This is a genomic window from Pseudomonas viridiflava (assembly GCF_900602065.1).
GTDB lineage: Bacteria > Pseudomonadota > Gammaproteobacteria > Pseudomonadales > Pseudomonadaceae > Aquipseudomonas.
This window is the reverse complement of the sequence record NZ_UWFN01000350.1, coordinates 1-230,686: the sequence shown is the minus strand read 5'-3', so window position 1 is coordinate 230,686 and position 230,686 is coordinate 1. Positions and strand designations below refer to the sequence as shown.

Sequence of the window (230,686 nt, the reverse complement as noted above, 5' to 3'; positions counted from 1 at the left end):
ATCCCAGACCCGGTGCTGGGCTATCGCGGTGAAGAAAGACTTGAAGGATTTGCTGTCAGACACTTCCAGCAGCCCGGCATCCTTGTCCAGATGCAGCAGATCAATGATCTGTTTCGCCTCACCACTCACAGAAATCGCCTTCAGGTGTTTGTACGCTTCTAGCACGTAGTGCAGCGCGACACCGTCGCCGCTCAATGCTTTCACCGAAGCAGCGCCGCCCGGAATGAATACCGCGTCAAACGCTACTGACGGCAAACCTTCCATGGATGCATCAACCGGCAGACTCGCACCGCTAGCCGTTTTCACTGGCGCGGAGGTCGGGCCGAGCACCTTAGCGTGAGCGCCTTCAGCTTCCAGCGCCGCTTTCATGGCCGCTACAGCCTTATCGTCCACACCATTGGCTACCAGGATCGCTACTTTGCGCGACACGATGTCCCCGGCGAGCAGGTTCATCTGGCTGAGCAGAGGCGACTCTTTGAGCGATTGCTTTCTGGCTGGCACGGTCGGTGCGGTTGGCGCCGGCAGACCCAGGTTGGCGGCAACACGGCTGGCAAGTTCCAGATCGATGTTGGCAAGGATCTCGTTCACCTGGCGTGCACGAATGTGTTCGCGCTCAACCTTGCCCAACTCGAAGCTGTACGCCGCAATGATGTGCTCTTTCTCGGCATGGCTCATGCTGTTGAAGAACAGCGTCGCTTGCGAGAAATGATCGGAGAACGACTCGCTGCGCTGGCGAACCTTGTGCGCCTCGATGCGCTCTGGATAGCTCTCGAAGCCGCCATCCACCGGGCCAGCAGGGGTTTCTTTCGGCCAGCCGCCATCAATCGAGTTCGGCTCGTACGAAGCACGGCCCTTATCGATAGTCGTGCGGTGCTGAGCATCGCGCTGACCGTTGTGATTAGGCGCCACAGGACGGTTGATCGGGATCTCGTGGAAGTTGGGCCCACCCAGACGGCTGATCTGGGTATCTGTATAGGAAAACAGACGACCTTGCAGCAGCGGATCATTGGAGAAGTCGATACCCGGCACGACGTGACCAGGGCAGAACGCGACCTGTTCGGTTTCCGCGAAGAAGTTATCCGGGTTGCGGTTAAGCACCATCTTGCCCAGCGGCGTCACCGGCACCAGCTCTTCAGGGATAATCTTGGTCGGATCGAGAATATCGAAGTCGAACTTGTGCTCGTCTTCTTCTGCAACGATCTGCACACCCAGTTCCCACTCAGGGTAGTCACCGGTTTCGATGGATTCCCACAAGTCGCGGCGGTGGAAGTCGGTGTCTTTACCGGCCAGCTTCTGCGCTTCGTCCCACACCAGTGAGCACACGCCAAACTTGGGCTTCCAGTGAAACTTCACGAAGGTCGATTTGCCTTCGGTGTTGATCATGCGGAACGTGTGTACGCCAAAGCCTTGCATGGTGCGCAGGCTTTTAGGAATTGCACGGTCGGACATGGTCCACAGCACCATGTGAGCCGACTCAGGCACCAGTGAGACAAAGTCCCAGAACGTGTCGTGCGCCGAGCCACCGGTAGGAATTTCGTTATGCGGTTCAGGTTTCACCGCGTGAACGAAATCCGGGAATTTGATCGCATCCTGGATGAAGAACACCGGCATGTTGTTGCCAACCAGGTCGTAATTGCCTTCATCGGTGTAGAACTTCACCGAGAAGCCGCGCACGTCGCGGACGGTATCGCCTGAGCCACGCGGGCCTTGCACGGTGGAAAAGCGCACGAACACCGGGGTTTTCTTGCCGGGATCACGCAAGAAGCCCGCCTTGGTCAGTTCGGCGTGGTCTTCGTAAGTCTGGAAATAGCCATGAGCAGCCGTGCCGCGCGCGTGGACGATGCGCTCCGGGATACGCTCGTGGTCAAAGTGCGTGATTTTCTCACGCATGATGAAGTCTTCGAGCAGTGAAGGGCCGCGGTCACCGGCCTTCAAGCTGTTCTGGTTGTCGGAAACTTTGACACCATGGTTGGTGCGCAGCGCTTGCTGAGTAGCATCGGAGCGAAACTGCTCCAGGCTTTCCAGCTTGGCGTTGGTGTTGCCACGATCCAGAGTGTCGGTTCCTGCTAGTTCGCTTTTAGATCCATCGGGTGCATTCGTTGGTTTCTTCGTAGCCATCAGACAAAAACTCCTCAGTAACAGGCTGCCCTTTAGCCAGGAACGGCATGGGGCTTATAAGCAGAATTCCCTGGTAAGGGCCTCAGGGAAGTCACGGCGCTAAGAAAGTGACTGAGAAGAAAAACAGGCGTTCCGTGTTTTTTCTGAAGATCTGGCGGGTGGTACTTCCACTGGAGCGATTTCCTGTGGGAGTCGCCCCGGTGTCCCTGACACATCGCTCTCGCGCACCAAACTTGGTTCTATGTGGGAGCGGTGCTTGGTCTGGGCGGCATTCCGACGATAAAGGCGACGCGGTTTGAAGGGTAAACCGCGGTGTGCTTATCGCGGGCAAGCACCGCTCCCACATAAAAACCTCATTTATTCAGTGAGTTATTTTTTGTTTGATAGGAGCTGGGCTTGCCCGCGATAAGACTGGATGCGATATGCCTGATATTTGCGGAGCCTTTATCGCGAGCAAGCTCTGCTCCCACCGGAAATCGCGATCCTTGCCATCCATCGCCTTATTCCATTTCAGCAGGTCCGTTATGAAATAAATGCTAAATACCATCCGACGGACAGGCTAAAATGCGCGCCCGGCCTATCCAGCCGGTGCGAATCAGCCGGTGCGCGTCCTGCCGCTGCGCTGAATTTTTAACGCGCCCCCACAAGGTTCGCTAAGTGATCGAGTTCCATAACGTCCATAAAACCTACCGGGTGGCAGGCAAGGAAATTCCGGCCCTGCACCCCACCAGCCTGCGCGTCGAAGACGGCCAGGTATTCGGCCTGATCGGCCATTCAGGGGCTGGCAAAAGTACCCTGCTGCGCCTGATCAACCGCCTGGAAACCCCGAGCGGCGGGCAGATCGTTGTTGACGAAGACGACGTCACTGCCCTTGACGCCAATGGCTTGCGGCGCTTCCGCCAGCAGGTCGGGATGATCTTCCAGCACTTCAACCTGCTGTCTTCCAAGACCGTGGCCGACAACGTCGCCATGCCGCTGACGCTGGCCGGTGATATGTCCCGCGCCGAGATCGATCAGCGCGTAGCGGAACTGCTCGCCCGGGTTGGCTTGTCCGACCACGCGAAGAAATACCCTTCGCAACTGTCCGGTGGGCAAAAGCAGCGTGTCGGTATTGCCCGCGCCTTGGCCACCAAGCCAAAGATTCTGCTCTGCGATGAAGCCACCAGCGCCCTGGACCCGCAAACCACGGCGTCGGTCCTGCAACTGTTGGCGGAGATCAATCGTGAGCTGAAGCTGACCATCGTCCTGATCACCCATGAAATGGACGTGATCCGCCGTGTCTGCGACCACGTCGCCGTCATGGACGCCGGCGTAATCGTCGAGCAAGGCAAGGTCGCTGATGTATTCCTGCACCCACAGCACCCGACGACCAAGCGCTTTGTTCAGGAACACGAGCAAATCGACGAAAACGAACAGCGCGATGACTTTGCACACGTCGAAGGCCGCATCGTGCGTCTGACCTTCCAGGGTGAGGCGACTTACGCGCCGTTGCTCGGCACTGTCGCGAGAGAAACCGGCGTGGATTACAGCATCCTGGCCGGACGCATTGATCGCATCAAGGACACGCCTTACGGGCAACTGACCCTGGCTATCACTGGCGGCGACATGGACGCCGCCTTCGCTCGCTTCACCGCCGCGGATGTTCATATGGAGGTGCTGCGCTAATGGACGCTCTACTGACTTTATTCCCCAACGTCGACTGGGCAGAAATCTGGATCGCCACGCTTGATACCCTGAACATGCTGGTCGTGTCTCTGGGCTTTACCGTGCTGCTGGGCTTGCCGCTGGGCGTGATTCTGTTCCTCACCTCGCCACGCCAGTTGCTCGAAAACAAAGGCCTGTACTCGGTGCTGGCCGTCATCGTCAACTTGCTGCGGGCCTTGCCCTTCATCATCCTGCTGATCGTGATGATGCCGGTGACCGAGATCATCACCGGCACTACGCTGGGTATTCTCGGCACCTTGCCGCCGCTGATCGCAGGCGCCACGCCCTTCTTCGCCCGCCTGGTAGAAACAGCGCTGCGTGAAGTGGATCGCGGCATCATTGAGGCGACTCAGGCGATGGGTGCCACCACCCGGCAGATCATCGTCAAGGCGCTGCTGCCTGAGGCTCGCCCCGGCATCCTCGCTGCCATTACCGTTACGGCCATTGCGCTGGTGTCGTTCACCGCCATGGCGGGCGCTGTTGGCGCAGGCGGGCTGGGTGATCTGGCGATCCGCTACGGTTACCAGCGCTTCCAGAACGATGTGATGTTCGTGACGGTCGTATTGCTGCTGGTGCTGGTGCAAATCCTGCAAACCATCGGCGACAAACTGGTCGCGCACTTTTCCCACCGCTAAGTATTGGCCGATTTTGTCGGCAATGGCCCGCCACGATGGCGGGTCCTCAAAGGAGTTGATGTATGAAGAAGCTGTTGGCCGTATTTGCCGCCGTCGCCGCATTGTCCGCGCATGCCGATGAAACCCTGACTGTTGCAGCCAGCGCCGTGCCTCACGCCGAGCTGCTTGAGTTCGTGAAGCCGACCCTGGCCAAAGAAGGCGTAGACCTGCAGATCAAGGTCTTCAATGACTACGTGCAGCCCAATGTACAGGTTGCTCAGAAGCGTCTGGATGCCAACTTCTTCCAGCACCAGCCGTATCTGGATGAGTTCAACAAGGGCAAAGGTACTGATCTGGTCAGCGTCGCCAAGGTTCACGTAGAACCGTTCGGTGCTTATTCGGACAAGATCAAGAACCTGGCCGATTTGCCGGACGGTGCGAACGTTGCGCTGCCTAACGATGCCACCAACGAAGGCCGCGCGTTCCTGTTGCTGGCCAAAGCGGGTCTGATCACTCTGAAAGATCCAACCAGCATCCTGGCCAAGCCGAGTGACGTGCTGCAGAACCCGAAAAACCTGAAGTTCCGCGAGCTGGAAGCGGCTACCCTGCCACGTGTGCTGACTCAGGTTGACCTGGCACTGATCAACACCAACTACGCGTTGACTGCCAAGCTTGATCCAACCAAAGACGCGCTGATCATCGAAGGTGCCGAGTCGCCTTACGCCAACATTCTGGTAGCACGCCCGGACAACAAGGATTCGGACGCCATGAAAAAGCTGGTCGCTGCGCTGCAAAGCCCGGAAGTGAAAGCATTCATCGCCGAGAAATACAAAGGCGCTGTGGTTCCAGCGTTCTAAGCTGATCCCGCCTTCCTACAGAGAATGCATCTTCGGAAGGGAATGCATTCTCTGTAGGAGCTGCCGAAGGCTGCGAAGCATTCAGTGCTGACACTCCGCCATCGCAGCCTTCGGCAGCTCCTACAGTTCACGCGTTAGCCGCGTCTCACTCCCGCTCCAACAATCCCGGCAACTGCGCCAGCAGCTTCTGATTGTTGAACGGCGCCCGGATAAAACCGCGTTGATGACCATCAGGCCCGAGCAACGCAAGGTTGCCGCTGTGATCTACCGTGTAACCCGGTTTACTGGTATCGGCGGGAATAAACGGAATGCTCACTCCGTTGGCCAGTTTTTGGATGTCCGGCACGCTGCCGGTCAACCCCACGAAATCCTTATCGAAATAGCCCAGGTACTGCTTGAGCTGCTGCGGCGTGTCGCGATTGGGATCAACGCTGATCAACACCACCCGTAACTTGCTCAACGCCTCTTGGGGCAACTCGCTCTTGATCTGGCGCAACTGGGCGAGGGTGGTCGGGCAAATGTCCGGGCAATAGGTGTAACCGAAAAACAGCAACGTCCACTTGTCCTTGAATGCATTGACCTGCACCGGCTGACCCTCCTGATTGGTCATGGTCAGGTCGGGCAGTTTGCGACTTTGCGGCAGCAGAATGATGCCGGCATCGATTAACGCCGTCTGATCCCCCGAGCCTTTACCCGACAAAACACGGTTAACGGTCAGACCAAGAATCAAAGCGACGATGGCAACCAGGATGAAAACGGTTTTCTGAGTTCGAGTCATAGGATCAACAGTAGGTAATGGTCTGCCAGCAGCGCAACAAAAAGCGCAAACAGGTAGTAAACAGAGTACTTGAAAGTACTGATCGCGGCGTGCGGTAGCGTGCCACGGTACAGCACCCACGCCCAGAACAGGAAGCGACCACCCAACCCGAGCGCGCAGAGCAAATACAGCAAACCGCTCATGTGAATCACAAACGGCATCAGGCTGACTGCCAGCAGCATCAGCGTGTACAGCAAGATGTGCTCTTTGGTGTAGTGCTCGCCGTGAGTGACCGGCAGCATGGGAATACCCGCCTTGGCGTATTCGTCCTTGCGATGTATGGCCAGCGCCCAGAAATGCGGGGGCGTCCAGGCAAAGATGATCAGCACCAACAACATCGGCTCAGCGCTCACATGGCCGGTCACCGCCGTCCAGCCCAGCAAGGGTGGCGCAGCACCCGCCAAGCCACCGATAACGATGTTTTGCGGCGAGGCCCGCTTGAGGAAGCCGGTGTAGATCACCGCGTAGCCCAATAACGAGGCCAGGGTCAGGCACGTCGTGAGCTGATTGGTGAAAATCAGCAACAGCGCCTGTCCCGCCATCGCCAGCAACAATGCGAAGCTCAACGCCGCAGCAGGTGATACCCGGCCTTCTGCGATCGGCCGTTTATGGGTGCGGGCCATGACGGCATCGATACGTCGATCCACCACATGATTGACCACCGCCGCCGCGCCCGCGCACAAGGCAATCCCCAGATTGCCAAACAGCAACACCGGCAACGCTACACCGGCACGCGTGGCGAGAAACATACCCACCAGCGAGGTGATCAGCATCAAGACCACGACCTTGGGTTTAGTCAGTTCGAGGTAGTCGCGCCATAACGGTTGGCGGCGGACATCGGCCAGAGCGGTCATGGGCCGAATCTCTCGCCCTGTGCGGAGGGCTGGAGGGAGGCTTGCCCGTGACTTCGGTGCCTCAGTCCCAAAGGCTTGACTGAACGTGCCGGGCTCTTCGCGGGTAAACCTCGCCCAAACAGGGCTGCGCTGCTCAGCCGATAATTGATCATCACCATGCTCAACATCAGCATCGCACCGCCCGCGCTGTGGGCCAGGGCGGTAATCAGCGGCAAATGGAACAACACATTGCTGATCCCGAGGCTTATCTGCGCCGCGAGCACCGTCACCAATAGCAACGCTATGCCTGTGAGCCCTGACTTTTTCAGTTGCCACGCCAGGCTCAGCAGCGACAGCGTGACCAGCAACGCGCCGACGCGATGAGTCAGGTGGATCGCGGTGCGCGCCTCGCTGTCGAGTTTGCCGCCCAGATAATTCGGGCCAATGTGTTGAGCCAGATGAAAACCGTTGGCGAAGTCTGCCTCCGGCCACCACTGGCCCTGACAGGTGGGCACGTCGGTGCAGGCCAATGCGGCATAGTTGGCGCTGACCCAACCACCCAGCGCGATCTGTAATACAACCATCAACAAGCCGATAACGGCCAGGCGCTTAAGCTTCACAGGCAACCGTGGCGGTGTAACAAAGGCACCACTCAAACGTAGCGTCAGCAGAAACAACAGGCTCAGCGTCGCCACCCCGCCCAGCAAGTGCGCCGTCACCACGTGCGGCCAAAGCTTGAGGGTAACGGTCCACATGCCGAAGGTGGCCTGCGCAAACACCACGCCTAGCAATAACAAAGGCAGCTTCAGCGGTTGCCCCGGTTGCAGACGGTGCCGCCAGGCCTGAGCAGCCAACAGCATGATCAGTAGCGCCAGCCCTCCCGCGAAGTAGCGATGAAGCATCTCGCTCCAGCCCTTGGCGGCATGCACTGGCGCGTCGGGAAAGTGCAGCTCTGCGTGGGCCAGTTGCAGGTCATTGCCTGGCACGCTGATGAATCCATAACAGCCCGGCCAGTCCGGGCAGCCAAGCCCCGCATGGGTGAGGCGGGTATAGGCCCCCAATAAAACCACGAACAGCGCCAGCAGCGTGGCAAGCAGAGCAAGACGAAATCCGGGCCTGGTCATAGTGACCTCCTAGCCGATGTTCGATAGCTTCAGCAGTTGCCGCAGGTCCTTGAGCAAATCCTTGCCGTTAACATCAGCGCCGTAGCGCAATACGAGATTGCCATGAGGATCGACGATCCAGAGTTGAGGCACTTCAATGCCGGGCGCAGCCTTTTGATACTGCGCAAGTTCAAGCGGATAGCGCTGCAGCTGCGGATATTCCCGGCTCAGTGTGGCGTCGTAGTCAGCACTCAGCGGTTGCGCACTGGCCAGCGCGTGACTGGCACGAGAGGCATCACGCCCCAGGCCGATCTGGATTTGCCGTGCAAGAAACACCAGTTGCTGGCAATCGACGCCACAGACTCCGGGCGCGCTGACCAACAGTTGCCAACGCGACTCTTTGGCCTGAATACCCAGATCTGCGCGACTCTGACCAGTGCCGATCAATTCGCCGTGAAAGCTGCGATTGTCCGGCACCCAGAACTTGAACTTGTACATGCTGGTGGCCAGGATCATGGGCCCGATGGCCACCAGCAGCACCAACAGTAACTGCAATCGCCCCTTGCGCCGGTTCGGCGGCGGGCGCTGTTCAGACATGCTGGCTGGATTGATGGTTGTTCCCATGAGGGTCCTCCGGTCTATTCTTGTTGTTTTGCGCCTGATGCCAACCGAAATACAGATAAAGCCCGACCAGCGCCGTCGCCATGGCGAACCACTGCACGGCGTAGCCCAGATGTTTTGCCGGACTCATCGCAACGACCGGCCAATCAACGCGGTATGCACCCGGCCCTGACTCCATGCGCAGCTCCTGACGGAAACCCTCGCGCCCCAACTCCGCCCATAGCATGTCAGGCTGCACGGCTGTAATCAGTCGTGGCCAAGAGGCGCTGGCAGCGTCTGCGTGTAACTGGAAAGTGGCAGGCACCACGTAAACCCAGCCCAGCAGGCTGATCGTTTGCAGCGGGGTGGTGTAAAGCGGTGGCACGCGCCGGTCTGGCCAAGGCAACCAGCCGCGATTCACCCAGACCCAGATACCACTGGCCTCATCCTGAAACGGCTGGATCAACTCCACACCGGCTTTCCCCTCCCGGATGCTGTTATCCAGCAGCAGGCTATGCTGCGGATCAAAATGCCCGCGCATCTGCACGCGACGCCAGGCGAGGTCGGTGCTGTTCATTAACTGATCAATTTCGACAGGGGCCTCAGCCCTGCGCTCGGCGTGAGTGGCAAGCATGACGCGCTTTTCTTCACCTCGACCAAGCTGCCAGAAACCGAGAGTTACCAGCACCGGTAGCAAGATCATGACCACCAACGTAGGCAACACGCCGGGAGTGAAGTGCTTCATCGCCTGTCCCGCCAGGCGAGTCGAGCCCCACCTATACTCCATTGCATCGCCGTTGCTCCTGGAGTCGTCATGCTCAAAATAGCGATTGTTCTCATGCTGTTCGCCACGGTGATCTGCCTGTTCAGTGGCCTGTTTTTTCTAGCCAGAGACGGCGGCCATTCGACCCGTCTGCTCAAAGCCCTGACCCTGCGCGTCAGCCTGGCGGTGGTGACTCTGGCGTTGATCGCGTGGGGGTTTTACAGCGGCCAGTTGGTTTGACACAGCCCTGTTGGTGCTGCCCGTTGCCCACAACCCCGCGCGGTCTCGCGACAAAAACTGGACCTGTAGGAGCCGAGCTTGCTCGCGATGCAGATGCCGATTTTCGCAGGCTCACCGCGTTATCGTTTATCGCGAGCAAGCTCGGCTCCTACAGGTTTAATAAGGCTCCAGATCTACACCACGTAAACAAATACAAACAACCCAACCCACACCACGTCCACAAAATGCCAATACCAGCTGGCCGCTTCAAAACCGAATTGATGCTGCGCATCGAAGTGCCCGCGCAGGATGCGCATCAGCATCACGAACAGGATGATCGTACCGATGGTCACGTGGGCGCCATGAAAGCCCGTGAGCATGAAAAAGGTTGCGCCGTAGATACCCGAACCCAACGTCAGGCCCAGTTCCTGGTAGGCGTGGACGTACTCCTCGACCTGCAGCACAAGGAAGCTCAGCCCCAGTAACACAGTGATCGCCATCCATAGTTTCAGCGCGCCTCGATGGCCACGTTTCAAGGCATGGTGAGCAAGGGTGATGGTCACGCTTGAGCTGACCAGCAGGATCGTGTTGATCAGCGGCAACTTCCACGGATCAATGACGCCTTTGGGCGCGGGATAGAGTTTTGGGTCCGGGGTGTCCAGCATCGGCCAGGTGTACTGGAAGTTCGGCCACAGCATATTCGCGATACCTTTGGAGCCTTCGCCGCCCAGCCAGGGCCCGGACCAGTAGCGGATGTAAAACAGCGCGCCGAAGAACGCGATGAAGAACATCACCTCAGAAAAGATGAACCAGCTCATGCCCCAGCGGAATGAGCGATCCATTTGCGCGCTGTACAGCCCGGCGCGGCTCTCTTTGATCACCGTGCCGAACCAGCCGAACAACATGTACGCCACTAACAAGCCGCCCACGATGAAGATCCATGGCCCATGGGAGTCCGGACGTGCGGCCTTCAGGTCATTGAACCAGGTGCCAAGGCCGTACATCGTCACCAACAGCCCGACGGTGGCAATAATCGGCCATTTGCTTTGTGCCGGAACGTAGTAGTGCTCGTGGATGGCCATCAAGCTCTCCTCGCTAGCCCCCGCTTTTCGGCACGGGGGGTTTGCTGGCGGTAACGTTGAACAGGGTGTAACCCAGCGTCATGTTTTTCACGTCCTTGGGCAGGTCACGGTCGACGATAAAGCGCACCGGCATCTCGATGCGCTCGCCCGGCTGCAGGACTTGCTGCGTGAAGCAGAAGCATTCGGTCTTGTGGAAGTACACCGCCGCTGAACCCGGTGAAATGCTCGGCACCGCCTGAGCAGTCATGGGCCGGTCCGTCGGGTTCTGGGCGACAAACAACATCTCGTTGACGGCACCGGGATGTACTTCCAGCTGATCAGCTTTGGGATAGAAACCCCAGACCATGTCCACAGCATTGGTCGACAGAAACTGCACACGCACCTGCCGGCTCTCGTCGACCATTTGCGAGCCCTGGTAGGCATCACCCGTCTTGCCATTGATACCGAATGCTTTGCACATCACGTCGTAAAGCGGCACCAGTGCAAAGCCGAAGGCGAACATCACCACGACGACCAGCAGGAGACGAGTTATCAGCTTTTTCTGAGAGCGAGCTTCATTCATGCCAACGCACCCTCGACTTGGAATGCGGCCCTGTGGGAGCGGTGCTTGCCCGCGATGCAGATGCCACATTTCGCAGGCTCACCGCGTTATCGTTTATCGCGGGCAAGCCCGGCTCCCACAGGGTCAGCACCAAGGTACGCATATTCATTTCACCTCCGGCGGCGTGGTGAAGGTGTGATACGGCGCAGGCGAGGGGATGCTCCACTCCAGGCCTTCGGCGCCATCCCAAGGTTTTGCCGGTGCCGGTGCGCCGCCGCGAATAGTCTTGATCACGATGAACAGAAAGAATATCTGCGTCGCGCCAAAGGTAAATGCACCTATCGATGACACCATATTGAAGTCGGCAAATTGCAGGTTGTAGTCCGGCACTCGTCGCGGCATGCCCGCCAGACCCACGAAGTGCATGGGAAAGAACGCCATGTTCATGCCCACAAAGGATAGCCAGAAATGCAGCTTGCCCAGGGTTTCGTCGTACATGTGCCCGGTCCACTTCGGCAGCCAATAATAGGCCGAGGCAAAAATGCCGAAGATCGCACCGGGTACCAGAACGTAATGGAAATGGGCGACCACAAAATAAGTATCCTGATACTGAAAGTCAGCGGGGGCGATGGCCAGCATCAGCCCGGAAAAACCACCAATGCTGAACAGGATCACAAACGCCACAGCAAACAGCATCGGTGTTTCGAACGTCAGCGAGCCTTGCCACATGGTGCTGACCCAATTGAACACCTTCACCCCCGTTGGCACCGCAATCAGCATAGTGGCGTACATGAAGAACAGCTCGCCCACCAACGGGATGCCCACGACAAACATATGGTGCGCCCAGACCATGAACGACAGGAAGGCGATGCTCGCCGTCGCGTAGACCATCGAGGTGTAGCCAAACAGCGGCTTGCGCGAAAAAGCCGGAATGATTGAACTGACCGCGCCGAACGCCGGCAGGATCATGATGTACACCTCCGGATGGCCGAAGAACCAGAACACATGCTGGAACAGCACCGGATCACCACCGCCCGCAGCATTGAAGAAGCTGGTGCCGAAGTGGATGTCCATCAGCATCATCGTGACGCAACCAGCCAGCACCGGCATGACTGCAATGAGCAGGAACGCAGTGATCAACCAGGTCCACACAAACAAGGGCATCTTCATCAGGGTCATGCCGGGCGCGCGTAGATTGAGGATAGTCGCGACCACGTTGATTGCCCCCATGATCGAGCTGATCCCCATCATGTGAATGGCGAAGATAAAAAACGTGACGCTTTCAGGCGCATAGGTCGTGGATAAAGGCGCGTAGAACGTCCAGCCGAAATTGGGACCACCACCGGGGGTGAACAGGGTCGAAATCAATAGGCCGAATGCGGCAGGCAGCAGCCAGAAACTGAAGTTGTTCATGCGCGGCAGGGCCATGTCCGGCGCGCCGATCATTAACGGGATCATCCAGTTGGCCAGCCCGACAAAAGCGGGCATCACCGCACCAAAGACCATAATCAGGCCGTGCATGGTGGTCATCTGATTAAAAAACGCGGGCTCAACGATTTGCAGGCCCGGCTGAAACAACTCGGCACGGATCACCATCGCAAAGGAGCCGCCCAGCAGGAACATGGTGAAGCTGAACCACAGGTACAGCGTGCCGATGTCCTTGTGGTTAGTGGTCAGTAACCAACGCATCAGGCCTTTGGCGGGGCCGTGTGCCACGTCATGGCCCGAGGCGCCATGATCGTCGATGACGGTGCTCATGGCTTATCTCCTGCGGTGTTTCCTGATGACACAGGTTTTGTGGGAGCGGTGCTTGCCCGCGATGAAGCCGACGCGGTCCATAAAAGAACCGCGGCGCTTGTATCGCGGGCAAGCACCGCTCCCACAGGATTACCTCCAGCCATGAAAACTTTCATTTCTGCGCCTCTTTCAGCGCCAGCACATCTTTGGGCGTAATCATGTCGTTGGTGTTGTTGCCCCAGGCGTGGCGCTCGTAGGTGATCACCGCCGCGATATCGACTTCCGATAGCTGCTTGCCGAACGCAGCCATTGCCGTACCGGCTTTGCCGTTGAACACGATATTGAGGTGCGCTTCTTTGGGGCCAGTGGCGATTTTCGAGCCCTTGAGCGCCGGGAACAGCGGCGGCAGGCCTTGGCCCTCCGGCTGGTGACAGGCCACGCAAGTGGTGTGATAAACCTTGTCACCCCGCGCAACCAGTTCTTCCAGGGTCCACTCCTTGCTGGTCAGTTCCTTGAGCCTGGCGCTCTCCTCCTTGCGACCGGCCAGCCAGGTGTCGTAATCGGCCTTGCTCCGGGCCTCAACCACAATCGGCATGAAGCCGTGGTCCTTGCCGCATAACTCCGTGCATTGCCCACGATAAATTCCCGGCTTGTCGATGCGGGTCCAGGCCTCATTGACGAAGCCTGGAATAGCGTCACGCTTGACCGCAAAGGCCGGCACCCACCAGGAATGGATCACGTCTGCACCGGTCACCAGAAAACGGATTTTCAGCCCGACCGGGACCACCAGCGGCTGGTCCACCTCCAGCAGATAGTGTTCGCCCTTCTCATCGCGGTTGTGAATCTGCTCAGTGGTAGTCGCCAGATTGCTGAAGAATTCGACGTCCTGGCCCAGGTATTTGTAATGCCACTTCCACTGATATCCCGTGACCTGGATATCCAGATCCGACTCGGTGTTGTCGTACATTTCGATAAGGGTCTTGGTCGCAGGAATAGCCATCGCCACCAGAATCAGCAAAGGCACGAGGGTCCAGAGGATTTCCACGGTGGTATGTTCGTGAAAGTGCGCAGCAACCTGACCGGTAGAGCGCCGGTGAACGATCATTGACCAGAACATCGCGCCGAACACCACGACGCCGATCACCACACAGATCCAGAAAATGATCATGTGCAGATCAAATACCGCATGACTGACCTGTGTTGCTCCAGGCGCCATATTCGTCGTCCAGGCACCGTGTGCCTGATCGAATACCGAACACAACAGGAGCAACATCCAGACGCGTGGATGTCGCCTCATTGCGAGCTTCCCCATTGTTCTTATTCCGCAGGTCAAAACCTGCGTTTGGGGAGTGGGCTGCCACTTCAGTTACACCGAGCCGCACAGGCGACCATCAGCCAACTTCCGTCAGAACCGAGTATAGACAGGCACCCGATGCGTGCAACGCGCTGGCAAAATCCGGAAAATGGTCTACACAGATGCGCAGCCTCGACAAATAAAGAGGCAATAATGGCGTAAATGGCGTTTTTAATAGCCAATGCACATATATGTGAATTTGTTATGACAAATACGTCTTAGCCTTTCGCTCAAGCAGGCTAACGTATGGTCTCCCCCTTTCCGTACCTGGTTTTTCCGCCTTCAGGAGCGTTCATGAACACCGCCGCTTTGCGCGAGCAGATCCAACGTGCCCACCAGCACGAGGCCGAGACTGGCCAATTATTGCGTCAACTTGAAACCCAGTTACCGCACCTGCACCCAGCCATCCATTTACCGGAAGTTGATGCACGCGGCGTGCTGACGCGCTTCGTCACCGCCTACATTGATCTTGTGCCGGACTTGCTGGACGCCGCCCATCAGGTCGCGGTTGAAGCCGGCATTGAAGGACAGGTCAAACCTGTGTTGAAAATCGCCGAGCATTTCTTCACGACGCCTCCTGCGATCATGGACGGACATGAGGGACTTGATAGCCTGCTGGATGAGGCCTATCTGGCGCATCGGCTGGTTGAGGAAGTGAATGACTTGTACATCAAGCATTTCGCACGTCCGCTGATCCCGTCCAACACCGTGGTGGCCAGCGTCATCGCCCACCAGTTGATTGGCGAGTCGTTCGCCAACCAGCTGGACGAAGCAGTGCATCACGCGGTCGATCAGTTGCTTGACGAAGAAAGCTTCGAGCTGGAGTCCGTGGAAGCCTACCGCGACCGCCTGAACAGCCCGGACACCGAAGCCGCCTGGAAGCGCTGGCCATGCCTGTCACGGCAGTTGGGGCTTGGTCTGGATCTGGATCGGGGTTAAAAAGAGCGCTGAGTTGCCACGACGTCCATGGCAAACATAGGACCTGTAGGAGCGAGCTTGCTCGCGATAGCGTTTTGTCAGGCGATTTCATTTGATAGGTAAATCGCTATCGCGAGCAAGCTCGCTCCTACAGAAATGGTTCTAATTCAATGGTATGTATGCTGTTTGATGAGAGCCAGCGTGTGGCCCCCATCAATGCTCACAACCTCAAGCCTGCGACGCCGCCGATCCAATCCCGGTGGTGGTCGTCAACCGGCCTTCCAGCCTGCGTTTCAACCCACGAGACTCAATGCTCAGACGCGAACCCTGAGCAGCGTTGGCACGCCCCCATTCCTCCAGCAACTCCAGGCAGGAATGGTCGATGTAACTCAGATTGCTCAACGGCACATAGACCGTGCTGCCCGCCGGAATAGTCTCCAGCACTTTAGTCAGCGCCGGTACTTTCAAGAAGGTGGCCGAGCCGACCATGCGCAGTTCAAACTCGCCTTCAGTTTCCATCGGCACGAGGTTGATCTTCAATCGTGCAGCTTGCAGCGCCAGCTTGACCAGGGTCAGACCGAAACCAACCAACACACCGGTCAGCAAATCCGTGAAGATGATCGCCGCAGCGGTTGCCGCGTAGGTGAACATAGGCATCCGGCCATAACGGCCCAGGCCACGAAACGCCTTGAGGTCGACCAGTTTGCAACCGGTGTACACCAACACACCCGCCAGACTCGCCACCGGAATGCTTTGCAGCACGCTGGACAGCAGCAATACGAACGCCAGCAACCACAAGCCGTGGAACATGGCGGACATACGTGTTTTGGCACCCGCCTGAACGTTGGCCGAACTGCGCACGATCACACCCGTCATTGGCAATGCGCCCACCAGACCGCACAGGACGTTACCCACGCCTTGAGCGCTGAGCTCTTTATCGAAGTCTGAGCGTTGACCGTCATGCATACGGTCTACCGCAGCCGCCGACAGCAAGGTTTCGGCGCTGGCGATAAAGGCGACCGCGAAGGCAGCGATCAGAATCGCCGGATCAGCGAGGTTCATCAGATCAGCAGGGCGCAGCCAGTCGATGGCTTCAGCCAGGTTATCCGGCACTTCCACACGCTTGACCTGCATCGCCAAAGCGATACTGGCAAACGTCGCCAGGCCAACACCCAACAACGCGCCCGGCACGAAGCGCAGCGACTGAGGACGAAACTTGTCCCACACCCACATCACCAGAATCGTACCCAGACCGAGAGCACCGGCCTGCATGCCGCTGCCCGGGCCGATCGCCTGAATCAGGGTAGAAGGGAAGGCAACGAGGTTATCCAGACCGGACGGTTTGGGCCCGCCATCAAACATGACGTGCGCCTGGGACAACACGATCAGCACGCCGATACCGGCAAGCATGCCGTAGACCACCGCTGGCGCCGTCACCCGGAACCAGCAGCCGAGCTTGAAACGCCCGGCAAGAATCTGCAGCACACCCGCCAGCAGCAGGATCGGGCCGAGCATGGCCATACCGTGCTCACGGACCACCTCGAAGACTAATACCGCAAGACCTGCAGCCGGGCCGCTGACTTGCAGCGGCGAACCTGCCAACCAACCCACCACCAAGCCGCCGATGATGCCGGTGATCAGTCCTTTGGCCGGGGGCATACCGGAAGCGATAGCGATCCCCATGCACAGGGGCAATGCAACCAGAAACACTACTACGGAAGCGAGCAGTTCTCTGGGCAAAACGGATTTCAATTGAGCTAGGCCCATGATGACTCTCCGGGATTCTTCAGACGTGACGACGCCTCACGGCGCGCCATGAGCGCACCGTCAGGTGTCTGAACGAGGTGAAAGTCGCGTTTTTAGTAGCGAGACTTCGGCGTGGCCTTTGGCGTCGGATGATCGCCATCCAGAGCCAGGAAACGACCTTGCTCTGCGTCGTAGGCTTTGATGCCGCACGTTTCGATGTCGTAAACCCAGCCATGGATGAACAACTCACCGCTGGCCATTTTCGACGCTACCGATGGGTGGGTACGCAAATGTTGCAGCTGCGCGATGACGTTCTCTTCGGTGAGCACGTGCATCGTTTCTTTTTCGCCGGTGCAGTGGCAGTTGTCTTCAACTACAGTGCGAGCGACCTCGGCATGGCGCAGCCAGGCTTTGACCGTCGGCATTTTTTCCAGCGTATGCGGGTTGAGGACAGCGCGCATGGCACCGCAGTCGGAATGGCCGCAAACGATGATGTGATGAACGCCCAATGCCATGACGGCATATTCGATTGCGGTGGAGACACCGCCGTTCATGGGGCCGTATGGAGGGACTACGTTACCGACGTTACGCGTCACGAACAGGTCGCCAGGCGAGCTGTTGGTGATGAGCTCCGGCACAATCCGGGAGTCGGCACAGGTAATGAACATGGCACGCGGCTGCTGGGCCGTTGCGAGTTTCTTGAACAGCTCTTCCTGTTCGGGAAAGACTTCTGAACGAAAACGTTTGAAGCCTTCAACAATGTGAGCCAGCGCTACGTCGGAAGTTTCGGCCTCAGGCTTAACGTCTACCGACGTAGCTGAAACCTGCTTATCCATGTCACTCATGTCTAATCCTCTTTGACGGATTGATGTGGATTTTGTGCTGCAACCCTAACTACAGGCATCGCGTCCAAATCCATTTGCCCGCGCCCAACGGGGTGATGCAGATTTACAGGCTAACCGTCAAAACTTAACTGAAACTGAATGTAGCGCTCTGGATCAAGGGTTACAGCCCAACGGCACTAGTGGCGTTTGAATGGCCTGCAACCCTGATTTTCCCGTTATCCTTCGCAAACGCTACTGAAAGCTTCGACGACCTTCGGCAGATTCTGCTCGTTCAAACCAGCCATGCAAACCCGACCACTGCTGATCAGATAAACGGCGTGCTCGTTTCTCAGTCGGTCAACCTGTGCACTGCTAAAACCTGTGTAACTGAACATGCCACTTTGCGTGAGGATATAGCCGAAGTCACGTTGTGGCATTTTTTCCTTGAGAGCGGCTACCAGTTTTACCCGCATGTCGATGATCCGCAGGCGCATCGCTTCGACTTCAGCCAGCCATTGGTTGCGCAGCGTTGCGTCGTTAAGCACGGCCGAAACCACTAGCGCACCGTGTTTCGGCGGGCTGGAATAGTTGCGGCGCACGGTAGCCTTGAGCTGGCCCAGGACTTTATCGGCCATCGCCGCGTCAGGGCAGACGATAGACAAGCCGCCAACCCGCTCGCCGTACAACGAGAAGATTTTCGAGAACGAGTTACTGACCAGAACCGTCAGCCCGGCATCAGCCATAGCCCGAATCGCATAAGCGTCTGCACTCATGCCAGCACCGAAGCCTTGATAGGCGGTGTCCAGGAAAGGAATCAGCTTGCGCGCGTCAATCAGTTCGATGAGCTGATCCCACTGCGCCGTGGTCAGGTCCGCACCTGTCGGGTTATGGCAGCAAGGGTGCAGCAGCACGATGCTGTGCGCTGGCAACTCCTGCAGAGCGGCAAACATGCCGTCGAAATTCACGCCACCGGTTGCGGCATTGAAATAGGGATAGGTATTGACCTTGAAGCCTGCCCCGCCGAACAACGCGTGGTGGTTCTCCCACGTCGGGTCACTGACCCACACCTGAGAGTCCGGGTAGGCCGACTTGAGAAAGTCCGCACCTACTTTTAAAGCACCCGAGCCGCCAACCGTCTGGATCGTTGCGATGCGCCCCGCCAGCAACGCCGGATGCTGCTCGCCGAACAGCAATGCCTGGACGCCCTGGCGATAAGAGGCGAGGCCTTCCATAGGCAGATAAACACAAGGAGGCTGCTGGCCTTCAAGCAATTGGCGCTCGGCTTCTACAGCGGCGGCCAGACGCGGGATTCGCCCTTGCTCGTCGTAGTAAAGCCCGATACTGAGATTGACTTTATCTGCGTTGGGATCTTTCTGATAAGCATCCATCAACGACAGAATCGGATCACCGGCATAGGACTCAACGTGGGCAAACATGAAAGACAACTCCTGAAGTAAAGGGCAAGGGCATAACTCGGGCGCGACATAGCAAGGTAAGCGAGCATCTGGGGAATAATGCAAAAGCTCACACAACAAGCGCGCATCCTACACAAAGTATAATGATCGCGCATTTATACCTCTGTAAATGCACGAATCACGCAAAATAAAACAAAAAACGCGCCACCCGTGCACATAAGTTCAAAAAAGTTAATCAACACCGTGGGGCGGCTCGCCTCAAGCGGTGCCGATATTGTTTTCCTTCAGGCGCTCCAGCACCACTGAAGTTTTAAGGTGCGAAACGCAGTTGGTCGCAGAGATTCGCGCCATCAATTGGTTCAAACTGGCAAGGTCAGCCACGGCTGTCTTCAGGTTGTAGTCCGCATCACCGGTAGTCTTGTAAGCGTCGATGATTGCAGCCTCACTGGCAATAAACCCCTGAAAGCCTTCCGAGTGTTCCGGACGATGGCTGATCAACTTGACCTCGACCATCGCCACCACCTCCAGGTTCATGGCCTGCGGGGCCAGCCGCGCATGGTAGCCGAGGATCAACTGCGCCTGCTCCAGACCGATCCGACGCCGCGAGCACTGCGATGCGGACAACCCGATCAGGTCACTGAGCTCCTGATTGGTCAGGCGGCCGTTAGCCTGCAAGAGGGTCAGGATCTTCAAATCAAAATCGTCGATCTCGTTGACTTTCATGGCTGTGTAATCCGTCGGAATTCAAAGGCTTCGGACGCAAAGCCTAACAGTTTCTGCTTGACGCTTGGCCAATGCCGGGTAGCCTGCGTCATCCTTTTGCAGCACATGAAAAATCCGACTGCTGGTGCGTGGCATCTGTTTTGCAAAAAGCTGAGCATAACCAGCGATTGGCGGCTTATCTCCAGTCGGTATCCTTACCTGGGTCAGGACCTTTATGAACGAACAAAAATCTGCCGCTCACCTGCATCGCGGGCTCAAGAATCGGCACATCCAGCTGATCGCTCTCGGCGGCGCTATCGGCACCGGACTGTTCCTGGGCATTGCACACACCATCAACATGGCCGGCCCTTCGGTGATCCTCGGTTACGCGATCGCTGGCATGATCGCGTTTTTCATCATGCGCCAGCTGGGTGAAATGGTTGTGGAAGAGCCTGTCGCAGGCACCTTCAGCCACTTTGCCAATCGTTACTGGGGTCGCTTTGCGGGCTTCATGTCCGGCTGGAACTACTGGGTGCTCTACGTCTTGGTGGGCATGGCCGAACTGACTGCCGTGGGCCAGTACGTGCAGTATTGGTGGCCTGAAACGCCGACCTGGGTCTCTGCCGCCATCTTCTTCGTGGCCATCAACCTGATCAACCTGACCAGCGTAAAGATCTTCGGCGAGATGGAGTTCTGGTTCTCCATGATCAAGATCGTCGCGATCATCAGCATGATCGTGTTCGGTGCATGGCTGCTGGCCAGCGGCACCGGCGGACCTGATGCAAGCGTCGCTAACCTGTGGCAATACGGCGGCTTCTTCCCGAACGGTATCAGCGGACTGGTGATGGCCATGGCTTTCATCATGTTCTCGTTCGGTGGCCTGGAGCTGGTCGGCATTACGGCAGCCGAGGCTGAAAACCCTAAAACCAGCATTCCCAAGGCAACCAATCAGGTGATCTACCGCATCCTGATTTTCTACGTCGGCGCGCTGGCCATCCTGCTCTCTCTTTACCCTTGGCAGAAGGTCGTTACCGGCGGCAGCCCGTTTGTGCTGATCTTTCACGCACTGGACAGCAATCTGGTCGCCACGATCCTCAACGTTGTGGTGCTGACGGCAGCACTGTCGGTCTATAACAGCTGCGTTTACAGCAATAGCCGCATGCTGTTCGGTCTGGCCATGCAGGGCAATGCGCCCAAGGCCCTGCTCAAAGTGAACCGTCGCGGCGTTCCATTGCTGGCGTTGGGCGTATCGGCCACTGCTACCGGTCTGTGTGTGCTGATCAACTATGTGATGCCCGGCAAAGCCTTCGAACTACTGATGGCGTTGGTGGTGTCCGCACTGGTGCTGAACTGGGTGATCATCAGCATCACCCACCTGAAATTCCGCAAGGCCAAGCGCGAAGCCGGCGAAGTCACGGAGTACCAAAGCTGGGGCTACCCGCTGACCAACTACGTGTGCCTGGTGTTCCTGCTGGGCATTCTGGCGATCATGTACTTCACGCCGGGCATTTCGCTGTCGGTATTCCTGCTCCCGGCGTGGCTGGTTGTTCTGGGAGTGGCTTACCGGATCAAGATGCGTAAGGCGAAAGCCTTGGCAGCAAGGGCCTGAATTGAAATTAAATTAAGACCGGATCCTGTGGGACCGAATTTATTCGGGAAAGCGGTATTTCAGGCGATGCATAGGCTGTGGATGTACCGGCCTCTTCGCGAATGAATTCGCTCCCACGAGGACTGTATTTGCAGGCCAACATAGAACCTTTCACAAGAGTCTGCGACAACAGCTACAACAACGACATCTGCCCACCCGGTGGGCAGAATGCCTCGCAATCCAGATCGAAGCTCTCCCGCTGGTTAAGCCCCAGACGCTTGATCGCCATGCGATAGCGCTGGGCCAACAGATCAGCAAACGGACCTTCGCCACGCATTCGCACACCGAATCGGCTGTCGTAAACCTCTCCGCCACGCACCTGCCTGACCAGGCTCATCACGTGTTCCGCCCGTTGCGGGTAGTGCGCGTGTAGCCATTCCTCGAACAACGGCGCGACTTCCAGCGGCAGGCGCAACATCACGTAGCTGGCACTCAATGCCCCGGCAGCCTTGGCTTCGCTGAGCATGGCTTCCAGTTCCATGTCGTTGATCATCGGGATGATCGGCGCGCACAACACACCTACCGGAATGCCGGCATCACGTAGCACCCGAATCGCTCGCAGCCTCGCTTTGGGCGCGGCGGCACGGGGTTCAAGTATGCGTTTTAGTTCGTCATCCAGCGTCGTCAGGCTGATGAACACGGAGATCAGGTTATGTTTCGCCAACTCGGCGAGCAGGTCCAGGTCACGCAAAATCAACGAACCTTTGGTAATGATCGTCACCGGATGGCGATAACGCAGCAACACTTCGAGAACGGCGCGAGTGATTTTGTACTCGCGCTCGATGGGCTGATACGGATCGGTATTAGCCCCTAAGGTAATCGGCGCGCAGCGATAACCCGGTTTCGACAACTGTTGTTCGAGCACAGCAGCGGCGTTGGTTTTAGCAATCAGCTTCGTTTCGAAATCCAGGCCTGGCGACATGTCCCAATAGGCATGGCTAGGCCGCGCATAGCAGTAAATACAACCGTGCTCACAACCGCGATACGGGTTGATCGAGCGATCGAAGGGAATGTCAGGGGAGGTGTTGCGGGTGATGATGCTTTTGGCCGTCTCGCTGGTGACCTGCGTGCCTTGGGTCAACGGCACTTCCTGATACCAGCCGTCGTCCTCAGCCAGTGAACGGGTGGGCGCGAAGCGATTATGCGGGTTGCTGGCCGTGCCCCGGCCGCGAGGCGGGAAAATCAGTGACATGAGACCCCCTTTATACTGTCTATACATACAGTATTACAATTTTCCCGGGCCCGCCACCTTGAGACTTAGCCATGACACGACAGCCGATCAGCGGCTTCCCGGGTCCTGGCTCAAGGGGAATACTTCCAGTGATCTCACTAACCGAGCACTAATATGGCGTAACAACCCACCGCTTTTATTACATGGGAAAATCAACTATTACTTCGCACCTAGTTGCACTAGCAACAAGAAATAACACTCACCAGGATGGTGAGCGGAAAATGAAAAGGAATTCAAACGTGAAAATCATTAATAAATTACATACCCTTCTGGGGCTATCGTTACTCTCGTTAACGATTACAAGCTCGCAGGTCAGTGCCAATGCCAATGCCAATGCCATCGCTATTCCCAATTCCAATGGCATCGTTATCCCCACGCCCATCGGCAATATCATTATCAATCCCGACAGGACTAAGCCATTCGATCAGAATTACTGGGTGACCACCCACAACGCTTACGAAAAGATCAATCAGAATCTGGCTGAAATGCCCCGTCAGCTCCGAGATGGCGTGAGAGGGTTTATGCTAGACCTTTATGTTGATAACAAGCAGCGGGGCGCCAATCGAATCAAAGTATGTCATAAAGGAGAACCGGCCTGTTATGGTCCATGGGCCAATCAGCTCAAAAATGAATTCATCCCGTTCCTCAGAAACAATCCCTCGGAGGTCGTGACTTTATTTCTCGAAACCTATGTAGGAGAAGCGGATCTCCAGCAGGTATTCGATGCACTACCGGAACTTGCGACCTACTCGTTCAACCCGAAAAATTTTACAACGCCGGGCTGGCCAACGATGAGAGCAATGGCACAGAACAACAATCGCCTGATTCTGCTGACAGACAAGCGCGAGGTCGCACGTGACTACACCGTCAACGGCAGGACTGTCACAGTCCTTTTTGATCAGGACTGGATCGTCCAAAATCACTGGAGTACATTGGGGGCCGCGGCCAGCAACATTGAGAGAGCGCACAACTGGTCTTGTCCAACACGCTGGAACAGCTTGCCTCTCGCCACCCAAAAAGTTGCCGAGCGTACAGGGAAGCAATGGAGTCGTCTTTTCCTGATGAATCAATTCCACACAGCGACTTCTACAACCTTGGACTCTGGCGCTTACGATAATAATCTGACCTATCTGATGCGCCGTACGGCTAACTGTGGCGTGAAGCCGCATTTTATCGGTATCAACAATTACCAGAACGGCGATACGCTCAACTATACAAGGACGCTCACAGAGGGAGGCATCTATCTGTGGGAGGGAAATAATGCAGACAAGAAACAGGACACCGTCTGCGCGATTCCTGCCGGTCACAAAACATTGAAGTTCCCAACACAAGGCTGTGAAAACGACGAAGCACGGTCAATGTCGATTTCGGGCATGAAGGCAGGTACACGAATCACGGTGTACGACAATCCGGATGCGCACCGATACGATGATTACGCCATTATCGATATAAAAAGAGATATCGGCTTTAACGAAGATATCGTTATCGGATCATTCGAGAGAACACAGGATAACAACAGCTATCAAATAGTGTACGTGCGCAATAATGGCTTGGATGGCAAAATCTCTCGTTTGGAAATCAGTAATACGCCCACTGATTTTTCAGATGCGGCCATCGCCATGCATGAGGGAAATAGCGCGACCCAGAATCTGGACTGCACGGTACCGTTTAACTCAGTTCACCGTTTTCGCATGAGCAGTGGCCGCTTCGGCTGCTCAAATGATGAAATTCGCTCCGCGACAATCATCAAAGCCAAAGCAGGTACAAGCTTTTTTGTACGAGGTCACCCCGATGGCAACGACACCCAGGGCAAGGCGGAAATCATCATCAAGCGCGATATTCGTTGGCCTGTCGTTGTAGGCAGTTTTGATCGCAACTTTGAGAACGCCGACTTCCAGATTATAAAGCGTGGCAAAGGTGTGGACGGATTGATCTCGCACGGCGTCTTCAACGGAGCGCAATAACCAAACGCTACGCCGCAAATATAAAAAAGGGTTCGCTCCAACCGAGCGAACCCTTTTTTGCGCAGCGGACAGTCAGCCCAGGTCACCCGGCTTTTTCAGCTTCGGATTCGGGAAGAACTGCACCCCCTGCACCTTAGGGTCTATGGCCTTGACCGCGATCTGGTTGACCCGCGTGCCGAGCTCCTTAGGCACCGAGTTGCCTTGCTCATTAAGGGTGTCGCTGTAACCGCAGGCCACGCACTCACGGTGGGGAACGTCGTTTTCGCTCCACATCATGAGTTTGTCGGGCTCGCTGCACGCCGGGCAGACAGCCCCGGCGATGAAGCGCTTCTTGGTAATGATTACCGGTGTTTCGGTCATGCTGCGGCATCCTCACTCAGGCCACTGTGGCGTAAGAGTGCGTCAATCGACGGCTCACGTCCGCGGAAGTCGACGAACAACACCATCGGCGCCTGTGAACCACCGCGAGCCAGAATCGCTTCACGGAAAGCGCGACCGGTGTCGGCATTGAGCACGCCGTCCTCTTCGAATTTGGAGAACGCATCGGCAGACAACACTTCAGCCCACTTATAGCTGTAGTAACCCGCCGCGTAACCGCCGGCGAAGATGTGCGCAAAACTGTTCGGGAAGCGGTTGTAAGCAGGCGGACGCATCACCGACACTTCGTCGCGAATGCCATCCAGGACCTGCGCCACACTGCGGCCATCGCCGTGAGTGGCGTGCAGTTCGAAGTCGAACAGCGAAAATTCCAGCTGACGTACCATCATCAGCCCGGACTGGAAATTCTTCGCCGCGAGCATTTTTTCCAGCAGGTCCTGTGGCAACGCTTCGCCAGTCTGGTAATGACCGGAAATCAGCGCCAGCCCCTCAGGCTCCCAGCACCAGTTCTCCATGAACTGGCTTGGCAATTCCACAGCGTCCCACGCCACGCCGTTGATGCCGGACACACCCGCGTGCTCAACGCGGGTCAGCAGGTGATGCAGACCGTGGCCGAACTCGTGGAACAGAGTGGTGACTTCATCGTGGGTCAGCAATGCAGGCTGACCCGGCGAGGCCGGGGTGAAGTTGCAGACCAGATTCGCCACCGGGCTCTGCAGTTGGCCTTCAGCCGTACGGCGACGGTCGCGAGCGCCGTCCATCCACGCACCGCCACGCTTGTTGGCGCGGGCATACAGGTCGAAGAAGAAACGCCCGACGTGCTGGCCGTTCTCCTTGATTTCAAACAGACGCACATCCGGATGCCAGGTATCGAAACCTTTCTGCTCGGCGATTTCGATGCCGTACAGACGCTGAACGATGGCAAACAGGCCGCCGAGCACTTTGTCGATGGGGAAATAAGCGCGCAACGCTTCCTGAGAAACGCTGTAGCGCTGCTCACGAAGTTTCTCGCCATAAAAGCCGCTGTCCCAGCTTTGCAGGTCCGGGCAGCCTTGTTCGGCGGCGTAGGCCTTGAGCTGTTGCAGATCCTGCGCGGCAAACGGCTTGCTGCGCTTGGCCAGATCACGCAGGAACGTCAGCACCTGATCGCTGGACTCAGCCATCTTGGTCGCCAGGCTCAGCTCGGAGAAGCTCGCAAAACCAAGCAGTTTGGCCAGTTCCTGACGCAAATCGAGGATCTGCTCCATCACCGGGCCATTGTCGTTCTTGCCTGCATTCGGGCCTTGATCAGACGCTCGGGTGCAGTACGCCGCGTAGACTTCTTCGCGCAGTGCGCGGTCTTCGGCGTAAGTCATTACCGCGTAGTAGCTCGGGAATTCCAGGGTGATCAGGAAACCTTCCAGATCCTTGGCCTTGGCGGCAGCGGCCATTTGCTGCTTGGCGGATTCGGTCAATCCTTTCAGCGCTGCTTCGTCAGTCACCAGCTTGGTCCATGCCTGAGTGGCGTCGAGCAACTGGTTGGAAAACTGGCTGCCCAGTTCCGACAGCTTGCTCTGCACTTCGGCATAGCGTTTTTGCTGCTCGGGCGGCAGGTCGATACCCGACAGACGGAAGTCACGCAGCGATTGTTCAAGAATGGTTTTCTGCGCCACATCAAAACCAGCCGCTTCAGGGCTGTTAGCCAGGGCTTCAAACGCCTGAAAAAGCTCGCGGTTCTGACCCATTTCAGTGGAATAGGCACTCAACGCCGGCAGGCACGACTCGTACGCTTCGCGCAGTTCGGCGCTGTTGCACACGGCGTTCAGGTGGCTGACCGGACTCCAGGCAGCGCCCAGGCGGTCATTGAGTTCGTCCATGGCCAATACAAGCCCGGCCCATGTAGGCTGCGAGCCTTGCTTGGCGAGGATCTCGGCAATCGCTGCGCGGTTGTCGGCGAGAATCTGTTCAATGGCAGGTTTGACATGCTCGGCACGAATCGCCGAAAAAGGTGGCAGGTCGTAGGATTGCAGAAGCGGGTTGTTCGCGCTCACGGTTTTGCACCTTGGCTGGAAGAAACACCCAAGCATCTTAATTACAATCGGCGCGGTCCGCAGCTATCGACGCCAAAGAAGGAGCCTATCGTGGCCATCCGTACGTTTCAGAACCACACTCCAGCGCTTGGCGAGCGGGCTTTTGTTGATCATTCAGCCGTTGTGCTCGGCGATGTCGAAATCGGTGCTGACAGCTCGGTCTGGCCGCTGACCGTGATTCGCGGTGACATGCACCGCATCCGCATTGGCGCGCGCACCAGCGTGCAGGACGGCAGCGTGCTGCACATTACCCACGCCGGGCCGTTCAACCCTGATGGCTTCCCTTTGCTGATCGGTGATGAAGTGACCATAGGCCACAAAGTCATGCTGCACGGCTGCGTCATCGGCAATCGCATCTTGATCGGCATGGGCAGCACCATCATGGACGGCGCGGTGGTTGAAGACGAAGTGATCATTGGCGCAGGCAGCCTGGTACCGCCGGGCAAAGTACTGGAAAGTGGTTTTCTTTACGTCGGCCGCCCGGTGAAACAGGTTCGTGCATTGACCGAGAAAGAGATCGCCTTCTTTCCGTACAGCGCCGCAAATTATGTGAAGCTCAAGGACCTGCACCTGGCGGAAGGTTTCGATAAGCCCTGCTGAATCCTGTAAATACGTCCCTGTAGGAGCTGCCGCAGGCTGCGAATAGCGGTGTATGAGATGTATCGATTTCGCAGCCTTCGGCAGCTCCTACAGAAAACGGATTGCGTTTTTTACCCAAGGCGATCCCGAAAACCCATGGGAGTTTGCATGCATTACCAAAACATCCTGTTCGATCTGGATGGCACCCTGACCGATCCGCGCCAGGGGATAACCAAGTCAATCCAGTTCGCCCTGAAGCAACTGGGGATTGATGAGCCGGACCTGGCCCAACTGGAACACTTCATCGGCCCGCCGCTGTTGCAGCAATTCATGCACCAGTACGGTTTCGACGAAGCCAAAGCCTGGGAAGCCGTAGGCTTCTATCGCCAGCGCTTCAAGGTCACCGGGCTCTACGAGAACCTGGTGTTCGATGGTGTATTCGAACTGCTCGACGACTTAGTCGATCAGGGACGTAACCTGTACATCGCGACCTCCAAGCCGTGGGTATTCGCCCATGAGATCGCTCGCCACTTCGACTTCGCCCGACATTTCAAAGTGATGTACGGCAGCGAACTGGACGGCACCCGTACCGACAAGGTCGAGCTGATCGCCCACCTGCTCGCAGAAGAAAAACTCGATCCCAAACAGACCCTGATGATCGGCGACCGTAAACACGACCTGATCGGCGGCCTGCGCAACGGGTTGGATGTGGCGGCGGTGGGCTATGGTTTTGGTAGTCATGAGGAATTGCAGGCTGAGTCGCCGACCTACCATTTCGCAACACTGGCGGAGTTGCATAAGGCATTCTTGAAGAAATGAATACCTTGTAGGAGCTGCCGAAGGCTGCGAAGGCGGTGTGTCAGAGTTATTGCTTCGCAGCCTTCGGCAGCTCCTACAGGAAGTGCGCAAGCCGTTGCAGCAAACTTGCATTCGCCCCGGTCCAACCTCCATCAATAACGGCTCAATCCAATAAAAAGTCCCGGAGGACCCGATGCCGCAGTCCAGCTCCATTGATCAAGCGGTCGCTCATGTCATCGCCCGGCTACCGACACATATCCACATGGGCATCCCGCTGGGTCTGGGCAAGCCAAACCGGTTCGTCAACGCGCTGTATGAGCGAATCAAGCAGATGCCCGAGCGGCAGCTGACGATCTATACGGCGCTGAGTCTGGGCCGGCCGCCCACTGGCGATGGTCTTCAGGGGCGCTTTCTGCAGCCGTTTCTGGAGCGGGTGTTTGACGATTATCCTGAGCTGGAATTCCTGACCGACCTGCACCGTGACAGCCTGCCGAGCAATATTCGGGTTCAGCAGTTTTTCATGCAGCCAGGCAGTTTGCTCAACAGCGCACCCGCTCAGCACGATTACATCAGCAGTAATTACAGCCATGCGGCCCGGGACATCAACGCCAGCGGCTTGAATCTGGTCGCGCAACTGGTTGCCCGGGATGAACGGCGCCCCGGCAAGCTGAGCCTGAGCTGTAATCCCGATGTCACCCTCGACTTGTTACCCATGATCGCCAAGCGGCGGGCGGCCGGGGAAACCATTTTGATGCTGGGCCAAGTCCACGCTGATTTGCCCTACATGCCCGGCGACTCTGAACTCAATGCCGAGGATTTCGATTTCCTCCTTGATGAGGAAGAGCGCAGCACGCTGTTTTCCACGCCGAACATGCCGGTGGGTTTTCAGGACCATTTTATTGGCCTGCACGCCAGCACACTGGTGCGCGATGGCGGCACCTTGCAGATCGGCATCGGCTCTATGGGGGATGCTTTAACCGCAGCGCTGCTGGCCCGGCAGGCCGACAACGATACTTATCGTGCACTGCTCGCCGAGTTGAACCTCAGCGACTGGCAAACCCTGATTGACCGCGAAGGCGGTGTGCAGCCCTTCGTCTCCGGGCTTTACGGGTGCAGCGAGATGTTCGTCAACGGTTTGCTGGTGCTGGTCGATGCAGGGATCATTCGGCGCAAGGTCTACCCCGATGCAATACGCCAGCGTGAGGCAAACGACGGCAGCCTCGATGAATCGGCCTACACAGACGGCATTATGGTCCATGGCGGGTTCTTCCTCGGTCCGCAGAGCTTTTATCAGCGCTTGCGAGAGTTTTCCCTGGAGCGTCTCGGCGACTTCAACATGACCGCCATCAGCTACATCAACGAGCTGTACGGCGATGAAGCACTCAAACGCCTGCAACGCCGCGATGCACGGTTCATCAACAGCGCGTTCACCGTCACACTGATGGGCGCTGCGGTGGCCGACCAACTGGAAGACGGCCGGGTGGTGAGCGGCGTCGGCGGTCAATACAACTTCGTGGCCCAGGCGCACGCTCTGGAAGACGCACGCTCGATCATGATACTGCGCAGTTGGCGCGAGTCGGGCGGCGAGACCAGCTCCAATATCGTCTGGGAATACGGTCACACCACGATTCCGCGTCATCTGCGAGACATCGTAGTCACCGAATACGGCATCGCCGACCTGCGCGGTAAAACCGACTCGGCCGTCATCGAAGCCATGCTCAACATCAGCGACTCGCGTTTTCAGCCTGGCTTGATCGAACAGGCGCAAAGAGCGGGCAAGCTGCCCAAGGACTTTAAGCTAGACCCACGCTTCGCTCACAACACCGCTGAGCGCTTGCAGGTCGTCGCTGAGCAGTATTCGCAGCTGTTTCCCGAATACCCCTTGGGTTGCGACTTCAACAGCGAGGAGCGCGATCTGCTGCGGGCGCTGCATTGGCTGGAAAGCAAGTTCAAGCTCACCGAAATCATCGAGCTGGGCAAGGCGACACTGGATGCACCCGACCCGTCAGCTTTTCCGGTGCACCTGGAACGCATGCAACTGGACCAGCCACAGGGGTTGAAAGAGGAGCTGTATCAGCGGCTGCTGTTGGCGGGGTTGCAGAATACGGCGCGAGTTGATGCAGCCCCGAGCGTCTGACACAGCGCCGTCCCTGTCGGAGACTCAATGTTCGCCAGCAAGCGCTGATCCCGCCTTGTAGGACAGGCTTTAGCCGGGAGAGCGGTGTTTCTGCCGAAGAAAATTTAGCGAACGTACCGACGGCCTCCCGGCTAAAGCCGGTCCTACGGATCGCATAGATCCTGTGGGAGCGAGGCTTGCCCGCGATAAGAGCAACTCGGTTCATCTGTCAAATCGCGGTGCCTGCATCGCGGGCAAGCCCGGCTCCCACATGAGATTGCGCTCTTCCGTAGGAGCAGGGCTTGGTCTGGGCGGCATTCTGACGAGTCAGTCGCTGCGGTGCATCAGGCTTACCGGGCAATCGTTCTTCGCGGGCAAGCCTCGCTCCAACAGGTTTCTACAAAGGTCGGGCTCACAGCGTATTCAGCGGAATCTTCAGATAGCGCACGCCATTATCTTCCGGCTCCGGCAGATGACCCGCGCGCATGTTGATCTGCACTGATGGCAGGATCAGCACGGGCATTTCCAGCGTGGCATCCCGGGCTTCGCGCATCAGTACAAATTCGCTTTCATCAATCCCCTGACGGATGTGGATGTTGCTGGCGCGCTGTTCGGCGACGGTGGTCATGTACTGCAACTCGCGACCATCCGGCTGGTAGTCGTGACACATGAACAGGCGCGTGGAGTCGGGCAGGGCGAGAATCTTCTGGATCGATTGATACAGCGTGCGCGCATCCGCACCGGGGAAGTCGCAGCGCGCGGTGCCGTAATCGGGCATGAACAGCGTATCGCCGACAAACGCCACACTTTCACCGCCCACCTCGAACACGTAGGTCATGCAAGCCGGCGTGTGCCCCGGCGTATGCATGGCCCGAACCTCAAGCGACCCTACGGCGAAGCTTGCACCGTCATCCAGCAGCACGTCGAACTGGCTGCCGTCCCGGGCAAAGCCATCCGGTGCATTGAACAGCTCACCGAACACGTTTTGCACCGCTGTGATGCGGCTGCCAATAGCGATTTTCGCGTGGAGTTTGTCTTTGAGATAAGCCGCTGCGGACACATGATCGGCGTGCACATGGGTTTCGAGAATCCACTGCACCGAAGCACCCAGCTCACGAACCCGGGCAATCAACTGATCCGCAGACTGAGTACTGGTCCGTCCCGATTTGGGATCGAAATCGAGCACGCTGTCGATCAACGCGCACTGCCTGCTCTGAACATCCATCACCAGATAACTGAGCGTCGATGTGTGGGTATCGAACAAGCCTTCGATGTGAAGACGGTCGGCGATGATCATGGGTTCTCCGACAGTATGTGGGTTTGCTGTAGGAGCGCGCTTGCCCGCGATAAGGGCCGAAGGACCTTCAAAGCCAATCGACAAATATCTGCGACAGCCGAATCGCCATCGCGGGCAAGCGCGCTCCTACGTTAAGTATCAATTTACTTCACCTGCACCTTGAAGAAGTCCTGACGACCAAACGGGCTGACCTGATAACCGCTGACATCTTTGCGGGTGAGGGCGGCGGCGGTCGGGTGCGCCAGTGGCAGCCAGAGTGCCTGCTGTTGAATCTGTTGTTGAGCCTGGTGATACAGCTTGCTACGGGCAGCCTGATCACTGGTGGCTTTGCCTTCACTGATCAGTTTGTCCAGCGTCGCATCGCAGTAACGGGCGAAATTGGTACCGGACTTCACGGCTGCGCAAGAGAACTGCGGAGTCAGGAAGTTATCCGGGTCACCGTTATCACCCGCCCAGCCCATGAACAACAGATCATGCTCGCCAGCCTTGGCTCGGCGGATAAGCTCCCCCCACTCGATAACCTTGATTTCAGCAGTGATGCCGACTTTTGCCAGGTCGGCCTGAAGCAGCTGCGCCCCCAGGTTCGGATTGGGATTTAGCAGGCTGCCCGTTGGGCGAGTCCAGATAGTGGTTTTAAAGCCGTCCTTCACGCCCGCCTTTGCCAGCAGCGCTTTGGCCTTGGTCACATCCTGCTTATACCCGGGCAAATCTTTCGCATAGCTCCAGGTATTCGGCGGATAAGGGCCATTGGCCGCTTCCGCGGTGCCTTCAAACACTGCCTTGAGGTAGCTGTCCTTGTCGAACGCCAGATTGACCGCTTGCCGCACTTCAGCCTTGTCGAATGGCGGGTGCTGACTGTTGATCGCCAAAAACGCCGTCATGAAGGCTTCAGTTTTCTCCACCTTCAGGTTCGGATCCTTGGCCGCTTCCTGAATGTCCAGCGGCTTCGGTGACAGGGTAATCTGGCATTCGTTGCGGCGAATTCGCTGCAAACGCACGTTGGCGTCCGGGGTGATGGCGTAGATCAGTTTGTCGACGCCAGGTTTGCCCGCAAAGTAGTCGGCGTTGGCTTCGTAGCGCACCACGGCATCTTTCTGGAAACGTTCAAACACGAACGGCCCGGTGCCGATCGGCTGGCTGTTGAGCTTTTCCGGCGTGCCTGCTTTGAGCAGTTGCGCGGTGTACTCGGCCGAGTAGATCGAAGCAAAGCCCATGCTCAGCGTCGCGAGGAACGTGGAATCCGGGTGATCCAGGGTGAAGCGCACGGTAAGCGGATCTGGCGCTTCGATCTTCTTGATCAGTGCAGGCAACTGCATCGATTGCGCATGAGGAAAACCACTCTGAGCGACTTTGTGCCACGGGCTCTGCGGGTCAAGCATGCGCTGGAAGCTGAACACCACATCATCAGCGTTCAGCTCGCGGCTCGGCGTGAAATAGTCGGTGTGATGAAACTTCACGCCCGGGCGCAGTTTGAAGTCATAGGTCAGGCCGTCAGCCGAGACCGTCCAGCTTTGCGCCAGGCTGGGCACCAGCTTGCCGCTCTGGGCGTCGAAATCCACCAGCCGGTTCATCAGCACATCGGCGGAGGCATTGGTGGTGGTCAGCGAGTTGTACTGCACCACGTCGAAGCCTTCCGGGCTGGCTTCAGTGCAGACGCTCAAGGCCGTCGCGGCGCTGGCCATTACCGGGAACAAAAGAGGAGCTAACAAAAACGGTATCGCAGCAAGACGCATGGCTATATTCCTGTCAGAAAGGGCCCCATCTGCTGGCGCAGTCTGGTAAGGGAGTTACCCTAGACCATGCTTGGACACAGAACAATGGTTACAACCCGACCGGCGGTACATTTGCCAGCACCCCCGCAAGGACCTGACCATTGGGCTGAATACGTTGCCTGATGTTGGGGTAAAGTGCTTTGCCTGTTGTGACACCAAACCCTTTCTGGTATAAAGCAGCGCTCTTTTCTAGGGGCCCGGTTCCTTCACTGTAGGTGTAGCCGGTAAGACCCTTAAAGAAACGCGGCGCCTGGCGCCAAATGACTGAGAGATTAAGCGGCCAACCCATGCCGGGTTGGGCATGAGGTTTTAGAGGGCTGAGGCATGTCGAGAGTCTGTCAAGTTACCGGTAAGGGTCCGGTGACTGGGAATAACATTTCCCACGCAAACAACAAAACCCGTCGTCGTTTCCTGCCAAACCTGCAGCATCACCGCTTTTGGGTTGAAGAAGAGAAACGTTTTGTTCGTCTGCGCGTATCTGCTAAAGGCATGCGTATCATCGACAAGCGTGGCATCACTGTTGTGCTCGCTGAACTCCGTCGCGACGGCAAAATTTAAGGGAGAAGATCATGCGTGAATTGATCCGATTGATTTCTAGTGCTGGTACCGGTCACTTCTACACGACCGACAAGAACAAGCGCACCACTCCGGACAAAATCGAAATCAAAAAATTCGATCCGGTTGTTCGCAAGCACGTGATCTACAAAGAAGGCAAAATCAAGTAATTGATTTTTCTTCTTTACGAAAAAGCCCGCAGCGATGCGGGCTTTTTTGTGCCTGATCGAATGCCAGGGTCAGGCTTTTGCCTCGAATACCACGTAAATTTTGCGGCAGTGCTCCAACACCTCCCACGTGCCTTTGAAGCCTGCCGGGATCACAAAGCGATCTCCCGCACGCAGGGTTTTCGACCCGCCCGCGTCATCACGCAAGACCGAAACGCCCTGCACGATTTCACAGTACTCATGCTCGGTGTAATTGACTGACCACTGACCGACCTCGCCCTCCCAGACGCCCGCGTTCATCTGTCCGCAAGGGCTGTTGTAGTGGTTATAAATTGTCTGCTCCGGGTCGCCCTTGAAGATTTTTTCAGGTGCCGGGCGATAGCGTTCGGCCTCAGTACCGGCTTCGCTGAAGTCCACGATGCTGTCGATAGTCATTTCTTACCCTCGCGGTAGATGCGTTGCTGGTTTGACGAAGTCCTTGCTCAATAGTGCCAAAGGCCCACGTCACCATGTTGCATAAATCGAACAGGACGGCTCCATTCGAGCCCTTATGTCAAAGATATTGGAAATCGCCAGATCACTGGTTTAGGGTGGTGAGTGCCGTTGCCTGGTGGCAGTGGACTGCAGATTGGCTATTTTTTGCACAAGTCCACCCACCACGCACACCCTAATCGATAAAAGCGGAGGACATACGCATGACCACCCTGACCCATGCTGACTGGGAGAAACGCGCCAAGGACCTGAAGATCGAAGGCCGCGCGTTCATCAATGGCGAATACTCCGACGCCGCTTCCGGTGAGACATTCGAATGCGTCAGCCCGGTCGATGGCCGCCTGCTGGCCAAAGTTGCCAGCTGTGACGCCGCCGACGCCCAGCGCGCCGTTGAAAGCGCCCGCAAGACATTCAATTCCGGCGTCTGGTCGCGACTGGCGCCAGTCAAACGCAAAGCCGCCATGCTGCGCTTTGCCGCGCTGATCAACAAAAACGTGGAAGAACTCGCGCTGCTGGAAACCCTGGACATGGGCAAGCCCATCAGCGATTCGTACAGCATCGACATTCCCGGCGCAGCCCAAGCGTTGAGCTGGAGCGGCGAAGCTATCGACAAGCTGTATGACGAGGTGGCCGCAACGCCCCATGACCAACTGGGCCTTGTCACTCGCGAACCGGTTGGCGTTGTCGCCGCCATTGTGCCGTGGAACTTCCCGCTGCTGATGGCAAGCTGGAAACTCGGCCCGGCGCTGTCTAGCGGTAACTCCGTCATTCTCAAGCCTTCGGAAAAGTCCCCGCTGACTGCCATTCGTATTGCACAGCTGGCGATTGAGGCAGGCATTCCGGCTGGCGTGCTCAACGTACTGCCGGGTTACGGCCACACCGTGGGCAAGGCGCTGGCTCTGCACATGGATGTCGACACGGCGGTGTTCACCGGCTCGACGAAAATTGCCAAGCAATTGCTGGTGTACTCCGGCGAATCGAACATGAAGCGCATCTGGCTGGAGGCGGGCGGCAAAAGCCCGAACATTGTCTTTGCCGACGCGCCAGACTTGCAGGCCGCCGCTGAGTCCGCAGCCAGCGCTATCGCGTTCAACCAGGGCGAAGTCTGCACCGCAGGTTCGCGCCTGTTGGTGGAGCGTTCGATCAAGGACAAATTCCTGCCCATGGTCATTGAAGCGCTGAAGAGCTGGAAGCCAGGCAACCCGCTGGACCCGGCCACTACCGTGGGTGCGCTGGTGGATACCCAACAGATGAACACCGTGCTGTCTTACATCGAAGCAGGCCACACCGATGGTGCCAAACTGGTGGTGGGTGGCAAGCGCATCCTGCAGGAAACCGGTGGCACCTATGTCGAGCCAACGATTTTCGACGGCGTGACCAATGCCATGAAGATCGCTCAGGAAGAGATCTTCGGCCCGGTTCTGTCGGTACTGACGTTTGATACAGCCGAGGAGGCGATTCAGATCGCCAACGACACGCCTTATGGCCTCGCTGCTGCCGTCTGGACTGCAAATCTGTCCAAGGCTCACCTGACTGCCAAAGCGTTGCGTGCGGGTAGCGTATGGGTCAATCAGTACGATGGCGGTGATATGACTGCGCCGTTCGGTGGCTTCAAACAATCGGGCAATGGCCGCGACAAGTCGCTGCATGCGTTCGACAAATACACCGAACTGAAATCGACGTGGATTAAGTTGTAACCGCTACACGCGCCGCCCTGTAGGAGCTGCCGAAGGCTGCGAAGCGGTTAGCCTGGGACACCGCTGTTCGCAGCCTTCGGCAGCTCCTACAGGGAGTGGTGATTTGCTTCAAGACAGCCGGGCTTCCCTTGGGACAGCCCGGCTGTTTCGTCTTGGCCTTTTGATCCACGGGAGTGTGGGAATGCGTTGGGGTACTTATTTCGCGGTTCTGGCGTCGGTGCTTTCCGTCGGACTGGCATTGGGCGTCAGCATGCCGCTGGTGTCCTTGCGACTGGAAAGCTGGGGCTACGGCTCGTTCGCCATTGGCGTAATGGCGGCGATGCCCGCGATCGGCGTGCTGCTCGGCGCCAGCCTGGCCAGCGGCCTCGCTGCACGTTTCGGCACAGCCGCACTGATGCGCCGCTGCCTGTGGGCCGGCGCGCTATCTGTAGGTCTGCTCGCGCTACTCCCGTATTACCCGGTTTGGCTGGTCTTGCGGCTGATGCTCGGCGTGATCCTGACCATCGTCTTTATCCTCGGTGAAAGCTGGATCAACCAACTGGTCGTCGAAAAATGGCGTGGCCGTCTCGTCGCACTGTATGGCAGCACTTATGCGCTGTGCCAACTGGCCGGGCCGCTGCTGCTTGGGGCACTGGGCACCGAGCACGACACTGGCTTCTGGGTCGGTGTCGCATTGCTGATCATTTCGCCGTTTTTGCTGCTGGGCAGAAGCGGGGCGCCTAGCGCCGATGCATGCCGCGTCACTTTCATCGACCTGTTCGCTTTTTGTCGCTCCATGCCCGCAATCGCCTGGGCGGTAGCGCTGTTCGCTGCATTTGAGGCTCTGATTCTGACCTTGCTGCCGATCTATTGCCTGCGTCAGGGCTTCACTCCGGAAATCGCCCTGGCGATGATCAGCACCGTGGTGGTGGGCGACGCGCTTCTGCAATTGCCGATTGGCGCACTGGCCGACAAGGTTTCGCGGCGCACGCTGTTTTCGAGCTGTGCAGTGGCGTTGATGATTTCAAGCCTGCTGGTGCCGCTGCTGGTGAATACCGTGCTGATCTGGCCGCTGTGGGTGCTATTCGGGGCCAGCGCAGGCGGCTTGTTCACTCTGTCGCTGATTCTGATTGGTGAACGCTTCCGCGATGACGCACTGGTTCGCGCCAATGCGCATGTGGCGCAGTTATGGGGCATCGGTTGTTTGCTGGGGCCACTGGCGGCCGGAGCGGGCAGCCAGTGGGTCAGCGGTCAGGCACTGCCGCTGCTGATGGCGGCAGGTGCGTTTGGCCTGGTGATCCTGTCATTGCGACGCGGAGCGTTCGGGGTTCAACCGCTGGCGACCTAGAGCATTTTCTCCAGGCCCACGACCCGGCTGAACCACGCGTTCAAGCGCCGCCAGGTATCGCCGGGCTCTTTGTACAAGGTGTGGATTTTGCCGTTGTCTTCGGTGACCCACACCACTTTGCCGTCTTCCAGCTTCGCCTCATAACTCAGGGTCGGCTGCATGCCTTGCAAGGCCAGTTCGCGCAGTGCTTCGGTCAGTTCAGGGCTGTCTACCAACACGCCGACTTCGGTGTTCCACAGCACCGAGCGCGGGTCGAAGTTGAAGGAGCCGACGAACACTTTGCGGCGGTCAAACGTCATCGCCTTGCTGTGCAGACTGGAATCCGAACCACCACCAAACGTACCGCCTTTGCTGAACAGATGCGGCCCGCTGCCGCCACTTGCACTGCCGGGATCACCCGGCTGGCGGCGCATTTCGAACAGCTTCACGCCATGCTCCAGCAACGCCTTGCGATAAGGCGCATAACCGCCATGTACCGCAGGCACGTCAGTCGCCTCAAGGGAGTTGGTCAGCAAACTGACCGAAACCCCGGCATCGGCACGCCCGGTCAGGTAAAGCAAACCTTCTTCACCCGGCACGAAGTAGGCGGAAACCAGTATCAGTTCCTTGTTTGCGTTGAGCAGCTCAGGCGCCAGTTGCGTGGTGAGCAGTAGATGCGGGTCAGGTTCGCCACGGGCCAGCACTTTGGTCGGCGCATCCCACAGTGCCTGGTTGTGCGCCCAGATCAATTCGTTGAACCAGATTTTGAGACGTGGGTTTTTCTGATAGGCCATCAGGCGGTCGTACAGCGCCTTGTGTTTATGCTGCGACTCTACGAGCGATGCCTCCAGACGTTTGCGCGCCTTGGCCAGATCGCGAGTCGTCGGCAGGAAATACATGAACTCGGCAATCGGCTTGCTCAGCGTGCTGTTCCAGTACTGATCAAAACTGTGCCCGAGCTGCTCGGCTACCGGACCAACACTGAGCATGTCGATGTCGGTGAAATTCAGGTTTTCTTCGGCATCGAAGTATTCATCACCCAGATTGCGCCCACCCACGATGGCCACGCTGCTGTCGGCCAGCCACAACTTGTTGTGCATGCGCCGGTGCTGGCGCGACAGGTTCAACAGCCGCCCCACACTGCGGGTCACGCCGGTCTCGCGGCCGAGGCTTTGCGGATTGAACAATCGAATCTGAATGTTGGGATGCGCCGCCAGGGTAGCGATAGAGTGATCAAGCCCGTCGCTGGTGGTGTCATCGAGCAGGATGCGCACGCGAACACCGCGATCAGCCGCCTTGAGCAACTCATCAATCAAGGCGCGGGTGCTCAAACCGTCATGGACGATGTAGTACTGCAAATCCAGGCTGGTGCGGGCATTGCGGATCAGCTCGGCACGCGCCATGAAGGCTTCGGTGCTGTTGGACAGCAGGCGAAAACCCGAACGACCCTCGTGAGGCTGAGCCATCGCCTGCACAGAACGGCCAAACGCCGAATCCGTCGGCGGCAACGCCTGACTGGGCTCGTTGGGTATGTGAACGTGCGAACAGCCGCTGACCCACGACGCGACGAACAGAAAAAAGGGCAGGGCCCATGTCTTTTTCAAAATGATCATCCGGAAATTACAGCTCGGCGATATGACCGCAAAAACCCCGGAAAAGTTACGCAACAGGCGTCGATTGCTCGGCAATCAGCTGTGAAATGGTTTCGCCGACCGTACGCACCGCGTTCTCGACCTCAGCGGTTGGCTTGGCGGCAAAGTTCATTCGCAGGCAATTACGGTATTTGCCGGAGGCAGAAAAAATGCTGCCGACAGCTATCTGTACGCCTTTGGTTAACAGCGCACGATTCAGACGCAACGTATCGAAATCTTCGGCAAGTTCGACCCACAGCATGAAACCACCTTGTGGTCGACTCACTCTGGTGCCCGTCGGAAAATAACGCATGACCCAGTCGATCATTTGCTCGCGACTGCGCTGGTACTGACTGCGCATGCGCCTCAAGTGAGGCTCGTAATGTCCGCCCTCAAGAAACTCGGCAATCGCCAGTTGCGGCTGGGGCGCTGTTGAACCGGTGCCGATGTACTTCATGTGCAGCACGCGCTCCAGATAGCGGCCCGGCGCAACCCAACCAATGCGCAGGCCTGGCGCAAGGGTTTTGGAAAATGAACTGCACAGCAGCACCCGACCGTCTTCGTCGAAGGATTTGATCGTCCGCGGTCGCGGATAACTGAACGCCAGATCGCCATACACATCGTCTTCGATGATCGCCACATCAAAGCGCTGAGCCAGCGTCAGCAAGGCGCGCTTGCGGTTTTCCGGCATGACGTAGCCCAGCGGGTTGTTGCAGTTGGGCGTCAGCTGTATGACTTTGATCGGCCATTGCTCCAGCGCCAGTTCAAGCGCTTCAAGGCTGATGCCGGTCACGGGATCGGTAGGGATTTCCAGGGCTTTCATGCCCAGGCCTTTCAGCGTCTGCATGGCGCCGAAAAAGCTTGGCGAGTCCACGGCGACGATATCCCCCGGATCACAGATGGCCCTGACGCTGGCCGAAAGCGCTTCGTGGCAACCGGTGGTGATCAACAAATCGTTGGCGGTCAGGTTACAGCCCGAATCCAGCAACAGGCGGGCAACTTGTTCACGAAGTGTCTGGTTACCCTGAATGCTGTCGTAATACAGACCCGGCATCTGCTCATCGCGACTGATACGGCCAAGGGCACGCATCAGCGGGCGCAACGTCGGGCTGCTGACGTCAGGCATGCCACGCCCCAGTTGCACAAGATTCGGCAGCGCCTTGACCCGCATCAGGTCCAGTACCTGATCCCACTGGGAGATATCCACTGGACGCTGGGCAGGACGACCGACTACCGGAAGTGCCGGAACAGAGCGGCTGACCGGCACGAAATACCCGGACTTGGGTTTGGGCAGGGCAAGGCCGCTGTCTTCCAGCACGCGATACGCTTGTTGCACCGTACTCAGGCTCACGCCATGTTCAACACTCAGTGCCCGAACCGAAGGCAATCTGTCACCCGGCCGGTAAAAGCCGTTTTCGATACGCGTGCCCAGTAACTCGGCGAGGTTCACGTAGAGCGTCATGAGCATACTCTCGAAATATTTGAGGGGATTACCGTACAGATAGGCAAAAAATACAGCATTCAGCGCCGTAATGAAAACATCTGTATGCCGATAAATAGATTTGTTTGAATCTGTAATGGTTTGTCGCGCCGATTCATCATGTACCCACACCACAACGTAATGAGGGTTGGGAACATGAACGGGTTGAGTGATGTGCGGTTGGCGCTTTACAGCCAGGAACTGAGTAGCGGAAAAGCAGTTGTCGCCAAGACAGCAAGCGGACCGAAGCTAAGCCGCTGGGCGCTGTATCGCCATCGCTGGACATCACGCAGGGGGCTGCTGAATCTGACTGAAGAGCAACTGAGTGATATCGGCCTTAGCTCCGCTCAGGCGATGCGCGAAGGGTTGAAGCCGTTTTGGCGGGAGTAGGGACCGCCGCAAGCACAACGGTCGATCGCGGTCCTGTGGGAGCGGTGCTTGGTCTGGGCGGCATTCCGACGATAAGGCCGGACGCGGTTCACTTTAGAATTGCGGTGTCCTTATCGTCGGAATGCCGCCCAGACCAAGCACCGCTCCCACAAGGACCGCGTTTGGTGCTGACCACAGTAGCTTCAGCCTCAACGCAATTCCTTCAACCGATGCCAAAGCATCCCCAGCGCCAGCAATGGCGAGCGCAGATGCTTGCCGCCGGGGAAGGTGATATGCGGCACTTTGGCGAACAGCTCGAAACCGTCGCTGTGTTGCCCGGCAATGGCTTCACCGAGCAGCTTGCCAGCCAGATGGGTCGCGTTCAGACCGTGCCCGGAATACGCCTGGGCGTAGAACACGTTAGGCTGGTCCTTCAAACGGCCGATCTGCGGCAAGCGGTTGGCCCCGATGCCGATCATGCCGCCCCACTGATAATCGATCTTCACCGCCGCCAACTGCGGGAAAACCTTGAGCATCTTGGGCTGCATATACGCCGCGATGTCTTGCGGGTCACGACCCGAGTAGTGACAAGCCCCACCAAACAACAGACGCCGATCCGCTGAAAGCCGGAAGTAGTCGACCGTCACACGCTGATCACACACGGCCATATTCTGAGGCAGCAACTGCTTGGCCAGTTCTTCACTCAACGGCTCGGTGGCGATGATGTAGCTACCGGCGGGTAAGACCTTGCCGCTGAGTTGCGGGTTGAGATCATTCAGGTAAGCGTTGCAGCCCAGCACCAATGTCTTGGCCTGAACCAGGCCCTCAGCAGTATGCACTTTGACCTGCGGGCCATATTCGATACGGCTCACCGCCGAATGCTCGAACACTTGCACACACAGCGACTGCGCAACAGCGGCTTCGCCCAAGGCAAGGTTCAGCGGGTGCAAATGCCCCGACCCCGTGTCGATAAGGCCGCCCACATAACGGTCCGAACCTACTACGCTATGCATCTCACTGGCCTGCAGCAGTTTTAACGAATGGCGATAACCTAAATCGCGCAGCTCATCAGCATCCTCGGCCAGCCCGGCGAGATCCCGAGGCTTGTTGGCCAGGTCGCAATAACCCCAGGTCAGATCGCAATCGATGCCATAGCGCTCGACTCGCTGACGAACGATCTCTACGGCTTCGATCCCCATCAGCTTCAACTGACGAACTCCGTCAGCGCCGACCACATTCGTGAATTGTTCCAGCCCGTGACCTACGCCTCGAATCAATTGCCCGCCATTACGCCCGCTGGCGCCCCAGCCGATCTTGTGCGCCTCAAGCAGCACGACACTCAGCCCCCTTTCCGCCAGCTCAATCGCCGTGTTAAGGCCTGAAAAGCCGCCGCCCACCACGCAAACGTCAGCCCGAATCTGGCTTTGCAGTGGCGGATAGTCCGGTTGTGGGTGGCTGCTGGCGGCGTAATAAGAAGCGGCGTGCTGGTCGTTGGCGGTCGATGGTTGAACGCGGGCGTTCATGGCGGGATCCCGTTGCTGGCGTCTGAAAAACATTCCCGAGGATAAGCCGCAGGTTCGGCCGCGAGCAAGGCGCGGGCGGACAGTGCTGTCTTGAGTGGCGTGACTCAGGCAAAATCGCGCCCATTCACAGTGGGTAAGATAAATGAGCTGCAACAGTCAGAAAATTCGTTCGCTGCGCCAACAGATACCCTCTTTCGAGTGCGTCCCTGGCTGCCACGACTGCTGTGGCCCGGTGACCACCTCGCCCGAAGAAATGTCCCGCCTGCCGCGCAAGACCTCAGCCGAGCAGGATGCGGCCATGGACGAACTGAATTGCGTGCACCTAGGGCCCAATGGTTGCACGGTCTACGACGAACGCCCACTGATCTGCCGGCTGTTCGGCACCACGCCGACCCTGCCATGCCCCAATGGCCGTCGGCCGGTGGAGATGATTCATCCACGGGTCGAAAAGCAGATTCATGAGTACATGGCATCGACGCGGCAGGTGTTGGTTTAGCGGCCGAACGCATTTCAAAACTGTAGGAGCGAATTTATTCGCGAAAGGGCCAGTACATTCGCCATCTTTGTATCGCCTGAAATATCGCCTTCCCGAATGAATTCGGTCCCACAAGTCCGTCATGAGCTTGAGATCGGTGCCAATCCTATTCAATCCGCAATCGGCAGATTCAAACTCTCTTTCACCTCTTCCATCACGATGTAACTCTTGGATTCCCGCACATGGGGCAGCTTGAGCAGAATGTCGCCCAGCAGCTTGCGGTACGAAGCCATCTCCGAAATGCGTGCCTTGACCAGGTAATCAAAATCGCCCGACACCAGATGACACTCCAGCACATGGGGTAACTTCAGCACGGCGCGACGGAATTCTTCAAAGGTGTCGCCAGATTTGTAGTCGAGACTGATCTCGACGAACACCAATAGGCTAGCCTTGAGACTTTGCGGATTGAGGCGGGCGTTGTAGCCCATGATGATGCCTTCGCGTTCCAGTCGGCGGACCCGCTCTGTGCAAGGCGTTGTGGATAAACCGACGCGCTCCCCCAGTTCGGTGAAGGAGATTCGGCCATCGGCCTGGAGGATGCGCAAGATGCTGCGGTCGATCTTGTCCAGTTCACGTTTGGACTGGGTTTGGGTACGCATGGGTAAACCCCCTCTACCAAAGGCTTCTTTGCCGGGAAATCCCGCCAAATATAGGCGCTTATACAGTGAAAAGCACTGCCCTGAGCTGCATATACTGCACACATCCTTGCTTAAAACTTCAAAACGTCAGCGGATATCCGCGATGAGGTAAATCGACATGCGCGTTCTGGTCCTTGGTAGTGGTGTGATCGGCACGACCAGTGCTTATTATCTGGCACGGGCTGGCATGGAGGTGACTGTTGTGGACCGTCAGCCTGCAGTAGCCATGGAAACCAGCTTTGCCAACGCAGGCCAGGTTTCACCGGGGTACGCATCGCCGTGGGCAGCGCCCGGCGTACCGCTCAAGGCCATTAAGTGGCTGCTCCAACGCCATGCCCCGTTGGCGATCAAAGCCACAGCCGATATCGACCAGTACCTGTGGATGGCGCAAATGCTGCGCAACTGCACGGCCAGCCGTTATGCCGTGAACAAAGAACGCATGGTTCGCCTGTCCGAATACAGCCGCGACTGCCTTGACGAATTACGTGCCGAAACCGGCATTGCCTATGAAGGCCGTACGCTGGGCACCACTCAGCTGTTCCGCACTCAGGAACAGGTAGATAACGCCGCCAAAGACATCGCAGTCCTTGAGCAATCCGGCGTGCCATTCGAGCTGCTGAGCCGCGACGACATTGCCCGGGTTGAGCCAGCACTGGCGGGCGTGACCAATATCCTTGCGGGCGCACTGCGGCTGCCCAACGACCAGACTGGCGACTGCCAGATGTTCACCACGCGTCTCGCCGAAATGGCTGTACAGTTGGGCGTTGAGTTTCGCTACAACCAATCCATCGAGCGCATTGATTTCGCGGGCGACCGCATCAATGGCGTGTGGATCGACGGCAAGCTGGAAACCGCTGACCGCTATGTCCTGGCACTCGGCAGCTACTCGCCGCAATTGCTCAAGCCGCTGGGCATCAAGGCTCCGGTGTATCCGCTCAAGGGCTACTCGCTGACAGTGCCAATCACCGATCCGGCGATGGCCCCTACGTCGACCATTCTCGACGAAACCTACAAGGTCGCGATTACTCGCTTCGATAACCGTATCCGGGTCGGTGGCATGGCCGAGATTGCCGGTTTTGACCTGTCGCTGAACCCGCGTCGACGGGAAACGCTGGAGATGATCGTCAACGATCTTTATCCTCGCGGCGGTGACTTGAGCCAGGCCAGTTTCTGGACCGGCCTGCGCCCGACCACACCCGATGGCACGCCGATTGTCGGCGCCACTCCGTTTCGTAACCTGTTCCTGAATACCGGTCACGGTACGCTGGGCTGGACCATGGCCTGCGGTTCGGGTCGTTTGCTGGCAGACCTGATTGCTCGCCAGAAACCCCAGATCAGCGCCGAAGGCCTCGATATTTCTCGCTACGGCAGTTCCAAGGAGATCGCAAAAAATGTCCATCCAGCGCCAGCTCACCAATGAGCGCATGAGCCAGGTCGTCGTCCACAACGGCACTGTGTATCTTGCAGGCCAGGTCGGCGACGACATGGCTGCCGGGATCGAGCAGCAGACCCGCGAGACCCTTCACAGCGTCGAGCGCTTGCTGGAGTTGGCCGGTACTGACAAAAGCCGCATCCTTTCGGTGACGATTTACCTGAAAGATATCGACGCCCACTTTGCCGGGATGAACAGCGTCTGGGACAAATGGCTGCCAAAAGGCGTAGCGCCTGCGCGCGCCACCGTTGAAGCCAAGCTGTGCGAACCGGAAATACTGGTTGAGCTGTCGGTTGTGGCAGCGCTTCCTTAGCAACATATTTCCCCTGTAGGAGCTGCCGAAGGCTGCGAGCACTCTTGAAGTCACCTCAGCGACCAAGACCATTCGCAGCCTTCGGCAGCTCCTACAGTTCCATTCCTTTGCCGTCAGAATCCCACCATGCGTCCAGCTCGCGCTCTTATCGATCTTCAAGCCCTGCGTCATAACTACCGCCTTGCCCGTGAGACCACGGGTGCGAAAGCGCTGGCGGTGATCAAAGCCGACGCTTACGGCCATGGTGCTGTGCAGGTTGCCCAAGCACTTGAGGCCGAGGCCAATGGTTTCGCCGTGGCCTGCATTGAAGAAGCACTGGAGTTACGCGCAGCGGGCATCCGCGCGCCGGTTCTGCTGCTTGAAGGTTTCTTTGAGGCCGATGAGCTGGACCTGATCGTCGAGCATGACTTCTGGTGCGTGGTCCATTCGCTGTGGCAACTGGACGCCATCGAGCAGGCCCGCTTATACAAACCGCTGACTGTCTGGCTCAAGATGGACTCGGGCATGCACCGCGTCGGGCTCCACCCGCAGGAGTTTCAGGCGGCCTATCAACGTCTTCAAGCCAGCGGCAAAGTGACGAAGATCGTGCTCATGAGCCACTTCGCACGTGCCGATGAACTAGACAGTTCAAGCTGCGCAGAACAGGTTCGCGTATTCGAAGCTGCCCGTCAGGGCATGACCGCCGAAGTCAGCCTGCGCAATTCCCCGGCAGTCATGGGCTGGTCAGATGTACCCAGCGATTGGGTACGCCCCGGCATCATGCTCTACGGCGCGACACCGTTTGATCGACCACAAGCCATTGCCGATCAGTTGCAACCGGTCATGACGCTTGAATCAAAAATCATCTGTGTCCGCGATTTGCCAGCAGGAGAACCGGTCGGCTACGGCGCCACGTTTATCACCGAGCGCGCCAGCCGCGTTGGGGTGGTCGCCATGGGCTACGCCGACGGCTATCCACGCGAAGCGCCGACGGGCACACCGGTATTGATCGACGGTCAGCCAAGTCAGCTGCTGGGACGCGTGTCGATGGATATGCTGTGCGTCGACCTGAGCCATTTGCCACAGGCAGGTCTGGGCAGCCGGGTCGAGCTGTGGGGCAAGAATGTCCTGGCCAGCGATGTAGCAACCCGCGCCGGGACTATTCCGTACCGGATTTTTTGTAACCTGCGCCGGGTGCCCAAGGTTTATCAGGGCGCTTGATAACGATGTGGGACCGGCTTCAGCCGGGAAGGCAGCCTGTCAGACGACATTGATGTAACGGCTGTTCCGGTCTCTTCCCGGCTGAAGCCGGTCCCACACCTCAATTAACTGTGTCTCCCCAAGGCAATTCCATTGCCGGTCCAAGTGTTGTAAATACTGAACGCTATTGCCATGATGGCGCTCAACTCGACCTTGCCTGACCATCTAGGAGGACTGCCGCATTGGACGTCGGTGAACGACTGCAATCCATTCGTAAACTCAAGGGCCTGTCCCAGCGCGAGCTTGCCAAACGAGCAGGCGTGACCAACAGCACCATCTCCATGATCGAAAAAAACAGCGTCAGCCCTTCGATCAGCTCACTGCGCAAAGTGCTCGGCGGGATTCCCATGTCCATGGTGGAGTTCTTCTCCGAAGAGCTCGAACAGCAGAACCCAACTCAAGTGGTCTACAAAGCCAGCGAGCTGATCGATATCTCGGACGGCGCAGTGACCATGAAACTGGTAGGCAAAGCTCATCCGAGCCGCGCGATCGCTTTCCTTAACGAGATCTACCCGCCCGGTGCCGATACCGGCGAGGAGATGCTGGTTCATGAGGGAGAAGAGACCGGCATTCTGGTGGAAGGCCGTCTGGAGCTGGTAGTCGGGCTGGACACTTACGTTCTTGAAGCCGGTGACAGCTACTACTTCGAAAGCACCAAACCTCATCGCTTTCGTAACCCGTTCGACGTGCCGGCGCGACTAATCAGCGCAGCCACACCGGCCAACTTCTAAGCCACAGGCCCGGGAAATACGGGCCTGCGCGAATTCTGCTCTCAATGCCGAGCCGTCGGATAATAACCTTTCTGATTGAAGGGTTGTTTCGGTACATCAGGCGAGGGGCTATACTTTCGCAGCCTGCTAAACCGTGGCAGGCGAGCGTGAATAGTCACCATGAGGGGGTAAGCGTGAACCTGACTAATAAGATTCTGGCCGTTGCCGCCGCATTCACTTTTTGCGCGTTCAACGCTCAGGCAGCGACCCATGAAGAGATCGCCAAGCGGCTGGAGCCGGTCGGCCAGGTCTGCGTCCAGGGCAAGGAATGCGCGGGTATGGAAGTCGTCGCATCCACGGGCGGCGGAGCGGCCAAAAGCCCCGACGACATTATTGCCAAACACTGCAATGCCTGCCACGGCACTGGCCTGTTGAACGCGCCGAAAATTGGTGACGCAGCCGCCTGGAAAGAGCGTGCCGATCATCAGGGCGGCCTCGATGGCCTGCTGGCCAAGGCAATCACAGGCCTTAATGCCATGCCTCCCAAAGGTACTTGCGGCGACTGCTCGGACGACGAGCTCAAGGGCGCCATCCAGAAGATGTCGGGGTTGAAGTAACAACCTGCATCATCCCCTGTAGGAGCTGCCGAAGGCTGCGAATAGCGGTGTTTCAGGACTAATCTTTCGCAGCCTTCGGCAGCTCCTACAGAGAATTATGTTTACTCAGATCTACCCGCCAACCTCTGCAGTTCAGCCCTGCGCTTCGCGATTGGCAATGCGCCCAAGCGTTCCACCTGGGCATAAAATGCCTGCCAGTCCCCGTTCACGTTTTTGAACAGCTTTTCAAAAGCTGGCACCCATTGATCGTAAAGGCCGAAGGGCAGCAATCTGGCGTTGTTCATGGGCGCGTTGATCCAGGCGTCATAACGCTTGTCGCCCGACCATTGCTGGTCACGCAGCACACGGTAGTCATTGCGCAGTCTTTCGAATTCCGCAGCCTTTCGCTGGCGCATCAGCTCAACACTCAGCGGTTGTCGATAAAGCTCTTTCAAGCGCTCCCGGGTAGCCAACACCAACCGGGTAAGCTCGTCCCGCTGCTTTGACTGCGTTAGCCGCTGCGGATCAAGACCACGCGCAACGCGCCATTGGCGGGTGCCTTCCTGCTCGACGAAGCTGGCGTAAGACTCGTTGAACTCAGTGTCGTCCTTCACATAAAAACGCTGATGGGCCAACTCGTGGAAGATCAAGGTCGCCAGACGCTCATCGTCCCAACCCAGCATCGAACTCAGAATCGGGTCGTTGAACCAGCCAAGGGTGGAATAAGCTTCAACTCCGCTGACGTATACGTCTTTACCTTCCTGGCGCTGTAATGCCGCCGCACCCCTGGCCCCGCCAACGCTGTAGTAGCCGCGATAGGCAACACAGCCCGCGATAGGGAAGCAATGCGTAACAGGCTCCAGTGAGAACTCGTCCGTGGCGAACACATTCCAGACCACATAGGGACGATCAAGGTCGGCATAAAGCCGGTAGCTTTTATTGTCTGGAAGATGCAGCTGGCGACTGGCAAAAGTCCGCGCCTCCTGGGACTGGGCCAGTCGCTGGCGGAGTTTCGGATCGCGGGTTTGATCTGCAATCACATCCTCGACCGGTTCACGGGCTCGCAACAACTGAAACTGGCCGCTCACTAACTGGTCGTAGTAGTTGAGGCTAGAACAGCCACCCAGCAGCAAGATCGCCAAAAAAGGCCAACTGCGCCACAGGCATAAAACGTTGAGACTCCGCATGGACAGCCTTTAAAGTTGCACACATGGCGCGTTATGCCGGACAGCACCGGCCTTTCGCAACTACTATCGCCACCTTGAAGCCGAGCCGACTGACAATGCGCCCTTTACTGATGCTACTGGCACTGACCACTCTGGCTGGCTGCGCGGGACCAATGCCAGCCGTTGACCCCGCACAGGCCTGGGTCGATATGCGCACCATGACCGGCAAGCTGGTCATGGCTGACAAAGTGGACGGCAAAACCACCTACGACGGTCGCTACTTCCAGATATCACCGGGCAACCATCGGCTGCAGGTTCGCTATGACTATGAAGTCCACTACGGCGGCTTTACAGCGATGGGCGACGAGTACACCGAGCTGACGTGTTATGTGGAGCTGCATTACCCGAATTTCACAGCAGGGCAGCGCTACATGATCGAAGTCCGCTCACTGGCCAACAATGTGAGCGCCGAACTGCTGGATGCCCAACGCAAAGTCCTCGCAACCGAAGACCACGTCTCGTGCATCTGACGATCAGCGATCATTCTTCTGATAGATGATTTTTTGCGTGCCGTTGGCGCAACTGCCGACCACCATGTTCTGGTCGTGAACGTCGTCATTGGTGACGATTTCCAGCGTGTAGGAGCTGACATTGTTAGCCTGGATCTTGGCTTCGATTTCGGCCTTCAGCTCCTCACAATCTTTGGGCGCAGCCATGGCACCGGAGGCCAGCGAGACACCCAATACTGCTAATGCGAAACGTTTCATGCCCGACTCCTTCATACCCCGCATACGACGCGCGCCAGAATGATTCTCACGCTGCGCCGCAGCCCTTAATAGACATTAGCCAGTATCAGCAAGTTCGGCACTCGTCAGCCGGGTCGAACTTCTTTCTGCGCGCTTCATCACATCCAGACGATTAACTGCCTGAGTGATGTATGAACGCACCTTTTATCCAGTGGGTTATTCAGTACAAGGACGCATTAACGGTCCTGATCAGCATTGGTACGCTGATCGTCTGGGTGCTTTACGCACAATTACTATTGAACAATTACCGTCGCCAGCGCAGGCCTCGGATCATCATCAACCGGGGGGCCGGGAAAGGTATTGGCTCGCTGTGTCTGATCAGCAATATGAGCGCCGAGCCGATTTTCATTAATCAGATCGTGCTGGTGCTCAACACCAACCAAGGCGAGTTGTGTTGCGATGTCACTGACATTCGTGAGGAAAGCAAAGGCGAGATTGAACAGGATCTGATCCTGCACAACGCCACCCGCCAAGGGCCGCTGGGTACCGGCGACTTCACCCACATCGGCTCCTTTGCTTCACTGATCCAGCGTTTGGCGCTGCTTCACGCGATTCCCATGCAAGGCCACAAACCGACGCAGGACTGGGTTTTTTCCAGCCTGGAAGTGCGGGTGATCGCTTTCTACGGCTCTGATAAACATGCCATCGGCGCTAGCCGTGGGTTCACGTTAGGGACTGCCGAAGAGGGTGGCTGCCAGCTGATTGCTCAAGCGCGCGAAAGCCGCCAATACAACTCGGCCTGGCATCGTCGAAAGGTTCGTCGCAAATGGATGCTGGATGTGGAGGGGTAGGGAGAGTCGACCCTACGCCGAACACTGTAGGAGCTGCCGAAGGCTGCGAAAGCGATAGTCCTGAGACTCCGCTATCGCAGCCTTCGGCAGCTCCTACAGGTCAATCTTCTGCTGCAGTTTTAACAGGCTCAGCTAAGCAGCGTAGCGTCCAGGGTGATTTTCGCGTTCAGGACTTTCGACACCGGGCAGCCTTCTTTGGCCGCGGCGGTCAGCTTGTCGAACTGCTCTTGAGTAGCGCCAGGCACTTTGGCCTTCAGCGTCAGGTGTACGGCGGTGATTGCGAAGCCACCATCAACCTGATCCAGGGTGACATCAGCAGTGGTATCGATGCTTTCGGCAGTCAGGTTCTCACCGCCCAGAATCATTGACAGCGCCATGGAGAAGCAGCCAGCGTGCGCTGCGCCGATCAACTCTTCAGGGTTAGTGCCTTTGCCGCCTTCGAAGCGAGCCTTGAAGCCATAGGGGGCTTCGCGCAATACACCGGTTTCGGTGGAGATACTGCCGATGCCCGTCTTCAGGTCGCCTTCCCAGTGGGCCGATGCTTTTTTGACAATGCTCATGGTGTCTCCTCGTGGGTATGTGCTGTTTCGCACAGGGTTAAGGGTTCTGAGGATAGCTCGCTCTGGAAAGTTCAACAGAAGGGAAGATCCGAAAATAAAGTAGCATTTTTCTACTTTAGGGATTGAATCTGCAGCATATGCCCTTATCCTCTTTAACAACCGCGGGTTTCGGTCATCAGCGTTTTCTTCATCTGACGGGTCATGCACCAAGCCTGCAAAACACTTTCGAGGATCGTTGACGACCTATGAAACGTTTATCTGATGTGAAAATTTCTACGCTGGATCTGGTTCCCGTGCGCCACGACAAAGGCCCTGCAGAGTCTCTGCGCAACTCGCTGAACCTGGCGCAACACGTCGAGAAACTGGGCTACAACCGTTTCTGGGTGGCCGAGCATCACAACATGGACGGCATCGCCAGTTCGGCGACTTCAGTGCTGCTTGGCTATCTGGCGGGCGGCACTTCGACGATTCGTGTGGGGGCAGGTGGTGTGATGCTGCCCAACCACGCTCCACTGGTGATTGCCGAGCAATTCGGCACCCTGGCAAGCCTGTATCCGGGTCGGATCGACCTGGGCCTTGGCCGTGCGCCCGGCTCTGACCAGATGACCGCTCGCGCCTTGCGCCGGGAACGCTCCGGTAGCGCTGATGACTTCCCTGAAGATGTGGCTGAGCTCATGGCCTATCTCGGCCCGCGCACGCCTGATCAACGAGTGATCGCTGTGCCTGGGACGGGCACCAATGTGCCGATCTGGTTGCTAGGCTCGAGCCTGTTCAGTGCCCAACTCGCCGGGCAACGCGGCTTGCCTTACGCGTTTGCTTCGCACTTTGCGCCGCGTTACATGCATGAAGCCATTCGGGTTTATCGCAATCACTTCGAACCTTCGGCGGTGCTCGACAAGCCATACGTGATGCTCGGCGTGCCTTTGGTGGCGGCCGACACAGACGAGCACGCTGAATATCTGGCGACGTCGCTGTATCAACGGATTCTTTCGCTGATGCGCGGCCAGAGCCTGGTGCAGAAGCCACCAGTGGAAAGCATGGAAGGCCTGTGGCTGCCTCACGAAAAAGCCGCCGTAGCTGACTTCCTTGGCCTGGCGATGGTCGGTAGCAAAGAGAAAATCCGCGCCAGGCTGGATGTCTTGCTGGAGCAGACTGATGCTGATGAACTGATCTTCACCTGCGATATGTATGAGCATGCAGACCGGTTGCGCTCATATGAAATTCTGGCTGAGGCAGCAAGAGGCTGAGGTTTCAGCACCGACGCTGAATCTGTGGGAGCGAATTCATTCGCGAAGGGGCCGATACATCCACAGCATCTTTATCGACAGGAATGCCGCCTTCCCGAATGAATTCGGTCCCACAAGTGTCCGCAGTAGAAAAAAAGACACAAAAAAACCGACTTCAACCAGTCGGTTTTTTTGTATCCGCAATCCGATCAGCCGCGCTGATACACGATTTCCTTGGTGCCGCCTTCACAGCTGCCGACAACGGTCTTGTCGGTCACGCTGCCTTTATCGACGACTTCAAGCGTGTAGGACGAAGCGCCTTTAGCCTGGATCTTAGCGTCAATTTCCGCTTTCAACTCTTCGCACGGTTTGCCAGCCGCCAGGGTGGTCCCGGCGATGCTCAGCAAACCTACCGCCAATAGAAACTTCTTCATTGGTCAAACTCCTTCGTCAGGCCAAAACAGGTCATCGGCAGCGCAGATAACCTGAAAGAATTAACCACGCCGACGATTGTTCGCCGCAGCGGGCTCTATCTGTGTAGCGGAGGATATGGCATTCAGCCAGTGCGAAAGTTCATCAATGATCAACTGTTGGCAATTCGAAAACCCACTTTCAGGGTCACCTGATAGTGCGCAACCTTGCCATCTTCAATATGGCCCCGGGTCTCTGCGACCTCAAACCATTCAAGATGCTTGATGCTTTTACTGGCTTCGGCCAACGCATTGTTGATCGCGTCTTCGATGGTGGTGGTAGACGAGCCAACCAGCTCGATCTTCTTGTACGTGTGATGATCAGTCATGGCAGTTCTCCTAAAGGTCCTTTACGAGCGTAGCAGTCACTGCGCTCCTTACCTCTGTGGGGAAAAGCGGCATAAAAGTTCAGCACTTTGCGAAAACGCAAACGCACTTTCTGAAAAGCCTGTAGTCGGAAACAACACACGCCACTCACCATTGCAGGAGAAACATCATGGCTAGCACTTCACTACGTAAAGCCTCGCTTCAAAGCATGGAAGCGGAAATCGAAAGTCTGCTGAAATCGCTGGAAAGCCTGAAATCCGATGCTTCGGACGAATCGCGCAGGACTCTCAAAAATTTGAAAGCCAACGCTGAAAGCGCGCTGAGCCACTCGCGCAGCTTGCTGAGCGATGTGTACGAAGACGTTAAAGTCAAAACCCGTGAAACCAGCGTTGCTACTCGCGACTACGCGCAAGAGCATCCATGGACTACAGCCGGTGTTGCAGTCGGTGCGGTTGGCCTGTTGGCTGCCTACCTGCTGTGCAAACGCGGCAACTGATCAAAGCTGCTCGCGTTTAGTGCAGCTAGGGCCTTCCCGAACGTTTCAGCTCATTTTTTAGCCACTTGGCCAATGATTGAGCGCGCCCGTCAGCGGCACGTTTGGGAACCCATAACGCCAGTTGCGCCGGGGTTTCGCTGAAGCCCCATGGCGCAACCAGGCGCCCAGCCCGCAAGTCATCTGCCACCAGCGGCTCGGGCGCAATTGCAACACCCAGGCCTGCGACGGCCGCCTCCAGCAAATAATACAGATGCTCAAAACCCTGCCCATATTGCAGCGCTTTCGGGTCGATGCCGTTTTGTTGCGCCCAGCTGGGCCAGGCTTGCGGTCGCGAAGTGGTTTGCAGAAGGGTTTCGTTGAGTAACTCGTGCAGCGGAGCTTGCTGCAACTGAGCATAACGGGCGAAGTGCGGACTTAACACCGGACCAATCCGCTCACTCGCCAACTCGAACACCTGCATGTCCGCAGGCCACGGCGGCTCAGCGAACACCAGCAACGCATCCAGCCCGGGGCGACGCGGATCCAGATCGCCTTCACCCGCTGACAAGTGCAATCGCAGATCCGGCAGGTCAGCATTCAATCGCCCCAAGCGCGGAATGAACCAGCGCGCCAGCAAGCTCCCGGAACAGCCCAATACAAACGGGGCGTCTGCATTACCCTGGCTAAGCTCGGCACACACCGTGCGCAGACGGTCAAACGCGTCGCCGCTGGCGTCTCGCAGGCGAATACCCGCATCTGTGAGTTTAAGGCCACGGCCGTCCTTGACGAACAAGGCGACGCCCAAGTGTTCTTCAAGCACTTTCAACTGCCGACTCACGGCACCGTGTGTAACGTGCAGCTGTTCAGCCGCCTGACTGACGCTGTTCAAGCGCGCAGTAGCTTCAAAGGCCCGCAATGCGTTTAACGGAGGAAGGTCCCGGCTCATGATATCTGTGAGTTTTCCTGACAGGTTGCCGAGATCTTATCGGTTTTCAGATGGGTTGGCGCTGGTTAAAGTGTGCTCATTGCCGATCCGGCTCACTCATTCGCTTTTCGACCCTGGAGGTCACATGACCCAGACCAACTTCAGTAATGGCCCAGACGCCAACGGCCTGTTCGGTTCATTCGGCGGCCGTTACGTGGCCGAAACCCTGATGCCATTGGTACTCGACCTGAACCGCGAGTACGAAGCTGCAAAAGCCGATCCTGAATTCGTCGAGCAACTGGCCTATTTCCAGCGCGATTACATCGGTCGTCCCAACCCTTTGTATTTCGCTGAGCGCCTGACCGAGTTCTGCGGCGGCGCGAAAATCTACTTCAAGCGCGAAGAGCTCAATCATACCGGCGCGCACAAGATCAATAACTGTATCGGCCAGGTGCTGCTGGCCAAGCGCATGGGCAAAAAGCGCCTGATCGCCGAAACCGGCGCGGGCATGCACGGCGTGGCAACGGCCACTGTTGCAGCACGTTTTGGCCTGCCTTGCGTGATCTACATGGGCGCTACCGACATTGAGCGCCAGCAAGCCAACGTATTCCGCATGAAGTTGCTGGGCGCTGAAATCGTCCCTGTGACCTCCGGTACCGGCACTCTGAAAGACGCAATGAACGAAGCCCTGCGTGACTGGGTCACCAACGTCGATGACACCTTCTACCTGATCGGCACTGTGGCTGGCCCGCACCCGTATCCAGCGATGGTCCGTGACTTCCAGTCGATCATCGGCAAGGAAACCAAGGTTCAGATGCAAGAAAAAGAAGGTCGTCTGCCTGACAGCCTGATCGCTTGCGTCGGTGGCGGTTCCAACGCCATGGGCTTGTTCCACCCGTTCCTCGATGACAGCAGCGTGGAAATCATTGGCGTCGAAGCCGGTGGCCATGGCGTTGATACCGACAAACATGCCGCGAGCCTCAATGGTGGTGTGCCAGGCGTATTGCACGGCAACCGCACCTACTTGCTGCAGGACAATGACGGCCAGATCACTGACGCGCATTCGATCTCTGCCGGTCTGGACTACCCAGGCATTGGCCCGGAGCACGCTTACCTGCACGAAGTGAAACGCGTCGAATACGTCAGTATCACCGACGAAGAAGCGCTGGAAGCCTTCCATCATTGCTGCCTGCTGGAAGGCATCATCCCGGCACTGGAAACCGCGCACGCCCTCGCCGAGGCCATGAAACGCGCCACCAACCTGCGCGATGATCACTTGATGGTGGTGTGCCTGTCGGGTCGCGGTGACAAAGATATGCAAACCGTCATGAATCACATGGCCGCCGCCGAACAGAATCAGGAGAAGCTGGTATGAGCCGCCTCGAACAACGTTTCGCCCAGCTGAAAACCGAAGGCCGCGCAGCACTGGTGACCTTCGTCACCGCAGGCGACCCAGGTTACGACACCTCCCTGAAAGTGCTCAAGGGCCTGCCCGCTGCCGGTGCCGACGTGATCGAATTGGGCATGCCCTTCACCGACCCAATGGCCGACGGCGTAGCGATTCAACTCGCTACCTTGCGCGCTCTGGACGCAGGTCAGACGCTGCTGAAAACCTTGCAAATGGTCAGCGAGTTTCGCGTCGAAGACCAGACCACGCCGATTGTGCTGATGGGTTACTACAACCCGATCCATCGTTTTGGTGTCGAGAAGTTCGTGGCCGCAGCCAGCGAGGCGGGCGTCGATGGTTTGATCATCGTTGACTTGCCGCCCGAGCATGACGCCGAACTGGCGACGCCTGCTCAGGCTTCCGGTATCGATTTCATCCGCCTGACCACGCCAACCACTGACGATGCGCGTCTGCCACGGGTTCTTGAGCGCAGTTCCGGCTTCGTCTACTACGTGTCGGTTGCGGGTGTGACCGGCGCAGGTTCAGCGACGATGGAGCACGTTGAAGGCGCAATCGAGCGCCTGCATCGCCATACCAGCCTGCCGATCTGTGTCGGCTTCGGTATCCGTACACCGGAGCAGGCGGCTGCCATCGCTCGCCTCGCGGACGGCGTAGTGGTGGGTTCGGCCCTGGTGGACAAGATCGCCAATGCCGCGTCGCCAGAGCAGGGCGTCGACGACGTGCTGAGCCTGTGTGCAGCCTTGGCTGAAGGCGTACGTAAAGCCCGTGTGAGCTGAAGGTAAAGCTGACTGTAGGAGTGAGCTTGCTCGCGATTGGGTCTCTTGGCCGACGAATTGATCGCCTGAACTGACGCCATCGCGAGCAAGCTCGCTCCTACAGACCCAATGGCTACTGCACGACAGCGCGGTGTCAGAGCCACAGGTTCCGATTTATTTCGCATTAGCGCCTGAACATCTCCACATTCAAAGGCCGTACCGCCCCCATCCAGATCGCATGCTCGGTATGATCCGCTAGCTCATCGCCCGTCAGCGGATGGGTAAACACCACCAGACCATTGCGGTTCAGCGCCAGCCAAAGCATGACATCGGCAAACTGCTGATGATCGAATGCCAACTGACAACTCCAGTCGGTATGCGGGCCGACCGGACGCTCGTGAACCCTGCCCATCGCCAAACCAAACTTCTCGACCGCCGCCTCACACAAGGCACGTGCCTGCTCGATAGTGTCAGCATCGAAGTAAACGTGGGCGTGATAGCCCTGAATCTCTGACATGGGTGTAAGTGCTCCTCTGGATAATCGAATCAGGCGGTTCTTATCAGGTGCCGCAATAACCTGGATTGAAATGGGATCTTACTGTGGGAGCGAATTCATTCGCGAAGGGGCCAATCCTGGAAAATACCAGAGTCCAACACACCGCTTTCGCGAATAAATTCGCTCCCACAGGGTCCCGTTTTTTCTGAACGACTTTGCGACAACAACCTGGCGTCAGCGCCAGCAACGCTTCTTTTATACCGCAATCGACGGCAAAGGCCTGCCCGTCAGCGACGGTCCACTCTGCGCCTGCTCACTCGCCAGCCAGTCCACAAACTGCTGAACGATCTGCACCCTTCGTTTGCGTTGCGGCAGAACCACGTAATAGCCATAACCCGAAATCGCCGTCGCAGCGATGGGGCGGCACAGCAGGCCTTGATCAAGCAGGGCATCCACCAGATGACGCCAACCAATGGCCACGCCCTGGCCCGCAATGGCTGCCTGAATCAGCAAGGTGTAGTTGTCGAAGCGTAACTGCCCGGGAGCAGGGGCCTGAGGAATATTCAGCGCTCTGAACACGCCCCCCCAGTCGAACCAGTTGGCGCTGCTTTCACCACGCAAGTGCAGCAGCGGGAATTCGCGCAGTACATCATTGGATAACGGCGGCTCGCGTCCGGCCAACAATTGCGGGCTGCACACCGGGAAAACCTCTTCGCTGAACAGCCAACGGCTTTCCCCCTGTTTGAAACGCCCATCACCGAACAACACCGCAACGTCGATATCGGCGCGCAGCATGCTGTGGCTGCGCTCACTGGTGACCAGGCTGACGTCCACATCAGGATTGGCCTCGTGAAAGCGATGAAGACGTGGCATAAGCCAATAGGCGGCAAACGCGAAATCAGTAGCCACCTGCAGAACTTCATGTTGGTGCTGATGAGTGATGGTGATCAACCCGGCATCCATCGACTGCAGACCGGACTGCACATGGTTGAACAGAATTTCGCCGGCATCCGTCAGCTCAATGCCACGGTAAATCCGGTCGAATAACCGTGTCGCCAGTTGCTCTTCAAGGCGCTTGATCTGCTGACTGACGGCGGGCTGAGTGGTACCCAGTTCAATCGCTGCCGCCGTGAAACTGCGCAAACGCGCCGCGGCCTCGAACGCACGCAACAGATCCAGCGACATATCACCAAGCGATTCAAACATAAGCTGTACTTATCCTAGGCATTGCCTTACATGGGCTTTACCACGGCACGCATGGGTCCCATCCTCAATCGCAGCACTTTCGCATAAATATTCACTATGGGATGCCGCGAAATACATGAAGCGCAAAAATATTCTTTTCATCATGGCCGATCAAATGGCCGCGCCGATGTTGCCGTTCTACGCCTCATCTCCCATCAAGATGCCTCATTTGAGCCGCCTCGCCGCTGAAGGCGTGGTGTTCGACGCCGCCTACTGCAACAGTCCACTGTGCGCGCCGTCGCGCTTCACGCTGGTGAGCGGTCAGTTGCCCAGCAAGATCGGCGCCTATGACAACGCCGCAGAGTTCCCCGCCGATATCCCGACTTACGCGCACTATCTGCGCCGGTTGGGCTACAAGACCGCCCTGTCCGGCAAGATGCATTTCTGCGGGCCTGATCAACTGCATGGCTACGAAGAACGCCTGACCAGTGATATCTATCCAGCCGACTATGGCTGGTCCGTCAATTGGGACGCGCCAGATGTGCGTCCGACCTGGTATCACAACATGGCATCGGTGCTTCAAGCAGGCCCATGCGTGCGCACCAACCAGCTGGACTTCGATGAAGAAGTGGTCTTCAAAGCCCAGCAATACCTGTTCGATCACGTGCGCAACGACGGCGATCAACCGTTCTGCCTGACCGTCTCAATGACTCATCCGCATGACCCATACACCATCCCCAAACCGTTCTGGGACCTGTACAGCGATGATGACATTCCCCTGCCGCAGCACCGGCCGGATCAGGCCGATCAGGATCCGCACTCTCAACGCCTGATGAAGGTCTATGATCTGTGGGACAAGCCGCTGCCTGACGAGAAAATCCGCGATGCCCGGCGCGCTTACTTCGGCGCTTGCAGCTACATCGACAGCAATGTCGGCAAGCTGATGCAGACGCTGGAAGACATCGGCCTGGCCGAGGACACCATTGTGGTGTTCTCCGGCGACCACGGCGACATGCTGGGCGAGCGCGGTCTCTGGTACAAAATGCACTGGTTTGAAATGGCGGCTCGCGTACCGCTGCTGGTTTATGCGCCAGGCCAGTACAAAGCCGGACGTGTTGCTGCCGCGGTTTCAACCGCGGACCTACTGCCGACTTTTGTAGCAATGGCCGAGGGCGAACTGGTAGACGGTTTGCCACTGGACGGTCAGTCGCTGATCCCGCATTTGCTGGGTGAGGATGGACACGATGAAGTGTTCGGTGAGTACATGGCCGAAGGCACTAACAGCCCATTGATGATGATCCGGCGCGGCGCGTACAAATTCATTTACTCGGAGCAGGACCCATGCCTGCTATTCGATGTCCATAACGATCCGCAGGAGCTGGAAGAGCTGAGCCAGTCGGACATTCACCAGCAACTGTTCACTGAATTCCTGGCTGAAGCACGAGCCAAATGGGATATACCGGCGATACACCTCCAGGTGCTCGCCAGCCAGCGTAGACGGCGCTTTGTCGCTGAATCGCTGGCACTCGGCAAGCTGAAGAGTTGGGATCACCAGCCGCTGGTAGACGCCAGTCAGCAGTACATGCGCAACCACATTGATCTGGACGATCTGGAGCGCAAGGCACGTTATCCACAACCTTGACCCTGCCAAAAAATCAAAAAACTAGGGGAAGTTAATGAAGACGTTATCCAAAACACTTGTGATCGGGGTTATGGCGTTGAGCAGCCTTGCGGTACAGGCTGCCGAGCAAAGTTGCAGCACCGTCAAACTGGCTGATCCTGGCTGGAGCGACATTGCCGCGACCAACGCGATTGCCGGCTTCCTGCTGGAAGGCATGGGCTACAAGCCCAAGGTGGACACCCTGGCGGTGCCGATTGCTTACGGCGGCCTCAAGGATGGCAAGCTGGACGTCTTCCTGGGTAACTGGATGCCCGCGCAGCAGGGTTTCTATGACAAGTTCGTCGCAACCGGGGATGTCACCCAACTGGCGAAGAACCTGGACGGCACCGAATTCACCCTGGCCGTACCGGATTACGTCTGGGACGCGGGCGTGCATGACTTTGCCGACCTGAACAAATTCGCCGACAAGTTCGAGAAGAAGGTTTACGGGATTGGTTCAGGCGCGCCTGCCAACCTGTCGATTCAGGAGATCATCAAGAAAAACGAATTCGACCTGGGAGGCTGGAAGCTGGTGGAGTCCAGTGAGCAGGCGATGCTGGCCGAAGTGCAGCGCAATATCAAACGCGACAAGTTCGTGGTTTTCCTTGGCTGGACCCCGCATCCAATGAACGTGCAAATCAAAATGCACTACCTCAAAGGCGGCGAGAAATACTTCGGCGACACCGGCACCGTGCATACCCTGACCCGCAAAGGCTACGCCGAAGCCTGCCCGAATGTAGGCAAACTGTTGACCAACCTGACGTTCACTCAGGACATGGAGAACAGCATCATGGCTGATGTCACCAATAACAAAGTCACCAATGCTGCTGCGGTCAAAACCTGGATCAAGGCCAACCCGGCCGTGCTGGATAAATGGCTGGATGGGGTGAAGACCATTGATGACAAAGATGCGCTGGCGGCGGTGAAGGCGAAGCTTTAAAAGCCCAAGCATACGAACCTGTAGGAGCTGCCGAAGGCTGCGAAGCGATGTGTCAGGAATATTGCTTTCGCAGCCTTCGGCAGCTCCTACAGGTACACAGCCTTGCACCTAACTGCCTGACACCTCACCCTTACCCCCTCCGCAATCCTTCAAAGAGCGTTTCATGGGTTGGCTCAATCGCCATAAATTTCTGCCTTTCCTTGCCTGGCTTCCCCGGCAGACCCGTGCCACGGTAGGGCGTGATGCGGTGGTCGGTTTGAGCGGGGCGATTCTGGCGCTGCCACAGTCCATTGCTTATGCCCTGATTGCCGGGCTGCCTGCCGAGTACGGTTTATACGCGGCGATAGTGCCGGTCATGATTGCCTGTTTGTGGGGCTCCTCGTGGCACCTGATCTGTGGCCCGACGGCGGCTATTTCCGTCGTGCTCTACGCCAGTATCAGCCCGCTGGCGGTCCCGGCCAGTCAGGATTACATCACCCTGATCCTGTTGCTGACGTTCATTGCCGGGCTGTTTCAGTTATTGCTCGGGATGGTGCGCTTTGGTGCGCTGGTCAACTTCGTCTCCCATTCAGTCGTGCTGGGGTTCACTCTGGGCGCCGCAGTGGTGATTGCCCTGGGGCAGATGCCTAACCTGATCGGTATCGATTTGCCCAGCCAGACCACAGCTCTGAAAAGCCTGATTGCGGTGCTTGAGCATCGGGGCGAACTGGATAAAGCCTCGTTGGTTTTAGGTCTGCTGACCCTGGCACTGGGTATTGGCTTGAAGCTGCTGGTCCCACGCTGGCCAACGCTACTGATAACCCTGATCGCGTCCAGCCTGTTGGTCTGGCTCTGGCCTGCGATGTTTGGCCATGTGCGCGTGGTCTCAGCCTTTGTCGGGCATCTGCCACCGCTGAGCCCGCTGCCGCTGGATCTGGAGCTGATTCTCAAGCTGCTGCCGAGTGCTGTGGCGGTGGGCATGCTGGGGCTGGTCAACAGCCTGTCGATTTCCCGTTCGTTGTCCACGCGCTCTCAGCAAATGATCGACGCCAATCAGGAGGTCCGCGCTCAGGGCCTGTCGAATATGGTCGGCAGTCTGTTTTCGGGTTTTTTGTCAGCGGGTTCGTTTACCCGTTCGGCGCTGAGCTTTGAGGCAGGTGCCCGATCGCCGCTGGCCGGCATCTTTTCCGCCCTGTGGGTCGCGCTGTTCGCCGTCGCCGGGGCTTCGTTGATCGCGCACATTCCTATCCCGGCAATGGCCGCTTCGATTCTTCTGATCTGCTGGGGTCTGGTGGACCGACGTGGCATCAGCGCCTTGTACCGGGTCAGCCGCTCGGAGTTTCTGGTCATGGCCCTGACGTGCATCGCAACTCTGCTGCTAGAGCTGCAAACCGCTATTTACGCGGGAGTGCTGGCGTCGCTGTTCTTTTACCTCAAGCGCACCTCGCAACCGAGCGTGCAGCAGTGGCGCGACGGCGACGAAGACATCATGCGGGTCGGCGGGTCGATATTTTTCGGCGCCAGCCATTACCTGCAAACCAGACTGCAGCGCACGGAAGGCAAGCATGTGGTCATTGAGGCGCAGCACATCAACTTCATCGATTACTCAGGCGTCGAGATGCTCCATCAGGAGGCCCGGCGTCTGGGCAAGCACAACCGGACCCTGACGTTACGTCGGGCCAGGCCGCAGGTGATCGATGAGTTGCGCAAGCTGGAAGGGGCGGAGCAATGCCCGATTCTATTTGAGGATTAAGCGGCGAGTTGCCGACGTAACTCCGCCAGCACCGGAGCAGAATCCGGTCGCACGCCGCGCCATAGCAGAAATGCCTCGGCGGCTTGCTCGACCAGCATGCCCAGGCCATCCACCGATTGCGCTGCGCCATGCTCAGCGGCCCAGCGGCAGAAGGCCGTAGGCTCGCTGCCGTACATCATGTCGTAGCAGAAGGTTTTACCGGGTTCGATCAGGCTCGGCGAAATCGGCGGCAGCTCTCCGGCCAGGCTCGCGGAGGTGGCGTTGATGATGACGTCCACGGACTCTTCCAGCCAATCGAAGCCGCTGGCAAAAACCTGTCCCAGATCCGCGAATTGCCGGGCCAGCAGTTCAGCTTTTTCCACGGTGCGATTGGCGACGACCAAAACCGCAGGGCGCTCGGCCAGCAACGGCTCCAACGCTCCACGCACTGCGCCGCCAGCGCCCAGTAACAGGACGCGCTTGCCCTGTAAGCTCAAGCCGCAATTAACCGTCAGATCCCGCACCAGCCCCGCGCCATCGGTGTTATCGCCCAACAAGGTGCCGTCAGCCAGCTTGCTCAACGTGTTGACCGCGCCCGCGCGTCGGGCACGTTCAGTCAGGCTGTCGACCATGCGATAAGCCTGTTCCTTGAACGGCACGGTCACATTGGCGCCACGGCCTTCGTCGAAGAAGGCTTTAGCGAATGCGGTGAAGTCATCCAGCGGCGCCAGCGCGGTGCGGTAATCCAGCTGCTGACCGGTTTGTTCGGCGAACAGGCCATGAATCAGCGGTGACTTGCTGTGGCCGATGGGATTGCCGAAGACGACGTAGTGGTCCATTGATATTCCTGGAAGCCGAGCGACGTACCACCTGTGGGAGCGAATTCATTCGCGAAGGCGGCATTTCTGTCGACCAGTATGTTGCGGCTGTACCGGCCCCTTCGCGAATGAATTCGCTCCCACAGGGAATCTATTTCAATTAAACAAAGCGTTGGAGTTAGTTACTCCAACGCCAACCAGTCCCGATCCTGCAGGAAGTACTCGGTCAGGCGCGCTTCTTCACTGCCTGGCACAGCTTTCCAGTCATAACCCCAGCGCACTTGCGGCGGCAGCGACATGAGGATCGACTCGGTACGTCCGCCCGATTGCAGGCCAAACAACGTACCGCGGTCGTAAACGAGGTTGAATTCCACATAGCGCCCACGACGGAATTCCTGAAACTCACGCTGCTGCGCGGTATAAGCGTCTGCTTTGCGACGACGCACGATGGGCAGATAAGCGTCGATAAAGGCATCGCCAATCGCGCGCATGAAGGCAAAGCTGGTATCGAAATCCCACTGGTTCAAATCATCAAAAAACAAGCCGCCGACGCCGCGTGGCTCGTTCCGATGCTTGAGGTGAAAGTAGCTATCACACCAGGCTTTGTAACGTGGATAGACATCGGCACCAAACGGCGCACACGCTTGCTCGGCAACCCGGTGCCAATGCACACAGTCTTCTTCGACGCCGTAATAGGGCGTCAAATCGAAACCTCCGCCGAACCACCAGACCGCTTCTTCGCTTTCTTTCTCAGCGATAAAGAACCGTACATTAGCGTGAGAAGTCGGCACATGCGGGTTGTGCGGATGAATCACCAGCGACACGCCCAGCGCTTCGAAACCACGCCCGGCCAGCTCAGGCCGATGGGCACTCGCTGACGGCGGCAGGCTGGTGCCGAACACGTGAGAGAAGTTGACGCCGCCTTTCTCAATCACTGCACCATTCTCTACCACACGGGTACGGCCACCGCCGCCAGCAGGGCGAGTCCAGGCGTCCTCGACGAAAGTGGCATCGCCGTCTTCCTGTTCCAGGGCAGTACAGATGCGGTCTTGCAGATCGAGCAGATAGGCTTTGACGGCCTCAGTGCGGCTAGAAGACATGGCGACCTCTTAAACTGACTTCAAACGGCTGGGCACCCGGACTTGAAGGGGCGCAGCGAAATTGGCGCGTAGCATACCACCCGCGACCAATCGACCGCAGTTGACGAAGCGCAAACGAAGGAGTCCGATAGAGCGCTTTCACATTCCTGTTTCGATGATCATGGAGAGAACAAAATGGCAAAGCGTATCCAGTTCAGCACAACCGGCGGCCCGGAAGTTCTTGAGTATGTGGACTTCGAACCGGCCCAGCCTGGCCCGCAACAGGTACGTGTGCGCAACAAGGCCATCGGCCTGAATTTCATTGAAACCTACTTCCGTAGCGGCCTGTATCCGGTCCCGTCCTTCCCGTCGGGTCTGGGTAATGAAGGCGCGGGGATCGTTGATGCGGTAGGCAGCGAAGTCAGCCGTTTCAAAGTCGGCGACCGCGTTGCCTATGGCACCGGTCCGCTTGGCAGCTACAGCGAGCTGCATACCTTGCCAGAAGCCAATCTGGTGCATCTGCCCGAAGCGATCAGTTTCGAACAAGCTGCCGCCGTCATGCTCAAGGGTTTGACCGTGCAGTATTTGCTGCGTCAGACCTACGTCGTCAAACCGGGTGAAACGATCCTGTTCCATGCCGCAGCCGGTGGTGTGGGCTCGCTGGCCACCCAATGGGCCAAGGCGCTGGGCGCAAAGCTGATCGGCACTGTCAGTTCCGCCGAGAAAGCCGCTCACGCCAAAGCACTGGGTGCATGGGAAGTGATTGATTACAGCAAGGAAGACGTAGCCAAGCGTGTACTGGAACTGACCGATGGCCAGAAATGCCCGGTGGTCTATGACGGCGTAGGCCAGGACACCTGGAGCACTTCACTGGATTGCGTTGCGCCGCGGGGCCTGCTGGTCAGCTTTGGCAATGCATCGGGTCCTGTGGCGGGCGTGAACCTGGGGATTCTCGCCAGTAAAGGTTCGCTGTACGTGACTCGCCCAACCCTGGGCAGCTACGCCAACACCCCACAGAACCTGCAAAGCATGGCAGACGAACTGTTCAACATGCTCGCTAGCGGCAAGATCAAGGTGGATAACATTCAGCAATTTGCCCTCAAGGATGCAGGCAAAGCGCAGACCGAACTGTCGGGCCGCCGCACCACCGGCTCAACTATTTTGATTCCTTGATTGGAAATGCAAACACCTGAGGGAGATTCTTTGAGGGCCTGCTAGCTAAATTCCCTGTGGGAGCGAATTCATTCGCGAAGGGGCTGGTACATCCGCCACTTATGTATCGACTGAAACACCGCCTTCCCGAATAAATTCGGTCCCACAGGTCCATCATCAGCCCGAGATCATGTTCAACCCTTGGGACCGAATTTACCCCGCCCGAACAACCTCGGCGGTCGCGATATCGCGAATCACGCTTGGGTTACGGCGGCCACCCAGGCTGCCACTCAGCACAGAATCAATCTGCCCTCGGAAATACTGCTCAACCCGCAGTCGGCTTCGCGCCGCGGGGCGACCAGCAGGGTTGGCTGAGGTGGAAATCAATGGCCCGACCAGTGCACAGAGTTCTCGCACTACAGGGTGATCACTGACCCTCAATGCCACGGTTTCATGGATACCGGTCACCCACTCCGGCAACAGGTTCTGGTGTGGCACCAGCCAGGTGTTAGGCCCCGGCCAAGTACTGGCCATGCGATCAAGCCACAGCTCCGGAAAATCTTCGAACAGGAAGTCAAACTGATGAATGTTGTCCGCGATCAGAATCAGCCCTTTTTCCACAGGCCGCGACTTGATCGCCAGCAGCCGGTAAACCGCTTCTTCATCCCAGGGATCACAACCCAGCCCCCACACCGCTTCGGTTGGATAGGCAATTACCGCACCGGCGCGAATCTCTCGGGCGGCTTGTTGCACACGCCAACTGCTGACCATTTTCACTCTCCGCTAAAACATTGTCGGCAGTTTAACCTCAGGCCGCGCGCGCAAACCATCGTCCCGCTTCACAGGTAATACGGCCGTCCAGTTCCAACTCGGTCAGCGCTGCGAGCACCTTCGGCAAGCTCCAGCCGCTGGAGTGCGCCAGGGCTTCGCTGGTATGGGGCGCGGCATGCAGCAGCGCCAGCAATGGATGATCAATAACGACGTCGGACGCCTGCACAGATTCAGTTGGCGCAACGACTTGCCAGCCACGTAGTGCTTCAAGAATGTGATGCACCGTCTCAACCAGCACTGCGCCATCCCGAATCAACTGATGGCAGCCACGCGCACCGGGATGGTGAATCGAACCCGGAATGGCAAAGACCTCGCGGCCTTGTTCGGCAGCAAGCCGCGCGGTGATCAGAGAACCGCTGGCGACACTGGCTTCGACTACCAGCACTCCAAGGGATAAACCACTGATGATTCTGTTGCGTCGAGGAAAGTTACTGGCGCTAGGCCCAGCGTCCAGAGGGAACTCGGAAACGACGGCACTGCCTTCAGCGATCATCCGTGCTGCGAGCGACCGATGTCGCTGTGGATAAAGTTTTTCGATACCCGTGCCCAACACGCCGATTGTAGAGCCGCCGACATCCAGAGCCGCTTGATGTGCGGCGCCATCAATGCCCAGTGCCAGACCGCTGGTAATGACAAAACCGGCACTGGCGAGACTTTTGGAAAAAGCGGCAGCCGTGTCCATCCCCGGACGCGAAGCTCGGCGGCTGCCGACCATACCCAGCTGTGGTCGGTCAAGAATAGTGAGGTTGCCAGCCACGAACAGAAGAGGAGGAGGATCGGGAATTTCCGCTAGCAATGCCGGGTAGTGAGGGTCGCCCCACATCAGCAAATGCTGGTCCGGACGCTCTAACCAGGCCAACGCCGCGCTAGCACCGTCGCGAACATCCGCATCGCGTCGGGCGTCGGCACTGGCCGCCGGCAAACCCAGTGAGCGCCAGGCACTGGCTGGCGCACCGAGGGCAGCAGAGGCGCTGCCGAAAGCACTGATTAACTTGAAAAATCGTTTGGGGCCTACCTCGGGCAACCGATGCAAGCGCAGGCGCGCTTCCTGTTCCGCAGGCGAAGGGACAGCTTTTTCAAACAGTGGCATGAGATCTTCCTTGATCTATGGCACACCTTGAAGGGTGGCCATTCCTGTGGATAACTCTGTTAACAACAATTTGATAACTGGGGTACGGAAGACAAAAATCTGTATTAATTCTGCAACATGAGGCTAAGGGTTTCTGACCTTGTCCAACACTTCCAGGGACCGGTTGGCGTTAAGAACCAGTCCGTAGCTGAGTTTTTCGTACGTGCGGAAAATCATCAGCAGTCCGGAGCGCTCGTCAGGAATTTTGACTTGTTCACCGGTGATGCGATCCCGGACAGTTTCCCCGGTCTTGTAGATCGCCAGCACATTACCTTCTGTCAGGCCATCGCGCCTGCCACGGTCCACCGTCACAACATCCATCACGCCCACCTGGTTCACGCCCCGAGGAACGTCGATAATCAGGCCATTGATGTTGCTGCGCGGCTCGCTGGGTAAGAAGCTGGAGTTGATTGGGCGTTCTTCGCTGGCAAACAGCCGATCCCCCACCCGTACTTCCTGGTTCGAGCGGTGCAGCATCAGCGTGGAAACGTCGCCTTCGGACGCAACAATCTCACCACCGCCAATCTCATCCGCGTTGATACCCAGCACTTCCTGAGTCACCGGATCGATATAGGTTTTACCCTGACGGAAGATGCCATACACCGAATGGGCAGGATCCACCGCGCCACGCGCATAAATACGGTCACCAATACCGCTTAGCACACGCTCGGCATTTCCGGCCACGATGTAAGGCGCTGTGTCGAACTGCTCGGGGGCATCCACGATACGGTTGCTGAGCAAGAAGGCATTGATCGCCCCCAAAGGGATGCTGGGCACTGCTTCGACCATAGGCGTGCTACGCACCCGGGGCGAGAGTTTGACGGTGCCGCGTGACTCACCACGATTGAGGGTTACCCGTGGCTGACCGTCGACATAACTCAGCGACAAAGTATCACCGGGATAGATCAGATCAGGGTCGTGGACCTGCGGGTTGGCACGCCAGATTTCCTGCCATTTCCAGGGCTCGCTGAGGAATTTGCCTGAAATGTCCCAAAGCGTGTCACCGGCAACCACCGTGTAACGCTGCGGATGGCCTTCCCTGAGTTGCACTTGCGCCTGCACAAGACCGGTCGCGGCCAACAGCAGCAGGGCGAGTAGTGATTTCCTCATGCAGTGAATCCCTTTATCATGTTGCTTCGCGTGAACATAGAGTCCTATCCGGCTCGGTGTAAAAAATGGTTGCCCCGCCTGGACGTCCAAAGCCTAGCAGCCGATTTTGACTTTACCCTACAAGTGCAGCTCTTACGTATATGGCTATTCTAAACATCCTCGAGTTTCCCGATTCGCGCCTGCGCACCATCGCCAAGCCGGTGGCCGTAGTAGACGCCGACATTCGTCAGTTGGTCGATGACATGTTTGAAACCATGTATGAGGCGCCAGGTATCGGGCTGGCTGCAACCCAGGTCAACGTCCACAAACGTGTCGTGGTCATGGACCTCAGCGAAGACCGCAGCGAGCCTCGGGTTTTCATTAACCCCGAGATCGAAATGCTGACCGACGAAATGGATCAGTACCAGGAAGGCTGCCTTTCCGTTCCGGGCTTCTATGAAAACGTCGATCGCCCGCAAAAGGTCCGTATCAAAGCGCTGGATCGCGACGGCAAAGCTTACGAAGAAATCGCTGAAGGCCTGTTGGCTGTGTGTATCCAGCATGAGTGCGATCACCTGAACGGCAAGCTGTTCGTCGATTACCTGTCCAACCTCAAGCGCGACCGGATCAAGAAAAAGCTCGAAAAACTGCACAAGCAGAACGCTTGATTCCTACCTGACTGTAGGAGCTGCCGCAGGCTGCGAACGACCGGGAACCGGTCGCCATGGCCATTGTTGCTGAAGGTTGTTCCAACCTTATCGCAGCCTTCGGCAGCTCCTACAGTTCAAAATGCCCTTTCCCAACGAGAAGCCCATGACTGAGCCACTGCGCATCGTCTTCGCCGGCACACCAGAGTTTGCCGCTGAACACCTCAAGGCCTTGCTCGACAGCCCCCACCAGATCATTGCGGTCTACACCCAGCCTGATCGCCCGGCGGGTCGTGGACAAAAGCTGATGCCCAGCCCGGTCAAGCAACTGGCTTTGCAACACGATATTCCGGTGCTGCAGCCGCCGACCTTGCGCGATGCTGCGGCCCAAGCTGAACTGGCTGCGCTCAAGCCTGACTTGCTGGTGGTGGTCGCTTACGGCTTGATCCTGCCACAAGTGGTGCTGGATATTCCGCGTCTGGGCTGCATCAACAGCCACGCATCACTGCTGCCACGCTGGCGCGGTGCGGCGCCGATTCAGCGCGCCGTGGAGGCTGGTGATGCCGAAAGCGGCGTTACGGTGATGCGTATGGAGTTGGGCCTCGACACCGGTCCGATGCTGCTCAAGGCCGTCACGCCCATCACCGCTGAAGACACCGGCGGCTCTTTGCATGATCGCCTGGCTGAGCTTGGTCCGCCTGCTGTGTTGCAAGCCATTGCCGGCCTGGCCGACGGCTCGCTCGTCGGCGAAGTGCAGGATGACAGCCTCGCCACTTACGCTCACAAGCTCAACAAAGACGAAGCGCGTATCGACTGGACCCGTCCGGCTGACGAGCTGGAGCGGCTGGTTCGCGCTTTCTATCCATGGCCGATCTGCCACAGCACGCTGAACGGTGAAGCCTTGAAAGTCCTCGCCGCCTGCCTCGCTGAAGGGCAGGGCGAGCCGGGCACTATTCTGGAAGCGAGCAAGGACGGTCTGATCGTCGCTTGTGGTCAAGGCGCGCTGCGTCTGACCCGCCTGCAATTACCGGGTGGCAAGCCATTGAATTTCACTGACCTGTTCAACAGCCGTCGCGAGAAATTCGCCATCGGCACCGTGCTGGGCCAACAGGTGACAGCACAATGAACCCGCGTCTGGCCGCCGCCAAGGCACTCGCCGCTGTGCTCAGCGGCAAAGCTTCGCTCAACAGTTCGCTGCCGACGCAGATGGACAAGGTTGAAGTTCGTGATCGCGGCCTGACTCAGGACCTGGCGTTCGGCACCGCCCGCTGGCAGCCGCGTCTTTCGGCGCTGGCGGCAAAACTGTTGCAAAAGCCTTTCAAGGCCGCTGATGCCGACGTCGAGGCGTTGCTGCTGGTGGGCTTGTATCAGCTTCTGTATTCGCGCATTCCGGCTCATGCGGCTATCGGCGAAACCGTAGGCTGCGCCGACAAGCTGAAAAAACCGTGGGCGAAAGCTCTGCTGAACGCGGTATTGCGCCGGGCTCAGCGTGAGAGCGAAGCGTTGTTGGCCGAACTGGAACATGACCCGGTGGTACGCACGTCGCACCCTCGCTGGCTGCAAAAAGCCTTGAAAGCCGCCTGGCCGGAGCAGTGGGAAGCCATCTGCGCCGCCAACAACGCGCATCCGCCGATGATTCTGCGGGTCAATCGTCGGCACAACAGCCGCGATCAATACCTCGAACTGCTGGCCAAGGCCGACATTGAAGCCGTCGGCTGTACGTTCAGTCAGGACGGTATTCTGCTGACCGAACCTTGCGATGTACGCAGTCTGCCGGGCTTTGCCGAAGGCTGGATCAGCGTGCAGGACGAAGCCGCGCAACTGGCTGCCGATCTACTGGAATTGGCGCCAGGCCAACGAGTGCTCGACGCTTGCTGCGCCCCTGGCGGTAAAACCTGTCACTTGCTGGAAGTGCAGCCTGCGCTGTCAGGCGTAGTGGCGGTGGATCTGGAGGCCAAGCGTCTCGTACGGGTGCGCGAAAACCTTGAGCGCCTGGGCCTGAGCGCCGAACTGATCGCTGCCGATGCCCGGGAAACATCCCAATGGTGGGACGGCAAGCCGTTTCAGCGCATCCTGCTCGATGCACCTTGCTCGGCAACCGGCGTGATCCGTCGTCATCCCGACATTAAGCTGACCCGTCAGGCTGATGACATTCCTGCGTTGGCAACGCTGCAAGGCGAGTTGCTCGATGCCCTTTGGCCAACCCTGCAAGTCGGCGGCATTCTGCTGTACGCCACCTGCTCGACACTGCCCATGGAGAACACCGAAGTCATCGACGCGTTCCTGGCCCGTACCTCCGGCGCTCGCGAGCTGGACATCGCCGGTCAGCTCGGCCAGCAGCCGCCCGGTCTGAAACAGCCACACGGTCGCCAGTTGCTCGCGCAGGAAGGCGGACATGACGGGTTCTATTACGCCAAACTGATCAAGATCGCTGCTTGACAGGCTCTACGTCGTGAGACCCATGGGAGCGAATTCATTCGCGAATGCTATGTTAAAGGCGATAAATATTTGCCGACTGTGCTGGCCTCTTCGCGAATAAATTCGCTCCCACAGAATCTTCATCGCCTCAGGTCCCTGCGATTAACTTTCAAGGAATTACTGATTGAAAATCATCATCCTCGGCGCAGGGCAGGTTGGCGGTACGCTGGCTGAACACCTCGCCAGCGAAGCCAATGACATCACCGTGGTCGACACCGATGGCGACCGGCTGCGTGATCTGGGCGATCGTCTGGATATCCGTACGGTACAGGGCCGCGGCTCGTTCCCGACCGTACTCCGTCAGGCCGGTGCCGACGACGCTGACATGTTGGTGGCAGTGACCAACAGCGATGAAACCAATATGGTCGCCTGTCAGGTGGCCTACACGTTGTTCCACACTCCGACCAAGATTGCTCGAGTGCGGGAAGCGGCCTATCTGACCCGCGCTGGTTTGTTCGACAACGATGCCATTCCCGTCGACGTACTGATCAGCCCCGAGCAGGTCGTCACCAACTACATCAAGCGTCTCATCGAATACCCTGGCTCGCTGCAAGTGATCGACTTCGCAGGTGGCAAAGCACAGCTGGTGGCGGTGAAGGCCTATTACGGCGGCCCGCTGGTCGGTCAGCAACTGCGCCAGTTGCGTGAGCACATGCCCAATGTTGACATGCGCGTAGCCGCAATCTTCCGTCGTGACCGGCCGATCCTGCCGCAAGGCGACACGGTCATCGAGGCCGACGACGAAGTGTTCTTCATCGCCGCCAAGGCGGACATTCGTGCCGTCATGAGCGAGATGCGTCGTCTGGACGAGAACTACAAACGCATTGTCATCGCGGGCGGCGGGCATATCGGCGAGCGGCTGGCGGAAGCCATCGAAAGCCGTTATCAGGTCAAGATCATCGAGATGAACCCGGCGCGCTGCCGACACTTGTCCGAGTCGCTGAACAGCACCGTAGTGCTGCAAGGCAGTGCTTCGGATCGCGATCTGCTGCTCGAAGAGAACATCGCCAACACCGACCTGTTCCTGGCCCTGACCAACGACGACGAAGCCAACATCATGTCGTCGTTGCTGGCCAAGCGCATGGGCGCACGCAAGGTGATGACCATCATCAACAACCCGGCCTATGTCGATCTGGTCCAGGGCGGCGAAATCGATATCGCGGTCAGCCCGCAACTGGCAACCATCGGCACCTTGCTGGCCCACGTGCGACGCGGCGATATAGTCAGTGTGCACTCACTGCGTCGCGGTGCAGCCGAGGCCATTGAGGTGGTTGCGCACGGCGATGCCAAGTCCAGCAAGGTGATCGGCAAGGCCATCAAAGACATCGCGTTGCCGTCGGGCACCACAATTGGCGCCATCATCCGTGCCGACGAAGTACTCATCGCCCACGACGCCACTGTTATCGAAACCGGCGACCACGTGATCATGTTCCTTGTGGATAAAAAGTACATCCGCGATGTGGAGCGGCTGTTTCAGGTGGGGTTGAGCTTTTTTTAAACGGGAATGTGGTTTCCTTGTAGGAGCTGCCGAAGGCTGCGAGGCGTGTTTCATGACACACCGCATTCGCAGCCTTCGGCAGCTCCTACAAAGGCCAATTCAACTCAATACCAGCGCGCTTCACCGGCAGGGCGCTTCTTGAAGCGCTTCATGGTCCACATGTACTGGCTCGGATACGCCCGCACATACTTCTCCACCACCTGACTCATGGCGGCGGCAGACGTTTCGGTGTCGGTGCTGTACATGGCCTCGGGCGCAGCTTCCAGCACCACTTTGTAACCCGAACCATCCGGCAGGCGCATGGCATGCAGGAACACGCCGACCGCCTTTCCACCGGCCAGCATGTTGGGCACAAACTTGCTGGTCAGGGCCGTGGTGGCAAAAAACGGTACGAAGATCCCTGCTGATTCTGCTGGCTCGGGATCGGCCGGAATACCCACCGAGCCGCCTTTGCGCACTTCCTTGATGACACTGAGAATGCCTTCCTTGGTGGACGCCGCCACGCGGTTACCCAGTTGCACGCGCTGTTTGCGCAGCAGGTCATCGACCGCCTTGAGCTTGGGCGGACGATAGAAAATGATCGGTTTGCACTGGCTGCAGTAGAAGTGGTTCAACACTTCCCAGTTGCCGAGGTGACTGGTGATGCCAACGACACCCTTGCCGGACGCCAAGGCATCCTTGAGCACGTCGAGGCCTTCGACTTCGCGCACCAGATCGATGGATTTCTGAGCGGGCCAGATCCAGGCACAGGCGCTTTCGGTGAGGGTCTTGCCGATGTCCATCAAGCTACGACCGACCAGACGCTCGCGCTCGGCAGGGTCCATTTCCGGAAAGCATTTAGCCAGGTTGATGCGCGCGACCTCACGAGAGCGGTTCGGCAGTTTCCACATCAACCAGCCAATACCCGCACCGGCCCACTGCACAACGCGCCAGGGCAACAAGGCAAACAGTCGCAATGCACCCACCATGAGGGCACCTTTAAACTTTTCCACAGATCACTCCCCAAAACTCAAGGCGGCCATTGTACCCATCAGCGAGCCAAATCCGCGTATCGATCACAATCCACGGTGTGGTCCATGACCATGCCGCTCGATTGCATGTAGGCGTAACAGATGGTCGGGCCCACAAAGGTAAAGCCTGCTTTCTTCAGCGCTTTGCTCATGGCCTCGGCCTCGGGCGTGATGGCCGGGACTTCGCTGCGATCCTTGCGATGGTTGACCTTCTGTTCACCGCCAACGAACGACCAGAGAAATTCGACAGGGTCGTCCAGCTTCAACCATGCCTGCGCGTTACGTCGAGCAGCGTTGAGTTTGAGGCGGTTGCGGATGATGCCAGGCTCCTGCATCAGGACTTCAATTTCATCGTCGGTCATCGCGGCGATTCGGTGCACATCAAAACCGAACATGACCTCCCGGTAACGTGCACGCTTTTTCAAAACGGTAATCCATGACAGACCGGCCTGGAACCCTTCGAGCAAAAGCAACTCGAAGAGCTTCTGCGCGTCGCGCAACGGCACGCCCCACTCCTGATCGTGATAATCGATGTAAATCGGCTCTTCGTTGCACCAATAGCAGCGTGGCATAGGGCTTCCAAGGGTGGAGGTGCTGCTGAATCGGGTATACTCCCGCTCTTTAAATCGCAGCCCCAGTACAGGTGAATTTCGTGAGCCAGCCTACGCCAGCCGTGCGTACCTTCCAAGACTTGATCCTCGCCCTCCAGCAATACTGGGCCGAGCAAGGTTGTGTGGTACTTCAGCCCTACGATATGGAAGTAGGCGCCGGCACTTTCCACACTGCCACGTTTCTGCGCGCCGTAGGCCCGGAAACCTGGAACGCAGCCTACGTGCAACCAAGCCGCCGTCCTACTGACGGCCGTTACGGTGAAAACCCGAACCGCCTGCAGCACTACTACCAGTTTCAGGTAGTCCTCAAACCGAACCCGGACAACTTCCAGGAGCTGTATCTGGGCTCGCTGAAGCACGTTGGTCTGGACCCGTTGGTCCATGACGTTCGTTTCGTTGAAGACAACTGGGAATCGCCGACTCTCGGCGCCTGGGGTCTGGGCTGGGAAATCTGGCTCAACGGCATGGAAGTGTCGCAGTTCACTTACTTCCAGCAAGCGGGCGGCATTGAATGCTATCCGGTGACCGGTGAGATCACCTACGGCCTTGAACGTCTGGCGATGTACCTGCAGAACGTTGACTCGGTCTATGACCTGGTCTGGGCTGACGGTCCATTCGGCCGCGTGACTTACGGCGATGTGTTCCACCAGAACGAAGTGGAGCAATCGACTTACAACTTCGAACACGCCAACGTCGACAAGCTGTTCGAACTGTTCGACTTCTACGAAAGCGAAGCCAAGCGCCTGATCGAGCTGGATCAGCCATTGCCGCTGCCAAGCTACGAAATGGTCTTGAAGGCATCCCACACCTTCAACCTGCTGGACGCCCGCCGCGCTATTTCGGTAACTGCTCGTCAGCAGTACATCCTGCGCGTTCGTACTCTGGCTCGTTCGGTTGCCCAGGCTTATCTGATGGCACGCGCCAAGCTGGGCTTCCCAATGGCTCCACCTGATTTACGTGATGAAGTGCTGGCCAAGCTGGAGGCGCAACAATGAGTGCTCAAGATTTTCTGGTTGAACTGGGCACCGAAGAGCTGCCGCCAAAAGCGCTCAATACTTTGGCTGACGCCTTCCTGGCCGGTATCGAAAAAGGCCTGCAATCTGCTGGCCTGACTTACAGCGCCAAGCAGGTTTATGGCGCACCGCGTCGTCTGGCTGTATTGATCACGGGTCTCTCGACTCAGCAGCCTGATCGCAGCATCAACCTTGACGGCCCTCCGCGTCAGGCGGCTTTCGACGCGGAAGGCAACCCGACTCAGGCGGCGCTTGGCTTTGCCAAGAAGTGCGGAGTAGATCTGAGCGAAATCGACCAGAGCGGTCCCAAGCTGCGCTACAGCCAGAGCATTGCTGGCAAGCCGACCGCGAGCCTGCTGCCGACCATCGTTGAAGACTCCCTGAACGACCTGCCGATTCCCAAGCGCATGCGCTGGGGCGCTCGCAAGGAAGAGTTCGTGCGTCCAACCCAGTGGCTGGTCATGCTATTCGGCGATCAGGTCATCGACTGCACGATCCTGGCTCAGACTGCTGGCCGTGACTCCCGCGGTCATCGCTTCCACCATCCGGAAAGCGTTCGCATCACCTCGCCAGCCAGCTACCTGAGCGATCTGCGCAATGCGTATGTATTGGCTGACTTCAACGAACGTCGCCAACTGATCACCAAGCGCGTCGACGAGCTCGCGACCCAGCACGAAGGCACCGCCATCGTGCCGCCAAGCCTGCTGGACGAAGTGACTTCGCTGGTTGAGTGGCCTGTTCCGCTGGTGTGTTCGTTCGAAGAGCGCTTCCTGGAAGTGCCGCAAGAAGCCCTGATCACCACCATGCAGGACAACCAGAAGTATTTCTGCCTGCTGGATGCCGACGGCAAATTGCTGCCGCGCTTCATTACCGTCGCGAACATTGAAAGCAAAGACCCGCAGCAGATCGTGCTGGGTAACGAGAAAGTTGTTCGTCCACGTCTGACCGACGCCGAGTTCTTCTTCAAGCAGGACAAGAAGCAGAAGCTGGAAACCTTCAACCAGCGTCTGCAGAACGTCGTGTTCCAGGCTCAGTTGGGCAGCGTTTTCGACAAAGCTGAACGTGTTTCGAAACTCGCTGCGTTCATTGCTCCACGTATTGGTGGCGACGCTCAACGTGCAGCCCGTGCCGGGCTGTTGTCCAAGTGCGACCTGGCCACGGAAATGGTTGGCGAATTCCCTGAGATGCAGGGTATTGCGGGTTACTACTACGCCAAGGCTGACGGCGAAACCGACGATGTAGCTCTGGCGCTGAACGAGCAGTACATGCCACGCGGTGCTGGCGCTGAACTGCCAACGACCTTGACCGGTTCGGCAGTGGCCATCGCTGACAAGCTGGACACTCTGGTCGGTATCTTCGGTATTGGCATGCTGCCAACCGGCAGTAAAGACCCGTACGCACTGCGTCGTGCCGCGCTGGGCATCCTGCGCATTCTGATCGAGAAGCAGCTGGACCTGGACCTGATCGAAACCGTGAAATTTGCGGTGGGTCAGTTCGGTGCCAAGGTCAAAGCTGCCGGTCTGTCCGATCAGGTACTGGAATTCATCTTCGACCGCCTGCGTGCGCGTTACGAAGACGAAGGTGTCGAAGTGGCGGTTTATCTGTCGGTTCGTGCCCTGCAACCAGGCTCGGCGCTGGATTTCGATCAGCGTGTTCAAGCCGTTCAGGCGTTCCGCAAACTGCCGGAAGCTGCCGCGTTGGCCGCTGTGAACAAGCGCGTGTCGAATCTGTTGAGCAAAGCTGAAGGCAATATCGCTCAGACCGTCGAGCCCAAGTACTTCGATAACGCTAACGAGTTCTCGCTGTATTCGGCGATCAAGCAAGCGGATCAGGATGTGCAGCCAATGGCAGAAGCGCGTCAGTACAGCGAAACCCTCGCGCGTCTGGCAGCCCTGCGTGAACCGGTTGATGCGTTCTTCGAAGCCGTGATGGTCAACGCCGAGGATGCCAGCGTGCGTGCCAACCGCTATGCGCTGCTGGCGCGTCTGCGTGGCCTGTTCCTCGGTGTCGCTGACATCTCGTTGCTGGGCTGAGGAAGGGGCGTACCGTGAAGTTGCTGATCCTCGATCGGGATGGAGTCATCAATCATGACTCCGACGCTTACATCAAGTCGGTGGCGGAGTGGATTCCGATTTCCGGCTCGATTGAGGCTATTGCGCAACTGAGCAAAGCTGGCTGGACGGTTGCAGTCGCGACCAACCAGTCCGGCATCGCCCGAGGTTATTACGATCTGGCCACTCTGGACGCCATGCACGCACGTTTGCGTGAGTTAGTAGCGGAGCAGGGTGGCCAGGTTGGTTTGATTGTCTATTGCCCACATGGGCCCGATGAGGGATGCGATTGCCGCAAACCGAAACCGGGCATGTTGCAAACCATCGCCCGACACTACCAGACGGAGCTGGCGGGAACATGGTTTGTGGGCGACAGCAGTAGTGACCTGAAGGCCGCACTGGCCGTCGATTCACAACCGGTTCTGGTGAAGACCGGTAAAGGTGAGAAAACACTGGCCGGTTCGCTACCCGCCAATACGTTGGTTTTTGACGATCTAGCGGCGGTTGCCGCAGAACTTATCCACAATAGCGCGCCGCAAAACAACTAGCGGTACGCTTGATGAACGGGCTTTCGCCCGCATGGTAAAAGCAACTATGTCGATCATCCAGGCAATCAGGACTTTTCTCTTCTACCTGTTGCTAGGCACCAGCTCTCTGCTGTGGTGCACGTTAAGCTTCTTTATCGCCCCGTTCCTGCCCTTCAAGGCTCGCTATCGTTTCATCAACGTTTACTGGTGCCGCTGCGCAATCTGGTTGACGCGCATATTCCTGAACATCCGGGTTGAAGTGACCGGCGCAGAAAATGTCCCCAAGACTCCATGCGTGATCATCTCCAATCACCAGAGCACGTGGGAAACGTTCTTCCTGTCACAGTACTTCTCGCCACTGAGCCAAGTGCTCAAGCGTGAGCTTCTGTATGTCCCGTTCTTCGGCTGGGCAATGGCGATGCTGCGTCCTATCGCGATTGATCGTGACAACCCCAAAGCTGCCCTCAAGCAAATTGCCAAGAAGGGCGACGAGTTGCTCAAGGACGGCGTCTGGGTGCTGATCTTTCCTGAGGGCACCCGCGTCCCGTTTGGCCAGGTAGGCAAGTTCTCGCGCGGTGGTACTGCATTGGCAGTTAACGCAAACCTGCCTGTGCTGCCAATTGCGCACAATGCTGGCAAGTACTGGCCGAAGGAAGGCTGGGCGAAAAAGCCAGGTACGATCCAGGTTGTGATTGGCGAACCCATGTACGCAGAAGGCGAGGGCCCACGCGCTATCGCTGCCCTGAATGATCGCGTTCAAACCTGGAACGAAGACACTCAGAAAGCATTGGGCTCAATTGCTGCACCGACCTCGAGCAATGAAGAAGCCCTGATTTGAGTTTTGTGGATAACCTGTGCACTGTTTTTGATTTTTTCGTGAAAATCGGCGGCAAACCCTTGGATTCACTGCTTATTTCCGATGCTCATTAAAGAGCCAAAAACGTGCATAAGTTTTTATGAGCTTCTAGAACCGACCTATTGGGGTCGGTTTTTTTATGGCTGGAATTTATGCGAATCCTTATGCGCATGAATAACACTATGACTGCTTAGCGCCGCCTTCAGGTAACCCGGCTTTCAATTTTTCGTAAGCTTGGGTCATGACGTTCCAGGTTTTCGTGTCAGCAGGAATCAGGTGCTCGATACGCAACGACTCCATGGTGACATCTAGCGGCATACCGAATGTTGTAAACGTGGACATGAATTTCAATTCACCCTGCCTTGAGTTGAGTCGTGTGAATAACAGCGGGGGTGGTTCATTGGTTAGCGCTGATGAGCCGCTTGGTACTGGCAGACTTTTCAGGAGACCTGCCAGCTTGAGGTTACTCAAGCTCTCTCTTGCAGCTCTTTGCCAGGCCACCAACCTGATCTCCTCAACGTTGATTAAATGGTCGCCTAACCCGCCAGGCTGCAATAGGGTTTCGAGCAGATTGAGTCCATTAGCGGCAGCGGCATCAAGGCCTACCAGATCAAACAAAACTCCGGCGCTTACATTCGCAGCCAACACATCCCACTCACTACCCATGACAATCGCCGGGGCAGGATTGTTGGCGTGAAGTAGATGAGTAATAGCTTCGCGAACCGCCTCCATACTCGGAGAGGTGAGGGGAGTAGCTTCGTAACGGGGCGCATGACCGGCTGCGAGAAACACTCTATTGCAATGCTCTAAAGGCGCTTCCAGTGCCGTCAGCAAGTTATGCAAAGTAGAAGGGCTCGGTCTGGCCCGTCCTGTCTCAATGCAACTGAGGTGGCGCTGAGACACGCCAGAAATCAAAGCCAGATCAAGTTGGCTCAATCTGGCCTGACGGCGCAATTGCCGTAACTGCTCACCGGCATCAACTGCGGGCGTGGATCGAAGAAAAGGTAGGGGCTTCATTCATCGACTCTAACGGCGGGAGTTCAGTGAGTCCATGACCTGTGAGGTCATTGATCCTGTCATGAAAATATCACTAACTTGGCTGGGAGGCTCATCGCTGATTAATCAAGGAAGACTAATGAACAAACCCTACCTCGCATTGGCCACTCTGGTGGTTTTCTCGTTCTATACGGTGGGCACCATGTGGCTGTCCGAGCAATCACTGGTCAGCTTTGGCATTGAGCTCATATCCAGTCCAGACACTGCACAGGTGGTCATTGACCTCTACTTGCTCGGTTTCCTTGCTTGCGTCTGGATGTATCGGGATGCACGCGCAAGAGGTCATTCCATCGTATCTCTCCTGCCTTATTTTTTAATAACAGCGTCGTTCCTGTCGATCGGCCCATTGCTTTACATCGTGATCAATGGCTTCAGCAGAGCATCGGCAGATATGGTTGATCATGGGAAAGGACCCGACAAGGAGGGTTGAGGGAAGGGCAGACTTGTTGACGAGACGAGTTCATCGACTTGCAGGCCCAACGCTCGCGAACAAGTTCCCTCCTACAGATGGAGCATCTGAGCCCCTGGTATAGTGCTTTTGGACCAACCGGAGCTTCGACTCAGTTCTGTTCCACGTGGAACATATATCATCTCCAGGACGTTAGCAGTGCCTCTCGAAATCAGCGCTGTGGAATGTTGGTTCAAAAAAAACCCCGGTTCAGTGGCCGGGGTTTTAGTTTGCTATATAACGCGGACCTTTTAGAAGTCCAGGTTGGAAACCGCCAAAGCGTTGCTCTCAATGAAGTCACGACGAGGCTCTACCGCATCACCCATCAAGGTGTTGAAGATCTGGTCTGCACCGATAGCATCTTCAATAGTGACCTTGAGCATCCGGCGAACCGACGGATCCATCGTAGTTTCCCACAACTGATCAGGGTTCATTTCACCCAGACCTTTGTATCGCTGGATGGTGTGACGCTTCGTGCTTTCAGCCATCAACCAAGCCAAGGCTTCCTTGAACTCGGTGACCTGCTTCTTGCGCTCGCCACGTTGAACGTAAGCACCTTCTTCCAGCAGAGTACTGATCTGCAGGCCCAGGGCGGTTACCGTCTTGTAGTCGTTACTGCCGAAGAAGTCACGGTTGAAGGTCACGTAGTTAGACAGACCGTGGGAGATCAGTTCGACCTCTGGCAGCCAGACATTACGTTCGCGATCTTCACGCAGGCTGGCTTTGTAAACCAGACCCGACTTCTCACCAACACGCAGCCGGGCGTCAAACAGTGCCAGCCAGGCTTGCATGCCTTCGTGGTCAGACAGCTGCTCAAGAGTGACAGGAGGCAGGTAAACGAAGTGCTCAGTCAGTTCCTGAGGATACAAGCGCGACAGGCGCTTGAGGGTCTTCATGACCATGCGGAAATCGTTGACCAGACGCTCCAGCGATTCGCCGGAAATACCAGGTGCAGACTCATTCAGGTGCAGGCTCGCATCTTCAAGAGCCGACTGGGTCATGTATTCTTCCATGGCCTCGTCGTCTTTGATGTATTGCTCTTGCTTGCCTTTCTTGACCTTGTACAGCGGCGGCTGAGCGATGTAGATATAGCCACGCTCGATCAGTTCTGGGAGCTGACGGAAGAAGAAGGTCAGCAGCAGCGTACGGATGTGCGAGCCGTCGACGTCAGCATCGGTCATGATGATGATGTTGTGATAACGCAGCTTGTCGATGTTGTACTCATCGCGGCCGATACCGCAGCCGAGGGCGGTGATCAACGTGCCAACCTCTTGCGAGGAGATCATCTTGTCGAAACGTGCTTTTTCGACGTTAAGGATCTTGCCTTTGAGTGGCAAGATCGCTTGAGTTTTACGGTTACGTCCCTGCTTGGCTGAACCGCCAGCAGAGTCGCCTTCCACGAGGTACAGTTCGGAAAGGGCAGGGTCTTTTTCCTGGCAGTCAGCAAGTTTGCCAGGCAGACCTGCGATATCCAGTGCGCCTTTACGGCGAGTCATCTCACGCGCTTTACGAGCGGCTTCACGTGCACGAGCGGCGTCGATCATTTTGCCGACGACCGCCTTGGCTTCGTTCGGGTTTTCCAACAGGAAGTCCGAGAAGTATTTACCCATCTCTTGTTCAACTGCGGTTTTAACTTCCGAAGAGACCAGCTTGTCTTTGGTTTGCGAGCTGAACTTTGGATCCGGCACTTTCACCGAGATGATGGCAGTCAGACCCTCACGCGCATCATCACCAGTAGTCGCAACTTTATGCTTTTTGGCCAGACCTTCCTGCTCGATGTAAGCGTTGAGGTTACGCGTCAGCGCGGAGCGGAAGCCCACCAGGTGAGTACCGCCGTCGCGCTGTGGGATGTTGTTGGTGAAGCACAACAGGTTCTCGTTGAAGCTGTCGTTCCACTGCAAAGCAATCTCGACGCCAATGCCATCGTCACGCTGAATATTGAAGTGGAATACCTGATTGACCGCAGTCTTGTTGGTGTTCAGGTACTCAACGAAAGCACGCAACCCGCCTTCATACTTGAACAGCTCTTCTTTCCCGCTGCGCTCGTCGCGAAGAACGATACCGACACCGGAGTTCAGGAAGGACAACTCACGGATGCGCTTGGCCAGAATGTCCCAACTGAAGTGGATGTTCTTGAAGGTTTCAGCGGAAGGCTTGAAGTGGATCTCGGTGCCAGTTGTGTCGCTGTCACCCACAATGCGCATCGGCTCCTGTGGAACACCGTGAACGTATGTTTGCTCCCAGATCTTGCCGCTACGACGCACAGTCAGCAGCAGCAATTCAGACAAGGCGTTAACTACAGAAACACCCACACCATGCAGGCCGCCGGATACTTTGTAGGAGTTGTCGTCGAACTTACCGCCAGCGTGGAGCACGGTCATGATGACCTCTGCTGCCGACACGCCTTCTTCTTTGTGCACATCTACCGGAATACCGCGACCATTGTCACGGACAGTAATGGATTCGTCCGGGTGGATGGTGATAGTGATGTCGTCGCAATGGCCGGCCAGTGCTTCGTCGATCGAGTTATCAACAACCTCAAACACCATGTGGTGAAGACCGCTGCCATCGTCAGTGTCACCGATGTACATTCCGGGACGCTTGCGTACGGCATCTAGTCCTTTCAGTACCTTGATACTGGAGGAGTCGTACGTTTGGTTTTCGCTCATGCAATCACTCCCGATGATCGTGGGTCTGGGTGATACGGCCTTGTTCCACGTGGAACAAAGCGACTGGCGTTTCCGTTTGCCAGCCGTCCCTCAATAATTCGTGGTCTACACAGGTGATAAAAACCTGGCAGCGTAAGTCTTCAAGCAAACGGCACAGTGCGCGCCGATGTTGGTCATCAAGCTCAGATGGCAAGTCGTCGACCAGATAGATACATTGGCCACGGCGCGCCTGGCTAACCAGATGACCTTGGGCGATGCGCAATGCGCACACCACTAACTTTTGCTGGCCTCGCGACAGAATATCCGCCGCATTGTTTGCACCTAATCTAAGGCGCAAATCAGCACGTTGTGGTCCTGCCTGCGTATGGCCCATTTGCTGATCACGATGAAGGGAAGAAGCGAGCACACTGCTCAGCTCTTTTTCCTTATCCCATCCCCGGTAGTAACTCAGGGTCAAACCTTCGAGTTCAACCAGCTCACTTAGAGTCTGTTCGAACACGGGCTTTAACGCCTTGATGTAAGACCGTCGATACTCATCGATTTCATCGCTTGCCAGGCATAACTCCCGGTCCCAAGCCGCTTGCGAAGCGCCGTCAAGTGTACCATGCCGAAGCCACGAGTTTCGCTGCTTGAGGGCCTTCTGGAGGCGTTGCCAAGTGGCCATAAAACGAGGTTCCACGTGGAACACTCCCCAGTCCAGAAACTGCCTGCGAATCTTCGGCGCGCCTTCAAGCAAACGAAAGCTGTCAGGGTTGATCAGTTGCAGCGGAAGGGTTTCAGCAAGCTGCGCTGCGCTTCGAGCATTCTGCCCATCAATGCGAATTTGAAACTCACCCTGACGATCTCGGGAAACACCCAAATTGCTATGCCCGCCTTCTACTAGGTCGACCTGGCCAAAAACGGTACATGCCGGCTGCTCATATTGAATGACAGGCAATAGCCGAGCGCTTCGGAATGAACGGGCGAGGCCAAGCAAATGGATGGCTTCCAGCACGCTGGTTTTGCCACTGCCATTATCGCCGTGAAGGATATTGATACGGGGGGAGGGGGAGAAGGTCACCGGGTGCAGATTGCGCACCCCGGTGACCGAGACGCGACTAAGAGACATCTAGCTTCTGCTGAACATGGAGGGTTACAGGCGCATCGGCATAACTACGTAGGCAGAGTCGTCGTTGTCCGATTCCTGTACCAGCGCGCTGCTGTTGGAATCAGACAGAATCAAACGAACCTGCTCGGTAGTCATTACGCCCAGTACGTCGAGCAGATAGCTCACGTTAAAACCGATCTCCAGCGAAGCGCCGTTATAGTCGACGCTGATTTCTTCTTCCGCTTCTTCCTGTTCAGGGTTGTTCGCCTGGATTTTCAGCTGACCGCTGGCCAGTTGCAGACGGATACCGCGGTACTTCTCGTTGGACAGAATCGCCGTACGGCTGAACGCTTCACGCAATGCCTGACGATCACCCAGTACCAGCTTGTCGCCGCCTTTAGGAAGGACGCGCTCATAATCCGGGAACTTGCCGTCAACCAGCTTCGAGGTGAAGGTGAACTCACCGGTGGTTGCGCGAATGTGATGCTGGCCCAAGACAATGCTGACCATGCCATCCTGTTCAGTCAGCAAACGTGCCATTTCCAGAATACCTTTGCGCGGCACGATAACCTGATGACGGTCAGCTTGCTCGATATCTGCAGTCATCGAGCACATCGCCAAACGGTGGCCATCGGTTGCCACAGCGCGAAGAATACCCGCGCTCACTTCCAGCAACATCCCGTTGAGGTAGTAACGAACGTCCTGCTGCGCCATCGCAAAGCTGGTGCGTTCAATCAAGCGACGCAGTTTGCTTTGCACCAGGTTAAAGGTCAGCGAGCCTGGACCTTCTTCAACAGTAGGGAAATCATTGGCTGGCAATGTCGACAGGGTGAAGCGGCTACGTCCGGCCTTTACGACCAGCTTTGCATCATCGACTTTGATGTCGATCAGCACATCGTTAGGCAAGCTTTTGCAGATATCCATCAGCTTGCGCGCAGGGACAGTGATCTCGCCCGGCTCGGCAGGCTCTTCCAGCTGAACACGGCCGACGAGCTCGACCTCAAGGTCAGTACCGGTCAACGAGAGCTGCTGCCCTTCGACAACCAGCAGCACGTTGGATAGCACCGGCAGGGTCTGACGGCGTTCAACGACGCCGGCGACCAATTGCAGGGGTTTCAACAGGGCTTCGCGTTGAATGGTGAAATGCATGGTCTAGTCCCTTGCCTTAATAAGCTGCGCTGATGTCATCAAGTGGTCAGTGTACGCAGCAGGTTCTTGTAGTCCTCGCGAATATCCGCGTCGGATTCCTTCAATTCATTAATCTTGCGGCAGGCGTGCAGCACGGTAGTGTGGTCCCGCCCGCCAAACACATCGCCAATTTCCGGCAGACTGTGGTTGGTCAGTTCCTTTGATAACGCCATCGCAACCTGACGCGGTCGAGCTACGGATCGAGAGCGACGCTTGGACAGCAGATCGGAAATCTTGATCTTGTAGTACTCGGCGACCGTGCGCTGGATGTTATCCACACTCACCAGCTTGTCTTGCAGTGCCAGCAAATCTTTCAATGACTCGCGAATCAGCTCGATAGTGATCTCACGACCCATGAAGTGCGAGTGAGCGATAACACGCTTGAGCGCACCCTCAAGCTCACGCACGTTGGAGCGAATGCGTTGTGCAATGAAGAACGCTGCGTCGTGAGGCAGATCTACCTTCGCCTGATCAGCTTTTTTCATCAGGATTGCGACACGGGTTTCCAGCTCCGGCGGCTCGACAGCCACGGTCAGCCCCCAGCCGAACCGGGACTTCAGACGCTCTTCAAGACCCTCGATCTCCTTCGGATACCGGTCGCTGGTCAGAATGACCTGCTGACCGCCCTCGAGCAGAGCATTGAAGGTATGGAAGAACTCTTCCTGAGAGCGCTCCTTCCTTGCAAAAAACTGAATGTCATCGATCAGCAACGCATCTACCGAACGGTAAAAACGCTTGAACTCGTTGATTGCATTCAACTGCAGCGCTTTGACCATATCGGCCACAAAACGCTCCGAGTGCAAATACACCACCTTGGCATTCGGATTCTTCTTGAGCAGGTGGTTACCCACAGCATGCATCAAGTGAGTTTTACCCAGACCTACACCGCCGTACAGAAACAACGGGTTGTAGCCATGCTTGGGGTTATCTGCCACTTGCCAGGCCGCGGCACGCGCCAGTTGGTTGGACTTACCCTCGACGAAATTCTCGAAAGTAAACGTACGATTCAGGTAGCTGGTGTGTTTAAGCGCACCTTCTACCTGGACCGTACGCTGCTCGGCACGAGCAGGTGCTTGTTGAGAGCTCGCACCAGCCATCGGATCGAAGCTGTCTCGAGAGGGTTCGTCGTTAACCTGTAATGGTTGTACGGGCGCAGGAGTAGCCACTTGAGCAGATGCAGGCGCCTGATTCACAGGCTGGCTGGCCGCTATTGCTTGCGAAGCCGCCGCAGCCAATGGCGCATTCGGTGCCGCACGAGGAGCGGAGCTGCGCTTGCTGCCTATTAATAAGGAAAGCGCAGGCGCCAGCCCTTGACCGTGTTCACCAAGCAGTTCAAGCAAACGGCTCAAATACTTTTCGTTGACCCAATCGAGAACGAAACGGTTTGGTGCATAAACACGCAACTCGTCGCCTTCGGCTTCAACCTGTAGCGGACGGATCCAGGTGTTGAATTGCTGGGCAGGCAGCTCATCGCGCAAAAGCTCTACGCATTGCTGCCAAAGTTCCAATGACACGGACATCCCCTAGATTAAAAGCCGGTGAGGCAAAAACAGCCGTCATTGTACCGACCGCGGCGGTACTTATCCACATGTAGGTGGTCTGCTGGCCGGGATAAATCCGGAATTTACCTCCAATCAAGCCGACCAATGGCATGTGCATAAGGTCTGTGGATAACCAGCCTTCAGCTCATTGCATAACCCAGACTTTAAATCTGTGGATAAGCGCCCTGTGGATAAAATGCCATTCCACACACAGGTTTTCCGACAGCGCAGCACAGGCAGAGCACGGCTTCTCGACAGTGTTGTCATTCTCTGTACACATTGATTATAAAGGCCTGTGCCTAGTTATCCACAGACGATGGCTTACGTTACTTTAATAAGCTCTATAAAGAAGCTTTAAATACTTCTCTTCTTTTATTTCTATATCTGGGTACGGAACAGAACGAAGCGTTCAGGGGAAAGTGGCCAAAAAGCCGTTACATAACTAAATGCAGGAAAGGCTGGTTGGAAATTGACCTAGAGGCTTGCTTTCTCTAGAATCCCCGGTCTCTTAAAACGGGGGCCATTCCGGCCCGTTGTGGACGAACCAGGTAACACGCCATGAAACGTACTTTCCAACCAAGCACTATCAAACGCGCTCGCACTCACGGCTTCCGTGCTCGCATGGCCACCAAGAACGGCCGTGCCGTCCTGTCGCGTCGCCGCGCCAAAGGTCGTGCGCGTCTGGCAGTTTGATAATCCGGCACTGGAGGTGAGTCAGGACTTCAGTCGGGAAAAGCGTTTGCTTACCCCCCGGCATTTCAAGGCAGTCTTTGACTCCCCTACCGGCAAGGTTCCGGGGAAAAATCTCCTGCTCCTTGCGCGCAACAACGACCTTGATCATCCCCGACTGGGGCTGGTTATCGGTAAAAAGAGCGTCAAACTCTCCGTTGAGCGCAACCGCTTGAAACGCCTGATGCGCGAATCATTTCGCCAACACCAAGACAACTTGGTCGGTTGGGATATCGTGATTGTCGCGCGTAAAGGCTTGGGTGACGTAGAAAGCCCCGAATTGATTCAGCATTTCGGCAAGCTATGGAAACGTCTGGCACGCAGCCGGCCAATTCCAGAAGCAAAAACCGAAACTGCAGGGGTAGATAGTACCAATGCGTAAACTGGCACTCGTTCCGATCCAGTTCTATCGCTATGCCATTAGCCCGCTGATGGCCAGTCACTGTCGTTTCTACCCCAGTTGCTCCTGCTACGCGTACGAAGCCATTGAAAATCATGGCCTTCTGCGCGGTGGCTGGCTGACCTTTCGTCGATTAGGTCGCTGTCATCCGTGGAATCCCGGTGGTTATGACCCGGTTCCGCCTGTCCCTACCTCCCGTTCTTCTTCGATGGCCGAGTAATCATGGATATTAAACGCACGATCCTGATCGTCGCCCTGGCAATCGTGACCTATGTCGGGGTTCTGAAATGGAACCAAGACTACGGCCAAGCCGCCTTGCCGACTCAGAATGTTGCCGCCAGCGCTCCTGCACCGGGCATTCCGGACACGACTACTGGTGCGAAAGCTTCTGCAAGTGCCGATGTTCCTAGCGCTAATGGCGATACAGCCGCCCCGTTGGAAACTCCTGCCGTCGTCAGCAAAGACCTTATCCAGGTCAAAACTGACGTGCTCAACCTGGAAATCGATCCAGTTGGTGGTGATGTCGTTCAACTGAGGCTGCCTCTGTATCCGCGTCGTCAGGACCATCCTGAGGTGCCGTTCCAACTGTTTGATAACGGTGGCGAACGTACCTTTCTGGCACAAAGCGGTCTGACTGGCAGCAATGGTCCCGATGCTCGCCCGGCAGGTCGCCCGGTTTACTCGTCTGCACAGAAGAGTTATCAACTGGCTGATGGCCAGGAAAACCTGGTTGTTGAACTCAAGTTCACTGACAACGGTATCAACTACATCAAGCGCTTTACGTTCAAGCGCGGCCTGTACGATCTGGTTGTCAGCTATGAAATCGATAACCAGAGCGCTCAGCCTTGGTCGGGTAACCTGTTTGCCCAGCTGAAACGTGACGGCAGCGATGATCCGTCCTCCACAACTGCTACTGGTACCGCGACCTATCTGGGTGCCGCGTTGTGGACAGCCGCCGAGCCTTACAAAAAAGTGTCGATGAAAGATATCGACAAGGCTCAGCTCAAGGAAACCGTTCAAGGTGGTTGGGTTGCATGGCTGCAACACTACTTCGTAACGGCGTGGATCCCGAGCAAAGACACTGCCAACGCAGTTCAGACTCGTAAAGACAGCCAAGGCAACTACATCATCGGCTTCACCGGCCCGGCTGTAACAGTCGCACCGGGTAGCAAAGGCGAGTTGAGTGCCACGTTGTATGCGGGTCCGAAGAGCCAGGCGGTACTGAAAGAGTTATCCCCAGGTCTGGAATTGACCGTTGACTACGGGATTCTGTGGTTCATTGCTCAACCAATCTTCTGGTTGCTGCAGCACATCCACGCGATTGTGGGTAACTGGGGCTGGTCGATCATCTTCCTGACCATGCTGATCAAGGGTTTGTTCTTCCCATTGTCGGCAGCCAGCTACAAATCCATGGCTCGCATGCGCGCTGTAGCACCGAAACTCGCGATCCTGAAAGAGCAGCATGGCGACGATCGGCAGAAAATGTCGCAAGCGATGATGGAGCTGTACAAGAAAGAAAAGATCAACCCACTGGGTGGATGCTTGCCGATTCTTGTGCAAATGCCTGTATTCCTGTCGCTGTACTGGGTACTGCTTGAAAGCGTTGAAATGCGCCAAGCACCATGGATCCTGTGGATAACAGACCTGTCGATCAAAGACCCGTTCTTTATTCTGCCGATCATCATGGGCGCTACCATGTTCATCCAGCAGCGTTTGAACCCGACTCCGCCGGATCCGATGCAGGCCAAGGTCATGAAAATGATGCCAATCATCTTCACGTTCTTCTTCCTGTGGTTCCCTGCTGGTCTGGTTCTGTACTGGGTTGTGAACAACACCCTGTCGATCGCTCAGCAGGCATACATCACTCGCAAGATCGAAGCGGCTACCAAGAAAGCCGAAGCTTGATCTAACCTGTGAATAAGTTTTACAAAACGCCCCCTCGTGGGGCGTTTTGCTATCCGTCATTTCTCCTGGAGTCGGAACATGAATGCCCCACGTGAAACCATTGCAGCCATCGCCACCGCACAGGGCCGCGGCGGGGTAGGTATTGTGCGTATTTCCGGGCCGCTCGCCAGTAAAGCTGCGTCCGCTATCACGGGCCGTACCTTGAAACCCAGGTTCGCGCATTACGGTCCCTTTGAAGATGGCGCTGGCCAGGTGATTGATGAAGGTATCGCGCTGTATTTCCCGGGACCCAATTCATTTACCGGCGAGGATGTGCTTGAACTCCAGGGACACGGTGGACCGGTCGTGCTGGATATGTTGCTGCAACGTTGCCTTGAACTGGGCAGTCGTCTGGCCAGACCCGGAGAATTCAGTGAGCGGGCTTTTCTGAATGACAAACTGGATCTCGCACAGGCGGAAGCTATCGCCGATCTTATTGAAGCAAGCTCCGCGCAAGCGGCACGAAACGCGTTGCGCTCTCTTCAAGGCGCTTTTTCGCGCCGTGTGGATAACTTGACTGAAAAGTTAATCAGCCTGCGAATCTACGTGGAAGCTGCTATCGACTTCCCGGAGGAAGAAATTGATTTCCTCGCCGACGGCCATGTCCTTAGCATGCTTGATACTGTGCGCGACGAGTTATCCACAGTTCTGCGGGAAGCAGGCCAAGGCGCTCTACTACGTGACGGGATGACAGTGGTCATTGCAGGACGGCCCAACGCAGGCAAGTCCAGCCTGTTGAACGCTCTAGCCGGTAAAGAAGCCGCGATCGTGACCGAAATTGCCGGCACTACCCGGGACATTCTGCGGGAACATATCCACATTGATGGCATGCCCCTGCATGTTGTGGACACTGCAGGGCTGCGCGATACAGAAGACCAGGTTGAGAAGATCGGTGTACAACGTGCGCTGAAAGCAATTGGGGAAGCTGATCGGGTGCTGCTTGTAGTGGATGCGACTGCGCCTGAAGCGCTCGACCCCTTTGCCCTGTGGCCAGAGTTTCTGGAGCATCGGCCGGATCCGTCAAAGGTGACCTTGATCCGTAACAAGGCTGACCTCAGCGGCGACGACATTGAACTGCAGACGAGTACGGATGGCCACGTCACCATAAGCCTGAGTGCCAAATCAGCAGGCGAAGGCCTGGATCTGCTGCGCGACCATCTCAAATCCTGCATGGGCTATGAGCAAACCTCGGAAAGCAGCTTTAGTGCTCGCAGACGTCACCTCGAGGCGCTGCGACATGCCAGCGACTCACTTGAACATGGCAGGGCACAGCTGACCATGGCGGGAGCAGGGGAGTTACTCGCTGAAGATCTGCGTCAGGCCCAGCAATCTCTAGCCGAGATTACTGGTGCATTCAGCTCCGACGATTTATTGGGGCGGATCTTTTCCAGCTTTTGCATCGGGAAATAGCTAAAGAAGCTGGCCGTTGTGGATAACTCGCAATGGCCAGTCTATCCACAGCCTCACCAGTTGTAGCTGACCGTCCCGAGCAAAGTGCGGCTATCGCCCCAATAGCAGCGACCTGCATCGTTGCACCCTGACACGTATTCCTTATCGAACAGGTTTTTGGCGTTCACGTCCACCGACCAATGCTTGTCGATCTGATAACCGATATTTGCATCCACCAAGGTGACGTCGCCCGCATCAAGCTTTCCGTACAGTGCCGCTGGCGTGTAGGAGAAAGCACTGTCGAAATAGCGGATACCTGCCCCCATGTGGAAACCATCAAGGTAACCGTCCAGGAACCGATACTTGGCCCACGCGGATGCCTGATTACGCGGCACGCCAGTAATCTGATGGCCTTCGATCAGTGATCCTGCGGCGTCTTTTGTGACTCTGGCATCGGTGTAGGAATAGGAAGCCGTCACGTTGAGGTTCTGGCTGATATCACTATTGACCTCAAGCTCCACACCTTTGGAGCGACTTTCCCCCACTTGACGATAACTGGAGGTCGTAGAGTCGAAGTAAGTGTCGTCCTTCTTGCGTAGGTCATAGATCGAGGCCGTGATCGCGGTGTTCCAGCCGATGGGCTCGTACTTGAAACCCACTTCGTATTGGCTACTGGTGATCGGATCGAGCGGGGCACCGCCATTGGAAATCTGCTGAACTGGTACAAAGGCAGTGGAATAGCTGACATACGGCGTGAGGCCGTTGTCGAACTGATACATCAACCCGCCCTGGTAGGTGAACTTCTTGTCGCTGGAGCTGATATCACCGGTGGGTGCCAGTTTATTGCGGAAATCACTGTCGACCCAATCCTGTCTGCCGCCGAACAACACAATCCAGTTGTCGTACTTGCTTTGGATTTGCCCGTACACCCCGTTCATCTGTTGTTCCAGCAGGGTGTTTTGCACAGCAATGGACGTAACCGGATCCTGTGTATAAACCGGATTGAAGATATTGATGCGACCCGCTGCGCCTGCGTTCCAGTCCTGGTTGAACGAGGTGCGGTCGAAGCTCGCTCCGAACAATACGGTGTTCTCCAGCCCTCCAGTATTGAATTTGCCTTCTAGCTGATTATCCAGGGAATAGACCATCGACTTATTGAAGCGATCGTAAGCCGTAACGTTCAGCTGCGTGCCAAAACCTGCATTGTCCAGATTGCCAGGCCAGGTCTCATGACGGGTGATGCGAGACTGCATGTATCGCGAGTTCTGCCGGAATTGCCAGTCATCGTTGAAGCTGTGGCTGAATTCATAGCCGACGCTCCACATCTCGCGCTCGAAAGTATTCCAGTCAGGCACACCCAGCATGGTGTCCTTATCAAGCTTGCCATTGGGGTTGCGCAGCAGGGTGCCAGCCGCTGGCAGCCCTAATTCCATATTGGTGTGGTCCTTCTGGTAACTGCTTAACAGGGTCAGGCTGTTGTAGTCATCGAAGTTCAAGGTCAGCGATGGTGCGATATACATCCGATCATCAGGCACATGATCGGTCTGCGTATCGGCGTTGCGACCGAGCATCACAACCCGTCCCAAGACATTTCCGCTCTCGTCCAGCGGACCCGAGATATCCACACCCAGTTGCCGGCGGTTATTTGTACCGTAGCTGAGCTGAACTTCTCCTTGGGAATTGGCGGTCGGACGCTTGCTCACCACGTTCACCAAGCCTCCCGGTGCGTTCTCGCCATACAGTATTGACGAAGGTCCGCGGAATATCTCGACGCGCTCAAGGCCGTAAGGCTCAGTGGTGGTGTCGTAACGGTTACCTTGAACCCGCAGACCGTCGCGCATCAATCCGTATCCGTAATCGGTGGCGTTAAACCCACGAATGAAGAACAGGTCGCCTGCCAGGTTATCCCCAGCGGCGAAGGGCGGTGCGAAAATACCTGGCACATAACCCAGCGCCTCGGTAAGCGTCTGCGTCTTCTGATCTTTCATGCGCTGCGCGGTGACCACTGACACAGAACGTGGAGTTTCGGAAAGCGGCGTACTGGTCTTGGTGCCCACGCGACTGGTTTGCGCTTTGTAGCCTTGATCCGGTAGAGGCGCTTCAAACCCTGTGGATAAAGTGCTGTTAATCGCAGTGGGTGCCAACTGCAACGAACCATTATCCGGGATCGGCTCGAGGATGTAGCTGCCTGGGGCCTGCGTTGCGACCTGCAGTTTCGAGCCCTGCAAGAGCACTGCGAAACCCTGTTCAACGGAGTACGTGCCCTGCAGGCCGGCGCTTCGCAGGTTCGCTGTTTCTGATGGCGAGAACGAGAGAATCACATTGGCGGCTGACGCAAACTGGTTCAACGCGCTATCCAAAGGGCCAGCCGCAATGTTGTAGCTTTGGATGGCCGCTGCGGCGAGAACACTGGTAGGCAACATTGCGCACCCAAGACCGCTGGCCAGGAGGACGCTGTAACTCAAGTATTGCCGGGAAAGATGCCGGCGGGTTTGAAGCGGAAGAAGTGGGAAGCGCATTTTGTTGTAGGCCCTGAGGTAGTGAATTCGCGTTTACCTGCAGGGCCGCGCCTGAATCAAAAAAGATAACCCCCTAATGCTTTTTATTTTTTCGAACCGCCATCAAGCGTTTCGTTTGACCGAAACCCAGTATCGACTGAAGTAGCGAACCTGAATCGGCAGAGTTGCTTGAAGATTAGCCAGTACCGCGTCTGTCGCATCGAGACGAAACGCGCCGGAGACACGCAGCTTTGCCGCGTTTTCATCACACTGCATGACACCAGAGCGATAACGCGCCAACTCATTGATGACATTGCCCAAGGGTTCGTTAAGCACAATCAGCTGCCCGTCGACCCATGCTGCAGCGGTCTGTGGATAAGCGCCGTCCGGGCTGACGCTATAGCCATTAAAGTCGGCCCTTTGACCCGCGCCCAGAAGCCGGGGAATGGCATCAACAGCGGCCGGAGCGATCCTCACCTGGTCCTCCAGTACTCCCACACGCGTCGTACTTTCCAGTTGTCGAACCGAAAAGCGTGTGCCAAGTGCCTGAACCCGGCCTTGTCGAGTCTCGACATATAAAGGCCGTATATCCCCCAGCTTTCCGGTCCGAACGATAATTTCCCCGTCACGCAATCGGATCAGCCGTTGCTGACTGTCGAACACTACGTCTATAGCCGTATCCGTATTGAGTTCGATCTGGCTGCCATCGGTCAACTCAACATGTTGACGATGGCCTACCGGTGTTCGGTAGTCAGCCAATACATTCTTCAGGGACGTATGCTGCTGGATATTCCAGCCAATATATCCGGTGCCAGCTACCGCCAGCAGCAGTTTGAGAACCTGTCGGCGTTGTTGGGGCCTGGATAGTGCGCGGCGCGTGAGGTGCGCTGGCATGTTGTTCAGGCCGCGCTGCAGTTGTTCCATTTGCTGCCAGGCAACCCGGTGTGTCGGATCACTTTCCAGCCATTGCCGCCAAGCCTCCTGTGCTTGCGGCGTTGGTGGTTCGCTCTGAAACTGCACAACCCAACTTGCCGCGGCCTCAAAGACTTTGCGGTCAGGGGGAGAACTCATGACGTCTGCGCCATGAGCATCGAGCATTCTGTGAAAGCACGGATCATGTGCTTTTTCACTGTAGTCAGCGAAACATCCAAATCAATGGCGATCTGTTGATAAGTCAAACCTTCGATCTGCGACAGCATGAAGATTCTCTTGGTGCGTGAGCCCAGATCATCCAGCGCTTTATCCACAGCCAGTAAGGTTTCAATGATCAGCGCCTTGTCTTCTTCACTGATCACAGTGTTCTGTGGACGTTCAGCCATCGCCTGCTGATAAGCCAGCTCAATAGCTTTGCGCCGGTACCGATCAATCACCAAACCCCGGGCGACAGTGGCTAGATAGTCACGAGGCTCGCGAATGTGGGCCGCATTAGCAGCACCGAGAATCCGCACAAAGGTGTCATGAGCCACATCGGCAACATCGAAGGTGTTGGACAGGCGAGCTTTGAGCCAACCGTGCAACCACGAGTGATGCTGCTCATAGATACGCTGCACAGCTGACGTATGGGAGTGAGGAGGCATAGGGATAATGGCGAGTTAATGATAATGGCTATTATTAGCTTTTGTTTCGAAAACTCACAATAGCCTCTCAACTCGTCAACGATCGACAACCCCCTTCCATTTCCTCACCTGAATTCAATTCGGTTCGACGAACCCCGAGATCTGCAAAGTCGCTACTCGGATTTTTCCAGATAATCATCAAAATATACGTATTGAGCTCTGTGGATAACGCAGCCTTAGCCCCGTTGATAAGTGGGCTTGAAAGCTGCGTACAACCCTATCTGTGGACAAGTGTATGTTTAATCCACAGGCTTATGGCGGTTATCCCAAACCCTCTTGGCCACATGACCACAGGCTTTTGAATCTCTGTACACATTGATTTATAAGGCCTGTATAAATCTATCCACAGAAAACAGGTTCAGTATAAATAGCATTTAAAATAAGGTTTTATAAATCTTCTTTCTTTTTAATTTCTATATCTGAGACTTTTCCACAGCTGGTTAATTTTTGTGCAACGGGTTCCTTTCAGGGGGGGTAAGTCCCTATACTTGTCAGCTATCCCAATTTCCCATCTAGAACAGGCACGAGGTGCGTGGTGGATTTCCCTTCCCGTTTTGAAGTGATCGTCATCGGTGGCGGTCATGCCGGTACCGAGGCCGCACTGGCGTCGGCACGTATGGGTGTAAAAACCCTTTTGCTGACCCACAACGTGGAAACACTGGGTCAGATGAGCTGCAACCCTGCTATTGGCGGGATTGGTAAAAGTCATCTGGTCAAGGAAATCGACGCCCTGGGCGGCGCTATGGCTATGGCCACGGACAAAGGTGGTATCCAGTTCCGCGTGCTGAACAGCCGTAAAGGCCCTGCAGTCCGGGCAACTCGTGCGCAAGCAGATCGTGTTCTGTACAAAGCGGCAATTCGCGAAACCATCGAAAATCAGCCGAACCTGTGGGTATTTCAACAAGCCTGTGATGACTTGATCGTTGAGCAGGACGAGGTACGTGGTGTTGTGACCCAAATGGGCCTGCGTTTCATGGCCGATTCGGTTGTGCTGACGACCGGCACCTTCCTGGGTGGACTTATCCACATTGGAATGCAGAATTATTCGGGCGGTCGCGCAGGCGATCCGCCGTCAATCGCACTGGCACATCGTTTACGTGAGTTACCGTTACGAGTGGGTCGCCTGAAAACCGGTACTCCTCCGCGTATCGATGGTCGTTCGGTCGATTTCTCGGTCATGACAGAACAGCCGGGTGATACACCGATTCCGGTCATGTCGTTCATGGGCTCCAAGGAACAACACCCATCGCAGGTCAGTTGCTGGATCACTCACACCAACGCCCGGACTCACGAAATCATTGCCGCGAACCTTGATCGCTCGCCCATGTATTCCGGCGTTATCGAAGGTGTTGGTCCGCGTTATTGCCCATCGATCGAAGACAAGATTCATCGATTTGCCGACAAGGAAAGCCATCAGGTCTTCATCGAACCTGAGGGCCTGACGACGCATGAGTTGTATCCGAACGGCATTTCGACTTCGTTGCCGTTTGACGTGCAATTGCAGATCGTCCGTTCGATTCGCGGTATGGAAAATGCCCACATCGTTCGCCCTGGCTATGCCATCGAATATGACTACTTCGATCCACGCGATCTGAAGTACAGCCTCGAAACCAAAGTCATCGCGGGTCTGTTCTTCGCAGGACAAATCAACGGTACGACCGGTTACGAAGAAGCCGGTGCTCAAGGTTTGCTGGCCGGGACCAATGCCGCTCTCCGCGCCCAGGGCAAGGAAAGCTGGTGCCCGCGTCGCGATGAAGCGTACATCGGCGTGCTTGTGGATGACTTGATCACTCTTGGCACCCAAGAGCCGTACCGGATGTTCACGTCTCGTGCCGAATACCGCTTGATTCTGCGTGAGGACAACGCCGATTTGCGTCTCACCGAGAAAGGTCGCGAGCTGGGTCTGGTCGATGATCAACGCTGGGCGGCGTTCTGCACCAAGCGTGAAAATATCGAACTGGAAGAGCAGCGCCTGAAAAGCACTTGGGTGCGTCCGGGTACAGAGCAGGGCGATGCTATCGCGAGCCATTTCGGCACGCCGTTGACTCACGAATACAACCTGCTCAACCTGTTGACCCGGCCGGAAATCGACTATGTCAGTCTGGTTTCCCTTACCGGCCATGGCAGCCCTGATCCGCAAGTCGCTGAACAGGTTGAAATCAAGGCCAAGTACGCGGGTTACATTGACCGCCAGCAAGACGAAATCGCCCGGCTGCGTGCGAGCGAAGATACGAAGTTGCCTGGAGATATCGATTACACGACCATTTCCGGGCTCTCGAAAGAAATTCAGAGCAAGCTGGGGATAACTCGTCCTGAGACGCTGGGTCAGGCCTCGCGAATCCCCGGCGTCACGCCAGCGGCAATTTCCCTGTTGATGATTCATTTGAAAAAACGCGGCGCGGGCCGTCAGTTGGAGCAAAGCGCTTGAGTTCTATGGTCACCCCGCAACACGCCGAAGAGTTATCCCGAGGCGCTCAGGAACTGGGTATAAAACTCAGTGAAAGCCAGCACTCACAGCTGCTGGCCTACCTCGCACTGTTGATCAAATGGAACAAGGCTTACAACCTGACGGCTGTGCGTAACCCGGACGAAATGGTTTCGCGGCACTTGCTCGACAGCTTGAGTGTTGTGCCTTTCGTTGACGGTGAGCGTTGGCTGGATGTGGGAAGTGGCGGAGGGATGCCTGGTATTCCACTGGCCATCATGTTCCCGGAGATGAAAGTTTCGCTTCTGGACAGCAATGGCAAGAAAACCCGCTTCCAGACTCAGGTCAAACTTGAGCTCAAGCTGGACAATGTGGAAGTTATCCACAGCCGCGCAGAGTCCTTTCATCCGGAGCACCCGTTTACCGGGATTGTTTCCCGTGCGTTCAGCAGTCTGGAAGACTTTACTGGGTGGACTCGCCACATGGGCGATACCAATACGCGATGGCTGGCAATGAAAGGCCTGCATCCGACCGATGAACTGGTAGCATTGCCCGCAGATTTTCAGGTGGATAGCGCACAAGCCTTGACCGTACCCGGTTGCCAAGGCCAACGTCATCTGCTGATACTGCGCCGCACGGCATGACTGGGAACACAAGCAAGCATGGCTAAGGTATTCGCGATTGCGAACCAAAAAGGTGGTGTGGGTAAAACCACCACTTGTATCAACCTCGCAGCATCGCTGGTCGCCACCAAGCGACGCGTACTGCTGATCGATCTGGACCCCCAAGGCAACGCCACGATGGGCAGCGGTGTGGATAAACACGCCCTGGAACATTCGGTGTATGACCTGCTCATTGGTGAGTGCGATCTGAACCAGGCGATCCAGTTCTCTGAGCATGGCGGTTATCAACTGCTGCCTGCCAACCGCGACCTCACTGCGGCTGAAGTGAATCTGCTGGAAATGCAGATGAAGGAAAGCCGCCTGCGCAATGCGCTGGCGCCGATCCGCGAGAATTACGATTACATCTTGATCGACTGCCCGCCGTCTCTGTCGATGTTGACGTTGAACGCGCTGGTTGCTGCTGATGGGGTCATTATCCCCATGCAGTGTGAATACTTTGCTCTGGAAGGTCTCAGTGACCTTGTGGATAACATCAAACGTATCGGTGAATTGCTCAATCCAGCGCTGAAAATCGAGGGGTTGCTGCGCACCATGTACGACCCGCGGTTGAGCTTGATCAACGACGTGTCTGCGCAACTCAAAGAGCATTTCGGCGAACAGCTGTACGACACTGTAATCCCGCGCAACATCCGTCTGGCCGAGGCGCCGAGTTTCGGTATGCCCGTTCTGGCCTACGACAAGAGTTCGCGCGGTGCACTGGCCTACCTTGCTCTGGCAGGGGAAATGGTTCGTCGTCAACGGCGCGGTTCGCGCACTGCTCAGCCAACTTAAGGAAACCCCATGGCCGTCAAGAAAAGAGGTCTCGGACGTGGGCTGGACGCACTTCTGAGCAGTCCAACCGTCAGCTCCCTCGAAGAACAGGCCGTGAAGGCCGATCAGCGTGAACTGCAGCACATCCCGCTGGACCTGATTCAGCGTGGCAAGTATCAGCCGCGTCGCGACATGGATCCTCAGGCGCTCGAAGAACTCGCCCAATCGATCAAGGCCCAGGGCGTTATGCAGCCGATTGTGGTGCGTCCGATTGGTGATAACCGTTTCGAGATCATCGCCGGTGAACGTCGCTGGCGTGCCAGCCAGCAGGCCTCCATGGAAACCATCCCGGCGATGGTCCGTGATGTGCCCGATGAAACCGCTATTGCGATGGCGTTGATCGAGAATATTCAACGCGAAGACCTCAATCCCATTGAGGAAGCGGTCGCTTTGCAGCGTCTTCAGCATGAGTTCCAGCTAACTCAGCAACAGGTTGCCGATGCTGTCGGCAAATCGCGGGTGAGTGTTGCCAACCTGCTGCGCCTGATCGCGCTGCCGGATGTGATCAAAACCATGCTTTCCCACGGCGACCTGGAAATGGGTCACGCTCGTGCATTACTCGGTCTGCCGGAAGATCGGCAGGTTGAAGGGGCGCGACATGTTGTCGCACGAGGCCTGACGGTTCGCCAGACAGAAGCGCTTGTGCGTCAATGGTTGAGTGGAAAACCTGCTGCTGCCGAGCCGGTAAAGACTGATCCTGACATCAGCCGCCTTGAACAGCGTCTGGCCGAGCGGCTGGGCTCTGCAGTGCAAATTCGTCATGGGCAGAAGGGTAAAGGGCAGTTGGTGATCCGGTATAACTCTCTGGATGAGCTCCAGGGGGTGCTCGCCCACATCCGCTGAAACAATTGCACTGTAGCGTGTGATCGGAAATCACTACCTGAAGGTTGAATAGGGGCTGAACCGCCCCTATACTCTGCGCGCATTTTGTCGGCACAAATTATGCCAAGTTATTGATTTTGGCGGCCGACGCACGAGGAGCAGGAGTGATGGAGACACGCATGCCAACTAGGTTGCCGTTCCATCGACTGGCGGTTTTTCCGGTACTGCTGGCTCAATTTATAGTCCTGCTGCTGGCAGCCCTGGCGCTGTGGCAGTGGCATGGAGTCGTAGCAGGATATTCAGGGCTGTGCGGAGGCCTGATAGCCTGGCTGCCCAATTTGTATTTTGCTCATAAGGCTTTCCGGTTTTCCGGGGCTAGAGCAGCGCAAGCCATTGTCCGGTCATTCTATGCCGGCGAGGCGGGCAAACTGATTTTTACGGCAGTGCTTTTTGCATTGACCTTTGCAGGTGTGAAGCCATTGGCGCCGATTGCTGTATTCGGCGTGTTCATGTTGATCCAAGTGGTCAACTGGTTCGCTCCCCTGCTGATGAGAACAAGACTTTCGAGACCTTAGGGCGTTTGAGGCACACATGGCAGAGCAAACAGCTTCGGGCTATATCCAGCACCACTTGCAGAACCTGACCTTCGGTCAGCTACCAGATGGCGGCTGGGGTTTTGCCCACACCGCAGCAGAAGCGAAGGAAATGGGCTTTTGGGCTTTCCACGTCGATACTCTCGGCTGGTCTGTTGCCCTGGGTCTGATTTTCGTCCTGATTTTCCGCATGGCGGCCAAGAAGGCGACTTCCGGTCAACCAGGCGCGCTGCAAAACTTCGTTGAAGTGCTGGTCGACTTCGTCGACGGCAGCGTGAAAGACAGCTTCCATGGTCGTAGCCCGGTGATTGCACCGCTGGCGCTGACCATTTTCGTCTGGGTGTTCCTGATGAACGCCGTCGACCTGGTTCCTGTTGACTGGATTCCTCAGTTGGCGATCCTGATCTCGGGTGATTCGCACATTCCTTTCCGCGCTGTTTCGACCACTGACCCTAACGCCACTCTAGGCATGGCTCTGTCGGTCTTCGCGCTGATCATTTTCTACAGCATCAAGGTCAAGGGCATCGGCGGCTTCATCGGCGAACTGACCCTGCACCCATTCGGCAGCAAGAACATTTTTGTTCAGGCGCTGTTGATTCCGGTGAACTTCCTGCTTGAATTCGTGACTCTGATCGCCAAACCGATCTCGTTGGCACTGCGTCTGTTCGGCAACATGTATGCGGGCGAGCTGGTGTTCATCCTGATCGCCGTCATGTTCGGCAGCGGCCTGCTCTGGCTGAGTGGCCTGGGTGTGGTTCTGCAATGGGCGTGGGCTGTATTCCATATCCTGATCATCACCTTGCAGGCATTCATCTTCATGATGCTGACCATCGTGTACCTGTCGATGGCTCACGAAGATAACCATTAAGACTCGCCTGGCGCGTCTGGATGTACCTCTCGCTCCGGCGAGAGGAGGCCGCAGCGGGTAACCGCAAGGGCTGATGTAAAACGATTTGTTTTACCGCTTTAATCTAAGAAAACCTAACCAATACGACGTAAAAGTCGGGAGGAAAGATGGAAACTGTAGTTGGTCTAACCGCTATCGCTGTTGCACTGTTGATCGGCCTGGGCGCACTGGGTACTGCAATCGGCTTCGGCCTGTTGGGCGGCAAATTCCTGGAAGGCGCTGCTCGCCAACCAGAAATGGTTCCAATGCTGCAGGTTAAAATGTTCATCGTTGCCGGTCTGCTCGACGCCGTAACCATGATCGGTGTTGGTATCGCTCTGTTCTTCACCTTTGCGAACCCCTTCGTTGGTCAACTCGCTGGCTAATCTCTCGATTATTCGAGGTGATTGGTGTGATGGACAACGAACGAGCGAGGTGTTGGCGTGAACATTAATGCAACCCTGATTGGCCAGTCCGTTGCGTTCTTCATTTTTGTGCTGTTCTGCATGAAGTACGTTTGGCCTCCGGTCATTGCGGCTTTGCACGAACGTCAGAAGAAGATCGCGGATGGACTGGACGCTGCCAGCCGAGCAGCTCGCGACCTGGAGTTGGCCCAAGAGAAAGTGGGTCATCAACTGCGCGAAGCTAAAGCTCAGGCAGCCGAAATCATTGAGCAAGCCAAGAAACGCGGTACTCAGATTGTCGACGAAGCCCGTGAACAGGCCCGTGTCGAAGCTGACCGTGTGAAGGCTCAGGCTCAGGCCGAGATCGAGCAGGAACTGAACGGTGTCAAAGACGCGCTGCGCGCCCAATTGGGTAGCCTGGCAGTTGGCGGTGCTGAGAAGATCCTGGGTGCCACAATCGATCAAAACGCGCACGCGGAGCTGGTTAACAAACTGGCTGCTGAAATTTAAGCGAGGGCGATCATGGCAGAACTGACCACGTTGGCCCGACCTTACGCTAAGGCAGCCTTCGAGCACGCCCAGGCCCACCAGCAACTGGCCAATTGGTCAGCCATGCTCGGCCTGGCTGCAGCGGTGTCGCAAGACGACACCATGCAGCGCGTACTCAAGGCCCCGCGACTGACGAGCGCAGACAAGGCCACCACTTTTATTGAAGTGTGTGGCGACAAGTTCGATGCCAAGGCACAGAATTTCATCCATGTCGTTGCTGAAAACGACCGTCTCCCGCTTCTGCCGGAGATCGCCGAACTGTTCGACCTGTACAAGGCTGAGCAGGAAAAATCGGTCGATGTGGATGTCACCAGTGCTTTTGCATTGAACCAAGAACAGCAAGACAAACTCGCCAAGGTTCTCAGTGCACGGCTCGGCCGGGAAGTGCGCCTGCACGCTGCGGAGGATGCCACCCTTATCGGTGGTGTCGTAATCCGCGCCGGCGACCTGGTTATCGATGGCTCAGTTCGCGGCAAACTCGCGCAACTAGCCGAAGCATTGAAATCTTGAGTTTGAAGGGGCAGCAGAGCAATGCAGCAACTCAATCCTTCCGAAATAAGTGAAATCATCAAGGGTCGCATCGACAAGCTCGATGTAACCTCCCAAGCCCGTAACGAAGGCACTGTCGTCAGCGTATCTGACGGCATCGTGCGGATTCACGGTCTGGCCGACGTAATGTACGGCGAGATGATCGAGTTTCCGGGCGGCGTCTACGGTATGGCGCTGAACCTTGAGCAAGACTCTGTAGGTGCTGTGGTACTGGGCGCTTACACGACTCTGGCTGAAGGCATGAGCGCCAAGTGCACTGGCCGCATCCTCGAAGTTCCGGTTGGTAAGGAACTGCTGGGTCGCGTAGTCGACGCACTGGGTAACCCAGTTGACGGCAAAGGTCCGCTGAACAACACCGAGACCGATGCGGTCGAGAAAGTTGCTCCAGGCGTGATCTGGCGTAAGTCGGTAGACCAGCCTGTACAGACTGGCTACAAGGCTGTCGATGCCATGATTCCAGTCGGCCGTGGCCAGCGTGAGCTGATCATCGGTGACCGTCAGATCGGTAAAACCGCTCTGGCCATCGACGCAATCATCAACCAGAAAGACAGCGGCATCTTCTGCGTCTACGTTGCAATCGGTCAGAAACAATCGACCATCGCCAACGTTGTTCGCAAGCTTGAAGAAAACGGCGCACTGGCTAACACCATCGTCGTGGCTGCAAGTGCTTCTGAATCCGCTGCGCTGCAATTCCTTGCACCGTACTCGGGTTGCACCATGGGTGAATTCTTCCGCGACCGCGGTGAAGACGCGCTGATCGTTTATGACGATCTGTCCAAGCAAGCAGTGGCTTACCGCCAGATTTCCCTGCTGCTGCGCCGTCCACCAGGCCGTGAAGCTTACCCAGGCGACGTGTTCTATCTCCACTCCCGTCTGCTGGAGCGCGCATCGCGTGTTTCCGAAGAGTACGTAGAGAAGTTCACCAACGGCGCAGTAACCGGCAAAACCGGTTCCCTGACCGCATTGCCGATCATCGAAACTCAGGCTGGCGACGTTTCTGCGTTCGTTCCGACCAACGTGATTTCCATCACTGACGGTCAGATCTTCCTGGAATCGGCCATGTTCAACTCTGGCATCCGTCCAGCAGTGAACGCCGGTGTTTCGGTATCCCGTGTGGGTGGTGCCGCTCAGACCAAGATCATCAAGAAGCTCTCCGGTGGTATCCGTACCGCTCTGGCTCAGTACCGTGAACTGGCAGCATTCGCCCAGTTTGCTTCTGACCTGGACGAAGCGACCCGTAAGCAACTTGAGCATGGTCAGCGCGTTACCGAGCTGATGAAGCAGAAGCAATACGCACCAATGTCGATCGCTGACATGGCGCTGTCGCTGTATGCCGCTGAGCGTGGGTTCCTGACCGACATCGAAATCGCCAAGATCGGTAGCTTTGAACAAGCGCTGATTGCTTACTTCAACCGCGATCACGCCGATTTGATGGCGAAGATCAACGTGAAGGGTGACTTCAATGACGAAATCGACGCTGGCATGAAAACCGGTATCGAGAAGTTCAAGGCCACCCAAACCTGGTAAGCCGCAGCGGGGGCCGAAAGGCTCCCGCTTGCTAACCTGATAGGTGTTACATGGCAGGCGCAAAAGAGATTCGCAGCAAGATTGCGAGCATCAAAAGCACGCAAAAGATCACCAGCGCCATGGAAAAAGTGGCGGTCAGCAAAATGCGCAAGGCTCAAATGCGCATGGCTGCTAGCCGTCCTTACGCGGAGCGCATCCGCCAGGTGATTGGTCATCTGGCCAACGCTAACCCGGAATACCGCCACCCGTTCATGGTCGAGCGCGCTGTAAAGCGTGTCGGCTATGTCGTAGTGAGCAGTGACCGTGGTCTGTGCGGTGGCTTGAATACCAACCTGTTCAAGGCTCTGGTCAAGGACATGGCGGTAAACCGTGAAAACGGCGTAGAGATCGATCTGTGCGTGGTTGGCAGCAAAGGTGCGGCATTTTTCCGCAACTTCGGCGGTAACGTCGTCGCTGCGATCAGCCACTTGGGCGAAGAGCCGTCGATCAATGATTTGATCGGCAGCGTCAAGGTGATGCTGGATGCTTACCTGGATGGCCGTATTGATCGCCTGTCCGTGGTATCCAACAAGTTCATCAACACCATGACCCAGCAACCAACGGTTGAGCAGTTGATTCCGTTGGTGGCTACCCCGGATCAGAAACTCAAGCACCACTGGGACTATCTCTACGAACCCGATGCCAAAGAGCTGCTTGACGGCTTGATGGTTCGCTACGTTGAGTCGCAGGTGTACCAGGCGGTGGTCGAGAACAACGCAGCTGAACAAGCAGCGCGGATGATCGCGATGAAGAACGCCACAGACAACGCCGGTGATTTGATCAGTGATTTGCAGCTGATCTACAACAAGGCGCGTCAGGCAGCGATCACCCAAGAGATCTCGGAAATCGTCGGCGGCGCTGCCGCGGTTTAACGGTTCAAATATTAGAGGAACCAGCTAATGAGTAGCGGACGTATCGTTCAAATCATCGGCGCCGTGATCGACGTGGAATTCCCACGCGATAGCGTACCGAGCATCTACAACGCGCTGGAAGTTAAAAGCGCGGCAGGGACCACCCTGGAAGTTCAGCAGCAGCTGGGCGACGGCGTGGTTCGTACCATTGCGATGGGCTCCACCGAGGGCTTGAAGCGTGGTCTGGAAGTTGCAGACTCTGGCAAAGCCATCTCCGTACCGGTCGGTAAAGCGACTCTGGGCCGGATCATGGACGTGCTGGGCAACCCGATCGACGAAGCTGGCCCGATCGACACCGAAGAACGCTGGGGCATTCACCGTCCTGCGCCGTCCTTCGCTGAACAGGCTGGTGGCAACGATCTGCTGGAAACAGGCATCAAGGTTATCGACCTGGTTTGCCCGTTCGCCAAAGGCGGTAAAGTAGGTCTGTTCGGTGGTGCCGGTGTAGGCAAAACCGTAAACATGATGGAACTGATCCGTAACATCGCCATCGAGCACAGCGGTTATTCCGTGTTCGCCGGCGTGGGTGAGCGTACTCGTGAGGGTAACGACTTCTACCACGAGATGAAGGACTCCAACGTTCTGGACAAAGTGGCACTGGTTTACGGTCAGATGAACGAGCCGCCGGGTAACCGTCTGCGCGTAGCTCTGACTGGCCTGACCATGGCCGAGAAGTTCCGTGACGAAGGTAACGACGTTCTGCTGTTCGTCGACAACATCTACCGTTACACACTGGCCGGTACTGAAGTATCCGCACTGCTGGGCCGTATGCCTTCCGCAGTAGGTTATCAGCCGACCCTGGCTGAAGAGATGGGCACTCTGCAAGAGCGCATCACTTCCACCAAAAACGGTTCGATCACTTCGATCCAAGCGGTATACGTACCTGCGGATGACTTGACTGACCCGTCGCCAGCGACCACGTTTGCCCACTTGGATGCAACCGTCGTACTGTCCCGTGACATCGCTTCCCTGGGTATCTACCCAGCGGTAGATCCACTGGATTCGACTTCGCGCCAGCTGGACCCGAACGTTATCGGCCAGGAACACTACGACACCGCTCGCGGCGTACAGTACGTGTTGCAGCGCTACAAAGAACTGAAGGACATCATTGCGATCCTGGGTATGGACGAGCTGTCGGAGACCGACAAGCAGTTGGTTAACCGTGCTCGTAAGATCCAGCGCTTCCTGTCGCAACCGTTCTTCGTGGCTGAAGTCTTCACTGGTGCATCGGGTAAATACGTTTCCCTGAAAGACACCATTGCTGGCTTCAAAGGCATCCTCAACGGTGACTACGACCACCTGCCAGAACAAGCGTTCTACATGGTCGGCGGCATCGAAGAAGCGATCGAGAAAGCCAAGAAACTGTAATCCCAGCGCCCGGTAACGGGCGCTAATCAGGTCGAGGCAAGCAAATGGCTATAACAGTCCATTGCGATATCGTCAGCGCGGAAGGAGAAATTTTCTCCGGTCTGGTCGAGATGGTGATTGCGCACGGTAACCTGGGTGATATCGGTATCGCTCCAGGCCACGCGCCGCTGATCACTGATCTGAAACCAGGTCCGATCCGCTTGATCAAGCAGGGCGGAGCAGCCGAGGTGTTTTACATCTCGGGTGGTTTCCTCGAGGTTCAACCGAACATGGTCAAGGTGCTTGCCGACACTGTGCAACGTGCTGATGACCTGGACGAAGCCTCTGCTCAGGCAGCCGTAAAGGCAGCCGAGAAGGCCCTGAACGAAAAAGGCGCAGATTTCGATTACGGATCTGCAACTGCTCGTCTGGCCGAGGCCGCAGCCCAGCTGCGTACCGTTCAGCAAATTCGCAAGAAGTTCGGCGGCTAACCCCGTCTTCTTCAGCGCGATTGAGAAAAAGGGTAGCCTCGGCTACCCTTTTTCTTTTTTAAGGATCAGCCGACGCTTGTGGATAAGTGACGCGGCGCGCCTCAGTTGGAAATCCCATGTCTCTCGATATCGTTATTCTCGCGGCAGGCCAAGGCACTCGCATGCGCTCGGCACTGCCCAAGGTTTTGCATCCAGTTGCCGGTGATTCAATGCTCGGTCATGTTATCCACAGCGCCCGGCAACTATCGCCGCAACGTATCCATGTTGTGATTGGCCATGGGGCGGATGTCGTACGTGAGCGCCTGGCCGCGGACGATTTGAATTTCGTCATGCAGGACAAGCAATTGGGGACTGGACACGCCGTTGCTCAGGCATTGCCGGAACTGACTGCCGAAACCGTGCTGATCCTCTATGGCGATGTACCGCTCATTGAAGTTGAAACACTTCAGCGTTTGCTGAAACAGGTAAATGCCGAACAACTGGGCCTGTTGACCGTCAACCTCGACGATCCAACCGGTTACGGCCGTATCGTGCGCGATGAGCAGAACCGTGTATGTGCGATCGTTGAACACAAAGATGCGACAGAAGCCCAGAAAGCTATAACCGAAGGTAACACCGGCATTCTGGCGGTCCCGGGCAAGCGCCTGGCTGACTGGCTGGGACGGCTATCGAATAACAATGCTCAAGGCGAGTATTACCTGACTGACGTGATCGCCATGGCGGTCAACGACGGTCTGGTGGTTGCCACTGAGCAGCCTCACGACGCCATGGAAGTCCAAGGCGCCAATGACCGCAAACAACTCGCCGAGCTGGAGCGTCACTATCAGTTGCGCGAAGCTCGCCGCCTGATGGCGCTGGGTGTAACGCTACGCGATCCAGCCCGCTTTGATGTGCGCGGTGACGTGACAGTGGGGCGCGATGTGCTGATCGACATCAATGTGATCCTTGAAGGTCGGGTCATCATCGAAGACGACGTGGTTATCGGGCCGAACTGTGTGATCAAAGACAGCACCTTGCGCAAAGGCGTTGTGATTAAAGCTAACAGTCACCTCGACGGTGCAGTGATGGGCGAGGGCAGCGATGCAGGTCCATTCGCTCGCTTGCGTCCAGGCAGTGTGCTGGGCGCCAAGGCTCATGTGGGTAACTTTGTGGAGCTCAAGAATGCTCGTCTGGGCGAAGGTGCCAAGGCTGGGCATCTCACCTATCTGGGCGATGCAGACATCGGCGCGCGCACCAATATTGGTGCCGGCACGATTACCTGTAATTACGACGGCGCGAACAAGCACAAAACGGTGCTGGGCGAAGACGTGTTCATCGGCTCGAACAACTCGTTGGTCGCGCCTGTGGATATCTCATCGGGCGCCACGACAGCGGCAGGCTCGACGATCAATCAGGATATCCCTGCTGAACAGCTAGGCGTTGCTCGTGCACGCCAGCGCAACATCGAAGGCTGGAAGCGCCCGGTGAAAATCAAGAAAGTCTGAAGTTATCCACAATCGGTCGAGATGAACGCGTTTTTGTGGGAGCGAATTCATTCGCGAAAGCGGAGTGTCAGGCGCAGTTGTATTGTCTGAAAAGCCCTTCGCGAATGAATTCGCTCCCACGGGTATGTGTTTGCAAGCCAGCATAGAATCTCCCACAGGTCCAAATCGATCCCGAATTTGTACTCTGCCCTTGACCATTTCTCTGCAATAGGTTTTGATTGCCTTCGTTATCTTACGAATCGAAACTTAAGTCAGCCATGTCGAAACGCAATACACCTCAACGGCGTCACAATATCCTTGCTTTGCTTAATGAGCAGGGCGAGGTGAGCGTGGATGAGCTGGCGAAGCGTTTCGAAACTTCGGAAGTTACGGTTCGCAAGGATCTGGCCGCCCTCGAAAGCAATGGGCTGCTGCTGCGTCGCTACGGCGGCGCGATCACCTTGCCTCAGGAACTGATCGGCGAAAGCTCACAGCCTGTCTCCAGGTACAAGCAGGCCATCGCCCGTGCTGCAGTAAAACGGATTCGCGAGCATGCGCGCATCATCGTCGACAGTGGCAGTACCACCGCCGCGTTGATTCCCGAACTGGGCCAGCAGCCGGGGCTGGTGGTCATGACCAATTCCCTGCACGTCGCCAGCGCACTGAGCGAACTGGAACATGAGCCTGTTTTGTTGATGACCGGTGGTACCTGGGATCCGCATTCGGAGTCTTTCCAGGGCCAGGTTGCTGAACAGGTGCTGCGTTCCTACGATTTTGATCAGTTGTTCATCGGTGCCGATGGCATCGATCTGTCTCGCGGTACGACCACCTTCAACGAATTACTGGGGCTAAGCCGGGTCATGGCTGAAGTGGCCCGTGAAGTAGTGGTGATGGTCGAGGCAGACAAAGTAGGTCGCAAGATACCCAATCTGGAGCTGCCCTGGAGCAGCATCCATACCCTGATTACCGATGATCGCCTGCCCGTCGAGGCACGCGAACAGATACAAGCCCGTGGCATAACCCTGATTTGTGCCGCTGTCAGCTAGGAGAGAACGTATGTGTGGAATTGTCGGCGCAGTCGCTGAACGCAACATCACCGCTATTTTGGTCGAAGGCCTCAAGCGTCTGGAATACCGTGGCTACGATAGCGCAGGCGTCGCGGTGTTCAGCAATGCAGGTGTGCTTGATCGTCGCCGTCGCTCCGGCAAGGTGAGTGAGCTGGAACAGGCGCTCGCCGGTGAGCCGTTGCTGGGCCGTCTTGGCATTGCCCATACGCGTTGGGCCACCCACGGTGCGCCCTGCGAACGGAATGCCCACCCGCACTTTTCCGGCGACGAACTGGCAGTTGTCCACAACGGCATCATCGAGAACCATGAAGTGCTGCGCGAGCGCCTCAAAGGACTCGGCTATGTATTCGTTTCCGACACCGATACTGAAGTCATCGTCCACCTGCTGCACCACAAGCTTAAAGACACACCTGACCTGACTGTCGCGCTCAAAGCTGCGGTAAAGGAACTGCATGGTGCCTATGGCCTTGCGGTCATCAGCGCCAAACAGCCTGACCGCCTATTGGCCGCCCGCAGCGGCAGTCCTCTGGTGGTTGGCCTGGGCCTTGGGGAAAACTTCCTCGCGTCCGACCAAATGGCGCTGCGTCAGGTCACTGACCGCTTCATGTACCTGGAAGAAGGCGATATTGCCGAGATTCGTCGTGAGAGCGTGCAGATCTGGGCTGTGGATGGTTTGCCGGTCGAGCGTGAGGTCGTGCAGTACCGTGAAGGTGCTGAGGCAGCTGACAAAGGTGAGTTCCGCCACTTCATGCTCAAGGAAATCCACGAGCAGCCAAAAGTTGTGCAGCGCACGCTTGAAGGCCGTCTTGGTCAGCAACAAGTGCTGGTGCAGGCATTTGGTCCGCAAGCGGCCGAGTTGTTCGCCAAAGTGCGTAACGTGCAAATCGTTGCCTGCGGTACCAGCTACCACGCGGGCATGGTTGCGCGTTACTGGCTGGAAGGGTTGGCAGGCATTCCATGTCAGGTGGAAGTTGCCAGTGAGTTCCGTTATCGCAAGGTAGTGGTACAGCCGGACACCCTGTTCGTCTCCATCTCCCAGTCCGGCGAAACCGCCGACACCCTGGCCGCACTGCGCAACGCCAAGGAACTGGGCTTCCTGGCCAGCCTCGCGATCTGTAACGTCAGCATCAGCTCGCTGGTTCGCGAGTCCGACCTGACGCTGTTGACCCAGGCAGGGCCGGAGATCGGTGTGGCTTCGACCAAGGCGTTCACTACTCAGTTGGTAGCCCTGTTGCTGCTGACGCTGTCGTTGGGTCAGGTGCAAGGCACATTGGCTGAAGGCGTTGAAGCCGAGCTGGTTGAAGAGCTGCGTCGTCTGCCGACCCGCTTGGGTGAAGCGTTGGCAATGGACGCGACGGTTGAGAAAGTCGCTGAACTGTTCGCCGAGAAGAACCACACGCTGTTCCTGGGTCGAGGCGCTCAGTTCCCGGTGGCCATGGAAGGTGCGCTCAAACTCAAGGAGATCTCCTACATCCACGCCGAAGCCTATCCGGCCGGTGAACTCAAGCATGGTCCGTTGGCGCTGGTCGACAGCGATATGCCGGTCGTTACCGTCGCACCGAACAACGAGCTGCTGGAAAAGCTGAAATCCAACCTGCAGGAAGTACGCGCTCGTGGCGGTGAGCTGATTGTTTTCGCTGACGAACAGGCCGGCATGAGTAATGGCGAAGGCACCCACGTCATCGCGATGCCGCACATCGTCGATGCCTTGGCTCCGATCCTTTACACCATCCCGCTGCAACTGCTTTCGTACTATGTAGCGGTGTTGAAGGGTACTGACGTTGACCAGCCACGTAACCTGGCTAAGTCGGTGACTGTGGAATAAGTTATCCACAGGGTCGGTTTGACGATGGCTTCAGAAAGCCTGTGGAAAAGTCATAATGCGGCTGGAACATGGAGAATTTTTCTCCCCATGTTCCAGCCATCGATAGCCGACACAGGGTGTTTGCGACGCCTCACAGGAGCCTGCGGAGAGCATGATGGATTCTGAAAACACTGCATATGTGACGACGACTGAGGCACTGGAAAAGCTTTACGGGCCCACGGCAAGGCCTTCCATGGTCAAGGAAGTCGACCATATTCATCCGGTTTACAGGCCCTTCATAGAAGCAGCGCCGTTTGTCGTCCTTGCGTCCTCAGGCCCTGGCGGACTCGATGCATCTCCGCGAGGCGATCAAGGCGGATTTGTGCACATCGAAGACAGCAAGACTCTGTATTTGCCTGATCGTCGAGGTAACAACCGCATCGACACGCTGCGTAACATCGTCACTGATCCCAGGGTGGCGTTGTTGTTCATCGTACCTGGCGTTGGTGAAACACTGCGGGTCAACGGGACCGCTCAAATCTCGGTCCAGCCCGACCTGTTAAGCCGCTTTGCGGTCAATGGCCAATTGCCGAAGTCCGTTCTTCGCATCACCGTGACCAGCGTCTATTTTCAGTGCAGTAGAGCCGTAATCAGAGCCGGTTTGTGGGATCCGGAGCGGCATGTCGAGCGCAGTTCACTTCCCACTGCAGGGCAAATCCTGAAGGAAGTGTCAGCGGCGGAAATTGACGGTGATGCCTACGATAAGGCTTTGCCAGGACGTATTGCTGACACCCTGTATTAGCCACTAAGGCCATGTCTGGGCTCTTAACGATAACGCTGTGTCACCGCGCAGGCTGTACCGTCTGAAACTCCCCTCGTTCGAGATTCTGTACCTGATTGCCCATGGCATCTGTGGCATTCAGGTCGGCGCCCTTGGCGGCGAGGGAGTCGAGGATGTCTTTGCGGTGGAACAGGGCGGCGTACATGGCCGCGGTCTGGCCCGCGTTATTGCGTTGATCAGGTGCGCAGTCTGCGGCGACCAGTTGGTGAGCAATGCTCAGCTCGCCTTTGAAGATAGCCCCCATCAGCGCTGTATTGCCTCTCAGGTCCTTGGCGCAGGGATCGGCCCCCGCCTCCAATAGTTGCGTCACGGTCGCCTGATGGCCGTGATAGGCCGCGAGAATCAAGGCGGTGTAACCCTTTTCATCCTGGACGTTCAGGTCGAATCTGGCGTTGATGAACTCGCTCAGCATGTCCTGTCGGCCGTCACGCGCCGCCTGGAAAAACAGTGAGCGTAACTGCGCCTGAGTGTCGGCTTGTGTTTCTTCGGTCGGAGTTGCATTGGCGATGCCGGTGGTAACGCATAGCAGCAGTGCGTATAGAAACCTGCCCATATAGAAATTCCTCCAAAGGCCTCGGCTCGCTACGCCTGACAGCTGAAGCGCAGCGAGCGAGGTATTGATCAGTCCTTAAGTGCAGCAGCGAGTTGCTTGACCTTGTCGAGATCGCCTTTGGCAACCTTGGTCACGCCCGTGCCGTACTCCGGATCAGCCTTGTAGAGGAATGAGAGCATGATGTTTTTGCTCTCGGCGTCAGTGGTGGACAGCGATTCACCAAAGCTCTGGATCAGGTCCTGCTGGTCTTTCTTGCTGTACGAGCGATACAAGTCGCCCGCCTGCTTGAAGTTCTGCTCACGCTGGATCTTCGCTTGTTGGGTGGTACCCGTCACTGGCAATTGGCTGTAGCGAGCGGCTTCAACGGCAGGCCGCGGGTTGAGGCGGCTTGGCTCGTAGTTGACGCCGGTGGTCGTGTGACCGCTATTCAGTGAACCGTCCTGATTACTGTTGTTGACCTTAACCTTTGGAGCGTTGATCGGCAGGCTGAAGACGTTGGTGCCTACGCGGTACAGCTGAGTGTCAGCGTAGGAGAACACCCGACCTTGTAGCAAGCGGTCTTCCGAAGGCTCGATGCCGGGTACGACGTTGGCCGGAGCCATGGCGACCTGCTCGGTTTCCTGGAAGAAGTTATCCACATTCTTGTTCAGGACCATCTGACCAATTTTGCGCTCGGGAACGTCTGGCCAGATTTTGGTCGCGTCCAGTGGATCGAAATCAAACTTGGCCAGGTCTGCCGGTTTGATCACCTGGACATACAGGTCCCACTTTGGAAACTCGCCCTTGTTGATCGCAGCAACCAGATCATTGGTCAGGTGGCTGTAATCCTTGGACTGGACCTCGGCGACTTGCTTGGGATCAAGGTTCTTCAAGCCTTGCAGGCTTTTCCAGTGGAACTTCACGTAGTTCACTTCGCCCTTGGCATTCACCAGTTTGTAGGCGTGAACGCCGTTGCCGTCCATGGTGCGATAGCTGGCGGGTGTACCTTCGTTGGAGTACAGCAACGTGAGGGTACGAGTGGCTTCCGGCACGTGGGAGAAGAAATCGAAACGGCGCGAGTCGTCATCCAGGTTGGTGCGCGGGTCAGGCTTGAACGCATGCACCATGTCCGGGAACTTGATGGCATCACGAATGAAGAACGTCGGGAAGTTGTTGCCGACCAAGTCCCAGTTGCCGTCTGCTGTGTAGAACTTGGTTGCAAAACCGCGCGGATCACGCAGGGTTTCCGGCGAGTGATTGCCGTGTACCACCGAGGAGAACCGCACGAATACCGGCGTGTGTTCACCTTTGCTGAAGACTTTGGCTTTGCTCAGGTCAGAAGCACCTTCTGACGCAACGAACTCCCCGTGGACACCAGTGCCGCGCGCGTGCACGACGCGCTCAGGGATGCGTTCGCGATCAAAGCGTTGGAGTTTTTGCAGGAGTTGTACGTCCTGCAACAGGACCGGGCCAGTCGCACCGGCGGTTTGGGAATTCTGATTGTCGCCGACGGCGGCACCGTTATCACGGGTCAGGGTATCGGCGAAGGCTGCGGAGCTGGCCATCAGGCTCGCGCCGATCAGGCTCACGGCTAAGTGGGATCTAGGTAGGTACATCTCAGGTCTCTCTCTATTTTTGGTTGTTTTGAGAGCCTAAGCGTAGAGACGGGTCTTGCCATTAATGAATTGTTTTAAGCTATGTCCTTGATAAATTTAGCAATATGAACTTAATTTCGAATTGACGATCGGTTGCCACTTATCAACAGGTTGCGTCTCTGTTTTGACAACCGTCAGCAGGATGAGGAGAGAGGTAGAACCTGCGAATCCTGTCTATTTCTCCACTGCGGACAAGTGCCCGGATCGCCTTGTTTATATCCGGCAGCAGCCCCGCCAATTCCGGTTGTAACTTGATACTTACCGGGGAATCACTGAGCCGTGCGCCCCGCTGAAAAAGGTTCGGATCCAGACGTTGCTCCGCAATGAGGTAATCAAAAAGATCATCGACCATCGCGACGGCGTCAACGCGTCTGGCCAATAGCAGTTGAAGCAATGCCGGGTCTTCGGAGGTTTCCAGCTGGACCAGGCGTTTATCCGCGAAAGACGGGTCCATGGTCAGGTAGGTATAGCCCCTGACGGTACCAATGGTCAGGCCCCGTAACTTATCCACAGGGATCGGGACGGCGGGGCTGCCTTTGAGATAGTAGAGATGTTCTTTGACGCGGATGTAGGGGTCGGAAAAAGCAAAATGGCGAAGCTCTTCCGGGCTGTTCCATTGCGATGAGTCGGCGTAGTTCAGGTCGAGCTCGCCCTTGTTCAGCATCGCTTGCAGACGATTGACCGGGTAAGAAACGAAGTGGGCCTCTATGTTGGCCTGATGCAACACTCGCCGGGCGATATCAGTGGAGATGCCGCGCAGGTTGCCTTGCGTGTCTTCATAGCTGAACGGTCGCCATTGACTACCTCCCGCCTGATAGGTTTCCGCCTGTGCTGCTGCCAGCAGGCTCAACATCGCGAAGGTTATTGCGAGAAGTGTCTGTCTCCAAAACATGTTCAATCCTGCATCCTGCAAAATGTCCTGCGCTCAACTTAACAGCCAAACGTGGCGACGGCGTGAAGATTTACGTTGGGCGTAAAAAAGCCCGCGCTGATCAGTGTCAGGCGGGCCGGTCGTCGCAGGCTGTTATCGAGTGGCTTGGGTCTTCAGCTCGGGCAAAACAAAATTCTTCACGATGTATAGCGAGCCCTTTTCACTGAGATGGCCCGAGTCGATCTGCAGCAGTGAGTGGTCCTGCAGTCTGACCAGGCAGGAGTTGGCCACGCACAGCCTGTCGATCAGTGACACGAAATCGACAGCCTCGGGATCGATCTGGCTTCGAGTCGCCCGATCAGCTGCCATGACGCTTTGGTCCAGCGCCGGGTCGCTGATGTGCGAGTCATTCACTCCCCAATGGCGATTGGCGATAACGCTCGGTAATGAAGGGCTCCATTGTGGCAGCGGCCCCAATAACACGATGTGCTTGACCCCATAGCTCTTGAGGCGTGCCGCAATTTCACTCCAGTGCGTTTTATCGTGTTGATCTTTCTGGGCGATCACTACGACGTCCGGACGCAGCTCGCGAATACTTTGCAGTGCAGTCCTGTTGGAGTAGTTGCAGGTGAGGCGCGGCGCTGTGGCGCGTCCGTTGTCCTGGGTCAGGCTGGGTTTACAACCTGCAGAAGCCACCTGATAAAACGGCGTGCCGCGCGTTAACAGCGTTCGCAAACCCAGTGATAGAGCCTGAGCGTGAGAGTCGCCCCACAGGAAGACCCCGCCCTGGCCACGTTTCTCTGTGCAGGATGGATCAATGGCAGACAGACCCCGCTCAGTGAACGCAGAAAAGGCATCGCATTTGAGCCAGTAGGTTTCATAAAGATTCTTCTGTCGGTTGGCGTAGTCCTGCACGAAGCGCGCTTTGTCCGAGATGCTCACCGAGCGAAGCGGGGAAACCGCCCCCTCTGTAGCGTTCACTGCACCGGCAGCGACGAACACCGAGCCAATCAACGCGCTCACGGTGGCGAACCTCCAGCGCAATCTGCCGGGTGTTGCAGCGGGTGATTTTTCGATCAGTTGATAAGACGCCAGGCCCAATGCAAACGCGCACAGAATGCCGAGCAACAGGTTGGGCGTTTCGCCCAGATAACCTGAGTAGCTCATGAATACCACTACCGGCCAGTGCCAGAGGTATAGCGAGTACGACAGTGTTCCGGTCCATTGCGAGAACCGGTTGCTGGTCAGGAAGGAGTCTTGTCGAGCGGCAAGGATCACCGCCAAAGCCCCCATCACCGGCAAAATGGCCAGGTAACCGGGCCAGATATCTTTCTCCGAAAGGACGAAGAAGCTTGTCAGCATCAACCCCAGCCCGACACGCTCCAGTGCGCGTTGATGCGCTCGTTGAAGTGTGATCGGGAAGACGCAGGCGACTGCACCCACCAGCAGTTCCCAGGCCCTTGTGGGCAGCAGATAGAACGATGGCTCTGGCCATTTGAACGAGCCGTAAATACAGAAGCCGAACCCTGCCAGGCATGCGCCGAGGATCAGCCAGCGTAGATGCTGCAAGCCGATCACTCGGCTCAACGCCAGCAACACCAGCGGGTACACCATATAAAACTGCCACTCCACCGAGAGCGACCACGTGTGCAGTAACCATTTCTCATGGGCGCCAGGGGTGAAATAACCCGCTTCGAACCAGTAAATGACATTCGATACAAACCCCAGGCTGGCAGCGATATGTTTGCCCAGCTCGCTGTAATCCTGCGGCAACAGGTAAAACCAGCCCGCGAGCAGAAGTACAAAGCACAGCACCGCCAGCGCCGGAATAATGCGCCGGGCCCGGGACTTGTAAAACGCGATAAGGCTGAAATTGCCCGCCTGCAGACTGCGCAGGATGATCCCGGTGATCAGGTAGCCTGAGATCACAAAAAAGATATCCACACCCGCAAATCCGCCGGGCAACCAGCCGGGATTGAAGTGGAAAAGCAGCACGGCAATCACCGCGATGGCGCGCAATCCATTGATGTCTTTTCTGAAGTCCATGGCGTTCTTCGCTGGCGTTGGCAACAGGGGGAGGGGATGAAGTCAGGGGCGTTGTGGCGCGACGGTTTCGGAGTTCAGGCTGATGATTTTCGGAAAGCGGGTAAGGGTGACTGGAGCCGAACACTGGCCGTCCTGACAACGCCAGAATGCCTCGCCGGACATCTGTCCTTTGCCGGGGTCGGCGGTGTCAACGAACATGACCGGCCCTCTCATCGGGCGGGTGCTGATGATCTGCTCCTGCCGTGACCCGCCGACCGCCCAAGCGGCGATGACCTGTGCGTTGCCTCTGCTGAAGTGCAACTGATAGACGTTGGCAGACTGAAGACTGGCCTGAGCGTCCCAAGTGAAATGTTTGATTATCTCGGCGAGGGCCAAGACCACGCCATAAGCGGGTTTGGGAGAAAGGTCTTCATTGAGCAACCCGAAGTTGTGCTCCTGATCGGTTCTGTCTGGCCCGTCGTTGATCAGGTCGTACCACCACAGGCCTTTGATATTGGGGACCGTGCGAGCGAATAACAGAATTCGCGCCAGATAGGCCGCCTGCGTCTGTGCTGTGTTGCCGCACGGACCCTTGTGGCTGGGCCAGGCCATTTCCGTGATGTAGATCGGGACGATACGACCGGCCCTGGTACGGACATGCTGTTCATAATCGCGCAGCCACTGCACCCAGCTTTCAGGGTTGTTGCGCCCATCAGGTGCGCAGTGGGCGTACGGATGAATCGAGAGCCCATCGACCAGATTCAGCATGCCCGCGTCGATCAGCCGATCAGCAAAACCGTTGTCCATGCCTTCGGGCGTTACCGAGCCTGCGAGGATTTTGGCGGGGATGCCGTTGACCTCTGCGGTGTTCTTGCGGATCAAAGGGACCGCTTCACGGACCAGAGTGGCGTAGTCGGCGCTTAGCTGTGGGTCCTTGGGCGCTTCAAGGTCCCACTCGTTCCAGATCTCGTAAAAGTCGACTTTATTGCCCAACTGACCAGTCACGTAATCCACGTAGTTCAAATAGCCCGCTTTGACCGCCGGCGAACGGGGTTTGGCGTTGTCGTGGAATGAGGTGCTGTAGTCCAGCAGCGTCAGCCTTTCAAGTTTGAGGCTGCTGGCTGTGCTGAGGTAATCGCGCCATGGCGCAATGATGCGCCATTGATTGGGCTTTGGTTCTGCGGTTGACCAGAAGGCGTCATCCTTGACGGCGGCAAAGCCTGCCTTTGCCGCCAGTTGCAAAGCAGGTTTTGGCGAGGCATCGAAGTTCATCAGGTGTGTGCTGATACCCAGAATGAAGGCTTCTTCGGCGTTCGCCGCAGTGCAGGTCAGGCAGGCAATGCAGGCCAGTCCGATGGCAAATCCTTTGCCAGACATAGTCAGTACACCGTCGGTGCAGGCGATAAGTGAAACGCCTGCGGCCGCGGAGTTTTGCGGCTATCCATGAGTTTGTCGGACAGCGCATGACCGATCGCCAGACCCAGGAACAGGTTGGCCACCGTGACTTCAAACATGTCAGTGGTCCAACTGATCATGCAGCAACAAAAGGTGATCGCCAGCAATGCTCTGCCAACGTGACTGTCGTCATCGCTCAGCTTAAAAAACAGGGGAATCTGCAGCAGATACAGCAGCACTCCGCCCAGCCCCAGCATTGCCCACAGATACATCGCGCTGCTGTCCGAACCCACCAGCATCTCGCCGCCGGGTACCGGGAACATCGAGGCCGAGCCACCGAACATGCCAAAGCCCGCGCCGGTCAGGGTCCAGCCTTCTTTGCTGATCGCGTGAGCGACATTGGGCCAGGTATTGATCAGCCGGTCGTACAAGGTGCCCAATGCGGAGCTGCTGCTACTGACCGTGCGCATGTCAAAGTCGTAAACCATGCCCAGCACCGGCAGTGTCAGCCCCGCCAATACCGTGATGGTGCAGACGATACGGGTCGTCCAGCGCATGCGGCTGATCAGCAATAGCATCAGGGTCAACGCGAATGCGGCAGCGGGGGCTTTACTGGTGGTCACGACGATTGCGTAAAGCGCTACCGGGCTTAATAGAATCCACAGCAGGCGAGAGCGCAGCAGTATCAACAGATACAGGCTGTAGATAGCGATCAGGATCGACAGGATGTTGGAGACGCGGGCAAAACCGGCGATCCGGTCTTCGGTGTCCGTGGTCCACGATGTGTTGGCGCTCAGTTGCGCGTCGCCGATGTTGTAGCTGTAACCTTTCCAGGGCACGGCGGTGAATTTATCCAGCGCAACGCCTATCAGGGACGCCCCCAGACACAGGCCAATCACCCAGAGAAATAACCGGCGGCGGTGGAACAAGTGTTCGCTGCAGACCAGCCCGAACAGCAGCGGGCTGATGCCGAATAGCGCAAAGGCAACGTTGTTCAGGGTCGCGCCGTGCAGCATGGCCAGCAAACTTGAAACCATCAACAGCAGCATGCTCAGCCAGACCATCCGGCCTGCTTTATAGTCGCGCAGCTCCAGGGTAAACATCACCAGGCACGCGACTTTCGGCAGGTACAGCACAGGTGCGATACCGGCCTTGTCGAAGTAGAAGCGCAGCGCGCCGGAAAAGGTCTCGATCAGTATCAGGCTGATGGCAATCCATACCACCGCCGTCGACTTGTTGAAGGACAGAATCGACGAGCGAGCGTCGCTGCCATTCGCAGAGTTCAACATCATGTTTTTCTGCCTCGGGAATGCTGATTGGGAAGGCCGCTGTTCTGTAGGAGCTGCCGAAGGCTGCGATGGCGGTATGGCCGGATGACTGCTTCGCAGCCTTCGGCAGCTCCTACAGGGTTAGGGTCAATCTGGAAGCCTGCAGTTTGTTTTGACAGGAGCGACTTGTCGGGATGAGCAGAAAACCATCGTCCACGCTACCGCCCCATCGGCCAGTGGAATGGACGACGCGACAGGACTAACAGGCAGGGGGTGAATCAGAAATGACAGTGGGTATATCAGCCTGAGTTCAGGAGACTGTCAACAAATTAGTCAATATTCGAGCGAGATCCGACGGGCGATCGCTGGCATGGATCGCAACTCTTTGAATTAGAAGGGATCATAAAATTGACGCGGCGGGAGATTCAAGAGGTGCCTGCACACTGCAAGCACCTCTGAACCAGACCGGCTTATGCCGGGTATTTGCGCTTATCAGGAGCTGGGGGGAAGTACTGGTAGAGCCAGGTCTCACTCAGCGTCCGGTCCTGAGTCTTGATGTACATACGCATCTCAACTGGTTCGACCGAGTCACTGTCTGGCAGCCAGTCGAAAATAATCCGGTAACCCTTGATATCCGGCAGCACGAGAATATTGAATTCCTGCAGCTTGCCATGCGATACGGTCACGATTGGCTCGATAGCGGTGCCTTCCGGCAGGCTTTCCAGGCCGCCGCCGTTGAAGTCCACAGCAAAACGTCGTGCCCAGAATTTCGGATAATGCTCGCCCGGAGCCCAGCCTTCCGTGAAGCCGCCCATACCGGAGCGGGTCGCGTGGACCTGAGCCAGCGGCGTACGCACAGGTGGCAGCGGCGCCCAATACAGCTTGTAGCCGTAATTGACCGATTGACCAGCCTTGATCTTGTCCTTCGGCGTCCAGAACACCACGATGTTATCCATCGTCTCGCCGGTGGTCACGATTTCCACCAGATTCACCGCGCCTTCGCCCCATGGCGTGGTTGGTTCCACCCACAGGCTTGGCCGACGGTGATACCAGTCAACGGTGTCCTGATAGCTGGCGAATTCGTGGTCGGTCTGTACCAGGCCGAAACCTTTCGGGTCTTTGTCGGCGAAAGCGTTGAATTGCAGGCTAGGCGGGTTGTTCAGCGGACGGCAGATCCATTCGCCGTTACCGCGCCACATCGCCAGGCGATCCGAGTCATGGATCTGCGGGTGAATGGTGTCGCACATCCGGCGTTCGTGAGTACCGCAGCTGAACATACTGGTCATCGGCGAGATGCCCATCTGATCGATATCAGTGCGTGCGTTGATGTTCGCGTCGATGTCCATGACGACCTGGCCGGACTGGCAGTCGATATCAAAACGGTAGGCGCCGGTGCAGCTTGGTGAATCCAGCAGCGCGTAGACGACAAAACGCGTGGCGTTCTTGTCCGGGGTTTCAAACCAGAACTTGGTGAAGTCCGGAAACTCTTCCTGACGCTTGGCATAGGTGTCGATGGCCAGGCCACGTGCCGACAAGCCGTATTGCTTGTTGCTGTCCACCGCGCGGAAATAACTGGCGCCAAGGAACGACACGACGTCATTGATGGCGATTTCTGGCGCCTTGAACAGCTTGAAGCCGGCGAAGCCCAGGTCACCTTTGACCAGCGATTTGTCGATGCCGCTGGACTCGTAGTTGAACAGCTCGTGGCGGAAGTGCACTTCCCGGGACTCTTTGGTCTTCGGGTTGACGCTGTACATGCGTACCGGCGTCTTGAAGCCCATGCCGACGTGGAAGAAATGCACGTCCAGTTGGCCGTGAAGCTCGTTCCACAAGGAGTGGCCAGCGTCGTATTTGATGGCGTTGAACTGCTGAGGCGTCATGTTGGCCAGTACTGGAGGCAGCACTTGCTTGTTGCTGACGTAGCCCCGACCGGCCAATTGCTTGGCATGGGCCTTCAATGCATCGAAGTCAAAATGTTCGATTTCGCCGTCGGCCGTGGCGGCCATCGCGCGTGCAGCAAAAAGTCCCGAGGCTGGCACGCTGCTATAAGCTGCCAACGCCATCGAAGCTTTCAGGAGAGTCCTGCGATTCATAAGGTGAAGCCCCTAACGAGTGCTGTGCATCCTGCACAAGAAAATTGCGCGCTACGACTCCTTGCTGAACGCCAAACTACCGACAACAGATAACAAACACAGCATCTGGTTCGAAAAAAACATAAATAATTACGATTTAGATGTGCCGCAGTTGTGTCTGGATGGCGCATTTCCTTGTAGGGCTGGCTTTAGCCGGGAGGAGGCCGGTGCGTTCCCAGTGTCTATTTCGTCAGGAATATTGCCCTCCCGGCTAAAGCCGGTCTTACGTAATCAGTTCATCCTGTGGGAGCCGGGCTTGCCCGCGATAAGGGCATCGCAGATATCAGACCCATCGCATCTAGCCCATCGCGGGCAAGCCCAGCTCCCACAGGAAGGCATGCGGGTTACCCAACTACGACTGCGTCGGCAACCCGATCACGCTCATCGCCGCCTGGCGCAGGGCCTCGGACCGGGTAGGGTGGGCGTGACTGATCAGGCCGATGTCTTCGGACGAAGCGGCAAACTCCATAGCGACGCAAAACTCGGCGATCATTTCGCTGACGCTCGGGCCTACCAGATGCACGCCCAGAATTTCATCAGTGCGCTCATCAGCAAGGACTTTGGCAAAGCCATCAGTCTCGTGATTGACCTTTGAGCGACTGTTGGCGCTAAACGGGAATTTCCCGACTTTGTAGGCGCGGCCATCAGCCTTGAGTTGCTCTTCGGTTTTGCCCACGCTGGCCAGTTCCGGGCGTGTGTAGATCACGTTGGGGATCAGGTTGTAATTGACCTCGCCAGCCTTGCCGACGATGCGCTCCAGGCATACCGTGGCTTCGTCCTCCGCCTTGTGCGCGAGCATCGGGCCGGAGGTGACGTCGCCGATCACCCAGACATTCTCGGCGGCAGTACGATGGCCTTTGTTCTCCAGCATGCCTCGCTTGTCGACAGTAAGGCCGACCGTTTCCAGCCCCAGCCCCTTGGTGTATGGCCGACGTCCGATGGATACCAGCACGTAATCAGCTTCGATCAGCTCGGCATCACCTCCGGCTGCTGGCTCCACGCTGAGATTGACGCCTTGATCCGACGTTGTAGCGGTGGTGACCTTTGAGCTGAGCTTGAACGCAATACCCTGACGTGACAGTGAGCGCTGCAAGGTTTTGCCCGCTTCCAGATCCGTCCCGTGGGCGACGTGGTCAAGGTATTCCACCACGGTGACTTTCGCCCCCAGACGCCGCCAGACCGACCCCAGCTCCAGCCCGATAACCCCGGCGCCGATGACCACCAGATGCTTGGGCACTTCGGTCAAAGACAACGCGCCGGTAGAGTCCAGAATGCGTTTGTTGTCGATGTCGACACCCGGCAGCGGCGTGGGCTCGGACCCGGTGGCGATGATGATGTCTTTGGCTTGCAGCTCGGTTTCCACACCTTGCGCATCGGTGACGATGACTTTGCCTGGACCTGCAATTCGGCCCCAGCCTTTGATCCATTCTGCTTTGTATTTGCGAAACAGGAACTCGATGCCCTTGGTCAGGGCGGTTACGCTCTCGCCTTTCTGTTTCATCATCTGCGCAAGGTTGAGCGTGGGTGTGACTTCGATACCGAGCTTGGCGAACTCTTCACCCGTCGCCGATTCGTACAGCTCCGACGCATGCAGAAGTGCTTTTGAAGGAATACAGCCGACGTTCAGGCAGGTGCCGCCCAATGTCTCCCGGCCTTCAATGCAGGCCACGCTCAGCCCCAACTGACCGGCACGAATGGCAGCGTTATAGCCGCCGGGGCCGCCGCCAATAATCACAACGTCATAGCTGCTCATAACTTTTCCTCGGGTTGTGGATACCGCGCTGTCATGCAAAAACTCGATCCCTGAAGGAGCTCACCGAGGTTACAGATGAGTGATTCCGTAAAGATGTCGTGCTCGGGAATCAGAGAATCAAGCGCTTTAAATTATGGTTGTAATATTCAAGGCGACGGGCGTCAAGCTCGCAAGATTAACGACTGCCGTTTCTCCGCCCGTAGCGCCGTGGATTTCAGCGTAGAGCGTTGTCCGAAATGTGCCGCGTATCTGACAGAAATTTCACTATATCTGTTATATCGTAACGCCCTATTCTAAGGGCCCAGTCCGGCGCACTTGCCGGGCGATGGCGGCAACATTCGGTGAGTTCTGAGGCGTTGATGCGGGTTGATCTGGATGTTGAACACGGCGGCCTGAGAGGCATGCCCAGGTTTCAAAGAGCTGCGTTGCATGCAGCGCGCTTACGACGACTGACCTGGATGGCAGGCGGCACTGGTCTTTGCGGATTGATACTCGCGCTGTTTGCTGACCTGTTTGCACCGAACTCGCTGTGGGCGGCGGTGTTGGCCAATGATTCTGCAGTGTTGCTGCTACTGGCGGCTGCGATGCAATCGGCTGAAAGTGTCGCGCAGTGGCGAGCGCTGGCATTGGACGCAAAGGTGCCCGGCCACGTACGGGATGATCCCCAAGCTGGAGAGCTCGGCTGGTATGACCGGCTCATTGGGCGCATCAGCCGTTTGGGTAGCTCCACAGTGGCGCAAATCGGCGCACCGACCTTGTGGCTTGCGGGATGGACCCTTCTGTCGCTGGTGTGTATTCAAGCCGTTTGGGATCTGTCGCTGCCGGGGAGCGATCTCTCGAGAATGGGCAGCGTCGCCGGTGGTATTTCCCTGTTGCTCGCCTTCGGTTTACTGGTACTGGAACGTCAGTTCAACGGTGAGCAGGCTGAATGGCCGGAAGCCTTGCAACTGGCCCAATTGCTGCGCGTCGCAATTGCTGTGTTACTAGTGGGGGCGGTGTGTCTGTTCTTCTCCAGCGTAGAGCGTCCCTGGACTGCCCGGCTAGCGGTACTGGGCGGGTTGTTGCCTGCGCTTGTAGCCCTCGAACTGCTGATTCGCGCCGCGCTGTCGCTATTCAACTCTCGTAATCCACGTGTCGAGCCTCGGTTGGTCGCGAGCAGCTTTGCGGCCGGGTTGCTGCGTTGGCCGCCGCAGCCTTTGCAGGCTTTACAGCACGAGTTGCACAACCGGTTTGGTATTGATTTACGGCAGATCTGGGCCTTTACCTACATGCGTCGGGCGTTCCTACCCGTGCTTTCGGCAGTGGTAGCGCTCGGCTGGGCGCTCAGTGGCGTGCATGAAATCCCGATGCAGGGGCGAGGTATCTACGAGCGTTTCGGTAAACCGGTGGAGGTGCTCGGCCCCGGTTTGCACGCGGGTCTTCCCTGGCCATTTGGGCGGGTGTTGGCGGTGGAAAATGGTGTGGTACACGAGCTGGCCACCAGCGTCGCCGATACAAACGGCGTAGAGCCTGCCCCTGTGCTTGATTCGGCAGAGGGTCCAGCCCCCGCCAGTACCAACCGTTTGTGGGACGCCAGCCACGTCAATGAAAAGTCTCAGGTGATCGCCAGCAGTGCGGGCGACAAACAGGGATTTCAGATCGTCAACATGGACGTGCGCCTGGTGTACCGCATCGGCCTGACCGACGAAGCCGCCATGGCCGCCACCTACAACAGCGCCGACGTGCCGATGCTGATTCGCAGCACGGCCAGCCGGGTGCTCGTGCACGATTTTGCGTCGCGGACGCTGGACGAGCTGTTGGGTGAGCAGCGTTCTGATCTGGCACTGGATGTCGGCAATGCAATACAGGCTGACTTGAATCGGCTTAACAGCGGCGTGGAGATCCTTGCCACTGTGGTTGAAGCGATCCACCCTCCGGCGGGTGCAGCCAACGCCTACCACGCGGTTCAGGCGGCGCAGATCGGTGCGCAGGCGCTGATCGCTCGTGAACGAGGCGCGGCAAGCAGCACCTCCAATGTGGCGCAACTGAACGCAACCGCTACGCACGACAAAGCTGCCGCGAGCGCTCGGGAAGTCATGGCGGGGGCACAGGCAGCGCAACTGCGTTTCAGTGCCGAACAACAGGGCTACGCAAAAGCAGGGCAGGCGTTCCTGCTTGAGCAGTACTTGACGCAACTCAGCCAGGGCCTGGCCCATTCAACATTGCTGGTGCTTGATCACCGTCTGGGCGGTGCCAACAACGCACCCACCATTGACCTGCGTACTTTCACACTACCGGCAGACCCAACGGCGCCGCGTAAAGCCGTTCAGTAAGGAGTCGTCCCTTGAGTCTGTTTCATAACCACGATCACGCCGGTCACGATCACAGTGGCCATCACCACGGTCATCATCACGGGCACGCTCATGACGAATCTTCCGGCCCACGTGTATTTCCATGGCGGCGGGGTTTGCTCGCCGCGCTGCTGATCGCATTTGCGGTGGCAGCGGCAAGCCTGGTGCAAGTGCGCTCCGGCGAGGCGACGGTGATTACCCGTTTCGGCAATCCGTCCCGGGTATTGCTCGAACCCGGTCTGAGCTGGCGCTGGCCTGCGCCTTTCGAAGCGGCGATACCGGTTGATCTACGTTTGCGGACTACTTCCAGCGGCTTGCAGGATGTTGGCACCCGCGACGGCCTGCGCATCATTGTCCAGGCCTACGTGGCCTGGCAGGTTCAGGGCGACGCAGACAACGTGCAACGTTTCATGCGTGCCGTGCAAAACCAGCCTGACGAAGCGGCGCGGCAGATTCGTACCTTCGTTGGTTCGGCGCTGGAAACCACAGCCAGCAGTTTCGACCTGGCGAGTCTGGTGAACACTGATGCCAGCAAAGTGCGTATCAGCGATTTTGAAAACCAGCTGCGTCAGCAAATCGATCAGCAACTGCTGACCACTTATGGCGTGCGCGTGCTGCAAGTGGGGGTCGAGCGCTTGACCCTGCCGTCAGTGACCCTCAATGCCACGGTGGACCGGATGCGCGCCGAGCGCGAAACCATCGCCACCGAGCGCACTGCTGTGGGCAAGCGTGAGGCAGCGCAGATTCGTTCGGCCGCAGAGCGTGATGCGCGGATCGTTGAGGCGGATGCCACGGTAAAGGCCGCCGATATCGAGGCTCAATCACGCGTCGAGGCCGCGCAAATCTATGGCCGGGCTTATGCGGGGTCACCGCAGCTCTACAACCTGCTGCGCTCACTGGACACGCTGGGGACAATTGTTACACCCGGCACCCGGTTGATTCTGCGTACCGACGCCGCACCATTCAGAGTCCTGGTCGATGGCCCGCCAACGCTCAATGGCCCATCAGCGCCGCAGAGCAAAGCCGGGTCGCAACCATGAGTGAACCTGTGGTTTCAGGTCAGCAACGCGCACCGGTAAACAACCCGTGGTTACAGGCCAGCCGACTGGCCTTCCTGGCGTTGTATGGCGTGACGGTTCTGGCTGCCGTCGGCTGGGCGGTGTCCAATGTGCGGCAGATTGATCCGCAAAACCGGGCAGTGGTGTTGCGTCTGGGCGCATTGGAGCGGATTCAGAACGCAGGATTGCTCACCGCCTGGCCGCAACCGTTCGAACAGGTGGTGTTGCTGCCCTCGGCGGACCGGGTAATTGAACGTCGCGTCGAGACCTTGCTGCGCTCATTTCAAGCCGTGCAGGCTGATCGGGCGGCGAGCTTTGCGGCACCGATGAGCGATGCGTTGGCCGGGTCGGGTTATCTGTTGACCGGGGACGCAGGCGTTGTGCAGTTGGACGTCACGGTCTACTACAAGGTCAGCGACCCGTACGCCTATGTTCTGCAGGGTGATCACGTGGCGCCAGCGCTGGACCGCATCGTCAATCGCAGTGCCGTGGCCCTGACGGCTGCGCGGGATCTGGACACTATTCTGGTGGCCCGCCCCGAACTTGTTTCCGCCGATAGCCAGTCCGCCGAGCGTCGCGAACGATTGCGTGGTGATCTGGTACGCGGCATTAATCAGCGGCTTTCAGAGCTCAGCACAACCGGCTCAGGTATTGGTATCGAGGTTACCCGGGTCGACGTTCAATCCAGCTTGCCCGGCGCAGCCATCAACGCGTTCAACTCGGTCCTGACGGCCAGCCAGCTTGCCGATCAGGCGGTGGCTAATGCGCGCAACGATGCTGAAAAGCTCATCCAGGCCGCGAACCAACAGGCAGACCGTACATTGCAGGTAGCCCACGCACAGGCTTCCGAGCGTTTGGCAAAAGCCCAGACCGACACGGCCACGGTGGCCAGCCTGAGCGAGTCGATGCATTCCGCAAGCGACCCCGGCCTGTTGCAACGACTCTATCGCGAGCGCGTACCGAAAATCCTTGGCCAGGCGGGATCTGTGACCACCGTTGATCCGCGTGATGATTCCCGGCTGATCATTCAAGGAGCAGAAAAATGAGTAGCGAAGCGGTTCACGATCCAGTCGCAGGGCAAGCGGCGCAAAGCATGCTCAGCGCGCCGGAACAACGCAGCGCCGCACGGCAACTGACGCTGGCAATGCTGGCGTTAGGGTTGCTGGGATTGGGCTTGATCTGGCGCCTCATTGCGCCGGATCAGAATGGCGTCAGCCAGCTGTTACTGGGAGCGGCTTCGCTGCTGGTGGCTATTCCGGTAATCAGTGCCGGTTGGCACAGCTTGCGCTACCCCAGCCTGCACGGTGTCACCGACCAATTGATCGCGTTGGCCATGCTCGGTGCCTGGGCTACCGGAGACCTGATGACGGCGGCCTTGCTGCCCATCATCATGATCTTCGGCCATGTTCTTGAAGAGCGCAGCGTGATTGGTTCTCAGGAGGCGATCCAGGCGCTGGGCCGCTTGACCCGCAGCCACGCACGGCTGATCAAAGCCGATGGCAGCGTGCAGGAGGTGGACAACTCAACGCTGGTTGCCGGAGACCAAGTGGAAGTTCGCGCAGGTGATCGAGTGCCTGCTGACGGCCGGGTGATCTCCGGCCAGGCAAGCCTGGACACCGCGCCGATCACCGGTGAGTCCGTGCCACTGGAAGCCAGACCGGGCGTTGAAGTATTTGGTGGTGCGATCAATCTCGACGGTTTGCTGCGCCTTGAAGTGACCCGTACCGGGCAGGATTCGACGCTGGGCAAGGTGATCGCGCTGATGCAAAGCGCCGAGCGCTCCAAGCCTCCGATCACTCGGCTGCTGGAGCGCTATGCAGGCAGCTACATGGTGCTGGTCTTGCTGATCGCCGCAGTGACCTGGTTCATCACCAATAACGCGCAAGCCATGCTTGCTGTGCTGGTCGCAGCGTGTCCCTGCGCCCTTGTGCTGTCAGCTCCCGCGACGGCCATTGCAGGGATCGCGGTGGCGGCCAGGCACGGGATACTGATTCGCAGCTCGGCCTTTCTGGAAGAGCTGGCCGACCTGACCTCGCTGGTTGTCGACAAGACCGGCACGCTGACCTTTGGCACGCTGCGCATTGAATCCGTGCAGTGTGTGGGTCCTGAGTTGCCGCATTTTCTGCCGTTGGCGGCAAGCCTCGGTAGCGCCAGCAGTCACCCGGTCAGCCGGGCGCTGGCCAGTCTGGTTCCACAGACTCAATTTCTGGCGCTGAGTGACATCCGGGAGCTTCAAGGTCTGGGCGTGGTGGCGAGCAGCGAATTAGGCATCGCCGCGTTAGGCCGCCCCGAGCTGTTCGAGCAACTGGGCATTACCTCTGCGCCGGTCCCGATTCACGACGGTCCGATTGCCGGCCTGGCACTCGACGGTGTTTTTCTCGCCTGGCTTTTGCTGGCCGACACGCTGAAGCCCGAGGCGCAAGCGGCGCTGGCTGAGCTACGGGCGCTGGGTATGGGCAGGCAGTTATTGCTCACCGGTGACCGACACGCTGTGGCGAACAAGCTGGCTGTGGATGTCGGCATCACTGACGTGCAGTCCCAAGCGCTGCCCGAGGATAAGTTGACCCGGGTTCGTGCCGAGATCAGCAGTGGTTTTCGGCCCATGGTGGTAGGTGACGGCATCAATGACTCGCTGGCCTTGAAGGCTGGCGTGGTAGGGGTCGCGATGGGGGCCGGTGGTGCGGACATCGCTTTGGCATCTGCCGATATCGTGCTGATTGGCAGTGATCTGCGCCGGCTGGGCACCTGTGTACGACTCAGTCGTCAGTGCCGAAGGACGTTGCAGGTCAATGTCATCATCGGTCTTGGCTGGACGTTGGCGATTGTCGCGCTTGCCGCCTTCGGCTGGTTGGGCGCAGCGGGAGCAATGGTGGCTGCGATCCTTCACAACCTCAGCACACTGCTGGTGCTCGGCAACGCGGGCAGACTGCTGCGGTTGCATGAGCCGCTAGGTGAATTGCCTGCAGCACAGCAGCGCTGAAATCTTGGTCAAACGCGAGAACCTCCGAGCTAGAGCGGCTCACTAAGTATAAAAAATAGCTTGAGCTTTGAAGAACTCTGTTACAAATTAACAGTCACTCAAGGAGAGCGTTTTACATGTCAGCTCCTCGGCGGGCTCGAATCAGGTGGGACACAAGGCCGTTCCCGGAAGTCGATTCATAGTTAATGGCTATAGAGCCTATAGCGGGTCAGTTCTATTGCAGAACCGATCCTCAACTACGCTTTTCAAGTTCTTGATCATTGGGGGTTTACTCAAATGCTCGCGCAACTTCCACCGGCCTTAAAGAATCTGCACCTCCCGCTGCGTCTCAAGCTTTGGGACGGCCACGAGCTTGACCTCGGTCCGACGCCGAGTGTCACCATTTTCGTCAAAGACCCCCGGCTGGTTTCAGATTTCAGCCACCCAAGCCTCGATTTGCTCGGTAGCGCGTTTGTAGAAGGGCGGCTGGAAATGGAGGGTTCCATCAGCGAAGTGGTGCGGGTGTGCGATGAGTTGACCCAGGCATTGGGTGACGTCGACAGCGAAGACGCTCCGGTTCGCTCACCGCATGACAAGGCAACAGATGCCGCGTCGATTTCCTACCACTATGACGTTTCCAACGAGTTCTACCAGCTGTGGCTGGATCGGGAAATGGTCTATTCCTGCGCCTACTTCAAAACCGGTAATGAGAGCCTTGAACAAGCGCAGCAGGATAAATTCCACCACCTGTGCCGCAAATTGCGGCTCAAGCCTGGCGAGTACTTGCTGGATGTCGGTTGCGGTTGGGGAGGACTTGCCCGTTTTGCAGCGCGTGAATACGGCGTCAACGTGTTTGGTATCACGTTAAGCCGTGAACAATTGAAGCTCGCCAGGGCTCGCGTGAAAGCTGAAGGCCTGGAAGACAAGGTTGAGCTGCAACTGCTCGATTACCGCGACCTGCCACAAGACGGGCGCTTTGATAAGGTCGTCAGCGTTGGCATGTTTGAGCACGTCGGGCACGCCAATCTTGCGCTCTACACTCAACGCCTGTTCGGTGCGGTGAAAGAGGGCGGGTTGGTGATGAATCATGGCATCACCGCCAAGCACACCGATGGTCGGCCGGTAGGCAGGGGGGCCGGCGAATTTATTGGCCGCTATGTATTTCCTAATGGCGAGTTGCCCCACGTATCGCAAATCAGCGCGGACATCAGCGAGGCCGGGCTGGAAGTCGTGGATGTCGAAAGCTTGCGCATGCATTACGCCAAGACCCTTGACCACTGGAGCACCCGGCTGGAAACCCATCTGGAGCAGGCGGCTGCCATGGTGCCGGAGCAGACGTTGCGTATCTGGCGTTTGTACCTGGCTGGATGTTCTTATGCGTTCGCCCACGGCTGGATAAACCTGCATCAGATTCTGGCGGTCAAGCCCCGCGCTGATGGCAGCCATGATCTGCCTTGGACTCGTGAGGATATCTATCGCTAGAAGCCGTTACCAGGCTTCACTGACCGGGTCTTTGATCCGGTTGGTCTCATAAGTGCCGGTGTCCTTGGGGGGGGGCAGGAAACAGGATTTCTCTCGCTCTATAGAATCGGTGAAATAAGACGAGCCACCCGCATGCCTAACTGTTGCAGGTGATGTGTTTCTCGGCTTTCCTGAACTGAAACTTCATGGGCCAGCGCGAAGTCGTCGTTAAGCATTTGCTCTACTTCGCTGGCAAAACCGCTGTCGACGGTCAACAGCATCAGTTCGAAATTCAAGCGGAATGAGCGGTTGTCCAGGTTGGCGCTGCCGATCGCAGTAATCTCGTTATCCACCAGCACTACTTTCTGATGCATGAACCCGGGCCCATAACGAAATACCCGAACACCTGCGCGGACTGCCTCAAAGGCAAACAAGCTGGATGCCGCGTACACCACGTAATGATCCGGCCGTGATGGCAGCAGAAGCCTTACGTCTACGCCGCGCAATACGGCCAGCCGGAGCGCTGCCGATACTGCCTCGTCAGGTATGAAATACGGGCTGGTGATCCAGACCCGCTCTGTTGCCGCATGAATGGCTTCGACAAAGAACAGCGAACACGTTTCCTGCTTGTCTGCAGGCCCGCTCGCCAGTAACTGACAGAGCAGACCATCTTCGGGAAAGCTATCGGGCAAGCTCAGGGGCGGTAACTCGCGTGTTGCCCAGAACCAGTCTTCCGCGAATGACTCCTGCAGGCAGGCGACTACCGGGCCGATGACTTGCACATGGGTGTCTCGCCATGGAGCCAGGGGCGGCTTCAGTCCGACATATTCGTCACCTACGTTGTGCCCACCCAGAAAGCCTTTCATGCCGTCCACGACGACTATTTTGCGGTGGTTACGGAAGTTGATCTGGAACCTGTTAAGCCAGCCACCGCGGGTTGCGAAGGCCTTGATCTGTACGCCGCCTTTGCGCAGCTTTTCGTTGTAGCTGCCAGGCAGAGAGTGGCTGCCGATACGGTCGTAAAGCACATACACCGCGACGCCTTCCGCGGCTTTCTCCAGGAGCAGTTCCTGCATACGCCGCCCCAGCGCGTCGTCATGGATGATGAAGAACTGAATCAGGATTGTCTGCCTGGCCTCGCGTATCGCTTCGAAAATCGCGTTGAAGGTCGCATCGCCGTTTATCAGCAGCTTGACGTCGTTGTTGGCCAGCGCCGGGGTGAGCCCCAGCTTGGGCATGGCACGCAATGACGCATAGGCTTCGGAGCGTCTTGCGGCCACAGCCTCTTCAATCCAGGGGCGCCAGTTCAGGTCGCTGATTGCCGTGCGCATTTCCTCGTTGGCCTGACGCCGCGCTTTGATATAGGCATCGAAAGAGCTCCGACCAAACACCAGATAGGGAATCAGTGTGAAATAAGGAATGAACAGCAGAGGCATCGCCCACGCAATTGACCCTTGTGCAGTGCGCACAGTGAGCAGCGCATGGATGGCGGCAATGATCCCCAACAGATGAATGAATCCGATGACATAGCCAAAGAAATACGGGCTGTGGTAATCCATTCGAAACCTTTTCCTTAGCACCATTGCTGATTAACAGACCACAGTGAGTGCTGATTGTCGCTATTTAATTCGGGGTGCAACTGGCGGCATGATCTGTCGTCTAAGCCTCATCGTCCGGCAACCACGTGTGGTTGCTCCTGTCCCTCATGGGTTGAACAAGGATCCAGAAATGAAGAAATCCACCTTGGCATTGATGTGCTGTCTGGTCGCGCCACTGGCTCAGGCGCAGATGCTGCAACCGGGCTTGTGGGAGTTGACCTCCAGTAACATGCAAGTGGATGGGCAGGCTATGCCGGATTTGCAGATGATCCTCGGACAGTTGAAAAACTTGCCACCCGAACAGCGCGCCATGGTCGAACGCAATCTTGAGTCGCAAGGGGTGACCCTGGCTGGTAAGGGTGTGCGCTTTTGTCTGACAGACGCACAGGTCAAGGGCGATGACATCCCACTCACTGATCCGAAGTCTGGATGCACGCAACGCATTACTGAACGCAACGGTAAAAACTGGAAATTCACCTTTAGCTGCCCGAAAGCGCAGGGCAACGGTCAGGCTCAGTTTTTGAGTGACCGGGAATTCACCACCCACGTCATCGGCACTTTCAACGCGACTGGCCAGCAGCAGAACGGAAGCATGGACACCCGAGCGGTCTGGCAGGGTGCCCAATGTGGTGCGGTCAAACCCCGGACCTGATATGGGGATTCCCCACGGCGCTCCAGCTACTTTGAGCCACAGCGTCGTGGGCATGCAGACTTTCAGCGTGCACCACCTTCACCGTAAACGCTTTGAGCTGCGGATTACGCTGCAATGAGCGGTGCAGCCGTCGGGCGGCATCTTCGCAAAACATCAGATTTTGCCCGTTCGCCAGTGCGAAGGCCTGCTCATCTGCGCGTTTCACTGCTGTTTGTACGGCAGTGCCCAGCGCAGCCTCTGCTTGATCAATCAAATGCAGAAACGGAAATTCCTTAGATAATTCATTGAGTTGCACGTGTAAGTGAGCGGTGCTGCGCTGGCTGTGAGGCGTCGCAACGATGCCCTCAGCGGTTCCCAACCATTCCAGCACGCTCTGATAATCAAGATCGGCGCTGGCGAAATCTTCAGTGAACTGCTGTTGGATCAGTTGTCGTGCCAAGGCAGCTGAGCAAGGGCAGGTTGAGGAATATGCCACGTCAATTTTTAGTTCCACGTGGAACATATCGTTTTCCAGACGCGCCAGGATACTGATTGGGTAGGCTTTCCAGCCTGCCAACGGGCTTATCAAAGCCGGGCGTTTGAGCAGGTATTCAGTGTGAATATTCAGATATGCACGCTGTGATAATCCTTCATGACTCTCAAGGAAGCACAGCAGCACTTGCTGAACCGTGCCCAGCGTGAGGTCCTTTCCTTGCATGTGTTCCAGTGCCAGATACAGCCGCGACATGTGTATGCCTCTGGCGCTGCCATCATCCAGGCTCACGCCTGCATCGACTTTGGCACTGGCGGGTTGCCCTTCAATGCATATCGGCAACGCGACGCCGCACATTCCCACCCAATCCAGCGGCTGTGTTTGACGGGACGCTTGCGCGGCAACATCCGGAAGTGAAGCAAGTTTCATGAAAAGAGGCCGTCGGTGATGTAAATCATCACGTTATACTATAACGATAGTTTCGACGATTTCTTTTTTTGGGGCCGGGATGCTCTTCACATTCGAATGGGCTAATGCATGCACCGCCGACAAGTTCTGCTCAATCTTCTTCTCGCCAGCGCAGCGCTAACGTTGCCCTTAGGTGCCACTGCGGCTCAGATCAGAAATGCGCGGTTGTGGCGCAGCGACGAAAAACTAAGGCTGGTGCTCGATCTCAGCGGCCCGGTGCAATACAAAACCTTCACCCTTGGCGCGCCGGACAGATTGATCATCGATATCAGTGGTGCGCGGCTAAGCGGAGATTTTAGTCAGCTGGCGCTGGCTAACACGCCGATCAAATCCATTCGCTCAGGGCATTACGGCCAAGGCGATGACACCCGAATCGTTCTCGACCTTACCGGTCCGGTGAAGCTCAACAGCTTTCAGCTTGGGCCCGCCGGTGATCAGGGCCACCGCCTGGTACTAGATCTGGGTACCGGAACGTCCGCTTCGCAAATAGCAGCGCAACCGTCGCAGCACTCTCCTGCGAGCAATGACAACCCGCACCCTAAGCGCAACATCATGGTCGTGGTCGATCCGGGGCATGGCGGCAAGGACCCGGGAGCGGTGGGAGCCAAGGGCGAGCGTGAGAAGGATGTCGTGTTGTCCATCGCTCAGCTTTTGGCCAAGCGGCTAAAACGGGAGAAGGGATTTGATGTGCGTCTGGTGCGCAATGACGACTTCTTCGTGCCGCTGCGTAAGCGCGTTGAGATTGCTCATCAACATAACGCTGACATGTTTATCTCGGTCCATGCTGATGCGGCACCCCGCCTGACGGCTTCGGGGGCGTCAGTGTTTGCCTTGTCTGAAGGGGGCGCGACATCTGCCACTGCACGCTTTATGGCTCAGCGAGAAAACGGTGCGGATCTTCTGGGCGCGACCAGCTTGCTTAACTTGAAGGACAAGGACCCGATGCTGGCCGGGGTTATTCTCGATATGTCGATGAACGCGACTATTGCTGCGAGTTTACAGTTGGGCAACACCATTCTCGGTAGCCTGGCGAATATCACGGCGCTTCATCAAAAACGTGTCGAACAGGCCGGTTTTGCAGTGCTCAAGTCGCCGGATGTGCCTTCGATTCTGGTGGAGACCGGATTCATCTCGAATGCGAGAGACAGCCAGCGTCTTGTCACGGCACGCCACCAGCAGGCAGTGGCTGATGGTTTGTTTGAGGGGTTGCAGCGGTATTTTCAGCGTAATCCGCCGATTGATTCGTACATGGCGTGGCAGCAACAACAGAAGCAAGCCGGGCAGGTTTAGCTTTCTACTGTAGGAGCCCCTGAGTATTCCTGTCACCACGCTGTCTTGTGGCAAACAGAGACCTGTGGGACCGGATTTAGCCGGGAAGGCGGCATTCCTGACGATAAAAAAGCGGCGGATGTACTGGCCTCTTCCCGAATAAATTCGGTCCCACAGAGACAGGTTTACTGATTGTATTGTTATACTATAACATTGTCGGGTGATTGATCCGGTGCCTCGCACCGCCATGCGAACAAGGTCAAAACCTTGCAACCTGATGGGTATCCCAATGCCAAATCGTCTTCCTGTCACCGTCCTGTCCGGCTTTCTCGGCGCCGGTAAAAGCACGCTGCTCAACTACGTTCTGCGTAACCGCGAAGATTTGCGGGTGGCCGTTATCGTCAATGATATGAGCGAGATCAACATTGATGGCGGCGAAGTTCAGCGAGATGTCAGCCTGAACCGCGCACAGGAAAAACTCATCGAGATGAGTAATGGCTGCATCTGCTGCACGCTGCGTGAAGATTTGCTCGAAGAGGTCAGCCGTCTGGCTCAGGACGGGCGCTTTGATTATTTATTGATCGAATCCACCGGGATTTCCGAACCGCTGCCTGTGGCAGAAACATTCACGTTTCGCGATGAAGCGGGCAAAAGCCTGACTGATCTTGCGCGGCTGGACACCATGGTCACGGTGGTCGATGGCGTGAATTTCCTGCTTGATTACCAGGCTGCAGAAAGCCTCGCGACCCGAGGTGAGACGCTGGGAGAGGATGACGACCGCTCAATCACCGACTTGCTGATTGAGCAGATTGAGTTTGCCGATGTGATTTTGCTGAGCAAGATCGACTTGATCAGCTCCAGCGAGCGTGAAGAACTGATCGCCATTCTGCAGCGGCTCAATGCCCACGCCGAAATTGTGCCAATGGTGATGGGCGAGGTGCCCTTGGCAAAGATCCTGAACACCGGTCGGTTCGATTTCGAGCGTGCATCCCTGGCGCCGGGCTGGCTCAAGGAGTTGCGCGGCGAGCATGTGCCGGAGACCGAGGAGTATGGCATCGCCTCCACGGCTTATCGGGCTCGTCGACCCTTCCATCCAGAGCGCTTCTTCAGCTTTATTGACCGGGAGTGGACCAACGGCAAACTGCTGCGCTCAAAAGGTTTTTTCTGGCTGGCTAGCAAGCATCAGGACGCCGGCAGCTGGTCCCAGGCTGGAGGATTGATGCGTCACGGTTTCGCTGGCCGCTGGTGGCGGTTCGTTCCGCGTGCCCATTGGCCTCAGGATGAAGAAAACATCAGCGCGATCATGGACAACTGGACGTCACAAACCGGTGACTGCCGACAGGAGTTGGTGTTCATTGGCCAGAATATCGACTTCGCGCAGCTCACCGCGGAACTGGATGACTGTTTGCTCACCGATGCAGAGATGGCGCTGGGCACCGATGGCTGGGTATCGCTGCCCGATCCGTTTGGGCCCTGGCACGAAATGGAGGCTGCGTAATGCTTGCGACGGTATTGAAATGGCAGCCGCGAATTCGTCAGGTTCAGGGTGATACGCCTGCCGTTCTCAGCCAAGTGCTGGACGATGATGTGAATCTCGCCGTCTGGCAGCGTCAGTTACCGGCGCACATTGCCGACTTTGGTGCGCTGCTGCTTTCTCTGAACGAGCCCCTGGCGGAGGCCATTACGCTGGAGATCAGCGATGACGATGCTCAGCCCGACCTCCAGAACTTCGCGTCTGCTTATGCTGATCTTGAAGGCTATGAAGGTTTCATCGCCGACGTTTCATGGCTGATTAGTGCTTACGCTTGCCTGCTCGGGGCCAAGCGCGTAGGCGTTCGACTTCGGGTTCTGGATAAAGCCATGTGCCCGCGTTTCCACGTCGATCATGTACCGGTCCGCTTGATCACCACTTATGCGGGCATCGGCAGCCAGTGGCTGAGAGAAGGCGCCATTGATCGCAGCCAGTTGGGCAACCCTCAGGCCGAACCCCGGGACGCGCTGAAGATCAGGCAGATCAACGGTGGTGACGTTGCGCTGCTCAAGGGCGAGCGCTGGGTGGGTAACGAAGGCCAGGGTCTGGTGCATCGTTCGCCGCAGTTGCAGCGTGATGAGCGACGTTTGTTACTGACCCTGGACTGGTTGGCTTAGAAGCATCTTTGGCATGACCATGAGATCTGATTTTTGTGGGAGCCGAGCTTGCTCGCGATAAGGCTGGACTCGATTTAAAGCGAACCGTGTTCAGCCTTATCGCGAGCAAGCTCTGCTCCCACAGGTAATGTAGTTTCAGCCACTTACGGCACCAACCACTTGCCCTGACTCTGCCCCTCGCAAAACGGCTTAAGGTACGCCGCATCGCTCGCCACGCCGTAATAGTGAATATCTTCGCGATAAGGCATATTGGCGACTTGCGCGTTGCTACAAATACCAAAGGCACCGCTGGGACATTGCTCTAGAAATGTCACATCGGTTTTTTGTCCTGCCAGCTGTGGTTGGCAGAAGCCGTCATGAAACAGCTTGGGCGGGATGTTGCGGTTGGCCTGGCAGACTTTCACGTCCAACCGTTCGGCCTGACTATGTACCAGACATGCCTCGGCCCATGCGTTTCCTGCACTCGCTACCCACACCATTCCCAGGAACATCGCGATCCTGGCTTTAAACGCCTTCGTCATAAGCGACCACCATGCTGCAGAACATTGCGACCCACGTCATCGGCGGACCTTTGGGGGCAGGCAAGACCAGCCTCATCCAACATCTATTGGCGCAAAAACCAGCAGATGAGCGCTGGGCGATCCTCATCAATGAGTTCGGTCAGATCGGCCTGGATGCTGCGCTGCTGACCACGGCCGACGATGGTATCGCACTTGGCGAGGTGGCTGGCGGTTGCCTGTGTTGCGTTAACGGAGCGCCTTTTCAAATCGGCCTGGGCCGTCTGCTGCGCAAGTCCAGACCGCATCGATTGCTGATCGAGCCGTCCGGCCTCGGTCATCCCGCGCAGTTGATCGAGCAGTTGCAGCAAGCGCCTTGGCTGGGTGTGCTCACGGTTCAGCCCAGCGTCATGGTATTGGATGCGGCGGCATTGGCTGCCGGGAATCCACTGCCACCTAGCCAACAATCGGCGCTGAATAGCGCCGGGTTATGGGTGCTTAACAAGTCAGCGGATCTGGATACTGCGGCACGTCAGCGGATTACTGAGCGATTGCCTGTAGGCAAGATGATCTGGACGGAACAGGGCAGGATGTCGTTGGCTGAACTGCCGGGTGTCTCTCCAACATCCGATTCGGCTGTGGATAACACCGCTGTGGATAACCTTGCTTTGCCCAAGAGTCTGGCGCAGCTTCCTGCCGTATGGACGGACCCCGGTCTGCCGATTTGTCTGAGTCAGAGCCAGCAGGAGGGTTGGAGCATCGGTTGGCGTTGGCATCCAGATCGACGCTTTGATCTGGCCCGCCTGGCACTGTGGTTGCAGAGCATGGACTGGCTTCGCGCCAAACTGGTTATCCACAGCGAAAAAGGCTGGGTGTCGGGCAATTCCGTAGCGGGCGATGCTGTGAAGTGGCAAGTCAGCGAGTGGCGACGGGATTCGCGGCTCGAATTGATCTTCTTGCGGGCACAGGATGAAGCCTGCTTACAGGCTGAACTGTCCGCTTGTCTGCTCTAGAACAACTTATCCACAAGCCGCGCGTGATCTACTGCTTCCACTTGTTGTGTTCTTGCCGCCATTGGCTCAGCTGGATGATTTCCGCACTGGGCGGTGGCGTTTTCATTTCGAACGGGTAGGGCGCCAGTTCAATCTGCGCGCTGTGCGCGCCAAACATGGTAATGGTGCCAGGATGGCGCTGTTCACCGGTCACGGTGAATTCAAAGTTGTACACACGGGCCAGGCGTTTACGACCCTGAGAATCGCGGGCGAACGTCAGTTTGCGTAAAGCCACGTTGCCATCCAGTAGCTCTACGTCGAGCTTCGCGCAGTGCTGTTTGACGCGCTCCAGCGCACGCTCGCGCAGACCATGAGCGTGCCACAGCCATGCAGCGCCGGTGGCCAATAGCATCAGGACGAACATGTTTCCCAAGGTCAGCATGAAAAAGCGCTCCAACAAAGTGCCACCAGCTTAACTGTGTCAGGGGATTTGCAGCCATACTGCGCGACTTAAATTTCTCACTACTGCATTTGCATCGTGTTCAGGAACCCTTGATGAAACGTACACCCCATTTGCTCGCCATCCAGTCCCATGTGGTTTTCGGCCATGCAGGCAACAGCGCTGCAGTGTTTCCGATGCAGCGGATCGGGGTGAATGTCTGGCCGCTGAACACCGTGCAGTTCTCCAATCACACGCAATACGGGCAATGGGCTGGCGATGTATTGCCTCCGCAACAGATTCCGGCGCTCATTGAGGGCATTGCTGCTATCGGTGAATTGGGCAATTGCGACGCTGTGCTCTCCGGTTATTTGGGGAGTGCTGCTCAGGGGCGGGCGATTCTGACGGGCGTTGCGCGGATCAAGGCCGCTAACCCTAACGCGTTGTACCTGTGTGATCCGGTAATGGGGCACCCCGAGAAGGGGTGCATCGTCCCTCCGGAGGTCAGCGATTTTCTTCTGCAAGAAGCGGCAGCAGTGGCAGATTTCATGTGCCCGAACCAGCTGGAGCTGGACAGTTTTTCCGGCCGTAAACCGGACTCATTGGCTGATTGCGTAGCCATGGCTCGCGCGTTGTTGGCTCGCGGCCCTAGAGCGGTTGTGGTCAAGCACGTGGATTACCCCGGCAAGCCCGCTGACGGCTTTGAAATGCTGCTGGTGACCGCCGATGGCAGTTGGCACTTGCGTCGCCCGCTACTGGCCTTTCCGCGTCAGCCAGTGGGTGTTGGCGACCTGACGTCCGGTTTGTTCCTGGCTCGCGTGCTGCTTGGGGATGAGCTGGTTGCAGCTTTTGAGTTCGCCGCCGCGTCAGTGCACGAAGTGCTGCTGGAGACTCAGGCGTGCGGCAGCTACGAACTGGAACTGGTCCGCGCCCAGGACCGCACGGCTCATCCTCGTGTGAGGTTTGAGGCGGTGCGGTTGTAGAGTGTGGTCAGCACGGTTCACTGTGGGAGCTGGGCTTGCCCGCGATAAACGATCACGCGGTGTACCTTATATCTGCGTCTCATATATCGCGGGCAAGCCCGGCTCCCACAGGAATAGCTGCCTGATTTACCGGGGTTGAGTCTCGCCTTAAAGCGTCTCGTCCTTGATTTCCTGATAACGCTTTTCCAGCTCCTGGCGGATCTGCCGACGCTGTTGAGCCTGAATGTAGCGGCGTTTGCCATCCGGGCTCTCTGGTTCCAGCGGCGGGACGCTGGCCGGTTTGCGCTGGTCATCCACCGCGACCATGGTGAAGAAGCAACTGTTGGTGTGACGCACCGAGCGCTCGCGGATGTTTTCCGTGACGACCTTGATGCCCACTTCCATGGAAGTGTTGCCGGTGTAGTTCACCGACGCGAGGAAGGTCACCAATTCACCGACATGAATCGGCTCGCGGAAAATCACCTGATCCACTGACAGGGTTACGACGTAACGGCCTGCGTAGCGGCTTGCACAGGCGTAGGCAACTTCATCGAGATACTTCAGAAGGGTGCCGCCGTGTACGTTGCCAGAAAAGTTGGCCATGTCCGGGGTCATCAATACAGTCATCGACAGCTGGGCGTTTCCGGGTTCCATAGCGTACTCACGATCAAGGCGGTTCAGAAATTGCACCTTATGGCGGTGCTTACGGATTCAAGCGTTGTGTGGCAGTTATCGGGACGCTTGCTGGCTGGAGGCCGTCACGCGGTTACCCGATCTGTTTCCATATATTGCACCGGCTTTATCAATGAATGTGCAGTGTTAACCTGCGAAAGCCCGTGGAGCGGGCAATTTCTTACAAATTAATCAGATTTTTGCAGTGCAGTAGCTGAATTCTCCGTCGCTTTTCGGGGATTCGGCCAGCAGCAATGCGTTTCATAAGGAGCCGGACCCATGCATGCCATCAGCTTTATTCAGGATTTGGCAGTGATCATGCTGGTGGCTGGCGTCGTGACTATCCTCTTTCATCGCCTCAAACAGCCTGTGGTGCTGGGCTACATCGTCGCCGGTTTTATCATCGGCCCGCATACACCGCCATTCGGGCTGATCCACGACGAAGACACCATCAAAACCCTCGCCGAGCTAGGGGTTATCTTCCTGATGTTTTGCCTGGGGCTGGAGTTCAGCCTGCGCAAGCTGTTCAAGGTTGGTGCTACAGCCTTTATCGCGGCGTTTCTCGAAATTACCCTGATGATCTGGATCGGGTATGAGATCGGTCAGTACTTCGGCTGGAGCACCATGGATTCGCTGTTCCTCGGCGCAATCCTGGCGATTTCGTCGACGACCATCATCGTCAAGGCGCTCAACGATCTGAAAATGAAGAATCAGCCCTTCGCGCAGCTGATTTTCGGCGTGCTGATTGTTGAAGACATCCTGGGGATCGGCATTATCGCGTTGCTGTCCGGGATCGCAGTCAGTGGATCGGTCAGCTCCGGCGAGGTGTTCTCCACCGTCGGCAAGCTCTCGCTGTTCATGATCGTTGCTCTGGTGATCGGCATCCTGCTGGTCCCGCGTCTGCTTGCTTATGTGGCGAAATTTGAAAGCAACGAAATGCTGCTCATCACCGTGCTCGGTCTGTGTTTCGGTTTCTGCCTGCTGGTCGTGAAGCTTGAATACAGCATGGTACTGGGTGCTTTCCTGATCGGTGCGATCATGGCCGAGTCTCGCCAGCTGTTGAAAATTGAGCGCTTGATCGAGCCGATTCGTGACATGTTCAGCGCCATTTTTTTCGTCGCGATCGGCTTGATGATAGATCCTGCGATCCTTGTGCAATACGCCTGGCCGATTGCGGTGATCACCGTCGCCGTTGTCCTCGGCAAGATGCTTTCCTGCGGGCTTGGTGCATTTCTCGCCGGTAACGATGGCAAGACCTCGCTGCGCGTGGGCATGGGCCTCTCTCAGATTGGCGAGTTCTCTTTCATCATCGCGGCGCTTGGGATGACTCTTCAGGTCACCAGCGACTTCCTTTACCCGGTGGCGGTCGCCGTTTCCGCCATCACGACGTTGCTGACGCCGTATCTGATTCGCGGTGCCGATCCGTTGTCCAACCAACTGGCAAGCATCATGCCTCGCCGCGTAGCGCGTGTGTTTGGCATGTACGGTGAGTGGCTACGCAGCATCCAGCCGCAAGGCGAGGGCGCGCTGCTGGCATCGATGATTCGGCGGATTCTGTTGCAGGTCGGGGTTAATCTGGCCCTGGTCGTGGCCATATTCTTCTGCGGAGGCTATTTCGCCGAGCGCATCGGTGTGTATATCAGCGACTGGGTCGGCGACGTAGGGCAACAGAAAGCCTGGATCTGTGGCGCTGCCTTGTTGCTGTCGTTGCCATTCCTGATCGCGGCTTATCGCAAGCTCAAAGCGCTGTCGATGCTGCTGGCTGAGATGGGCGTCAAACCGGAGATGGCAGGCCGGCACACGGCGCGAGTGCGCAAAGTGATCGCCGAGGTGATTCCTCTGCTGTCTTTGCTGGTGATCTTCGTGATGCTCGCGGCGCTGTCCGCGAGCATTCTGCCGACCAACGAACTGCTGATTCTGATCGCCGTGATCGCCGCCATTGTCGCGGCAGTAGCATGGCGCTGGTTCATCAGAGTACATACGCGTATGCAGATCGCGTTGCTGGAGACGCTGGGCAATAACCAGGAGTCGAATGGGCACTAGCGGCCCGATTGAAGCCTGATAACTGGGTACTGTAGGAGTTGTCGGAGGTTACGACGGCGCCGATAGCGGTTTGTCTGACTCATCGCTATTCGCAGCCTTCGGCAGCTCCTACAGATCCAGGTAACGCGGCTCAGCTTTCCAGCCAGACGTCCCGCGCCCAGTGCCATACCGATTCCCAGCTTTCTTCGGTAACCAGCTCTTCTTCGCCGGACCACAACACTACAGTGCCGTCTTCTTCGACGCAGTAGTAGTCTTCGCCGTCCTGACAGATCGGGATCAGCTCGCGTGGCACGCCAATATCCCAGGCAGAGGCCGCGACCTCAGGCAGATAAGTATGCGATCCGGGGTCGGTAACCGTTACCGGCTCCAGGCTGCCGTACACCACGTCGCTTACCGTCAGGAGAAATTCCTTGAAGACGAAGGGGATGTTGATGAACAGCTGTTCTTCGACCTCAACGAGTTGGTCCTCGTCGGGCAGCTCCAGCGGAACCGGAACAGGTTCATTCGCTTCGCGTAATTGTTCAATGACTTCTTCCACGGCCTGGCTCCTCTGACTTGATGGCGCGGTTTATACAGTAGCTTAAAGCCTTTCTCAAAATAACTATCCCAACGGATAAAACAAAAACCCCGGACAAGTCCGGGGTTTTGCTGATGCGTGAAGCTGTCTGGATCAGCCGTTCTGGCGGATACCAGCAACCAGCCAAGGCTGATTCTCGCCTTGCGGGCGTTCCATGTTCCAGCTTTCGCTGAACACTTCGCCTTGGTCAAAGCGCGAAGATTTGGAAACACCGCTGAAGGTCAGCGTAGCGATGGTCTTGTCAGCGCGATCATCCAGGCCGTCCAGTTGCACGGTCAGGTTGTCGATGTAAGTCGACTGGAACGCGTCGCCCAGATCTGCACGCTCTTTCTTCAGGAACTGCAGCATCTGTGGGGTCACGAACTCTTCGATCTTGTCCATCTCGTTCGCGTCCCAGTGCTGTTGCAGCGACTGGAAGTGGCTACGAGCGGCTTCAAGGAAGCGCGTTTCGTTGAACCAGGCCGGAGCATTGATCACCGGAGCGGCTGCCGAGGCTGCACCCGAACCACCGAAAATCGAGTTCTGGGCAGGCTGTTGAGCGGCTTCACGCTGATAATTCATCGGGCCAGCAGCAGTAGCCATTTGCTCGCCTTGTTGCTTACGACGACGAGCAGCGATGAAGCGGAAGATCAGGAAGGCAATGACTGCCATGATCAGGATGTCGAAGATTTGCATCCCCTGGAAGCCGTCGCCCATGAACATGGAAGCGAGCAGGCCGCCGGCAGCGATACCGGCCAATGGGCCGAGCCAGCGGGAAGCGCCGCTGGCAGCAGGTGCCGGGCGGCCAGCAGCGTTAGGCGCTGCGGCAGGGGTGGATGGAGCCTGGCGCGCCTGATGGCTTGGCGCCGAGCCCATGCTCTTGCCACCACCGAAACGCGCAGCATTGGCCTCGAAGCTCATGGTGAGCCCGATGCACAACGCCATAGCGATGCTTAGAAAACGTTGCATAAGGGTATTCCCGTTTTGTGGATTGCACGCGCGCCATATTGCATAGGGCATATGTGTCTGGCTAGCGGCCAAGTGTTTCCGGCTTTTGCGTAATTCCCGAAGACCCTATGTAGGTTGGTCCGTAGGGCGTTGGTGAAAGTTCTGTAGGACGGATCGCCGGACAGTGTCATCTATATGGAGGTGACCGGGGGCGGATTCAATCTGCCGCTGCATCGCTGCTGTCTGTGGGAGCTGGGCTTGCCCGCGATAAGGCTGGATACGATTCACATGAAACCGCGTTGACCTTATCGCGGGCAAGCCCAGCTCCCACAGGAAGTATTTCCATTCAGACAACGAGTCAGCAGTCTAAATAGCCTCCAGCTTCGCGTAGCCCATCATCAGCCACTTGCTGCCTTCTGCGAAGTTGACCTGCACTCGTGCCTGCGCGCCTGCGCCTTCGAAATTCAAGATCACCCCTTCGCCAAACACCGCGTGCTGCACACGCTGGCCGAGACTGAAGGAGGTTTCCGGAATCCCGGTGCCGTTGAAGAGGTTGCTGGTGCTGACCTTTTGCGTGCCACCGAATGGACGGCTAACGCTATTGGACAAGCGTACTTCCTGAATCAGCAGCGGCGGGATTTCACGTACGAAGCGCGATACCTTGTTGTAGGTCTCGCTGCCGTACAGGCGACGTGTTTCCGCATAGGTCATTACCAGTTGCTGCATGGCGCGAGTAATGCCCACGTACGCCAGACGCCGTTCTTCTTCGAGACGTCCAGGTTCCTCCAGGCTCATCTTGTGCGGGAACAGGCCTTCTTCCATGCCTACCAGGAACACGTAAGGGAATTCCAGGCCCTTGGCGCTGTGCAGGGTCATCAACTGAATGCTGTCTTCGTGCTCCTCGGCCTGGGTATCCCCGGCTTCCAGCGAAGCATGGCCGAGGAATGCCGCCAACGGGGTCAGCTCGGCGTGTTCTTCGTTGTTTTCGAAGTTGCGCGCGGCGCTGACCAGTTCCTCAAGGTTTTCTACCCGGGCCTGGCCTTTTTCGCCTTTCTCTTCCTTGTGGTAATTGATCAGCCCGGACTGCTCGATGACGGTCTGCGTCATCAAGTGCAGCGGCATTTCCATGACCTTGGCGGCGAGGTTTTCGATCAGTTCGACAAAACCATTCAGCGCGCCTGCTGCACGGCCGGTCAGGCCCTTATTGGCGATCAGTTGGCGAGTGGCTTCCCACATCGATACGTCGGCATGACGAGCATGCTGACGTATCGCTTCGACGGTTTTTTCGCCGATGCCGCGGGCCGGAACGTTGATAACCCGCTCAAGAGCTGCATCATTGCCCCGGCCTTCCAGCAAACGCAGGTAGGCCATGGCGTTCTTGATTTCCATACGCTCGAAGAAGCGTTGGCCACCATAAATACGGTAGGGAATCCGTTCGCGCAGTAACGCTTCTTCAAGCACCCGTGACTGGGCGTTGGAGCGATAAAGAATGGCGATTTCGCTACGCGCCAGCCCTGTCTTGAGGGCGCTTTCGATGGTTTCCACGACATAACGGGCTTCGTCGTGTTCGTTGAAGGCTGCGTACAGATTGATCAGCTCTCCATCGCCGACATCAGTCCACAGCTCTTTGCCCATGCGCCCGCTGTTATTGATGATCAGCCCGTTGGCCGCCTTGAGGATGCTGGCGGTGGAGCGGTAGTTCTGTTCCAGACGTATGACTTCGGTGTCCGGGAAGTCAGACGAATATTGGTGGATGTTTTCGATCTTTGCGCCGCGCCAGCCATAAATCGACTGATCGTCATCGCCTACGACCATCAGGCTGTCGCCGCCCTGCGCCAGCAAGCGCAGCCAGGCGTATTGCACGGCGTTGGTGTCCTGGAATTCGTCGACCAGTACATGCCGGAAGCGTCGCTGGTAATGAGCGAGCAGGCCAGGGTTGTCGCGCCACAGGTCGAGCGCGCGCAGCAGCAGCTCGGAGAAATCAATTACCCCGGCACGCTGACAGGCGACTTCGTAGGCTTCATAGACCGACTTCATGGTGGTCAGGAAAAGATCGCCGCTGGCCTGAATGTGCTTGGGGCGCAGGCCTTCGTCTTTTTGACCGTTGATAAACCAAGTGGCTTGTTTGACGGGCCAGCGTTGTTCATCCAGCCCCAGCTCGCGCATGACGCGCTTGACCAGGCGTTGCTGGTCGTCGCTGTCCAGGATCTGGAAGGTCTGTGCCAGATTGGCTTCCTGCCAGTGCGCGCGCAACAAGCGGTGCGCAAGGCCGTGAAACGTGCCCACCCACATGCCTGCCGGGTTGATACCCATCAGTTGTTCGATCCGGTGGCGCATTTCTGCTGCCGCCTTGTTGGTGAAGGTCACCGACAGGATCGAGTGTGGCGAGGCTTGCTCGACCTGGATCAACCAGGCGATGCGATGCACCAGCACACGGGTTTTGCCGGAACCAGCGCCGGCCAGAACCAACTGACGACCCACGGAGGCAGCTACGGCCTGCCGTTGGGCATCGTTGAGGGAATTAAGCAGAAGGGAGAGATCATCGCGCATCGACGCATTCTAGGGTGCCGAGCGAAACCGGGCAAACCATGCTTTGCCCGAATCGACAAAAGTGCGCTCGGCGACGATCGGCAGGCAATCATCCGTACTGACCAGATGTCCGAATTAGACGAGCACAATGAGTCAAGTGGCGAACTGCCATTTAATATGAGAGGAGACGTTTGGTCTCTGGTGGCGCTTGTGTATGCTCCGTGCACGTTCAAGGCCACACCATTATAAGAAACTGCCATGACTTCAAGCTTCAGCGCGACGGCCACTTCTCGGGTAGACCGGCGCAATATCCGCAAGCAGTACGCCAGCCAGTTGGCAGTCGAGCGCACGCGCATGCTGTATCAAGGCTCGTTGCTGCCCACACTGTTCATGCTGATCAATGGCGTGGTCTGCGCCTGGCTGTTATGGGGGCCAGAGCGCTATCTGTTAGTGGGCGTCTGGCTCGGCTGGCTTGCCGCATTGGTGGGGTTGCGGGTTTTTCAGGTCGCCGCCTTTCGCTCTGCATCCGCCGAGCGACGTGCGCTACCGATCTGGGGGCAGACATTTCTGTTGGGCGCCTGTGCCAGCGGACTTACCCTGGCCAGCGCGGCGCTCGTGTTGGTGCCCGTCGAAAACTTTCAGCAGCAAGCCTGGGTATTTGGCCTGATCGGCGTAGCGACGCTCTCGGCGAGTGTCGCCTATGCGGTGAGCATTACTGCATTTCTCACGTTTACCCTGGCGTGTCTTTTGCCGCCCATTATCTATTCCTTCTGGGGCGGTGATGTTCCTTTGCGGGGCTGGGGATGGTTAGGGTTAATCCTGTTAATGGCCCTTAGCGTTGTCGCCTGGCAGGTTAACCGCTTGATTCATCGAGGGCTGATAAGGCGCTTTCAGAATCAGGCGCTGATCGAGTTTTTGCAGCAGGCTCAGGCTCAGAGCGAGCAACTCAACACTGAACTTGCCCGGGAAATAGAACAGCGCCGCAAAGCCGAGCGCAGCCTGCGTGAGGCCCAGGCAGAGTTGGAGACTCGCGTAGTACAGCGCACTCAGGAGCTGGAGGAAGCCAATCTTGCCCTGAGCAAAAGCCCGCCCCGGCTGGCGGCAACCGTATTCGAGGCGGCCAGTGAAGGCATCGTCATCTTCGATCCGGACTACAACATTCTCGCGGTTAATCAGGCTTTCAGCCGAGTGACCGGCTATGAACAAGAGGATATGGTCGGCCGTAAAGTGACTGATATCGCCAGCAGCCGTGATGCGCGAAGACACTTTCAGGTCATTCACCAATCGCTTGAGCAAACCGGATGTTGGGAAGGCGAGCTGGTCGAAACCCGCAAGAATGGCGAGCTGTACCCTCAATGGCTGCACCTGAGCGTGGTGCGGGATATTGCCGGCAATATGAGCCATATCGTTGGCTTCTTCGCCGATCTCTCTGCGCGTAGGCAGTCCGAAGAGCGTATGCGCTATCTGACTCATTACGACGAGCTGACCGGGCTCGCCAACCGGTCGCTGTTCAAGGAGCGCCTGCACGAAGCCAGTCAGCGGGTGCGGCAAGGCGGCAGGAGTCTGGCGCTGCTGCACATTAATCTGGACCGCTTCAAACTGCTCAATGACAGCCTCGGTCATGAAGTGGCCGACCAGTTGCTCAAACAGGTCTCGCGCCGGCTGGGCAGTACCTTGCCGGAAGCGGACACTATTGCCAGATTGTCCGGCGATGAATTTGCGGTGCTGTTTGACTCGTACGGCAGTCTTTCCAGTCTGACCCGCGTCACCACACGTCTGTTGGCCAAGCTGAGAACGCCCATCTCCGTAGCGGGCCATGAGTTGGTTGTCAGTGCGTCGGTTGGTATCAGCCTGTTGCCGGATTCGGCACGGGAAATTTCGGCGCTGGTCAATCAGGCCAACATCGCGATGCAGCACGCCAAGCATTTGGGCGGTAACAACTTCCAGTTCTTCACCGAAAGCCTGCAAGCCAGCACCCTTGAGCGTCTGCAGCTGGAGATTCAACTACGCAGGGCGATTGAAGGCCGACAGTTGGAGGTTTTCTATCAACCCAAGCTGTCATTGGCGACTGGACGTCTCGATGCAGCAGAGGCTCTGGTGCGCTGGCGCCACCCCGAGCGCGGTATGGTGCCGCCTGGAGACTTCATCAGTCTGGCTGAAGAGACTGGCTTGATTGTTTCCATTGGCGAGATTGTCCTGCGCGAAGCCTGCCGCCAGGCATGTGAATGGCAGAGCCAAGGGCTTGAGCCCATCCGTGTATCAGTCAACCTGTCGGTGCATCAATTACGTCAGGGCAAACTGGTCAGCCTGGTGCGACAAGTACTGGAGGAAACCGGACTGGCGCCTCACTGGCTGGAACTGGAGCTGACCGAAAGCCAATTGCTCGACAACGTCGAGCACATTATCACCACTTTCCAACAGTTACGGGAATTGGGGGTGAAGCTGGCGATTGATGACTTTGGTACCGGATATTCTTCATTGAGTTATCTCAAGCGCTTTCCCGTGGACTACGTGAAAATCGATCAGGCCTTCATTCGCGGGTTGGGCGAAGGCACCGAAGACGCGGCAATCACTCGCGCCATTATCGACATGGCGCATAGCCTGGGTTTGAAAGTGGTCGCGGAAGGTGTGGAAACTCAGACGCAGCTGGACTTCCTGCGCGGCAATGGTTGCGATGAGGTGCAGGGGTACTTGATCAGTCGGCCGATTGAGGCTGAGATTCTGGCTGAAGTTCTGCGAGAAAACGCGAGCCAGATCTGGCATTGATGTAGGAATTGTCCTATTTCGTTGCCTGACTTCTCCCCAAATCGTTCCTGATTACCTTACCGGGTTCGTTTAACTGGGCGTCCCGCAGGTCATGTAGTATAACTACAAGAAAGCTACATCCCGTCCCATGCACCTTTGCCGAGTCTGCCCCTTTGAATCTGCTGCAACACATCGCCCAGTCACGCCATCTGTTACGCAAGTCGGAGCTGAAAGTCGCCGACCACGTGCTGCTTGACCCAGCGGCTGTGATGCACAGTTCCATGGCCGATCTGGCGCACAGCGTCGGTATCAGCGAGCCGACCATCGTGCGCTTTTGCCGTGCCATTGGTTGCACTGGCTTTCAGGATTTGAAGCTCAAACTGGCGCAGAGCCTTGCGGCTGGAGCCAGCTTTGGCCAGTTTGCGATCCACGAGGATGATTCGGTTGCTGACTACAGCCTGAAGATTTTCGACACCACTTTGCACACCTTGATGGAAGTGCGGGAAAACCTCGATCCCCATGCTTTGCAATTGGCAGTGACGGCCATGGCGGCGGCGAAGCGGGTCGAGTTTTACGGGTTTGGCGCCTCGGGTGCCGTCGCCGCCGATGCTCAGCACAAATTTTTCCGTTTGTTGCTCAGTGCAGCTGCTTATTCAGATCCGCATATGCAGGCCATGTCGGCCGTTACGTTGACCCCGACCGATGTAGCGGTTTGCATTTCTCAGTCCGGCCGCTCTAAGGATCTGCTGATAACAGCGAATCTGGTGCGTGAAACCGGTGCGACGTTGATCACTTTGTGTCCAAGTCAGACGCCTTTGGCTGAGCTGTCTTCAGTCAATCTGGCAATCGACGTACACGAAGACACCGAAATCTATACCCCGCTGACTTCGCGCATTGCGCATCTGGTGGTCATTGATGTGCTGGCAATGGGCGTTGCCATGGCGCGCGGTCCGAGCCTGGTTAACCATCTGAAGAGCGTGAAGCGCAGCTTGCGCAGCCTTCGTCTGTCGCCCAAATCGATCAAATCTCACGAAGACTGATGCTCTCAGGGTATTGACGCAAAAACTGCTACCCGCTACCTGTGAGGTAGCGGGTAGCAGCCAAAAATCTTGATGCTAACGCGCTCGATCACTGGGTATCTGTACGTCATCGATGTTTGTCAGCAGCTCGCCTTTGTAAAAAATACTGACTCCGGCAATGGTTGCTCCGCTTGGTTGCGTGTAGCTAACCGGGGTGTCGAACATTGCGATAAATCCCTCTCTACCGGGAGGGTGATGGCGTCGTTCCTGGTTTCAATATTCTTGTTAGCTCCTTGCTAATAGACAGCTTGTTTGCGTCCTGCAGGGCTTACTATCGCCGAAGCATGTCGCCGAAACGCACTACATATTTATAAGGTTACTGCCTGTTGTTTCCGGCGCGATGAGCTCGGCTACCTTCACTAATTCTTCATGCATTCGCCGTCAGATCGTCACGCCCTCTGGGCATTCTGTACTCCCGCAACGCACTGGGAGACAGGATATGCCTCGGCACTACGATGACTCGCAACAGAGCAGCACCGTCAAAACCCGTCGTCAGCAAGAAGATCGACGACGTATGGGATTTCGTCGGGCGATAGAAAGCTATTCCGAAGCGCGTCGGCTCAATCAAGAGCTGTGTGACTTCGAGGAGAGCGTTTCAGAGCGCTTCTGGCAGGCTGCTAAACCTTTGGAAGACGCCCGTCGAACCGCTCCATTAGCTGGCTGATTTGCGCCCGCTCGGTGCGGATGAACGCCAGGAAGGCGTGCGCCACTGGTGACAGGCGTCGATCCTTGGCCTGCACCACGCACCAACTGCGATACAGCGGCAACTCCGCCACTGGCAACTCCTTGAGCATGCCAGTGGCGAGTTCCAGACTGACTGCGTGCCGTGTCAGCATGGCGATGCCCAGCCCGGCGAGCACGCTTTCGCGCTGTGCTTCGTGTGCCGACATTTCTATGGTCGTGGTGAAGTGCACGCGCTTGTCTTTGAAATACTCCTCGCAGGCCTTGCGAGTCCCCGAGCCATTTTCCCGAATCAGCAACGGATAGGGTTCCAGGTCCTTGAGGACTAAAGCACGTCCATCACTCAGCGGATGGTCAGGCGGGGCGACGGCTACAATCGGATTGTTGAGAAATGGCAGAAACTCCAGTCCCATGTCCTGCGGCACCATAGACATTACGACCAGGTCATCGCGGTTATCCGACAGCCTTCTGATCACCTGAGCGCGATTGACCACCGTGAGGTTGAGGACCACCTCCGGGTAGTTACGTTTGAACGCTGCGAAAAGGTGCGGGATGAAGTATTTGCAGCTTGATTCGACGGCCAGCTTCAATTGTCCCTGTAGCGAGCCCTGCATATCGGTGAGCTGCATATCCAGGCTTTCCAGGCGCCCGAAGATATCGCGACTGGCCGACTGCAGCGCTTCGGCTGCTTCTGTCAGGTACAGTTTTTTGCCGACGTATTCAAACAGTGGCTGACCGATAAGCTCTTCAAGCTGGCGAATCTGCAAGCTGACGGCAGGCTGAGTCAGGGCCATTTCATCCGCTGCTCTGCTGTATGAACGCAGATCACACACTTCGTTGAAAATGCGCAGTTGACGCAATGTCATACGCATCAATGACTTACGCATTTTTTATGGGCCGCTCAATCGCTGAAAACTCAACTATAAGTCTTTACTTATACACAACCCAACTTTTACTCATTTTTGTTAATCCCTGAACGGGCATAGGGTGTTCCTGCGGCAATCAACCACACGCCCTGTTACAAACCGGTTCAGTTACATAGCCGGTTCTACGGTCGAGGAAATACTCGTGATAACAAAAATCCTGATCGCCAACCGCGGTGAGATCGCTGTCCGGATCGTGCGCGCCTGCGCCGAGATGGGCATCCGTTCGGTGGCAATCTTTTCCGACGCCGACCGTCATGCGTTACACGTCAAGCGGGCGGACGAAGCCCATAGCATTGGTGCCGAGCCTCTCGCGGGGTATCTGAACCCGCGCAAGCTGGTCAATCTTGCGGTGGAGACCGGTTGCGATGCCTTGCATCCAGGCTACGGGTTTCTTTCGGAAAACGCCGAACTGGCTGATATATGCGCCGAACGTGGCATTAAGTTCATTGGCCCCTCAGCTGAAGTCATCCGCCGTATGGGGGACAAGACTGAAGCGCGCCGCAGCATGATCAAGGCCGGTGTGCCGGTGACGCCGGGTACGGAAGGCAACGTTGCGGACATTACTGAGGCGCTGCTCGAAGGGGACCGCATCGGTTACCCGGTGATGCTCAAGGCCACCTCGGGTGGTGGCGGTCGGGGCATCCGTCGTTGCAACAGCCGAGAAGAACTGGAGCAAGCCTTTCCGCGAGTTATTTCCGAAGCGACCAAAGCATTTGGCTCGGCAGAGGTCTTCCTCGAAAAGTGCATCGTCAATCCCAAGCACATCGAAGCGCAGATCCTCGGCGACAGCTTTGGCAACGTCGTGCACCTGTTTGAGCGTGACTGCTCGATTCAGCGCCGCAACCAGAAGCTGATCGAAATCGCCCCCAGCCCGCAACTGACGCCCGAGCAACGCGCCTACATCGGTGATCTGTCGGTGCGTGCCGCCAAGGCAGTGGGTTACGAAAATGCTGGGACTGTGGAGTTCCTGCTCGCCGAGGGCGAGGTGTACTTCATGGAGATGAACACTCGGGTGCAGGTGGAGCACACCATCACCGAGGAAATCACCGGCATCGACATCGTCCGCGAGCAGATTCGGATCGCGTCCGGCCTGCCGCTCTCGGTCAAGCAGGAAGACATCATCCATCGTGGTTTCGCCCTGCAATTCCGGATTAATGCCGAAGACCCGAAGAACAACTTCCTGCCGAGCTTCGGCAAGATCACCCGCTATTACGCGCCCGGCGGCCCGGGTGTACGCACCGATACGGCGATTTATACCGGCTACACCATCCCGCCGTATTACGACTCCATGTGCCTGAAGCTGATTGTCTGGGCGCTGACCTGGGAGGAGGCGATGGACCGTGGTTTGCGCGCACTGGATGACATGCGCCTGCAAGGGGTGAAAACCACTGCGGCGTATTACCAGGAAATTCTGCGTAACCCGGAATTCCGTAGCGGGCAGTTCAATACCAGCTTCGTTGAAAGCCACCCTGAACTGACCAATTACTCGATCAAGCGCAAACCCGAAGAGCTGGCCCTGGCCATCGCTGCCGCCATCGCCGCCCACGCAGGCTTATGAATAAGCAGCGGCAAGCTCCAAGCCGCAAGCTTCAAGCAAAAGCAGATCTGCTCTTACTTGCCGCTTGTAGCTTGCAGCTTGTCGCTATGAGGAGATCCAAATGTCTAAGAAAATCTTCGTAACTGACACCATCCTGCGTGACGCCCACCAGTCGCTTCTGGCCACTCGCATGCGCACCGAAGACATGCTGCCCATCTGCGACAAGCTCGACAAAGTCGGCTACTGGTCGCTGGAGTGCTGGGGCGGCGCGACGTTTGATGCGTGTGTGCGCTTTCTGAAAGAAGACCCGTGGGAGCGCTTGCGTCAACTGCGTGCTGCATTGCCCAACACGCGCCTGCAAATGTTGCTGCGCGGGCAGAACCTGTTGGGCTATCGCCATTACAGCGACGACGTGGTCAAAGCCTTCGTCGCCAAGGCTGCGGTCAATGGCATTGATGTGTTCCGTATCTTCGACGCCATGAACGATGTGCGTAACCTGCGCGTGGCCATCGAGGCGGTCAAAGCGGCTGGCAAACATGCTCAGGGCACCATCGCCTACACCACGAGCCCGGTGCATACCATCGACGCCTTTGTCGCTCAGGCCAAACAGATGGAGTCCATGGGCTGTGATTCGGTAGCGATCAAAGACATGGCTGGCTTGCTGACGCCCTACGCTACCGGCGAGTTGGTCAAAGCGCTCAAGGCCGAGCAGTCGTTGCCGGTATTTATCCACTCTCACGATACCGCTGGCCTGGCTGCGATGTGTCAGCTCAAAGCTATCGAGAACGGCGCCGACCACATTGATACCGCCATCTCCAGCTTCGCATGGGGCACCAGCCATCCGGGCACAGAGTCCATGGTTGCCGCGCTCAAAGGCAGCGAATTCGACACTGGCCTGAACCTGGAGCTGTTGCAGGAAATCGGGCTGTATTTCTACGCTGTCCGTAAGAAATATCACCAGTTCGAAAGCGAATTCACAGCGGTCGATACCCGTGTACAGGTCAACCAGGTGCCGGGCGGGATGATTTCCAACCTCGCCAACCAGCTCAAGGAGCAGGGCGCGCTAAACCGTATGGGCGAAGTGCTGGCCGAGATTCCGCGGGTGCGCAAAGACCTGGGTTACCCGCCGCTGGTGACACCGACTTCGCAAATCGTGGGTACTCAAGCGTTCTTCAACGTCCTGGCGGGTGAGCGCTACAAGACCATCACCAATGAAGTGAAGCTTTATCTGCAGGGCGGTTACGGCAAGGCGCCGGGTCAGGTGGATGAAAAGCTGCGTCGTCAGGCGATCGGCAATGAAGAGCTGATCGATGTGCGACCTGCGGATCTGCTCAAACCGGAAATGACCAAGTTGCGTGGCGAAATTGGCGCCTTGGCCCAAAGCGAAGAAGACGTGCTGACTTATGCAATGTTTCCGGACATTGGCCGCAAGTTCCTCGAAGAGCGTGCTGCTGGCACCCTCAAACCTGAAGAGTTGCTGCCTATCCCGGAAGCGGGTGGTGTGAGCAAAGCCTCTGGCGAGGGCGTGCCAACCGAATTCGTGATCGACGTTCACGGCGAAAGCTACCGGGTCGATATCACCGGGGTGGGCGTGAAGTCGGAAGGTAAGCGTCACTTCTATCTGTCCATCGATGGCATGCCGGAAGAAGTGGTGTTCGAGCCGCTCAACGAGTTCGTCAGCGGCGGCGCAAGCAAGCGTACTCAGGCCAGTGGCCCGGGCCACGTCAGTACCACCATGCCCGGCAACATCGTCGATGTTCTGGTCAAGGAAGGTGACATGGTCAAAGCCGGTCAGGCCGTATTGATTACCGAAGCCATGAAGATGGAAACCGAAGTCCAGGCTGCGATCGCTGGCAAGGTCGTCGCCATTCATGTGGCCAAGGGTGATCGGGTTAATCCGGGCGAGATATTGGTGGAGATCGAGGGCTGATCAGGCACGGTGCCAAACCGGTAGCGGGGCTCATGTGGGAGTGGATTTATCCGCGAATACTGCGGTGAAAACGTGGCATATGTTTCGGGTTTACCGGCCTCTTCGCGAATAAATTCGCTCCTACGAGGCCGTATTGCCAAGCATTGAGTTTCAAGATTTCCTCGGGGGGCCTTTATGGCTCCCTTTTTTACTTCAAAATCCATAACTGCATTAAATTGCATTTTCTGTGTCGTGCATGAATCCATAAATGCACTATAGTGCAGATATAGGCCCTTTTCCTGTCTGTCAGGTGCAATAAATTGCAGGCGACCCATGTATAACCTCACCGTTCAGATTTATGGCGATGGCATCTGGAAGGATGCCATGACCCTTTCGTTCGACGACCTCTCAAAAGGGTTTCTCGGTCCATGTCGCTTCGCCTACAAGTCGGACTATGTAGTGGACGCATACCCGAACTCTTTATCCCAAGGCGTAAGCGCCCGCCTGCCGGTGGATTTTGAAACCTTCTCATCGCGCGAGGCCCCGGCTTTCCTGCATGACATTGCTCCTTCTGGAGCAGCCAAGCGCTTCCTCATTACCCAACTCGGTCGACAAAAGCCGGAAGGTTTGAGTGATGACTTGTATCTGCTTGGGCGCAGCACGCCCGCTCCCATTGGCAATTTGCGTATCAAGGAGTCAGTAGCGGTTCTGGAAGAGGGCGAGGCCATGGGCTTTACGCGTGCGGATGTCGTCACCCGTGACCAGCACTTCCTCGAGTACGCCTACGAACAGGGTGCTGCCATTGGTGGGGCTACTGGTGCGGGGGGAGAAGCGCCGAAGTTGTTGATGACGCAGGGCGTCGACGGCTTGCTGTATCCCGATGCGGTGCTGGCTGATGAACAGGCTCGGGGGCACTGGTTCATCAAGCTCGCCCGTAATCAGGCTCTGAAAAACGATCAGGAAATACTGCGCAGCGAATACTTGTATTACAAGGCGCTGCAGGAGCTGGGTATCGATACCGTGGCGACAGAGGATATGGCACTGGAGGAGGCGAACAAACCGAGCCTGTGGATGAAACGCTTCGATCGTCGCATCACGGCGCAAGGTGTCGAGCGGTTGGCCGTGGAGTCGATATATTCCCTGGCCGGAGTGACGTTGCCAGGTAGCCGAATGGATCATCTGGAGGTGCTCACGCTTCTGAGCGGGTTGTGGTCGCAGGCCGGGCAGAAGGCAGAAATACCTGATCTGGTGGCCGAATACCTGCGTCGTGACTTGATTAACCAGATTCTTGGTAACTCGGATAACCATGGCCGCAACACGGCGATCATCCGCTCTCAGGACGGTTATCGACTTGCGCCCATTTATGATCTCGCACCCATGGTTATGGATGCTGAGGGCATCACACGTACAACAAAATGGTCGAAATCCATCGAGCGAGCAGGTGTCGTCAATTGGCGTGCAGCCTGTGATGCATTGGCAGATATTCTTGATCCACAGCAGGCGTTCGAGCGGTTGCGTCAGGATGCCCGGCAGCTAAGGGCACTGCCTGACATATTGCGCGACAGCGGTCTGCCGGACGCGACGTTCAACCATCCAGCCATCGCTCTGGGCAAACTGGACCAGCGGTTGACCACCTGGGGATTGCAATGACCTTATCCATCGACGCCCGCGCGCTGCTGATCGAAAGCGTTCAGCAGGGCATTGCCGACGGTAGCCTTGAGATGGGCGAAGCGGTCAAGCGGCTGCGGGTTGAGGGCGCGAGGCTGCATCAAAGCCAATACGCCAGGATGTGCAAAATCTCGGTAAGGACGTTGATTCAGATCGAGCAGGGCGAGGGTAACCCGACCCTCAAGTCTTTGAATGCGGTGTTCAGGCCGTTTGGTTTACAGATGGGCGTGGTGAGGCGTCATCGGCAGATCAGTTGATGACGCCTGAAGCCTGACGGCTCTGCGTTATGGCTTTTTATAGCGTTGTTGGATCAGTTCAGCGAGGTGATGCTTTTCGTGGCGATCTTCTGCATGCCGTCCTCCGGCAAGTCGCTGAACTTTACGTAAAGGATTTCATGAACTGAAGCTCAGAGTCCGCGAAACGCCTCCAGCCCCTGCAACTGTTGCCCATCGTTGAAGTTATCCGCCGCAAGCCAGGCTTCGAAAGCGGTCTGCAATTCAGGCCATTCGCTGTCGATGATTGAATACCAGGCGGTGTTACGGTTCACACCTTTGACCACCATGTGTTGCCGAAAGGTGCCCTCGTAGCTGAAGCCGAACCGGTCAGCTGCGCGCTTGGAGCGGGCGTTGTCGGCGTTGCATTTCCACTCCAGGCGACGGTAGCCCAAAGCGAAGGCTTCTTTAGCCAGCAGGTATACCGCCTCGGTTCCTTTTGGCGTGCGTTGCATCTGGCCGCCGAAGGTCACATGACCAATTTCGATTCGGCCTTGGGCAGCGACGATAGACATCAGGCTCAGGCAACCATCGACCACGCCGGTTACCTGATCGACGATCGCGTAGAACCATGGGTCGGTATTGGCTTCGTGACCGGCAAGCCAGGTGTCGAACACGCTGCGCTCCAGGAATGGCCCATAGGGCAGATAATCCCAAAGTTTGGGATCCGAGCCAGGCCCCTGCAGTGCGGCCCATAACCCGTCGCCATGACGTGCGACACTGAGTTTTTCCAGACGAATGAAACGTCCCTCCAGCGTTCTGGTGTCCGGGAGCTTCGCAGGTTGCCAATCGGGTACAGGTTTCGACATGGACAAACTTCCTAGATCATTTTTCGAAATTGAATATAGCCGGGGCGTTCAGCAATACGCTCGTATAGCTGGATCGCGGTGGCATTGGTTTCGTGAGTCAGCCAGTGAACCTTGTCGCAGTCATTGGCTTTGGCCGTAGCGTAAACGTGTTCTATCAACAGGCGTCCGACGCCTGTCCCGCGCTGATCGGGCGTAACCAGCAAGTCCTGAAGATAACAGGCGTTGGCGATGCTCCAGTTGGAGCGATGGTAGATGAAATGGACCATGCCCACCGCTTTGCCGTTTTGCCAGGCCAATGCTGCATTGGTGGGTTCAGCCGGATCGAGAAAGCGCTGCCAGGTACTGTCAGTCACTGCGTCGGACAGTTCGGTCTTATAAAACGTCAGGTACGCCTGCCATAACGGTAACCATGCGGCGCGATCCTGTTCGGTGACGGGGCGAATCTGAACATCGGTCACGGCGTTCTCCTGTCGGAATAATTAACTGAATTAAATGCTTTTCTGTAGGCGCTCGTGAGCTCCAGATTCAGGTTTTCAGCTCATCAACTGAGCCAGTTCCTGATCTTTGGAGTCTGCGCTGCCCGCCAGCCCGTCACGCACACCTGCGATATCTGCAGATGATCGGTTCTGGCTGAGTTTGCGTTTGCCTTCCAGACGCTCGATGGGCAACGCAAAACCGACGATGGCGCCGAGCATCTTGTCGATGTAATCCGCAGGCGCGTCTGCCACCGCCCAAGGGTTGTCGCGTCCGGTTTCGTGTTTGGCAGTCAGACCGCTGACCACGTCGAGCAGGCGCTTCGGATCGCTGAAGACTTGCGCGCAGCCATAGGCGTGAACAGTCACGTAATTCCAGGTAGGCACGACTTTTCCGTGTTCGGCTTTGGATGGATAAAACGAGGGGCTGACGTAAGCGTCCGCGCCCGGGAAGATCACCAAGACTTCTGCACCCTGCTGCAGCGCGCGCCACTGAGGATTGGCTTTGGCCAGATGACCATAGAGCGTGCCTTGGGCGCCCTCATCGCTGCGCAATAGCAGCGGCAAGTGGCTGGCCTGCAGGCCTTGCTCGTCATGAGTGACCAGAATTGCCAGCCGGGTCTGCTCGATCAGGCTGTGCAAGCTGGCAAGCTCGTTGTCTGTGAAGGCGCTGGGTGTGTACATGGAAATATCTCTTGGCCGATGTCTGAATCGTAGGCAGGCTATTGGCCTGTTGTAAGAGCCATTAATCGCCAATTTGATAGGGCCAATTTATGTCCCAGCCGCCGTCGTTTCCCTTCAGCCTGACCGGTATCGAGCTTGATCGTCACCAAGGGCTGAGCCGTCAGCTTTACGAGGCCATGCGCGTGCGTATTCTCGACGGGCGTTTGAGCAGCGGGACTCGGTTGCCTGCCAGCCGGGATCTGGCTCAATCCCTGGGCATTTCCCGCAATAGCGTGATGCGCGCTTACGACCAACTGTACGCAGAAGGCTTTACCCAAGGGCGAATCGGCGATGGGACTTATGTCGCCCGGTTATCCGGCTCTGCAATCCTTGGCAAAAAACTATCCACAAAAGTGTCCACAGGGTTACCAACAGCCTTACCCACAGGGTTATCCACAAAATCCGATTTATTAGCTGAAAATACAGCTGCTGAAGTTATCCACAGTCCGGCGGTCGAGCGGCTTGCACGCCATTACTTGAATCCTCCGCTGTCAGGCGCGCCTCGGGCGTTTCGAGTCGGTGTGCCCGCGTTCGATCTGTTCCCTTTTGCGACGTGGGGCAAGCTCTATTCAGCGTTTTGGCGTAAGCCTGACCTGGCCTTGCTCGGCTACGGCGAGGCCGCAGGTTATCCACTGCTACGTGAATTGATTGCGGTCTATCTGCGTACTTCGCGAGGCTTGCAATGCGCCGTTGAGCAAATAGTAATCACCAGTGGCGCACAGCAGGCGATAAGTCTTTGTGCACAGTTGCTGCTGGAGGAGGGCGACGGCGTTGCTATCGAAAATCCCGGATACCGTGCGGCAGGGCATGCCTTCGCGGTGGCGGGGGCGAAGTTGCACGGAATTGCGGTGGACGAGGAGGGCTTGTGTTGCCACGAGCTGGAGCGAAATCCCTGCAAACTTGCGTATGTCACGCCTTCGCATCAATACCCGACAGGTGTGGTCATGAGTCTTGCCCGGCGCTTGGAGTTGCTTGCCTGGGCCGAAAAAACACGAGGCTGGGTTGTCGAGGATGACTACGACGGCGAGTACCGCTACAGCGGTGCGCCCCTGGCACCTTTGGCGGCGCTGGACCGCAGTGGTCGGGTTTTATACGTCGGTACCTTCGGCAAAATTGCCTATCCCGGATTGCGTCTGGGTTACCTGGTGCTGCCTGCAGGTCTGGTTGAACCGTTCAGTCGGCGCCGTGCTGTGGACATGCGCCACTCTGAAGTCAGCACCCAGGCGGTGATGGCTGAGTTCATCGCGGCGGGGCACTTTCAGCGCCATATCCGCAGGATGCGCCGCGCTGCATTGAGCCGTCGCAACACCTTGTTGAGTCACTGGCCCGACGATATCCCTGGTTGCGCGGCGATGCCCAAAGTCGTCGCCGGACTGCATGTCGCGGTGAAGGTAGACAGCCAGGCGCGGGAGACAGAGCTGATTGAAAAAGCCAGTAGCGTCGACGTAGAGATCAGCCCGTTAAGCAGTTATTGGCTGCCTGAATCCAGCGAGCCAGTGGATAACAGGGCAGGGCTGGTACTGGGCTTTGCTGCGGTCCCGGAGGTGGACATCGTGGCAGCGCTGGAAAGGCTGAAACAGGTCTGGCGGGATTGACCGAGGTCAGCGCATACCCTGTGGGAGCGAATTCATTCGCGAAGAGGCCGGTACATTCACAGCGTTTGCGCCGTCAGGAATATCGCCATCCCGGATGAATCCGGTCCCGCGGGTTGAACTGTTTACCGATAGTTCGGCAGGCTGCTGAAAGCATGTGCGCGATATACTCGCCGCCATTACCCCTTTAAAACCGAGACTTCTCATGAGTACTTCTCTTGCTGCGGCACCGGCTCGCAAGCCCGGTGCGCCGCTTATTGCTACTTTTCTGTTGCTGTTCATCGCGATGTTTCTGCTGAGCAGCGTGGGTGTGCGTCAGGTGCTTCTGCTCATCGTTGGCGCGGCATTGGGTCTGACGCTGTACCACGCCGCTTTCGGTTTCACCTCTGCATGGCGGGTGTTCATTCGCGAGCGTCGTGGTGCTGGCTTGCGTGCGCAAATGGTCATGCTCGCTATCGCCGTGGTGCTGTTCTTCCCGGCGCTGGGTGCAGGTACGTTGTTTGGTCAGCCAGTCAATGGGCTGGTTGCGCCAGCAGGCGTATCGGTGGTGTTTGGTGCTTTCATCTTTGGCATCGGCATGCAACTGGGTGGCGGCTGTGCATCCGGGACCCTGTTCACTGCGGGCGGCGGTAACGCACGAATGCTGGTGACCCTGCTGTTCTTCATCCTCGGTTCGTTGATCGCGACGCATCACGTTGACTGGTGGTTTGCGCTGCCGTCTTTCCCTGCAACGTCCATCGTTAAAAGCTTTGGTGTGATCCCTGCGTTGCTGCTGAGCCTGGCAGTGTTCGCTGTTATTGCATTCGTCACTGTGCGTCTGGAAAAGCGTCGTCACGGCCAACTGGAATTAGCAGTGACAAGCGAATACGTCGGTTTGCGCCGGTTCCTGCACGGCCCATGGCCGCTGGTGTGGGGCGCGATTGGTCTGGCGCTGCTCAACTATGCGACCCTTGCACTGGCTGGTCGCCCATGGGGCATCACCTCGGCTTTTGCCTTGTGGGGCGCCAAGGTTGCAGGCTCGCTGGGTGTTGATGTCGGCAGTTGGGCGTTCTGGCAGATGCCGGCCAATGCCAAGGCTTTGGCTGCACCCGTGTGGGAAGACATCACCAGCGTGATGGACATCGGCATCATGATTGGTGCGTTGCTGGCCGCTGGTCTGGCAGGAAAATTCGCGCCGAACCTGAAAATTCCCGCTCGCTCCATCGTTGCGGCGGTGATTGGTGGTTTGCTGCTGGGTTACGGTTCGCGTCTGGCATACGGCTGCAACATTGGCGCGTACTTCAGTGGCATTGCTTCCGGCAGCCTGCATGGTTGGTTGTGGCTGGTGGCCGCGTATGTCGGGAACGTGGTTGGTGTGAGATTCCGCCCGTTCTTCTTTGCGGGTGAGAAGCCGCAGGTTGCGTTGAGCGGTTGCTGATCGACACCATTGACCTGCTGTAGCAAATCCTGTGGGAGCGAATTTATTCGCGAAGGCTTCACTCCAGGCGGTACATAGCCTGCGGATGCACCGGCCTCTTCGCGAATGAATTCGCTCCCACGGGATGTGTGTTTGCAGGCCAGCATAGAATCTCCCACAAGGGATCACTGCTCCAACTGCTCCCTCGCCAGCTGCACGATGTTCTCCACCGTAAAGCCAAACTTGGCCTGCAGTTTGTCGATGGGGGCCGAGGCGCCGAAAGTGTTCATCGTCACTTTGGCCCCGGTGTTGCCGACGTAGCGATCCCAACCCAACGGGCCTGCCTGCTCCACCGCCACCCTGGCGGTGACAGAGGGCGGGAATACGCTGTCGCGATAAGCCTGATCCTGATCTTCAAACAGCTCCCAACTCGGCATCGACACCACACGAGCGGCAACGCCTTGGGCTTTCAACTGTTCGAAAGCCTTCACGGCCAGGCCCACTTCACTGCCCGTAGCAATCAAAATCACCTCAGGTTCGCCGTCTTTCGCATCGGCTAGCACATAAGCGCCTTTCGCTAGCCCTTCTGCCGACGCGTATTGCGTGCGGTCCAGCGTGGGCAGCGGTTGTCGCGAGAGCACGATGCACGAAGGACGACTGGTTTGCGCCAAGGCGATTTTCCAGGCCTGTGCGGTTTCATTCGCATCACCGGGGCGCAGTGTCAGCAAGCCGGGCGTCGCGCGAAGCTGGGTCAACTGCTCGATAGGCTGGTGAGTTGGGCCGTCTTCGCCAACGCCGATAGAGTCATGGGTGAAAACGAAGATCACCGGCAATTCCATGATCGACGCCAGGCGAATCGGCGGCTTCATGTAGTCGCTGAACACCAGAAACGTCGAGGTATAAGGTCGGACATAGGACAGCGCCATGCCGTTGGCGATAGAACCCATGGCGTGTTCGCGAATACCGAAGTGCAAGTTGCGGCCGCTGTAATTTTCGGCGGAAAAACTCCCGGCCCCGTCGAACGTCAAGTTGGTTTTGGTCGAAGGTGACAAGTCAGCCGATCCGCCCAGCAACCACGGAATCTTCGCTGCAAAGGCATTGAGGACCTTGCCACCGGACGCGCGTGATGCGATGCCTTTGGCGTCGGTCTCGAAGGTTTGCAGGTTGTCCTGCCACTGCTCGGGCATTTCTCCGGCGCGCATGCGTTGCAGCTCATCGGCCAGATCTGCTTGTTCTTCTTCCAGCTTATTGAGCGCGCCCTGCCAGCTTTCATAATCGCTGGCGTTGCGCTCAATCAGGGCGTCGCGCAACCAGGTGCGCGCTTCGTCGGGCACCAGAAAGCTGGAGTTTTCATCCCAGCCATAGGCTTTCTTGGTCAGCTTGATTTCATCGTCACCCAAGGGCTCGCCATGGGCCGCTGCGGTGTTGTGTTTGTTTGGCGAGCCATAGCCGATCACGCTGTCGACCACGATCAGGGTCGGCGCGTCATCGGTGCGTTTGAACACCTCGATGGCGCGGGCCAGCGCTTCGGTGTCGTTGGCGTCGGCCACATGCAAAGTGTTCCAGCCGTAGCCTTCAAAGCGGGTTTGCACGTCTTCGCTGAAGGCCAGTTCGGTGTGGCCTTCGATGCTGATGGTGTTGTTGTCGTAGATCCAGCAGAGGTTGGCAAGCTTGAGATGCCCGGCCATGGACGCGGCTTCTGCGGTCACGCCCTCCATCATGTCGCCGTCGCCGCACAGCACATACACGTTGTAATCGAACAGCGTGCGCTGCGGCGCATTGAAACGTTCCCCCAGCCAGCGCTCGGCCATCGCCATACCGACGCTATTGGCGCAGCCCTGGCCGAGCGGGCCGGTGGTGGTTTCCACGCCTGTGGTCATGCGGTATTCCGGGTGGCCGGGGGTCTTTGAGTCCATCTGGCGAAACTGCTTGATGTCCTCCAGGCTCACGGCGGGTTTACCCGAAGGCTTGCCGTGCTCATCGATTTCCACGACCCCTGCCAGATGCAGCAGGGAGTACAGCAACATGGAGGCATGGCCGACCGACAGCACGAAGCGGTCGCGATTCGGCCAGTCCGGATGTTCAGGGTGGTAGCGCAGAAACTGGTTCCAGACGGTGTAGCCCACAGGGGCCAGCGCCATTGGTGTGCCAGGGTGGCCGGAGTTGGCCTTCTGCACGGCATCCATGGCCAGCGTGCGAATGGTGTTGATACAGAGTTGGTCGCGTGCGGTGCGTTGTTCGCTGGAAAAAGACGAGCCCATTGAATTTACCCTCAGTGACGTGCTGCTGAACATCCAGATAAGTGTGGAGCGCAGCCGAGGGCGGTTTGTTCCTTGTAATTTGAGGCTGTCCGATGGCCATTACGGCCCAACCTTAACTGAACATTAAACGGTTCAGCTTTTATGCGGTCGGTCGCGAACCATATACCTCAAAGGCATTCGAAGCAGGGAGCGGCGTGTATTACGCAGTAGCCCATGAGGTAATCGTTTTGAAGCAAGCCATCATCGACAAGTACCGATTTCTGATCAAAACCATTGGTTATGTGGGCTGGTCACTGTTCTGGCTGTTGCTGTGGGACATCGTGGTTACAGCCGACTTCATGCTCTTCCTGGAGCGCAAGATCAGTCTGCCCTCCATGCCGTTGACCTTGCTGGCGTCGGCCCTTGTTGTTCTCACCAGTTTCCGTAACTCCAGCGCCTACAACCGTTGGTGGGAAGCGCGCACCTTGTGGGGTGCGCTGGTTAACAACTCCCGCAGCTTCGCCCGTCAGGTGCTGACGCTGGTTGAGGATGACGGCGAGCTGAACCCCGTGAAAGCAGTGTTGCTGCGTCGCCATGTGGCCTTCGTGAAATGCCTGTCTGCGCATCTGAAGGGTGAATCCTGTGGCGACGAAGTACAGTCATTGATAACCCGCGAGGAATACGCACGCAGGCACGAAACCAACAACTTCCCCAACGACATACTTAATACGTCGGCTGCACTGTTGGCCAAAGAGTACAAGGCCGGCCGTCTGGACAGCATCCGTCTGGCGCGCCTCGAATCGACAATGGTGGAGCTCTCCAACTGCCAGGGCGGGATGGAGCGTATCGCCAACACGCCGCTGCCTTATCCCTACGTGGCGTTCCCGCGTTTGTTCATCAGCCTGTTCTGCGTAATCCTGCCGATTGGTCTGGTCGACACGTTGGGTTGGTACACCCCGCTGGCTTCAACCGTCGTCGGCTTCATGCTGCTGGCCATCGAAAAGATCGGCACCGACCTGCAAAGCCCATTCAAGGCCAGCGAGCATGAAATCCAGATGACCAAGCTGTGCGAAAACATCGAGCGCAACCTGGAGTCCATGCTTCGGGACGCGAAGGTTGAGAGTACGGTTTAACCGGAAAACGAACGCTCCAAATTGGTTTGAATTGGAATGCTATCCCTGTGGGAGCGGTGCTTGCCCGCGATAAGGCTGGACGCGATCTAAAGTGAACCGCGTCCAGCCTTATCGCGGGCAAGCACCGCTCCCACAAAGGCAATAACCTATTTAAAGCGTTTCAAGAAATCCGCCTCCAAAACGCATCTGCCTCGGCATTCCTGTTACCCCGCCAGCGCACCAGAATCACTTCAAGGTGGTCGGACTCCATCTCCGGATAAAGGCGCACCAACTCTTTTCGTTCGATCAACGGCGCAACCATGGTGTGTGGCATGCAGGCTACGCCGTGCCCGGCGGCGGCCATGGGTTTAAGGGCTTCCGATACGGTGGCTTCGAACACCCGGCGCAGGCGGTGCGGTTGCGGGTGGCGTTTGACCTGTTTGTGTGAGAGGTCATGCAGTTGCGCGCTACGGGCATAGGTCAGCCATGGGATGGGCGCATCGGAGTTGGCGCAGCGTGCCGCCACTTCTGGCGTTGCCACCCAGTACAGCTCGTCGTGGCCCAGCGACAGCTCTTCAAACTCGCTTTGTCGGGAATAGGGTTCGGTCTGGGCGTCGCGGTAGAACAGGATAAAGTCGCAACGGCCGGACATCAGCGCCATGTAGTAATCATCGGTACTGCGATAGCCCGTATCGATGCGGGTGAACATGGGCGACTCGGCGGACGAGAACTGACTAATCCAGTCCGGAAAGAAATTACAGCCCAAGGTATGCAGCGAGGCAAAGGTCAGGGGGCGGTCGATGATCTTCACGCTTTGCTCGCAATCGCGTGCCAGGCGCACCAGTTCCGAGGCATTGGGTAGTAAGGCTTCGCCAGCAGCGGTCAACCGAATGGGATTTTTGCTGCGATCTATCAGCGTCGCGCCCAAGCGGGTTTCCAGCAACTGGATGCGTCTGCTCAGCGCCGATTGCGATGAACCGCGCATGCTGGCAGCGGCGGTAAACTTGCCGGTATCGGCCAGGGCCAGAAAGTCTTCGTACCAATCGATATCCATAGTTATTCCAAAATTCGATAGCGCGACCAGCATAGTGGATCAACAGTCGCTAACGCATGCGGGTTTTGTATGGCTATTGTGCAGGTAATCGCCACCTGCCGATCCATCGTGGTTCATCCATAACTAGAAAAATCTGTCGTAGAAGGGGCAATGCTATGCAAAAACGGAATGGTCTTAAGACTTTCTTCAAGTCGTCAATGTTGCTGATCAGCCTGGTAGGTGCAGCGGCCGCGCAGGCCGGCGTGCTGGACAAGGTCAAGGCGCATGGCGCAGTACGTTGCGGCGTTGCCAGTGACAAACCAGGTTTTTCGTTGATTGATGACAAAGGCCAATGGACCGGCATGGATGTTGATCTCTGCCGTGGCGTAGCAGCCGCTGTGTTGGGCGACGCGAGCAAGGTTGAGTACATCGCGACCACCGGCAAGAACCGTTTCACTGCACTGGCCTCTGGCGAAATCGACGTGCTGTCCCGTGCGACGTCCTGGACGGCTGATCGCGTTGCCAGCCTTGGCGTTGATTTCACCACCGTCTGGTTCTACGACGGTCAGGGCTTCATGACCCACGCCAAAGATGGCATCGAGAAGCTGACTGACCTGGATGGCGCAACGTTTTGCCTGTCACCGGGCACCACGTCGGAACAGAACCTGGACGACTATTTCAGCCAGCGTGGCCTGACCTACAAGACCGTGATCATCGAGAAGAGCCCCGAGTTGTTCGCTGCCTTCCAGAGTGGTCGTTGCAACGCGATTTCCAATGACTTGTCGGGCCTGGCTTCGCGTCGTGCGGTGATGAACAACCCGCAAGACTATGCGTTGCTGCCTGAAGTGATCTCTAAAGAGCCATTGGGTGCGTACGTTGCTCAAGGCGATACCGTGTGGCGCAACATCGTGACCTGGACCGCCTATGCGCTGATGACTGCCGAAGAGTTCGGCATCACCTCGGCCAACGTCGATGAAATGCGCGCCAAGAAAGGCGGCTCGGCGGACGTAGCCCGTTTGCTGGGTACTGAAGGCACCGTAGGCAAGGCATTCGGTATGGATAACGACTGGGCGTATCGCGCCATCAAGCAGGTCGGCAATTACGCCGAAATCTACGACCGCAACCTCGGCGAGAAAACCATTCTGAATTTCCCTCGCGGCCTTAACCGCTCGTGGAAAGATCAGGGCCTGCTGTACGCGCCACCAATCCGCTGATCGCGTCACTCTCCAACGGAATTATCTTCATGTGGACCCAACGCTTGCAGAACGCTCGAGTGCTGAGCGTGCTGCAGCAAGGCCTGGTTCTGGCCATTGTTGCAGCTGTGTTTTACGTGCTGGCGCACAACGCCAGTCTCAATTTGAAAGCGCTGAACATTGCTTCCGGCTTTGACTTTCTGTCACAGCGTGCCGGTTACGACATCAGCTTCAAACTGATCGACTTCACCCCCAACGACAGCTACGGCCGTGCGTATCTGGTGGGATTGCTCAACACCTTGCTGGTCTCGGTAATGAGCGTTGTGACCGCCACCGTCGTGGGCGTGGCGTTGGGGCTGTGCAAGGTTTCCGAAAACTGGCTGATCAACCGTCTGGCCGGTGCGACTATCGAATTTCTGCGCAACGTGCCGCTGGTGGTACATCTGGTCTGGTGGTACGGCCTGGCGCTGGCGTTGCCCGGCGTAAGGCAGGCGGTTTCGATTTTTGATGTGGCTTATCTGAGCAACAGCGGTCTGATGTTGCCATGGCCCGAACAAGGCTCGCTGGTGGGTTGGGGCCTGGCTTTGATGGCATTGGGCGCTTTGCTCGGTTTGATCGCCTGTCGCTTTCGTGATGCCAAGGCCAAATGGCGCAGTTTTACGCCTCGACGCTGGCCGCTGCTATTGGCGGGCGCGGTGCTGTTGCCGCTGCTGGTGTATGCCCTGAGCGACGCGCACTGGCATTGGGAAGTCCCGGTTGCCAAAGGCTTCGGCTTCAAAGGTGGTGTAGCGCTGGTGCCGGAGCTGCTTGCCTTGTGGTTGGCGTTGTCTTTTTACAGCGCCAGTTACATTGCCGAAATTGTCCGTGGTGCCATCCAGTCGGTGCAGCGCGGCCAGTACGAAGCGGCCAAGGCACTGGGCTTCGAATACGGGCCGACCATGCGGCAGTTGATCGTCCCGCAAGCGATCTATCCGATGATCCCGCAGGTCACCAACACCTATCTGAACATCGTCAAGAACTCCTCCCTGGGCGTGGTCATCGGCTTCATGGAAATGGTCTCGTCGACCGGCGGGACCACCTTGAACCAGACCGGCCAGGCCATTGAGTGCATCGCGCTGGTGATGGGCACGTACTGCATCATGAGCCTGCTGATTTCCATTGCGATGAACATCTACAACCATCGCATCGGTCAGCGAGGTCATTGAGGATGAACATGATCAATCAAGCATCCCCTGCGCGCCTGCCGCCGACTAAACCGCTGCCGGTACGAGTTCGGGAGTGGACGCGTGAGCATCTGTTCCCAAGCGTCGGCCATGGTTTACTCACCGTTGCCGTGCTGGCGCTGCTGCTGTGGAGTATTCCGGCAGCGCTGAACTGGCTGGTGTTCGATGCCACGTTCGTCGGCACTGCGCGCACTGACTGCAACCCCCACGGCGCGTGCTGGCTGCCGATTACCCAGCGCTGGAACCTGTTCGTGTACGGCTTCTATCCGGAGGCTGAGCGCTGGCGGGTCAACCTGGCGCTGTTTTTGGCGGTTTTCGCTTTCGTGCTGCTGTTCTTCAAACGTCTGGATCGTCGCCTACTGATTGGATACCTGGCGCTACTGCCGGTGGTCATGTGGTGGTTGCTCAAAGGCGGCGCGGGTTTGCCGGAGATTTCGTCGACCAAGTTCGCGGGGATGATGGTGACGGTGTTTCTGGGCACGGTGGGCATGATCTTCGCGCTGCCGATCGGCATTTTGCTGGCCTTGGGGCGGCGCTCGAAGAAGCCTGTGATTCGCATCCTGAGCGTGATGTACATCGAGCTGGTGCGCTCTGTGCCGGTCATCTCGCTGCTGTTCATGGCCTCGCTGATGATCCAGCTGTTCCTGCCGCCGGGTTCTGCTTTCGACATCCTGCTGCGCGTGCAACTGGTGCTGATCCTGTTCACCGCCGCGTACATGGCCGAGACCTTGCGCGGTGGTTTGCAGAACCTGCCGAAGGGTCAATACGAAGCGGCTCAGGCGCTGGGTTTCGGCTACTGGAAAACCATGGGTCAGATTGTCCTGCCGCAAGTCTTGAAACAGTCGATTGCGCCGCTGCTGACGCAATTCATCGGCCTGTTCAAGGAAACCACGCTGGTCATGATCGTCGGCGTGCTGGACATCGTCGGCATCGCCATGAGCACCGCCGCCGCGCCGGAATGGGTGGGCTATGGCCACGAGATCTACATTTTCCTGGCGATCTACTTCTTCGTCGTCTGCTTCGCACTGTCGCGCTATGCCCGGCACCTTGAAAAGAAACTGGAACAGAACCGCTCATGACTGATCATCGCGAGGCTGACGCAGCCCCTATCGTGCGTATCGAGCAACTGAACAAATGGTATGGCCAATCCCACGTCCTGCGGGACATCTCGTTGTCGGTCAAACCGGGCGAGAAAGTGGTGATTTGCGGTCCTTCGGGTTCGGGCAAATCCACTTTGATTCGTTGCATCAATCAACTGGAACAGCATCAGCAAGGCACTATCGAAGTGCTCGGCGAAGTGCTCGACGGCAACGTGAAACGCCTGGAGCGCATTCGCCGACAAGTCGGCATGTGCTTCCAGCATTTCAACCTGTTCCCGCACCTCACGGTGCTGAAGAACTGTACGTTGCCACAGACTTCCAACCTCGGCGTGCCGGAGAAGGAAGCCATTGAGCGTGCTCTGGCCCTGCTGGACAAAGTGCGCATGCGCGATCACGCCAACAAGTTTCCATCGCAACTTTCCGGTGGCCAGCAGCAGCGCATCGCGATTGCCCGTGCGTTGTGCATGCAGCCCAAAGTCATGCTGTTCGATGAGCCGACTTCAGCGCTCGACCCGGAGATGATTGCCGAAGTACTGGAAGTCATGACTGGTCTGGCACAGGAAGGCATGACGATGATTTGCGTGACTCACGAAATGGGTTTTGCCCGCAAAGTCGCCGATCGTGTCGTGTTCATGGATCAGGGTGAAATCGTCGAGCAGGCGACACCGGATCGTTTCTTCTCAGCGCCGGAATCCGAGCGCACCCGTCGTTTCCTCAATCAGATCCTCGACCACGGAGTCCACGCGTGATGGCCAACCCTATTGCTATAGCTCTGCACGGTGGGGCGGGCGTACTGACTCCGGGTTTGCTGACGCCGGAAGACGAAACCGCCATTCACGAGGCTTTGTTACGTGCACTGAAAGCGGGTCTGACGTTGCTCGAGCAGGACGGCAGCAGCCTGGATGCAGTGCAGGCAGCGGTTATCGAGCTGGAAGAGTGCCCGTGGTTCAACGCCGGTAAAGGTGCCGTATTCACCCACACCGGTGATCACGAACTGGACGCGGCGATCATGCACGGCGCCAATCGTGAGGCGGGTGCTGTGGCAGGGATTCACTTTGTGCGTAACCCGATTCTTGCTGCGCGTGCAGTACTTGAGCACAGCGAGCATGTGTTGCTGGCGGGCGTCGGCGCTGACGCGTTTCTGGAAACACAGGATCTGGAGCGTGTGAGCAACGACTGGTACGACACCGACCTGCGTCGCCGTCAGTGGCAAACCCAGCTTCAACAACCTAATAGCGTCTCGCTGGAGCCAGGCGGCGTCGACAAGAAGTTCGGCACCGTGGGCGCAGTGGCTCTGGACCGTCACGGCCATGTGGCAGCAGCGACGTCTACTGGCGGGATTACCAACAAGCGTTTTGGACGTATCGGCGACTCGCCGTTGATTGGCTCCGGCACCTGGGCAGACGACCGCAGCGCAGCGATCTCTGCGACGGGCCATGGCGAATACTTCATTCGCACGGTGGTGGCCCACAACATTGCATCCCGAGTGTTGCTGACTGGCGAAACGCTCAACACGGCCTGCGACACAGTCGTGTCAGGTGAGTTGAAAGCCATGGGTGGCAACGGTGGCGTGATTGCCGTATCGCCAACCGGCGAAACCGCATTGAGCTTCAATACACCGGGCATGTACCGCGCGTGGCGTGATGATCAGGGTGGTTTGCATACTGCGATTTATGCGGCGGATGATCGTCTGCATCTGGCTTAAAGTTGATCTTTTGGCCACAGGCGCTGCAAACGTCTGGTTTGAAATGACATTCACTGTGGGAGCGAATTCATTCGCGAAGAGGGCGTCCTGAAAAGTATCTGGGTCTGACACACCGCTTTCGCGAATGAATTCGCTCCCACAGGTTCGAGTGTTCGCCGCGCTTAACGCAGCTCCCCGCACAGGTCCACTTCAACCAGGCGCCGCACTTCATCGAGTGGCAAGCCTGCACCCAGCAACAGATGCAGCTTGCCCAGCGCTGCTTCGCGGGTCATGCCGCCTCCGGACAGCACGCCTGCACCGCGCAGGCGGCTTCCCGCTTCGTAGACGTCCAGTTCCACGCCGCCTTCATGGCACTGCGTGATTGCAACCACGCAGATGCCTTGTTGGTGGGCGCGTTCCAGGCTGTTCAGGAAAGCCGGGTCATCGCTGGGGCCGGTGCCGCTGCCGAAGCATTCAAGCACCAGACCCTGAACGCCGCTGTTGATAACAGCGTTCAACTGGGCTGCGCCGATACCCGGAAACAGCGGCAGGATGGCCACACTGGCCGCGACTTTAGGCAGGCGATAATCCAGCTGCGCAGAGTGCGCAGTCGGTGTTTCGCCGCTGTGGGCGCGGTTAAGTGCTGCGAACGGATGGCGACCGAAGCTGCGGACTTTTGCGCAGCGGGTCGGTGCCAGCAATTCACCGTGGAAGTACAAATGCACGCCCGACGTCAGACCTTTACCCAGCGCGACCAGTGAGCCATTGACGTTTTCCCAGGCATCGCTGTCCGGGACGCCAGCAGGCAGCATTGAGCCGGTAAACAGCACCGGTGCACGAAGCCCCAGCAACTGAAAGCTCATGGCTGCGGCGCTGTACGCCAGTGTGTCAGTGCCGTGAAGGATCAACACCGCGTCGCAACCCTCGACATCAACGGCGTCGATGACTGCTTCGCGCAGACGCAGCCAGTAAGCCGGTGTCATGTTGGCGCTGTCGATCAGCGGTGCCATCTCACGAAAGCGCCATTCAGGCACCACCAGATCAGGCAATTCGGCCAGTTGCCCGGCCATGCGTGCCTCGAAACCCGATGCAGGCGCCAGCCCGTTGGCGCTGGCCTGCATGCCGATGGTGCCGCCGGTATAAAGAACCATCACTCGCTGAGCGGGTTGTGGCTGTTCATGAGTCATGGTTCTTCTCCGGTATGACAGTCGCTATCAGGCTTGAGTAGCAGGCTTTGCTGAGGCCTCAACCGGGTTGACCGGTGTCTGGTCAGGGTTGGCAGGCCATGCGGTGCGGTCCAGATCCAGATCCGGGAACTGGCTCGAATCGAATACTGGAGTCTTGATGCCCGCCTTACGTTGCGCATCGTAGTCGCGCAGGATGCGCATGGCGACTTTGAACAACATTGCCAGAGCGATCAAGTTAACGAAGGCCAGCAGCGTCATGGTGATGTCGGCGAAGGCGAACACGGTGTTGAGATCAACGACGGCACCCCAGAGGATCAGCACCAGCACGAAAACCCGATAGCCGACGATGGCTTTCTTGCTCTCGCCCACCAGGAAACGCAGGCTGTTTTCGCCCAGGTAGTAGTTGTAGAGAATCGAAGTGAAGACGAACAGCGCCAACGCAACGCTGATGAAGATACGACCCCAGTCACCGACGACTGCTGCCAGCGAGTTCTGTGCCAGAACGATACCGTTGCCGCTGTAGCCCACGTCGTAGATGCCCGAGAGCAGAATAAGCAACGCGGTGCAGGTGCAGATCACGAAGGTGTCGAGGAACACGCTGAATGCCTGAACCACACCTTGTGAAATCGGGTGTTCAACCTGTGCAACGGCGGCCACGTTCGGCGCACTGCCCAGACCGGCTTCGTTTGCGAACACGCCGCGTTTCACGCCCATGACGATTGCGCTGCCGATCAGGCCGCCAAACACCGGGTCCAGACCAAATGCGCTTTTGACGATGGTCGCCAGCATGGCTGGAACGTGGTCGATCTGCAGGACGATGACGTAGATGGTCACAGCGATGTAGATCAGGGTCTTGACCGGTACCAGCAGGTCCGAGATCGCCGCGATACGCTTGATGCCACCGACGAATGCAAGGCCCAGGAGCACCACCAGGCAGATGCCGGTGGTCATGGTGTCGATGCCGAACGCGCCTTTGAGGGAGTCGGTTACCGCGTGGGATTGCAGGCCGTTGAAGGCAAAACCGAAGGTCACCAGCAGCAACACTGCCATGACCATCCCCAACCAGCGCTTACCCAGACCATGCTGAATGTAATACGCCGGACCGCCACGGAATTGGCCTTCGGAGTCTTTGCGTTTGTACAACTGAGCGAGGGAACACTCGATGAAGCTGCTGGCCATGCCCACCAGTGCGGTGACCCACATCCAGAACACGGCGCCCGGGCCACCGAGTGTCACGGCAATACCGACACCGGCAATGTTGCCTGCACCGACACGTCCGGCAAGGCTGAGCATCAATGCCTGGAAGGAACTGAGCTGGCCGGTGCTGTTGCGTAAACTATCCCTGAAAACAGCGAACATGTGGAAAAAGTGGCGAAACTGGACGAAACGCGAACGAATCGTGAAATAACCGCCGAGCCCTACGATCAGTACGATCAGCACTTTGCCCGAAAGGAAGTCGTTAATGACTTCAAGCATTGGAGAATCCTCGCTGTTGTTTTTAGGGGGCGCGCACTATACCGGTGCGCTCGTCTTGCGTCTGCAATACTTTTCCTTTCCAGTGCAGCGATACGTCCTTGTTGTTTTTGGCAGTGGGCGTTTTGCAGGTAAAAAAAAGGGTCCGGAGAGAATCATCTCGGGACCCCCAAAAGGGAGAGGAGTGTCTAGTCCCTCAACCTGGTGAGCTTGTGGCAATCGTGCAATTCATCACGCCTTCAACGGGACCAGACGTGGAGCAATCATGTTTTCCGGCCGCAGGATATCGTCGAGCATGGCGTCGTCCAGCAAGCCTTCTTCGCGAACCAGTTCCAGTACGCCGCGGCCGGTTTCCAAGGCGATACGGGCGATACGGGTGGCGTTTTCATAACCGATGTACGGGTTCAGTGCGGTGACCAGTCCGATGGAGTGCTCGACCAGTTCGCGGCAGCGTGTTTCGTTGGCGGTGATGCCGACGATGCAGTGCTCGCGCAGCATGTCCATGGCGCGTTGCAGCAGGCGGATCGAATCGAAAATCTTGTAAGCGATCAGCGGCTCCATCACGTTGAGCTGCAATTGACCGCCTTCGGCGGCCATGGTCAGTGCCAGGTCGTTGCCGATGATTTCGAAGGCAACCATGTTGACCGCTTCCGGGATAACCGGGTTGACCTTGCCAGGCATGATCGAGCTGCCTGGCTGGCGCGCTGGCAGGTTGATTTCGTTGATGCCGGTGCGTGGGCCGCTGGACAGCAGGCGCAGGTCGTTACAGATCTTCGACAGTTTGACGGCGGTACGCTTGAGCATGCCGGAGAACAGCACGAAGGCGCCCATGTCGGAAGTGGCTTCGATCAGGTCAGCCGCCGGCACCAGTGGTTGGCCGCTGATGATCGCCAGACGGTCAACGGCAAGCTTCTGGTAGCCAGGGTCGGCGTTGATGCCAGTACCGATGGCGGTGCCGCCCAGGTTCACTTCGGTCAGCAATTCTGGTGCGAGGCTGCGCAGACGGTTCAGGTCTTCGGTGAGCGTGGTGGCGAAGGCGCGGAATTCCTGACCGAGGGTCATCGGCACAGCGTCCTGCAACTGGGTACGGCCCATTTTCAGTACGTGGTTGAATTCCTGGCCTTTGGCGGCGAACGCCTGAATCAGGCTGTCGAGGCTGGCCAGCAGGGCGTCGTGACCCAGCAGCAAACCCAGACGAATAGCGGTCGGGTAGGCGTCGTTGGTCGATTGAGCCATGTTGACATCGTTGTTCGGGTGCAGCTGTTTGTAATCGCCTTTTTCCAGGCCCATTGCTTCGAGGGCAATGTTGGCGATCACTTCGTTGGCATTCATGTTGGTTGAAGTGCCAGCGCCGCCTTGAATCATGTCCACCACGAAGTGCTCGTGGAAATCACCGCGGATCAGACGCGCACACGCTTCGCTGATGGCGGCGTGCTTGGTCGCATTGAGGTGGCCCAACTGATGGTTTGCATCAGCGGCTGCCTGTTTGACCATCGCCAGGCCGACAACCAGCTTCGGGTAGTGGGAAAGCGGAACGCCGGAAAGGTGAAAATTGTTCACCGCCCGCAACGTCTGAATACCGTAATACGCGTCAGCAGGTACTTCGAGAACACCAAGCAGGTCTTTTTCGATGCGCGATGATGCAGGCGAGGACATGATAGAGATAGTCTCAAGAGAGGCACGGACAATGCCGGAACGCCGCCGATACTGGTCTCAACGGCGATTTTTGACCAATGCTGTTGCATACTGGGCCATGCCGAAACGGCATAATGCGGACGTGACGCGATGAGTGTTACTGGCGTGTATATACATTTGCGGCGGTTAGCAGGGTCTCTGTAGGAGCGGTGTTTGTGGGAGCGGTGCTTGCCCGCGATAGTGACAACGAGTTCTAACATGAACCCGCGTCCAGCCTTATCGCGGGCAAGCACCGCTCCCACAGAATTCACTCCAGGTCAGATGAAGATGAATAGGGTCGCAGATAAGAGGACAACATGAATCTGGAAAGCAAATGGCTGGAAGACTTCAGTGCGCTGGCCTCTACGCGCAGTTTTTCCCAGGCGGCGGAGAAGCGTTTTGTGACGCAACCGGCTTTCAGTCGGCGTATTCGCAGCCTTGAAGCGGCGCTAGGGCTGACGCTGGTCAATCGCTCGCGTACGCCCATCGAGCTGACGGCGGCTGGCCAGTTGTTTCTGGTCACGGCGCGTACCGTGGTCGAGCAACTGGGTGAGGTGCTGCGTCACTTGCATCATCTGGAGGGCGGGCAGGGCGAGGTCATGCAGGTTGCAGCGGCACACTCCTTGGCGCTGGGCTTCTTCCCACGATGGATTGCCCGGTTGCGCAACGAAGGCCTGAATATCGCCACGCGGTTGGTTGCCACTAACGTTGGCGACGCGGTGCATGCCTTGCGCGAAGGTGGCTGCGATCTGATGCTGGCCTTCTACGATCCGGACGCTGCCCTGCAGATGGACCCGGAAATCTTCCCGTCGCTGCATCTGGCCCACACCGAAATGCTACCGGTCTGTGCGGCTGACGAGAGCGGCCAGCCGTTGTTTAGTCTGGAGGATGGTAGCAGCGTGCCGCTTCTGGCCTACAGCGCGGGTGCCTTTCTAGGCCGTTCGGTGAACTTGTTGCTGCGCCAGCGAAACCTGCGCTTCACCACGGTCTATGAAACGGCCATGGCCGACAGCTTGAAGAGCATGGCACTGGAAGGTCTGGGCATCGCCTGGGTACCCCGGCTAAGTGTGCGTGCCGAGTTGGCCCGCGGCGAACTGGTCGAATGCGGCGGTTCACAATGGCATATCCCGCTGGAGATCCGCCTGTATCGCTGCGCGCTGGTGCGCAAGGCCAACGTGCGCTTGTTGTGGCGCAAGCTTGAGAGCGCTGCCACGCCCGATGGTGCTTGACTCGCAAGTCAGCAAATACGTGCTTCACAGCTCACAAGTAGCCTGTAAGACAGATGGTCGTGGGGGGTGCTTTAAACGCTTCTCTTTGGGGTATACTGCGCGGCCTTTGGCCGGCTCGACCGGTCATTATTCGTACAGCAAGCCACGCCGGTCCTCCCGCGTGGCTTGTTTGTTTTTTGATGCGCCTGCGGGCGCCCGATGAGAGGCACGACGATGAGCGCACTGGTTGGCGTGATCATGGGCTCCAAGTCCGATTGGTCCACCCTTAGCCACACCGCCGATATGCTGGAAAAGCTCGGCATTCCGTACGAAGTGAAAGTGGTGTCTGCGCACCGCACTCCGGACTTGCTGTTCCAGTATGCCGAACAGGCTGAAGCACGCGGTATTGAAGTGATCATCGCCGGTGCTGGCGGTGCTGCTCACTTGCCGGGCATGTGTGCGGCCAAGACCCACCTGCCGGTACTGGGCGTTCCGGTCCAGTCCTCCATGCTGTCGGGCGTCGACTCGTTGCTGTCCATCGTGCAGATGCCTGCCGGTATTCCGGTTGCGACCCTCGCCATCGGCAAGGCCGGTGCGATCAACGCAGCGCTGCTCTCTGCCAGCATCCTGGGCGCCAAGCATCCACAATTCCACGCAGTGTTGAAGAAATTCCGCACTGAGCAGACAGACAGCGTTCTGGACAATCCAGACCCGCGCGACGCCTGAGGTTTTGCAATGAAGATCGGTGTAATCGGTGGCGGCCAGCTAGGTCGCATGTTGGCCCTGGCGGGAACCCCGCTGGGGATGAACTTCGCCTTTCTGGACCCCGCGCCAGACGCGTGCGCAGCCGCATTGGGCGAACATCTGCGTGCCGATTACGGCGATCAGGATCATCTGCGTCAGCTGGCTGATGAAGTGGATCTGGTGACCTTCGAGTTCGAAAGCGTACCTGCAGAAACCGTGGCGTTCCTGTCGCAGTTCGTGCCGGTTTATCCGAGCGCGGAAGCGCTGCGCATCGCCCGTGATCGCTGGTTCGAAAAAAGCATGTTCAAGGACCTGGGCATACCGACGCCCGAGTTCGCCGACATTCAATCCCAGGCTGATCTGGATGCTGCAGTCGCCGCTATCGGCCTGCCTGCAGTGCTCAAGACACGTACCCTGGGTTACGACGGCAAGGGCCAGAAAGTCCTGCGCACCGCAGCTGACGTCGAAGGTACTTTCGCGGAACTGGGCAGCGTTGCCTGCCTGCTGGAAGGGTTTGTGCCGTTCACCGGTGAAGTGTCGTTGATCGCCGTGCGCGCTCGCGACGGGGAAACCCGTTTCTACCCGCTGGTGCACAACACCCACGACAACGGCATCCTGCGTATCTCCATTGCCAGCACCGATCACCCGCTGCAAGCCCTGGCTGAAGATTACGCAGGTCGTGTGCTCAAGCAGCTCGATTACGTTGGCGTGCTGGCCTTCGAGTTCTTTGAAGTCGATGGCGGCCTGAAAGCCAACGAAATCGCGCCTCGCGTGCACAACTCAGGACACTGGACCACCGAAGGTGCCGAATGCAGCCAGTTCGAAAACCACCTGCGGGCGGTTGCGGGCTTGCCGCTGGGGTCGACGGCCAAGGTGGGGGAGAGCGCAATGCTCAACTTCATCGGTGAAGTGCCGGCTGTGGATAAAGTGACCGCTATTGATGATTGCCACCTGCATCACTACGGCAAAGCGTTCAAAGCAGGCCGTAAAGTGGGCCACGCCACCGTGCGCAGCGCAGACCGCGCAACGCTGGATCGCCAGGTGAAGCTGGTTGAGGCGTTGATCAAAAACTGATCAAGACGCCCTTGTAGGAGCTGCCGAAGGCTGCGAAAGCGGGGTGCCAGACATATCCCTTTCGCAGCCTTCGGCAGCTCCTACAGATTTTGTGCCTGTCTTATGCATTGAACCATTCCAATCCCGCACCTCTCTGATAGCGTGATGCCGATGGCTGACTAAGCTTCGGCATATCACTTATTTGAGAGGGAAAACGGCATGGGTATTATCGGAACCATCTTCATCGGCTTGATCGTTGGCCTGCTGGCGCGCTTCCTCAAGCCCGGCGATGACAGCATGGGTTGGATCATGACCATTCTGTTGGGCATCGGCGGTTCGCTGGCGGCTACTTATGGCGGTCAGGCGCTGGGCATCTATCAGGCAGGCGAAGGCGCAGGCTTCCTGGGTGCATTGGTTGGCGCAATCGTACTGTTGGTGATCTTCGGCCTGATCAAAAAGAAAAGCTGATGTTCAATGGCCCTCTGCGTTCCGGCACGCAGAGGGCTAGAATGCCGGGCAGTTATTCAACTCCCCACTCTTGCCGAGCCTTTCGATGCGCCGTCTTTTAGTTATTCCCCTGCTTCTGATCTGCGGCCTGGCCCGCGCTGAAATTCCTGAAACCGACTGGCTGGACCTAATGCCCAAGTCCGATCAGAAAGCCCTCGAAGCCATGCCCGAAATTGATCACAACTCCCCGGAAGCCCAAGGGACGTTTGACAGCAAAGGTGGCTTGAAACAAAGCAAGGGTTTGCCGGCTGTCATGTACTCAGCCAAGACCGTACCGGCCATGAACGGCAAGGAAGTACGCTTGGGGGGTTACCCGGTTCCACTGGAAACCGATGCCAAGGGGCACAGCACGCTGTTTTTCCTTGTTCCGTATCCGGGCGCATGTATTCACGTGCCGCCACCGCCACCTAATCAGTTAGTGCTGGTGCGTTATCCCAAAGGCTTGAAGATTGAAGACATCTACACGCCGCTGTGGGTGGTCGGCAAATTGAAGGTTGAAAAGGTCAGCAACGATCTGGCTGATGCGGCTTATGCAATGGATGCAGAGAAAGCGCGGGTAGTGGTTGAAGCGGATTTGTAGCGTTTTGAGCAATCCGCAAATACTGGACTGCATATGACCTGTGGGAGCGGTGCTTGCCCGCGATAAAGGCGCTGAGGTCCGTCAGTTGGAACGGGTCATCGTTCATCGCGGGCAAGCGCGCTCCTACAGAAATCAGGCTTCTGACAAAGACTCAGCCCAGACACTCACATCCAGCACATGCATCTGCTCTGGCTCCAGAGTCACGATATCGTCCAGCACGTTGGCTGTTTCGACGCAGACCATGCCCTGCCACCCATCAGCGGCCATATCGTTGAAGCTTTTGGTTTTCTCGGTCCACGGGTTCCATACCACCGATGACTTGGAGCCGTTGGTGCAGATGTGGATTTTGCGCTGCCATTGCGGGTCGATGATGCTCAGCATGTCAGGAGTGTTGAGGTAAATGCGGTCGGTTTCACCTGTAAATTGCAGCTCGCCGGATTGCTTACGCTCTTCCCAGTTTTCCAGAGTCTCGATGTATTTCACGCCATCGAGGCCTTTGATGCTGATCTCGCGTACGTCGCTGACGGCGAAATAGGTGTGCAGCGCCTGACTGAAGCTCACGGTTTCGGTGCCGGAGTTGTAACTGACGAGGCTGACGTTCAACGCTTCGTCCAGACGAATGCTCAGTTTCAGGCCTACGTTATGCGGCCAGCCTGGCAGCTTGCCTTCCGTTTTGGGCTGGATGAAATCAACGATCAGCGCGTCGTCATCCTCGGCCATGCCCATCAACTCCCAGTCAATGGTACGTACTTCGCCGTGGGCGTTGGCGGGCGCATCGCTTTGACGCATGGCCTGCACGCTTTCCGGGTTGCGCTGAAGATTGCCAAACCAGGGCCAGCAAACCGGCATGCCGCCGCGAATCGCCTTGCCCTTTTTGAAGGAGGCGTCCGGGTTGGACCAGATCAGCGGCTGCTGCCCCGCGAGCTTGTAACTGACGATATGCGCACCCTGCTGGGCGACAACCAGTTCGGCATCGCCGTGGCTGATGCGCCAGCAGTTGAGCTCATCGATGGTGACGGATTCGACCTGGGGCGTTGGCATATAGAAACTCTCAAACAAAGACTAAGACAAAATGGACCGTGTCCAGGTCGGGGAGTTTACCTTTCTCCAGCCAGCCTTACCTTCTTTGGAGTGTATTTACTGTAGGAGCTGCCGAAGGCTGCGAATCGCGGTGCTTCAGGAATTCGCCTTTCGCAGCCTTCGGCAGCTCCTACAATTACAAATTACACAGCCTCAGCGCCGAGCAGGTACCGAGCGGGTGCGCCCGCTGCCATCTATAGCCACAAACACAAACACCGCCTCGGTCACTTTGCGCCATTCGCTGGACAGTGGGTCATCACTCCAGACCTCAACCATCATCTGGATGGAGCTGCGGCCGATTTCCAGTGCCTGGGTATAAAAGGACAGCTGCGCGCCCACTGCCACCGGCACCAGGAACGCCATGCGATCAATGGCCACTGTGGCAACGCGCCCGCCAGCGATCTTGCTGGCCATTGCGGTGCCTGCCAGATCCATCTGTGATACCAGCCAGCCGCCGAAAATATCGCCGAAGCCGTTGGTTTCGCGGGGTAGTGCGGTGATTTGCAAAGCGAGATCGCCTTGCGGGATTGGATCTTCTTGTTCGAACTCGATCATGCCTAGGGTGCCTCTGACCCATGACTCTTAGTATTGTTGCCGCGGTTGGCAGGCGCCATTCAAAACCATTTGCGTGAACATAAAGCGTTCAGCGCAGGTGGAACACCTGAAGGGGAAACTCTGCGAAAGCGGCTGAATGGCAGCTGATTTCGCACAGCACCCCCGACTGACTGAGGCTTGTGCGCTACATTCCGACACACAACCGACAGTAATCCGACGGTCTGCGAGTATATCGGGCGATGCGTCATGAAACGACCATCGAGTACTGATTTCGACGATATACGCATCAGGCTGTGTGCTTTTTGAAACAATTTGCTATCGTGCCGGACCCGACAAGGCGGCATGACTGCCTGTGTCACGCAATTTTGGTGCCCATCCGCACAGTTGCTCCGGACAATCGCAGTTACAGGCCACCCCGCCGTAACCTGCTTTACTGTCGCTAACCCTATTCAAGAGAAGTCCCCTTAGAGAAGTATTGTTCATGTCCACTGTGCCTTCGAGTACCGCGCAGCCTTCGCGCCCGCTGACCCGCAACGACTACAAGACCTTGTCGCTGTCCGCGTTGGGCGGCGCACTAGAGTTCTACGACTTCATCATTTTCGTGTTCTTCGCGGCAGTGGTCGGCAAGCTGTTCTTCCCTGCAGATATGCCTGAATGGCTGCGTATGATGCAGACCTTCGGGATTTTTGCGGCGGGTTATCTGGCCAGGCCTCTGGGCGGCATCATCATGGCGCACTTCGGCGATCTGCTGGGGCGCAAGAAAATGTTCACTTTGAGCATTTTCATGATGGCGGTGCCGACGCTGATCATGGGTCTGCTGCCAACTTACGCACAGATCGGCATGTGGGCACCGATTCTGCTGCTGCTGATGCGTGTTATTCAGGGCGCGGCCATTGGCGGTGAAGTGCCAGGCGCCTGGGTATTCGTTTCCGAGCACGTTCCTGCGCGTCATATTGGCTATGCCTGCGGCACACTGACGTGTGGTCTGACGGCCGGCATTCTGCTCGGCTCCCTGATGGCGACCCTCATCAACAGCATCTACACCCCTATTGAGGTGTCCGACTACGCATGGCGTATCCCGTTCCTGGTAGGCGGTGTGTTCGGCCTGTTGTCGGTGTATCTGCGCCGTTGGCTGCACGAAACGCCAGTGTTCGCCGAGTTGCAGTTGCGCAAAGCGTTGGCCGAAGAAGTACCGCTCAAGTCGGTGTTGCGTGATCACCGCGGTGCAGTTGCTATCTCGATGCTGCTGACCTGGTTGCTGTCGGCGGGGATCATCGTGGTCATTCTGATGACTCCGACCATCCTGCAAGGCGCGACCTTCGGCTTCCCGGCTGCTGTGGCCCTGAAGGCTAATAGCCTGGCGATCGTTTTCCTGAGTCTGGGCTGCATCGGTTCGGGTGCACTGGCCGATCGCATTGGTGCTGGCCGTGTGTTTCTGTTCGGCAGCCTGGGTTTGCTGATCAGCTCATGGACCATGTACCACTCGCTCGCGGCCAATCCGGACTGGCTGTTCCCGCTGTACGCAGTGACTGGCCTGTTCGTTGGTGTCATCGGCGCAGTGCCGTACGTGATGGTCAAGGCATTCCCGGCAGTGGTGCGTTTCTCGGGGTTGTCGTTCTCTTACAATCTGGCTTACGCGATTTTTGGCGGCCTGACGCCGATGGTCGTGACGCTCATGCTCAAATCCAGCCCTATGGCACCCGCCTGGTATGTGGCGATTCTATGTGTGCTGGGCATGCTGATTGGCTGCTACCTGATCGCCAAAAAGCGCTGATCATTCTGAGCTGAAGTCCTCCCCTCACGCCGCGCTCTACTCAAGACCGCCATTCCTGAAAAGGATGGCGGTCTTTCATTTAATTGTCACAATTAAGTCATAGAGTCGTCACGCGTCCGGCCAATACTCGGGCCAACGGACCTATTTCTTCACCTCGCTCGGAGCAAGGTATGACTTTAAAACGCTTGATCACTGCACTGACCTTCGTTGCCGCCGGCGTTGCTACCGCCAATGCGGTCGCTGTTGTTGATCCGTCGATCAAGCCATACGTCAAGACATCGGGTGTGTCTGGCAACCTGTCCAGCGTGGGCTCCGATACCTTGGCGAATCTTATGACGCTGTGGGCCGAGGCGTACAAGAAAGAATATCCGAGCGTGAACATTCAGATTCAGGCCGCAGGTTCATCTACTGCGCCACCGGCACTGACCGAAGGCACCGCCAACCTGGGCCCGATGAGCCGCAAAATGAAAGACGGCGAGCTGTCGGCGTTCGAGCAGAAATACGGCTACAAGCCCACGGCCATTCCCGTCGCAGTCGATGCCTTGGCGGTGTTTGTGCACAAGGACAACCCGATCAAGGGGCTGACCATGGCACAAGTGGATGCCATCTTCTCGGTCACCCGCCTGTGCGGTGGCAAGGCAGATGCCAAGACCTGGGGCGATGTTGGCATTACTGGCGATCTGGCAAACAAGCCGATTCAGCTGTTTGGTCGTAATTCGGTGTCCGGCACTTACGGCTACTTCAAAGAAGAAGCGCTGTGCAAAGGCGACTTCAAGGCTAATGTGAATGAACAGCCGGGCTCGGCTTCGGTAGTGAGCTCGATCAGCAGCTCACTCAACGGTATTGGTTACTCGGGCATTGGTTATAAAACGTCTAGCGTTCGCACCGTGCCTCTGGCCAAGAAAGAGGGTGGCGAGTTTGTTGAAGACAATGAAGCCAACGCGTTGAACGGCACTTATCCGCTGTCACGTTTCCTCTATGTCTACGTCAACAAGGCCCCGAACAAGCCACTGGCGCCCCTTGAGGCTGAATTTATCAAGCTGGTCCTGTCGAAGCAGGGGCAGGAAGTGGTCATGAAAGACGGTTACATTCCGCTGCCGCCAAGGGTTGTGACCAAGGCGCTGACGGATCTGGGCCTGCTGGAAGCAACCGCAAAATAATCCGGGTTATGGTGGGATCTGTTCTAATCAGGCCCACCATTAACTGAACAGTTCGCTGCCATGATCCTGGGGGCGGGCTTTTTTGCGTCACCCCGCTGTAATGTTTTTGTCATACAGGGCGGCTAGGGTGTGCGCATGAATGATCTGGCCAATTCATCAATGAATCAGAATTCACCTGCCAAGCGCATTGATTTCAATACGCCTGAGCTGCAACGCAGGCGCCGCATCCGCGCCTTCAAGGACCGCCTGACCCGTTGGTATGTCGCCATTGGCGGCCTCGCCGTGCTTGCGGCTATCACCTTGATTTTCTTTTACCTGGCCTATGTCGTTGCGCCGTTGTTTCAGGGCGCGAGCCTGACTGCGCGCGACGCTCTGAACCCTGCCTGGCTGAACGATGCCGGCAAGCCACTGATGCTGACTGTCGAAGAACAGAATCAGGTGGGACTGCGCGTTTCCGACAAGGGCGAAGCGGTGTTTTTCAGCATTGCCGACGGCGCAGAGCTCAAGCGGGTCGGCCTGCCTCTGCCCGCAGGCGTGAGCGTAGCGTCGATTGGTCAGGACCAGCCCGGCACACCGCTAATTGCACTTGGCTTGTCCAATGGCCAGGTGCTGGCGTTCAGACACGGCTACCTGATCACTTACCCGAACAACCAGAAGACCATCACGCCGACCATCACCTGGCCCTACGGCGAAGCGCCGCTGGTGCTGGATGAAGAAGGGCGGGCGGTTGAGCATGTCAGCATCAATGCCAATGGCGAGAAGCTGTTAGTTGCGGGCACCACCGGCACACAGCTGCACGTGTTGTCGCTGACGAAAGAAGAAAACATGATGACCGGCGAGGTGACCAGCGAGCAGAGTCGCATCGAGTTGCCGCAGATGTCCGCGACGGTCAAAGCCATTTATATCGATCCACGTCAGCAATGGCTGTATGTGATCAACGGCCGTGCTCAGGCCGATGTCTTCAGCCTGCGCGATCGCACGCTCAATGGCCGCTATAAATTGCTTGAAGACGGCAATGCCGAGATCACTGCCAGTACGCAGCTGGTCGGCGGTATTTCGCTGATCATCGGTAACTCCAAGGGCGGCATGGCGCAGTGGTTCATGGCGCGCGACGTCGATGGCGAACAGCGCTTCATGCATATTCGCGACTTCCAGATGGGCAACTCGCCTATTGCCCAGATTACTGCCGAGCAAAGGCGTAAAGGCTTCATCGCACTCGATGCTTCCGGGCAGCTCGGGGTTTTCCATAGCACTGCGCATCGCACGTTGCTGGTCGAAAAAGTTGCTGACGGTTCGGGTATTTTTGCTCTGTCGCCGCGTGCGGATCAGATTCTGGTAGAGCAGGGCGGTGCGTTGCGGCCGATGAGCCTGAAGAATCCGCACCCGGAGGTTTCCTGGACCGCCTTGTGGGGCAAGGTCTGGTACGAGAACTACGACGCGCCCCAATACGTTTGGCAGTCGACTGCGTCCAATAGTGATTTCGAGCCCAAGCTGAGCCTGGCACCGCTGACCTACGGCACGCTCAAGGCCGCGTTCTACGCCATGTTGCTGGCTGCGCCACTGGCTGTTGCTGCCGCGATTTACACGGCCTACTTCATGGCCCCGAGTCTGCGCCGCAAGGTCAAGCCGGTCATCGAGCTGATGGAAGCCATGCCGACGGTGATTCTCGGCTTCTTCGCCGGGCTGTTTTTGGCACCGTATCTGGAAGGGCATCTGCCGGGTGTATTCAGCCTGATGTTGCTGACGCCGATCGGTATTCTGCTTGCAGGATTCATCTGGAGCCGTTTGCCTGACTCGATTCGTTTGCGGGTTCCCGATGGCTGGGAAAGCGCGATCCTGTTGCCCGTGGTACTGCTGGTGGGCTGGTTCTCGCTGAGCATGAGCCCGCATCTGGAAAACTGGTTCTTCGGCGGTGACATGCGCATGTGGATCTCCCACGATCTGGGCATCACCTACGATCAGCGCAACGCATTGGTGGTCGGCATTGCCATGGGCTTTGCCGTTATTCCGAATATCTACTCGATTGCCGAAGATGCGGTATTCAGTGTGCCTCGCGGCCTGACGCTTGGCTCGCTGGCGTTGGGCGCGACGCCGTGGCAGACCATGACCCGTGTGGTGATCCTTACCGCAAGCCCGGGCATTTTCTCGGCGTTGATGATCGGCATGGGGCGCGCAGTGGGCGAAACAATGATCGTGCTCATGGCCACCGGCAATACGCCGATCATGGACATGAACCTGTTTGAGGGGATGCGCACGCTGGCGGCCAACGTGGCCGTTGAGATGCCTGAGTCGGAAGTGGGTGGAAGTCACTATCGGGTGTTGTTCCTCGCAGCACTGGTGCTGCTGATGTTCACCTTTGTGATGAACACCCTCGCAGAGCTGATCCGTCAGCGCCTGCGCAAGAAATACTCGTCTCTCTAAGGAAGGTAGAAGTTCGTGAAACAGAACTCCCTCAAGAGTTGGTTCAAAACAGGCGCCCCTGGCGTCTGGATGAGCGCGGGTGCGGTATCCATTGCGGTCATCATGACCCTGGGCCTGTTGTCAGTGATCGCCGTGCGCGGCCTTGGCCATTTCTGGCCGGCTGATCTGATGTATGCGCAGTACGACGTACCCAATCAGGAGAAACATGTTCTGATCGGCGAAGTGGTCGAGAAAGAACAAGTCCCTCGCGCACGCCTCAAAGGGGCCGGTTTGCCGGTCCCGGAAGAAGGCCCTGAGTTCATGACCCGCGAACTGGTCAAGGTCGGTAATCGTGACGTCAACCCCAGCGATTTCACCTGGGTTGTGGGCGAATGGCTGTCTGAGCAGAGCTTGCCGCCTGAGCTGATGACCCTTGAGCGCCGCGAGTGGGGCAATTTCTATGGCTATCTGGTTAACGTCAAAGAGGGTGGCAAGGTCGTCGCTGAAGGCGAAGCGGCCTGGCCGACGCTGCAAGAACGCATCAAGCGTGTCGAAGGTCTTGCCCGCGAGCTTTATCAGTTGGAAAAGAAGGATGTCGGTGCAATCAACCACGGCATCGAACGTCTGCGCTTGCAGGCCCGCAAACTGGAGCTGGATGGCAGGCTTGATGCGCAAGCCCAGGCTGACATGGCCAGCGAACGCGCAGAGCTGGACAGCCGCTATAAGGTCATCGAGGCGCGCCTTACCTCATTGCACGAAGCATTTGATCGCGACAGCCTGACTGCGCGTGATGCCAACGGCAAAGAAGTCGAAATCAGTCTGGGCAAGGTCGTGCATGCCTATCAGCCCAACGGTATGGGCACGATTACCAAGCTGGGTTTCTACTTCAAGAAGCTCTGGGAGTTCCTCAGTGAGGATCCGCGAGAAGCCAACACCGAAGGCGGGATTTTCCCGGCGATTTTCGGCACGGTGATGATGACCCTGATCATGGCCGTCATCGTTACGCCGTTTGGCGTCTTGGCAGCGGTTTATCTGCGCGAGTACGCCAGGCAAGGTCCGGTGACTCGCTTGATACGTATCGCGGTAAACAATCTCGCGGGTGTCCCGGCGATTGTGTACGGCGTGTTCGGGTTGGGCTTCTTTGTGTATGTGCTGGGCGGATCGCTGGACAGGTTGTTCTTCCCCGAAGCGCTGCCTGCACCGACCTTTGGTACGCCGGGCCTGCTCTGGGCATCGCTGACCCTGGCATTGCTGGCGGTGCCGGTAGTGATCGTCGCCACTGAAGAAGGCTTGGCGCGTATCCCGCGCACCATTCGCGAAGGCTCACTGGCGCTGGGCGCTACCAAGGCCGAAACGCTGTGGAAGATCGTTTTGCCCATGGCCAGTCCGGCCATGATGACCGGCCTGATTCTGGCAGTTGCCCGCGCAGCAGGTGAAGTCGCGCCACTGATGCTGGTGGGCGTGGTCAAGCTGGCGCCTTCGCTGCCGGTGAATGGCAACTACCCTTACCTGCATCTGGATCAGAAGATCATGCACTTGGGGTTCCATATTTACGACGTGGGCTTCCAGAGCCCCAATGTCGAAGCGGCACGCCCTCTGGTATACGCCACGGCATTGTTGCTGGTACTAGTGATTGCCTTGCTCAACCTGTCGGCGGTGGCCATTCGTAACCACCTGCGCGAGAAATACAAAGCGCTGGACAGTTGATTGAATGATTAGAGGTCGCCCAACAATTGGCCTGTAGGAGCTCACGAGTAACGCGAGGCAGCGATAGCGATTTGTATGACACACCGCTTCGCGGCCGTCGTTACCTCCGACAGCTCCTACAGACCCGATCAATCAGACGGTTGTATTTTGTTTGAGAAGGGCGGTTCAACAGAATGGTTAGCGTAGGGAGCAATTCCATGCAGCATGAAAACCCGGCACGAGGCATCAATATGTCGGCCCTGGGGCGCAACAAGTCAGGCCTGCATCTGGCCGACGAAACCGTGGCCATCGAAGTGCCGGGTCTGAACCTGTTTTACGGTGACAAACAGGCCTTGTTCGATGTCAGCCTGAACATTCCGAAACAGCGCGTGACGGCCTTCATCGGTCCGTCCGGCTGCGGCAAGTCGACGTTATTGCGTACGTTCAACCGTATGAACGATCTGGTCGACGGCTGCAGCGTAAAGGGCGCAATCAATCTGTACGGGCACGACATCTACACCAAAGGTGAGGACGTCGCCGAGTTGCGTCGCCGTGTGGGTATGGTGTTCCAGAAGCCCAACCCGTTCCCCAAGACCATCTACGAAAACGTGGTGTATGGCTTGCGGATCCAGGGCATCAACAAAAAGCGCGTACTCGATGAAGCTGTCGAGTGGGCACTCAAGGCTGCAGCGCTGTGGGACGAAGTCAAAGATCGTCTGCACGAGTCAGCGCTAGGCCTTTCCGGCGGTCAACAGCAACGTCTGGTGATCGCCCGGACCATCGCCGTGGAGCCGGAAGTCCTGCTGCTCGACGAACCCTGTTCAGCGCTCGACCCCATTTCGACGTTGAAAGTTGAAGAACTGATCTACGAACTGAAATCCAAATACACCATTGTGATCGTTACCCACAACATGCAGCAGGCGGCACGGGTTTCGGATTACACCGCGTTTATGTACATGGGCAAACTGGTCGAGTTCGGTGACACGGACACGATGTTCACCAACCCGGCTAAAAAACAGACTGAAGACTACATCACCGGTCGTTACGGCTAGGTCCTGCTCAAACCCTGAAGCACCGCTGCGTTTTCGCACTTAACCGGACGTTCCAAGGACACCAAGCATGATTCATAAAGACAGCCTCACGCATCACATCTCGCAACAGTTCAACGCTGAGCTTGAAGAAGTACGCAGCCATCTGCTCGAAATGGGCGGTTTGGTCGAGAAGCAGGTCAACGATGCTGTGACTGCCTTGATCGAAGCGGATTCCGGTCTGGCCCAGCGCGTTCGTGAAGTCGACGATCGCATTAACCAGATGGAGCGCAACATCGATGAAGAGTGCCTGCGTATCCTGGCGCGTCGCCAGCCGGCAGCTTCAGACCTGCGTCTGATCATCAGCATCTCCAAGTCGGTAATCGATCTGGAGCGCATCGGTGACGAGTCCACCAAGATCGCTCGTCGCGCCATTCAGTTGTGCGAAGAAGGCGAGTCGCCTCGTGGTTACGTCGAAGTTCGCCACATTGGCGATCAGGTACGCAACATGGTGCGCGATGCTCTGGATTCGTTTGCTCGCTTCGACGCCGAGCTGGCGCTTTCCGTGGCTCAGTACGACAAAGTCATCGACCGCGAATACAAGACCGCCCTGCGTGAGCTGGCGACCTACATGATGGAGGATCCGCGTTCGATCTCCCGCGTGCTCAACGTGATTTGGGTACTGCGTTCGCTGGAGCGTATTGGTGATCACGCCCGTAACATTTCCGAGTTGGTCATCTACCTCGTGCGCGGAACCGACGTACGGCACATGGGCCTCAAACGCATGAAAGAAGAGGTCCAGGGCATATCAAGCGAAAGCGCTAATGTTCCGGGCAAAACTGACGATAAGTAAGATTGCCTGCGAAAAAAACGCCCAGCTCGCAGCTGGGCGTTTTTGTTCTCGGGCGTGAGAATTCCAGCCGCCCGCGAATTAAATGTCCTGGCGCCGTCAAACAGGTTGGCCTTTGGCCATCAGCCAGCGCTATGCTTGCCGAAATATAGGGTGTGTTCAGCATCAACGCAGTTCGCCAGCACTGGCGACACACCCGCAGGAGCGTCGATGAGTAAGATCAGTGTTTTGATTGTGGATGACGCGACGTTCATTCGCGATTTGGTTAAGAAAGGTCTGCGCAATTACTTTCCCGGTATTCACACCGAGGACGCCGTCAACGGTCGCAAGGCTCAGGTCACCCTGAACCGCGAGCAGTTCGACTTGATCCTGTGTGACTGGGAAATGCCGGAAATGTCCGGCCTTGAGCTGCTGACCTGGTGCCGCGAGCAGGACAACTACCTGAAAACCGTTCCCTTCATCATGGTGACCAGCCGTGGCGACAAGGAGAACGTGGTACAGGCGATTCAGGCAGGCGTGACCGATTTTGTCGGCAAGCCGTTCACCAACGAACAGCTGCTGACCAAGGTCAAGAAAGCCCTGGCCAAAGTCGGCAAGCTTGAAGCGGTCATGTCCACAGCTCCGTCGCGCATGAACTCACCGCTCAATGACTCGCTGAGTGCGCTGACCGGTGGCAAGGCTGAGGTGGTGCGTCCTGCCGCCAGCGCTGCTGCGACGGCCGCGCCAGGGTTTGGCGGTATCGCCAAAGCTCCGCCCGTCCCGCCGAAGGCCGCTGCGAAAGAGCCAGCAGGTCGTGGTCAGGGCCAGTTGCGCCTGCCGAGTGGCAATCAGAGTTGCGTGATCAAGGCGCTGACCCTGAAGGAAGCATTGCTGGTGGTGCGTCGCAGCGAAACCTTGCCGCAGATCCTTGAGCAGGCTGTGCTCGATCTTGAGCAGGGCGAGAACAATGAAGTCGCGCGCCTCAACGGCTATCTGCACGCTATCGTGGCCTTCGAACAGAAGCCGGAAAGCGAGTGGTTGCAAGTGACCTTCCGCTTCACCGATCAGGACGCTCAGAAAATGGACTACATTTCCCGACTGATCGCCCGCGGCACTGTACAGAAGCACTTCTCACCGGGCGCTTGATTGCCTGGGACAAGATGACATATGGGGCAAGTTTGTTCGCGATTGCCCCATAAGCTTCATGCCGCCATGCACAGTTCTTTACGCTTTCCCCTGCTTTAAGGGGGAGTAAGCCATGCACTCTATTTCCACCTTTGCGTTCGCCACCAGCCTGGCGGCTTCAAAAGTCGTGCGTGCGGGGAACCGTTCAGCGGCGAAGTAACTAGCGTAAACCTTGTTCATGTCAGCAAAGTCCTTGATATTGGCCAAGATGACTGTGCACTTCACAACATTGTCCAGGGACGATCTGTTGTTCTTCAGGATTGCTCGCATGCTGTCCATGATCGCGGCGGTCTGGGCAGATGTACCGGTCGGGAATTTGCCATCGGCATCATCCCCAAGCAAGCCTGATAGATACAGAAAGTCACCCGCCCGCACTGCTTGCGAAAACGGTCTGTCCGGACCCGCAGTTATGAATTGCAGCGATGAGGAGGGCGGCGCGCCAACAACTGTTTCCGGAAGGTAACGTGCAACGATGGCCTGTTGCGTGCCATCTGCTTTGAGCGCGCCAAGTGCTTCATTGAGTCTGTGTTTGAGCGCTTGATCATCTTTACGCACTGCCATGGCTACACCGCTGCCCAGCATCGGATGGACTATTGGCGGCCCGGCAAAAACAAACTGGCTTCCTGCGGGTTTGTTCAGCAGCGCTTCTGAAATTTCGATGGAGTCTTGTAACGTCGCGTCGATGGTGCCGGCCATAAGCTGTTGGATCAGTTCGATGTTCAAGTTGAAACTTATGACATTGACCCCGGCGCCTGCCCATACAGCCTGAGCAAAGGCCTCCCGGCTGGTGCCCTTGAGTACGCCAATGCGCTTGCCTTTCAGGCTGGTAGCAGTGGGCTTTAGTCGCGACTCCCTGGGTGTGACCAACTGGCTGGATAGGGGGTACATCACGTCGGTGAAGTCGACGTGCTGTCTGCGTATTTCCGTCGGTGTCATGGGCATGATTACATCGAATTTGTCTGCTTGCAGTGCGGCGATATTGGTGGCGTAGGGCTGTTCAACCCAGACGCAACGCACTCCTATTCGCTTGCAAAGCGCATTTCCCAAATCAATATTCAGACCAACAAGTTTGCCATTCGCATTGCGGCTTTCAAAGGGAGGGACATCAGCTTCAACCCCGATCCTGAGTTCAGTAAAGGCTAGGGCGGGTAATGAAAATAATGCAGAGACAGCTAACAAGACAAGCGAGTGTCCACGTTTTGTTTTGAAGATAGACAAGAGTTAATACCTTTATGAGTGGTAGGCGTTTTAGTTGTAATTTCCTGTTGCGTACTGCGCGGCGGGGATGTGCTAATGATTAGAGAGTTGGCGGGTATTGAGTGGAGGTTAGAAATAACAGGCGCGGCGCACAAGTTTTCCAGGTGGGCGATGTATATATTTTTATGTCATTTTTTATTTTAAAGGATGGGTGTTTGTATGAAAGACTACTTCGCCATGTGGGAAGTTTGCCCGCAGTTGTTGTTTTAGTTGATGTTTCTAATATGCCATGTGGAATATGACCAGAATCAGACATCTGGCGCGGTTTCCTTGACGCCCGGTCTGTCGGCTATTGATACAGCCAAATCCTCATTCGCTCCAATCACTGTTAGGCTTGCCTCATCTTTTTTACAACGCTGACCAATCCCATGCTTGAGCGCTTACTGATCCTGTGTGCTCTGTTGCTGGCTGCGCAAACAGCCGGGGCGGTGACGATCTACAAATTCACTGATGCCAACGGCGTGGTCTCGTTTACCGATCGCCCGACGCCGGGTGCTGCAGTGGTCGTGTTCAAGGATCGGATGGTTGAGCACATCGAGCGTCAGGTGCACCTGAGCACCAGGCGAGACAAAGGCGTGGACAGCCTCTATGTGCGCAACGACCTGTATGCGCCTGTCGAGGTTGAGCTGAAAATCTCTGCCGGGAAGAACGTGCTTGGCGTTCCCGACCAGACCATTCGTCGCACGATACCGGCGCGTGGCAATGAGCGAGTCACGGTCCTGAGCCCCAAAGTCGTCGGCAAGCCCATGAGCTACAAAACCAGCCTGCGCTCAATCGTGGGTGATCCGCAGCGCATGAGTCTGGCGTATCGGTATCCCTTGCCATGGGTAGGTGGGCCTTTTCGCCTGAGCCAGGGACCTAACGGTAAATACAGCCATTACGGCCCCAAAGGCAGATACGCGATGGACATCGCCATGCCCGAAGGCACGCCAATCATCGCTGCGCGTGGTGGTGTAGTGGTGAAGATCGAAAACGACCAGACCGGCAAAGGCTCAAACCCGTCAGGCAATTTTGTGCGAATCCTGCACGACGACGGCACCATGGGCGTTTATCTGCACCTGATGCGCGGCTCGGTGAGCGTCAAGGAAGGTCAGCACGTCATCGTCGGCAGCGCACTGGCGCGCTCCGGCAACACCGGCAACAGCAGCGGCCCGCACTTACACTTCGTCGTCCAGCGCAACGTGGGCCTGGCGCTGGAGTCCATCCCCTACGAGTTTGCACAGCCGGTGCAGAGCCTGCCGAATTTTGCGGTGGGGGGGAATTGAGAGAACGATTAGCAGCAAACGGTGACCTGTAGGAGCTCACGAGCACCGCGAGGCAGCGATGGCGGTGAATCAGACAGGACGCCATCGCTGTCTCGCGGTGCTCGTGAGCTCCTACAGAAAAACATTCCAAATCAGGGATCACTTTGGCTAACACGATTTTCGGGCCTACAGTTCCTTGGAACGAGTCAGCGTAGGTTTTTTCCGATTTTCCAGACGGTCGAGACAGCTTCCAGCGACAGGTCTAAACTCTGAACGGTCCCAGCCGGAGTTAGTCGTGAGCGCCCTACTTTCGCCAGTCGTTTCAGAGTTCGAAACCCAAGAGCAAGCCGACAGCTATGATGTCTGGTTCCGTGAAAAGGTACAGCGGTCGCTGGATAGTCCGGGAACCGGCGTACCCCATGATGAAGTGATGGCGAGAATGGACGCGATCATTGAAGCATCTGAGCGTAAGCAGTGTCCCTGACACAGCGCTGCCGCGCAGCACACGGGTTACCTGTAGGAGCCAACTTGTTGGCGAGACGTCGGGCCTGCATAGTCAGAAAATGCTGCCTCGCCAACAAGCTGGCTCCTACAGGGCTGTATCAATCCTCAGACTGATACAGCCTCAATCAATCTTGACCACCTTGGCCAACACGATTTTCGGGCCTTTCATCTTTTTGATGATGATCCGCAGGCCTTCGAACTCCATGACTTCCTCGACTTCCGGCACCCGTTTGAGGGTTTCGTAGATCAGGCCTGCCAAGGTTTCGGCTTCTACGTGGTCCAGATCGATGCCTAGCAGGCGTTCGACCTTGAACAGCGGTGTATCGCCACGCACCAGCAGTTTGCCCGGCTGATAAGCGAGGATGCCACGCTCCACCTTGCGATGTTCGTCCTGGATATCGCCGACCAGCACTTCCAGCACGTCTTCCATGGTCAGGTAGCCGATGATCTTGCCGTCTGCTTCTTCCACCAGCGCGAAGTGCGCGCCGCCCTGACGGAACTGCTCAAGCAGTCGCGACAATGGCATGTGCTTGGAGACCCGTTCCAGCGGGCGCGTCAGCTCAGCCAGGTTGAAGGATTCCGGAATGTGATCCAGTGCCGCCAGTTCCAGCAGCAGGTCCTTGATGTGCAGCAGGCCGACGAACTCGCCACGATCGGCGTCGTATACCGGGTAACGGCTGAACTTGTGACGGCGGAACAGGGCGAGGATTTCTTTGAGCGGCGCATTGAAGTCCAGCGTCACCAGGTCTTCCCGGGAGTTGGCCCAGTCGACCACTTCCAGTTCGCCCATTTCAACGGCGGATGCCAGCACCCGCATACCCTGATCGCTAGGATCCTGGCCACGGCTGGAGTGCAGAATCAGTTTCAGTTCTTCGCGGCTGTAGCTGTGCTCATGATGCGGACCAGGTTCACCTTGGCCTGCAATGCGCAGAATCGCGTTGGCGCTGGCATTGAGCAGGTAAATGGCCGGGTACATCGCCCAATAAAACAGGTACAGCGGCACCGCCGTCCATAGCGATAGCAGCTCCGGCTTGCGGATCGCCCAGGACTTGGGGGCCAGTTCGCCGATCACGATGTGCAGATAGGAAATGATGAAGAAGGCCGTGAAGAACGAAACGCCCTTGATCACTTCCGGTGTGTCTACACCCAAGGCCGCCAGCAAAGGCTCCAGCAAGTGCGCGAACGCAGGCTCACCGACCCAGCCCAAGCCCAGCGACGCCAGGGTAATACCCAGCTGGCAGGCCGAGAGATAGGCATCAAGCTGGCTGTGAACGGTGCGCAGGATATGTCCGCGCCAGCCGTTTTTTTCAGCAATAGCTTCAACTTTGGTCGAGCGCAGCTTGACCATGGCGAACTCTGCCGCAACGAAAAAGCCGTTGAGCAGGACCAGAAGCATTGCGAAGAGAATCATGCCGAAGTCGGCGAACAGTGACGCGAGGTTAAAACCAGGGGAAGGGTCCATGATGGAGTTTTACGGGTTCCGTTTTAGCGAGAGAGGTTATTGCCTTACCGAAATCGGGGGCATAAGTGCCGCAATGTAGCGGCTCAATGCCCGCTTGCCTAGTGGCCCGCGTGTCGCGCCTCAGGCTTGTGCCAGCTGGATTGGCGGAAAATGGCAGGTAAACACGCTGCCTTTGCCCGGCACGCTGTTGATTTCAAGTGTTCCACGGTGGCGCAACAGCACGTGTTTGACGATGGCCAGGCCCAGCCCGGTCCCGCCGGTATTGGAGGCGCGGCTGGAGTCCACGCGATAGAAGCGTTCGGTCAGACGCGGTAAATGCTTGGTTTCGATCCCGATCCCCGAATCCTGCACGCTCAGGTGTGCACCACGTTCATCGGCCCACCAACGAATATGAATATTGCCCTCAGCGGGGGTGTACTTCACGGCGTTGAAAATCAGGTTGGAAAACGCGCTGCGCAGTTCGGTATCGCTGCCCTTGAGCAGCGTATCGGTTTCGATATTCAGGTCGATCTTCTGATTCTTGTTGCCAGACAACGCCTGCGCATCACTGGTGATGGTCTTGAGCAACGTGCTGACAACAATCGGATGATTATCTGACGGATAGTCAGTGGCTTCGAGCTTGGCCAGCAACAACAGGTCGTTGAGCAACGTTTGCATACGCCCGCCTTGCTGATGCATCTGCTGCAAGGCGCGAACCCAGCGCGGGTTCACTTCTTCAACGTTATCCAGCAACGTTTCCAGATAACCGAAAATCACGGTCAACGGCGTGCGCAGTTCGTGGGAAACGTTGGCGACGAAATCCTTGCGCATCTGCTCCAGTTGATGAATGCGAGTGACATCGCGCACCAGCATCAGATGTTCGTTGTTGCCGTAGCGGGTGATCAGCATCTGGATGCGCACCCGGTCATTGGTGGGCGACGGGATTTCCAGCGGCTCGGCAAAGCTGTCCTGCTCGAAGTATTCCTTGAAGCGCGGGTGACGAACCAGATTGGTGACCGGCTGGCCGCTGTCTTGCGGAGTCTTGAGGCCCATCAGGGTTTCTGCAGCGCGGTTCCACCATTCCAGGTTGCCTTCGCTGTCGAGCATGATCACCGCGTCCTTGAGGGCGGCGGTTGATTCCTGCACGCGGTCGATCACCGCTTGCAGACGACCACGCACACGCTGATCGCGGCGTTGCAGATGGTAAATGCTGTCGAAGACTTCGCCCCACAGGCCGTAGCCATCAGGCGGCGGTTCGTCGGTCTGGTGGTTGCTAAGCCACTCGTGCAGGCGCAAGAGCTGTTTGAGGGTCCAGGCCAGATATAGCCCCAGACCGATGGCCAGGCTCCAGCCATATTCGCCGCTGATCAGCCCGACCACGAGACAGGCCGTCACCAACAGCAGCATGTGGCGGATCAGGGTGCCATGCCAATTTTGATTCAATTAAACGTACATCCATGTCGAGCGCATACCGCGCGGTTGCGCTGCCTGTTTGCGGCTATCTGTTCAAGCTGTCGGTTTACGAACAGGTCATCAGCTCTTTGTAGAAAAGCGATAGCCTGTGCCGCGCACGGTTTGTACCAGATTTTCATAAGCGTCGCCGAGGGCTTTGCGCAGGCGCCGGATGTGAACATCAACGGTACGTTCTTCGACATAGACATTGCCTCCCCAGACTTGATCCAGCAATTGACCGCGGGTGTAGGCGCGCTCTTGGTGGGTCATGAAGAATTGCAGCAAACGGTATTCGGTTGGGCCCATCTCTGCCGGTTTGCCATCGATGGTTACGCGATGGCTGATCGGGTCTAGCAGCAGACCGCCGACTTCAATAGGTGCCTCGCCATCGGTCGGGCCTGCGCGGCGCAATACAGCCTTGAGGCGTGCGACCAGTTCGCGAGGGGAAAACGGCTTGGTGATGTAATCGTCAGCGCCGACTTCCAGCCCCTGAATCTTGTTGTCCTCTTCGCCCTTGGCAGTGAGCATGATGATCGGAATGTCACCGGTCAGCTCATCGCGCTTCAGGCGCCGGGCCAGTTCGATGCCGGATGTGCCGGGCAGCATCCAGTCGAGCAGGATCAGATCCGGTTTACGGTCTACGATGATTGCATGGGCTTGCTGAGAGTTCTCTGCTTCCATGCAGTCATAGCCGGCCATTTCCAATGCAACGGCGATCATTTCGCGAATAGGCGCTTCGTCGTCAACGATCAGAATGCTCCTGCCAACCATGCTTGAACCTCTTGTCATTTAACTGTCTTGGGGCGCATTAGATAACGGAATTATTGCAGTCGTGTGACAGTCGGGGTAGGGGCTAGCATGCCACGTTCCTAAAGGACTAGTGTGTTGACTTGCCCACGACCCTTTCCATAAGAAGAAGAGGATCTACCTATGCACAAGATTTCATCAACATTCATGGGGCTGGTAGCAGCTGCGGTAATGGCGTCTTCCAGCCTGGTGATGGCTGCTGAACCCGGCATGACTGGCGACAAGGGTCTGCTCACTGACCACAGCGGTAAAACGCTGTACACCTTTGATAAGGACAGCACAGGCAAGTCTGCTTGTAACGATACCTGCGCAATCAACTGGCCGCCCCTGACTGCTGAAGCCAATAGCAAAGCATCTGGCAAATGGACTCAGGTCAAGCGCGACGACGGCACGTTGCAATGGGCCTACGACGGCAAGCCGTTGTACTTCTATAAGGATGACAAGAAAGCCGGCGATGTAACGGGCGACGGCAAAGGCGGCGTCTGGCACACCGTCAAACCGTAGCGCCAACTAGCACCTGTGTTGCAAATGCAATACCTGTGGGAGCGAATTCATTCGCGAAGGGGTCGGCGCATCTGGCGCTTATGTGCCGATTGACCTGCCGCCTTCCCGAATGAATTCGGTCCCACCTGGCTACCGCATCAACGCAGCGCGTAATCCGCAACAATCCCGACAAAGATCGCCAACCCTGCCCAGTGGTTATGCAAAAACGCCTTGAAGCAGGCATCGCGGTCGCGATTGCGGGTTGACCAGAACTCCCAGACGAAACATCCCGCCGCCACTAACAGGCCCAGGTAGAAATACCCGCCCAGTTCAAAGCGCGCACCGGCCAACAGCAGACAGCCCAATGCCAGGCCTTGCAGCGTCAGGATGATGATTCGGTCAGCGTCGCCAAACAGCACGGCGGTGGATTTCACGCCAATCTTCAGATCGTCTTCACGATCCACCATCGCGTAATAAGTGTCGTACGCCACCGTCCATAACAGATTGGCGATATACAGCAGCCATGCGGCGGCGGGCAGACTGCCGGTTTCGGCGGTGAACGCCATCGGCATCCCCCAGGAAAACGCAGCGCCCAACACCACTTGAGGGTAATAGGTGTAACGCTTCATGAATGGATAACATGCAGCCAGCGCCAGACCGCCGAAAGACAGCCAGATGGTCGTCGGATTTGTCAGCAGCACCAGCAGGAAACTCACCAGCACCAGCGCGGCGAACAAGACCAGGGCTTCTTTACTGCTGACTTTGCCACTCACCAGCGGACGCTGCTCGGTGCGTTTGACGTGGCCATCGACCTTGCGGTCGGCGAAGTCATTGATCACGCAACCCGCCGCACGCATCAAAAACACTCCAACCACAAAAATCACGATATTGAGCAGTGATGGCGAACCTTTACCGGCAATCCATAATGCCCAGAGCGTCGGCCACAAGAGCAGGTAAATACCAATCGGCTTATCGACCCGCATCAGCTGGATGAAATCCCAGATGCGAGGATTCAGGCGATTGAGGGATTTGAGTAGCGTCAGGTACATCAGTAATGCTCCACGGTGCGAATCGCCTGCCACAGCGGAGGCAGGAAGACTTCGGCGACCAGTATTTTCAGAGGGCCGCGGCTAAAGCATGAGCGGCGTCCCCACAAATCATCAGTGGCGTCTGTTGTGGGCAGCCAGGCTGCAGGATAACGACAGACTTGCAGCGTACCCCTGTCAAAGGCCGGATCACAAAACAGCAACTCGCCCAGCGACCGCGTGCCGAGCGCCTCCATGTGCAAACCGCTTTCCTGCAGGGTGCTGCGGGCAGCGACACTGCGGGCGAACACCCATTTGTCGCCGTGACCGCGTAAATAGACTTCCCGCACCCAGCCAATATTGTGCTCAGGCAGGCCAAGCGCTGCGCACTCATCGTCGCGCAGTGCTTGCCAGCCCTCGAACAGCGGCGTGACACTGAACTGGTCAGAAGACAAAGCAGTCAGGCGGCGGGTCAAGGAGTCCTGATGAAACAGCCAGTCCAGAACCCAGGGTTCGGCGACGTCGGCGAGTAGCCCGCGTTCAAGCCAGTGCACAGGGAGGGAAGGGGGATTTTGCTCAGTCACGGTAAGCATTTATTGAGGCTGATCGAGGGCGCGAGCTTAGCATGATTGGCCCTTCCAGCCGACGACCGGCAACGGCTTGTGGTGATCACCGGGCTTGCATGTCGGCGCCGTGATCAGTACAAAACGCGCTGAGTTCGGCGCAAGCGTGGCACCTGACGACCGCGTACCGCCCAAATAGCCTGAAAACATGAGAGATAAACGATGAAAAAGTGGCAATGCATTGTCTGTGGCCTGATTTACAACGAAGCCGACGGCTGGCCCGATGACGGTATTGCGCCGGGCACCCTCTGGCAGGATGTTCCCGAAGACTGGCTATGCCCGGACTGCGGCGTAGGCAAAATGGATTTCGAAATGATCGAAATCGGCTGATACAGCTTTTTACTCTCTGGCTTGGAAGTAAGTATGAACGCACCTGTTGTGATTGTTGGCACCGGCCTGGCGGGCTACAACCTGGCCCGGGAATTTCGCAAGCTCGATGGCGAAACGCCGCTGCTGCTGATCACTGCCGATGACGGGCGTTCATACTCCAAGCCGATGCTCTCCACCGGCTTTGGCAAAAACAAGGAAGCCGACGGGTTGAGCATGGCCGAGCCGGGTGCAATGGCCGACCAGCTCAAGGCTGAAGTGCGTACTCATACCCGCATCAGCGGCATCGATCCTGGGCATAAGCGCCTGTGGATTGGTGAAGAAGCGGTGTACTACCGTGACCTGATCCTCGCCTGGGGAGCGGAAACGATCCGCGTACCCGTCGAGGGCGACGCCAGCGATGCCATTTTTCCGATCAACGATCTGGAGGATTACGCCCGTTTCCGTGCTGCAGCAGCCGGCAAACGGAGGGTATTGATCCTTGGCGTTGGCCTGATCGGTTGCGAGTTCGCCAACGATCTGATTCTCGGTGGCTATGAGGTCGATCTGGTCGCGCCTTGTGAACAAGTGATGCCGACATTGTTGCCTCCAGCTGCGGCAACTGCCGTGCGGGCCGGGCTGGAAAGTCTGGGCGCGCGTTTTCACCTTGGCCCGCTGATGACTCGCTTGCAGCGCACCGCCGATGGCCTTGAAGCCCACCTGTCCGATGGTCAGGTCATTCAGTGCGATGTGGTGGTTTCGGCTATCGGCCTGCGCCCCCGGGTGGATCTGGCTGCAGCAGCAGGCCTGCAAGTCGGTCGCGGCATCATCGTTGATCGTGAACTCAAAACCACCCACGCCAACATTTATGCACTGGGCGACTGCGCTGAAGTCGACGGCTTGAACCTGCTCTATGTCATGCCGTTGATGAGCTGTGCCCGCGCCTTGGCACAGACTCTTGCGGGCACGCCGACAGCCGTCAAATACGGGCCCATGCCCATCACCGTAAAAACCCCGGTTTGCCCGCTCGTGGTATCGCCTCCGCCACGTGGCACTGCAGGGACCTGGAGTGTCGAAGGGCAGGGCTCTGACATAAAAGCGCTGTGTCACGACCCTGCCGGCAACCTGTTGGGTTATGCCCTGACCGGAGCGGCTGCCATGGAAAAACTCGCCCTGAATAAGACACTTCCTGCGCTGTTGGCATAAATACTGGCCGTTCTGTCGGATAAGCCACATTTTTGGCTGCATAAACGTCGATGGTCCACTGGCGCCGACCAGAACAGCATGCCATCCTCATTCCCGTCTGCCGCAACGTAGAGCCGTTGCGGCGCCTGACTGCCGTTCTGCTTGAGCGGCGCGGGACATAAAAACAAAAATCCGTATAAGAGGCTTCATATGCGTAAACCAGAACTAGCGGCCGCCATTGCTGAAAAGGCGGACCTGACCAAAGAACAAGCCAATCGCGTCCTCAATGCCGTCCTCGAAGAAATCACCGGTGCATTGCACCGCAAGGACAGCGTCACCCTGGTCGGCTTCGGCACCTTCCTGCAACGCCATCGCGGCGCACGCACTGGTAAAAACCCACAAACTGGCGAGCCAGTGAAGATCAAGGCCAGCAACACCGTCGCCTTCAAGCCGGGTAAATCCCTGAAAGACAGCGTTAACCCCTAGTTACCAGCTGTACGCCTCGGCGGGAGGCGAGCAGTGAAAAAACGGGCACACCAACCAATGTTGGGTGCCCGTTTTTTGTTGCGTCGTCAGTGATGAAACGCCGCTACGTTCGCCCTCAGAACTTATAGCCAAGCCCTACCATGTACACGAACGGATCGACGTCGACATTCACCTTCGCCCGGACCCCAAGGTTGGTGTTGCTGACATAAGCGTCGGTTTCGATATCGATATAACGCATCTGCGCGTTAATCATCAGTCGGTCCGTGAGCATGTAGTCCGCGCCCACCTGCGCCGCCCATCCCCAGGAGTTGCTGGCGTGGAAGTTATCAAATCCTGCGGCACTGGCGCTGCTGCCTACGCTTTCGTCGTAGATCCAGGTGTAGTTAATCCCGGCGCCCACGTAGGGTTGAAAGGCTGACTTATTGTCCAGCGGGTAATAAATAAGGCTCAACGTCGGCGGCAGATGCTTGAGTGAACCGAGCTTGCCGTCCGCGATACCACCGGAAGTGCCTTTGAGGTTCACATCGTGCTCAAACGGCGTAGCCGCCAGCAACTCGATACCCAAATGGTCGGTGATCATGTAAGCGAAGTTCAAACCTAGTTGGGTATCGCTGCCCATGCTCGCCTTGCCGCCCAGATCCGTGCCCGCCAGACCGCCGCGATCAACTCGCACGCTGGAGCTGCTTTCTCTCGGGTCAACAGTCACAGCACCAGCCCGAACAATAATGTCCCCGGCCTCATAGGCCTGGACCGTGGACGCTGCCATGGTCAACATCAGCACCGGGATGCCGAGAAGGGTCAATCTACGCATAACTCACTCCACTATTCGAACGACGACCAGCCACGGATGTGCTGCATCAAGGAGGTCCGAGTATCAGGAAGTGACTCAGTGTGAACGTCTGCCGGATGGCATAGCGCTTTTGCGATACAGGCCATTAATACGTTACTAGATTTGTCCCCTAAAGCCTCTAGGCTGCGAACTTCCGGCAAAAAAACGGGTCATAGCGTTGTGCCATATCGGCACTTCATATGGAAAACCTAGTGATGACTAGTAAGTCCGCTTTCCTGAGTTCCAAAATCCGATTCGCAGCATTTTTGATGGGTAGCCTTGCGCTGTCACAGGCCCAAGCAGCAGTCGATTTAAGCTCCTATGACGCCACGTCCCAAGACAGCATCGTTGCCAGCCATTACGAGCCAACGGGCGTTTACTCGATCCGTAAAACCGACGTCACCCTGGGCGGCTTGCAGCAGTTGCAGAAAGAGTCCCGCCAGAACGCCAGTGAGCTGGCCACCCTCAAGGAAACCGTCAAAGCCCAGACCCGTTTGATTGAAGAACTCAAACGCAACAACGGCACCACTACCCAGACCAGCAACGCCGACGTGTCCGGCCTCAAGAGCAAGATGGAAGAGCAGAGCCGCACCATCAGCAAACTGGAAAGCCAGCTCAACGACCTCAAGCGCAGCGCTGGCTCAAGCTCAAGCAGCAATTCCAGCTCCAGCGACCTGTCGAGCCTGAAAAGCAAAGTCGAAGACCAGAACCGCAGCATCAGCAAACTGGAAAGCAAACTGAGTGACGTCCAGCGCAGCTCAGGCTCGAATAACAACTCAAGCTCCAGCGACATCAGCAGCCTGCGGCAGGACATCAGCAATCTGCGCAGTAGCGTGGGGCGGTTGGAGAGTCAGGTGAGCAGTTTGAGTAGTAAGGTTAAGTAATTGTGGTGTGGCAAACGGGGCTTAGGCCCCGTTTGCTTTTGGTCAACGGGAAAAATCTTTGTTATATAACTATGAGTGTTCTGTTAAAAAGAGCAGGCTCATTTTGCGTGGCTGCTCTTTTTGCTAAGTTGGTAATATCGAATTTCTTTGTTTTAACCTGCAACAGGTACGCGCCAGTCGTCGGAGCCAGAAGTGCCGGACACTTCGTGAGTCCATGTTATTTTACGATAGGTAAAATAAACATCTTCCAGGTGCGTGAAGTGCGATTGGGCTGGATCCTGGCAGTTAGGCATCGTTGAATTGATATCGACGATAATTGCGTCTTCCAGTTCTATAGTGAAATAGTGCTCCTGAGTTCCCTCTGCAGAAGTTCGATACCATTCCAGGCGGCACTTTGTCAGACGTTCGCCAGTTGTCAGTGCGGTAAACAGTAAGGGCGAAGACTTGTCAAAAACCTTGGTTATCATCAGCGGTTTGTGAACCCGCTGCCCAGTAGGTTGGCCGGATTGCGGGTCGCGAGGAATGATGACGTGATGGTCAAATGCCTGAACCAGTATCTGATCCTCGTGGCCTTCCTGATAGATATTCCCCACTGAATCCTGGGTGAAAGTCCCGGAGGTGATAAGCCCTTGTGTAGTTCCCTCAACGGACAAATACGCTGGTGTTGGCATCGGTGCACTCCTGGCAAATCATAACTATAGGGTTTTAATTGGCTTTGTTGCTGTTATCAAAAAGCCGCCGAACTTTACTTCTAATATTTATACGGGTCTGTAGTTTTTTCTTTTAATGTTTGTAGGAGGTTTCGTCGCACCATGTAAGAAAAGCAATCGACAGAAATATTATAATTTAATCTTGCTGTGTGATGATTTGCTGGATAGTATTGTCGTCAGTGTCAGGTTTCTGATCTTGGTCTATTTGTGTGATAGGTTTGTTGGGTGGGTATGTTTAATTTTTAAACATGTCTGCTTGTGTGCGCGCTTATAAATTTACGAATATTGACATTGTCTCTGGTTTTTTTATATTCCCGAAATTGGAAGTTATGTATTCAGCTGATGCTGCGCGCAGATATTTAGCGCTCGCCCAAAACCCGGTATCCGAAGATGACTATGCCGGGGAAGATGTTCGTTATTCGTCTGAATTCGAAGCATTGGAGGCTGAGCTTTCAAAGCCGCTGGCGTTACATGATACGGCTCAGATCGACTGGCAGAGGGTGCAGGAGGGTAGTGAGGCTCTGCTCGCGGGCATGTCCAAGGATTTACGTGTCGCATGTTGGCTGAGCTGGGCGTTGTATCAGACCCAGTCTTTCGCCGGTTTGGTTTCGGGGCTGGAAATGCTCTGCGATTTTTGTACGCATCGCTGGTTGGCTATCTTCCCTCGGAAATCCAGAACGCGTGCCGCGACGCTTGACTGGTTGGTCGCGCGGCTCGAGAAAGCTCTTGATGCAAACATCCCGATCAGCGACCAGCTTGAGGTGTTTCAGCGACTGATTCTGCAGCTTGAAGTCCTGGACGTTGCGTTAAGGGAGCATCTGGGTGAAGAAGCTCCATTGATTCTGCCATTGCGCAGACGTCTGGTGAATATGGTGACGCGTGCTACCGACAGTCGACCACAGGCGAGCCCCGTGGAAGCAGTCGTTGCCCAAGTTAAGCAGGTCGCGACTCAATGGTTCACAGGTATTACCTCCATAGAAAGCGAAAGGGACGCACAACAAGCATTACGTGCCCAGCGGGAAAACACGCTGCTGTTGTGCAACTGGTGGCTACGTCAGAAGGCCACAGATCCTCGGGCGTTACGTCTGAATCGAACGCTGAGCTGGCTATCGATTAACAGCATTCCGCAGCACAGCCCTGAGCGGGTTACTGATCTTCATGGCGTTCCAGGCGACAAGCTCAAGAGCTACCAGTTGCACTTCGATCAAGGTCAGTACGCTGATCTGCTGGTGAAGGTGGAAACGAGTATTGCCCGCGCCCCTTTTTGGTTTGATGGTCAGAGGTTGGTTTGGGAATGCCTGGAGGCTCTGGGCGCCGATGCTGCGAAGCGGGAACTGGAGATCCATTTCGCGTTGTTTCTCCAGCGGCTGCCGGGTGTCGCCGAATTGCGATTTCACGACGGCACAGAGTTCGCGGATGCGGCAACTCGTGACTGGATCGCTGCCTGTGTAACTCCCCATCTGGAGCCCGCAAGTGGCGCGCAGCAAGTTTTGGTTACAGATAACTCGCCCGCTTGGGATGTCGCGCTTCAAGAGGCTACTTCCACTTTGCGTAGAGGGGGGCTTAGGGCTGCAGTACAGAAGCTCAAAGCCGGTTTTCAGAACGCGCAAGGTGGAAGAGAAAAGTTCTGCTGGCAGTTAAGCCTCGCCCGCTTGTGCCATCAGGCCAAAAAATACGAATTGGCGAAGGCTCAATTGGAGGCTCTCGACGAACAAATATTGCGATCGGAGTTGCATCTCTGGGAGCCGGGTCTGGCCTTGGAGGTCTTGCAGCTTTTGCATGCTTGTTATGGCTTGCTCCCACCCGGTCACGAGGCTCGCGAGCGCAAAGAAGGGATATACCGCAGGTTGTGCCACCTTGATATCGAGATGGTGCTCGAATAAGCCCTAGGGCTTCAACAGTGAAGGAGAAAAGCTGTGGCCAAAGAAGGCTCGGTAGCCCCTAAAGAACGGATCAATATTACTTTCAAGCCTGCCACCGGCAGCGCCCAGGAGGAAATTGAACTGCCACTGAAATTAATGGTGTTGGGCGACTTCACCCAGCAGATGGATGAGCGCAAGGTCGAGGATCGCAAGCCGATCAACATCGACAAAAATAACTTTGATGAGGTGCTGGCCAATCAGAAGCTTGGCCTGACTCTCAACGTGCCAAATCGATTGCAGGATGAGGACTATTCGCAGGAGCTGGCCATCGATTTGCGTATCAACTCGATGAAAGATTTCAACCCCGCGAGTCTGGTCGAGCACGTACCGGAGATGAAAAAGCTGATGGAGCTACGCGACGCATTGATGGCCCTGAAGGGGCCGCTGGGCAATGCTCCGGCATTCCGCAAAGCGATTGAAAGCGTTCTGGAAGATGACGACTCCCGCAGTCGAGTGCTCGGCGAATTAGGTCTGGAAGCCCCAGCCCTAAAGGACGCTTGAGTTAGTAATCGATAAAGAGGTCCCTCTTATGAGTACCCGTGCAATAAAGCAACAAAACGCTGAGACCACAGAGTTCGGCATACTCGATCAGATCATCGCCGAAACAAAACTGACTCCGAATGACGACGCTTACGACATCGCGAAGCGTGGTGTTGCTGCTTTCATCGAAGAGTTGCTCAAGCCGCACAACAGCCAGGAGCCCGTTAAAAAGGCAATGGTTGACCGAATGATCGCGGAGATTGATGGCAAGCTCAGCCGCCAGATGGATGAGATCCTGCACCACCCTGATTTTCAGGCGTTGGAGGCTTCATGGCGCGGTCTCCAGTTGCTCGTCGACCGGACCAACTTCCGCGAGAACATCAAGGTTGAAATACTTAATGTCTCCAAGCAGGACCTGCTGGACGATTTCGAGGACTCGCCCGAGGTGATGCAGTCGGGTCTTTACAAGCACGTGTATTCAGCCGAGTACGGGCAATTTGGTGGTCAGCCGGTTGGGGCGATTATCGCTAATTACTTCTTCTCCCCGAGCTCTCCCGACGTTAAAACCATGCAGTACGTTTCCAGCGTCGCTTGCATGGCTCATGCACCCTTCATTGCGGCAGCGGGCCCGAAGTTTTTTGGTCTGGAAAGCTTCACCGGGCTGCCTAATATGAAAGAGCTAAAGGATCACTTTGAGGGGCCGCAGTTCGCCAAATGGCAGAGTTTCCGTCAGCAGGAGGATTCCCGGTATTTTGGTTTAACGATGCCGCGCTTTTTACTGCGCAACCCCTACGATCCTGAAGAGAATCCAGTCAAGAGCTTCGTCTACACAGAAAATGTTGCCAGCAGTCACGAGCATTATCTGTGGGGAAACACGGCTTATGCTTTCGGAACACGACTGACCGACAGCTTCGCCAAGTTTCGGTGGTGTCCGAATATTATCGGGCCACAGAGCGGTGGAGCAGTAGAGGACTTGCCTCTCCATCACTTCCAGAGCATGGGTGAAATCGAGACCAAAATCCCTACTGAGGTGTTGGTCTCCGACCGTCGCGAATACGAATTGGCAGAGGAGGGCTTCATAGCCCTGACCATGCGCAAGGGCAGTGACAACGCGGCATTCTTTTCGGCCAGTTCAGCGCAGAAAACAAAGTCATTCGGGATGAGTGAGGAAGGCAAAGACGCCGAGTTCAATTACAAGCTCGGAACTCAGCTGCCTTATCTAATGATCATTAACCGTCTTGCTCACTACCTGAAGGTTTTGCAGCGTGAACAATTAGGCTCCTGGAAAGAGCGCACAGACCTTGAGGAAGAGTTGAACAAATGGATTCGTCAGTACATCGCGGATCAGGAAAACCCAAGCGCCGATGTTCGCGGTCGACGTCCGTTGCGTGCTGCCAAAATTGCCGTCAGCGATGTCGAGGGTGAGCCAGGCTGGTACCGGGTTAGCCTGAACGTGCGCCCGCACTTCAAATACATGGGGGCAGATTTCACCTTGTCTCTGGTAGGCAAGCTGGATAAAGAGTGATCGAGTGATGTCTGGATACGGCAGTCTTTTCGAGCGCCTTGCAGGTGATAGCGATGAACGTATCGGCATGGGGCACGAGGAGAGTGTCGTTGCCTCGGTGGCTGCCCACCTTGCGAAAATGCTCAGCACCCGGGCAGGCAGTGTGCGAACGCTGCCTGACTATGGCCTCCCAGATTTAAATGACATGAACTTGAGTCTGCATGAGTCACTGACACAAGCTCGCAAGGCCATAGAGAGTTTCATTGCATTCTATGAACCGCGTCTGAATAGCGTGAAGGTCACCTCTATTCCGCGTGAAAGCGATCCGTTTCGCTTGTTCTTCGCAATTGAAGGAATGCTGGATGTGGCAGGTATCAAAAGACCCGTCAGATTTTCTGCCGCATTGAATGGATCCGGACAGGTCATGATTATGTAACGCTCAAGTAGCGATCTTTAATTAACTCGCCAAGTCTATCCAGACGCTGGCAAGTTACAGAGCATGATTAAACGCTTTCTCTGCACTTGTTGCTGATGGCTTTGTGCGCGCCGTTTTTAACGGTGCCGGGATAAGTACAACGATGTCTTTTAATGATTATTACCAGAGTGAACTGACTGCCTTGCGGCAGTCAGGTCGTATTTTTGCTGAGCGTAATCCTGCGTTGGCACCCTTTCTCGGACAAAGTGGACGAGACCCGGATGTGGAGCGTCTGTTGGAGGGTGTAGCCTTTCTAACGGGGCGTTTACGACAAAAACTCGATGATGAGTGGCCCGAGCTGACCCACTCTCTCATGCAGTTGCTGTGGCCCAACTATATGCGTCCGCTGCCATCGTTCAGCATTTTGCAATTCGACGCACTACAGCAAACCGGTCCGGCTATGCGTGTTGAACGTGAGACACCGGTGGACAGTAAGCCTATCGATGGAGTTATTTGTCGCTTCCGAACCTGTTATGTCACTGAAGTATTACCGCTTGAATTGGCTGCCTTGAATTACTCGGCAAGCGGCGGCGGGGCGCTGTTCAGCCTTCAGTTAAAGGTTCTAGGCGATGGTCACCTGGGTGATCTGGCGCTTGAGCGTCTGCGTCTGCACTTTTCAGGCGAACGCTACATTAGCCAGACTCTCTACCTCAATCTACTGAGAAATCTGGCCACTATCGATGTTGTCCCTCTGGACTCGGAGGGTAAGCCATTCCGGAGCCCAGACAATAAAACCCTGTCTATCAGTCTTTCGAAGCTAGACGTTCAACCTGTAGGCTTTTCCGAGTGTGAAGGGCTGATCCCCTATCCGTTGAATACCTTTAGAGGGTATCGATACCTTCAAGAGTTTTTCGCATTTCAGGATAAATTCCTGTTCGTGGATATTAGCGGGCTTGAAGCTCTAACTACTTTACCAGACAGCGTACGGGAGCAGGCCAAGGGCTTTGAGCTACGGTTCAGTATTCAAAAAAATGCCATCCAGCGATCACAACCGACGTTGGATAACGTACGTCTCTATTGCACGCCGATCGTCAATTTATTTCCGCAGGATGCGCTCCCTATCAGGCTTGATGGGAAGCAGGATGAGTATTTACTGCTGCCATCTGCGGACGAACGTAAACACTGTGGCGTCTACTCGGTGGAAAGTGTTGTCGGCCATGTGCAGTCCGTTGCTGGTGAGCGTCACTACGTACCCTTCGAGTCTTTCAAGCATGACCCCAGCTTTGACGTACCTGAGGGAAGTCCGCATTACAGCATCCGACAGCGTACATCTACACTACACGGCGGTCTTGATACCTATTTAAGTTTTGATCTCCGTCATTCTGATGAGCAGGAAGCGCTGTCTATAGAATTGATATGTACCAACCAGAACTTACCGGTGCGCCTCAAGGCCGGAGAGGTTTGTGTGGCTCGCGATCTCACGCCGGGCAACGCCAGCTTTCGAAATATCACTGCATGTACTGCTCATTACTCTCCACCGATTAGTGAGAATTTCCTTTGGAAATTGATCAGCAATATGTCGCTCAACTATCTCTCACTGGAAGATGTTGATGCGTTGAAGGTCATTCTCGAGACGTATGACTTTGCTCAGTACTACGACCGTAACGCAGCAAACGTCACCCAGAAAATGCTTGCTGGACTTAAGTCCATTCGCCACGAACCGGTTGATCGTCTGTTCAAGGGGCTTCCTGTGCGAGGGCTGCGTACAGAGCTGATTGTCGATGCCGAGCAATTTGTCTGCGAAGGGGAAGTGTTTCTCTTCGCCTCGGTACTCAACGAGTTTTTTGCCTTGTACGCGAGCCTCAATTCCTTTCATGAGCTTAGAGTCAAGACTGTCACTGGGGAGGTATACGCATGGCAACCGCGTATGGGTCTGCAGCCCCTCCTTTGAACGATATGACTCAAGCGATACGTGAGTATTCGGTGTTTCAGGCTGTGTTACTGACGCTGGATATATTGCGCAAAGCGCATCCGGACCTGAATGAAGATCAGCTTTATGACCAGATTGAGTTTCAGGCCAATCCTGGCTTGGGTTTTCCCGGTAGCGACATTGATCGTGTGGAGTATTTCCATGAACACGGGTTTTTACGTGCGCGTATACGTTTAAACCTGCTGGGGTTATCAGGATCCGCTTCCCCTTTACCAGCGTTTTACGCAGAGCAGTCGCTGGGGGACAACGATGCTGGTAATCCAACGCGGATGTTCCTCGATCTTTTGAACCACCGCCTGCATCGGTTGATAACCCCTATCTGGCAACGGTATCGCTACCGGGCGAGTTTTCAGAAGGGTGCCATCGATCCCTTTTCCCAGAGGCTATTTGCGTTGATAGGGCTGGCAGGCACCCCTATTCGCGAAGCGCGGGACATTAATTGGAAGCGCCTTTTACCTTATCTGGGATTGCTCAGTCTGCGGGCTCACTCTGCCGCCTTGATTGAAGCCGTGCTGCGTTACTACTTCAAACACCTTGAATTAAGCATTGAGCAATGCCTGCCACGCGCTGTGGACATTCTGCCAGATCAGTTGAATCAACTAGGTGCGATGAACAGCTTGATGGGGCAGGACCTTTTACTCGGTGGGCGAGTAAACGACCGCAGCGGCAAATTCCGAATTCACATCCGTGAACTGAGTTGGCAGCGCTTCCATGAGTTTTTGCCCATCGGAACAGGCTACCAACCCCTCGGCGCTTTGGTCCGCTTCAGCTTGCGCGACCCTCTGAGCTACGACATTCGCCTGGCGCTCCGCCAGGAAGACATTCGGGATCTGCGCCTTGGCGATCAAAGCGATTGTCGCCTCGGCTGGACAACCTGGCTCGGGCGAGAAGATGCCGACGGTGTTGTAACTCTGGGCAGTAACCTCATAAGGATTGATAAATGATCAACGTGGATCTACAGCAACTCATTCAGGCATTGGACGCTGATACGCGGCGCGATCTGGAGGCCGGTGCCGAACGTTGCGTAGCCAGAGGTGGCAGCAAAATCCTGGTCGAAGACCTTTTGCTGGCACTGCTCGAGCGACCTCATAGTCTGTTAAGTCGCGCACTTATGGACGCTGAGGTTGATTGTGGAGAGCTTGTGGCTGCGCTACAGCCCAAGTGTGAAGACAGTGCGTCGCGCAATCCGGTGTTCGCTCCTGAACTGGTGCAGTGGCTACAAGACTCGTTGCTGGTCGCGACCCTCGAGCTTGGGCAGAGTCAGGTTGATCAGGCTGCGCTGATTCTGGCTTTGCTACGCAACCCGATTCGCTACGCGGGCAGTCGTTACTACGTCCTGCTGGGGCGACTTGACGGCGAGCGCCTGCGAGATTTTGCGCTGTCCGAAAAACCTGACTCCATTTCTGCTGCGAAGTTTTCCAGGGATGAATCGCTACTCAACCGATTCACACACAACCTCACGCAGCAGGCGCGGGACGGAAAGCTGGATCCGGTGTTGTGTCGGGACGACGCTATTCGGCAGATGGTCGACATTCTTGCTCGGCGACGCAAGAACAATCCTATCGTCGTAGGGGAGGCGGGTGTCGGCAAAACAGCAGTAGTTGAAGGTTTGGCATTGCGTATTGCTAGCGGTGAAGTACCGCAGGCTCTTGAGGGTGTTGAATTACTGTCGCTGGACATGGGCTTGCTACAGGCAGGTGCAAGCGTAAAAGGTGAGTTCGAAAGGCGGCTCAAAGGCGTCATAGACGAAGTGAGGGGTTCGCCTGTACGGGTCATATTGTTCATTGATGAGGCTCACACCCTGATAGGTGCTGGTGGGCAGGCGGGTGGCTCTGATGCTGCCAATCTTCTCAAGCCGGCGCTTGCCCGTGGAGAGTTGTGCACGATCGCCGCCACTACCTGGGTGGAATACAAGAAATACTTCGAGAAAGACCCGGCTTTGGCGCGGCGCTTTCAGCCAGTGAAGCTGCATGAGCCCACCGTTAGTGACGCGATCACTATTTTACGGGGGCTGGCCCCCATCTATGAGCAGAGTCACGGTATCTATCTGCGTGACGACGCCGTTGTTGCTGCGGCGGAGCTGTCTGCGCGCTATTTGGCTGGGCGTCAACTGCCGGATAAAGCCGTTGATGTGCTGGATACCGCATGCGCTCGAGTTCGTATCAGTCTCGCCGCTGCGCCTGAAAGTCTGGAGCGTTTGCGCGGCCAGTTAGCTGAGGGTGTGCGCGAACAGAAAGCCTTGAGTCGCGATATGGATGCCGGGCTTACTGTTGATATCAAGGCGTTGAATGCGCTTGCCGTCAGTCTTGAGCAGCAGCAAAGTCAGATGTTGGAATTGGAGCAGCGCTGGCGTGAACAGCAACAGCTTGCGGAGCGATTGCTTGAGTTGCGCAAGCAGCGCGCACTTGCCTACACCCTCGATCACAACATCGAGCGGATCACAGATTTTACGGTCAGTAAGCAAGGTTTCGACGAGCTGGACGTGCAGTTGCATGAGACACAGCAGGCGTTGACCAAGTCGCAGTCAGTAGAGCGACTCGTCAGTCATGAAGTGTGTCCGCGTCTGGTCGCAGAGGTGGTGAGTGCTTGGACAGGCGTGCCGCTCACGCAGTTGGCGCGGGAGCACAATGCGAAGGTCACGAGCTTCGCAGACGATCTACGGCAACGCATTCGCGGACAGGAACAAGCCGTACAAGCCCTCGATAGAGCCATGCGGGCTACTGCAGCGGGCCTGAACAAACCTGATGCACCTGCCGGTGTTTTCTTGCTGGTAGGCCCCAGCGGCGTAGGCAAAACCGAAACGGGTTTGGCGCTGGCCGATCTTCTGTATGGCGGCGAGCGCTTCGTGACCACCATCAACATGTCCGAGTTTCAGGAAAAACATACCGTTTCACGACTCATCGGCGCGCCTCCCGGATATGTCGGATATGGAGAGGGCGGCATGCTCACGGAAGCGGTGAGGCAAAAGCCCTACTCCGTGGTGCTACTCGATGAGGTGGAGAAGGCCGACCCGGATGTATTGAATCTGTTCTATCAGATTTTCGACAAAGGTATCGCCAACGATGGTGAAGGGCGTGAAATTGATTTTCGTAACACCTTGATCTTGATGACTTCCAATCTGGGCAGCGAGCGTATTGATGCCTTGTGCATGAATGGCAATCGGCCCTCTGCCGAGCAACTGGAAGAGGCCATTCGGCCGTTGCTGAGTAAGCACTTCAAACCTGCATTGTTGGCGCGCATGCGCGTAGTCCCTTACTACCCGGTGAGCGGTCCAGTGATGCGCGAATTGGTTGAGTTGAAGCTGCAGCGGCTTGGCGAGCGCTTGAGCCGTCGTGGGCTGGTGTTCACCAGTGGTAACGAGCTGCTGGATCACTTGGCGGATCGCTGTGTTCAAGGGGAAAGCGGCGCGAGGCTTATTGACCACCTGATTGAGTTGCATGTCATGCCGCTCATTGCAGATCGTCTGCTGGCAGCGATGGCTGAAGGTCAGCCTTTATCCCACATACACGCCACGCTGGACGGGGTTCGTATCGTCTGCGAGTTCACCTGAAAAGCCACAAAGCAGCGTAGAAAGCTATCCATTTTTTATCTGGCAGTCGCCTTTATCGGTGGCTGTCTTCACATCGTTATCAGGGAAAACCTCGATGTCTGTACGACCCCGGCACGCCATTGCGTTGTGCCTGTTCTTTGTGCTCGGTCTGTCGGGCTGTTCTGGCCACTATCGATTCAGCGACCACGAGTATCGACCCTTGGGCGAACCTCTAGCGGTTAATCGCGGCAACTGACAGCAAGGAGATTCCCATGGAATTGATATTCGAACTCGCGGGTGCCGAACTGCCTGCACAAGATCAACAGGTGTCCAAGACCTTCAAACAGGCGGGTGGGCTGATTGGTCGTGCTGAAAGCTGTGACTGGATCATCGTTGACAATCAGGCTCACGTGTCCAGTGAGCATGCAAAAATCACGTTCAGTGATGGTGAGTTTTTTCTAACTGACCTGAGTACCAATGGGACGCAAGTCCTGCAGAGCGGTCAGCGTCTGAACCAAAACCTGCGTCGAGGGGAGACGCACCTTATCGAACACGGCAGCCGCTATCGTCTGGGCAAATTCGAGATTCATGCTCGACTGATTAAAAGCGCTGCAGGGTTTGTGGGGCATCTGGAATCTACCTCTATTGAGGGCACCGTTATTCCGGATGATTCATTTTTGAATCTGGACCTGCTTAGGGAGGTCGGTCACCAGGTTGATCTGGCCCCGGACTTTGATGAGCTACTGCCGACTTACGCATCTCAGCAAGCCAGTGAACAAGGAGTCGACTATGGATCCGCTGATCGACAGAGCCTTTTGCTCCCGGAGCTGGTTCCCGAGCCGCAGCCAGCGGCGACCATCGAGCCTGTTCAAAGTGAATCTCAAAGCGATGATTTCTGGATGCGTTTCGGGGCTGCTATCGGCATTGATTTGTTGACGCTGGACCAACGTCAGCGCGAGGCCTTTGCCATCAATTCCGCCGCCTTGCTTAAGCAAAGCATTGGTGGCCTCCAGCAGACCTTACGGACTCGTAGTGAGTTGAAAAACGAGCTGCGCTTGACGTTGAGCATGGCCCAGCACGGCGGTAACAACCCGCTCAAATATGCAGGAGATGCCAGCGAAGCCATTGGTCTTCTTCTGCAGGCGCAGAGGGCAGGGCAACTGCCCGGCGATCAGGCAGTCGCTCGCGCTTTTCGAGATATCCAGGCGCATCAGGTTGCGCTACTGGCTGCCAGTCGCAAGGCACTGCACGGCGCTTTGGCTCATTTCTCTCCGCAACATCTGGCGCTGCGTTTCGAACGCGACATGCGCAGCCGGCTATTCCATACCAACGCCGCCCGATGGAAGGCATTTGAGCGCTACCACCACATGTTGTGCCAGGACGATGACTGGAGCGAGCGCTTGTTGGCGCGCGATTTTGCTCAAGCCTATGAGGAGCAGGTGCGCTTGATAGCGACCTTGCATACAGAATTCTAAGGAACCCCAAATGTTGAAAATCAGAGCCTTGGCCGCGCTGGCGATTACTTTGCTGGTGGCGGGCTGTACGGCATTTTCGCCGTACTCGACCCAAACCCGGCTTGAGCTGCAGCTCGCAGCCAGTGAGCAACTTAATCCCGATATCAATGGTCGCCCCTCGCCGATCGTTTTGCGATTGATGGAGCTTAAAAATCCCGTGCTGTTCAATACGGTAGATTTTTTCAGCCTCTATGAGCAGCCAAAAGTAGTTTTAGCGCCCGACCTGATTGCAGGTGAAGAGCTGGAGCTTCGCCCCGGTGAGCAGTTGCAACTCAAACTGCACGTTCGGGAGGGCAGTCGCTACGTAGGCGTACTTGCCGCGTATCGAGATCTGCCGGAAACAAAATGGCGATATGTGATTCAACTGGTGCCAGGTGAGACAAATCGTACGCATCTGACCCTGGATCATTCGGGTATTCATGATGGCGATGCCGCATTTATCCAGGCGGACCGCTAATGAGTATTCACAAGGTCATTTGGCAGGAGGGCATGCTGCTTCGGCCCCAGCATTTACAGCAGAACGACCGTTACTTTGAAGACAGGATCAAGGCTCAGACACGACTGCTTCAGCGCAATGCGTGGGGCTTTTTTGAGTTAGTGATTGATCCGCAGTACTTCAAAATGAGCAAGTTGGTAGTTACCCACGCCTCGGGTGTACTGCCGGACGGGAGTTTTTTTGATTTAGGTAAAAACAGAAAACCGTTGATGCTGGACATCCCGGCTGACAGCGCCAATGTCTCTGTGTACCTGGCGTTACCTTTAATGACGGGCAGTAACATCGAGGCCAGACGCGATGATCATGTGGATGTGTTAGCCCGCTATGTAACTTATGAAACGGAGATATTTGACTCCAACGCAGGCAGTGACTCGGCTGCCAAGGTCAGCTGCGCCAAGCCGGACTTGCGATTGCTGACAGGCGAGCAGTTGGCAGATCAGCCTTATGTGAAGCTCAAGCTTTGTGAGTTGATGGATATCACAACCAACGGTGGTATCACACTCAACAGTGATTTTTCCCCCACGGTTCTTTACGCCCATGCCAGTGATTACCTGGCGTCCTGCCTCAATGAGGTTATTGCGCTGCTTGCGCATAGAGGGGGGAAAATCGCCGACCGTATTCAAGCTAGTGGAAGAGGTGGTGCCGCTGAAGTTGGCGACTTCATGATGCTGCAATTGATCAATAGGACCGAGCTGGTGTTGAGGCATCTGCGCAGTCAGCCACAACTTCATCCTGAAGAGCTGTATAGCGTCCTGCTGGAAATGCTGGGGGAGTTGGCAACCTTTGCCAGCGATCTTAAACGACCGCAACTTGAAACCTTTTACGAGCACGGCGAGCAGGGCAGAAGCCTGCGCTTGCTGATGACGCCGATTCGCCAAATGTTATCGATGGTGCTGGAGCAGCACGCCGTGGAACTGCCTCTTCAGGAGCGCCAGTACGGCATTTTCGTGGCTACTTTGACTGATCGTTCAATGCTGGGAACTGCGACGTTCGTTCTGGCTGCCAGCGCCTCTTGCGATAGTGAAGAGCTGCGCATGCGACTGCCTGCGCATCTCAAGATCGCGCCAGTGGAAAGCATTCGCCAACTGGTCAACCTGCACCTGCCCGGGATTCGGGTCAAACCCCTTCCCGTCGCCCCTCGGCAAATCCCTTATCACGCCAACAAGACGTATTTCATCCTCGAGCTGCACTCCCGAGAGCTGGCTCAGCTGGAAGGTTCCGGCGGATTTGCCTTCCATGTTTCTGGTGAGTTTGCTGATCTGAAGCTGAATTTCTGGGCCATAAGGAGCTGAGCGATATGGAAAACACAGATACCAAAAGAACTGTGCTGTTGAGTCATGATCAAGGTCAGCAGGGTAAAGAGGCATTGACGGATCTTGCTTCGGCCCCAAGTTTTGAAAACCTGGAAGACCGTATGGTGTATGCCGCTCGCATGCAGCCCGCGCATTCATTCAGCGTCAGCCTGAACGTCTTAGTGAGCGCCGCTGCGGATCTTCTGGGTCATGTCATTCAATTCAAGACTAAGGCAACCAAGCTTGATCTGACCGAACTCAATCAGCGTTTGTGCGAATGCGTCCGCCTGTTCGACATAACCGCTGTGCAAAAAGGAGCTGAAACCAGCCAGATCCAGGCAGCTCGGTATGTGCTGTGTACGGTCGTCGACGAAGCCGTGACCACCAGTGCGTGGGGGGGCAAAAGTGAGTGGTCGAAAATGAGCCTGCTCAGCCAGTTTCACAATGAAACGTTCGGCGGAGAGAAGTTTTTTCATTTGCTCGACCGGGTAGTTCAGAGCCCCGAGAAGTACATGCCATTGCTCGAACTTATGTACATCTGCCTGTCGCTGGGTTTTGAAGGTAAATATCGGGTCAAGCCCCGTGGCTCTATTGAACTGGAAGGTATTCGGGACGGCTTGTATCGGCAAATTGGCACGCTGCGAGGCGAGGTGTCGCGTGAGCTTTCTCCGAACTGGAAAGGCCTCAATGACGGCCGTCGAAGTCTGGTGCGCGTTGTGCCCTGGTGGTTAGTGGCCATCTTCATCCTGATCAGTCTGACTGGCCTTTATTCAGGATTCGCCTGGGTGTTGGGTGAGCAGAGAGAGGCCGTGCTTCAGCCTTATCAAACCCCCGCGCCAGCTTTGGCTCCCTCGCAGTTGTAGAGACATGTAATGAAAGACTTTCTGAAAAAAATGGCTGCCTGGCTAAGTAATACCTGGCTGTGGTCGCTACTTGCAGTGTTGTGCATGGCTTTGTTGGTCTGGTTCTTCGGACCTTTGCTGGCTGTTTCCGATAATCGATTTTGGGAGGCCGCGACAAGCCGCTTGCTGAGCATCAGCATTTTGTTCCTCTTGTGGGGATTGCTCATGGTGCTCGTCAGTTGGCGCCGGAGTATTCGCAAGAAACAGGAGGAGGAAAGCACCGCCGGACTGCAGCGGCTGGAGCATGCGGAAAAAATAACCGAGGAACATAAAGAGTTGCGCGGGCGGTTCATTGACGCGGTGCAAACGCTGAAAACCTCCAGTCTGTATAGCGGACGCAGCGAGCGGTGGCGTAATGAACTGCCCTGGTATTTGGTCATAGGGCCGACGAGTGTCGGAAAGACCAGCTTGCTCGACTTCTCTGGTCTGGATTTTCCACTCAACAAGATCGAGCGCAAGCTGACTCGTGATACTCAGGGAACACGCTTCTGCGACTGGTACTTCGCGAATAACGCTGTGTTGATTGATACCGCAGGACGTTATCTGACACAGGAAAACGACATTGATAGAGCCGCGTGGTCGACCCTGCTAGGGGAAATGCGTAAACGCCGTCGTAGTCGGCCACTAAACGGTGTTTTGGTGACCATCGATATCGAAACGCTGGAGGGCGACGAGGCAGGTCTGGAAGGTCTGGCGCGTCAGGTGCGGGACCGCCTGAGGGAGATTCACCAGCGCCTGCATGTGAATGTGCCGGTTTATCTGGTGCTCGCCAAGTCTGATCAGGTCGTCGGCTTCGATGCGTTTTTTGACCAGCTTTCCCGTGAGGAAAGCGAGCAGGTTTTGGGCACCAGTTTCCGAAAGGGGCAGAACGGCACTGATGTACTTGTCTTGCGCGAGGAGTTTGATGCTCTGCTGCAGCGACTTAACAGCCAGATTGTTACTCGCATGCACGTCGAGCGCGATATTGCCCGTCGTGGTCTGATTCTGGATTTCCCTAACCAACTCGCAAAACTGGGCGAGCGCCTTTGCCTGTTTGTTGACATGGCATTTACAGGGAGCCGTTACCAACGTCCAGTTCAACTACGCGGTTTTTATCTGACCAGTGCGCCACACCTTGCACAACCACTGGATAAAGACACCGCGTCTATTGGTGCCGAAACCGGCATGGCCAGCAAAATACTGCCCACCTTTCGATCTGGGGGGGCACGCTTCATTCACCACCTATTGAGCCGGGTGATTTTTCCGGAAGCTGAACTGGCTGGGCTCGACAAGCGTGAAACCCGCCGCATTCATTGGTGGCACCGCGCGCTTTATGGTTGCGCACTGGTGGTATTGAGTGTGTTCACGCTCGCTTGGGCAACCAGTTTTTCTGCAAATCATGATCGACTGGAAAGCGTGCGGGAGTTTGCCGCTCAACTGACCCAGCAGCGCTCTCGTCTGCATTCGGAGGATGATGAAAAAGCAGCCTTGAACGTTCTCGATACCAGCTATGCAGCAAGCCAGGTATTTCTGTCCAGAGAAGGTATAGCCCTATTGGAGCGCAACGGACTTTACCAAGGTGACCAAAGCAATCCGGTACTGGAGGCCGCCTATGCGCACGAGCTGGAAAACCAGCTCTTGCCCCGAGTTGCCAGACGGCTCGAAAACCAGATCCAGACCAATCTGCAGGACCGTGAGCAGCTCATGGGCAGCTTGCGAGCGTATCTGATGCTTAATTTGAGAGAGCACCGGGATGCTGGCTGGCTAGAAGAGTGGATGTCGGCAGATTGGTCCATGCGCTATAGCGGTAACACCGTTGCGCAGAATGGTCTGAGTGGGCATCTGCAGCGTTTGCTTGCTCGGTCTTTCAGCTATCCGCTCAATGACACGCTGGTCACCCAGGCGCGACAGGTGTTGCGCGGCGAGTCCTTGGCAAATGTGGTTTATCGCGCACTTCGGGATCAAGCGCAGAGTCTTCCGGACTATCGCTTCAATCTGCATCTGGGACCACAAGGGAGCGCATTTTCCGGCACCGATTACGCGATACCAGGTTTCTATACGCAGGAAGGTTATCAACAGAACTTTATCGTGAAAGGCCCTGCTCTGGTCAGTGGCATTTTGCGCGACAATTGGGTCCTTGGCGAAGGAAGCGAGATCAGCGAGCAGGATTTGCGTCGCTTGATGGTCGAGCTGGAGCAGCTGTATTTTCGTGATTACGCCAACCACTGGAGTGAGGCAGTAGCCCAAGTGGGATTGCAGCCCTTTGCCTATCCTGCTGACGGCGCTAATCAGATGGCCAGCCTGACGGCGGCCAACTCACCGTTGCTGCAATTGCTGACAGAGATCCGTGCCAATACCCGCTTTCAGACACTTGCCGACAGCGCTGATGCTCTAGCGTCCACAGCGCCCGCTCAGAAAGGATCGTCAAGTCTGGCAGTCACGGCAGTCGCCAAACTGGCTGGGCAGGCCATCGTTAAAGCTGCGCCGGACACTGCCAGGAAATCGCTACAGCTGCGTTTTGAACCTTTGCATCGGCTGCTCGATGAAAATAACGGGCCCGCTACTGACCTGGTGCCAGTCCTGCAGTTGCTCAACGAGTTGCAGGTGCAGTTGTCGGGGCTTGCTCGTTCCAGCCAGCAGGATCAAAGCGCTTACGAGTGGGCCAAAGCTCGAATGAGTGGTCAGCGAGATGTTTTGAGCGGGTTACGCAATGCATCCAGCCGACTGCCGCAGCCGGTAAATGGCTGGCTCAGCTCAGCAGCCGATGACACGTGGTCGTTGGTCCTGAGTGATGCGTATCAGTTCCTCAATCAGCGTTATCAGAGCGACCTTTATGGTTTCTATGGGAAGGCTATCGACAAGCGTTATCCGTTCAGCGCTCATAGCACCAGTGATGTTGCGCTCAATGACTTCAGGGAGTTCTTCAAGGAACAAGGGGTCGCCGATAAATTCTTCGACAGCTACATAAAGGCGTTCACCAGTGGTGATGCGGGTGGCTACAAACTGCGCAGTATTGATGGTCGTAGTTTGCCGATGTCCAGAGCCTTTCTGGTACAAATGTCTCAGGTCCAGGTAATTCGCCGGGGGTTCTTTGCAGAGAATCCCAACGAGCCTCAAGTGCAGTTCAAACTTGAGCCTTATACCCTCGACCCGAACGTCAGCCGCGCCGAGTTCCGTCTGGGCGATCAGATGATGGAGTACCGTCATGGCCCGATCATGCCGGTCTCATTCAGATGGCCTGCCGATGCTGATGATGGGCGTACCAGTCTCGTGCTGGAGAAGATCGCGGGCCAAGCCTTGGGGCTCGAGGAAAATACAGGCCCATGGTCGCTGTTTCGTCTGTTCGATTTGATGCAGACCGAATATCTACGAGGGCGCGACGTGCTGGTTTTGAAGGGCAATGTAGGCGGCCTGCGGGTTAATTACCTATTGTCCAGTCAGCGCTCGCCGAACCCGTTTGATATGAATGCGATCCGACGTTTTCGACTTGCGGGGCAGCTTTGACAGTCTCGGCTCGCAGGTGCGCAAGTGTCGGGCGTACCGAGCGAGGCAAGATACGAGAGCGTAACGAAGATGCGTACCTCAATTCTCCTGAGCATGGATTATGGGTGGTTGCCGACGGGATGGGTGGTCACCAATGTGGCGATCTTGCGAGTCAATTGATCGTAAGCGGTATCGCCGCAATCGCTCGATACACCGACCTGGACGATCGGCTTTTCGCTGTCCGCGAGTGTTTGCGCGGGGTGAATCATCGTCTAGGTAAGGGCGTTGCCGTCCGCGCTGGCGATTCCGCTCCTGTGATTGGCAGCACGGTAGTTGCGTTGTTGATTGAAGGCCCGCGCGCTGTGTGCGTCTGGGCAGGCGATAGCCGTTGCTACCTTTGGCGCGATCAGCGCTTGTACCAACTAACGCGTGATCATTCTTTGCTTCAAAAGTTAATTGCTGACGAACACATGTGTTCTCGGGAGGCGGCACAGCACCCAGGTGCTCATGCGCTTACCCGAGCGGTTGGCGGCGGTGATGGCCTGAGCCTTGAAGTCATTGAGCTGGATGTGCGGTGTGGCGACGTTTTTGTGCTGTGCTCTGATGGGCTGTACCAGGCAGTTGACCATCAGGTGTTGGGCAATGCTTTAAATAACCGCTCACCCAGACTGACCGTTGATCTTCTGTTTGATCACGTTTTGCGAGGGCCAGCCAGCGATAACCTTACAGCAGTAGTGGTTCGGACATGAGCGCTGAGTCGAGATCTGTCGACGCTGGCCTAAAGCCTCAGAAAGCTGGAGCGCTGACCCAATTTGCCCTTGCGGGTGGGCTTGGTGCTCCTCGCCTGGGGGCTTCCTCGCAAGCCTTTAGTGCACCGTTACCCGATGTACTGTGTGGTCGTTATCGACTGGAGGAGATAATAGGTGCGGGCGGTATGGGGGTGGTCTATCGCGCCCGTGACCTGTTACATGAGCAGTTCGGCGAGCCAGATCCTTTCGTTGCAATAAAACTCCTGAACGACGACTTCGTCGACGTACCTGACGCAGGTGTCTTGTTGTACCGCGAGTTTGCCCTGACTCGGCATCTTTGCCATCCCTATGTCATCCGTATGCGTGCTTTCGAGGTAGACCTTTCGTGTCGTCGGGCTTTCATCACTCAAGACCTGCTGCGAGGCACAGGGTTAGACAAATTCCTTTGCGAACAACCTTCGGGCTTGAATGCTGCTGAAATAAAGGCCGTCGCGGTTCCATTGCTTGATGCGTTGGCCCACAGCCATGAAAGTGGCGTACTGCACGGCGACCTGAAACCCGCGAACATGATGCTTACCGATAATGGGCCACGGCTGATTGATTTTGGGCTGGGAGGCACGTTCGATGGTGTCTTGAGCGGCTTACCGTGTCTTGGCCGTGAACGCTTTGACGCCTGGACGCCAAGCTACGCCGCCCCGGAACTGCTGAGCCATGGTGTGATTTCAACCGGCACAGATGTTTACGCCATGGCCTGCGTCCTTTATGAGCTTGCCAGCGGAAAGCATCCCTATGGTCAAAAGTCTTCACTTCAGGCGAGAGACGAGCAGCTCTGGCGGTCGTTATCTGCACCGCCCAATCTACCTGTTCGATTTTGGCCAGCCTTGCGGCATTCGCTAGCTTTGGACGCCAATAAAAGAACCATCAGCGCGCTGGAATTACGCGATGCATTCTGCACGCGTCCAATTGGGCACATGCAATTTTGAGAGATATTAGCCACCTTTGTAAGCGCGGAAATTTCTCTCAAAACTAATCCTGAAGCCTACATAACCTACGGATTTTTCTGACATTTTTATCCATTTGTTTCCCTTAAAGTGCGCCGCTGTTTACAACTTCTAAACATTTAACGGGAAATGCTTAATGAAAAAGCTATGGATGTCTGCTGCTGTTGCAACGTTGATTGCGACCACCAGTGGCTGCGTGAGCTACAACATGAGTCAGCCGAGCGCGCCGCTGGAAGGCGTTGTCAAAAGCGATCTGAAGGCAGACATTAAAGTCGGCGAAGCAATCAGTGGCGAATCCTCCACCAACATTCTGTTCAACTTCCTGAGCTTCGGTGGCGATACGCAATTCGCTGATGGCGTGGTTTACGGTGGTGGGAATGGTGGTGCCCTGGCTGGCTTGCCGATCCCGGATCCTGTTTCCAAGGTCAAGGCAGCGGCAGCGTACAAGGCAGTCAAATCATCTGGCGCTGACCTGATCGTAGCTCCACGTTACGAAGTGAATGTTCAAGACTATTTCATCTTCAAAACCGTTGAAGTCAAAGTGACTGGTAACAAAGGCAGCATCACCGGCATTCGTTAATACGTATTCTTCTAATGCCCCCCGCATAAAAACGCCGCCTCACAAGGGCGGCGTTTTTATGTGCCATTCGACATCATCGTGCTTTACGCACCTGCTGCTGTCGGCTCTGACATCGTCACCCGATTCTGCACGCTCGGACGCTGCTGCACCTTTGCATACCATGCCCGCAGCGCTTTGTGTTCCGCCGGGATTTCAAGCTCTACCAGCCCGGCGAAGATCAGCCCGCCGATGACGGTAATGTCGGCCATCGAGAAGCTTTCACCGGCTACGAAAGGTTGTTTTTGCAGTATCGAATCAAAGTACTGCATACCGCGCAGGGCTTTGTCCCGTTGGCGAAAGCCCCATTCGGCGTTCTGGTACAACTCCACGTCTGGGCCGAGGCCCGGTGTGGCGTGGTGGAAGTAAACGCTGATGGCGTCGAGCAGTTCCAGTTCGGCGCGTTTGCTCATCATGTGGATCACGCCTTTTTCCTTTGGCGTACTGCCGGTAAGGGCAGGGCTGCCGTCCAGGTTATCCAGGTACTCGGTGATGGCGGTGCATTCGGCGATGAGTGTGCCGTCGTTCAGTTCCAGTACGGGCAGGGTGCCGGAGTAGTTCTTGGCGAGGAAGTCGGGCTTTTTGTGTTCGCCTTTCCAGAGGTCGACGGATTCAAACTGGACACGTGATTGCAGGTTCTTTTCCGCAATGGCGATGCGTACGCGTGCTGGATAGGGGCCGGTGTCCCAGTCGTAGATCTTCATCATGGGCAGGGTGCTTGGGTCGAATGTTGAGGCTTTAGCGGTCATGGGAAATACCTGTCTACCTATCAGTTGGTAGGTAGAACTTATAGGCTAATATTTTCTCGGTCAAGGCCGTTAGTCGCTAAGATGCCCAGCCAACGAAACAGTGAGGCAGTGACGTGAGCTCAAACCATCGGGAAGCTATCCTGGCCGCTGCCAGGCAGGCCGCGCAGGCGCATGGTTACAGCGGCTTGAATTTCCGCGATCTGGCGCAGGTCGTGGGTATCAAGAGTGCGAGCATTTACTACCACTTCCCGAGCAAGGCTGATCTGGGCGCAGCGGTTGCCAGGCGTTACTGGCAAGACACTGCCGCCACTCTGGAGGCCATGCTGGCTGAAGCTGCGGATGCAGCCGACGCGCTGCGTCACTATCCCGATATCTTCCGTCAGTCCCTCGCGAACGATAACCGCTTGTGCCTGTGCAGTTTCATGGCCGCTGAATACGACGATTTGCCGGAAGGGGTGAAGGCCGAGGTTCAGGCGTATGGCGATGTGAACGTTGCGTGGCTGAGCAAGGCGTTGGCGGCAGCAGGTTTGGTCAGCGCCGATCAAGTCGAAGGACGGGCGCGGGCCATCTACGCTGCTGTTTCGGGCGCGCAGCTGTTGGCGCGGAGTCGTGTGGATATCTCGCTGTTTGATTCACTTATTGAGAGCTATCGGTCTGCCGGCTTGCTGCCTGCGTGATTGACTTCGTATCGCAACACTTTTTGCTGCATTTGGATCAGGTCAAACCCTTAAAGGAATAAGTCATGCCCGTTGCTGCTTCGGTTTCGCGTCTTTTTACTGCTCTCATTGCTACGGTGCTCAGCACTGCCAGTTTCGCCGACGATTCCAAGCCCTATAACAAAGACAGAGGGCCTTACCTTGAGCGTTGTGAAATTCTGCAAAACTATCTGGCTAGTTACCGTGCGACCGGACGTACAGATGACCCAGACGATGTGATCAGCATCTTTCTCAACTTCAGCAAAGGTTTGGACAGGTTTCAGGCGATCTCAGGTTCGCTGGACCTCGCCGCAGAGGACGCCACTCGATGCAACGCCCTTTTCGCCAAGATAACGAGCATGGTGACTCGTGCGCAGGCCGCTTCGCAGGCCGCCCACGCCGAACGAGACAAGAAGAATAAAGAGGCCGCTTTGGTCATTCACCACAACTCCCCGGAGTACAAGCGTGCTCGCTCATTGGGCTACGACGATGTGGGAGACATTGGCTACCTGAGCATTTACGAGAACATGGACGGGGAAGACAAAATGAAATCGATGTTGTTTTTGGTCGACGACGAATGCGGCGCTTTTTTCGAAGCGATCCAGTATTCCCCACCCTATGTGGTCTATAGGGCTGAGTCCCGTAACTGTGGGGAGTCGCAACGGGTTGCCGTGCTGGGAACCAGTGACGTAAGCGCCGGAGACTTGATCGACAAATTCGCCACATACGAATACGTCGGCAGGAAAAAAATTGTGGCACCGAACGGATTCTCGATTTCAACACGGGTATTGAAGCAGCGTTAAGTTATTAGGTGGCTCGGCGAACTGTCTCATCTGAGTTGACAGTAAAACGCTTTTCAGCCGATTTATCCTTTATTCGAAGACCTTTAATCTGGCCTCAAGTTGAACGACGCCACTTACTACTTACCTACTTCGATAAAGGATTCCACCATGACTAACGCCACTTACAACCGCCTGAACAAAG

Annotated in this window: 209 protein-coding genes (1 of these 209 cut by a window edge); 126 read left to right on the top strand and 83 right to left on the bottom strand. The window is 56.8% G+C overall.

The genetic code is table 11. The features are described from left to right. Positions 1–2,118, bottom strand: the 5' portion of a protein-coding gene (gene katE, locus EE949_RS28075; RefSeq protein ID WP_122667265.1) for a catalase HPII. The gene continues 33 nt to the left of window position 1, outside the view; 2,118 of the gene's 2,151 nt are visible here — the first part of the coding sequence; it begins with the start codon at positions 2,116–2,118; its stop codon lies off the left edge, out of view. Between the two features lie 657 nt (positions 2,119–2,775). Here katE and EE949_RS28065 point away from each other — a divergent pair. The 3 genes from EE949_RS28065 to EE949_RS28055 all read left to right on the top strand — a co-directional run bounded on the left by EE949_RS28065 (position 2,776) and on the right by EE949_RS28055 (position 5,293). Then, entirely contained in the window at positions 2,776–3,783 is a 1,008-nt protein-coding gene (locus EE949_RS28065; protein ID WP_122667263.1) for a methionine ABC transporter ATP-binding protein, read from the top strand. Beyond that, on the top strand, positions 3,783–4,457 hold the full coding sequence (locus tag EE949_RS28060) for a methionine ABC transporter permease (protein WP_122667262.1): 675 nt from the start codon (positions 3,783–3,785) through the stop codon (positions 4,455–4,457). The genes EE949_RS28065 and EE949_RS28060 overlap by 1 nt, the downstream gene beginning before the upstream one ends. 62 nt (positions 4,458–4,519) lie before the next feature. Next, positions 4,520–5,293 (top strand): MetQ/NlpA family ABC transporter substrate-binding protein, encoded by a 774-nt coding sequence (locus EE949_RS28055; protein ID WP_122667261.1) that lies wholly within the window; start codon positions 4,520–4,522, stop codon positions 5,291–5,293. A 145-nt stretch (positions 5,294–5,438) separates the two neighbouring features. Here EE949_RS28055 and EE949_RS28050 read toward each other — a convergent pair whose 3' ends face one another. From EE949_RS28050 to EE949_RS28030, 5 genes are read right to left on the bottom strand one after another with little or no spacing between them, the layout of a single operon-like run. Continuing rightward, complete coding sequence (locus EE949_RS28050; protein ID WP_122667260.1) at positions 5,439–6,071, bottom strand: SCO family protein; 633 nt, start codon at positions 6,069–6,071, stop codon at positions 5,439–5,441. Further along, positions 6,068–6,964, bottom strand: coding sequence for a heme o synthase (gene cyoE / locus EE949_RS28045; protein ID WP_122667259.1), 897 nt, complete (start codon positions 6,962–6,964; stop codon positions 6,068–6,070). The genes EE949_RS28050 and cyoE overlap by 4 nt, the downstream gene beginning before the upstream one ends. Further along, positions 6,961–8,067 (bottom strand): COX15/CtaA family protein, encoded by a 1,107-nt coding sequence (locus EE949_RS28040; protein WP_122667258.1) that lies wholly within the window; start codon positions 8,065–8,067, stop codon positions 6,961–6,963. The genes cyoE and EE949_RS28040 overlap by 4 nt, the downstream gene beginning before the upstream one ends. A gap of 9 nt (positions 8,068–8,076) precedes the next feature. After that, on the bottom strand, positions 8,077–8,670 hold the full coding sequence (locus EE949_RS28035) for a hypothetical protein (protein WP_122667257.1): 594 nt from the start codon (positions 8,668–8,670) through the stop codon (positions 8,077–8,079). Beyond that, entirely contained in the window at positions 8,636–9,391 is a 756-nt protein-coding gene (locus tag EE949_RS28030; protein WP_122667256.1) for an SURF1 family protein, read from the bottom strand. The genes EE949_RS28035 and EE949_RS28030 overlap by 35 nt, the downstream gene beginning before the upstream one ends. A gap of 69 nt (positions 9,392–9,460) precedes the next feature. Between EE949_RS28030 and EE949_RS28025 the strand changes: the two genes are divergently transcribed. Continuing rightward, positions 9,461–9,649 (top strand): twin transmembrane helix small protein, encoded by a 189-nt coding sequence (locus tag EE949_RS28025; protein WP_122667255.1) that lies wholly within the window; start codon positions 9,461–9,463, stop codon positions 9,647–9,649. Between the two features lie 173 nt (positions 9,650–9,822). Here the strand turns inward: EE949_RS28025 and EE949_RS28020 are convergent, their stop codons facing one another. From EE949_RS28020 to coxB, 4 genes are all read right to left on the bottom strand, one after another. Continuing rightward, on the bottom strand, positions 9,823–10,710 hold the full coding sequence (locus tag EE949_RS28020) for a cytochrome c oxidase subunit 3 (protein ID WP_122667254.1): 888 nt from the start codon (positions 10,708–10,710) through the stop codon (positions 9,823–9,825). Between the two features lie 13 nt (positions 10,711–10,723). Further along, the gene (locus EE949_RS28015) at positions 10,724–11,272 is read right to left on the bottom strand and encodes a cytochrome c oxidase assembly protein (protein WP_122667253.1); all 549 of its coding nucleotides are present in this window, start codon (positions 11,270–11,272) and stop codon (positions 10,724–10,726) included. Between the two features lie 144 nt (positions 11,273–11,416). Continuing rightward, on the bottom strand, positions 11,417–13,009 hold the full coding sequence (ctaD, locus tag EE949_RS28010) for a cytochrome c oxidase subunit I (protein WP_122667252.1): 1,593 nt from the start codon (positions 13,007–13,009) through the stop codon (positions 11,417–11,419). Positions 13,010–13,160: 151 nt separating this feature from the next. Then, positions 13,161–14,285, bottom strand: a complete 1,125-nt coding sequence (gene coxB / locus EE949_RS28005; RefSeq protein ID WP_122667251.1) for a cytochrome c oxidase subunit II — start codon at positions 14,283–14,285, stop codon at positions 13,161–13,163. Positions 14,286–14,636: 351 nt separating this feature from the next. Here coxB and EE949_RS28000 point away from each other — a divergent pair, with 351 nt between their 5' ends. Continuing rightward, positions 14,637–15,281: a hypothetical protein gene (locus tag EE949_RS28000; RefSeq protein ID WP_122667250.1), complete on the top strand. Its 645-nt coding sequence runs from the start codon at positions 14,637–14,639 to the stop codon at positions 15,279–15,281. 207 nt (positions 15,282–15,488) lie between these two features. Here the strand turns inward: EE949_RS28000 and EE949_RS27995 are convergent, their stop codons facing one another. The 4 genes from EE949_RS27995 to EE949_RS27980 all read right to left on the bottom strand — a co-directional run bounded on the left by EE949_RS27995 (position 15,489) and on the right by EE949_RS27980 (position 19,968). Continuing rightward, complete coding sequence (locus EE949_RS27995; protein WP_122667249.1) at positions 15,489–17,027, bottom strand: SulP family inorganic anion transporter; 1,539 nt, start codon at positions 17,025–17,027, stop codon at positions 15,489–15,491. A gap of 92 nt (positions 17,028–17,119) precedes the next feature. Continuing rightward, positions 17,120–17,851 (bottom strand): carbonic anhydrase, encoded by a 732-nt coding sequence (locus tag EE949_RS27990; RefSeq protein WP_122667248.1) that lies wholly within the window; start codon positions 17,849–17,851, stop codon positions 17,120–17,122. A 215-nt stretch (positions 17,852–18,066) separates the two neighbouring features. Beyond that, positions 18,067–19,266: an aromatic amino acid transaminase gene (locus tag EE949_RS27985; protein ID WP_122667247.1), complete on the bottom strand. Its 1,200-nt coding sequence runs from the start codon at positions 19,264–19,266 to the stop codon at positions 18,067–18,069. A 237-nt stretch (positions 19,267–19,503) separates the two neighbouring features. Beyond that, the gene (locus tag EE949_RS27980) at positions 19,504–19,968 is read right to left on the bottom strand and encodes an Lrp/AsnC family transcriptional regulator (RefSeq protein WP_122667246.1); all 465 of its coding nucleotides are present in this window, start codon (positions 19,966–19,968) and stop codon (positions 19,504–19,506) included. A 214-nt stretch (positions 19,969–20,182) separates the two neighbouring features. On the opposite strand from EE949_RS27980, the gene EE949_RS27975 reads away from it, so the two are divergent. Next, a complete protein-coding gene (locus EE949_RS27975) occupies positions 20,183–21,556 on the top strand; it encodes an amino acid permease (RefSeq protein ID WP_122667245.1) in 1,374 nt (457 codons plus the stop codon). A gap of 172 nt (positions 21,557–21,728) precedes the next feature. Here the strand turns inward: EE949_RS27975 and EE949_RS27970 are convergent, their stop codons facing one another. After that, a complete protein-coding gene (locus tag EE949_RS27970) occupies positions 21,729–22,787 on the bottom strand; it encodes a PA0069 family radical SAM protein (RefSeq protein ID WP_122667244.1) in 1,059 nt (352 codons plus the stop codon). Positions 22,788–23,065: 278 nt separating this feature from the next. Here EE949_RS27970 and EE949_RS27965 point away from each other — a divergent pair, with 278 nt between their 5' ends. Continuing rightward, complete coding sequence (locus tag EE949_RS27965) at positions 23,066–24,790, top strand: hypothetical protein (RefSeq protein ID WP_122667243.1); 1,725 nt, start codon at positions 23,066–23,068, stop codon at positions 24,788–24,790. A gap of 72 nt (positions 24,791–24,862) precedes the next feature. Here the strand turns inward: EE949_RS27965 and EE949_RS27960 are convergent, their stop codons facing one another. Then, on the bottom strand, positions 24,863–25,150 hold the full coding sequence (locus tag EE949_RS27960) for a YheV family putative zinc ribbon protein (protein WP_122667242.1): 288 nt from the start codon (positions 25,148–25,150) through the stop codon (positions 24,863–24,865). Then, the gene (gene prlC, locus EE949_RS27955) at positions 25,147–27,234 is read right to left on the bottom strand and encodes an oligopeptidase A (protein WP_162873967.1); all 2,088 of its coding nucleotides are present in this window, start codon (positions 27,232–27,234) and stop codon (positions 25,147–25,149) included. The genes EE949_RS27960 and prlC overlap by 4 nt, the downstream gene beginning before the upstream one ends. A 54-nt stretch (positions 27,235–27,288) precedes the next feature. Between prlC and EE949_RS27950 the strand changes: the two genes are divergently transcribed. The 3 genes from EE949_RS27950 to EE949_RS27940 all read left to right on the top strand — a co-directional run bounded on the left by EE949_RS27950 (position 27,289) and on the right by EE949_RS27940 (position 30,751). Next, a complete protein-coding gene (locus EE949_RS27950; protein WP_122667240.1) occupies positions 27,289–27,837 on the top strand; it encodes a gamma carbonic anhydrase family protein in 549 nt (182 codons plus the stop codon). Between the two features lie 147 nt (positions 27,838–27,984). After that, entirely contained in the window at positions 27,985–28,635 is a 651-nt protein-coding gene (locus tag EE949_RS27945; RefSeq protein ID WP_122667239.1) for an HAD family hydrolase, read from the top strand. A 172-nt stretch (positions 28,636–28,807) separates the two neighbouring features. Further along, positions 28,808–30,751 (top strand): acetyl-CoA hydrolase/transferase C-terminal domain-containing protein, encoded by a 1,944-nt coding sequence (locus tag EE949_RS27940; RefSeq protein ID WP_122667238.1) that lies wholly within the window; start codon positions 28,808–28,810, stop codon positions 30,749–30,751. A 391-nt stretch (positions 30,752–31,142) separates the two neighbouring features. On the opposite strand, the gene EE949_RS27935 is transcribed toward EE949_RS27940, so the two are convergent. Next, the gene (locus EE949_RS27935) at positions 31,143–32,027 is read right to left on the bottom strand and encodes an MBL fold metallo-hydrolase (RefSeq protein WP_122667237.1); all 885 of its coding nucleotides are present in this window, start codon (positions 32,025–32,027) and stop codon (positions 31,143–31,145) included. Positions 32,028–32,170: 143 nt separating this feature from the next. After that, positions 32,171–33,760 carry an ABC transporter substrate-binding protein gene (locus EE949_RS27930; RefSeq protein ID WP_122667236.1) on the bottom strand — a complete coding sequence of 530 codons (1,590 nt, stop codon included), beginning with the start codon at positions 33,758–33,760 and terminating at the stop codon, positions 32,171–32,173. 363 nt (positions 33,761–34,123) lie between these two features. On the opposite strand from EE949_RS27930, the gene rpmB reads away from it, so the two are divergent. Beyond that, entirely contained in the window at positions 34,124–34,357 is a 234-nt protein-coding gene (gene rpmB, locus EE949_RS27925; protein WP_007920377.1) for a 50S ribosomal protein L28, read from the top strand. An 11-nt stretch (positions 34,358–34,368) separates the two neighbouring features. Next, entirely contained in the window at positions 34,369–34,524 is a 156-nt protein-coding gene (rpmG, locus tag EE949_RS27920) for a 50S ribosomal protein L33 (RefSeq protein ID WP_007894709.1), read from the top strand. 69 nt (positions 34,525–34,593) lie between these two features. Here the strand turns inward: rpmG and EE949_RS27915 are convergent, their stop codons facing one another. Next, positions 34,594–34,956, bottom strand: coding sequence for a cupin domain-containing protein (locus EE949_RS27915; RefSeq protein WP_087269588.1), 363 nt, complete (start codon positions 34,954–34,956; stop codon positions 34,594–34,596). A gap of 260 nt (positions 34,957–35,216) precedes the next feature. On the opposite strand from EE949_RS27915, the gene EE949_RS27910 reads away from it, so the two are divergent. Both EE949_RS27910 and EE949_RS27905 read left to right on the top strand, forming a co-directional pair. Next, the gene (locus EE949_RS27910) at positions 35,217–36,710 is read left to right on the top strand and encodes an aldehyde dehydrogenase (RefSeq protein ID WP_122667235.1); all 1,494 of its coding nucleotides are present in this window, start codon (positions 35,217–35,219) and stop codon (positions 36,708–36,710) included. Positions 36,711–36,891: 181 nt separating this feature from the next. Beyond that, positions 36,892–38,037 carry an MFS transporter gene (locus tag EE949_RS27905; RefSeq protein WP_122667234.1) on the top strand — a complete coding sequence of 382 codons (1,146 nt, stop codon included), beginning with the start codon at positions 36,892–36,894 and terminating at the stop codon, positions 38,035–38,037. Here the strand turns inward: EE949_RS27905 and EE949_RS27900 are convergent. Continuing rightward, positions 38,034–39,620, bottom strand: coding sequence for a phospholipase D family protein (locus tag EE949_RS27900; protein ID WP_122667413.1), 1,587 nt, complete (start codon positions 39,618–39,620; stop codon positions 38,034–38,036). The genes EE949_RS27905 and EE949_RS27900 overlap by 4 nt on opposite strands. Before the next feature lie 55 nt (positions 39,621–39,675). Next, entirely contained in the window at positions 39,676–41,109 is a 1,434-nt protein-coding gene (locus EE949_RS27895) for a PLP-dependent aminotransferase family protein (RefSeq protein WP_122667233.1), read from the bottom strand. Between the two features lie 174 nt (positions 41,110–41,283). Here EE949_RS27895 and EE949_RS27890 point away from each other — a divergent pair, with 174 nt between their 5' ends. Beyond that, positions 41,284–41,517, top strand: coding sequence for a DUF1127 domain-containing protein (locus EE949_RS27890; protein WP_122667232.1), 234 nt, complete (start codon positions 41,284–41,286; stop codon positions 41,515–41,517). Positions 41,518–41,705: 188 nt separating this feature from the next. Here EE949_RS27890 and EE949_RS27885 read toward each other — a convergent pair whose 3' ends face one another. Beyond that, positions 41,706–43,019, bottom strand: coding sequence for an NAD(P)/FAD-dependent oxidoreductase (locus EE949_RS27885; protein ID WP_122667231.1), 1,314 nt, complete (start codon positions 43,017–43,019; stop codon positions 41,706–41,708). A gap of 142 nt (positions 43,020–43,161) precedes the next feature. Between EE949_RS27885 and EE949_RS27880 the strand changes: the two genes are divergently transcribed. Continuing rightward, on the top strand, positions 43,162–43,515 hold the full coding sequence (locus EE949_RS27880) for a YkgJ family cysteine cluster protein (RefSeq protein WP_122667230.1): 354 nt from the start codon (positions 43,162–43,164) through the stop codon (positions 43,513–43,515). Positions 43,516–43,664: 149 nt separating this feature from the next. Here the strand turns inward: EE949_RS27880 and EE949_RS27875 are convergent, their stop codons facing one another. After that, a complete protein-coding gene (locus EE949_RS27875) occupies positions 43,665–44,153 on the bottom strand; it encodes an Lrp/AsnC ligand binding domain-containing protein (protein ID WP_122667229.1) in 489 nt (162 codons plus the stop codon). A gap of 157 nt (positions 44,154–44,310) precedes the next feature. On the opposite strand from EE949_RS27875, the gene dadA reads away from it, so the two are divergent. The 5 genes from dadA (at position 44,311) to EE949_RS27850 (ending at position 48,503) form a co-directional block, all read left to right on the top strand. Then, positions 44,311–45,612, top strand: a complete 1,302-nt coding sequence (dadA, locus tag EE949_RS27870; protein ID WP_122667228.1) for a D-amino acid dehydrogenase — start codon at positions 44,311–44,313, stop codon at positions 45,610–45,612. Then, positions 45,584–45,937: a RidA family protein gene (locus EE949_RS27865; RefSeq protein ID WP_122667227.1), complete on the top strand. Its 354-nt coding sequence runs from the start codon at positions 45,584–45,586 to the stop codon at positions 45,935–45,937. The genes dadA and EE949_RS27865 overlap by 29 nt, the downstream gene beginning before the upstream one ends. A gap of 126 nt (positions 45,938–46,063) precedes the next feature. Further along, complete coding sequence (gene alr, locus EE949_RS27860) at positions 46,064–47,137, top strand: alanine racemase (protein ID WP_122667226.1); 1,074 nt, start codon at positions 46,064–46,066, stop codon at positions 47,135–47,137. A 221-nt stretch (positions 47,138–47,358) separates the two neighbouring features. After that, positions 47,359–47,907 carry a cupin domain-containing protein gene (locus EE949_RS27855; protein ID WP_122667225.1) on the top strand — a complete coding sequence of 183 codons (549 nt, stop codon included), beginning with the start codon at positions 47,359–47,361 and terminating at the stop codon, positions 47,905–47,907. A 173-nt stretch (positions 47,908–48,080) separates the two neighbouring features. After that, positions 48,081–48,503, top strand: a complete 423-nt coding sequence (locus EE949_RS27850) for a c-type cytochrome (RefSeq protein ID WP_122667224.1) — start codon at positions 48,081–48,083, stop codon at positions 48,501–48,503. Positions 48,504–48,604: 101 nt separating this feature from the next. Here the strand turns inward: EE949_RS27850 and EE949_RS27845 are convergent, their stop codons facing one another. Further along, a complete protein-coding gene (locus EE949_RS27845; protein ID WP_122667223.1) occupies positions 48,605–49,669 on the bottom strand; it encodes an aminopeptidase in 1,065 nt (354 codons plus the stop codon). Between the two features lie 95 nt (positions 49,670–49,764). Here EE949_RS27845 and EE949_RS27840 point away from each other — a divergent pair, with 95 nt between their 5' ends. After that, the gene (locus EE949_RS27840) at positions 49,765–50,178 is read left to right on the top strand and encodes a hypothetical protein (RefSeq protein WP_122667412.1); all 414 of its coding nucleotides are present in this window, start codon (positions 49,765–49,767) and stop codon (positions 50,176–50,178) included. A 3-nt stretch (positions 50,179–50,181) separates the two neighbouring features. On the opposite strand, the gene EE949_RS27835 is transcribed toward EE949_RS27840, so the two are convergent. After that, positions 50,182–50,415, bottom strand: coding sequence for a DUF1161 domain-containing protein (locus EE949_RS27835; protein ID WP_122667222.1), 234 nt, complete (start codon positions 50,413–50,415; stop codon positions 50,182–50,184). Between the two features lie 170 nt (positions 50,416–50,585). Between EE949_RS27835 and EE949_RS27830 the strand changes: the two genes are divergently transcribed. Then, the gene (locus tag EE949_RS27830) at positions 50,586–51,245 is read left to right on the top strand and encodes a hypothetical protein (RefSeq protein ID WP_205504776.1); all 660 of its coding nucleotides are present in this window, start codon (positions 50,586–50,588) and stop codon (positions 51,243–51,245) included. A 128-nt stretch (positions 51,246–51,373) separates the two neighbouring features. Here EE949_RS27830 and EE949_RS27825 read toward each other — a convergent pair whose 3' ends face one another. Beyond that, positions 51,374–51,805 (bottom strand): OsmC family protein, encoded by a 432-nt coding sequence (locus EE949_RS27825; RefSeq protein ID WP_122667221.1) that lies wholly within the window; start codon positions 51,803–51,805, stop codon positions 51,374–51,376. Between the two features lie 245 nt (positions 51,806–52,050). On the opposite strand from EE949_RS27825, the gene EE949_RS27820 reads away from it, so the two are divergent. Continuing rightward, positions 52,051–53,052: an LLM class flavin-dependent oxidoreductase gene (locus EE949_RS27820; protein ID WP_122667220.1), complete on the top strand. Its 1,002-nt coding sequence runs from the start codon at positions 52,051–52,053 to the stop codon at positions 53,050–53,052. Positions 53,053–53,240: 188 nt separating this feature from the next. Here the strand turns inward: EE949_RS27820 and EE949_RS27815 are convergent, their stop codons facing one another. Continuing rightward, positions 53,241–53,465, bottom strand: coding sequence for a DUF1161 domain-containing protein (locus tag EE949_RS27815; protein WP_087269537.1), 225 nt, complete (start codon positions 53,463–53,465; stop codon positions 53,241–53,243). A gap of 149 nt (positions 53,466–53,614) precedes the next feature. Further along, complete coding sequence (locus tag EE949_RS27810; RefSeq protein ID WP_087269534.1) at positions 53,615–53,830, bottom strand: dodecin; 216 nt, start codon at positions 53,828–53,830, stop codon at positions 53,615–53,617. Between the two features lie 167 nt (positions 53,831–53,997). On the opposite strand from EE949_RS27810, the gene EE949_RS27805 reads away from it, so the two are divergent. Next, on the top strand, positions 53,998–54,324 hold the full coding sequence (locus EE949_RS27805) for a DUF883 family protein (RefSeq protein ID WP_122667219.1): 327 nt from the start codon (positions 53,998–54,000) through the stop codon (positions 54,322–54,324). Between the two features lie 25 nt (positions 54,325–54,349). On the opposite strand, the gene EE949_RS27800 is transcribed toward EE949_RS27805, so the two are convergent. Then, positions 54,350–55,249: a LysR family transcriptional regulator gene (locus EE949_RS27800; protein ID WP_122667218.1), complete on the bottom strand. Its 900-nt coding sequence runs from the start codon at positions 55,247–55,249 to the stop codon at positions 54,350–54,352. A 124-nt stretch (positions 55,250–55,373) separates the two neighbouring features. On the opposite strand from EE949_RS27800, the gene trpB reads away from it, so the two are divergent. Beyond that, on the top strand, positions 55,374–56,603 hold the full coding sequence (gene trpB / locus EE949_RS27795; RefSeq protein ID WP_122667217.1) for a tryptophan synthase subunit beta: 1,230 nt from the start codon (positions 55,374–55,376) through the stop codon (positions 56,601–56,603). Continuing rightward, the gene (gene trpA / locus EE949_RS27790) at positions 56,600–57,412 is read left to right on the top strand and encodes a tryptophan synthase subunit alpha (protein ID WP_122667216.1); all 813 of its coding nucleotides are present in this window, start codon (positions 56,600–56,602) and stop codon (positions 57,410–57,412) included. The genes trpB and trpA overlap by 4 nt, the downstream gene beginning before the upstream one ends. Positions 57,413–57,575: 163 nt before the next feature. Here the strand turns inward: trpA and EE949_RS27785 are convergent, their stop codons facing one another. Continuing rightward, positions 57,576–57,908 carry a DOPA 4,5-dioxygenase family protein gene (locus EE949_RS27785; RefSeq protein ID WP_122667215.1) on the bottom strand — a complete coding sequence of 111 codons (333 nt, stop codon included), beginning with the start codon at positions 57,906–57,908 and terminating at the stop codon, positions 57,576–57,578. A 234-nt stretch (positions 57,909–58,142) separates the two neighbouring features. After that, the gene (locus tag EE949_RS27780; RefSeq protein WP_122667214.1) at positions 58,143–59,093 is read right to left on the bottom strand and encodes a choline sulfate utilization transcriptional regulator; all 951 of its coding nucleotides are present in this window, start codon (positions 59,091–59,093) and stop codon (positions 58,143–58,145) included. 115 nt (positions 59,094–59,208) lie between these two features. Here EE949_RS27780 and betC point away from each other — a divergent pair, with 115 nt between their 5' ends. The 3 genes from betC to EE949_RS27765 all read left to right on the top strand — a co-directional run bounded on the left by betC (position 59,209) and on the right by EE949_RS27765 (position 63,404). After that, positions 59,209–60,714 carry a choline-sulfatase gene (gene betC, locus EE949_RS27775; protein WP_122667213.1) on the top strand — a complete coding sequence of 502 codons (1,506 nt, stop codon included), beginning with the start codon at positions 59,209–59,211 and terminating at the stop codon, positions 60,712–60,714. A gap of 34 nt (positions 60,715–60,748) precedes the next feature. Further along, entirely contained in the window at positions 60,749–61,672 is a 924-nt protein-coding gene (gene choX, locus EE949_RS27770; RefSeq protein WP_122667212.1) for a choline ABC transporter substrate-binding protein, read from the top strand. 163 nt (positions 61,673–61,835) lie between these two features. Continuing rightward, entirely contained in the window at positions 61,836–63,404 is a 1,569-nt protein-coding gene (locus EE949_RS27765) for a SulP family inorganic anion transporter (protein ID WP_122667211.1), read from the top strand. Here the strand turns inward: EE949_RS27765 and aroE are convergent. Beyond that, on the bottom strand, positions 63,401–64,222 hold the full coding sequence (aroE, locus tag EE949_RS27760) for a shikimate dehydrogenase (RefSeq protein WP_122667210.1): 822 nt from the start codon (positions 64,220–64,222) through the stop codon (positions 63,401–63,403). The genes EE949_RS27765 and aroE overlap by 4 nt on opposite strands. A 161-nt stretch (positions 64,223–64,383) precedes the next feature. Further along, positions 64,384–65,301, bottom strand: a complete 918-nt coding sequence (gene hemF / locus EE949_RS27755; RefSeq protein ID WP_122667209.1) for an oxygen-dependent coproporphyrinogen oxidase — start codon at positions 65,299–65,301, stop codon at positions 64,384–64,386. A gap of 174 nt (positions 65,302–65,475) precedes the next feature. Here hemF and EE949_RS27750 point away from each other — a divergent pair, with 174 nt between their 5' ends. After that, a complete protein-coding gene (locus tag EE949_RS27750; protein ID WP_122667208.1) occupies positions 65,476–66,453 on the top strand; it encodes an NADPH:quinone reductase in 978 nt (325 codons plus the stop codon). A gap of 192 nt (positions 66,454–66,645) precedes the next feature. Here the strand turns inward: EE949_RS27750 and EE949_RS27745 are convergent, their stop codons facing one another. The 3 genes from EE949_RS27745 to EE949_RS27735 all read right to left on the bottom strand — a co-directional run bounded on the left by EE949_RS27745 (position 66,646) and on the right by EE949_RS27735 (position 69,502). Further along, complete coding sequence (locus EE949_RS27745; protein WP_122667207.1) at positions 66,646–67,203, bottom strand: L-threonylcarbamoyladenylate synthase; 558 nt, start codon at positions 67,201–67,203, stop codon at positions 66,646–66,648. Between the two features lie 37 nt (positions 67,204–67,240). Beyond that, the gene (gene dprA / locus EE949_RS27740) at positions 67,241–68,353 is read right to left on the bottom strand and encodes a DNA-processing protein DprA (RefSeq protein WP_122667206.1); all 1,113 of its coding nucleotides are present in this window, start codon (positions 68,351–68,353) and stop codon (positions 67,241–67,243) included. A gap of 123 nt (positions 68,354–68,476) precedes the next feature. Then, the gene (locus EE949_RS27735) at positions 68,477–69,502 is read right to left on the bottom strand and encodes a LysM peptidoglycan-binding domain-containing protein (protein ID WP_122667205.1); all 1,026 of its coding nucleotides are present in this window, start codon (positions 69,500–69,502) and stop codon (positions 68,477–68,479) included. Positions 69,503–69,642: 140 nt separating this feature from the next. Between EE949_RS27735 and def the strand changes: the two genes are divergently transcribed. The 4 genes from def to trkA all read left to right on the top strand — a co-directional run bounded on the left by def (position 69,643) and on the right by trkA (position 74,104). Further along, complete coding sequence (gene def, locus EE949_RS27730) at positions 69,643–70,149, top strand: peptide deformylase (RefSeq protein WP_027901565.1); 507 nt, start codon at positions 69,643–69,645, stop codon at positions 70,147–70,149. A 145-nt stretch (positions 70,150–70,294) separates the two neighbouring features. After that, entirely contained in the window at positions 70,295–71,254 is a 960-nt protein-coding gene (gene fmt, locus EE949_RS27725) for a methionyl-tRNA formyltransferase (protein ID WP_122667204.1), read from the top strand. After that, positions 71,251–72,567, top strand: coding sequence for a 16S rRNA (cytosine(967)-C(5))-methyltransferase RsmB (gene rsmB, locus EE949_RS27720; RefSeq protein ID WP_122667203.1), 1,317 nt, complete (start codon positions 71,251–71,253; stop codon positions 72,565–72,567). The genes fmt and rsmB overlap by 4 nt, the downstream gene beginning before the upstream one ends. Before the next feature lie 163 nt (positions 72,568–72,730). Beyond that, positions 72,731–74,104 carry a Trk system potassium transporter TrkA gene (gene trkA, locus EE949_RS27715; protein ID WP_122667202.1) on the top strand — a complete coding sequence of 458 codons (1,374 nt, stop codon included), beginning with the start codon at positions 72,731–72,733 and terminating at the stop codon, positions 74,102–74,104. A gap of 104 nt (positions 74,105–74,208) precedes the next feature. Here trkA and EE949_RS27710 read toward each other — a convergent pair whose 3' ends face one another. Beyond that, the gene (locus EE949_RS27710) at positions 74,209–75,096 is read right to left on the bottom strand and encodes a lysophospholipid acyltransferase (RefSeq protein WP_122667201.1); all 888 of its coding nucleotides are present in this window, start codon (positions 75,094–75,096) and stop codon (positions 74,209–74,211) included. Positions 75,097–75,134: 38 nt separating this feature from the next. Continuing rightward, positions 75,135–75,686 carry a DNA-3-methyladenine glycosylase I gene (locus tag EE949_RS27705; protein ID WP_122667200.1) on the bottom strand — a complete coding sequence of 184 codons (552 nt, stop codon included), beginning with the start codon at positions 75,684–75,686 and terminating at the stop codon, positions 75,135–75,137. 80 nt (positions 75,687–75,766) lie between these two features. On the opposite strand from EE949_RS27705, the gene glyQ reads away from it, so the two are divergent. From glyQ to EE949_RS27685, 4 genes are read left to right on the top strand one after another with little or no spacing between them, the layout of a single operon-like run. Then, positions 75,767–76,720: a glycine--tRNA ligase subunit alpha gene (gene glyQ, locus EE949_RS27700; protein WP_020292021.1), complete on the top strand. Its 954-nt coding sequence runs from the start codon at positions 75,767–75,769 to the stop codon at positions 76,718–76,720. After that, on the top strand, positions 76,717–78,771 hold the full coding sequence (glyS, locus tag EE949_RS27695) for a glycine--tRNA ligase subunit beta (RefSeq protein WP_122667199.1): 2,055 nt from the start codon (positions 76,717–76,719) through the stop codon (positions 78,769–78,771). Before glyQ ends, glyS begins: the two co-directional genes overlap by 4 nt. 14 nt (positions 78,772–78,785) lie before the next feature. Continuing rightward, on the top strand, positions 78,786–79,337 hold the full coding sequence (gene gmhB, locus EE949_RS27690; RefSeq protein WP_122667198.1) for a D-glycero-beta-D-manno-heptose 1,7-bisphosphate 7-phosphatase: 552 nt from the start codon (positions 78,786–78,788) through the stop codon (positions 79,335–79,337). A 46-nt stretch (positions 79,338–79,383) separates the two neighbouring features. Beyond that, positions 79,384–80,154, top strand: coding sequence for a lysophospholipid acyltransferase family protein (locus EE949_RS27685; protein ID WP_122667197.1), 771 nt, complete (start codon positions 79,384–79,386; stop codon positions 80,152–80,154). A 198-nt stretch (positions 80,155–80,352) separates the two neighbouring features. Here the strand turns inward: EE949_RS27685 and EE949_RS27680 are convergent, their stop codons facing one another. Then, positions 80,353–81,189 (bottom strand): helix-turn-helix domain-containing protein, encoded by an 837-nt coding sequence (locus EE949_RS27680; RefSeq protein ID WP_122667196.1) that lies wholly within the window; start codon positions 81,187–81,189, stop codon positions 80,353–80,355. Positions 81,190–81,307: 118 nt separating this feature from the next. Between EE949_RS27680 and EE949_RS27675 the strand changes: the two genes are divergently transcribed. Further along, a complete protein-coding gene (locus EE949_RS27675; RefSeq protein WP_122667195.1) occupies positions 81,308–81,658 on the top strand; it encodes a DUF2834 domain-containing protein in 351 nt (116 codons plus the stop codon). 269 nt (positions 81,659–81,927) lie between these two features. Here the strand turns inward: EE949_RS27675 and gyrB are convergent, their stop codons facing one another. Genes gyrB through dnaA form a run of 4 tightly spaced genes read right to left on the bottom strand, consistent with a single transcriptional unit; the run spans position 81,928 to position 88,134 of the window. Next, positions 81,928–84,345 (bottom strand): DNA topoisomerase (ATP-hydrolyzing) subunit B, encoded by a 2,418-nt coding sequence (gene gyrB, locus EE949_RS27670; RefSeq protein ID WP_027901575.1) that lies wholly within the window; start codon positions 84,343–84,345, stop codon positions 81,928–81,930. Positions 84,346–84,349: 4 nt separating this feature from the next. After that, on the bottom strand, positions 84,350–85,453 hold the full coding sequence (gene recF / locus EE949_RS27665) for a DNA replication/repair protein RecF (protein WP_122667194.1): 1,104 nt from the start codon (positions 85,451–85,453) through the stop codon (positions 84,350–84,352). A 24-nt stretch (positions 85,454–85,477) separates the two neighbouring features. Beyond that, complete coding sequence (dnaN, locus tag EE949_RS27660; protein ID WP_122667193.1) at positions 85,478–86,581, bottom strand: DNA polymerase III subunit beta; 1,104 nt, start codon at positions 86,579–86,581, stop codon at positions 85,478–85,480. 38 nt (positions 86,582–86,619) lie between these two features. Further along, on the bottom strand, positions 86,620–88,134 hold the full coding sequence (gene dnaA, locus EE949_RS27655) for a chromosomal replication initiator protein DnaA (RefSeq protein ID WP_122667410.1): 1,515 nt from the start codon (positions 88,132–88,134) through the stop codon (positions 86,620–86,622). Positions 88,135–88,719: 585 nt separating this feature from the next. Between dnaA and rpmH the strand changes: the two genes are divergently transcribed. From rpmH to mnmE, 5 genes are all read left to right on the top strand, one after another. After that, positions 88,720–88,854, top strand: coding sequence for a 50S ribosomal protein L34 (gene rpmH / locus EE949_RS27650; RefSeq protein ID WP_003213577.1), 135 nt, complete (start codon positions 88,720–88,722; stop codon positions 88,852–88,854). 16 nt (positions 88,855–88,870) lie between these two features. Beyond that, positions 88,871–89,272, top strand: a complete 402-nt coding sequence (gene rnpA, locus EE949_RS27645) for a ribonuclease P protein component (protein ID WP_122667409.1) — start codon at positions 88,871–88,873, stop codon at positions 89,270–89,272. Then, positions 89,265–89,510 (top strand): membrane protein insertion efficiency factor YidD, encoded by a 246-nt coding sequence (yidD, locus tag EE949_RS27640; protein WP_027901580.1) that lies wholly within the window; start codon positions 89,265–89,267, stop codon positions 89,508–89,510. The genes rnpA and yidD overlap by 8 nt, the downstream gene beginning before the upstream one ends. Before the next feature lie 2 nt (positions 89,511–89,512). Next, a complete protein-coding gene (gene yidC, locus EE949_RS27635; protein ID WP_122667192.1) occupies positions 89,513–91,195 on the top strand; it encodes a membrane protein insertase YidC in 1,683 nt (560 codons plus the stop codon). A 78-nt stretch (positions 91,196–91,273) separates the two neighbouring features. Beyond that, positions 91,274–92,644 (top strand): tRNA uridine-5-carboxymethylaminomethyl(34) synthesis GTPase MnmE, encoded by a 1,371-nt coding sequence (gene mnmE, locus EE949_RS27630; RefSeq protein WP_122667191.1) that lies wholly within the window; start codon positions 91,274–91,276, stop codon positions 92,642–92,644. A gap of 53 nt (positions 92,645–92,697) precedes the next feature. Here mnmE and EE949_RS27625 read toward each other — a convergent pair whose 3' ends face one another. The 3 genes from EE949_RS27625 to EE949_RS27615 form a co-directional block, all read right to left on the bottom strand. Next, complete coding sequence (locus EE949_RS27625; protein WP_240350463.1) at positions 92,698–95,046, bottom strand: TonB-dependent siderophore receptor; 2,349 nt, start codon at positions 95,044–95,046, stop codon at positions 92,698–92,700. A 198-nt stretch (positions 95,047–95,244) separates the two neighbouring features. Continuing rightward, the gene (locus EE949_RS27620) at positions 95,245–96,192 is read right to left on the bottom strand and encodes a FecR domain-containing protein (RefSeq protein WP_122667189.1); all 948 of its coding nucleotides are present in this window, start codon (positions 96,190–96,192) and stop codon (positions 95,245–95,247) included. Beyond that, positions 96,189–96,698: a sigma-70 family RNA polymerase sigma factor gene (locus EE949_RS27615; RefSeq protein ID WP_122667188.1), complete on the bottom strand. Its 510-nt coding sequence runs from the start codon at positions 96,696–96,698 to the stop codon at positions 96,189–96,191. Before EE949_RS27615 ends, EE949_RS27620 begins: the two co-directional genes overlap by 4 nt. A 574-nt stretch (positions 96,699–97,272) precedes the next feature. Here EE949_RS27615 and mnmG point away from each other — a divergent pair. The 17 genes from mnmG to EE949_RS27530 all read left to right on the top strand — a co-directional run bounded on the left by mnmG (position 97,273) and on the right by EE949_RS27530 (position 113,909). Further along, complete coding sequence (gene mnmG / locus EE949_RS27610) at positions 97,273–99,165, top strand: tRNA uridine-5-carboxymethylaminomethyl(34) synthesis enzyme MnmG (protein WP_122667408.1); 1,893 nt, start codon at positions 97,273–97,275, stop codon at positions 99,163–99,165. After that, positions 99,162–99,806 carry a 16S rRNA (guanine(527)-N(7))-methyltransferase RsmG gene (gene rsmG / locus EE949_RS27605; RefSeq protein WP_162873964.1) on the top strand — a complete coding sequence of 215 codons (645 nt, stop codon included), beginning with the start codon at positions 99,162–99,164 and terminating at the stop codon, positions 99,804–99,806. The genes mnmG and rsmG overlap by 4 nt, the downstream gene beginning before the upstream one ends. A gap of 18 nt (positions 99,807–99,824) precedes the next feature. Next, the gene (locus tag EE949_RS27600; protein ID WP_122667186.1) at positions 99,825–100,616 is read left to right on the top strand and encodes a ParA family protein; all 792 of its coding nucleotides are present in this window, start codon (positions 99,825–99,827) and stop codon (positions 100,614–100,616) included. A 9-nt stretch (positions 100,617–100,625) separates the two neighbouring features. Beyond that, positions 100,626–101,498 (top strand): ParB/RepB/Spo0J family partition protein, encoded by an 873-nt coding sequence (locus EE949_RS27595; protein ID WP_122667185.1) that lies wholly within the window; start codon positions 100,626–100,628, stop codon positions 101,496–101,498. 146 nt (positions 101,499–101,644) lie between these two features. Then, a complete protein-coding gene (locus EE949_RS27590) occupies positions 101,645–102,052 on the top strand; it encodes a F0F1 ATP synthase subunit I (protein ID WP_122667184.1) in 408 nt (135 codons plus the stop codon). 16 nt (positions 102,053–102,068) lie between these two features. Then, positions 102,069–102,938, top strand: a complete 870-nt coding sequence (gene atpB / locus EE949_RS27585) for a F0F1 ATP synthase subunit A (protein ID WP_027901591.1) — start codon at positions 102,069–102,071, stop codon at positions 102,936–102,938. Between the two features lie 146 nt (positions 102,939–103,084). After that, a complete protein-coding gene (atpE, locus tag EE949_RS27580; RefSeq protein ID WP_002555987.1) occupies positions 103,085–103,342 on the top strand; it encodes a F0F1 ATP synthase subunit C in 258 nt (85 codons plus the stop codon). 57 nt (positions 103,343–103,399) lie between these two features. Then, a complete protein-coding gene (locus tag EE949_RS27575) occupies positions 103,400–103,870 on the top strand; it encodes a F0F1 ATP synthase subunit B (RefSeq protein WP_122667183.1) in 471 nt (156 codons plus the stop codon). 12 nt (positions 103,871–103,882) lie between these two features. Next, entirely contained in the window at positions 103,883–104,419 is a 537-nt protein-coding gene (locus tag EE949_RS27570; RefSeq protein WP_027901593.1) for a F0F1 ATP synthase subunit delta, read from the top strand. A 21-nt stretch (positions 104,420–104,440) separates the two neighbouring features. Then, entirely contained in the window at positions 104,441–105,985 is a 1,545-nt protein-coding gene (gene atpA, locus EE949_RS27565; protein WP_122667182.1) for a F0F1 ATP synthase subunit alpha, read from the top strand. 50 nt (positions 105,986–106,035) lie between these two features. Beyond that, positions 106,036–106,896, top strand: a complete 861-nt coding sequence (gene atpG, locus EE949_RS27560; protein ID WP_087269415.1) for a F0F1 ATP synthase subunit gamma — start codon at positions 106,036–106,038, stop codon at positions 106,894–106,896. Between the two features lie 27 nt (positions 106,897–106,923). Then, positions 106,924–108,303 (top strand): F0F1 ATP synthase subunit beta, encoded by a 1,380-nt coding sequence (atpD, locus tag EE949_RS27555; RefSeq protein WP_122667181.1) that lies wholly within the window; start codon positions 106,924–106,926, stop codon positions 108,301–108,303. Positions 108,304–108,347: 44 nt separating this feature from the next. After that, complete coding sequence (locus tag EE949_RS27550; RefSeq protein ID WP_027901597.1) at positions 108,348–108,773, top strand: F0F1 ATP synthase subunit epsilon; 426 nt, start codon at positions 108,348–108,350, stop codon at positions 108,771–108,773. 116 nt (positions 108,774–108,889) lie between these two features. Beyond that, the gene (glmU, locus tag EE949_RS27545) at positions 108,890–110,257 is read left to right on the top strand and encodes a bifunctional UDP-N-acetylglucosamine diphosphorylase/glucosamine-1-phosphate N-acetyltransferase GlmU (protein WP_122667180.1); all 1,368 of its coding nucleotides are present in this window, start codon (positions 108,890–108,892) and stop codon (positions 110,255–110,257) included. Between the two features lie 257 nt (positions 110,258–110,514). Further along, positions 110,515–111,282: a DeoR/GlpR family DNA-binding transcription regulator gene (locus EE949_RS27540; protein ID WP_122667179.1), complete on the top strand. Its 768-nt coding sequence runs from the start codon at positions 110,515–110,517 to the stop codon at positions 111,280–111,282. Between the two features lie 10 nt (positions 111,283–111,292). After that, complete coding sequence (gene glmS, locus EE949_RS27535; protein ID WP_122667178.1) at positions 111,293–113,128, top strand: glutamine--fructose-6-phosphate transaminase (isomerizing); 1,836 nt, start codon at positions 111,293–111,295, stop codon at positions 113,126–113,128. Positions 113,129–113,279: 151 nt separating this feature from the next. Further along, positions 113,280–113,909, top strand: a complete 630-nt coding sequence (locus EE949_RS27530) for a pyridoxamine 5'-phosphate oxidase family protein (protein ID WP_122667177.1) — start codon at positions 113,280–113,282, stop codon at positions 113,907–113,909. 40 nt (positions 113,910–113,949) lie between these two features. Here EE949_RS27530 and EE949_RS27525 read toward each other — a convergent pair whose 3' ends face one another. The 8 genes from EE949_RS27525 to lpdA all read right to left on the bottom strand — a co-directional run bounded on the left by EE949_RS27525 (position 113,950) and on the right by lpdA (position 125,579). Next, positions 113,950–114,501: an ankyrin repeat domain-containing protein gene (locus EE949_RS27525; protein WP_122667176.1), complete on the bottom strand. Its 552-nt coding sequence runs from the start codon at positions 114,499–114,501 to the stop codon at positions 113,950–113,952. Between the two features lie 68 nt (positions 114,502–114,569). Continuing rightward, positions 114,570–116,096, bottom strand: a complete 1,527-nt coding sequence (gene katB / locus EE949_RS27520) for a catalase KatB (protein WP_122667175.1) — start codon at positions 116,094–116,096, stop codon at positions 114,570–114,572. A 142-nt stretch (positions 116,097–116,238) separates the two neighbouring features. Next, a complete protein-coding gene (locus EE949_RS27515; RefSeq protein ID WP_122667174.1) occupies positions 116,239–117,027 on the bottom strand; it encodes a substrate-binding periplasmic protein in 789 nt (262 codons plus the stop codon). Between the two features lie 132 nt (positions 117,028–117,159). Further along, positions 117,160–119,052, bottom strand: coding sequence for an acyltransferase family protein (locus EE949_RS27510; protein WP_122667173.1), 1,893 nt, complete (start codon positions 119,050–119,052; stop codon positions 117,160–117,162). Positions 119,053–119,094: 42 nt separating this feature from the next. Beyond that, positions 119,095–120,408, bottom strand: coding sequence for a hypothetical protein (locus EE949_RS27505; RefSeq protein WP_122667172.1), 1,314 nt, complete (start codon positions 120,406–120,408; stop codon positions 119,095–119,097). Between the two features lie 2 nt (positions 120,409–120,410). Next, positions 120,411–121,718 carry a hypothetical protein gene (locus tag EE949_RS27500; protein WP_122667171.1) on the bottom strand — a complete coding sequence of 436 codons (1,308 nt, stop codon included), beginning with the start codon at positions 121,716–121,718 and terminating at the stop codon, positions 120,411–120,413. A 446-nt stretch (positions 121,719–122,164) separates the two neighbouring features. Continuing rightward, a complete protein-coding gene (locus EE949_RS27495; RefSeq protein ID WP_122667170.1) occupies positions 122,165–123,787 on the bottom strand; it encodes a glucan biosynthesis protein D in 1,623 nt (540 codons plus the stop codon). A 391-nt stretch (positions 123,788–124,178) separates the two neighbouring features. After that, positions 124,179–125,579, bottom strand: coding sequence for a dihydrolipoyl dehydrogenase (gene lpdA / locus EE949_RS27490; RefSeq protein WP_122667169.1), 1,401 nt, complete (start codon positions 125,577–125,579; stop codon positions 124,179–124,181). 359 nt (positions 125,580–125,938) lie between these two features. Between lpdA and hflK (EE949_RS27485) the strand changes: the two genes are divergently transcribed. The 5 genes from hflK (EE949_RS27485) to cfaB all read left to right on the top strand — a co-directional run bounded on the left by hflK (EE949_RS27485) (position 125,939) and on the right by cfaB (position 133,408). Further along, entirely contained in the window at positions 125,939–127,891 is a 1,953-nt protein-coding gene (gene hflK / locus EE949_RS27485; RefSeq protein WP_122667168.1) for a protease modulator HflK, read from the top strand. An 11-nt stretch (positions 127,892–127,902) separates the two neighbouring features. After that, positions 127,903–128,949, top strand: coding sequence for a protease modulator HflC (gene hflC / locus EE949_RS27480; protein ID WP_122667167.1), 1,047 nt, complete (start codon positions 127,903–127,905; stop codon positions 128,947–128,949). Continuing rightward, the gene (gene hflK / locus EE949_RS27475) at positions 128,946–130,013 is read left to right on the top strand and encodes a protease modulator HflK (RefSeq protein WP_122667166.1); all 1,068 of its coding nucleotides are present in this window, start codon (positions 128,946–128,948) and stop codon (positions 130,011–130,013) included. Before hflC ends, hflK (EE949_RS27475) begins: the two co-directional genes overlap by 4 nt. After that, the gene (locus tag EE949_RS27470) at positions 130,010–131,947 is read left to right on the top strand and encodes a cation-translocating P-type ATPase (RefSeq protein WP_122667165.1); all 1,938 of its coding nucleotides are present in this window, start codon (positions 130,010–130,012) and stop codon (positions 131,945–131,947) included. The genes hflK (EE949_RS27475) and EE949_RS27470 overlap by 4 nt, the downstream gene beginning before the upstream one ends. Before the next feature lie 276 nt (positions 131,948–132,223). Next, positions 132,224–133,408 carry a C17 cyclopropane fatty acid synthase CfaB gene (gene cfaB / locus EE949_RS27465; protein ID WP_122667164.1) on the top strand — a complete coding sequence of 395 codons (1,185 nt, stop codon included), beginning with the start codon at positions 132,224–132,226 and terminating at the stop codon, positions 133,406–133,408. A 98-nt stretch (positions 133,409–133,506) separates the two neighbouring features. Here the strand turns inward: cfaB and cls are convergent, their stop codons facing one another. Next, a complete protein-coding gene (gene cls, locus EE949_RS27460; RefSeq protein WP_122667163.1) occupies positions 133,507–134,946 on the bottom strand; it encodes a cardiolipin synthase in 1,440 nt (479 codons plus the stop codon). A 169-nt stretch (positions 134,947–135,115) separates the two neighbouring features. On the opposite strand from cls, the gene EE949_RS27455 reads away from it, so the two are divergent. Continuing rightward, entirely contained in the window at positions 135,116–135,637 is a 522-nt protein-coding gene (locus tag EE949_RS27455; RefSeq protein WP_122667162.1) for a DUF3617 domain-containing protein, read from the top strand. On the opposite strand, the gene folE2 is transcribed toward EE949_RS27455, so the two are convergent. After that, entirely contained in the window at positions 135,621–136,538 is a 918-nt protein-coding gene (gene folE2 / locus EE949_RS27450) for a GTP cyclohydrolase FolE2 (RefSeq protein WP_122667161.1), read from the bottom strand. The two genes, EE949_RS27455 and folE2, sit on opposite strands and share 17 nt — an antisense overlap. A gap of 108 nt (positions 136,539–136,646) precedes the next feature. Here folE2 and EE949_RS27445 point away from each other — a divergent pair, with 108 nt between their 5' ends. The 3 genes from EE949_RS27445 (at position 136,647) to EE949_RS27435 (ending at position 139,994) form a co-directional block, all read left to right on the top strand. Further along, the gene (locus EE949_RS27445) at positions 136,647–137,867 is read left to right on the top strand and encodes an N-acetylmuramoyl-L-alanine amidase (protein ID WP_122667160.1); all 1,221 of its coding nucleotides are present in this window, start codon (positions 136,647–136,649) and stop codon (positions 137,865–137,867) included. Between the two features lie 268 nt (positions 137,868–138,135). Next, positions 138,136–139,344 carry a zinc metallochaperone GTPase ZigA gene (gene zigA, locus EE949_RS27440; protein ID WP_122667159.1) on the top strand — a complete coding sequence of 403 codons (1,209 nt, stop codon included), beginning with the start codon at positions 138,136–138,138 and terminating at the stop codon, positions 139,342–139,344. Then, on the top strand, positions 139,344–139,994 hold the full coding sequence (locus EE949_RS27435) for a DUF1826 domain-containing protein (RefSeq protein ID WP_122667158.1): 651 nt from the start codon (positions 139,344–139,346) through the stop codon (positions 139,992–139,994). The genes zigA and EE949_RS27435 overlap by 1 nt, the downstream gene beginning before the upstream one ends. 143 nt (positions 139,995–140,137) lie before the next feature. Here EE949_RS27435 and EE949_RS27430 read toward each other — a convergent pair whose 3' ends face one another. Next, complete coding sequence (locus EE949_RS27430) at positions 140,138–140,485, bottom strand: NADH:ubiquinone oxidoreductase (protein ID WP_162873974.1); 348 nt, start codon at positions 140,483–140,485, stop codon at positions 140,138–140,140. 41 nt (positions 140,486–140,526) lie between these two features. Here EE949_RS27430 and EE949_RS27425 point away from each other — a divergent pair, with 41 nt between their 5' ends. Continuing rightward, positions 140,527–141,504: a CobW family GTP-binding protein gene (locus EE949_RS27425; protein ID WP_122667156.1), complete on the top strand. Its 978-nt coding sequence runs from the start codon at positions 140,527–140,529 to the stop codon at positions 141,502–141,504. Positions 141,505–141,532: 28 nt separating this feature from the next. Here the strand turns inward: EE949_RS27425 and EE949_RS27420 are convergent, their stop codons facing one another. Further along, the gene (locus EE949_RS27420) at positions 141,533–141,925 is read right to left on the bottom strand and encodes a DUF3301 domain-containing protein (RefSeq protein WP_122667155.1); all 393 of its coding nucleotides are present in this window, start codon (positions 141,923–141,925) and stop codon (positions 141,533–141,535) included. A 113-nt stretch (positions 141,926–142,038) separates the two neighbouring features. Here EE949_RS27420 and pdxY point away from each other — a divergent pair, with 113 nt between their 5' ends. Further along, complete coding sequence (gene pdxY, locus EE949_RS27415; RefSeq protein ID WP_122667154.1) at positions 142,039–142,905, top strand: pyridoxal kinase PdxY; 867 nt, start codon at positions 142,039–142,041, stop codon at positions 142,903–142,905. Positions 142,906–143,052: 147 nt separating this feature from the next. On the opposite strand, the gene EE949_RS27410 is transcribed toward pdxY, so the two are convergent. Then, on the bottom strand, positions 143,053–143,538 hold the full coding sequence (locus tag EE949_RS27410) for an acyl-CoA thioesterase (RefSeq protein ID WP_027901706.1): 486 nt from the start codon (positions 143,536–143,538) through the stop codon (positions 143,053–143,055). Between the two features lie 297 nt (positions 143,539–143,835). Here EE949_RS27410 and EE949_RS27405 point away from each other — a divergent pair, with 297 nt between their 5' ends. Next, positions 143,836–145,599, top strand: a complete 1,764-nt coding sequence (locus EE949_RS27405) for a cation:proton antiporter (protein WP_122667153.1) — start codon at positions 143,836–143,838, stop codon at positions 145,597–145,599. 130 nt (positions 145,600–145,729) lie between these two features. Here EE949_RS27405 and EE949_RS27400 read toward each other — a convergent pair whose 3' ends face one another. The 3 genes from EE949_RS27400 to uvrD form a co-directional block, all read right to left on the bottom strand. Beyond that, positions 145,730–146,137, bottom strand: a complete 408-nt coding sequence (locus EE949_RS27400; RefSeq protein WP_027901704.1) for an SMI1/KNR4 family protein — start codon at positions 146,135–146,137, stop codon at positions 145,730–145,732. A 132-nt stretch (positions 146,138–146,269) separates the two neighbouring features. After that, positions 146,270–147,124 carry a Tim44 domain-containing protein gene (locus EE949_RS27395; protein ID WP_122667152.1) on the bottom strand — a complete coding sequence of 285 codons (855 nt, stop codon included), beginning with the start codon at positions 147,122–147,124 and terminating at the stop codon, positions 146,270–146,272. A 345-nt stretch (positions 147,125–147,469) separates the two neighbouring features. Then, the gene (gene uvrD / locus EE949_RS27390; RefSeq protein WP_122667151.1) at positions 147,470–149,653 is read right to left on the bottom strand and encodes a DNA helicase II; all 2,184 of its coding nucleotides are present in this window, start codon (positions 149,651–149,653) and stop codon (positions 147,470–147,472) included. 237 nt (positions 149,654–149,890) lie between these two features. Between uvrD and EE949_RS27385 the strand changes: the two genes are divergently transcribed. The 3 genes from EE949_RS27385 to EE949_RS27375 all read left to right on the top strand — a co-directional run bounded on the left by EE949_RS27385 (position 149,891) and on the right by EE949_RS27375 (position 154,120). Beyond that, a complete protein-coding gene (locus EE949_RS27385) occupies positions 149,891–152,398 on the top strand; it encodes an EAL domain-containing protein (RefSeq protein ID WP_122667150.1) in 2,508 nt (835 codons plus the stop codon). Between the two features lie 152 nt (positions 152,399–152,550). After that, on the top strand, positions 152,551–153,417 hold the full coding sequence (gene hexR / locus EE949_RS27380) for a transcriptional regulator HexR (protein WP_087269295.1): 867 nt from the start codon (positions 152,551–152,553) through the stop codon (positions 153,415–153,417). Between the two features lie 478 nt (positions 153,418–153,895). After that, positions 153,896–154,120: a PA3496 family putative envelope integrity protein gene (locus tag EE949_RS27375; RefSeq protein ID WP_122667149.1), complete on the top strand. Its 225-nt coding sequence runs from the start codon at positions 153,896–153,898 to the stop codon at positions 154,118–154,120. Here EE949_RS27375 and EE949_RS27370 read toward each other — a convergent pair. Continuing rightward, positions 154,074–155,024, bottom strand: coding sequence for a LysR family transcriptional regulator (locus EE949_RS27370; protein WP_122667148.1), 951 nt, complete (start codon positions 155,022–155,024; stop codon positions 154,074–154,076). The genes EE949_RS27375 and EE949_RS27370 overlap by 47 nt on opposite strands. Positions 155,025–155,205: 181 nt before the next feature. On the opposite strand from EE949_RS27370, the gene EE949_RS27365 reads away from it, so the two are divergent. From EE949_RS27365 to EE949_RS27350, 4 genes are all read left to right on the top strand, one after another. Then, positions 155,206–156,621 (top strand): acetyl-CoA carboxylase biotin carboxylase subunit, encoded by a 1,416-nt coding sequence (locus EE949_RS27365; RefSeq protein ID WP_095093062.1) that lies wholly within the window; start codon positions 155,206–155,208, stop codon positions 156,619–156,621. Between the two features lie 100 nt (positions 156,622–156,721). Further along, a complete protein-coding gene (gene oadA, locus EE949_RS27360; RefSeq protein ID WP_122667147.1) occupies positions 156,722–158,530 on the top strand; it encodes a sodium-extruding oxaloacetate decarboxylase subunit alpha in 1,809 nt (602 codons plus the stop codon). Positions 158,531–158,842: 312 nt separating this feature from the next. Next, positions 158,843–160,159, top strand: coding sequence for a type II toxin-antitoxin system HipA family toxin (locus EE949_RS27355; protein ID WP_122667146.1), 1,317 nt, complete (start codon positions 158,843–158,845; stop codon positions 160,157–160,159). After that, positions 160,156–160,434, top strand: coding sequence for a helix-turn-helix transcriptional regulator (locus tag EE949_RS27350; RefSeq protein WP_122667145.1), 279 nt, complete (start codon positions 160,156–160,158; stop codon positions 160,432–160,434). Before EE949_RS27355 ends, EE949_RS27350 begins: the two co-directional genes overlap by 4 nt. 149 nt (positions 160,435–160,583) lie before the next feature. Here EE949_RS27350 and EE949_RS27345 read toward each other — a convergent pair whose 3' ends face one another. The 3 genes from EE949_RS27345 to EE949_RS27335 form a co-directional block, all read right to left on the bottom strand. Continuing rightward, positions 160,584–161,258, bottom strand: a complete 675-nt coding sequence (locus tag EE949_RS27345) for a GNAT family N-acetyltransferase (RefSeq protein ID WP_122667144.1) — start codon at positions 161,256–161,258, stop codon at positions 160,584–160,586. A gap of 11 nt (positions 161,259–161,269) precedes the next feature. Then, the gene (locus EE949_RS27340; protein WP_122667143.1) at positions 161,270–161,716 is read right to left on the bottom strand and encodes a GNAT family N-acetyltransferase; all 447 of its coding nucleotides are present in this window, start codon (positions 161,714–161,716) and stop codon (positions 161,270–161,272) included. A 75-nt stretch (positions 161,717–161,791) separates the two neighbouring features. Next, complete coding sequence (locus EE949_RS27335; protein WP_122667142.1) at positions 161,792–162,415, bottom strand: FMN-binding negative transcriptional regulator; 624 nt, start codon at positions 162,413–162,415, stop codon at positions 161,792–161,794. An 89-nt stretch (positions 162,416–162,504) separates the two neighbouring features. Between EE949_RS27335 and EE949_RS27330 the strand changes: the two genes are divergently transcribed. Together EE949_RS27330 and EE949_RS27325 are read left to right on the top strand one after the other, a co-directional pair. Further along, entirely contained in the window at positions 162,505–164,049 is a 1,545-nt protein-coding gene (locus tag EE949_RS27330) for a PLP-dependent aminotransferase family protein (RefSeq protein WP_122667141.1), read from the top strand. Between the two features lie 202 nt (positions 164,050–164,251). Further along, positions 164,252–165,463 (top strand): YeeE/YedE family protein, encoded by a 1,212-nt coding sequence (locus tag EE949_RS27325; protein ID WP_122667140.1) that lies wholly within the window; start codon positions 164,252–164,254, stop codon positions 165,461–165,463. Positions 165,464–165,627: 164 nt separating this feature from the next. Here EE949_RS27325 and tkt read toward each other — a convergent pair whose 3' ends face one another. Further along, positions 165,628–167,703 carry a transketolase gene (tkt, locus tag EE949_RS27320; protein WP_122667139.1) on the bottom strand — a complete coding sequence of 692 codons (2,076 nt, stop codon included), beginning with the start codon at positions 167,701–167,703 and terminating at the stop codon, positions 165,628–165,630. A 227-nt stretch (positions 167,704–167,930) separates the two neighbouring features. Between tkt and EE949_RS27315 the strand changes: the two genes are divergently transcribed. After that, positions 167,931–168,815: a bestrophin family protein gene (locus EE949_RS27315; protein WP_122667138.1), complete on the top strand. Its 885-nt coding sequence runs from the start codon at positions 167,931–167,933 to the stop codon at positions 168,813–168,815. A 160-nt stretch (positions 168,816–168,975) separates the two neighbouring features. Here the strand turns inward: EE949_RS27315 and EE949_RS27310 are convergent, their stop codons facing one another. After that, complete coding sequence (locus EE949_RS27310) at positions 168,976–169,848, bottom strand: LysR family transcriptional regulator (protein ID WP_099270115.1); 873 nt, start codon at positions 169,846–169,848, stop codon at positions 168,976–168,978. 197 nt (positions 169,849–170,045) lie between these two features. Here EE949_RS27310 and EE949_RS27305 point away from each other — a divergent pair, with 197 nt between their 5' ends. Genes EE949_RS27305 through EE949_RS27285 form a run of 5 tightly spaced genes read left to right on the top strand, consistent with a single transcriptional unit; the run spans position 170,046 to position 175,048 of the window. Next, positions 170,046–171,041, top strand: a complete 996-nt coding sequence (locus EE949_RS27305) for an amino acid ABC transporter substrate-binding protein (protein WP_122667137.1) — start codon at positions 170,046–170,048, stop codon at positions 171,039–171,041. 29 nt (positions 171,042–171,070) lie between these two features. Then, positions 171,071–172,225 (top strand): amino acid ABC transporter permease, encoded by a 1,155-nt coding sequence (locus tag EE949_RS27300; protein ID WP_122667136.1) that lies wholly within the window; start codon positions 171,071–171,073, stop codon positions 172,223–172,225. An 8-nt stretch (positions 172,226–172,233) separates the two neighbouring features. Next, positions 172,234–173,322 (top strand): amino acid ABC transporter permease, encoded by a 1,089-nt coding sequence (locus tag EE949_RS27295; protein WP_240350462.1) that lies wholly within the window; start codon positions 172,234–172,236, stop codon positions 173,320–173,322. Further along, a complete protein-coding gene (locus tag EE949_RS27290) occupies positions 173,319–174,092 on the top strand; it encodes an amino acid ABC transporter ATP-binding protein (RefSeq protein WP_122667134.1) in 774 nt (257 codons plus the stop codon). The genes EE949_RS27295 and EE949_RS27290 overlap by 4 nt, the downstream gene beginning before the upstream one ends. Beyond that, positions 174,092–175,048: an isoaspartyl peptidase/L-asparaginase family protein gene (locus EE949_RS27285; RefSeq protein ID WP_122667133.1), complete on the top strand. Its 957-nt coding sequence runs from the start codon at positions 174,092–174,094 to the stop codon at positions 175,046–175,048. The genes EE949_RS27290 and EE949_RS27285 overlap by 1 nt, the downstream gene beginning before the upstream one ends. Before the next feature lie 161 nt (positions 175,049–175,209). Here EE949_RS27285 and EE949_RS27280 read toward each other — a convergent pair whose 3' ends face one another. From EE949_RS27280 to EE949_RS27270, 3 genes are all read right to left on the bottom strand, one after another. Continuing rightward, on the bottom strand, positions 175,210–176,214 hold the full coding sequence (locus EE949_RS27280) for an asparaginase (protein ID WP_122667132.1): 1,005 nt from the start codon (positions 176,212–176,214) through the stop codon (positions 175,210–175,212). Positions 176,215–176,241: 27 nt separating this feature from the next. Then, positions 176,242–177,690, bottom strand: coding sequence for an alanine/glycine:cation symporter family protein (locus EE949_RS27275; RefSeq protein ID WP_122667131.1), 1,449 nt, complete (start codon positions 177,688–177,690; stop codon positions 176,242–176,244). A 228-nt stretch (positions 177,691–177,918) separates the two neighbouring features. Continuing rightward, positions 177,919–179,343, bottom strand: a complete 1,425-nt coding sequence (locus EE949_RS27270) for an aspartate ammonia-lyase (protein ID WP_122667130.1) — start codon at positions 179,341–179,343, stop codon at positions 177,919–177,921. A gap of 335 nt (positions 179,344–179,678) precedes the next feature. On the opposite strand from EE949_RS27270, the gene EE949_RS27265 reads away from it, so the two are divergent. From EE949_RS27265 to EE949_RS27245, 5 genes are all read left to right on the top strand, one after another. Beyond that, a complete protein-coding gene (locus tag EE949_RS27265; RefSeq protein WP_122667129.1) occupies positions 179,679–180,590 on the top strand; it encodes a LysR substrate-binding domain-containing protein in 912 nt (303 codons plus the stop codon). 213 nt (positions 180,591–180,803) lie between these two features. Then, entirely contained in the window at positions 180,804–181,295 is a 492-nt protein-coding gene (gene purE / locus EE949_RS27260; RefSeq protein WP_027902272.1) for a 5-(carboxyamino)imidazole ribonucleotide mutase, read from the top strand. A gap of 9 nt (positions 181,296–181,304) precedes the next feature. Next, positions 181,305–182,387, top strand: a complete 1,083-nt coding sequence (locus EE949_RS27255; protein WP_027902271.1) for a 5-(carboxyamino)imidazole ribonucleotide synthase — start codon at positions 181,305–181,307, stop codon at positions 182,385–182,387. Positions 182,388–182,585: 198 nt separating this feature from the next. Then, entirely contained in the window at positions 182,586–182,834 is a 249-nt protein-coding gene (locus EE949_RS27250; protein ID WP_027902270.1) for a GlsB/YeaQ/YmgE family stress response membrane protein, read from the top strand. An 85-nt stretch (positions 182,835–182,919) separates the two neighbouring features. Continuing rightward, positions 182,920–183,453, top strand: coding sequence for a DUF3299 domain-containing protein (locus tag EE949_RS27245; RefSeq protein WP_027902269.1), 534 nt, complete (start codon positions 182,920–182,922; stop codon positions 183,451–183,453). A 132-nt stretch (positions 183,454–183,585) separates the two neighbouring features. On the opposite strand, the gene EE949_RS27240 is transcribed toward EE949_RS27245, so the two are convergent. Together EE949_RS27240 and EE949_RS27235 are read right to left on the bottom strand one after the other, a co-directional pair. Beyond that, a complete protein-coding gene (locus tag EE949_RS27240; protein ID WP_122667128.1) occupies positions 183,586–184,494 on the bottom strand; it encodes a D-hexose-6-phosphate mutarotase in 909 nt (302 codons plus the stop codon). Positions 184,495–184,686: 192 nt separating this feature from the next. After that, positions 184,687–185,088: an acyl-CoA thioesterase gene (locus EE949_RS27235; RefSeq protein ID WP_027901946.1), complete on the bottom strand. Its 402-nt coding sequence runs from the start codon at positions 185,086–185,088 to the stop codon at positions 184,687–184,689. Positions 185,089–185,569: 481 nt separating this feature from the next. Between EE949_RS27235 and EE949_RS27230 the strand changes: the two genes are divergently transcribed. The 7 genes from EE949_RS27230 to EE949_RS27200 all read left to right on the top strand — a co-directional run bounded on the left by EE949_RS27230 (position 185,570) and on the right by EE949_RS27200 (position 195,111). Beyond that, complete coding sequence (locus EE949_RS27230) at positions 185,570–186,862, top strand: MFS transporter (RefSeq protein WP_122667127.1); 1,293 nt, start codon at positions 185,570–185,572, stop codon at positions 186,860–186,862. A gap of 170 nt (positions 186,863–187,032) precedes the next feature. After that, a complete protein-coding gene (locus tag EE949_RS27225; RefSeq protein WP_122667126.1) occupies positions 187,033–188,022 on the top strand; it encodes a phosphate ABC transporter substrate-binding protein PstS family protein in 990 nt (329 codons plus the stop codon). Positions 188,023–188,409: 387 nt separating this feature from the next. Next, positions 188,410–190,443 (top strand): ABC transporter permease subunit, encoded by a 2,034-nt coding sequence (locus EE949_RS27220; RefSeq protein ID WP_430735910.1) that lies wholly within the window; start codon positions 188,410–188,412, stop codon positions 190,441–190,443. 69 nt (positions 190,444–190,512) lie between these two features. Then, positions 190,513–192,129 carry a phosphate ABC transporter permease PstA gene (pstA, locus tag EE949_RS27215; protein ID WP_205504777.1) on the top strand — a complete coding sequence of 539 codons (1,617 nt, stop codon included), beginning with the start codon at positions 190,513–190,515 and terminating at the stop codon, positions 192,127–192,129. Between the two features lie 197 nt (positions 192,130–192,326). Beyond that, positions 192,327–193,160, top strand: coding sequence for a phosphate ABC transporter ATP-binding protein PstB (gene pstB / locus EE949_RS27210; RefSeq protein WP_027901941.1), 834 nt, complete (start codon positions 192,327–192,329; stop codon positions 193,158–193,160). A gap of 67 nt (positions 193,161–193,227) precedes the next feature. Then, positions 193,228–193,989, top strand: coding sequence for a phosphate signaling complex protein PhoU (gene phoU, locus EE949_RS27205; protein WP_122667124.1), 762 nt, complete (start codon positions 193,228–193,230; stop codon positions 193,987–193,989). A gap of 207 nt (positions 193,990–194,196) precedes the next feature. Further along, positions 194,197–195,111 carry a response regulator gene (locus tag EE949_RS27200; RefSeq protein WP_122667123.1) on the top strand — a complete coding sequence of 305 codons (915 nt, stop codon included), beginning with the start codon at positions 194,197–194,199 and terminating at the stop codon, positions 195,109–195,111. Positions 195,112–195,189: 78 nt separating this feature from the next. Here the strand turns inward: EE949_RS27200 and EE949_RS27195 are convergent, their stop codons facing one another. Continuing rightward, positions 195,190–196,368, bottom strand: a complete 1,179-nt coding sequence (locus EE949_RS27195; protein WP_240350461.1) for a transporter substrate-binding domain-containing protein — start codon at positions 196,366–196,368, stop codon at positions 195,190–195,192. 407 nt (positions 196,369–196,775) lie between these two features. Here EE949_RS27195 and EE949_RS27190 point away from each other — a divergent pair, with 407 nt between their 5' ends. Next, positions 196,776–197,672: a peptidoglycan DD-metalloendopeptidase family protein gene (locus tag EE949_RS27190; protein ID WP_122667122.1), complete on the top strand. Its 897-nt coding sequence runs from the start codon at positions 196,776–196,778 to the stop codon at positions 197,670–197,672. A 274-nt stretch (positions 197,673–197,946) separates the two neighbouring features. Next, positions 197,947–198,135, top strand: coding sequence for a type II toxin-antitoxin system RelB family antitoxin (gene relB, locus EE949_RS27185; protein ID WP_122667121.1), 189 nt, complete (start codon positions 197,947–197,949; stop codon positions 198,133–198,135). A 141-nt stretch (positions 198,136–198,276) separates the two neighbouring features. On the opposite strand, the gene EE949_RS27180 is transcribed toward relB, so the two are convergent. From EE949_RS27180 to phoB, 3 genes are all read right to left on the bottom strand, one after another. Next, on the bottom strand, positions 198,277–199,617 hold the full coding sequence (locus tag EE949_RS27180; RefSeq protein WP_122667120.1) for a hemolysin family protein: 1,341 nt from the start codon (positions 199,615–199,617) through the stop codon (positions 198,277–198,279). 120 nt (positions 199,618–199,737) lie between these two features. Continuing rightward, on the bottom strand, positions 199,738–201,039 hold the full coding sequence (gene phoR / locus EE949_RS27175) for a phosphate regulon sensor histidine kinase PhoR (protein WP_122667119.1): 1,302 nt from the start codon (positions 201,037–201,039) through the stop codon (positions 199,738–199,740). 90 nt (positions 201,040–201,129) lie between these two features. After that, positions 201,130–201,819, bottom strand: coding sequence for a phosphate regulon transcriptional regulator PhoB (phoB, locus tag EE949_RS27170; protein ID WP_027901508.1), 690 nt, complete (start codon positions 201,817–201,819; stop codon positions 201,130–201,132). A gap of 183 nt (positions 201,820–202,002) precedes the next feature. On the opposite strand from phoB, the gene EE949_RS27165 reads away from it, so the two are divergent. After that, a complete protein-coding gene (locus EE949_RS27165; protein ID WP_430735909.1) occupies positions 202,003–202,359 on the top strand; it encodes a COG4315 family predicted lipoprotein in 357 nt (118 codons plus the stop codon). A 137-nt stretch (positions 202,360–202,496) separates the two neighbouring features. Here EE949_RS27165 and ubiA read toward each other — a convergent pair whose 3' ends face one another. Together ubiA and EE949_RS27155 are read right to left on the bottom strand one after the other, a co-directional pair. Next, a complete protein-coding gene (gene ubiA, locus EE949_RS27160; protein ID WP_122667117.1) occupies positions 202,497–203,387 on the bottom strand; it encodes a 4-hydroxybenzoate octaprenyltransferase in 891 nt (296 codons plus the stop codon). Further along, a complete protein-coding gene (locus EE949_RS27155; protein ID WP_162873972.1) occupies positions 203,387–203,947 on the bottom strand; it encodes a chorismate--pyruvate lyase family protein in 561 nt (186 codons plus the stop codon). Before EE949_RS27155 ends, ubiA begins: the two co-directional genes overlap by 1 nt. Positions 203,948–204,148: 201 nt before the next feature. On the opposite strand from EE949_RS27155, the gene EE949_RS27150 reads away from it, so the two are divergent. From EE949_RS27150 to EE949_RS27140, 3 genes are all read left to right on the top strand, one after another. Then, positions 204,149–204,316, top strand: a complete 168-nt coding sequence (locus EE949_RS27150; protein ID WP_002555879.1) for a rubredoxin — start codon at positions 204,149–204,151, stop codon at positions 204,314–204,316. Positions 204,317–204,349: 33 nt separating this feature from the next. Then, positions 204,350–205,498, top strand: a complete 1,149-nt coding sequence (locus EE949_RS27145) for an NAD(P)/FAD-dependent oxidoreductase (RefSeq protein ID WP_122667115.1) — start codon at positions 204,350–204,352, stop codon at positions 205,496–205,498. Positions 205,499–205,687: 189 nt separating this feature from the next. Next, positions 205,688–205,963 (top strand): HU family DNA-binding protein, encoded by a 276-nt coding sequence (locus EE949_RS27140; protein WP_003213368.1) that lies wholly within the window; start codon positions 205,688–205,690, stop codon positions 205,961–205,963. Between the two features lie 115 nt (positions 205,964–206,078). Here EE949_RS27140 and EE949_RS27135 read toward each other — a convergent pair whose 3' ends face one another. Continuing rightward, positions 206,079–206,738: an OmpW/AlkL family protein gene (locus EE949_RS27135; protein ID WP_430735908.1), complete on the bottom strand. Its 660-nt coding sequence runs from the start codon at positions 206,736–206,738 to the stop codon at positions 206,079–206,081. Between the two features lie 269 nt (positions 206,739–207,007). Between EE949_RS27135 and EE949_RS27130 the strand changes: the two genes are divergently transcribed. Further along, complete coding sequence (locus tag EE949_RS27130) at positions 207,008–207,676, top strand: hypothetical protein (RefSeq protein ID WP_122667113.1); 669 nt, start codon at positions 207,008–207,010, stop codon at positions 207,674–207,676. 152 nt (positions 207,677–207,828) lie between these two features. Here the strand turns inward: EE949_RS27130 and EE949_RS27125 are convergent, their stop codons facing one another. Further along, positions 207,829–208,347: an Hcp family type VI secretion system effector gene (locus EE949_RS27125; protein WP_122667112.1), complete on the bottom strand. Its 519-nt coding sequence runs from the start codon at positions 208,345–208,347 to the stop codon at positions 207,829–207,831. A 368-nt stretch (positions 208,348–208,715) separates the two neighbouring features. Here EE949_RS27125 and tssA point away from each other — a divergent pair, with 368 nt between their 5' ends. The 16 genes from tssA (at position 208,716) to EE949_RS27045 (ending at position 228,222) form a co-directional block, all read left to right on the top strand. After that, the gene (tssA, locus tag EE949_RS27120) at positions 208,716–210,269 is read left to right on the top strand and encodes a type VI secretion system protein TssA (protein WP_122667405.1); all 1,554 of its coding nucleotides are present in this window, start codon (positions 208,716–208,718) and stop codon (positions 210,267–210,269) included. Positions 210,270–210,302: 33 nt separating this feature from the next. Beyond that, positions 210,303–210,809 (top strand): type VI secretion system contractile sheath small subunit, encoded by a 507-nt coding sequence (gene tssB / locus EE949_RS27115; RefSeq protein ID WP_122667111.1) that lies wholly within the window; start codon positions 210,303–210,305, stop codon positions 210,807–210,809. A 28-nt stretch (positions 210,810–210,837) separates the two neighbouring features. Continuing rightward, complete coding sequence (gene tssC, locus EE949_RS27110) at positions 210,838–212,313, top strand: type VI secretion system contractile sheath large subunit (RefSeq protein WP_122667110.1); 1,476 nt, start codon at positions 210,838–210,840, stop codon at positions 212,311–212,313. A 7-nt stretch (positions 212,314–212,320) separates the two neighbouring features. Next, a complete protein-coding gene (tssE, locus tag EE949_RS27105; RefSeq protein ID WP_122667109.1) occupies positions 212,321–212,728 on the top strand; it encodes a type VI secretion system baseplate subunit TssE in 408 nt (135 codons plus the stop codon). A 142-nt stretch (positions 212,729–212,870) separates the two neighbouring features. Continuing rightward, positions 212,871–214,658, top strand: a complete 1,788-nt coding sequence (tssF, locus tag EE949_RS27100) for a type VI secretion system baseplate subunit TssF (protein WP_122667108.1) — start codon at positions 212,871–212,873, stop codon at positions 214,656–214,658. Continuing rightward, on the top strand, positions 214,622–215,641 hold the full coding sequence (gene tssG / locus EE949_RS27095; RefSeq protein WP_122667107.1) for a type VI secretion system baseplate subunit TssG: 1,020 nt from the start codon (positions 214,622–214,624) through the stop codon (positions 215,639–215,641). Before tssF ends, tssG begins: the two co-directional genes overlap by 37 nt. Then, positions 215,638–218,247 (top strand): type VI secretion system ATPase TssH, encoded by a 2,610-nt coding sequence (tssH, locus tag EE949_RS27090; protein WP_122667106.1) that lies wholly within the window; start codon positions 215,638–215,640, stop codon positions 218,245–218,247. The genes tssG and tssH overlap by 4 nt, the downstream gene beginning before the upstream one ends. Before the next feature lie 94 nt (positions 218,248–218,341). After that, positions 218,342–218,482 (top strand): type VI secretion protein, encoded by a 141-nt coding sequence (locus tag EE949_RS29695; protein ID WP_080238243.1) that lies wholly within the window; start codon positions 218,342–218,344, stop codon positions 218,480–218,482. Positions 218,483–218,498: 16 nt separating this feature from the next. Further along, complete coding sequence (gene tagH, locus EE949_RS27080; RefSeq protein ID WP_122667105.1) at positions 218,499–219,701, top strand: type VI secretion system-associated FHA domain protein TagH; 1,203 nt, start codon at positions 218,499–218,501, stop codon at positions 219,699–219,701. A 10-nt stretch (positions 219,702–219,711) separates the two neighbouring features. Next, the gene (tssJ, locus tag EE949_RS27075) at positions 219,712–220,197 is read left to right on the top strand and encodes a type VI secretion system lipoprotein TssJ (protein WP_122667104.1); all 486 of its coding nucleotides are present in this window, start codon (positions 219,712–219,714) and stop codon (positions 220,195–220,197) included. Continuing rightward, positions 220,197–221,528: a type VI secretion system baseplate subunit TssK gene (gene tssK / locus EE949_RS27070; protein WP_122667103.1), complete on the top strand. Its 1,332-nt coding sequence runs from the start codon at positions 220,197–220,199 to the stop codon at positions 221,526–221,528. The genes tssJ and tssK overlap by 1 nt, the downstream gene beginning before the upstream one ends. A gap of 5 nt (positions 221,529–221,533) precedes the next feature. Next, on the top strand, positions 221,534–222,391 hold the full coding sequence (icmH, locus tag EE949_RS27065; RefSeq protein WP_122667102.1) for a type IVB secretion system protein IcmH/DotU: 858 nt from the start codon (positions 221,534–221,536) through the stop codon (positions 222,389–222,391). A 9-nt stretch (positions 222,392–222,400) separates the two neighbouring features. After that, positions 222,401–225,913, top strand: coding sequence for a type VI secretion system membrane subunit TssM (gene tssM, locus EE949_RS27060; protein WP_122667101.1), 3,513 nt, complete (start codon positions 222,401–222,403; stop codon positions 225,911–225,913). Then, complete coding sequence (locus EE949_RS27055) at positions 225,910–226,641, top strand: PP2C family protein-serine/threonine phosphatase (RefSeq protein WP_122667100.1); 732 nt, start codon at positions 225,910–225,912, stop codon at positions 226,639–226,641. The genes tssM and EE949_RS27055 overlap by 4 nt, the downstream gene beginning before the upstream one ends. Further along, positions 226,638–227,624 (top strand): serine/threonine-protein kinase, encoded by a 987-nt coding sequence (locus EE949_RS27050; protein WP_122667099.1) that lies wholly within the window; start codon positions 226,638–226,640, stop codon positions 227,622–227,624. Before EE949_RS27055 ends, EE949_RS27050 begins: the two co-directional genes overlap by 4 nt. Before the next feature lie 154 nt (positions 227,625–227,778). Beyond that, positions 227,779–228,222 carry a hypothetical protein gene (locus EE949_RS27045; protein ID WP_122667098.1) on the top strand — a complete coding sequence of 148 codons (444 nt, stop codon included), beginning with the start codon at positions 227,779–227,781 and terminating at the stop codon, positions 228,220–228,222. Between the two features lie 83 nt (positions 228,223–228,305). Here the strand turns inward: EE949_RS27045 and EE949_RS27040 are convergent, their stop codons facing one another. Beyond that, on the bottom strand, positions 228,306–229,007 hold the full coding sequence (locus EE949_RS27040) for a glutathione S-transferase (protein WP_205504775.1): 702 nt from the start codon (positions 229,005–229,007) through the stop codon (positions 228,306–228,308). Between the two features lie 113 nt (positions 229,008–229,120). Between EE949_RS27040 and EE949_RS27035 the strand changes: the two genes are divergently transcribed. Both EE949_RS27035 and EE949_RS27030 read left to right on the top strand, forming a co-directional pair. Then, a complete protein-coding gene (locus EE949_RS27035; RefSeq protein ID WP_122667097.1) occupies positions 229,121–229,684 on the top strand; it encodes a TetR/AcrR family transcriptional regulator in 564 nt (187 codons plus the stop codon). A gap of 65 nt (positions 229,685–229,749) precedes the next feature. Beyond that, positions 229,750–230,505 (top strand): hypothetical protein, encoded by a 756-nt coding sequence (locus EE949_RS27030; protein WP_122667096.1) that lies wholly within the window; start codon positions 229,750–229,752, stop codon positions 230,503–230,505. Positions 230,506–230,686 lie beyond the last annotated feature (181 nt).

Excerpts from the sequence above, each read along its gene's own strand:
- trpB (WP_122667217.1), top strand. The coding sequence starts at position 55,374 with ATGACCCAGACCAACTTCAGTAATGGCCCAGACGCCAACGGCCTGTTC.
- recF (WP_122667194.1), bottom strand. The coding sequence starts at position 85,453 with ATGTCTCTTAGTCGCGTCTCGGTCACCGGGGTGCGCAATCTGCACCCG.
- EE949_RS27405 (WP_122667153.1), top strand. The coding sequence starts at position 143,836 with ATGCATGCCATCAGCTTTATTCAGGATTTGGCAGTGATCATGCTGGTG.
- tssG (WP_122667107.1), top strand. The coding sequence starts at position 214,622 with ATGGCAACCGCGTATGGGTCTGCAGCCCCTCCTTTGAACGATATGACT.
- tagH (WP_122667105.1), top strand. The coding sequence starts at position 218,499 with ATGGAATTGATATTCGAACTCGCGGGTGCCGAACTGCCTGCACAAGAT.
- tssH (WP_122667106.1), top strand. The coding sequence starts at position 215,638 with ATGATCAACGTGGATCTACAGCAACTCATTCAGGCATTGGACGCTGAT.
- EE949_RS27945 (WP_122667239.1), top strand. The coding sequence starts at position 27,985 with ATGCATTACCAAAACATCCTGTTCGATCTGGATGGCACCCTGACCGAT.
- EE949_RS28030 (WP_122667256.1), bottom strand. The coding sequence starts at position 9,391 with ATGAAGCACTTCACTCCCGGCGTGTTGCCTACGTTGGTGGTCATGATC.
- dnaN (WP_122667193.1), bottom strand. The coding sequence starts at position 86,581 with ATGCATTTCACCATTCAACGCGAAGCCCTGTTGAAACCCCTGCAATTG.
- atpE (WP_002555987.1), top strand. The coding sequence starts at position 103,085 with ATGGAAACTGTAGTTGGTCTAACCGCTATCGCTGTTGCACTGTTGATC.
- tssJ (WP_122667104.1), top strand. The coding sequence starts at position 219,712 with ATGTTGAAAATCAGAGCCTTGGCCGCGCTGGCGATTACTTTGCTGGTG.
- EE949_RS27325 (WP_122667140.1), top strand. The coding sequence starts at position 164,252 with ATGAGTACTTCTCTTGCTGCGGCACCGGCTCGCAAGCCCGGTGCGCCG.
- EE949_RS28035 (WP_122667257.1), bottom strand. The coding sequence starts at position 8,670 with ATGGGAACAACCATCAATCCAGCCAGCATGTCTGAACAGCGCCCGCCG.
- EE949_RS27995 (WP_122667249.1), bottom strand. The coding sequence starts at position 17,027 with ATGGGCCTAGCTCAATTGAAATCCGTTTTGCCCAGAGAACTGCTCGCT.
- EE949_RS27735 (WP_122667205.1), bottom strand. The coding sequence starts at position 69,502 with ATGAGGAAATCACTACTCGCCCTGCTGCTGTTGGCCGCGACCGGTCTT.
- EE949_RS27785 (WP_122667215.1), bottom strand. The coding sequence starts at position 57,908 with ATGTCAGAGATTCAGGGCTATCACGCCCACGTTTACTTCGATGCTGAC.
- folE2 (WP_122667161.1), bottom strand. The coding sequence starts at position 136,538 with ATGAAACTTGCTTCACTTCCGGATGTTGCCGCGCAAGCGTCCCGTCAA.
- EE949_RS28000 (WP_122667250.1), top strand. The coding sequence starts at position 14,637 with ATGAACACCGCCGCTTTGCGCGAGCAGATCCAACGTGCCCACCAGCAC.
- tssA (WP_122667405.1), top strand. The coding sequence starts at position 208,716 with ATGTATTCAGCTGATGCTGCGCGCAGATATTTAGCGCTCGCCCAAAAC.
- EE949_RS27275 (WP_122667131.1), bottom strand. The coding sequence starts at position 177,690 with ATGCTTGAAGTCATTAACGACTTCCTTTCGGGCAAAGTGCTGATCGTA.
- EE949_RS27470 (WP_122667165.1), top strand. The coding sequence starts at position 130,010 with ATGAGTAGCGAAGCGGTTCACGATCCAGTCGCAGGGCAAGCGGCGCAA.
- EE949_RS27145 (WP_122667115.1), top strand. The coding sequence starts at position 204,350 with ATGAACGCACCTGTTGTGATTGTTGGCACCGGCCTGGCGGGCTACAAC.
- EE949_RS27125 (WP_122667112.1), bottom strand. The coding sequence starts at position 208,347 with ATGCCAACACCAGCGTATTTGTCCGTTGAGGGAACTACACAAGGGCTT.
- EE949_RS27830 (WP_205504776.1), top strand. The coding sequence starts at position 50,586 with ATGAACGCACCTTTTATCCAGTGGGTTATTCAGTACAAGGACGCATTA.
- EE949_RS27745 (WP_122667207.1), bottom strand. The coding sequence starts at position 67,203 with ATGGTCAGCAGTTGGCGTGTGCAACAAGCCGCCCGAGAGATTCGCGCC.
- EE949_RS27780 (WP_122667214.1), bottom strand. The coding sequence starts at position 59,093 with ATGTTTGAATCGCTTGGTGATATGTCGCTGGATCTGTTGCGTGCGTTC.
- uvrD (WP_122667151.1), bottom strand. The coding sequence starts at position 149,653 with ATGCGCGATGATCTCTCCCTTCTGCTTAATTCCCTCAACGATGCCCAA.
- EE949_RS27265 (WP_122667129.1), top strand. The coding sequence starts at position 179,679 with ATGAATCTGGAAAGCAAATGGCTGGAAGACTTCAGTGCGCTGGCCTCT.
- EE949_RS27960 (WP_122667242.1), bottom strand. The coding sequence starts at position 25,150 with ATGACCGAAACACCGGTAATCATTACCAAGAAGCGCTTCATCGCCGGG.
- EE949_RS27620 (WP_122667189.1), bottom strand. The coding sequence starts at position 96,192 with ATGAGTTCTCCCCCTGACCGCAAAGTCTTTGAGGCCGCGGCAAGTTGG.
- EE949_RS27805 (WP_122667219.1), top strand. The coding sequence starts at position 53,998 with ATGGCTAGCACTTCACTACGTAAAGCCTCGCTTCAAAGCATGGAAGCG.
- dprA (WP_122667206.1), bottom strand. The coding sequence starts at position 68,353 with ATGCCACTGTTTGAAAAAGCTGTCCCTTCGCCTGCGGAACAGGAAGCG.
- def (WP_027901565.1), top strand. The coding sequence starts at position 69,643 with ATGGCTATTCTAAACATCCTCGAGTTTCCCGATTCGCGCCTGCGCACC.
- EE949_RS28050 (WP_122667260.1), bottom strand. The coding sequence starts at position 6,071 with ATGACTCGAACTCAGAAAACCGTTTTCATCCTGGTTGCCATCGTCGCT.
- EE949_RS27285 (WP_122667133.1), top strand. The coding sequence starts at position 174,092 with ATGGCCAACCCTATTGCTATAGCTCTGCACGGTGGGGCGGGCGTACTG.
- cyoE (WP_122667259.1), bottom strand. The coding sequence starts at position 6,964 with ATGACCGCTCTGGCCGATGTCCGCCGCCAACCGTTATGGCGCGACTAC.
- ctaD (WP_122667252.1), bottom strand. The coding sequence starts at position 13,009 with ATGAGCACCGTCATCGACGATCATGGCGCCTCGGGCCATGACGTGGCA.
- EE949_RS27395 (WP_122667152.1), bottom strand. The coding sequence starts at position 147,124 with ATGCAACGTTTTCTAAGCATCGCTATGGCGTTGTGCATCGGGCTCACC.
- EE949_RS27225 (WP_122667126.1), top strand. The coding sequence starts at position 187,033 with ATGACTTTAAAACGCTTGATCACTGCACTGACCTTCGTTGCCGCCGGC.
- ubiA (WP_122667117.1), bottom strand. The coding sequence starts at position 203,387 with ATGTACCTGACGCTACTCAAATCCCTCAATCGCCTGAATCCTCGCATC.
- EE949_RS28020 (WP_122667254.1), bottom strand. The coding sequence starts at position 10,710 with ATGGCCATCCACGAGCACTACTACGTTCCGGCACAAAGCAAATGGCCG.
- EE949_RS27905 (WP_122667234.1), top strand. The coding sequence starts at position 36,892 with ATGCGTTGGGGTACTTATTTCGCGGTTCTGGCGTCGGTGCTTTCCGTC.
- EE949_RS28015 (WP_122667253.1), bottom strand. The coding sequence starts at position 11,272 with ATGAATGAAGCTCGCTCTCAGAAAAAGCTGATAACTCGTCTCCTGCTG.
- EE949_RS27810 (WP_087269534.1), bottom strand. The coding sequence starts at position 53,830 with ATGACTGATCATCACACGTACAAGAAGATCGAGCTGGTTGGCTCGTCT.
- tssF (WP_122667108.1), top strand. The coding sequence starts at position 212,871 with ATGTCTTTTAATGATTATTACCAGAGTGAACTGACTGCCTTGCGGCAG.
- EE949_RS27050 (WP_122667099.1), top strand. The coding sequence starts at position 226,638 with ATGAGCGCTGAGTCGAGATCTGTCGACGCTGGCCTAAAGCCTCAGAAA.
- EE949_RS28060 (WP_122667262.1), top strand. The coding sequence starts at position 3,783 with ATGGACGCTCTACTGACTTTATTCCCCAACGTCGACTGGGCAGAAATC.
- EE949_RS27895 (WP_122667233.1), bottom strand. The coding sequence starts at position 41,109 with ATGACGCTCTACGTGAACCTCGCCGAGTTACTGGGCACGCGTATCGAA.
- EE949_RS27430 (WP_162873974.1), bottom strand. The coding sequence starts at position 140,485 with ATGTTCCTGGGAATGGTGTGGGTAGCGAGTGCAGGAAACGCATGGGCC.
- EE949_RS27935 (WP_122667237.1), bottom strand. The coding sequence starts at position 32,027 with ATGATCATCGCCGACCGTCTTCACATCGAAGGCTTGTTCGATACCCAC.
- oadA (WP_122667147.1), top strand. The coding sequence starts at position 156,722 with ATGTCTAAGAAAATCTTCGTAACTGACACCATCCTGCGTGACGCCCAC.
- EE949_RS27230 (WP_122667127.1), top strand. The coding sequence starts at position 185,570 with ATGTCCACTGTGCCTTCGAGTACCGCGCAGCCTTCGCGCCCGCTGACC.
- EE949_RS27525 (WP_122667176.1), bottom strand. The coding sequence starts at position 114,501 with ATGGGCAGGTTTCTATACGCACTGCTGCTATGCGTTACCACCGGCATC.
- EE949_RS27615 (WP_122667188.1), bottom strand. The coding sequence starts at position 96,698 with ATGCCTCCTCACTCCCATACGTCAGCTGTGCAGCGTATCTATGAGCAG.
- EE949_RS27815 (WP_087269537.1), bottom strand. The coding sequence starts at position 53,465 with ATGAAGAAGTTTCTATTGGCGGTAGGTTTGCTGAGCATCGCCGGGACC.
- EE949_RS27370 (WP_122667148.1), bottom strand. The coding sequence starts at position 155,024 with ATGCGTAAGTCATTGATGCGTATGACATTGCGTCAACTGCGCATTTTC.
- EE949_RS27675 (WP_122667195.1), top strand. The coding sequence starts at position 81,308 with ATGAACAAACCCTACCTCGCATTGGCCACTCTGGTGGTTTTCTCGTTC.
- glyS (WP_122667199.1), top strand. The coding sequence starts at position 76,717 with ATGAGTGCTCAAGATTTTCTGGTTGAACTGGGCACCGAAGAGCTGCCG.
- EE949_RS27705 (WP_122667200.1), bottom strand. The coding sequence starts at position 75,686 with ATGCCACGCTGCTATTGGTGCAACGAAGAGCCGATTTACATCGATTAT.
- EE949_RS27200 (WP_122667123.1), top strand. The coding sequence starts at position 194,197 with ATGAGTAAGATCAGTGTTTTGATTGTGGATGACGCGACGTTCATTCGC.
- EE949_RS27500 (WP_122667171.1), bottom strand. The coding sequence starts at position 121,718 with ATGATGTTGAACTCTGCGAATGGCAGCGACGCTCGCTCGTCGATTCTG.
- mnmE (WP_122667191.1), top strand. The coding sequence starts at position 91,274 with ATGAATGCCCCACGTGAAACCATTGCAGCCATCGCCACCGCACAGGGC.
- EE949_RS28040 (WP_122667258.1), bottom strand. The coding sequence starts at position 8,067 with ATGACCAGGCCCGGATTTCGTCTTGCTCTGCTTGCCACGCTGCTGGCG.
- phoB (WP_027901508.1), bottom strand. The coding sequence starts at position 201,819 with ATGGTTGGCAGGAGCATTCTGATCGTTGACGACGAAGCGCCTATTCGC.
- EE949_RS27030 (WP_122667096.1), top strand. The coding sequence starts at position 229,750 with ATGCCCGTTGCTGCTTCGGTTTCGCGTCTTTTTACTGCTCTCATTGCT.
- EE949_RS27255 (WP_027902271.1), top strand. The coding sequence starts at position 181,305 with ATGAAGATCGGTGTAATCGGTGGCGGCCAGCTAGGTCGCATGTTGGCC.
- EE949_RS27875 (WP_122667229.1), bottom strand. The coding sequence starts at position 44,153 with ATGCGTACCCAAACCCAGTCCAAACGTGAACTGGACAAGATCGACCGC.
- EE949_RS27350 (WP_122667145.1), top strand. The coding sequence starts at position 160,156 with ATGACCTTATCCATCGACGCCCGCGCGCTGCTGATCGAAAGCGTTCAG.
- EE949_RS27840 (WP_122667412.1), top strand. The coding sequence starts at position 49,765 with ATGCGCCCTTTACTGATGCTACTGGCACTGACCACTCTGGCTGGCTGC.
- EE949_RS27295 (WP_240350462.1), top strand. The coding sequence starts at position 172,234 with ATGATCAATCAAGCATCCCCTGCGCGCCTGCCGCCGACTAAACCGCTG.
- EE949_RS27515 (WP_122667174.1), bottom strand. The coding sequence starts at position 117,027 with ATGTTTTGGAGACAGACACTTCTCGCAATAACCTTCGCGATGTTGAGC.
- tssK (WP_122667103.1), top strand. The coding sequence starts at position 220,197 with ATGAGTATTCACAAGGTCATTTGGCAGGAGGGCATGCTGCTTCGGCCC.
- hemF (WP_122667209.1), bottom strand. The coding sequence starts at position 65,301 with ATGTCTTCTAGCCGCACTGAGGCCGTCAAAGCCTATCTGCTCGATCTG.
- EE949_RS27290 (WP_122667134.1), top strand. The coding sequence starts at position 173,319 with ATGACTGATCATCGCGAGGCTGACGCAGCCCCTATCGTGCGTATCGAG.
- EE949_RS27420 (WP_122667155.1), bottom strand. The coding sequence starts at position 141,925 with ATGCTGACCTTGGGAAACATGTTCGTCCTGATGCTATTGGCCACCGGC.
- EE949_RS27590 (WP_122667184.1), top strand. The coding sequence starts at position 101,645 with ATGGAGACACGCATGCCAACTAGGTTGCCGTTCCATCGACTGGCGGTT.
- rpmB (WP_007920377.1), top strand. The coding sequence starts at position 34,124 with ATGTCGAGAGTCTGTCAAGTTACCGGTAAGGGTCCGGTGACTGGGAAT.
- aroE (WP_122667210.1), bottom strand. The coding sequence starts at position 64,222 with ATGGACCACTACGTCGTCTTCGGCAATCCCATCGGCCACAGCAAGTCA.
- phoU (WP_122667124.1), top strand. The coding sequence starts at position 193,228 with ATGATTCATAAAGACAGCCTCACGCATCACATCTCGCAACAGTTCAAC.
- atpA (WP_122667182.1), top strand. The coding sequence starts at position 104,441 with ATGCAGCAACTCAATCCTTCCGAAATAAGTGAAATCATCAAGGGTCGC.
- EE949_RS27595 (WP_122667185.1), top strand. The coding sequence starts at position 100,626 with ATGGCCGTCAAGAAAAGAGGTCTCGGACGTGGGCTGGACGCACTTCTG.
- atpD (WP_122667181.1), top strand. The coding sequence starts at position 106,924 with ATGAGTAGCGGACGTATCGTTCAAATCATCGGCGCCGTGATCGACGTG.
- katB (WP_122667175.1), bottom strand. The coding sequence starts at position 116,096 with ATGTACCTACCTAGATCCCACTTAGCCGTGAGCCTGATCGGCGCGAGC.
- EE949_RS27985 (WP_122667247.1), bottom strand. The coding sequence starts at position 19,266 with ATGTTTGCCCACGTTGAGTCCTATGCCGGTGATCCGATTCTGTCGTTG.
- EE949_RS27800 (WP_122667218.1), bottom strand. The coding sequence starts at position 55,249 with ATGAGCCGGGACCTTCCTCCGTTAAACGCATTGCGGGCCTTTGAAGCT.
- EE949_RS27930 (WP_122667236.1), bottom strand. The coding sequence starts at position 33,760 with ATGCGTCTTGCTGCGATACCGTTTTTGTTAGCTCCTCTTTTGTTCCCG.
- EE949_RS27940 (WP_122667238.1), top strand. The coding sequence starts at position 28,808 with ATGCCGCAGTCCAGCTCCATTGATCAAGCGGTCGCTCATGTCATCGCC.
- pstB (WP_027901941.1), top strand. The coding sequence starts at position 192,327 with ATGCAGCATGAAAACCCGGCACGAGGCATCAATATGTCGGCCCTGGGG.
- EE949_RS27915 (WP_087269588.1), bottom strand. The coding sequence starts at position 34,956 with ATGACTATCGACAGCATCGTGGACTTCAGCGAAGCCGGTACTGAGGCC.
- EE949_RS27685 (WP_122667197.1), top strand. The coding sequence starts at position 79,384 with ATGTCGATCATCCAGGCAATCAGGACTTTTCTCTTCTACCTGTTGCTA.
- tssC (WP_122667110.1), top strand. The coding sequence starts at position 210,838 with ATGAGTACCCGTGCAATAAAGCAACAAAACGCTGAGACCACAGAGTTC.
- EE949_RS27845 (WP_122667223.1), bottom strand. The coding sequence starts at position 49,669 with ATGCGGAGTCTCAACGTTTTATGCCTGTGGCGCAGTTGGCCTTTTTTG.
- EE949_RS28055 (WP_122667261.1), top strand. The coding sequence starts at position 4,520 with ATGAAGAAGCTGTTGGCCGTATTTGCCGCCGTCGCCGCATTGTCCGCG.
- EE949_RS27425 (WP_122667156.1), top strand. The coding sequence starts at position 140,527 with ATGCTGCAGAACATTGCGACCCACGTCATCGGCGGACCTTTGGGGGCA.
- EE949_RS27305 (WP_122667137.1), top strand. The coding sequence starts at position 170,046 with ATGTTGCTGATCAGCCTGGTAGGTGCAGCGGCCGCGCAGGCCGGCGTG.
- EE949_RS27445 (WP_122667160.1), top strand. The coding sequence starts at position 136,647 with ATGCACCGCCGACAAGTTCTGCTCAATCTTCTTCTCGCCAGCGCAGCG.
- EE949_RS27680 (WP_122667196.1), bottom strand. The coding sequence starts at position 81,189 with ATGAAGCCCCTACCTTTTCTTCGATCCACGCCCGCAGTTGATGCCGGT.
- rpmG (WP_007894709.1), top strand. The coding sequence starts at position 34,369 with ATGCGTGAATTGATCCGATTGATTTCTAGTGCTGGTACCGGTCACTTC.
- cls (WP_122667163.1), bottom strand. The coding sequence starts at position 134,946 with ATGGATTACCACAGCCCGTATTTCTTTGGCTATGTCATCGGATTCATT.
- EE949_RS27885 (WP_122667231.1), bottom strand. The coding sequence starts at position 43,019 with ATGAACGCCCGCGTTCAACCATCGACCGCCAACGACCAGCACGCCGCT.
- tssE (WP_122667109.1), top strand. The coding sequence starts at position 212,321 with ATGTCTGGATACGGCAGTCTTTTCGAGCGCCTTGCAGGTGATAGCGAT.
- betC (WP_122667213.1), top strand. The coding sequence starts at position 59,209 with ATGAAGCGCAAAAATATTCTTTTCATCATGGCCGATCAAATGGCCGCG.
- EE949_RS27530 (WP_122667177.1), top strand. The coding sequence starts at position 113,280 with ATGATGGATTCTGAAAACACTGCATATGTGACGACGACTGAGGCACTG.
- EE949_RS27250 (WP_027902270.1), top strand. The coding sequence starts at position 182,586 with ATGGGTATTATCGGAACCATCTTCATCGGCTTGATCGTTGGCCTGCTG.
- EE949_RS27570 (WP_027901593.1), top strand. The coding sequence starts at position 103,883 with ATGGCAGAACTGACCACGTTGGCCCGACCTTACGCTAAGGCAGCCTTC.
- EE949_RS27410 (WP_027901706.1), bottom strand. The coding sequence starts at position 143,538 with ATGGAACCCGGAAACGCCCAGCTGTCGATGACTGTATTGATGACCCCG.
- EE949_RS27235 (WP_027901946.1), bottom strand. The coding sequence starts at position 185,088 with ATGATCGAGTTCGAACAAGAAGATCCAATCCCGCAAGGCGATCTCGCT.
- EE949_RS29695 (WP_080238243.1), top strand. The coding sequence starts at position 218,342 with ATGTCTGTACGACCCCGGCACGCCATTGCGTTGTGCCTGTTCTTTGTG.
- rsmB (WP_122667203.1), top strand. The coding sequence starts at position 71,251 with ATGAACCCGCGTCTGGCCGCCGCCAAGGCACTCGCCGCTGTGCTCAGC.
- atpG (WP_087269415.1), top strand. The coding sequence starts at position 106,036 with ATGGCAGGCGCAAAAGAGATTCGCAGCAAGATTGCGAGCATCAAAAGC.
- EE949_RS27330 (WP_122667141.1), top strand. The coding sequence starts at position 162,505 with ATGTCCCAGCCGCCGTCGTTTCCCTTCAGCCTGACCGGTATCGAGCTT.
- pdxY (WP_122667154.1), top strand. The coding sequence starts at position 142,039 with ATGAAACGTACACCCCATTTGCTCGCCATCCAGTCCCATGTGGTTTTC.
- lpdA (WP_122667169.1), bottom strand. The coding sequence starts at position 125,579 with ATGAGCAGCTATGACGTTGTGATTATTGGCGGCGGCCCCGGCGGCTAT.
- rpmH (WP_003213577.1), top strand. The coding sequence starts at position 88,720 with ATGAAACGTACTTTCCAACCAAGCACTATCAAACGCGCTCGCACTCAC.
- EE949_RS27910 (WP_122667235.1), top strand. The coding sequence starts at position 35,217 with ATGACCACCCTGACCCATGCTGACTGGGAGAAACGCGCCAAGGACCTG.
- EE949_RS27540 (WP_122667179.1), top strand. The coding sequence starts at position 110,515 with ATGTCGAAACGCAATACACCTCAACGGCGTCACAATATCCTTGCTTTG.
- EE949_RS27990 (WP_122667248.1), bottom strand. The coding sequence starts at position 17,851 with ATGAGTGACATGGATAAGCAGGTTTCAGCTACGTCGGTAGACGTTAAG.
- icmH (WP_122667102.1), top strand. The coding sequence starts at position 221,534 with ATGGAAAACACAGATACCAAAAGAACTGTGCTGTTGAGTCATGATCAA.
- EE949_RS27505 (WP_122667172.1), bottom strand. The coding sequence starts at position 120,408 with ATGTCTGGCAAAGGATTTGCCATCGGACTGGCCTGCATTGCCTGCCTG.
- EE949_RS27280 (WP_122667132.1), bottom strand. The coding sequence starts at position 176,214 with ATGACTCATGAACAGCCACAACCCGCTCAGCGAGTGATGGTTCTTTAT.
- glmS (WP_122667178.1), top strand. The coding sequence starts at position 111,293 with ATGTGTGGAATTGTCGGCGCAGTCGCTGAACGCAACATCACCGCTATT.
- EE949_RS27600 (WP_122667186.1), top strand. The coding sequence starts at position 99,825 with ATGGCTAAGGTATTCGCGATTGCGAACCAAAAAGGTGGTGTGGGTAAA.
- EE949_RS27190 (WP_122667122.1), top strand. The coding sequence starts at position 196,776 with ATGCTTGAGCGCTTACTGATCCTGTGTGCTCTGTTGCTGGCTGCGCAA.
- gyrB (WP_027901575.1), bottom strand. The coding sequence starts at position 84,345 with ATGAGCGAAAACCAAACGTACGACTCCTCCAGTATCAAGGTACTGAAA.
- EE949_RS27495 (WP_122667170.1), bottom strand. The coding sequence starts at position 123,787 with ATGAATCGCAGGACTCTCCTGAAAGCTTCGATGGCGTTGGCAGCTTAT.
- EE949_RS27165 (WP_430735909.1), top strand. The coding sequence starts at position 202,003 with ATGGGGCTGGTAGCAGCTGCGGTAATGGCGTCTTCCAGCCTGGTGATG.
- EE949_RS27435 (WP_122667158.1), top strand. The coding sequence starts at position 139,344 with ATGCTTGCGACGGTATTGAAATGGCAGCCGCGAATTCGTCAGGTTCAG.
- EE949_RS27245 (WP_027902269.1), top strand. The coding sequence starts at position 182,920 with ATGCGCCGTCTTTTAGTTATTCCCCTGCTTCTGATCTGCGGCCTGGCC.
- EE949_RS27510 (WP_122667173.1), bottom strand. The coding sequence starts at position 119,052 with ATGGACTTCAGAAAAGACATCAATGGATTGCGCGCCATCGCGGTGATT.
- EE949_RS27150 (WP_002555879.1), top strand. The coding sequence starts at position 204,149 with ATGAAAAAGTGGCAATGCATTGTCTGTGGCCTGATTTACAACGAAGCC.
- EE949_RS27300 (WP_122667136.1), top strand. The coding sequence starts at position 171,071 with ATGTGGACCCAACGCTTGCAGAACGCTCGAGTGCTGAGCGTGCTGCAG.
- EE949_RS27045 (WP_122667098.1), top strand. The coding sequence starts at position 227,779 with ATGAAAAAGCTATGGATGTCTGCTGCTGTTGCAACGTTGATTGCGACC.
- choX (WP_122667212.1), top strand. The coding sequence starts at position 60,749 with ATGAAGACGTTATCCAAAACACTTGTGATCGGGGTTATGGCGTTGAGC.
- EE949_RS27750 (WP_122667208.1), top strand. The coding sequence starts at position 65,476 with ATGGCAAAGCGTATCCAGTTCAGCACAACCGGCGGCCCGGAAGTTCTT.
- EE949_RS27335 (WP_122667142.1), bottom strand. The coding sequence starts at position 162,415 with ATGTACACACCCAGCGCCTTCACAGACAACGAGCTTGCCAGCTTGCAC.
- fmt (WP_122667204.1), top strand. The coding sequence starts at position 70,295 with ATGACTGAGCCACTGCGCATCGTCTTCGCCGGCACACCAGAGTTTGCC.
- tssM (WP_122667101.1), top strand. The coding sequence starts at position 222,401 with ATGAAAGACTTTCTGAAAAAAATGGCTGCCTGGCTAAGTAATACCTGG.
- EE949_RS27270 (WP_122667130.1), bottom strand. The coding sequence starts at position 179,343 with ATGTCCTCGCCTGCATCATCGCGCATCGAAAAAGACCTGCTTGGTGTT.
- tkt (WP_122667139.1), bottom strand. The coding sequence starts at position 167,703 with ATGGGCTCGTCTTTTTCCAGCGAACAACGCACCGCACGCGACCAACTC.
- EE949_RS27550 (WP_027901597.1), top strand. The coding sequence starts at position 108,348 with ATGGCTATAACAGTCCATTGCGATATCGTCAGCGCGGAAGGAGAAATT.
- EE949_RS27865 (WP_122667227.1), top strand. The coding sequence starts at position 45,584 with ATGTCCATCCAGCGCCAGCTCACCAATGAGCGCATGAGCCAGGTCGTC.
- dadA (WP_122667228.1), top strand. The coding sequence starts at position 44,311 with ATGCGCGTTCTGGTCCTTGGTAGTGGTGTGATCGGCACGACCAGTGCT.
- yidD (WP_027901580.1), top strand. The coding sequence starts at position 89,265 with ATGCGTAAACTGGCACTCGTTCCGATCCAGTTCTATCGCTATGCCATT.
- EE949_RS27375 (WP_122667149.1), top strand. The coding sequence starts at position 153,896 with ATGCCTCGGCACTACGATGACTCGCAACAGAGCAGCACCGTCAAAACC.
- trpA (WP_122667216.1), top strand. The coding sequence starts at position 56,600 with ATGAGCCGCCTCGAACAACGTTTCGCCCAGCTGAAAACCGAAGGCCGC.
- EE949_RS27975 (WP_122667245.1), top strand. The coding sequence starts at position 20,183 with ATGAACGAACAAAAATCTGCCGCTCACCTGCATCGCGGGCTCAAGAAT.
- EE949_RS27455 (WP_122667162.1), top strand. The coding sequence starts at position 135,116 with ATGAAGAAATCCACCTTGGCATTGATGTGCTGTCTGGTCGCGCCACTG.
- cfaB (WP_122667164.1), top strand. The coding sequence starts at position 132,224 with ATGCTCGCGCAACTTCCACCGGCCTTAAAGAATCTGCACCTCCCGCTG.
- hflK (WP_122667166.1), top strand. The coding sequence starts at position 128,946 with ATGAGTGAACCTGTGGTTTCAGGTCAGCAACGCGCACCGGTAAACAAC.
- EE949_RS27835 (WP_122667222.1), bottom strand. The coding sequence starts at position 50,415 with ATGAAACGTTTCGCATTAGCAGTATTGGGTGTCTCGCTGGCCTCCGGT.
- EE949_RS27040 (WP_205504775.1), bottom strand. The coding sequence starts at position 229,007 with ATGACCGCTAAAGCCTCAACATTCGACCCAAGCACCCTGCCCATGATG.
- EE949_RS27890 (WP_122667232.1), top strand. The coding sequence starts at position 41,284 with ATGAACGGGTTGAGTGATGTGCGGTTGGCGCTTTACAGCCAGGAACTG.
- EE949_RS27625 (WP_240350463.1), bottom strand. The coding sequence starts at position 95,046 with ATGTTGCCTACCAGTGTTCTCGCCGCAGCGGCCATCCAAAGCTACAAC.
- EE949_RS27355 (WP_122667146.1), top strand. The coding sequence starts at position 158,843 with ATGTATAACCTCACCGTTCAGATTTATGGCGATGGCATCTGGAAGGAT.
- prlC (WP_162873967.1), bottom strand. The coding sequence starts at position 27,234 with ATGCTTGGGTGTTTCTTCCAGCCAAGGTGCAAAACCGTGAGCGCGAAC.
- EE949_RS27310 (WP_099270115.1), bottom strand. The coding sequence starts at position 169,848 with ATGGATATCGATTGGTACGAAGACTTTCTGGCCCTGGCCGATACCGGC.
- alr (WP_122667226.1), top strand. The coding sequence starts at position 46,064 with ATGCGTCCAGCTCGCGCTCTTATCGATCTTCAAGCCCTGCGTCATAAC.
- EE949_RS28025 (WP_122667255.1), top strand. The coding sequence starts at position 9,461 with ATGCTCAAAATAGCGATTGTTCTCATGCTGTTCGCCACGGTGATCTGC.
- EE949_RS27970 (WP_122667244.1), bottom strand. The coding sequence starts at position 22,787 with ATGTCACTGATTTTCCCGCCTCGCGGCCGGGGCACGGCCAGCAACCCG.
- zigA (WP_122667159.1), top strand. The coding sequence starts at position 138,136 with ATGCCAAATCGTCTTCCTGTCACCGTCCTGTCCGGCTTTCTCGGCGCC.
- hflK (WP_122667168.1), top strand. The coding sequence starts at position 125,939 with ATGCGGGTTGATCTGGATGTTGAACACGGCGGCCTGAGAGGCATGCCC.
- glmU (WP_122667180.1), top strand. The coding sequence starts at position 108,890 with ATGTCTCTCGATATCGTTATTCTCGCGGCAGGCCAAGGCACTCGCATG.
- EE949_RS27880 (WP_122667230.1), top strand. The coding sequence starts at position 43,162 with ATGAGCTGCAACAGTCAGAAAATTCGTTCGCTGCGCCAACAGATACCC.
- EE949_RS27130 (WP_122667113.1), top strand. The coding sequence starts at position 207,008 with ATGACTAGTAAGTCCGCTTTCCTGAGTTCCAAAATCCGATTCGCAGCA.
- EE949_RS27180 (WP_122667120.1), bottom strand. The coding sequence starts at position 199,617 with ATGGACCCTTCCCCTGGTTTTAACCTCGCGTCACTGTTCGCCGACTTC.
- yidC (WP_122667192.1), top strand. The coding sequence starts at position 89,513 with ATGGATATTAAACGCACGATCCTGATCGTCGCCCTGGCAATCGTGACC.
- EE949_RS27140 (WP_003213368.1), top strand. The coding sequence starts at position 205,688 with ATGCGTAAACCAGAACTAGCGGCCGCCATTGCTGAAAAGGCGGACCTG.
- atpB (WP_027901591.1), top strand. The coding sequence starts at position 102,069 with ATGGCAGAGCAAACAGCTTCGGGCTATATCCAGCACCACTTGCAGAAC.
- coxB (WP_122667251.1), bottom strand. The coding sequence starts at position 14,285 with ATGAGGCGACATCCACGCGTCTGGATGTTGCTCCTGTTGTGTTCGGTA.
- purE (WP_027902272.1), top strand. The coding sequence starts at position 180,804 with ATGAGCGCACTGGTTGGCGTGATCATGGGCTCCAAGTCCGATTGGTCC.
- EE949_RS27765 (WP_122667211.1), top strand. The coding sequence starts at position 61,836 with ATGGGTTGGCTCAATCGCCATAAATTTCTGCCTTTCCTTGCCTGGCTT.
- pstA (WP_205504777.1), top strand. The coding sequence starts at position 190,513 with ATGAGCGCGGGTGCGGTATCCATTGCGGTCATCATGACCCTGGGCCTG.
- EE949_RS27825 (WP_122667221.1), bottom strand. The coding sequence starts at position 51,805 with ATGAGCATTGTCAAAAAAGCATCGGCCCACTGGGAAGGCGACCTGAAG.
- EE949_RS27135 (WP_430735908.1), bottom strand. The coding sequence starts at position 206,738 with ATGTTGACCATGGCAGCGTCCACGGTCCAGGCCTATGAGGCCGGGGAC.
- EE949_RS27240 (WP_122667128.1), bottom strand. The coding sequence starts at position 184,494 with ATGCCAACGCCCCAGGTCGAATCCGTCACCATCGATGAGCTCAACTGC.
- EE949_RS27385 (WP_122667150.1), top strand. The coding sequence starts at position 149,891 with ATGACTTCAAGCTTCAGCGCGACGGCCACTTCTCGGGTAGACCGGCGC.
- EE949_RS27980 (WP_122667246.1), bottom strand. The coding sequence starts at position 19,968 with ATGAAAGTCAACGAGATCGACGATTTTGATTTGAAGATCCTGACCCTC.
- EE949_RS27345 (WP_122667144.1), bottom strand. The coding sequence starts at position 161,258 with ATGTCGAAACCTGTACCCGATTGGCAACCTGCGAAGCTCCCGGACACC.
- EE949_RS27820 (WP_122667220.1), top strand. The coding sequence starts at position 52,051 with ATGAAACGTTTATCTGATGTGAAAATTTCTACGCTGGATCTGGTTCCC.